Source organism: Tumebacillus algifaecis (assembly GCF_002243515.1).
Classification (GTDB): Bacteria; Bacillota; Bacilli; order Tumebacillales; family Tumebacillaceae; genus Tumebacillus_A; species Tumebacillus_A algifaecis.
Window position 1 is genome coordinate 3,125,001 of record NZ_CP022657.1, and the last position, 229,940, is coordinate 3,354,940.

Sequence of the window (229,940 nt, forward strand, 5' to 3'; positions counted from 1 at the left end):
GGGAAGGTCTATCTCTAGACCGGTCAGCGGGATGTCAAGTCTTGGTAAGGTTCTTCGCGTTGCTTCGAATTAAACCACATGCTCCACTGCTTGTGCGGGCCCCCGTCAATTCCTTTGAGTTTCAGTCTTGCGACCGTACTCCCCAGGCGGAGTGCTTAATGCGTTAGCTTCGGCACTGAGGGTGGTACCCCCCAACACCTAGCACTCATCGTTTACGGCGTGGACTACCAGGGTATCTAATCCTGTTTGCTCCCCACGCTTTCGCGCCTCAGCGTCAGAAATCGGCCAGCAAGGCGCCTTCGCCACAGGTGTTCCTCCACATCTCTACGCATTTCACCGCTACACGTGGAATTCCCCTTGCCTCTCCGATCCTCAAGCCATCCCGTATCCAAGGCAGTCCCAAGGTTGAGCCTTGGGCTTTCACCCCGGACGCAGATGGCCGCCTGCGCGCGCTTTACGCCCAGTGATTCCGGACAACGCTTGCCCCCTACGTATTACCGCGGCTGCTGGCACGTAGTTAGCCGGGGCTTCCTCCTCTGTTACCGTCAGGGTGTGAGCATTCTCTTCTCACACTTGTTCTTCGCAGAAGACAGAATTTTACAACCCGAAGGCCTTCATCATTCACGCGGCGTTGCTCCATCAGGCTTGCGCCCATTGTGGAAGATTCCCTACTGCTGCCTCCCGTAGGAGTCTGGGCCGTGTCTCAGTCCCAGTGTGGCCGATCACCCTCTCAGGTCGGCTACGCATCGTCGCCTTGGTGAGCCGTTACCTCACCAACTAGCTAATGCGCCGCGGGCTCATCCGACAGTGAAGCGAAAGCTTCTTTCTCGATTCCTTCATGCGAAGGAATCGCTTATCCGGTATTAGCACTCGTTTCCAAGCGTTATCCCAGTCTGTCGGGCAGATTGCCCACGTGTTACTCACCCGTCCGCCGCTAACCTTTGGGAGCAAGCTCCCTCCAGTCCGCTCGACTTGCATGTATTAGGCACGCCGCCAGCGTTCGTCCTGAGCCAGGATCAAACTCTCAATAAAAGTTGAAAAAGTTTGCATCTTGACTCGCATCAGATCTCTGTAACACTCGTTTAGTTTTCAAGGATCAAGAACAGGATGTTCATTGTCCAACGTTGCGACAGGATGTCGCGTTCTTCGTTGGGCTACCACCGCGTGTCTCTCGCGGCGACGTCTATTAATTTACCACGCTGAGTACCAAACCGCAACTGGTAAGTTTTTCATACCGTTTTCCTCCCATCTCGACAACAGCGCCAAAGAGACATCTATAACCTCTCCACCATACCGATGTGCAATCGAAATCCCCCGCATTAATCATACATTCAGCCAATCCCCACAACAACAGATCGACACACAGAAATAGCTCCCACAGAATGAGAATAAAAATTCTTAACTAAAAAAGACTAGTCAGATGGATATTTTTGTGTCATATTTGAAATGTAAATTTACGTCGAAAAATGTAAAGGATGCTGATTCAATTGACGACTAAGAAAATTGTGAAATGCGCGATTCATCCTGCCATCGGGATTGCACGCGTCGGGAACAGCCCTGATCAATACTTTATCGGACCCGAAGTCCCCGGCGTTACTCCTTCCCCGTCTACCGGTTTCAAAGATGAACAAGGCCGCATCAAACGACAAGGTGCCAAATTTCGCATCTATGGACTCGACAGCGATGGCAATGTCGTGCGCGAACTGTCCATGAATGACACAGATGTCGATTCGATCTCTTGGACTGTGCATCTGGCCAACAAAAAAGCTGCGTGGTACAACTTCGATCTAGCGCTCGACATCCCCGTGGCATCCGACATCAAATCCAACCGCCGCAATAGCAAATACAGCGATAATGAGCGGTCCAAACTCATCATCGACCCAGGTCAACGCACGCTCAGCGCTCCCAATAAAACTGCTCGTTTTGACACCGGAACCTTCCTCGACACCCCCGTTGACCTTGGCGAGATCTTTACCGATTCAAGCGGCAATCTGGTCGTGCTCGGAGGCTTCGGTCATTCAAGTTCTCCAGACGGTAGCCAAGTCTACACGTTTGCCAACAACGACGGTTGGCACGATGACACCTCAGACGGTCCGATCTGCGCCAAAGTGACAATCAACGGGGAGTCGATCGAAGTTGATCCCGCTTGGGTCATCGTTGCCCCGCCAGATTTTGCACCAGGTATCGCCGGAATCGTCACCATGTACGACATCGCCTTGGAAGTCAGCCAGACCATGAACCCTGTGCCGATCCAAGTATCATTTACGAAACATATCCTGCCGATCTTCCAACGCTTCTCTCTCTCCCAATGGGTCAATGAAGGCTTCTATCAAGAGTTTGGCTACAATGCTCCTTGGGACTTCCTCAACAAAGATTTGCTTCGACACTTAGCCGATCCATCACCTGAGATGCGACCATTGCGCAACGAAATTTTTGAAAAGTTTCGTCAACCCAGCTATGAAAAAATGGAACGTGACGCGTGGCCTCCCATGTATGGAGATGGCATGGACATCCCGGCATATAACCCCCGCAACTGGCTGTCTATGACCTCACTGCAATACACTTGGCTGGAAAAATGGGCACAAGGGGACTTCACCGCCGATTACAACGAGGCAGCAACTTCCGTGCAAAAGCTTGAAGATCTGCCAGTATCAGATCGCCCGGATGCCCTGAACGAAGCGGCACTCGCTGCGGCACTTGGCGGTGCTTTTCACCCTGGTTGTGAAGCCACGTGGCCCATGCGCATCCTCTCCTTATATAGCGCACCATTTCGCATCAAACTTGGCTCGCCCTGCAGGAATGAAGATTGGGGTCCGGTGCTCACGCCGGAGATTGCGCTCGGTGAGGATGGCCCACTTAGCGGAGGCAGTCTGGCAGGTGATATCACGCGTTGGATGGCTGTGCCGTGGCAAACCGACACCGCGAGCTGCCGATCCGGCTATGAGCCGAAGATCAACAAATACCTGCCCACGTTCTGGCCGGCCCGCGTGCCCAACCATGTACTGAGTGAAGAGAACTACAACAGAGTCATGGACGTAAACTTGACGATGCCAGAGCGTCAGGATGCTTTCGATATACGAACCGATTGGCTCGAAGCATTCCCGTCCTCTAAGGAAAACCTCAACCGCTTTGTCGAAGATTGGTACAAAGTAGGTGTTATTGTGCGCCAGGACGGTCCGCCTGACACCACCCGATTCCCAAGTGCGATTCACGTGGAAATGGGGAACGAGATGAAAAAACAGTGAAGCAACATTTTCAAACGGTCATCCTTGGCGGCGGAACAGCAGGTTCCGCCGCCGCTTTCCTGCTCAGTCGTGCTGATGTCTCCACCCTCATGATTGAACGATCGGCACCGCGCGGATGGAAAATTGGCGAAGGGCTTCCCCCTTCCTCAACCGCTTTGTTGCAGCAGTTTGGCCTCCTTGACCACTTTTGCTCAGATGGGCATCTTCCTTCCCACGGGAATCGGTCCGCTTGGGGTTCCGCACAGTTTGCTGAACACAGCTTCATCTTTGAAGCGAACGGTCACGGATGGCACCTTGATCGTGAAAAATTGGACCGGATGCTTGCCGAGTCAGCAGTTCGCCAAGGTGCACAACGATTCGAGCACACAAGCCTCATCAATTTTTTTCAAACGAATGATGGTTGGGAATTGGAACTGTCCAACGGCACGACCATCCATGCAGAATGGGTGATCGATGCGACCGGACGAAACAGCCATTTCGCACATCGTCAGAATGTTCAACGCCAAGCCTATGATCATCTCGTTGCCATTACTGGCTTGTTCATCACAGACCACGACCAAGATCAGGACTCACTGACAACGATTGAAGCGTCCGAACATGGCTGGTGGTACACCGCCCTCCTACCAGAGCGCAGGCGAGTCGTCGCCTATTTGAGCGACGGCGATCTTCCGCTGACGAAGGAGGCGCGAAATCCTGACAGATGGCAACAAATGCTCTTTGAGAGCACACAAATCGGCAGTTTGATGATGAAACACAACTATCAGCTGCACATTCCCCCACGCATGGTGAATGCGAACAGTTCCTGCCTGCCCACTGCAGTTGGTGACCGATGGCTGGCGATTGGCGATGCAGCCGCCGCCTATGATCCGCTCTCCTCTCAAGGCATACTGATGGCGCTTGGCACAGCTCTCGAATCGACCGAAGCTTTGCTGGCACACCGTAAAGGCGACACCCGTGCGATACCTGCGTATGCCGACTTTGTCAATCAGATCTATCTGGAGTACTTAGGATCTCGTGACTATTTCTATTCGATGGAACAACGCTTTCCAAAGTCACCGTTCTGGCAAAGGCGAACCCACACAAAAAGGCGCAATCCATAATGGATCGCGCCTTTTCTTTGATCCGATCAAGTGGGCTAATAGATCCACAAAAAGAAGCCGAACTGAACAGATCATGAATGGATGAAACCAACTTTGCTATCACGTATACTTCCCCCAGATGCTTGATTCGGACAACTCTTCGAACTACGTATTTGCCTCCGAGACTTCAGCCTCAAATCCAATCCCAGCCCCGCGAGCTAGTCCCAGTCTTTTGATCCATTGCCAATCACGAAAATGAAAAAAGCTCCCGAATCGCCACTAGGACAAATTCGGGAGCTGATTCATTGTGAAGTTGGTGCGGTCAAGAGGACTTGAACCTCCACAGGGTTGCCCCCACAAGAACCTGAATCTTGCGCGTCTGCCAATTCCGCCATGACCGCATTGGTAACTGGTGCCGATGACAGGACTCAAACCTGCGACCTATCGATTACGAATCGATTGCTCTATCAACTGAGCTACATCGGCATGGGATACATCCGAAAATTGAACTTGATACTGTGCGATGACCGTTAAGCGTCATTTCGAAATCACCTTGGCTATTACGCACTTGGTCGTGAATTTCATGGTGATGATGACGACCGTATTGAGGTGACAGGAATAATAGTATCATGCTTTTTCGTGATCAAACAATCAGCATCTCGTTACCATGCAGAACAAATTTTTTGCTTTGTACCAATTACCTTTTTCGCACTCCTCCTATCTCCTTTTTTTGCAAACTTGCGCCATCTAGAAACGGCCAAGCGAACGACGACCAGCGGGGCGTACAGAGCCAACATCGTTCACAGGTCTCCGTAAGAGCGATTTTCGCATTCCCCGAGCCAACTCATTAGCAAAGACGCCGATCATATGAACCCTGATCATTGGCTGCTGTCGATTGGTTTTACAGCTGTCTGTTGGCAGGACAAGTATTAACGCATCATACACGGTTCCTTATCCATACAAACAGCCACTTCTGCGGCACTGACTGCAGAAGTGGCTGTTTGATGAGTTGTTTTAGTTGAGCAGTTTATAGTAGAGAATGGTGGGATGTAATTCCCCGTTCGCCGATCGCGCAAAATGAGGAATCCGTCCCGCTTGGATGTAATCAAGGGAGGTATACAGAAGATTAGAAGGATCTCCTTCTCTCGTATCGAGCACGATCAGCGTTCGTTCCTCCTGCTTTGCTCGTTCTTCCGCCTGTTGCATCAACTTGCGAGCGATCCCGTGACGTCGAAACTTGGGATGTGTCATCAATTTGGCGATCTCGGCTCGATGGTTACCGTTTGGCTTGGTCGAGAGGTGCAACTGAATCGTTCCAGCGATCTGATCGTCTTGAAAAGCGACAAACAGAATTACACTAGGTTCCAACACCGTTTCCCAATAACGACTTGCATCCGCAAGTTGCAACGGTGGGACGAAGCCGATCGAAGCACCCTCTGCCACAACTTGAATGAGCAGTTCCGAAAGTTCCTCCAGATGTTCCTGAATCGAGTGAATTTGTTCGATGCGAAATGCAACCACCTGATTCCCCCCGTTTCCATTTTATTTTTCCATCATAAAACATGGGGAAATATTTTTGAACAACAAAACACTTCTTTTGATGATACATGGTGGCTTTCATTTGATTGGGGCAGGTCAGCCCTCAAGGTCCCACCTGTTCTAGGGTGTGCTTGCCATTGAACTACGTGTTCCTGAGAAATGGTTCCTTCTACAAGTTGAAAGGCACCGATTGCGTGAGCACTTACAGTAGACGCGCCACCAAGGAGAAACAGTTTGAATTTGCTCAGCATTGCCGCACAATCTCTGACTAGGGCCACACTTTACTTGATGTGCAATTCGATGAGTTCTCCCTTGTACAGCATGGCGCATCTGGCCAGATCTGTGAAAGAGCGTACTTTCCTTGCACGCTACATGTTAGCTCTTTACATTTGATGACGAAACGGGAGCCGCTCCAGTCGGAGTCTGTTTGCGCATGGTGGCAGCCGCATCGGTAGGTCGAATGCGAAACGCGAAGAGCAGGCCTATCAGCAAGAACCCAGCGGCGCCGAACATGGCAACCCGATACGCAGTCAGATTGGGCTGTGCCACGTCGGACAGATCAACCGTGCTGGTGCCAACCAACGCGAGCAGTGTTGCCAATACGGCCAATCCCATCGCTGAGCCGAGTCGATTCTGCACCGTGAACAGCGTGGATGCTCGCCCCATCGACGCTCCGGGAATGTTGGAAAATGATGCGATCTGCACCGCTCCCACCGCCTGCCCCAAGAAGAAGCCTGCACCAAACATCATCGTGCGAATGATCCATGGGTTGCTTGCCGGACCCACCCAACTCAGGAGCACAAAGGTAGCAGCCGCGCAGGAAAGCGCGAGGATAATCTGCCGTCGCGGCCCCAGTCGTGGATAGATCAACGGTACGAGCTGTGAGGAAACCATCAGACCGAGTGCTTCTGGGAAGGTGATCATGCCAGCGTCCAAAGCGGAGGCATGTAATACATCCTGATACATCAGTGGAAACACATAGAGCATTCCGAGCAAGCCCGCCGCGATGAACAGCGAGATCAATCCTGTAGTTTGGAACAACCGTTCCCGAAGCAGGCGCAAATCCAGCATCGGCTGACTGACGCGCAATTCCACGAAAATCAGGGCGGTGATGAAAAGCAGTCCGAGTATACCTGCACCCAGTATCTCCGGCGAACTCCAACCTCGTACGGACCCTTGAATTAGCGCATACACGATCATCGCGAAACCAGGAGCAGAGAGCAAGAAGCCTGGTAGGTCCAGTTTTCCAACGGTCGGCTCCACATGCTCACGAAGAAAGAACCAACCAAACAGGAGCGCCAAGATTCCGACCGGGATGTTGACATAGAACCCCCAGCGCCACGAGAATTGATCGACGAGGAACCCACCCAAGATCGGGCCCAACGCAGGCGCTAAAGCGATCGGCAAGACCAGATATCGACTGAGCTTCACTCGCTCTTGCGGCGGGAATGTTCGAAAGAGCATCGCCATGCCAATCGGAGTGAGCAGGCCACCGGCCGCACCTTGCATGATTCGGAAACAAGTCAATGCACCCAGACTGTTTGCAAATCCGCAAAGTGCGGACGCCGCGGTGAACAAGCCGATGGCGAGCAAAAACATACGTTTGGTGCAAAACCGATCCCCCAACCACCCTGCGACAGGCAGAACTAACGCTAGACTGACCAAGTACCCCACGTTGATCGTACTGGATGCCGAGGTCGGTACTTCAAAGTCTGCGCTGATCGTCCGCAGTGCCACGTTGACGATCGTCCCGTCCATGGCGACCATAAACATCGCAACCACATAAAGAATCGGCACGATCCGTTTCGGGTTGAGCCAAAAGCTCATCGTTTTTCACCAGCAGCCGCGCCCTCCGACCGATTCAAGCTAGTCGGTCGCAAATCGCTCCAGTTCGAATTGATAAAATCAAGACACGCTTCCTTGCTCGCTTGCCCGTACACAACGTCCCAACCGTCCGGTATAAAAGCGAAGGCTGGCCAGAGTGAGTACTGGCCTTCTTCATTTTTCAATACCAAGTAGATCCCGTTTGTCATTTCAAATGGATTGATCATACACGATCTCCTTTTCGTTTGGTTGTGCGGTTGCTCCCTTCATCTCCCGCAGTTTGGCTGCGATGACCCGCCCTATTTCCACCAGCGGTTCCGGCTGGCAAAGGTCTTTGTGGCGACAGTGAATGTCGATCTGCTCGATGTTCCCGTCCAGATAAGGGTGCCACGTTTCTGGAGCGATCGGTGTGAACCAGTCAGGGATGATCGTCGATCGGAAGAACAGCAGATCCCCCTCATAACGGCGCGGAACATATTCGCCCAAGATCCGCACAGAGTTCACATAGGTTTCTTTTAAATTTAGAATCGTCTCCCCGTCCAAGCTGGCCAATGCGCTGCCGTCGCTTTGCAAGATTTCGATGGCGCTCGCGAGATCCAACGGTTTATCGCCCATGCTATCCGGGTCGTATCCACCGAGTGCAAGCAACGCGATCAAAGCTTCCTCTTCACTTGGCCCTTCATTAATCGGTAGGAAATGGCTCGGGTACGAATCGAGCATGACCAGAAGCGACACCTGCTCTCCTCGTTCTTGCAAGAGAACTGCCATCGCATGGACGACATTGCCGCCAAGCGACCAACCGAGCAGGTGATAGGGACCGTGCGGTTGCACGCTGCGGATCTGTTCGAGGTAATCTTCTGCCATCTCTTCCAACGTCTGCGGAAATCCGGTGCGCTTTGCGATGCCGCGCGCTTGCAACCCGTAGATCGGAGTGTCCGTCCCGAGATGCTTCATGAGACCTGCATAGCACCAGCTCAGTCCACCTGCCGGATGTACACAAAACAGTGGAGCGTTGTCTCCAAGCGTTCTGAGTGGTAACAGGACTTCCAGCGCGCTTTGGCTGGTTCCCATCTCTAAAAGTTCAGAGAGTGCCGCAACGGTCGGTGCCTCAAACAGGTTGCCAATTCCCAGCTCCAAACCTAAATCTTCGCGAATTCGACTGGTCAAGCGCACCGCCAGCAAGGAATGTCCGCCTAAGTCGAAGAATCCGTCATCGATGCTGACACGGGGCACAGCCAACACCTCTGCGAACAGATCACAGAGGATCTCTTCTTGAGGAGTGCGCGGACCACGACCTGACATCGACACCATGATCTCCGGAGCTGGCAACCCTTTTCGATCCAACTTGCCGTTCGGTGTCAACGGCAATTCGTCCATCGTCACAAAGGCTGATGGCACCATGTGATCCGGCAGGCTTGCTGAGACAAAGCGCCGGAGATCGATCGGTTCAGGGCTCGCTTGCGTCTGAGGCACAACATACGCCACCAGCCGCTGATCGCCCGGTTGGTCTTCACGAACGATCACCGCAACTTGCGCAATTTCAGCATGCCGGGCCAACGCTGCCTCGATCTCCCCCAATTCGATCCGAAAACCGCGAATCTTGATCTGGTGATCGGCGCGGCCTAAGTAATCCAAAGAGCCATCAGCAAGCCATCGGGCCAGATCCCCTGTGCGGTACATACGTGAACCGGGCACACCGTACGGGTCGGCGACGAAACGCTCCGCCGTCAAGCCTGGACGCCCCAGATACCCGCGCGCCAAACCCTCACCCGCCACATACATCTCTCCGATCACGCTTGGGGGCACAGGTTGCAAAGCCCCATCCAGCACATAGATCCGAAGATCTGGGATGCCTCGCCCGATCAAACTGTTCGCTATTTGCAAAACAATATCTCGATCAAGCGGATGATACGTGACATGCACAGTCGTCTCCGTGATCCCGTACATGTTGATCAGCATTGGCGAATCTTCAGGGTGTCGATCATACCAATCCTCGAGACGGCTCAGGTCAAGCGCTTCACCGCCAAAAATGACATAGCGCAACGCGAGCGCCTGCCCGGTTTCCTCATCTTCTCGCTCTGCCTGCATCAATTGATAGAAGGCGGACGGAGTCTGGTTGAGAACGGTCACTCCCTCTTTGGCCAGCAGGAGCAAGAACTCCCTCGGTGAACGACTGATCGTATGCGGTACAACGAGAAGTCTACCGCCATGCAGCAACGGACCCCAGATCTCCCAAACGGAAAAGTCGAACGCATAGGAGTGGAACATCGTCCAGACATCCTCCGCATGAAAATGGAACCAGTGCTCAGTCGAAGCGAACAAGCGAACCACATTTTGATGCGGGATGACAACACCTTTTGGTCTGCCTGTCGAACCGGATGTGTAGATGACATAGGCAGGGCTGAGTGGGGACAAGTTCGCGAGACGGTCCTTTGCACGTGGATTGGTTTTCGGATACGTATTCAAACGTTCCACGAAGTTCACATCATCGAGCACGATCTTTGGCGTTTCCTGTGCCGCGGGCAGATTTTCTAGCACTTGTGTGTTCGCGATCATGCAGATCGGCTGGGTATCGGCGAGCATGAATGCAATCCGCTCAGCTGGGTAATCGGGATCTAGCGGCAGATACGTACCGCCAGCTTTTAGCACAGCTAACAACCCTACGATCATGTCCAGCGAGCGCGGCAAGGCGAGCGCGACGATCCGCTCTGGCCCAACACCGCTTGCGATCAACAGATGCGCCAATCGATTCGCCCTTTCGTTCAGTTCTGCGTAACTCAGATCAACATCCTCGCAGGTCACAGCGATCGCGTCCAGACTGCGTGCCACCTGTTCCTCAAACAACTCCACGAGCGTAGCGTGCGGTCCTACAGTTGGAACTTCGTTCCACTCGTGCAGGATTTTGTGACGCTCATCGGGCGCGAGAATATCCAAATGCCCGATCGGTTGCTCAGGGTCGGTTGCAGCAGCCTCTAACAAGCGCAACAGGCGCGACGCGATCGCTTCTGCCGTCTCTCGTTTGAACAGGTCGGTACTGAACTCCAGCAAGCCCTCGATTCCATCTGGCGACCCGTCACCAGCGCGGCGCTCGCGAAGTTCAACTGTGAGATCGAATTTTGAAGCCCCCACGGTGTTCAGTTGCACACTCGTTTGCAATCCTGGCATGTCCAAAGTCGGGTCTGGCGTATTTTGGAACACAAACATGAGTTGGAACAGCGGGTGCCGAGATCGCGAACGAACGGGGTTCAGCACCTCGACGAGCCGCTCAAAAGGTACATCTTGATGTTCATAAGCTTCCAAATTAACGTGACGGACGCGATCGACCAGTTCGCGGAAGCTCGGATCACCCGACGTGTCGGTTCGCAACACCAACGTATTGATAAACAGTCCGACAAGATCATCGAGCGCATCATCGTTGCGTCCGGCGATCGGACTGCCGATCGGAATATCGGTCCCTGCTCCCAGTCGAGTGAGCAACGCAACCAATCCGGCTTGTAACACCATGAACAGGCTTGCACGGTTGGCACGAGCGAGCGAAAGGAGACGGCCATGCAACCCAGTGTCGATTTGGAAATCAATCGTCTCACCGCGATAACTCGGGCTCATCGGACGCGGGTAATCGGTATGCAGCTCCAATTGATCGGGTAGATTTTGAAGCGTTTGCGTCCAGTACGCAAGTTGCTTTGCGATCAAACTTTCCGCATCGTTGTCACTGCCCAGCAATCGATTTTGCCAGAGCGCATAGTCTGCATATTGGACAGGCAACGGCTTCCACGCCGGCGACTCTTCTTGGCAACGCGCAGCATATGCGACCGAGAGATCACGAGAAAGCGGGTGTAGCGACCAGCCGTCGCCGATGACATGATGCAACAAGATCAGGAGCACATGTTCATCCGGCCCGAGCACGAACAGTTGCGCGCGAATCGCCGATTCGTTTGCGAGATCGAAACTGTACCGTACCGCTTCTTGCAGCAATGCTGGGAGCTTCGCCTCGCTGGTCTCCACAACATGCAACTCCAACTCGGAATCAGCAGGATCGATCACCAACTGATAAGATGTACCCGCCGCATCTGGGAAGATCGTCCGCAGCGTCTCATGTCGAGCCACCACATCGACGAGAGCCGCTTGCAAGGCAACGCGATTCAGTTCGCCACGCAAGCGCGCCACGAGCGGAATGTTGTAGGTCGGGCTCGGTCCTTCCAAACAATGTAGAAACCACAACCTCTGCTGCGCAAAAGACAGCGGAATCTCATTCGGTCGCTCCATCGAACACACCGCTGGGCGGGCACTCTGCGCCTGATCGAGTCGTTTGACTAACCCTGCTACTGTCGGTGCCTCGAACAGGTGTCCGATGGAAAGTTCGACGCCGAACGCCTCGCGGATGCGAATCATCAGACGACCACCGAGTAGGGAATGACCGCCCAGTTCAAAGAACCCATCATCGATCCCCACTCGTGGCATCGAGAGCACTTCGGCAAACAGCTCACAAAGAATCTCTTCTTGTGGCGTCCGCGGACCCCTACCTGTCGCGATCAGACTGAAATCTGGCGCAGGTAACGCCTTGCGATCAATCTTGCCGTTCGGGGTAAGAGGTAACTCGCTTAGCTTCACAATCGCGGAAGGCACCATGTAATCGGGCAAGTATTGCGCGACTACATCGCGGAGTTTTGCAGGTTCGAACGCGTCGTCCGAGGGGGATACGACATACGCGACAAGGCGTTTGTCGCCAGGTTGGTCTTCGCGAACCAGCACGGTGACCTGCTCGACACCCGGCTGCTTGGCAAGCAAAGCCTCGATCTCACCAATCTCGATTCGAAATCCGCGAACTTTTACCTGATGGTCGGAGCGACCCACATATTCCAAGGAGCCGTCTTCCAGCCATTTGGCCAAATCCCCTGTACGGTACATCCGGCTGCCCGGTGAGCCGAACGGATCGGCTACAAAACGCTCCGCTGTCAAATCCGGCCGATTCAAATACCCTCGCGCAAGCCCTGCACCCGCCAGATAGAGATCTCCTACCACACCCCGCGGTACGGGCTGTAAACCAGAATCCAAGACGTATGCCTGTGTATTCCAGATCGGGTTACCGATCGGAGGTGTCCCTTCAACTCGGAACTCTAAGGAAGCAGCCGTAGACCAGATCGTAGTCTCCGTCGGCCCATAGAGATTGGTGATCTGACAGTTCAGTTCCTGCAAAGCAGAGGTGAGTGCGCTCGGAAGTGCCTCACCGCCGACAAGCACGCGCAAATCGCGGAGAAACTCGGGTCGGTTCGACACTAGCGCTTGCCACAGTGTTGGTGTTGCTTGCATGATCGTCGCACCCGATTCAACGATCCTCTCCGCGAGCGCAATCGGCTCCTGTACCACACGTTTCGGAGCGATGGCAACAGAAGCCCCGCTGATGAGCGGAAGGTACACTTCGAGACCCGATATATCAAACGCAACCGTGGTCACAGCCAAGAGGCGATCCTGTTCGTTCAGTTTGAAGCGATCCTGCATCGACAGGAGGAAGTTCGTCAAGTTAGCATAGGAAATGACGACCCCTTTAGGTTTTCCGGTGGAACCAGAGGTATAGATCACATAGGCAGGATGGAGCGACGACCGACGCTCGATCAGTTCATCATCGCGAAGTCCACAATCTGAGCAACGTTCCAATTTGTTGGCCAGATCAGGCTCATCGAGCACGACCTTTTTGACAGTCATGAGTTCAGACAAATTGGCAGCGGTCAGTTGGTTCGTGATCAAGCACAGCGGTTTGGCGTCTTCGAGCACATGCTTGATTCGCTCCCCCGGATAGTCTGGGTCGAGGGGCAGATATGCCGCACCGGCCTTGAGCACAGCCAACATCGCGACAACCAGCTCCGCCACCCTTGGCAACGCTAGTGCTACGATCTGTTCTGGGCCAACCCCTTGCTCGATTAGCAGACGGGCCAGTCGGTTCGCACGCGCATCGAGCTCCGCGTAACTCAAGGAAACATCGTCACCAAGCACAGCGATCGCCTGCGGACGACTTGCCGCCTGTACTTCGAACAACTCCACCACACTGGCCTGCGGTTCAGGATGAACTGTTGCATTCCACTCCACGACGATCTGTTGACGCTCTTCTGGCAAAAGCAGTTCGAAACTGGCGATCGGCAAGTTCAGATCGACCGAGGAAACCGTTTCGAGGAACTGTAAAAATCGTCGTTGATGTGCCACCAGTTCCTCTGCGCTGTAGTTCGCCGGATTCGCGTCCACATCGATCCGCAGGCCGCTCCCATCCGATCGGTCATACACATTGATCGACATGTCATCGACCGGACCCGCCGATAGATTGTGCGTGATCCCGCGATGACCGGCAAAGTTCAAGCTGTAATCGAAGGGCATGATGTTGACCTGAGGGCCGAACAAGCGCCGATTGCCACTGAGCAGTTTCAGCTCGCGCCGCAATTCTTCCTGTCGAAACCCTTGGTGGCGACGCACTTGACGAATCTCAGAGGCGACCTGTGTTGCAAGTTCAGCCAAGCTCATGTCAGGGCGAACCGCCAAACGCAACGGCAACAAATTCATCACCATGCCCGGAATTTTCAAAGCCACCGAGCCCAGACGACACATCATCGGCAGTCCGAGCACCACATCTTGCGCCCCGGTCAGTCGATGAACGTAAGCGGCCGTCGTAGCCAACACGAGATCTGACCAGTTTACCATCATCTTCGTCGCCGCCGCTTTCAAGCGAGAGGCGCTGGCAGGTGGTAGCGATGCAGTCCGTCTGTGAAAGCTGTGCGATGTTTTCGGCGCGCGATCCGCCAGACTGACAACTTCAGGCTCGTCAGCAAAACGCTCCAACCAAAAGCTCCGATCTTTCTCACACTGCTCGGATGTACGATACTGCATGTCAGCTTCCAAGATGGAACGATAGGAAGCAAAAGCTCCCTTGTCGTACGATTCGCCCTGTACGAGCGCCGTATAGAGCCGGGCCACCCGCTGTGCCAAAAGTGCGACACCAAAGCCATCGATCGCGATGTGATGGATTCGTTGATACCAAAGAAAATGATCCTCCGCCACTTTGAACAAAGCTTGTGAAAAAAGTGGCCCCTGCCTGAGATCCACCGTCTTCGCTAGATCGGCCTTCATCCAAGATAGTGCTGCTTCGATCGGTTCCGATTCCGTACTGACATCCACTCGAGATAATGTCCAGTCGGTCTGTGGAGCGATGATCTGCCAAGGCCCTTCATGATCCTCACCGAACTGCAGATGCAATGTCTCCGCTTCTGTCACTACCTGTCGCAAGGCCGCCTCGAAAAGTTCCGGATCGACAGAACCCTGAATCTCTATGTATTCGCCCGTGTTAAAACTCGGATTTTCAACGTCAAGTTTTTGCGCAAACCAAATCCCTGACTGAGCACCTGTCAGTGACCACTGAACGTTCTGACGGTTCTGCAAAGTTTTCTACCTCCTTTGAACAAGCAATAGGTTTGCAGTCTGGCACCACAAGTCACGCTTTTGCCCCTAGTAGTTCGTACCACTTGGCAAGCGTCGGTTGTTCTGCCAGTTCCACAAAAGAGACCTCCACCCCACTGCGTCGCCACCGTTCCACCAAACTCATGATTCGAATCGAATCGAGACCTCTGCTGTTGATTAAGTCTTCATCCTCCCCGAGATCTGCCGAGGAGGTCTGCAACAACTCGGCGACCTGTTCACGCACAAGCGCAGGCGTCAAAAGCTGGTCGTTCTTCCCGGTTGCGGATGGAGCACCAGACTCGAGCAGATTGGATTGGTTCAACGACTCCATCAGATCTTCGGTCAACATCGTGACCCCACAGCGTTCCGCCACGTAGGTCAAAGCCATTTTGTGATGATCGAGCGAGAAATCGGCCACCGCATCGGCCACATAAAACGCTTCTACTTCCTGCATAAATGCATCGCAGGCGGTGAGCAGACATCCGATATGGGCATACACCCCGCAGATGATCATTTGGTCACGACCCTGTTCATGCAAAATCTCCCTGAGATTCGTTTTTTGGAAACCGCTGTATCGCCATTTGGTCAGTTGAAGGTCATTCTCACTCGGGGCCAGATCGGCTACGATCTGTTTTTGATCCGGTACATCCTTGAGGCCCGGTCCCCAAAAATCGAGTTGCAGACCGCGTTGTTCCGTCGTTTGACCACCCGGTTGTGCCGTATAGATGACCGGAATGCCAAGCGCAACACAATGGCTTTTCAAAGCTTGAATATTGGCGATCAGGTCCACGATCGGCGACTCTCCGGCCGTGAACGCGTTAATAAAATATTGCTGCATATCATGGATGAGCAGAACTGCTCGCTTCGGATCGGGCGTCCACGTCACCTTGTTGCGAGGTAAATCGGATGCCGTTGGCATTTTGTATGGCAAAATGGTAGGAAGAGCCATTTCATTCCCTCTTTTCGTTCATTTTTATAATCATTGTGCTATTTTCTGGCACGTGAAATCGTCTGCAGGTTTTGAATGATGGCCTCACGCAACGCTTTTTTGTTCACTTTTCCAACCCCTGTTTGCGGAAACGAGTCGATAAACTCCATCCGATCTGGGATCTTGTAGGAAGCAAGCCCACGCTCTTGTAGAAACGTTTTGAGCGCAGCTGGTGTCGGAGCTTCCTCTCGTGGAATTACAAAGGCGCAAGTTCGTTCGCCTAAAAATTCGTCGGGCATCGAGACGACTGCCACATCATGGACAGCCGGATGCGCGAGTAAGTGATTCTCCACTTCCTCTGCCGCCACTTTGTCACCACCGCGGTTGATTTGGTCCTTGACCCGCCCTTCGACGACCAAGTAGCCTTGCTCCGTCACTTTCACCACATCACCCGTGCGGTAAAAGCCGTCAGGGGTGAACGCCTGTGCGTTGTGCGCGTCCGCTTTGTAGTATCCACGGATGGTATACGGCCCCCGAGTCAACAACTGTCCCTCCTGACCTGGTGTTACATCGCGGTCCAACTCATCGACAACGCGAATCTCATCTTGCGCAGAGATCGGTCTGCCCTGCGTATTCACAATGATCTCTTCCGGATCGTCCAATCGGGTGTAGTTGACCAAGCCTTCCGCCATTCCAAACACCTGCTGCAAGGTACATCCCAGCTCAATGCGAACCCGTCGGGCCGCCTCCGCACTGAATTTTGCACCACCGACCTGTAACACTTGCAGGCTGGACAAATCGTAACGATGCGATGCGGCCGCCTCGAGCCAGATCAGTGCAAGTGGTGGCACCAACGCGGTGATCGTCACGCGTTCTTTTTCGATCACCGGAAATGCATCATCTGGGCTGGGACGTGGAACTAACACGACCCGTCCTCCAGCAAATAACGTCCCGAGCGTACCCGGCGAACTCAGCGGGAAGTTGTGGGCGACCGGCAGGGCGGCAAGATACACGCTGTTCTCATCCAAACGGCAAATCCCCACACTCCCTTCGATACTGTACATGTAATCGTCGTGCGTTCGCGGGATCAATTTGGGCAAACCTGTACTACCACCTGACAGTTGCAGGAACGCGACCTCACTGGCATTCACTTCAAACGGCTGTTCGTTCGGTTCTATGTGCAGGTCTTCTAGCGCCACAAACTCCTCTGCTGCGCCGACCACGATCACATGTTGCAAGGTCGATACCTTGCTTTGCACGTTTCTCGCCAATTGTCGATAATCAAATCCGGAATGGACATCGGGAATCACATACGCTACAGCTTCCGTAAACTCGGCAAAATAGGTGATTTCACTGCTGCGATGCAGAGGAAGGGCAAAAACGGGCAAGGCCCCCAAGCGAAACAGCGCGAAACAAACCTCGAAAAATTCCGCGATGTTCGGCAGTTGCACGATGACGCGGTCCATCTTTTTGATCCCTGCCTTGTGGAAGCCAGCCGCCAGACGATCTGCTCGCCGATCAAGCTCCGCATAGCTCCACTGCGTATCTCCATCGGTGATCGCGATGCGATCCTTATATCGGGCAGCTCGCTCCCGCAACATCTCGCCCAATGTGACTCCGCTCCAAAAACCGGCCGCACGGTAGCGTTTTGCAAATTCCTCTGGCCACGTGGGACAATTTGCTAACATATCGATTCCTCCGTTTCTCATGAGGTGGTTTCGTTGTTCAGACCCATCGCGTGCAACATCGTGCGAAACTTGGCCGATGTTTCCGCAAGTTCTGCCTCTGGGCTCGATCCAAGGACAACACCTGCCCCCGCATACAAACGCATTGAGCGATCTTCTACCTCCGCACAACGGATTGTCACCACCCAATCCCCATCTCCCTGCGAGTTGCACCATCCGATCATCCCGGTGTAAAACTCGCGATCGAAAGGCTCAATTTCTCCAATGGCCGTTCTGGCCAAATCGGTTGGAGTCCCGCAAACAGCAGGAGTCGGATGCATGGCGAGCGCTACTTCCAGCGACGAGGTAGACGGATCGGACAGTTCTCCTGTGATCGTGGTGGATAAATGCCACATGGTCTCGGTGTGCACCAACGACGGTGACTCCGGAACTTCTAACGTTCGGCAAAAGGGTCGCAGAGCAGCAGCTACCGCATCGATGACCACCGCATGCTCATGCAGGTCCTTCGCGGACGCGAGCAGTGCCTGCGCACGTTTTTGATCCTCGATCGGATCTTTGCTACGGGGTGTAGAGCCCGCTAATGGATTGGCAGTTACTGTCATCCCGGTTCGCGATACGAGCAGTTCTGGACTCGCCCCGATCAGCGTTCGCTTCGAATAGCGGGAATCAGACTCCTCATCGCCAGGCAGATCAACAGCAAACGTATAGCCGTGCTTATTTTTCCGAGCCAAATTTTTCAGCAGTTGGTGGATATCGACAGGGGTTGTGGAGGTCATTTGCAGAGTTCTGGACAGGACAATCTTGCAAAGCTCACCCGATTCCAGCCGGGCCAAACCCGATTCGACCCCTCGCATAAACTGCTCTGGCGTAGGAACAGGCTCTATCTCATACGTCGTCGAAGCTGGGGGATTCTCCGCAGCGTTCGCGTCGAAGTGGAGCGGGCCTGCGATTTGAACGGATGTCGGCACAACCAACTGAGCAGGTCTGCGGTGATCGAACGGCACAGCACCAACAATGATCGAAACATCTTCCTCAGACTGCTTGGCATGCTTCAACAACTCATCAACGTGCTCGGCCAACTTACCCGACTCGCCTTTGGGCAATGAGAGCAAAGTTCCTCGCGCCAGCAAAGTGCGAAGCGGGGAAGAGAAGAAAAAGGACGATCCGGCCTGATAGTCTTCCAAAAGTTGTGTAGCCTTTTCCGCAGTCGAAACAGTAAATGTAGTCATTTTTCCAACCTCTCTCCGTGATTTTTAATTGCCCAGCGTGGCCCCACCGTCAACTCGCAAGTCATGCATCGTGATGTGACTTGCTCGGTCGGAGGCCAAAAAGAGCACAGCGTCGGCTATGTCAGAAGGTGAGGCCAATTTCTGAAGCGGGATGCCCAGTTTGTACGACGCTAGCGAGCCGACAATGACAGCATCCGCACCATTTGCATCCGTCCACATCGAGCGTTGCATCTCAGTATCCGTTGAACCGGGCGACACCACGTTACAGCGAATGTGATGTTGAGCGTTCTCCAGGCCAAGGCATTTTGTGAACATGGTCACCGCCGCTTTGGAGGATGCATAAGCGGCCATGTGCATGCGCGGCACGCTGGCCGCATTCGACCCGACCGTTACGATCGAACCGGACTGACGCGGCACCATGCGTCGAATGACAGAGCGCGACACATAAAAAACCCCCGAAACATTGACCGCAAATGTCTCCTCCCAATCTTCATCGCGAAGCATGTCAATCGGTCCCATTCGCAGCAAACCCGCGACGTTGACCAAGATTTCAATCGGACCGAGGTCACGTTCGATCTGCTCAACAACCGCTTCTACCGCAACTTTGTCGCTGACATCTAACGGGAAAGCTGCTGCACGTTTTCCCTCAAGATTTAGTTCCGCCATGATTTGATCGAGTCCAGCAGAGTTTTTATCCACTGCAACAACGAATTCTCCCGCCTCAACAAAAGCCCGTGCCACCGCCGCACCAATCCCTTGTGCCGCACCTGTTACCAGAACAACTCGGCCTTTATGATCTCGATTCTTCATGTCCTCATTTCCTTTCGCGAGATAAGCGGCTTTTTGCAATCGGCGTGTTGCTCGACAGATCCTTACCGGTTCATTAAGCCCGCTTCAACTGCAAACTGATCTCAACTGGTCTCAACTGGTCTCAACTGGTCTCAACTGGTCTCAACTGGTCTCAACTGGTCTCAACTGGTCTCAACTGGTCTCATCTGGTCTCATCTGGTCTCATCTGGTCTCATCTGGTCTCATCTGGTCTCATCTGGTCTCATCTGGTCTCATCTGGTCTCATCTGGTCTCATCTGGTCTCATCTGGTCTCAACTGCTCTCATCTGGTCTCATCTGGTCTCATCTGGTCTCAACTGGTCTCAACTGGTCTCAACTGGTCTCAACTGGTCTCAACTGGTCTCAACTGGTCTCAACTGGTCTCAACTGGTCTCAACTGGTCTCAACTGGTCTCAACTGGTCTCAACTGGTCTCAACTGGTCTCAACTGGTCTCAACTGGTCTCAACTGGTCTCAACTGGTCTCTACTGGTCTCATCTGGTCTCATCTGGTCTCTACTGGTCTCAACTGGTCTCAACTGGTCTCAAGTTCATCTCGAACTCTTCTTTCAAACTTCTCTCTAAGTAAGCAACTCCTCAAAAGGGGTGATTGTGTAACCTCGTAAAGGCGAGGGGAATTACGGTTTCTCAGTCGGTAAATGCGTGTGTAGCTCACCGAGCGATTCGTTTTGCTTGCGTATGGAGTGCTTGTGCGATTGCATCGAACGTCGATCCTTTTGCCAAATCGTCACCTCGCATCTGTCGCTTCCCTTGCACCTGAGCCTGAAGACCAGCTGTTCAATGCCTTGGTGTGCCACGTTAGCAGTTGCCCTCCTAACTAAAAAAACTTCAATTGATATTGATTCTCATTACCAATTATAAAATATGCCCCTTGCTTCGAACATGGACAATCCCCAGAATTACAGATGGACAATCGGCGTATCTGAACAAAAAAAGACCCATTCCAACGAAGGAGTGCGTCTTAAAAAAAGCTGTAGTCCACTGTAGTGTTTTGCGACAGTCAGCGGGGAGTCTGCATGTATGCTCTCTCCCGCTTTCCTCTCAACGCTTTGCAAATCCCTATCGAATAACCTTGAGAAACGGCGAACGTGTCGTTCTCGAAAAAAGGATCGCGCGCTCTGCAGTCGAATTGAGACACCAACGAGAGATTGGAGTGGTAGCAATGAAAGTGATCAATAAAATTCGTGCGATGAATCTCGCGTTTCTATTCAACGGTGACGATGTCTTAATGATCCACCGCGGTGCCCACAAAAAGATCTGGCCTAACAAATGGTCAGGTGTCGGCGGGAATGTCGAGACCCACGAATATCAGAATCTAGCAGAATCTGTGCTACGAGAAATACGGGAAGAAACAGGCATCACTCCCGAGCAAGTTATCGACCTGTCACAGCGCTATCTCATCTTCCGACAATGGGATGACGAACTTCGACAACTCTACGTGTATTTCGGAAGAACAACGACTCGTGAGATCATTCAGACGGACGAAGGCGTGCTAAAGTGGATCTCACGAAACGAATGGCTCGATTTGGACTTAATTCCGACGAACCGTGTCATGATTGAGCATTACCTTCAACATGAGCAGGAGCGCACCGTTTTCATGAGCGTACACACAGACGATGACAGTTCGCCCAACTGGATTCGCATGAATAATTGAAAAGACCCGATCCAGTCAGGATCGGGTCTTTCATTTTCTAGTAAGTTCTCCGTTCTCCAAAGGACCGAACAGTCTAAACACCATGCCGCCACGATCACTGCGGTGGTGCTTCGAACTTGGCACCGTTCTTTTGTCTATGGACAACAAAAAAGACTCAGTTCTACGAACTGAGTCCTCATCTTTGCCTAGCGGCGTCTTACTCTCCCAGGACCCTGCGGTCCAAGTACCATCAGCTCTGTGGAGCTTAACTTCTGTGTTCGAGATGGGAACAGGTGTGACCTCCACGACATTACCACTAGACGATAGTGCTTAATAAAATGGTGGGCCCAAGAAGATTCGAACTTCCGACCTCACGATTATCAGTCGTGCGCTCTAGCCAACTGAGCTATGGGCCCTTAAAAATGGAGCGGAAGACGGGATTCGAACCCGCGACCCTCGCCTTGGCAAGGCGATGCTCTACCCCTGAGCCACTTCCGCATACAGGATGTATGCGTCCCGCGTTGCGACAGGACGTCGCGTTCTTAGCGGGGCTACCTCTGCCCCATGTTGCAACAGGACGTTGCGATCTTAGTGAGGCACCTTTGTCCAACGTTGCTTTTGTTGGACAAGTCATGAGAACTGGTGGAGATAAGCGGATTCGAACCGCTGACCCCCTGCTTGCAAGGCAGGTGCTCTACCAACTGAGCTATACCCCCGTAAAAATGGCGTGCCCAGAGAGATTCGAACTCCCGGCCTTTTGATTCGTAGTCAAACGCTCTATCCAGCTGAGCTATGGGCACATTTATGAGATTGTAATAGTGGTGAGCCATGAAGGACTCGAACCTTCGACCCACTGATTAAAAGTCAGTTGCTCTACCAACTGAGCTAATGGCTCACATACAGGATGTCCAACATCGCGCCAGGAGATCGCATAGTAAGTTGGGCAAATTTAAATGGCGGAGCTGACGGGATTCGAACCCGCGGTCTCCCGCGTGACAGGCGGGCATGTTAGGCCACTACACCACAGCTCCATGTGGTTGCGGGGACAGGACTTGAACCTGCGACCTTCGGGTTATGAGCCCGACGAGCTGCCAACTGCTCCACCCCGCGATATGATGTTTGGAAATGTCCACCTTGCGACAAGACGTCGCGAACAAAAGCCGACCTTCCTGTTTTAAAAATGGTGGAGGTTGACGGGATCGAACCGCCGACCCTCTGCTTGTAAGGCAGATGCTCTCCCAGCTGAGCTAAACCTCCACGTACAGGACGTACCGTGTCCAACGTTGCGACAGGACATCGCGCCCTTAGTTGGGCAACCTCTAAAGAAAATGGTGACTCGTACGGGATTCGAACCCGTGAATGCCGCCTTGAAAGGGCGGTGAGTTAAGCCGCTTCTCCAACGAGCCATGGCTGGGGAGGAAGGGATCGAACCTTCGCATGACGGAGTCAAAGTCCGTTGCCTTACCGCTTGGCGACTCCCCAATGTGTGGTAGCGGCGGAGGGACTTGAACCCCCGACCCACCGGGTATGAACCGATTGCTCTAGCCAACTGAGCTACACCGCCACATGGCGGAGAGAGGGGGATTCGAACCCCCGAGACGTTTTAGGCGCCTACACGATTTCCAATCGTGCTCCTTCGACCAAACTCGGACATCTCTCCAGAAGAAATATTGAAATGGTGGGCCCAAGAAGATTCGAACTTCCGACCTCACGATTATCAGTCGTGCGCTCTAGCCAACTGAGCTATGGGCCCTTAAAAATGGAGCGGAAGACGGGATTCGAACCCGCGACCCTCGCCTTGGCAAGGCGATGCTCTACCCCTGAGCCACTTCCGCATACAGGATGTATGCGTCCCACGTTGCGACAGGACGTCGCGTTCTTAGCGGGGCTACCTCTGTCCCGCGCTGCAACAGGACTATTTTTGAAAAATGGTGGCTCGGGACGGAATCGAACCGCCGACACGAGGATTTTCAGTCCTCTGCTCTACCGACTGAGCTACCGAGCCATATTGAGATGAAAAAAGTGGCGGAGCTGACGGGATTCGAACCCGCGGTCTCCCGCGTGACAGGCGGGCATGTTAGGCCACTACACCACAGCTCCATGTGGTTGCGGGGACAGGACTTGAACCTGCGACCTTCGGGTTATGAGCCCGACGAGCTGCCAACTGCTCCACCCCGCGATATGATGTTTGGAAATGTCCACCTTGCGACAAGACGTCGCGAACAAAAGCCGACCTTCCTGTTTTAAAAATGGTGGAGGTTGACGGGATCGAACCGCCGACCCTCTGCTTGTAAGGCAGATGCTCTCCCAGCTGAGCTAAACCTCCACGTACAGGACGTACCGTGTCCAACGTTGCGACAGGACGTCGCGCCCTTAGTTGGGCAACCTCTAAAGAAAATGGTGACTCGTACGGGATTCGAACCCGTGAATGCCGCCTTGAAAGGGCGGTGAGTTAAGCCGCTTCTCCAACGAGCCATACATGGCGTGCCCAGAGAGATTCGAACTCCCGGCCTTTTGATTCGTAGTCAAACGCTCTATCCAGCTGAGCTATGGGCACATTTATGAGATTGTAACAGTGGTGAGCCATGAAGGACTCGAACCTTCGACCCACTGATTAAAAGTCAGTTGCTCTACCAACTGAGCTAATGGCTCACTGGCGGAGGAAGAGGGATTCGAACCCCCGAGACGGTTACCCGCCTACTTGATTTCGAGTCAAGCTCCTTCGACCGAACTCGGACATTCCTCCGTGATACATCATGCGTTTCTTTCATTGTTTTGCTGTCGGCTCTCGCGGCGACAGGTATTAATATAACACGTTTCAATGCTTGTACTCAAAGCATTCCACACTCGAAATACAAGCAAATTGATTCATTACACAAGATCACCTCCCTCATTATCACTCAATCACTAAAATACCTCACGCAATCAAAAGGCGCGCTCGATCAACTCAGACTGCTAAACCATCCCTACATTCGCAGTCATGGCCCACACACTGCTCTGTTCACAATCAGGTATGACTTGCGATCTTTGATAGACAATAAAAAGAGACTCCTATTCAAGAGTCTCTTTCTTAGCTAGCGGTTGTTGCGGCGCAAGAACGCCGGAATGTCGAGGTTATCGACAGCAGCGTTGTTACCCGTACCAAACGACTTGATATCGGTCTTGTTCAATGCCGGCTTCGGCTGAGCTGGGCGTTCTTTGTGCTCAAATCCGGTCGCAATCACAGTGACTACGATTTCGTCTTTCAGATCTGGGTTGATCACCGCACCAAAAATCATGTTCACTTCCGGGTCGGCCGCCGAGGAAACGATATCGGCTGCTTCATTGACTTCAAACAGCGACAAATTGTTGCCCCCTGCGATATGCATCAAGACACCACGTGCGCCATCGATCGACGTCTCCAGAAGCGGAGAGCAGATCGCTTTTTTCGCAGCTTCTGCTGCACGGCTTTCACCGGAGTGTACACCAATGCCCATCAGCGCCGAACCACGCTCGGTCATGATGGTTTTCACGTCAGCGAAGTCAACGTTGATCAGGCCCGGTACTGCGATCAAATCAGAGATACCTTGAACACCCTGACGCAACACGTTGTCCGCTTCACGGAATGCTTCAAGCATCGGCGTATTCTTGTCAACAATCTCCAACAGTCGGTCGTTCGGAATGACGATCAGCGTATCAACTTTTTCCTTGAGGTTAGCGATACCAGTTTCCGCTTGGTTCATGCGTCGGCGGCCTTCAAAGGTAAACGGCTTGGTAACAACACCGACCGTCAGCGCTCCGAGCTCCTTCGCGATCTCAGCGACAACTGGCGCAGCACCGGTTCCGGTACCGCCACCCATGCCAGCGGTGACAAAAACCATGTCAGCACCGCGCAGTGCGTTCATGATCAGTTCTTTGCTTTCCTCTGCCGCTTTCTTTCCGATATCAGGGTTCGCCCCTGCTCCTAGCCCGCGGGTGAGTTTTTCACCGATCTGCAAACGGTGTTCTGCTTTCGAAAGATGCAGAGCTTGCGCGTCCGTGTTGACAGTGATGAATTCAACACCTTTGATGCCCGCTTCGATCATTCGATTGACTGCATTGCAACCGCCGCCACCGCAACCAATTACTTTTATCTGAGCCAGAGCCTCCACATCGAGATCGAACTCCAACATACTGTTCCTCCTCACTAACTAAACCCAAGATGTTACAGATTGTGCTTGAATTAAATAAACTCGTTGAACCAGTTTTTGATCTTCTCGACGAATCCCCCGCCTTGGTTGCCACCTGCTTTACGACGCGGAGCTGCTGCTGCCACTTCCACCTTGTTCGTAAAGTTCCGGGCAACGTTTCGGATGATTCCTACACCATTGATGAACGATGCGTCTTTCACGCCGAGGAACTCGGGAATCGCAACGCGCACTGAGGATTCAAGTTCAAACTCCGCGAGCTTATCAACAGCAGGCAGATTCGCCCCACCGCCGGTCAGCACATAGCCGCCCGCCAATTCCTTGTAGCCCAGCTTTTCCATCTCTTGACGCACCATCATGAATATTTCTTGCAGGCGCGGCTCGATGATATGTGCCAGATCGACTTGTGTAAATTCCTTGTCCGCATTGCCACCGACGCGCGATACCTTGAAAGTGTGATCCTGTACACTCTCGCTGACCAACGCGCAAGCATGACGCAATTTGATCCCTTCCGCCGCTTCTGTCTGCGTACGCAGACCGATCGCGATGTCGTTGGTCACATGGTCACCACCGACCGGAAGGACAGTAGTCGCTTCCAAAATGCCTTCTTTAAAGACCGAGACGGTCGTTTGTCCAGCACCAAGGTCGATCAAGCCGACACCGAGTTTCTTTTCGTCATTGGTCAAAGCGACGGTGCCTGCCGATAGAGGGGACAACACAAGGCCGGCAATCTGAACGCCAGCCCGTTCCACACAACGCACCAGATTGTGAATGATTGTGCGGGAACCAGTGATGATATAAGCTTCAACCTCAAGACGTACCCCGATCATGCCACGAGGGTCTGAGATATCTGTCAAACCATCTACTACGTAGCCTTTTGGGACTACATCGATAATCTCGCGCTCCGGAGGAAGCGCAATCACACGCGAAGCCTGCAACACGCGGTCGATGTCCTCTTCCCCGATCTCACGGTTCGGAGAGTTGACAGCGACGACGCCGTGGCTGTTTTGAAGGGAGATATGATTGCCTGAGATGCCGATGTACGCAGACGAGATTTGAATGCCGACCATCCGTTCCGCATGATCGATCGCGGCCCGAATGGATTGAACAGTCTTATCTATATCAACGATTGCACCTTTACGTATACCGTCACCGTCAGCAGAACCAACACCGATAATCTGTATCTCCGTGCCAGTCACTTCGCCAATTATGGCCCGCACCTTGGATGTTCCTATGTCTAAGCTGACGATGATATCGCCGTTTGTCAAGCGGTGGCACCTCCCTAGCACTATGCCCTACTATTCTTTATACCAGTTTTTAAATTCAACGTAACATGTCGATTCCCTTTTTTTCGGAACGATTTTCTCAAAAAAGTTCCTTGAATTATAAAGTTTTTTCAGGTGGTTTACGTGAACGAGTTACCATTAGACGACGAATTGCCGCGATGTTATTGAATAAACGTACACCAAACGCGAAGACTGCCGCCAAGTAGAGATCGACGCCAAGTTGCACCCCGATGAAAGCGAGCAGGGCGGCCAGCAATGTATTGAAGAAAAAACCACTGATAAACACGCTGCTGTCAAAGTGACGCTCTAAACTAGCCCGTATCCCGCCAAACACCGTGTCAAGCGCTGCTAAGATCGCGATCGACAAATAGCTGCTGTATTGGAGTGGGATCGAGAAATTGAAGGAAAGTCCAATGAACACACCCAGCACAAGGCCGATTACCGGAATCCAGATCATAACTTTTTCTCTCCTTCAGGATGCGCATACTCATATTGCACCGAATCATCGTCGTAAGGCGGAATGACCAGGCTTCCGTCGCCCACTTCCTGCACTGTGAATTTCTTGCCCATCTCAGCAAATGACGGCGGGAAAATGCTCATGCCGACCTTCATCTGCTCGACGTTGCCAACCGCCTTGATGATGATTTTGTCTGGCGAGACCATGACGGTGTTCACTTGCAGGTTGTTCGAGTCGATCGTGCGAACTGAGCTAAAGGAAACGATGCGATGGTTGTTGACGACGATCGCCTTCGCCTCGTTGCCTTTTAAATAATTGACGACGCGGTACAGATAATCCCCAAGACTCCGGCGGTTCATGTCCAACTCCTCTGGATTTTTCACCGCGATCAGATCAAAATCATCTTCGATCGTCACGATGATGCCGCTGCCTTTAACCTCGCTCATCCCAGCCTGGTTTTTGACACGTTCCAACTCCTCGGCCAAAGTGCGGACCAATTGGCTCTGATTCCCTTTTTGGCTCTGCAAATCGGCAATCTTCTGCTCAATCTCGCGGATCTGTGAGCGCAAGAACTGCTGACGCTCCGTCTCCTGCTTGAGTTCTGTCGTCAATTGCAACGTATCTCCAGCCGGACTTGATTCGAGTTTGGGGCGATTGATAGACGTGAACTGAACGGTCATCATCCAGCCGAGCAGGGCAGCAACCAATACTAAACTGATCTTGCTGTTAAGTTTCAATGCTCTCCTTCACCCTTTCTATTTCCCAAGCCCATTAAAGTCGCCAGAGTAGCCATTAATCGTCACCGAAAGGCTTTTTTTCGGAGGTTGAATCGTGATCGTGCGGTAGCGCAGAATGTCGAGAATGCCGTTTTTCATCGTCAGCGCCGCTTCCAAACGGTCGCGGTTGCCCACCGCTCGAAACTCATACGGACGGTTGATCTTCTGACCGTTGATCTTGATCACTGGACCGATGCAGATAATACCGGTCGTCGAGGAGATCCGCTGATCGTTGATCTGCACCGCTTCCGCCCCAGCGATCAACAATTCATTGGTGATGTTCATCAGGTCGGAGTCATGTACGATCAAAAAGTCTGGCGGAAAACCCTTTGGCACGTCTTTGACCGTGCTGTCATCGATGGTAAAGGTGATCCCTTCGCCTTTCAACGGCAAAATGCCCGACATCACGCGATACTTGCTCAGCTCTTCTTTGAGATCGGGAGACTCTGGCTTGGCCAGGTCCCCAGCCTTTTCTTCCAGTTCAAACATCTTCTTTTTCAAGCTTTCCAATTCGGCTTCAAACTGGCTGTTGCTCTCCTTGACTTTGTTTAGCTGATCGGCCGTGTACTGGGCGCGCGGGTCATAGACACGCGCCTCATCCACTTGAAACTGGGCGGCCGCACGGGTGTTTTTATATTGCATCGAGAGCATCAGACCGAGGATGACAGAAATCAAGGTGAGCGATACAGTCAATTTGATACGCGGATTCGGTTTTTTGGCCATCTCTTACTCTCCCTTCTTGTCCTCCGGCTTGAAGTTTTCCATGTAGTTCGCCTCAAGCATGTTAATGATGCTAGGTTTCGTATCGACTGGCAGCGCACTGCGGTAAGCCAGGTACGCCTTCATCTTGTCGGCAAATTGACGCGGCGGGATGCGAACTTCGAACTTATCGCGCATATAAATGCGCCAAGGTCCTTCGTCGGTCACATAAATCTCAGAGATCTGATCGAGCACCGCCCGCTCCACCTCTGGAATCTGTTTGACCAGTTCCAGTACATCCTCCGAAATGACTTTTTGCCCGGGAGTAAGCGAGGTCGGCACATCGAGGGAGATCACCGGCAACTGCTCGGCTTCCAACTTCTCTCTGCCAGGCAGTACCATCCCGTCTTGCAGGATGCGAAAGAGTTTCGCGTCTTGCAGCATCAGACCTGCAACCCGCTTCTCCACGACAGCGATCACGACTTCACCTTTCCATGAGACCTCTACATCAACTGTTTCCACAATCGGATAGGTCGTGAGGAGCTTCTCTTTCACTGCGCCTTTGTTGATCGAAAGCAGGCTCATGCCTCGCTCAAGCTCTGCCGTCCGCAAGATCTCCTCATATCGCACTTGATGGTTCCCCTTCACTTCGATATAGGAAACCTCAGATAAGGGAGACTTCAGCAATCCGGCGACCAAAAGGAGCCCGAAAAAGATGACAACAAAAAGCAACGCCTTCCGATTGGGGCGGCGCTTGCCTGTTTGTGGCTGTTGTTGTTCCGCATACGATTCTAAGACGGTCGGCGGCGGTTTAGGCATGTGAAGACCGGCTCCTTTTCTCCTGTGCTAGTGGCCGTACCTAATTGAAAAACGGCAGTATCACATGATATGCCGTTCGTATTGCTTCATTATATCACGTTTAACCCCCTTTTCAATAAGCTCATAGACTCATAGAATGTGAACAAAAAACGAGACCGTGCATCATGTTCGATACACCGTCTCGAATATACTGTATGGTGTGCTACTCAGTAGCAGCAACGCGTTCTTCATGTGTCAACCGTCTGATCTTTGCACCAAGCAATCCAAACATTTCTTCGACATTTTCATACCCGCGATCGATGTGGTGCACATTTTCCACATAGGTCGTTCCGTTTGCCACCAATCCGGCCAAAATCAACGCAGCACCAGCCCGCAGATCGGATGCTTCTACCACAGCACCGGTCAGTTCAGATACGCCTTCCATGAGCGCCGTGCGCAGGTCTACCTTAATCTTCGCCCCCATGCGTCGCAACTCACTGACATGCTGGAAGCGTCCTTCAAAAACCGACTCGGTCACCATCGACGTTCCGCTGGCTACCGACATCACTGTCATAAAAGGCGATTGCAGGTCGGTCGGGAACCCTGGATAATAGGTCGTCTTGATGCTGTCGATCGGTTTGGGACGCCCCTCCATCTTGATATGCATCCGGTCACCGTCAATCGTGATCTCAGCCCCAGCCTCACGCAGCTTGTTGATCACAACACCCAGATGCGCGGCATTGGTGTTTAGCAACGTAACATCCCCTTGCGTCACCACCGCAGCTGCCATCATCGTGCCTGTGACGATCCGATCGGGAATCACACGGTATTGCACCGCTTCCAAACGCTCGACACCCTCGATGACCACCGTGTCATCGCCCGCACCTTGCACCTTCGCTCCCATCGCGTTCAAATAATTGGCGAGATCAGCAATCTCAGGCTCGCGAGCAGCATTTTCGATCACAGTCGTGCCTTCTGCAAGCACGGCGGCCATGATCAGGTTTTCGGTTGCGCCAACGCTTGGAATATCGAGATTGATCTTCGCCCCGTGCAGGCGAGTGGCTGTGCATTCGATATAGCCATGCCGCTCTTTGATCATTGCCCCCAGCGCGTGCAAGCCTTTGAGATGCAGGTCGATCGGCCGAGAACCGATCGAACAACCGCCCGGTTTAGAAACGCGCACGTGTCCGAAGCGCGCCAAAATCGGCCCCATCAAGAAGATGGATGAGCGCATCTGACGCATCAGGTGTTCCGGTACCTCCGTGCTTTGCAACACCGTTGCGTCGATGTGCAGCGTGGTACCTTCTTCCTTCACCTTGGCGCCAAGCTGCCGAAGAATTGTCGTCATCACGCGAATATCCTGCAAATCGGGAACATCTTGAATCTTGCTCTCTCCGTACGCCATAACACTCGCAGCGAGAATTGGCAATGCCGCATTTTTGGCGCCGTGAATCCGCAAAGTTCCCGTAAGTCGATGCCCGCCTTCGATGGCCAAGCATACCACCGCGTGTCACCCCCTATGGTGTCTCCTCTCCAACGATCCGCACTTCAGGGTGAAGTTCATAGCCGTATTTTTCTAAAATCGTGCTTTGCACAAGCTCGATCAATTGAATGACATCAGTCGCTGTTGCGCCCCCCGTGTTCACGATGAAGTTTCCGTGGAGTTCAGAAATTTGTGCCCCACCGATTCGCTTCCCCTTCAGACCAGCTTCCTCGATAAGTTTGCCCGCATGCGAGCCTTCCGGATTGCGGAAGACGCTGCCGCAGCTCGGCATCGTGAGCGGCTGTGTGGACTGACGGCGTTCACGCCAGTTTTTCACTCGCTCGCTCATCTCCTGAGTGTCGCCCGGATGGAGCTTAAAAGCTGCATCGATGACGATAGCCGGTCGATCTTTCAGTCTGGAATAGCGATAGTCAAAATTGAGGTCATCGTGCGAGAGATGAACGATCTTGCCTTCTTCGGTCAAGACACGGCACTCAATCAGCACATCTTTCACCTCACCACCATGTGCTCCCGCGTTCATCATCACAGCACCACCGACCGTGCCTGGTATTCCCGTGGCAAATTCCAACCCGCTAAATCCTCTGCGAATCGCATGTTTGGCTGCGGAAACGAACGAGTGACCACCTTGTGCTATCAGCTTCTGATCTTCGAACTGAAGATCGGCAAATTGATCGCCGAGCTTAATTACGACACCGCGCAGCCCACCATCCTTCACCAGCAGATTCGAGCCTTTCCCGATCACGTACCAAGGAATCTGATGTTCATGTGTCAGTTCCATGATCTGCACGAGATGTTCGATTGTGGTTGGCAGCACAAACACATCTGCCGGGCCGCCGATCTTCCAGGAGGTATGCTTGGAAAGTGGCTCATCCAGCAGCACCGTGCCGAGATTTTTGTTTGCAAAAAGGGCCTTTGTCTGCTCTTTGTTCATGTCGTACCTCCAGATCAAACCTGACAAGATAGTTAACTCTTACTTTCCGCGCTTCGTACCCCCATGATATGGAGCACGCGGAAAATTTGTGACATCTGCCTAAAAAGAACAAAAAACCTGAGCCGCAAAGCTCAGGTAGAAACTGCGAACTTTACATCCATTATATAACGGGCAGCGTGGAGCGTCACCTCGTCTGTCTGGATATGTTCAAAAGTATCCCCACCCCCGTCAGCATCAGTGTGAGCGATGATCCCCCATAACTGATAAACGGAAGTGTAATCCCCGTGACCGGCATCGAGCCGGTGACCACCCCTACGTTGATGATAACCTGAACGGCGATCATCCCGGTGATGCCCACTGCGAGCAACGAACCGAACGTATCGGGCGCTGTGATCGCCGTGCGCAACCCTCGCCAAACCAACAGCAGGAACAAAAGCAAGAGCGTAGCCCCGCCGATAAACCCCAATTCTTCTGCCAAAATCGAGAAGATAAAGTCGGTCTGCGGCTCCGGCAGATATAGAAATTTCTGTCGGCTGCGGCCCAGCCCCAAACCGAGCAACCCACCCGGTCCGATCGCATACAGCGATTGGATGATATGGTACCCCTCGTCCAACTGATAGGCCCAAGGGTCCATAAAAGCAGTAATCCTCTTCAAACGATACGGTGCCACCACAACCAGCGCGATGAATGCGGGAATTGCCAGACTGGCCAAACCGAGCAAGTGTTTGATTTTTGCCCCTGCGGCAAAGAGGATGATGATGACAGTGCCCATCAGGACCGTACTTTGTCCAAGGTCAGGCTCCAACATGATCAAACCGACAGCGGCGACAGCAATTCCTAGCGGCGGCAAAAGCCCTCGCTTAAACTCGACGATCCTGTCCTGATACCGGGACAACATGTAGGCCAAATAGATGATGATCCCGAGCTTGGCAAATTCGGAAGGCTGAATCCCGAGGGAGCCGATTCCAAGCCAAGCCCGCGATCCGCCACGCACCGTACCGATGCCCGGAATCGCAACTGCGATCAAAAACAAAAAGCAGATGATCAAAAGTGGTTTGGCAATTTTCTTCAGCTTGTGATAATCGTAGTTCATCATCACGAACATCGAAATGATCCCAAGCAACGCCCACATCAGCTGACGTTTGGCGTAGAAAAAAGCATCATCCATGTTTTGAGCTGCAAGCACTGCACTGGCACTATAGACGATAATGACGCCGATTCCCAGAAGCATCAATGTAGACAGGATGATCAGCGTGTCCGGATACGATTTGATCTTGCCATTCAAGGCAACGTTCCCCCCCGGTGCTCGGTCTCGTCCAATCGCTATAATGTATGCACAGCTTTTTTAAACATGCTTCCTCTCTCTTCGAATGACGCAAACATGTCCCAACTCGCACATGCTGGTGACAACAGCACGACATCGCCAGGCTGCGCAACGCCAGCAGCCACCTGTACCGCTTCTTCAAGCGTTGCCAGTTTCGTCCCTTCGATTCCAGCCTGAGCCGCTACATTCAGTAGCTTATCGGCTGCCTCACCGATCGCTGCCACATATTTGACCTTTTTCGCAAACACTGGCACCAATTCCAGAAAATCGACACCGCGGTCGAGTCCACCCGCGATCAAGACTACGCGATGATCGGCAAACGTGTTGATCGCCATCGTCGCTGCTGTTGAATTGGTCGATTTCGAGTCATTGTAAAAAGCGACTTCGTTTTGCGTGACCACATGCTCCAAGCGATGTTCCACACCGTTAAACGTGCGTGCGACTTTGACGATCGCCGCAACGTCCGCACCAGCCGTGAGCGCTACCGCCGTGGCCGCCAGCAGATTTTCCAGGTTGTGCTCCCCTTTGAGTGCCACTTCGCTCACAGGTAGCAGAGAGAGTTCCTTGCCGTGCATACGAGCTTGGATGATTCCATCCTTGACATAAACACCCTCATCTAATACCTCTTTCAGCGAAAAGGGGAACAACTTGGACTTGGCAAACGATTGCACCGCGCGCACCGCTTCCTGATCCCAATTGAGCACAGCGACATCGCTTGCTTCCTGTTTGGCAAACAGGCGAAACTTGGCATCGCGGTACTCGTCCAGACTGCCGTGATAATCAAGATGCGCCGGATAGATATTCAACAGCGCCCCGATCTTCGGTCGGAACTCTGCTGTGCCCATCAATTGAAACGAGGAGAGTTCGGCAACCAGCCACTGCTCTTTGCTGACCTCTTCGACCACTTCGCTCAGCGCAAGACCGATATTGCCTGCCACCACCGGGTTGAGATTCGCCTCGGTAAGCATTTCACCGACCAGCGTCGTCGTTGTCGTCTTGCCGTTGCTGCCCGTGATGCCGATGATCGGCGCCTGTGCCAAGCGGTACGCGATCTCCACTTCGGTCAGCACCGAAATGCCTAGTTCCATCGCCAGTTTGACAGGCGGTGCACTGTACGGAATGCCAGGATTTTTGACCACAAAATCGAGGCCCGTATGGACAATGCCTTCCGGGTGCCCGCCAGCGATGACCTCGATGCCCAACGCTTGAAGTTCAGCGACATCCTGTTCAATGGCAGCGAGCTCCTTTTGGTCGTTGACCAGCACGTGCGCGCCGAGCTTATGTAAGAGGCGTGCGGCCGCCACGCCGGAGCGGGCGACACCGAGCACAAGCACGTTTTTCCCTTGAACATTCACGACCTTCTTCACCTACTTATTTAAGATACAAAACCAACGCGGAAACCGCGAGGCACAAACCTGCCGTCCAGAACGTGCCAACCACTCGCCACTCCGACCAGCCGAGCAGTTCAAAATGGTGATGCAGCGGACTCATTTTGAACAGACGCTTACCAAACGTCTGAAACGAAATCACTTGAATGATTACCGACAGCACTTCGACGACAAACACGCCACCGATCAGCACCAACCAAATTTCGGTCTTGGTCAAAATCGCTACCGTCGCCAAAGCCCCGCCCAGTGCCAGCGAACCGGTATCGCCCATGAACACTTTCGCTGGGTGCACGTTGAAGACGAGGAAACCGATCAGACCGCCGACCATCGCCGCGCAGAAGATTGCCACATCCATGTTCGATGTCCACCACGCGAGCACCGCATACGAACCGAAGGCGATCGCTGTGGTCCCTGCAGCCAAACCGTCCAGACCATCCGTCAGGTTGACAGCATTCGATGATGCGATGACGATCAACACTAAGAACGGAAGGTAGAAAAAGCCAAGATCCCATTGCGCGTTAATAAACGGTATCGAAATCGTCATGTCGATCATGCCGGTATAATACATCACCACATAGAGCACCACGCCGACCAAAATTTGACCGATCAACTTTTGACGAGCTTTTAATCCCAAGTTGCGTTTCAATGCGACTTTGATGTAATCATCCATAAATCCGACCGCGCCATAAGCTAGCGTCACAAAAAGCAACAGCCAAAGTTCTGATGACAGATCGGAAAATTTAATCGCGGTGATCGCCATCGCGACCAAGAAAATCACGCCACCCATCGTCGGGGTGCCCGCTTTCTTTTGATGCCCTTGCGGACCTTCCGCCCGAATCGCCTGCCCAAATTTCAATCGGCGCAAAAACGGAATGAACAGTGGACCGAGCAGTAGTGCGATCACAAAACTAACACCTGTCGTCCAAAATAAGATTTGCATATCCATGACCTCTGGCCCTCCCTTACCTTCAAAGACAAATCTTCGTTCGTCGCTCAGACTAAAGCGCGTACGATTTCTACAAACTTCATGCCAAGCGACGATTTGACAAGCACGATCGCCCCGCCGCCCGTTCCATCAGCCTGTTGGCGCAGTACATCTTCCACATAAGCGACAGCCGCTTGGTTGTTCTCGGCTTGATAGATTTGATGCGATGGATATCCATTGTCACGCGCGCCTTTGGCGATGTCCGCTGCCAATTCACCGACACAGACCAGTTGCTGAAGCGGCAAGCCAGCGAGCTCTGCACCGATCTCTTGATGCATACGCGCCGAGTCCGGCCCCAATTCCAGCATGCCCCCAAGCACGGCCACCTTAAAACCGCCAGGCATTTCCGCAAACATCCGCAACGCTGCTCGCAGTGAAGTCGGCGACGAATTGTAGGCATCGTCGATCACCGTTCCTCCGAGCCGCGCCTGTTTCACTTCCAATCGACGTGCGGTGAGCGTCGCTTTCGCAAGCCCGGCTTTGATCTTCGCTCCGGTCATGCCAAGCACGCGCCCGACTGCGACAGCCGCCAGCGCATTGCCCAATTGGTGTTGGCCCATCACAGGCAACTCATAGCGGGTGTCATCCCCGCGCACGGAAAAACGAGAGCCGTGCACACCGAGATTTTCCACCTCGACCGCCTGTACATCATTCGTGGCATGAAATCCAAACCAGACTTGCTTGGCCTGCGTCTTCCCCGCCCGCTCTCGAAGCAGTGGCTCATCACCGAACAGGATCGCAGTTCCACCAGTGGGCAGTTGCTCAATCAGCTCGCACTTCGCATCGGCGATGCCCTCACGCGATCCAAGGTACTCAATGTGAGCTTCACCGATGTTGGTGATCACGCCAAGCTCTGGTGCAGCCAGTTTGGCGAGCAGTTCGATCTCGCCTGCATGGTTCATGCCCATCTCGAGAACAGCGACTTCGGTATCCTCTTCCAAAGCCAGAATCATCAGCGGCAGACCGATGTGATTGTTCAAATTGCCGAGCGTTTTTTGCACTTTAAAGGCTTCCGCGACAACGGATGAAATCATATCTTTCGTCGAGGTTTTGCCGTTGCTGCCCGTAATTCCGATCACACGCACTGGCAATGTGCTGCGGTAGGCGGCCGCCAAGCGCTGCAAAGCGACCAGCGTGTCATCAACCAGAATCAACGCCAACGTCGTTTCGGGCTGCGGATGATCCTGCTGCCACAAAGCGGCGACAGCACCTTGCGCCTCCGCCTGTGCCAGAAAATCATGTGCGTCAAAGCGCTCGCCGACCAGCGGAACGAACAGCATCCCTGTCATATCCTTGCGCGTGTCGGTCGAAACACCCCGAACAATAAGATCCGACGCATCGCGGAGCAGTTGTCCTTCTGCCATTCTTGCAATCTCAACGATCTGTTTTACGATCATGCTTCACCTCGAATGGCCTGGCTGGCCACTTCCCGATCATCAAAATGAATTTTGGTCTTGCCGATGATCTGATAGGTTTCATGACCTTTGCCTGCGATCATGATCACATCTCCCGCCTCGGCTTGTTCCACCGCATATCGAATCGCTTGCCTGCGGTCCGTGATCCGCACATACCGATCTTGCGCATTCCGCACGCCCGCTTCCATATCATCCAAGATCAGCTCTGGGTCTTCCGTGCGCGGATTGTCTGACGTGAGCACGGCGAGATCTGCATATCGCACGGCGATCTGTGCCATCAGCGGTCGCTTGCTGCGATCGCGGTCACCGCCGCATCCGACGACGCAATACACCTTGCGCTTGGCAAACTCGCGCACCGTCTTCATCGCATTCTCCAGCGAATCGGGCGTGTGCGAATAATCGACGATCACCGTAAAATCTTGACCGGCCTGCACCGTTTCAAATCGTCCGTCAACACTTGCGATCGACTCCAGCGATTTCTTAATAGAAGCGAATGGAATTCCCTCCACCAAACAAGCGGTCATCGCAGATAGCGCGTTGTATACATTAAACTTGCCAGTCAATTGCAAGTTGAAGCGTTCAACTCCAAACACGCTCTCCACCGTAAACGACACACCGCTCGCTTCCACTTGCACATCGACGGCACGCACATCGGCCGCCTGCTCGATGCCATAGGTGACCACTTGAGCAGTCGTCACATCGCGGAAGTAGGCTGTCGCTTCATCGTCCGCATTGAGCACCGCCACTTTGTTGCCATGTGCCTCGCTCGAATAGGTGTTGCCAAGGCGTGCGAACAGCTTGGCTTTTGCATGGCGATACTGTTCCATCGTGCCGTGGAAATCAAGATGATCCTGCGTCAAGTTGGTGAAGATGGCGATGTGATAGTCGGTGCCCGCCGTCCGCTTCAAATCGAGCGCATGGGAGGATACTTCGGTGATCGGATACTCAGTCCCCACTTCGTGCATGCGATGGAACAACTCCTGCAAATCGGCCACATCGGGGGTCGTGTTTTCCATCGGGATTTTCGTGTCGCCGATCTTTGCCATGATCGTTCCAATCACGCCGGTCTTCTTTCCGGCATCACGCAGGATCTGATCGATCAAAAAGGTGGTCGTCGTCTTGCCGTTGGTTCCGGTCACACCGATCACTTTCATCGCTTGCGACGGGTGACGATAGAAAACGGACGCAAGCACCGCACTCGCCGCCCGTGTGTCCTGGACGACGATTTGCGGTGCTGAGAGCCCCTCGATCGCTTGTTCGACGACGACGGCAGTAGCCCCCGCCGCCACCGCGCCTGTTACAAAATCATGGCCGTCAACCGTATAGCCGCGCAGTGCGATAAACAAACTGCCCGGCCGCACTTGGCGGGAATCGGCCGTCATATGCGTTATTTCAACATCATCCTGATTGATGACGCGCTTGATTAAGATCGGAGTGATCAACTCGCTGAGCCTCACCAGGGTTCCTCCTCTTACTTGCCAAAAATAGAACTCGTTTCTCAAACACTCTCATTATTAACCAAACCACTCCCTAAGCACAAGGCTCAGGGAGACGGTTTATCCGATAAGTACAGCCGTACCGTCGAACCTGGCGGCACTTTCGCCCCCGCATGCGGTTGTTGTTCGACAATGTAGTCGCCTTTGCCCGTCGTTTCCACTTTCAGTTGCAGGCCGGAGCCGTACATTTCCTTTTGTGCTTCCTTCACCGTCATGCCGGCGATCGGCGGAACTTCGATCGGTTTGATGTCGGTGTACATGTATTCGCGCTTCAGTCCTGCGGTGCTCGGTTTGACTCCAAGGTAGTGCAAGGAGTCGGCGAGAACATTGCCAACGACAGGCGCTGCGATGATCCCTCCGAAGACGAGCGGTGCTTTCGGGTTGTTGATCGCGACGTAGGCGACGAGGCGCGGATTGTCAACGGGAGCCATCCCGATAAAGGATACGATGTAATGGCCCGATTTATAAGCGCCGTTTTCTGCAACTTGCGCCGTCCCGGTCTTGCCGCCGACGCGAAAGCCTTCTAAATAGGCGTTTTTACCGGAACCGCGGGCAACGACCGATTCTAACGATTCGCGCACCTGCTTCGCCGTATTTTCCGACACGACGCGGCGCACCACTTCCGGCTCCATCTTTTCGATCACTTGATCCGAGTCCGGGTCACGCCACTCTTTGACCACTTGCGGCTTCATCAGTTTGCCGCCGTTGGCGATCGCAGAGACGGCCATCACCTGCTGGATCGGCGTCACTGCCACACCTTGACCAAAAGAAGTGGTCGCAAGTTCCAGCGGACCTACATTTTTCAGGTTGAACATGACGCCTTTTCCTTCACCGGGCAGCTCGATGCCCGATTTTTTACCAAAGCCGAACTTATCAATATAGCTGAACAGCGTCTCCTTGCCCAGTTTCTCCCCCATCAGCATGAAGCCAGGGTTGCAGGAGTTCTCGACCACATCGAGCATCGTCTCACTGCCGTGACCGCCCGCTTTCCAACAGCGGATCTTGTGGCCTGCCACTTCATAATAACCGGGGTCATAGAAGGAGTCGGTAAGCGAAATCTTCTTCTCTTCCAGTGCTGCAGCAAGCGTGACGATCTTAAATGTCGAACCCGGCTCAAAGTTTTTCCAGATCGCCAAGTTGCGGTTGTACGTCTCTTGCGGGTAGCTGCGGTAGCTTGCCGGTTTGAAATTGGGATAATTGGCCAGCGCCAAAATTTCACCTGTTTTCGGATCGGCAACGATCATCATCGCTTCGTCTGGATTGTATTGCGCGACCACATTCTCCATCTCGCGTTCGACAAACGTCTGAATCTCCGCATCGATGGTAGTCACAAGTTTCTCTCCATTTTTCGGTGCGACATACTCATCATTTTCCTGCGGCATCTCCTGCCCTTTGGCGTTCGCGAAAAATGAGATGCGGCCCCGTTCCCCTTTCAAGCGATCATCATACCAGCGCTCAAGTCCGGTCAGACCTTGGTTATCCACACCGGCGAATCCGAGAATATGCGCGGCTAGTCCATCAAACGGATAGTAGCGCTTGCCCTCTTCGGTCACATGGACACCTTCAAGATTCAAGGCGCGCACTTGGCGTGCTTTTTCTTCGGTGATCTTCCGACCGCCCGGCGCAAGATAGACGAGCAACGTACGCTTGGAAATCGTTTTCAGCACTTTTTCATAAGTCATGTCTAACACCGGGGCCAACTGTTTGGCCGTGCCTGGCTTGTCTTTCACCTGTGAAGGAATCACGACGATGGTCGGCGCGCTGCCGTTGTAGGCGAGCACCTCGCCGTTGCGGTCGGTGATCACACCACGCTTCGGTTCGACCGGGATGTTCCGTCGCCAAAGGTCTTCTGCCTGCTCGGTCAGCCAAGGCGCCTGAATCATCTGGACGTAGCCGAGACGACCTACCAAAGCGAGAAACACGGCGGCCAAAGCCATCAGCACGATCACGAGTCGCTTACGTATCATCACGTTGGACACTCGCAAACTAGGACGCCTCCTTTTGCATACACATCGGTAATTAAGTACAACCATTACCAACGTTATGCGGCAGGATATCAGACAAGTACACATTGTCCAAAGCGTCACAACTTGTTCATCTCAACATAAAAACCCCGCAGCGTCAAGACTGCGGGGAAAGTGTTATCTTGACAGGCGTGCCAACCGGGACGAGCGTTCCGGGCGCCACTTCCTGTTTCGTTACATATCCGCTTCCGGCCGGGTCGATCTGAAGCTGCAACAAGGCCAGCGTTTCAATCGCTTCCCGCAATGACAAGCCCGTCAGGTCAGGCAGTTTCACCTTGCCCTCCGCGCTGCCTTCCGGTCCGAAGTACAATTTGATTCCGGCTCCTTCCGGCACCTGTCCGCTTCCAGCGTCCGGCCATTGTCCGGTCACCTTCGGCCCTTCGCCGACGCGATCCACCCGCAGCTTGTGACCTTCTGCGATCTTCTCAGCACCGTCTGGTGTCACGCCAACAAAGTCGGGCACATCGACAAACGCTTTCGGTGCTGACGTTGCCACAGGCTGCTCCTGCCCTTCCGCACCTTGACGGCCCGAGCCTAGGTCGTTCGGGTCGGCAGGAACTTGATAGTAGCGCAAAGCGTTTTCCAACACCGTTTTGGCAGAAGGCTCGGCGATGAAAGAACCGTACAGATTCGGCGCATTCCGCGTCGGCTGGTCAACCGTCACAAAGATCAAAAATCTCGGCTTGTCGGCCGGTGCGAATCCGATAAAGGACAGGCGGTAAGAACCATCGTCCAGATACCCGGTGCGGTCCGGCTTTGGCACTTGTGCCGTCCCCGTTTTGCCCGCAACATGATACCCTTTGATGTAGCCGTGAGCCATCTCCTCTTTTGTGATCGTCTCTTCCATGACTTCACGCACGGTGCTCAACACTTCTTCATTGGCAATTTTCGACATCACTTTCGGCTTGACTTCACTCAGCGTCTCACCTGTCGATTGGTCGCGGAACTCTTTGACCATGTGCGGCTGATAGATTTTTCCGCCGTTGGCGATCGCCATCATCGCGGCCACCTGTTGCATCGGCGTGACCGAGATCCCTTGTCCAAACGAGGTCGAGGCCAAGTCGGACTCGCGCATCTCGCCCACCTTAAACAAGGTCGATTGCTCCTCGCCAGGCAGGTCGATACCTGTGCGTTTGTCGAAGCCAAACTTATAGAGATGGTCGTACAGCAATTCTTTACCAAGCTTTTGCCCGATCTTGACAAAGCCCACGTTCGAAGAGTTGTACACCCCTTCACGGTAGGAGATCGGTCCCCATCCGTACCCATTCCAATCCTTGATGATGGCTCCACCCACGTCGATGTAGCCCGATTGGAACTTTTCGTTTAAATCAACTTTGTGCTCCGCAAGCGCTGCGGTCAGCACGAACGACTTAAACGTCGAACCAGGTTCGAACGAGCGCAACGCCCAGTTGTTCCACAACGACTCCGACTCTGCTTTGGCATACTCGGCCGGGTTGTAGTGCGGACGATTCCCCAGTGCCAATATCTCACCGTTGTTCGGGTCGGCCACGATGATCGAGGCGTGCTTCGGTCCATATTTGTTGACGATGTTGTCCAGTTCTTCTTCCACAAAATGCTGGATCGTCGAATCGATTGTCAACACCAGATCTTCGCCATCTACCGCTTTTTTGGTCACTTCCGGCTTATAGTTGGGAAGCGGATTGCCTTCGCGGTCAGTATATAAAACCATTTTGCCTGGTTTACCTGTCAGCTTGTCGTTGTAAACCGATTCCACGCCAGCGAGTCCTTGTTCGTCGTTCGACTGATCGTTGATCCCGAAATAGCCGAGCACATGAGCGGCAAAATTCCCGTTCGGATAGCGGCGAATGTCTTTGCGGATCGTATTGATGCCACGCATTTTGTTTTGCTCGTGCATCTCCTCGATTTTCTCATGAACCGACGAGTCCACTTTCATTCCCTTGGGGCCGATGCCGACCGCTTTTCTTGCCTCTTTCCCGGTGAGGTGCGCATAGTGGGCCGGATCGATGTGCTTCATGATCTCGGACTCGGTCATCTCGACGAGCGGCGCGAGAAATTGTGCGTACATCTCTGGCGTTTCTGCCCAATCTTTCATCGCCTTCGGATCAACCGAGACGCTGATCTCATACGCCACCCCGGTAAAAGCCAACTTTTGGCCTTCGCGGTCATAGATCGTGCCGCGTGTCCCAGGAATGTCCACTTCAGCGACGATCCACTCTTGCGCCAAAGCTGACAATCTCTCAGCCTGCGCCACCTGAATGTACATCAACCGCAGCGCGAGCGCAAAGAGACCGACAAAAAGAAAAAATCCCAGCACCCGTACCCGTTTCTTGAACACGCGCTCACTCATTAGTTTTGGCTCCCCGGCAGAATGATCAGGTTCTTATCTTCCACCGATTTCATCCCGAGCTTGTTCGAAGCATAGCTTTTGATGCGCTCCGGCGATTCCAGCTCGAGCGTCTGCTGCTCCAATTTGAGCCTGTCATCCTGATGCGACTGCAGTTCGAGCTTTTGCCGCTCGACTTCATAGTTGAGCGAGACCATCGACGCATAGCGGGAGACCAGCCCGAGAGCGATGATGATGCAGACCAAGATCGTGCCCAGCCACTTCAATTTTTCTTTCGCTTCCTGTTTCGACTTTTCCGAGCGGGGGGCTGCTCCCGTTCTTTGCGGTTGTTGATAGGGAACCGCCTCTTGCTGTTTCGGCAAGGGGCGTGCAAGATTATCCCGGTACATCGACATCGTAAAATCTCCCTTCTCTCTGCTCCCAATAAGCCCGTTAGAGTTTCTCGGCGATGCGCAATTTGGCGGAACGTGCCCTTGGGTTTGACGCCAGTTCTTCCTCAGACGGCATGATCGGCTTGCGGGTGACCAATCGCACCTTCGGCTCGTTGCTACACTGGCAAATCGGCAACTGCGGCGGACAGATACAACCTTTCGCCGCTTCCTGCAAGGCCAGTTTGGCAATGCGGTCCTCCAAAGAATGGAAGGTGATAATCGCCACGCGTCCACCCGGATTCAGTACCCGGATCGCTTGCTGAATCGCCTCGGCGAAGACGTTCAGCTCATCGTTTACCGCGATGCGGATCGCTTGAAACGTCCGTTTCGCGGGGTGTGGCCCTTCCCTGCGCGCTGCGGCCGGGATCGCCGCCTTGATGATGTCAACCAATTGCCCGGTCGTATTGATCGATCCATTTGCTCTTTCACGCACAATAAATTCGGCGATGCGCTTCGACCACTTTTCTTCCGCATACTCAAACAAAATTTTGGCCAGTTCTTCCTGGCTATACGTGTTCACCAGATCGTACGCAGTGAACGGCTGTGTTTTATCCATTCGCATGTCAAGCGGTGCATCGTGTTGGTAAGAGAACCCACGCTCGCCCTCGTCCAGTTGCGGCGAAGATACGCCAAGATCAAAAAGCACTCCATCTACGCCCGACAGGCCTTGCTCAGCTACGATCTCCTCTAATCGGCGAAAATTGGAGTGGACGATCGTAAAGCGGCCTTCGTACGCAGCCAGCACTTTTTTGGCGTTTTCAATGGCGGTCAAGTCTTGGTCGATCGCGATCAGGCGGCCGGTCGGCGAACTGGCCTGCAAGATGCGCCCCGAGTGTCCTGCTCCGCCGAGCGTGCAGTCTACATAGATATGATCTGGCTCCGGAATCAGAGCCTCCACAGCCTCATTGGCAAATACGGAAACATGATGAAATGTGGTTTCTTTTGGCATGGGGTTGTTTTCCACCTCTAGTCTTCGCAATGGTGATGTGTTGTGATTACAGGTCTAAGTCTACAAGTTTTTCCGCAATTTCCCCGAAAGTATCGGCTGCATGCAGTGTGTATTCGTCCCACACTTCCTTAGCCCAGATTTCCACTCTTCCCGAAACCCCGATCACCACGCAGTCGCGATGTAGCTTCGCGTACTCGCGCAAATTGTTCGGGATGTTGGCGCGTCCTTGTTTGTCCAAGTCGCACTCCGTCGCTCCGGAAAAGAAAAATCGAGAAAAGGCGCGTGCATCCGCCCTCGTAAATGGAAGACTTTTCAACTTCGACTCTATCGTCTCCCACTCGCTTCTGGGGTATACAAACAGGCAATTGTCCAAGCCGCGGGTGACCACAAAAGACGCACCAAGGTCGTCCCGGAATTTGGCCGGGATGATCAGTCGTCCTTTTTCGTCGATGCTGTGTTGAAATTCACCCATGAACATGTCCAATTCACCCACTTTACGGAAAGGTGCTCCACTTTCCCCCACTTTCCACCACATCGAGTGTTATTCTGTCCACTAAATAGAAATCCTGCCACTTAAACTGTTGAAAGGACTACTTTTCTTAATTCCTAACTAAAATGATTCCCTGGACTCACGAACATAGATTCGTATTCTGTGACTGTAGTTTTATGAACACGCCTCCGAATAGCAAAAAAGTGGTGAGAAGTGGAGGGTGTTACACATCTCCCTCACTGCTCACCACTTCGATTCAATCGTTAGAACGCCCGCTTATAGACGTTGGGCAGTTCCAATTGTGCCCCCAACGCGATCGCTGCCGTTTTGGCAAAATGCGGGTTGCGCAGCAGTTCACGGCCCACGGCGATCAGATCGGCGCGGCCGTTTTGAATCGCCTCTTCCATCAACTGCGGATGATGGAGCAGACCGACAGCGATCGTCGGGATGTCCGCACCCTTTTTGATCTCTTCGGCATATTGCAATTGGTAGCCAGGATAAATGGCTGGCGGCGGCAGCGGCAATGATCCGCCGGACGACACATCGACCAGATCGACACCTGCTTCTTTAAACAGTTTGACCATCTCGATCATCTCGGCCATTGAATAGCCGTCCTCCGAGTATTCAGAAGCGGAGACGCGCATCAAAAGCGGCATGTCGGCTGGAAGGACCTCCTTCACCGCACGAATCACCTGCAAGGGGAAACGGACGCGGTTTTCAAACGAGCCACCATATTCGTCGGTCCGCTTGTTGGTCAGCGGCGACAAGAATTGGTTGATCAGGTAGCCGTGCGCCCCATGAAGTTCCACCGTGTCAAAGCCCGCCTTTTGCGCGCGAATCGCCGCTTGCTTAAACGCTTCGACGATCTCCGCAATCTCTGCGATCGTCAGTTCCTGTGGCGTTTTGTAATTGTCGAAGTGAGTAAATGCGGACGGGGCCACATTCGGCTCCGGCGTTTCTGCCTTGGTGCCCGCATGTGCGAGTTGGATCGCCGTCTTGGCACCATGAAGTTTGCAAAACTCGACAATGCGAGCAAGGCCCGGAATGTGATCATCCGAATAGATGCCCACATCAGCGGTCGAAATCCGACCGCGCGCTTCCACGCCAGCCGCTTCGACCATCACCAGACCAACTCCACCGATGGCGCGTGCTCCGTAGTGGACAAAGTGCCAGTCTGTCACCGTGCCATCATCTTTCGCCTGATACTGACACATCGGCGACATCATAATTCTATTTTTCAATTCCAGACCTTTTAAAGTAAACGAGTCAAACAAACCTGCCATTTGCCAAACCCCTCTCTGGGTGGTGTTTGTTTCCAATCACCACAATAGCAAAATAACTTTTCTAAGTAAAGTAACGATTTTTTAGATACTGTTGGACGTTTCATGCTATAATAGTTGACATACTACACAAAAAGAAGGTGGGGAGCGATGGCACAGCAGGAGAATCAATGCTGCCCAATCGAAGTGACACTCGGTATTATCGGCAAAAAGTGGACTGTGCTAATCATCCGCGAACTATTTGACGGCAAAAAACGCTTTTCCGAAATCGCGTCCAGCCTACCGATCTCATCGAAGTTGCTGACCGAACGACTGAAAGAATTAGAAGAGCACGGGATCATCGACCGGACGCTGTATCCGGAGATTCCACCGCGCGTCGAATACACCCTGACGGAGAGCGGCAAGACGCTGTCCTCCGTGTTGGATGCCCTGCGCACTTGGGGCGCAGAGCACTACGCCAACCGTTGCAAAGAAGATGCCAAAACCCCCTCGTCATCTTGATGACTGAGGGGGTTTTGCTGTATTAAAGACCGAGCGACGCTCGCAATTCTGGATTGTGCCGCGGTCGCCATGAGAACAGTTCCACCCAAAAGTGGAAGATTGTCAGGCCGAGCAACCCATAGATCAAGGGCGAATGAAATTGCTCGTTCACCTTGACCAGCACGACAGCGAGCAGTGTGTAGAGCACAGTAAATCCCCAATAGCCGATGAAAAAGCGGGTTTGTTTGACTTTGGACCACCCTTTGATCCGCTTGTTCTTCCCGTCGTGATAATGAAGAGCCAGCCCGATGTATTGCAAGGAGTGTGGAATGGAGATCAGTGCATACATCAGCAAAAAGCTCTCTGTGAAAAAGTAGATCACAAAAAATGCGACCACCGCCGACAGCATCGTCCAAAATGCAGGTCGATTCAGCGTCCCGTTCAGCCAACGCCAACCCGCATAGAGCAGCCAAACGGTCAGCGTGATGCCATACAAGATCGTAAGCAGGAAGGCTGCCTGCTCCGGCAGATGAAAACGGTAGAGCTCGATCGTGTAGAAACCGAACGCCCCCGGCCTTGCAAACTGAATCAACAGCGGCAAAAAAAGAAGAAGATGTACAAGCACCTTATCCCCTTGATATTCGGCCTTGCTCCCTTTCCCCACCTTTGCTTTATACAACATGGCGATGCCCCAATGCTGACGGGCAAAATGCCACAACCCCCAATAGACGTAGACCGACATGAACAAGGACAGATTCCACGCCGACAGCGCCACCGACCCTAAGATGATCAGCCAGCCCATGTGCACATAGCGCATCCGGTCGTACCGGAAAAACGTCCCGTCACGAAACAACAGCGTCCAATTCGTCCCAATGTGCACCCCTGACAACAACAGCGACCCCAGCGCCACTGCTGCGATCACCTCTTGGGAAGCGGCATCGAGCGGAAGCAACAACAGCACCCCCACGATCGGCACGATCAACCAACTCAAATCAAAACCGGCACTGCGCAGCCACATGGTTTGCACTTGCCAACACCTCCAAAATGATTCATATAGTGTAATTTTACACAAAACGTTTCATTTGGCAATATTATTTCAAATTCTCTCCGCCCTGTGCTCCATGCAAGCGTCCAGTCGGTGCTCCCCTTCGACATGCGGTCAGCACCACACCGATCAGCCTAACTCGGATCGGTGTTTGTTTTTCTAGCAGGTAATCTCTACCAGACAAAGAAAATAGTGAAGTACAACCAGAAAGGTGGGATTTCCATGCATCTTGAAGTGCGCCAGATTGCAGAGCATGAATGGGAAACGTTTTGCTACATCCGTGCTGAATCGTATCACATGCTCTCCCCGGAGCAAGCGTTGAAGAATCGGCATTTGACCGATTTGCACGAAACGCGTTGCGTGTTTGTGAACGATGAGATGAAAGCGACGGGACGATTGTTCCCTTTTACCCAATATCTGCACGGTCAAGCCCTGTCGATGGGCGGTGTCGCTTCGGTCGCCACCCGCATCGAGGAACGCGGTCAAGGATATGTCCGCGAACTGCTGAGCGCCATGCTACAGGAAATGAAAGACAACGCTGTGCCAGTCAGTTGTCTGCACCCAAGCATGTACGAGTTTTATCGTAAATTCGGCTATGCGTTTTGCTGCGAGAAACGCTTGTTCAAATCCCCGTTCCAACCGAAGATCTTCGCCAAGCCAGCCACTTCTGACAGCGGTCGCATCGTCCGCTGCAACGAAGCGGAGCTGGCGACGGTGAAAAATCTTTACGACCGCTATGCCCGCACTCAGAACGGCTTCTTGCGCCGTCGTGACCTAGAGTGGTCAAAAATCGTGGACAACCCCTTCGGCGGTTCGAAGCCGCGTCTTTACCTCTGGCAAGACGCACAAGAGGAAGCACAAGGGTACATCGTGTTGATCCAACAGGAAGATAACAAACTGGACGTGAAAGAGCTGATCGCACTCACCGTCGATGCTCAAAAAGGACTGCTCTCCTTGCTGGAAAAAGACAATTTGCTCACAGGTTGGGAGTGGGAGACACACATCGACTCGATCCTCCCCTCGCTGCTCCATGATCCGAAAAAAATGACGTCCGAAAGCGTCAATTGGTTTATGGCCCGCATTGTCGATGTCAGGACCGCTTGGCAAGTTACTTCTTCGCAAGCACAAGCTGGCACAGCTCGCTTGCAGGTGCACGACCCATTCGCTCCGTGGAACGAAGGAACTTGGCAACTTACAGTTGCCTCGAGTGGGACGGCCAGCGTTTCGGCCACTGATGAATTGGCCGACGCCAGTGCAGATATCGGCACTTGGACGCAGATTTTCTACGGCTACCTCTCTGTCGAACAGGCATTATTTCTCGGGAAATTAACGATCCATGATCCGCATGTCCTGCCCTTCCTGCACAAGCTATGGGCTAGTGTTCATCAACCGCTGATGCACGACTATTTCTAAAAAACAAAAGTGGCAGGTCTGCTGAGCAGACCTGCCACTTTTTCGCTAGGATATGAAATATGCAAAGTTAGACAAAAAAAGCGACCGACAAGCGGAGGGGCTCATCGATCTCAATTTGGGGTCACTTATAAATCGCAACGTTTACGATTTACTACCGTCATTATACCTTTCGTTCCAGCGGTTGTAAATAGCCACTACAAAAAATTATTAGACCGTATAATCCAAGTGAAATAAAGGGTGATATATCGACTCTTTTTCCTTATTGAGAATTACTAAAAATAGAAATTGAGTATGACTAAAGATCGCGGGTTTAATTTCTTTGGAACTCCTCGAACATGCCCTGTAACTGTAATGATGAGAGTATGATCCATTTTGTTTCACATTTTTTGACCATTTTTTTCAGGAAAGTATTATAGGGGGCTTGAAGGCCCGATTTTTCTGCGATCTCTTCGATCACACCGCACATCGCATCGATCTCCGTACGGCGTCCTTTCTGCAGATCTTGCCTCATCGACGAACTGTTGGCTGCCGTGTTTTTACACACCTCGAGCACGCGTTCGAAGCTTCCCTGCAAGTTGATCCCCTGTGCGCGTGCCACCTGCTCCGCCTCTTGCACAGTCGCTTGCATCAAGCGTAGCACTTCCGGTTCTTGTACGAGTTGGCCGTTTCGAACGTCAAGCAGTGCCGTGAACGGATTGATGCCGATGTTGATCATCGCTTTGCGCCACACTTCGGTGAAAATGTCATCTGACAACAGGGCAGACTGCCCACAGGTCATGAGCAGTTCTGTCCACCAGCGTGCCGCTCCGCTCCCCCGCTCCACATCACCGACAACCGTCTGCCCTTGCCCTTTATGCCAGACTCGGGTGTCCCCTTCTGCTGTCGCGCCATGCGTGGTCAACGCCAAAGAAATCCGCTTTGGCGCCAGATAGCGGGCCAGCGTCTCGGCATTGCCCAAGCCATTTTGCAGAGACAGCACCGGAATTGATGCGTGCCATGCTGCGATCTGCTGGGCGGCCGCCTCCGTGTCATAACTTTTCACCGTCACGATCAAGCCATCGATCTCCGCCAGCTTCTCATCATCCGCCTCGAAGACAGCCTCTACTTGAAGATTGTGCTCTTGCCCGGCTGCGTCCACGTAGGTCAACCCCTGTCGCCCTAAGCGCTCCGCCTGCTCCGTTCTACGGCACACCATCACCACCTGATGCCCGCCCGAGGCCAACCAATATCCTACCAATCGCCCGATTGCACCTGGGCCGAGAATTGCAATTTTCATCCACAACACAGTCCTTTCGCAGTTCATCTATTTACCCTGATGCTAGCCAAAATAAGCGCTCCGCGCAATTTATTCTGCTGTTTTGCGAGCAAGAACGGTCAATTACAAATTCTCGCCAACGAAACTATTAATTGTTATAATATATAAAAGCAGAGAGACTATACTAGGTATCAATAATTGGGGGTTTGTGCATTGAACACAAAGAAATGGCTGACAATCGGGCTTTCCGTCTCGATGCTCGCAGGCGTGCTGGCTGGCTGTAGCAGTTCGGAGAAGACCGGTGGGACAGACAAAGAGAAGCAAGAAGAGCAAATTCTAAACCTCGTGCTCGGCGATGAGTTGCCGACGATGGACGTATCGAAAGCGACCGACAATTTGGCCTTCACCCTGTTCTCCAATGTCAACGAAGGTCTTGTCCGCTTGGACAAGAACGGCAAAGCGGAAGAAGGCTTGGCAAAGAAATGGGAAATTTCCAAAGATGGTCTGACGTACACCTTCCATCTGCGCGACGGTATCAAATGGTCGAATGGCGATCCCGTGACCGCGCATGATTTCGAATATTCCTGGAAGCGTACTTTGAACCCGGACACCGGCGCACAGTACGCGTTTATGGTCGCTTGGGTCAAGGGTGGAACCGCTTACAATGACGGCAAAGGCAAAGCGGAAGATGTCGGGGTCAAAGCAATCAATGACAAAACGCTAGAAGTGAAACTGGAGAATCCGCTACCCTTCTTCATCGAGCAGATGGCCTTCCCGACCTTCTTCGCTCAAAACCAAAAATTTGTCGAAGCGGCTGGCGACAAATACGGCTCAGAAGCGGATAAAGTGTTGTATAACGGTCCGTTTGTGATGAAAGATTGGACGCACGAGCAATCGGCCGTCCTTGTAAAAAATGAATCGTATTGGGATGCCAAGAAAGTTAAACTGACGCAAGTAAACTACCAGATCGTCAAAGATAGCAACGCATCGGTCAATCTGTATGAAGCGGGTCAAGTCGATCGTGCCCAGCTGTTGCGCGACCATGTCGATAACTACAAAGGCAAGCCGGGGTATGTAGAACAACCGGACTTGGCATCAGGCTACCTTTCTTACAACCAAAACGAGAAAGCGCTCCAATCGGCAAAAGTACGCCAAGCGCTGACTTGGGCTGTGGATTGGGAATCATTCGCTGATGTGATCTACCACAACGGTTCCAAAGCTCCGACCGGGTTTACTCCGTTTGGTACCTCGGACGGCCAAGGCGGCGACTTCGCGAAAAATGTGGGCAACCTGCTGAAATCCAAAGAGAATGCTCCCAAAGCAAAAGATACGTTGGCTGCTGGATTAAAAGAGGTTGGCTTGGACAACTTCCCGAAAATCAAGCTGATGATTGACGAAGGCGATATCGGCCGCAAATCGGGGGAATACATCAAAGAACAATGGCGTAAGAACCTCGGCATCGAAGTGGACCTCGAACCGCTTCCGTTCAAATTGCGCCTGCAAAAGCAAAAAGCTCACGACTATGGCATTTCGCTTGGCGTTTGGATCGCCGACTACAATGACCCGATGACCTTCCTCGACCTCTTCACCACCGGAGGCGGCATCAACTACGGCAACTGGAGCAACAAGGAGTATGATGCCTTGATCAAAAAAGCGCAATCCGAACCGGACCCGAAACGTCGTATCAACATCCTCCAAGATGCTGAGAAACTGCTGATCCAAGAAATGCCGATCGGCCCGACCAACTTCCGCTCCCGCGCATACGTGACCAAACCGTATGTGAAGAACTTCGTCTGGAGATCGTTTGCGATCGAGTATGATCTGAAGGAAACGTATATCGAAGGTAAACAGTAAAAAATGCAAATCCCCTTCTCTGTCGAGAAGGGGATTTTTCTGTCTGTTTAAACCGGATACACCGGATGCTTGCGGTCGGTGAACGGTGCATATTTGCTGCTGTACAGTTCAAAGCGGCGAATCAGTTCGTTGCGCAACTCGTTCGGATCGATAACAGCGTCGATGATCATTTCGCTGGCGAGCTTGTAGATATCGATGTCTTGGCGATACTCTTCACGCTTCGCTTCGATGAAGGCGGCGCGCTCTTCTTCCGGCAATTCTGCGATCTTGTTTGCATAGACCGCGTTGACTGCTGCTTCTGGGCCCATGACGGCGATCGACGCGGTCGGGAGCGCCAAGCAGGCATCCGGTTCGAAAGCAGGGCCTGCCATCGCGTAAAGACCTGCACCGTACGCTTTGCGAACAACGACCGAAATCTTCGGAACGGACGCTTCGGCCATTGCGGAGATCAGCTTTGCACCGTGGCGGATGATGCCAGCGCGCTCGACTTTGGTCCCGATCATGAAGCCCGGAACGTCAGCCAAGAACAGGAGCGGGATGTTAAATGCATCACATAGAGTGATGAACTTCGCCGCTTTGTCGGAGGAGTCCACAAAGAGCACCCCACCTTTGACTTTCGGTTGGTTGGCGATGATGCCGACCACTTTGCCGTCGATGCGAGCCAGTCCGGTGAGCAACTCCTGCGCAAACAGCTTCTTGATTTCAAACCACGAACCTTCGTCGATCAATCTGTTGATCAGTTCGAGCATGTTGAACGGTGCGTTCTGGTTTTGCGGGATGATCTCACCGAGCGTTTTCTCAAACGCGGCGATGTCTTTGCCCTCTGCCACTGGCGGGTGTTCCGCATAGCTTTGCGGGAAATAGCTCAGATATTGGCGTGCTTGTTTAATCGCCTCTTCTTCATTCTTCGCCAGCACGTCGCCCACACCAGAGATTTGGCAGTGCATGCGAGCGCCGCCCATCTCTTCCAAGGTCACTTTTTCACCGATGACCATCTCTGCCATGCGCGGAGAACCGAGGTACATCGAAGCGTTTTTATCGACCATGATCACGATGTCACAGAAAGCTGGAATGTAGGCTCCACCCGCAGCAGACGGGCCAAACAACACGCAGATTTGCGGCATGCGACCTGAGAACTTAACTTGGTTATAGAAAATTTTACCTGCCCCACGACGACCTGGGAACATTTCGATCTGATCGGTGATCCGTGCGCCTGCAGAGTCCACCAAGTAGATCATCGGAATGTTCATCTTTTCGGCCGTCTCTTGGATGCGGATGATTTTCTCCACGGTGCGCGAGCCCCAAGAGCCTGCTTTTACGGTCGAGTCATTCGCCATCACAGCGACCGTACGGCCATGGATGCGACCAAGGCAGGTGACGACGCCGTCGGCTGGCAGGTCGCCTGCCATAAAGTTTGCGAATGCGCCATCTTCGATCACAAATTCATCATCGAATAGCAAGCGCAGACGATCGCGGACAAACAGTTTGCCCTGCTCAGCATTTTTCTCATGATATTTCGGAGCGCCGCCTTGCTGGATTTTCTCCAGACGCTCTTGCAACGTTTTATCAAAGGACATCCTTGTTTCTCCTCCTTGCGGCCAATTACTCGCCTTTGTAGACCGGCGGGCGTTTTTCCTTAAACGCTTTCAAACCTTCCAAACGGTCTTGCGTCGGCATGATCACTTCATACGCGTTCTGCTCGATGGCAAGTCCGGTAGCAAGATCCACTTCGATCCCTTTGTTGATCGCAAGTTTCGCTTGACGCACGGCGAGCGGGCCGTTTTTCGTGATTTCGCGGGCGAGTTCATGCGCTTTGTTCAACAGCTCTTCCTGCGCTACCACATAGTTGACGAGTCCGATCTGCTCCGCTTCCGATGCATCGATCCTGCGGGCGGTCAAAATCAGCTCTTTCGCCTTCGCCACACCGATCAGGCGCGGCAGACGCTGGGTGCCACCTGCGCCTGGGATGATCGCCAGCGCCGTTTCGGTCAGACCGAACTTAGCACTCTGTACAGCCACGCGAATGTCCACCGCCAACAGCAGCTCGGTTCCGCCGCCAAACGCCACGCCGTTGATCGCTGCGATCGTCGGCTGCGGAAGCGCTTCCACCTCATTGACGGCCGATCGGATCAGGTTGATATGCTGGCGAGCTTGCGCCATATCCATCTGCCCGCGCTGGATCAGGTCGGCACCTGCACAAAACGCTTTTTCTCCGGCGGCAGTGATGATGACCACACGCACCTCCGGGTCGAACTTCAAGCTGTAGAGCGCGTCGATGAACTGTTCCAGCATCTCGACTGAAAACGCGTTCGCCGCTTCCGGACGGTTCAACGTGACGGTCGCGATGCCATCGCTAAATTCCGTTTGCACCAGCCCTTTGCGGTCTTCGGCCAATGGCGTTTCGCGGAAGTTGCGGATGATTGGATCAAATGGCATGTGTTCTCCTCCCCCGTTCCTTACGATTCACAAACGGCAGACACCGCCTGCAAAGCATGGCTCGGCAACGGTCGTCCGATCTTGCTTTGGATCAGTTGCGCCGCTTCCAGCAGCTTGTCGCTGTTCACACCCGTCTTGATGCCCATTCCATGCAGCATGTACAGCAGGTCATCGGTGGCCAGATTGCCCGATGCGCCCGGTGCGTACGGACAGCCGCCTAAGCCTCCCAGTGCGCCGTCAAACGTGGTGATGCCCATTTCAAGCGACGCGAGGACATTGGCCATCGCCGTGCCGCGCGTGTCATGGAAATGCATCGCCAACTTGTCTTTCGGAATCGTCTTCAGCAGCACGTCCAACACTTCCTGCACTTGACGCGGGTTGGCCACGCCGATCGTGTCGCCGAGAGACAGCTCATGAATGCCCATCTCCAACAGCTTTTCCGAAACGTAGACCACCTGTTTCACATCGGTTACCCCTTCATAGGGACATCCGAAGACGGTGGATAGGTAGCCGCGGACGATTTTGCCAGCTTTAAGAGCCTCATCGACCACTTCTTTGAGCACCGGAAACGTCTCGTCGATGCTTTTGTTGATGTTCTTTTTGTTGTGCATCTCGGTGGAAGACATGAAGACGGCCACTTCATCGAGATTGGCCTGCAATGCACCTTCTAAGCCGCGCATGTTCGGCACCAGCGCCGAGTAGGTCACACCTTCTACCCGGGTGATGCCTTGTGCCACTTCAAGGGCGTCGGCCAGCGCCGGTATCCATTTGGGATTGACGAACGAGGTGATTTCGATGTGCTGAAGACCGGTTTGGCTCAGGTGGTTGATCCAAGCGATCTTGTCTTCCGTTTTCACGATACCCTTTTCGTTTTGCAGACCGTCACGCGGTCCCACTTCTTTGATCGTGACGGAGGCCGGCCAGTTTTTACTCATGAAAAGTCACACCTTTCTACCCGGCAAAGGCGTATTCGGAATCGAACAATTAGTCTTCAACGACGACAAGCACGTCGCCTTCGTTCACAAAGCTGCCCTCTTCACATTTCACTTCTACGACGGTGCCGCCAAAGTCGGCTGCGATCGGAATTTCCATTTTCATCGATTCCAAGATCACAACATCTTGCCCTTCCTCTACGGTGTCGCCCGCTTTTACAAGAACTTTCCAAACGTTTCCTGCCATGCTTGCTGTGATTTCTGTCATTGTAAGATCCTCCTAGGCTTCCGTGCCCTGATTATTTTTTCTGAATGTGTTTTGCCACAAAATCGGTCGTCGTATCCCCGGCGTGGAACGCTTCATGCGCCATCACTTCACGGAGCATCGGGATGTTTGTCTTGATGCCTTCGACATGATAATGCTCCAGCGCCTGTTGCATTCTGGAGATCGCTTCGCTACGGTCTTGCCCTTTGACGATCAGTTTTGCGATCATCGGGTCGTAGAACGGAGTGACTTTTGATTCTGGTCCGACAGCCAGTTCGTTGCGCACAAAGTCGAACTGCGGCGTTTCGAAACGGGTGATCTGCCCAGGGCTTGGGAAAAAGGTCTTCGGATCTTCCGCATAGATGCGCACTTCGATCGCGTGACCGTCCAATTTGATATCGTCTTGCGTATAGCCAAGCGTTTCCCCATAGGCGATGCGCAATTGTTCGGCTACAAGATCGAGTCCGGTGATCTCCTCAGTGATCGGATGCTCGACTTGCAGACGGGTGTTCATCTCGAGGAAGTAGAAATTGCGATGCTTATCGACCAAAAATTCGATCGTGCCCGCATTGCTGTAGCCGATCGACTTGGCGGCGCGAACGGCCGCTTCCCCCATCTTTTGACGCAACGCTGCGTCGAGGAAAGGAGACGGGGCTTCTTCCACCACTTTTTGATGGCGGCGCTGAATGGAGCATTCGCGCTCCCACAAGTAAACGGTGTTGCCGTTTTTATCGGCGAGAATCTGCACTTCAACATGGCGCGGTTCCTCGACAAACTTTTCGATATACATGGCATCATCGCCGAAAAATTGCTTGGCTCGGTTTTGATTGCCCGCATACGCTTTGCGCAGCTCTTCATCAGAGTGGCAAACCTGCATGCCGATTCCGCCGCCGCCACCCGATGCTTTCAACATGATCGGATAGCCGATTTCCTGCGCGACCGCCACGCCTTCTTCTTCGTCAACGAGCGGTCGGGTGATCCCTGGCACGACTGGAACGCCAGCCTGCTCCATCGCTTTGCGCGATTCGATCTTCGACCCCATCGCAGCAATCGCTTGTACAGACGGACCGATGAAGGTGATGCCCGCTTCTTCAGCGCGCTTAGCAAATCCAGTGTTTTCTGACAGCAGACCGTAGCCTGGGTGGATCGCTTCCACACCTGTCTCTTTGCAGATTTCCAAGATACGGTCAACGTTCAGATAGCTTTTGGCAACTGGCGGTTCACCGACGAGAAACGCTTCGTCCGCCATTTTGACATGCGGAGCTTCAGCGTCCGCTTCCGAATAGATAGCAACCGTTTGAATGCCTTGCAGCTTGCAGGTACGGATGATACGACAAGCAATTTCGCCGCGGTTGGCGATCAAAATTTTTCGAAACATCGGGATGCCTCCTTTAATCCTATCCGTTCGGTTACGACTTCATTGTATGTGTAGTTGTCCACCGCTATGGGAAACCTACCGCATGAAGAGGTGATCAGGAAATGAAAAATGAACGAATCATCACTCATTTTCAATCGTATACAACTGTTCATGATTGCGTCAAGGACTTGACTCCTTATTTTGCAGGAAGAATTTCAATCATGGCTGCCACCCCCGGTCAAAAGGCAGAAGAATCAACGTCCATTCAAGGGCATTCTGACGAAAATTTTGAAATTCGTGGTGCGCAGGATGAGGAGAGCATGGTGGAGAGCGTGTCGGAGATCGGCGGCATTGCTCTAGGGGCGGTCGCGCTGCTCGTACCAGGCTTAGGCCCAGTGCTGACGGGCGGTCCGATGGCCGGGCAAGCGGTCGGGGAGACGGTCGGGCACTATTTACGCGCCCAGATGGGGGCAGATCGCCAAACAGAGCAAGCGGAGACGACCCGAGAATCGGAGAGCACCGATGCGAAAAGCGGAGCGTTCTTCATCGCGGTTGACACGTATTCGGACGAGGAAGCTGACTACGCTGCCAATATCATGGAACAACACGGCGGCAAAGTCACACGCATGACCGTCGCGACCGAAGCAGATCGCGAATTGCCGGAAGTGGAAGTGCGTTACATCCCCGCCGACGCTGAGGTGAGGTATGTGGCCCGGCAAGAGGCAACGGACCATGAACTGCGACCCAAGACGCAGGAGATTCCACAGTCCCTACAGATTTTGCATGACCTACCCAATCAGCAATACCTGCCGCTTGCTGACACCGGGTATGGAACTGCGCAGTTCCCGCAGTTCCCTCGCTACCCGACCGAACAGAACGCCCGACCACGCCGTGCTCAAGATGGGTATGCACTTGATCCGGTCGCCCCTTTGTCACCCATCAACTGGATCGATCCGAACATCGGGCTTGGCAACTACGATCTATACGACCCTGCGACACGAGCACAGGACAACTCACAACCGCCAGATCATTTGAAATAAAAGGGGGATGTAGCGATGCCCCGTTTTGAACATGATGAAATCTCACATTACTATACGATCATCGGCGCTGGATTTCCGATGATCTTCATTCATGGGCTTGGCCTCAATCATCAAAACTGGCTGGGTCAAGTCCCCGTGTTTAAAAAAAATTTCACAGTCATCACCTACGACATCCGCGGTCATGGCGGCACCGGCATTTCGCGCGGTCCGATCGAAATCGGTGATCTGAGCGAAGACTTGCACGCCCTCTGTCGCCATCTAAAGATCGAGAAAGCCTTTCTCGTCGGCTACTCCACAGGCACGTTGATCGCCGAACAGTTCACCCTCGACCATCCTGAGATGGTCGCAGGTCTTTGCTTGATCGGAGCGTTTGCAAAAGTGCAAGGCATTGCGATGATGATGAAAAACAATTTTTCCAAATGGCTGATCCAAGCCAAATTGCACAAACTGATCGCCTATTCGGTCGCACAAAACAATGCGCACAACGTCGTTCAACGCGGCTTTTTCTACCGCATCGCCAAACGAGCCGTACCAGCAGAGACGCTGCGCATCATCGAAGCTTCCGAACGATTCTTGAGCATGCACGAAGTCGCCAACATCCGATGTCCCGTCCTGCTGATCAACGGCTCGAAAGATCGGGCCACCAAAGCGTATGCCGAGCAATTCTCCACAGAGATGGACTGTGCAGAGCTTGCGATGATCGAAGGGGTCAACCATTCGGTGGCGACAAGGGCAAAGGATCAATTCAACTCGTTGCTGCAAGAGTATGTGCTGCGCATCGAACTGCCGCTCGACCCAACGCTGCACTTCCACTAAAGTGTGGTACAATCGGTGGTACGAATTTCGTAGCAAAGGAAGTGCTGCCGATGAACACCCATTCTTATCCCGACTCTCGGCCACTGGCAGGCGCCAATGCCATCGTGACGGGCGCCTCCCGTGGAATCGGGCGCGCGATCGCCATCGCGCTGGCTGAAGCGGGTGCAAACCTCGTGGTCAATTATAAAAATTCTGCCGCGGCTGCGCTGGAAACGGTCGAGTCCTGCCGCCGTGCGGACGTGAACGCCATCGCTGTACAAGCGGATCTCAGCGATCCGGATCAGGCCGCCTATCTGATCGAAGCGACCTGTGTCAATTTTGGCGCACCACAAATTTTGGTCAACAATGCTGGCATCGCCAAGACGGGCCTCTTGCTCGATACCACTGTGGAAGAATGGGACGAGATGATGAACGCCAACCTGCGCGCACCATTTTTGTGTGCCAAAGCGGTCTTGCCACACATGGTCTCCAAACAATATGGTCGGATCATCAACCTGTCCTCGATCTGGGGCATGACTGGTGGTTCTTTTGAAGTTCCTTACTCGGCCAGCAAAGGCGGGATCATCTCCTTTTCCAAAGCGCTGGCCAAAGAGGTCGGCCCCTCCGGCATCACCGTCAACTGCGTTGCACCAGGTGCTGTGATGACCGACATGCTCGCCCATCTGAGCGCCGAAGACCTGGCTCGCATCGCCGACGAAACTCCGGTCGGTCGCCTTGGAACACCACAGGATATCGCCTCTGTTGTGCGCTTTTTAGCGTTGCCATCTTCCTCGTTCATCACAGGACAAGTGATTTCACCAAACGGTGGACTTGTCACCTAATTTTAAGCTGGGAATGGGTGAACATTTGGGCCATTTCGGGTATGATAGTATCTGGTACATATAAAAAAAGAGATCGAGGAGGTTCTTCACTGATGACCACTGCAACTGAACGTCAAGGCATCACCTTTAAAAACAACCCGGTAACCCTGCAAGGCACCGAAGTTAAAGTAGGCGACCAAGCTCCGAACTTTACCGTATTGGCAAATAACCTGACCCCGGTGACGCTCGATGAGTCGAAAGGCACCGTTCGCATCATCTCGGTCGTCCCGTCTGTAGACACTGGCGTATGCGACGCGCAAACCCGCCGTTTTAACGAAGCTGCAGCAGACCTGACCAACACCACCATCCTGACCGTTTCGGTCGATCTGCCGTTTGCACAAGGCCGTTGGTGCGGTGCTGCTGGCATCGATAAGGTACAAACTGTGTCTGACCATCGCGACCTGTCCTTCGGTTTGGCATATGGCGTTGTGATCAAAGAACTGCGCCTGCTCGCTCGCGCAGTATTCGTTGTCGATTCCAACGATAAAATCGTCCACGTTGAATACGTTTCCGAAGTGACCAACCACCCGAACTATGAAGCTGCAATCGAAGCTGCAAAAGCTGCGAAATAAGTAGCACAAACAAAAACAGCACTCCCGAGGGAGTGCTGTTTTTTCATGCAATGGATTAGGAACAAGCGCCCGGTTTGCCAGCGTCGCCAGCAGTGCGGAAAGAAGAACCGCAACCACAAGTCGAAGCAGCGTTCGGGTTCTCAATCTTGAAACCTGCGCCCATCAAAGAATCTACATAGTCCACAACTGCACCTTGGAGGTACTGGCCGCTCATCTCATCGACCACTACCTTAACGCCGTTCAACTCGTACAGAGCGTCATTGTCCTTCTTCTCGTCAAGCGCCATGCCATAGCTGAAGCCAGAGCAGCCGCCAGACTTGATGAAGACGCGCAGTGCCAGTTCAGGGTTGTCTTTCTGAGCCAGCAGGGCAGATACCTTCTCTGCTGCAGATTCGGTCAAGGTTACCATGTGACTCACCTCCTCTACTAATAATACCTCTCCAGCATACCCGATATGCGAGCAAATGTACAGTTTCTAAAAGTGACCAACTTTACCTTTTGATCATGTAAAAGCAGGATTCACGATTATCCCACGCGATTTCTGCCATGTCCATCGTAATGTCGCCACGCGAGACCAGACTGTACAATTGGGCCAAACTTTCGATTTCGATGATCTTGCGATTCATTTTGTTGAGGTACCATTCGCCCGATTCATTTTCTTCGACCTTACCCGCATAGGCTAGATTGAGACGCTCCGAGAGGTCATCGCCGATAAACGTCTCGATCACCGCCGAATACTTGTATGCTGTATCTATAAACAACATACGCTTGGTCGGAAGAGATTGCTGCTTGACTCCTGCCAATTTTTCCAGCGCAGCTACCATTTTCTCGGCAGCCTCAGACTGCTTGTACTCCTGATAAAGCTCCGTAACATCCTTCCCGGCCGCGTCGAACACCTTTCCATTCTTCATCGTCAATGGATACGAAAACGGCTTCTCCAACGTGCGTCCCTCCTCAGTGCAAGACATGTTATGTATACTCGATTCGCTTGGAAAAAAAGGCACGTCCTCATGTTGCTGAAGACTGCCCGCATTTATCCTCCCAAATGACGCTCCTGCTAGTGACGCAAGGCGGTAAAAATTTCTGTGTCATATTTCTTGGCCAACGTTTTGTCGTACGTCTTGTCAGCCACCAATTGATTCGTGAGCTTGCCTCCGTAAAACATCACGTCGCGGACAGCATCGATCGAAATCTCCACCCCAGCCATGTTCAAGGAGACACCTGCTAATTTGTCAATGTACTGTTTCGCGCGACCAGTAATCGCGGTTGCCGTTCCCAGCCCCAACACCGTCACGGTCACAAGATCATTCTTTGCAATGTTTTGCAACAGCTTGGAGCGGCCATCGATCGCCAGTCGAAGCGTCGTTGGACCTGTGGCCAACAGCCAGGAGATGCAGAGGATATTCGGCGAACCGTTCTCCGCATCGATGGAAGCAAGCAGTACAATTTGCTCCCCCTGCAGAAAATTGACCAGGTCCTCTGATAGTTGGTTTGTTGCTTGTTCAGCCATCCTTGTGAACCCCTTTCCGATCGAGCTGCAGCCCTGTGTTGCCAAGACTTTCTATAAGTCATTATAGCATTTTTTGCCCCTTCCCATACGTGGCCGGGCAGATTCTGTCACGAATAGGAAGCGTGGCTTTACTACATTCTAACAAGTGGAACGAAGTGTGCTTCGATTCCTATCAAAAGGAGGTATTGCAGTGCAGACCACGCATTCTCGCATCGGCGACATCGTCGCAAGTTGGAACGAGGATCTGGTGGCGGCGAACCATCTCGCAGAAGAGGATTGGCTCGAGGCGGGTCGTCAACGAGCAAAAGAGGCAGTACCTCTTGTCAGCATGGACGAACAAATGGCCTAACGACGTCACCAATGGAAAAAGACCCTGACACTAAAGTGTCAGGGTCTTTTTCTCGATCAATGCCAACAACTTGACTTCAAACTCTGCCAAGTCATGGCCCGAGACGATCTCATCTTCCACAAAGGCAAATGGGCGTACCGCGCACTCACCGCAGTTAGTGAGGCAGCCGTAACGAGAAACTGTCCATTCTGGATGTTCTTCCCGCAAGCGCAGAAAAAGTTCCTGAGTGAACGACATCAAGTTCCCATTGCAAAAATCGACGGTTACCCGTTTATTTTCGCCCACTTCTTCTCCTTGTCGAAGCGGTCACGCTCATTTTTCTTGAGATACTTCTTGCGCAGGCGCACCGATTTCGGCGTTATTTCACAGTATTCATCGTCGTTCAAGTATTCAAGCGCTTCTTCCAGCGACATGATGCGCGGAACTTTCAGGCGCGTGGTGTCATCTTTCGTCGCAGAACGGACGTTGGTCGCCGCTTTGGTCTTGCAAGGGTTGACCGTCAAGTCGGAGTCACGGTTGTGCTCGCCGACGATCATACCTTCGTACACTTCGGTACCCGGGTGGATGAACATCACCCCACGGTCTTCCAGACCTTCGATCCCATAGGTGCTGGACGTGCCAGTTTCAGCAGCGACGAGAACGCCCATGTGGCGACCTTCGATCGAGCCTTTGGACGGCATGTAGCTGTGGAAGGAATGGTTCATGATGCCAAAGCCGCGAGTGATCGTCAAGAACTCGGTTCGGAAACCGATCAGACCGCGCGCAGGGATCAAAAACTCCAAACGCACGTTGCCATTGCCAAAGTTGATCATGTTGGTCATGTCTGCTTTGCGCAGACCGAGACGCTCCATGACAGAGCCCATATGATCTTCCGGCACGTCGATCAGCAGATGCTCATACGGTTCGGATTTCACGCCGTCGATCTCTTTGAAGATAACCTGCGGCTTGGATACTTGCAGTTCGAATCCTTCGCGGCGCATCGTTTCGATCAGGATCGACAGGTGCAATTCCCCACGTCCAGAAACGACGAACGCATCGGGCGAATCGGTTTCATCGACGCGCATCGATACGTCAGTTTCCAATTCTTGGAACAAACGATCGCGCAGTTTACGCGAGGTGACATGCTTGCCTTCCTGACCCGCAAACGGAGAATCGTTGACGATGAACGTCATTTGCAGAGTCGGTTCGTCAATATGCAGAAGCGGCAAGGCTTCTTGATTCTGTAAGTCAGCGATCGTTTCCCCCACATTCAGTTCGCCAAGACCGGAGAAAGCGATCAGATCGCCCGCTTCCGCCTGCTCGACTTCGATGCGGTTGAGCCCTTGGAAGCCAAACAGCTTGACGATGCGCTGGCGTTCTACTTTGCCGTCACGCTTCATAACCGCTACCTGTTCATTGACCTTAACTTTACCGCGATGAACGCGGCCGATGCCGATGCGGCCGAGGTAGTCACTGTAGTCGAGCATGTTGACCTGGAGTTGCAAGGGCGCATCCGGGTCAACAGCCGGACTCGGGATGTGCTCGATGATCGCATCATAGAGCGGTTTCATGTCTTCGCCAGGCTGTTTGTAGTCGAGCATCGCATAGCCATTGAGCGCCGATGCATAGACCACCGGGAATTCGAGTTGTTCGTCGTTCGCATCGAGTTCGATAAACAGTTCGAGCACTTCGTCGATGACTTCTTCCGGACGCGCTGTCGGGCGGTCGATTTTGTTCATGACGACGATCGGCTTGAGGTTTTGCTCAAGCGCTTTGCGCAGGACAAACTTCGTTTGCGGCATGACGCCTTCAAACGCATCGACGACGAGCAATACGCCGTCAACCATTTTTAAGATCCGTTCCACTTCGCCACCAAAGTCAGCATGTCCCGGGGTATCGACGATATTGATCGTGTAGTCGCCGTAGCTCACGGCGGTGTTCTTCGCGAGGATCGTGATCCCGCGTTCGCGTTCAAGATCGTTGGAGTCCATCACGCGCTCAGACACTTGTTCGTTGGCGCGGAAGATACCAGATTGTTGCAAGAGTTTGTCAACGAGGGTCGTTTTCCCATGGTCAACGTGGGCAATAATCGCAATATTTCGAAGAGCTTCTTGATGCTTCATAATTTCCTCCTACCTACATTCCATAGAGACACATTTCACATTCTGCCACAGAATTCGAATTCGTGCCACTACAAATCCACAAAGAAGAGACGACTCTGGGCATTACGTAGTCTTTGCCCCAAGTCGCCTGATCAACCACATCATGAAGAAGGAAAATAGAAACAAACAGATCACCCATGCCCAAGCAAGTCCATTCTGTCCGCTTTCCACGGCATTGTAGATACCAAGCGGCAGGGTCTGCGTGCGACCTGGAATGTTGCCTGCGACCATCAAAGTCGCACCAAATTCGCCCGTTGCTCTTACAAAACTTAACAAAAAGCCAGAGAGTAGCGCTGGCCATGACAGTGGGAGCGTGACATGCCATAGCACCTGCCAAGAGTTGGCTCCCATCGTCGTGGCAACCGCCTCCAGCTCCTTATCGATCATCTCAAAACCTGTTTTCGCCGCTTGATACATCAGAGGAAACGAAACGATGGAGCTGGCGATCACCGCTGCATACCACGAAAACAAAATCCCGTTGTCCGGAAAAATTTGACCCAGACCGGAACGCCCCAACACGACGAGCAGTCCGAAGCCGACCACCGTCGGGGGCATCACCATCGGGAGCAACAGGATCGACTCCAGCACCATTTTCCCATGAAACTCCCGCCGTGCCATCCACTTACCGATGAGCGTGCCAAGAATTACGGTGATCAGCGTAGCACATCCGGCGACTTTGAGTGACAGCCAAACGGGAGACCAGAACGATTCACCTATCATGATCCTCTCGTCCCTTCTGCTCCAAAAGCGCTGCACGAATCATCTGTCATCGTGCGTGCGGCACCACGTCACTTTTTATCGAAGCCCGCTTTTTCGAGAATGGCTTGGGACTGTTCGTTAGTCAAATAGTCGAGCAGCTTTTGCGATTTCTCCTGATGTTTCGTCTGTTTGAGCACCGCTAATGGGTAGACGATCGGAGAGTGGGAAGCTTCCGGCGCTGTGACTGCAATCTTTACTTTGTTGGAGGAAAGTGCGTCCGAACGGTAGACGATCCCCGCGTCGACATCGCCACGCTCGACATAGGTCAGCACCTGTTTGACATCTTTACCGAACACCCCTTTCGGTTGCACGACGTCCCAGACACCTTCATGAGTCAGAGCTTCTTGCGCATATTTTCCTGCTGGTACCGTCTCCGGTGTGCCCAAGCCGATTTTGTTGATGTCCGGTTTGGCCAGATCTGCCAACGAGGTGAGCGCCGACGCCTGCTTCCCTTCGCTCGGTACGATCAATACCAATCGGTTCACAGCCGCATCGCGTCTCGTTCCATCCACCAGCAGGCCCTGCTTCTCCAGCGCGTCCATCTGCCCTTTCCCCGCCGACCAGAAGAGATCGGCCGGAGCACCTTGCTCGATCTGCTTTTGCAAAGTTCCCGAGGCGCCCAGATTGATCGTCACTGCCACGTCTTTATGCTCTTTTTCAAAATTCGCTTTGATCGTCTCAAGCGGTTCAGCTAAACTTGCAGCTGCCGAGAGGATGATCTCCTCTTTCTGCACCACAGGTTCTGCCGTTGCGCATCCCAATGCCAACAACCCTGCGATCGGTAAAAGAAGCCAGCTCTTTTTCATTACTCATCCATCTCCATCCATCTCTCCAGCGCCTCATCTAACTCGACCTGCGCCAAATCGCGCGCTTCCAAGAGTACATTCAGCTTCGAGGAATCTGTACTATTTTCCGGGTCGAGAAGCTCGGTATCGAGGTATTTTAATTTCTCCTCGAGCTCTGCGATCATCGCTTCTAATTTGGCTTTTTGGTACGGATTTACCTTCTTTGTGGCCTCAGAAACTTCTGATCGGGTCGGTTGCTGAATTTCTACAGGTGTGTGCACCCGCTCATGCGGCTGGACATCCCTCTGCTGTTCCTTATACTCATCAAAATCGCCCAGATAACGGGTCAGCCCGCCACCTTCCAGCGCCCAGATTTTGTCGGCGAGGCGATTGATAAAATAGCGGTCATGAGAGATGACCAAAATCGTCCCCGGAAACTCATCAAGCGCCTCTTCTAGTGCTTCGCGGGACACGATGTCGAGATGGTTGGTCGGTTCGTCGAGCAGGAGCAGATTGGGCTTTTGAAACATCAACAGCGCCAGACGCAGGCGACTCCATTCACCGCCAGACAAGTTTTTGACCAGTCGAAACACGTCTGGGCCAAAGAATTGGAACCGCGCCAACTGGCCGCGCGCCTGCCCTTCCTCCATCCTGACCTCATCCTTAAAGTACTGCAAAACGGTCTTCTCTTCGTCTTGCGGCGCTTCCTCCTGCGCCAAGTACCCGACTTCCACGCGTGCGCCCAAGCGCACACTGCCCGCATCTGCCGTTTCGCGCCCGAGGATCATTTTAAACAGCGTGCTCTTACCCGCTCCGTTGTCACCGATCAGAAAGACTCGCTCGCCATAGGTCAGCACATCGCTGACCCCTTGGAACAGCAGGCGTGGCCCATACGATTTGGCTGCTTCTTCGATCACCACGACCCGTTCGCCGGAGCGGTCCTTCAACTTCCAGTGCAGGTCCATCGCCTCTTGCTCGAGCTTCGGACGCTTCAGCTTCTCCATGCGGTCGAGCGCCTTTTGGATCGAGGCGGCCTGACGGTGGAATTTCGGATTCTGCGGGTTGCGTCGTGCCCAATCGTACAAGCGCTTGATCGTTTCCTGCATCTTCTTGATCTGCTTTTGCTGCTCCTGAAAATGCGCAAATTCCAGCAGTAGCCGCTCTTCTTTCTCTTTCTGATACCCGCTGTAGTCGGTGTGGTAGGTGAACGCTTCGCCGTCCTCAATCTCGACCACTTTCGTCACCACTTTATCCAAAAAGTAGCGGTCATGCGAGATGATCACCACCGTGCCGTCATACTCGCTCAGATAGCCTTCCAGCCACTCGATCGCCTTCATGTCCAAATGGTTGGTCGGCTCGTCGAGCAACAGCAAATCGGGCTGCTCCAACAGCAAGGCGGCCAGACCGATCTTGGTTTTCTCCCCGCCAGATAGCGAGGCGAATGGTCGTTGATATTGCTCGTTTGGCACGCGCAAACCGTTGGCGACTCGTTCGATGTTCGCTTCCATCTCATAGCCGCCTTCACGCTCAAAGCGTTCGCGCAACCGATCGTACTCTGCAAGCACCGCTTGCAGTTGCGCCTCTACCTCAAACACGGCCGGGTCGGTCATCTTGACTTCCAGCTCTCCCATCTGCCGCTGACAGGCGCGCAGTTCGGTGTAACCGCGGGCGATCACTTCATACACGGTCGTCTCATCCCCGTAGTTGGGAATCTGGGCCAAACTGCCTATCTTCGTCCCTTTGCGAATGTGAATCTGTCCGCCGTCATGCTTTTGTTCGCCGCTGATCAGTTTGAACAGCGTCGTCTTCCCCTCTCCGTTGCGCCCGATCAAGCCAACGCGGTCCTTTTGCTTAATCTCGAGCGTGACGTCGGAAAGCACCAGATTCGCACCATAATATTTTTGCACGTGTTGTACGCTTACGATCATTTTCGATTTCCTCCTCGGGTGAACAACTGCCCTCCCGAAAACGGTGCGCAAAAAGGCCGCGGGGAAATTTCCCCGCGGCCTGTGCTACCATCGATCGTGGTATAGGCAGGAGTCATTTCTCAATTTCTTCAACATCAATTGGGTTAAATTTGGACATACTGATCCCGTAAATTGGAGCATTCCCGCATTTTCCCAGAACTGCCAATGACATCTGGGACAATTGATTGTTGACGAATTGAGTATTCATCCTGCCTACACCCCCTTTACATAAATAGTTGTACTCACTATACATCAACTTAGCGCCACTGGCAAGCCTGATTTTCAGACTATTGCTCCAATCTTTGCTGCTCGGGCGCGCTCGCTTGTGCCGCTTTGTTCAACTTGCGCCGAGAAAGCCACAATCCGAGCAAGCAGAGGTACAATCCCCAGTGAATCCCTTTATCGGCAATGTTGAAGATATGCGATTCACCGATCGGGTTGATAAAATCGATCACATGCTGATAAAACACGCGGTCAAACAGGTTGCCAAGCGCTCCGCCAAGCATCAGCCCCAAGCCGATCTGCAGCCACAGGTTGCGATCGTGACGACCTTTGACCATAAACCCGACCAGCGCGATCACCGCCAGTGCAGAAACGGTGATCAAAAATTCAAGATGCCCGCTGAAAATCCCGCCTGCAGCACCTGGATTATAAAAGAGTGACCACTCATACCAGCCGTCGATACCAGGCACCTTTTCGCCAAGCGTCAAGGTGCGTTCCGCCCATACTTTAGTCACTCGGTCGAAAGCAAAGACGAAGGAAGCGGACAGCCAAAACACCAGAAGGTTCTTGTTCATCCTCTCGTCTCCTCTCCGTATTCGCCTCGTCTATGCTTGTTTGACCATGCGCACATGCCAGATACCTGCATCTAAAAACGGTTCATCTGAGATGTTGGCATAGCCGAGTTTCTCATAAAAGGTCTCTGCGTGCGTCTGCGCTTCCAAAATAAACTTGACAAATCCCTGCTCACGCCCGATTTCTTCAAGTTTATGCATGATGGCAGCCCCGTATCCTTTGCCCCGCCCCTCTTTCCTCACGGCGATGCGCTCCATCTTGCCCGCCCCGTCCGTGTACGGTCGAATGCGGCCCGTCGCCACCGGACGGCCAGCTTCATCATAGGCCAGCACGTGGATCGCTTCATTCTCATATTCATCCACCTCGATCTCCGACGGCACGTTTTGCTCTTGAACGAACACGATCATTCGAATCTCCAGCGCAAGTCCGTATTGTTCTTCTGTTGTAATCTGTTCGGTGCGGATTGCCATATGTAGTTCCTCCTCAGGAAATGCTTGAAAATGTAGTCTTCTCATTTTAACAAAAAAAGAGCCCTCGCGGTAACGAGAGCTCTGTGTTGCTCAACCAAATTTGTACGTGATGCCATGACCGCCTTTTGGGTAGACCCACTCGATGTTGTAGTCTGGGCAACCGATGCGGCACGTACCGCACTCAATGCAGTTTTCAAAAGCTACGTGCGTGGTCAAGTCTGCCCAGGAATACACGTCGGCCGGGCAGAAGTCGTTGCATTCTTTGGTCTCACATTTGACGCACACCTGTTGATCTTTGATGATCAAGTGTGAGATGTCGTCCACTTTATAGCGAATCGTATAGAGCTTTTCCTCGATCGTTGAACCTTTGTTCTCACTCATCCGTTGATCGCCCTCCATCCCTTCCAGCCCAGTTTGACAAGATCCCATGTGCCGCCGGCCGTCTGTTTGATCTGGTTGATCGCATAGCGTTGTTTTTCCGCTTTGCTCTTTCCATCGACCTTGAGCATCTCAAAAGCGGCAGCGTTGAGCGCCCGCGGGAGGTCGGAGAAGAGCAATTTGGGATCGATCTCATTGAGCAGACCGTGCAAACCTTGATATTTCTTGAGGTCTTTGCGGATAAACGAAGCGGCCACTTGGCGGTCGTACAGCGACAAGGCGGATTTTGAATAGTCGCCTTTTTCTTTCGCCCCGATGATCGCTTCACCAGCCAATCGCCCGGAGGTCATCGCGAGGTTGGTCCCTTCCCGATGGACGAAGTTGATCAGTTGCGCCGCGTCGCCGCAGACGACCCAGCCATCGCCAGACAGCTGCGGCACCGCATGCAAACCGCCTTCCGGAATCAGGTGCCCTGCATACTCCTTCGTTTCTCCACCCTGTATCAGTTTACGAATGGCCGGGTGCTTTTTGACCTCTTCGAGCAGATGATAGGGCTTGACCCTGCTTTTTTTCAGGTCTGACACCATCACGCCGATGCCAAGCGAGATCGATTCCTTGTTGGTGTACAGAAAACCAAGACCGGTCATGCCAAGCGATGTTTCCCCGGCAAACTCGATCGTCGCCCCTTCATCGCCTTCCAGCCCAAAACGGTCTAGAATCTTTTCTTTCGGCAAAAAAATCTGCTCTTTCACGGCCAGTGACACTTGATCGGGCGCCCACTCCTTGTGAATGCCAAGCGATTTGCCAAGCAGCGAGTTGACCCCATCGGCGATGACGACCACATCCGCATAGAGGTCGCCATCCTCGCGATCGGTGCGAACACCGACCACTTTGTTGCCTTCGCGGATCAATTCCAGCGCGACCGTTTCGTAGACGGGCAAGGCACCCGCTTCTACCGCTTTGTTGGCAAACCACTGATCAAATTTCACCCGCATCCCTGTCCAGCAGTTCGCAGGATCTTTAAATCCTTCATTTCTGTGCCCGAGCTTGGTCACCGCTTCTTGACCCATGATCCATAAGTTCTGTTCGATTATTTTGCGCTCCAGCGGCGCTTCCTTCCAGAACTCTGGCACGATGTCCTCCAACTGCTTGCGATAGATCACACCGCCAAAGACGTTTTTCGAACCGGGGAACTCCCCTCGCTCCAACAGCACGACCGACAGCCCTGCACGCGCCATCGTCAGAGCTGCGGCGGCTCCTGCCGGACCAGCGCCGACGACGACTGCATCAAATTTTTCCATGTCCTCTTCTCCTCCTAGTCGACGACCTCTTGCGGAATTGGCTCTTGGGCTGATGCAGTCGATTGTGCCGCCCGCTTTGCTTTGATCGCCTCGGTCAACGCCGGAACGATCTTGAACAGATCGCCTACGATTGCGAAATTGGCCACTTTAAAGATCGGCGCATCTGGATCACGGTTGATCGCGAGGATGCAGTCTGAGTTTTGCATGCCGACCAGATGTTGCACAGCTCCGGAGATCCCGACAGCAAGGTAGAGTTTCGGGCGTACCGTGTAACCTGTCTGTCCGACTTGATGGGCGTGCCCGATCCAGCCCGCATCGACTGCAGCGCGTGATGCTCCGACCACACCGCCCAGCGCATCGGCCAGCTCTTGGAGCAGTTGAAACGAATCGGGCCCGCCAAGGCCGCGGCCCCCTGCGACGATGATCTCCGCTTCTTCGAGGTCAAAACGCTCCGTCGCCTCGATGAATTGCAGCACCTGCGCGTCAATTTCCTCTTCTGCCATCAGCGATGGTACGGAGTGAATCTCGCCTTGGCGCGTCGGATCATACGGTGCGGCTTCAAACACACCAGCGCGGGCGGTCGCCATCTGTGGGCGATACTGCTTGCACAGGATTGTCGCTAACATCTTCTCAGAAAAAGCGGGGCGGGACGCTAGCAAGAGACGACTCGGGTGCGGTTCCACGTCAAGGATGGTGCAGTCGGCGGTGAGTCCGGTCGGCAAATGCGTGGCAATCGCGCCTGCTAAGTCACGGCCCGTCGCCGTCGCTCCAAAGAGCACGATCTCCGGTTTGACCTCGCGAATCACCTGAAGTGCCACCCGTGAGTACGGTCTGGTTCGGTAGTCTTTCAACTCCGGAGCATCGGCGATGTACACGCGATCTGCTCCGTATGCGATCGCGTCCTTAGCCAAATTGTCCACATCGTGGCCGATGACAAGAGCGATCAGATCGACTTCCAATTTGTCGGCCAGTTTCCGTCCCTCACCAAGCAATTGCCAAGAAACGCTTTTCGCGTGACCGGCCCGCTGTTCGACAAAGATCATCACACCGCGATAGGCCGACCAGTCGGGCATATCGTCAGGCACGTTCTGCTTTTTGTTCTCTGCTGCCATTTTGATAACACCTCCCTTTGATTACCATCCGAAGCGGGTCGGCAGTTCCGTTTCCCAAAGCTTCTCGAGCGCAGCACCTGCCACCGCTTCTGGCGTATCGCCTTCCAGAAATGCGGTGTTGACCTGTTTCGATGCGGGAACCCACGTTTTGGCCACGATCGTCGGGGACCCTTTCAGACCGATCTTGCTTCGGTCCAGTTCCGGAAAGTCTTGGGTTGTCCAAATCACCGGCTTGAATTGTGCGGCGCGAATCATACCTGGTAGCGGCGCGCGACGCACTTTGTTCAATTCTTTGAGCGCCGTGATCAAAACGGGCATCTTGGTCTGCACCACCTCGACCCCGTCCTCGAGCAGGCGCTGGACGGTGATGCGCCGCTTGTCCACGTCGATATGTTCCACTTTCGACACGTAGGTCAACTGCTCCAAGTCGAGACGGCAGGCAATGCCCGGACCCACTTGTCCTGTATCGCCATCGAGCGTTTGCTTGCCGCAGAACACGATGTCTACCGGACCGAACACGGCGGACACTTTCTGAATCGTCAGACCCAGCACATATGATGTGGCGAGCGTGTCCGCACCTGCAAAACCGCGGTCGGTGACGAGAACTGCGCCGTCAGCACCAAGCGAGATGCATTGTTTCAATGACTTCTCCGCAGGCGGAGGTCCCATGCAGACCACCGTGATTTTAGCGCCCACCGTCTCTTTGATGCGCAGCGCCTCTTCCAATCCATGCAGATCATAAAAATTCGCAATCGCCGGAACCCCGTCGCGAATCAGCGTATTCGTCTTTGGGTCGATGCGAATCTCCCGGGAGTCCGGCACTTGTTTAACACAGACCACGATATGTAGCATCATGACTTCCCCCTAAGCGTTTGTCCTATTTCGATACATATGAACAATCCGCAGGATGTATGAAAGAAAAAAGATATGTTAGATAATCTAACGTATTACATTTATATTGGTCATATTTTGTAACTGAACCTTATTGCGTGAAGATGCTATTAATTTGATTTAAATTTATAACTGAATCTCTCTTTCGTTTGCATAATTATTCTTATATAATGGGAGTCAGAAAGCGATAGACACGGGAGGAAACATATGGAATCTCTTGGCCGGAAGATCAGGCAGAGGCGTCAGGAAAAAGGACTGACCCAGAGCCAACTCGCCGAAGGTTTGGTTAGCGCCAGCGCGATCTCGCAGATTGAAGCGGACAAGATCAACCCGTCCTACAAGCTCCTCCTCCAGATTGCGGAACGTCTTGAGGTTCCGCTCGACTATTTTCTGACCGAGACAGGGGAGTATCTGGAGCAGGCCACTTCCCATAAGCTTGCCAAAACGTTCATCATGGCAAAAGAATATTCGAATGCCGTGCCGATCTTAGACAATTTACTCGCAACAGGGGCCGGTGATGAACTCGACCTGATGATGGATTTATCGACTTGTTTTATTCATTTGGATAATTTATCTACAGTCAAAGAGCTATTGGAAAAGGCTATGACGATGTCACTAAAAGCGGACGATCATCGCGCACATGTATGGTCGTTGCATCGGCTGGGTCTTGTCTACTATAAGCAACACAACATCTCATTGGCGATGCACTATTGGCAGCGAGCCTATGATTCATTGCTCGAGATGGGAGTAGACGATTCGTTTCTCAAGGCAGAGATCACGACCAACCTCGCAATCACCTACAACCGCTTAGGCCATTACGACCAATCAACCCACCTGTTTCTCAATTCACAAGACCTGTTAAAAAATTCATCCAACCTCTATCACCTAGCTACCAACTACCTTGGTCTAGGTTTGTCACTGTATGGAAAGAAGGAATACCAACAGGCCCAAGAATATTGGCAGGAAGCGGTCACCCTCTTCAAAAGTCTCGACCACATTCACTATTCGATTCAGGTCAAAGAAAACTTCGGCATCTTACGCGGAGAGCTTGGCGACTATGCAGCAGCACTCGAAATTCTCCAAGAGTGTCTCCGACAATATCAAGAGCTCGGCTCGGACAAACAGTTGTCCAACACTCATGCAGAGATCGCCAAAGTGTTGCTTCGCTTGGAACGAGACGAAGAGGCGGCAGAACATGTTGAACACGCTTTTGCACTTTGTGAGCCGAACTCGATGTATCACGCTCAGTGCTATAATGTCCGCTCACTTTTACATGCCTACCGTCAGGAAAACGAAGCGGCGATTGAAGCGGCCTTGCTTGGGGCGGAAGTTTTCCGCACTCTCGATATGGTGCACGATTATCACAAGATGAGACTGCATGTCAGCGACTTATTCAAAAAGTTGGGAGATTATAAATCTTCTACTGAAATTCTGGAAGAAACCCAACAGTATATACAACATTTCTTCAAAGAAAAGGGGATCTTATTATGAAAAAAGTAATGCTTTCCGCAATCCTGTTTGCATCGATCGTAACGGTAGGGTTTGGCCTCGACGCAAAAGAAAATGCCTTCATCAACGGTGGCGAGCCGCTCTCTCCGAAATTCGCTTTCATCAACGGTGGCGAGCCACTCTCTCCGAAGTTCGCTTTCATCAACGGTGGCGAGCCGCTCTCCCCGAAGTTCGCTTTCATCAACGGCGGTGAACCGCTTTCTCCGAAGTTCGCTTTCATCAACGGCGGTGAACCGCTTTCTCCGAAAAAAGCGTAACGAATACTCCAAAGTCAAAAGCCGCTTCGATTACGAAGCGGCTTTTTCATGCTCATCTGCGCGTTCCCGTGTTCCGGTCATTCGAATCCGTTCCTCGCGCACCTCTTCTTCAGTTCGCGCGATCTGCTCAGCCTCGTCGATCGAGATGCGCATGCCATCATGCGTCCATGCGTACGTGTACGGGCCTCCAAACGGCAGCATCATATGGTGTGACAGGTCGATCGAGCCAAGCGATTGCCATGCAACGAGCAAAAAGGCTGCAACGCCGCTCATCACTTTGCGAATCCATCTTCTCAAAGCGTCCATCGTCTCACCCCCTGTACTTACCATACGCCCGTTTCCAGCACCCTAGAAGCACGTATCCGCTCTGAACTACAGCTTTGCCCAAGCGAAGAAATGTTCCGCAAAAAACAGTTCCCAGCACGCCCGCTCCGCTTTTCGCTTCTGAACAAAACCATGATTTTGCGGAAAAGACGGCAGGACAAACCCTGCTGGCACTAGCAAAAGCGGGTTGGGTAATCCGCTGCGTAAAAGCGCGCGCCGTGCACGGTGTAAACAACCGCTCAATCGGCTGTACAAGACCTGCTCCGTAGCCTCGACCCTCAGCACTGTCTGCCAGGTGCGATAGTGCGGAGACAACTCTCCAAAAGACAGCCAGAACAGCAGTTCCACTCCGTTGCTCCACTCGCTAAAGCGGGGGTGGTTGCGATCGAGCCGTTCATCCCGCATTCGTTTAAAGTAGCCTTCCGCCTCTTCCAACCGTTGAAACACCTCTTGTTCCAACTGTCTGCGAATGCTCATCGGTGTCACCACCTCAGGTACAACGCTTCATCTTACAACCTATTCAGGGACCTGAAGAAACTTTCCCTGCTTCACTCAGCTCGAAGTTCGGTCAAAAAAGTTGCGATCGCGTCCAATACTCGCTCTGGCTGTTCGATCTGCGGGACATGCGCCGAACGCTCCAGGACGAGCAGTTGAGCATCCGGAATGCCCGCCGCCACCGCAGCGCCGATCGGCAGAGGAATCACCCCGTCATGCTCCCCCCAGATGACCAGTGCTTTCGCCTGTACCTCTTGGAGACGGTCACACAAGTCAATCGCGCGGGTGCGGGCGGCAAGTTGGTCATACAAGTGCCGCGCTCGGACGGTAGCCGCGCGGCTTTCGTCCGACTGAAGGACTTGAAACAACTCAGGTTGCCAAAACAATCTGCGATCCATCTCGCTGTGCGGAAGCTCTAGCAGGTTGGGTACATGAACCTCTGGCAGCAGCACCCCGGCGCTACAAGCGAGCACTAGCCCTTGCACACGCTCAGGTACGGTCAACGACGCTTCCAAGGCAATCCGCCCGCCAAGCGAGTTCCCGACCCACACCGCCTCCCACACCTCTAGTGCATCCAGGACGCGAAATACAAACGGTGCCAGATCACTGAGCTCCTGTACCGTATCCGGAAGCTCACCCAACCCAGACAGTCCTGGTAACTCGATCCCGATCATCCGCCCTGCTTCGCGCAACCCGCGCATCTGATACGCCCACACTTTCCCCGTGCTGCCCACACCATGTAAAAACACTACCGTCCGGTGGCCTGCTCCGTTTTGTTCATAGACTGTAACGATCTGTCCGTCTTGCTGTATCTTCAACCGCTTCATGCGCATACCGCCTTTGTTCGAGCTTGTACCTCCATTTTACAGAACATGGAGCCAAGATGCCAAAAGACCTGGCATCGGCCAGGTCCTGTTGTTCATCCACTACCCTAAATTTTCCGTTTGATCATAATGTGCGCGTGAGCTGTCGATGCGTTCAAAAATGTGAGGTTCCTCCTCACGAGACTGCATGTGGATCAACGTGATGTCACAGGTGACCGTAAGATCTGAAGGGGGAAAGGGATGGGCCGCGAACGCATCATGAATGCGGGCTTGCACCACATCGATCTCACTACGGCTGCACCCTTTGATGATCACAAGGAACTCATCGTCCAAATAGCGACAGATCATATCATCGGTGCGCATCGTCCGCTTCAAGACAAACGAAGCATCCACCAACACCTCATTGCCCCGCTCAAACCCATAGCGCTCATTGATTCGCCGCATCCCACGAATGTCGATAAGCAAAAAGAAGATCGGGAAATGTTTCTCCTGCTCACACAACGAGCGCAATTTGCGGCGCAGATAATGGGTCGTATGCAATCCCGTCAAATGATCCACGAACAGACGATGATCATATTCGGCTTTGTACACAGCAATCCGGTTACGCCCCATCTCTTTGGCCCCCCAATAGAGCGCCTGATCCGCTTTTTCCAGCAAGTCGCTAGGAGAGAGCGCATCATGGTCCTGCAGATGTGCGATACCGCCTGAGATCGTGATGTTCTTGACGGTGTGTTCCTGATAGACGAATTGGTGACTCTCAATCTTTTGACGCACCGCTTCAGCAAGTAGCTCTGCCGCGGTCGTTCCCATCCGACCGATCGCCACAAATTCCTCTCCGCCATAGCGGGCCAGCAGAACATCGAACGGCTCCATCACCATTCTGATCACCTTTGCCACCTGCCGCAGTACCTCATCACCTACCATGTGACCGTAGATGTCGTTGTACTTCTTAAAATGATCGATGTCAAAAATAAACAGACACAGATTCTCCTCCTGCTGCTTCGTCACGAGAAAGCGATGGTTCAGTTGGTCGTAAAAATATTGGTAGTTATAAAGCCCGGTCAGTTTGTTCGTCACCGCTGCCCGCTCCAACTCCTCATACATATGATTCCGATCAAGAATGATTGAGACTTGACTGGCCAAAAAGCGCAGTTGGTCCCGATGCGCTTTGCGAAACCCATGTGTACTGAGCTTCCACAAACAAAGGATGCCAAACACTTTCGATTGCCCGGCCAGCGGGATTAACATCATCGACCGTGCCTCGATACCCTGAATATTAAATTCACTTTTGCGAACATCGTTGATGATTTGGACTGCACCGGACGCTGATGTCAACTGCAAGAGCGGATGACCATTCAGTTCCACCATCTTGCCATCGCGGTCCACTCCGCGATAGCTACCGTCTGCCTGCAACTCCAACAGCAATCCATTAGGCGAATCGGTAAATTCCTGCGCCATCTGGAACGTCTTTTGATAGATCAAAGACAATTCTTTGGTACTCGCTACTTCCCAACAGGTCTGGTTGATGCGATTCGCCCACTGCAACCGATTGAATGAACGGATCATGTAGGTCAAAATTGCTACCGGCACCATCAGAATCACAAGCGTCCAAACTGCAGTGAACGGCTCGATCACAAGACCCAATATCGCCAGAGGAAGAACGACCAAATAGACGAGTGCCTCCCAACGCAACGCATCAAAACAGGACTTGCGATTGAAGTGCGACGTTCGGAAAAAGAGCATCAAGTTGATGATCAGATGATTGATCAAGAAGAAGGAAGCCCCCACTGTAAACAACTTTATCACCGCATAGCCGGTGCTCTCCTGCCCCTCGAACATCCATGCTGCTACAAACGAAAACGCGGCATAGCCAGCAGCTAAGCAGACCACCTTGATCGCAGGATTGAGCAAAATGGCCATCTTCCGCGTCCCGCGCAACAGCAACAGTGAGGCGATCAACTCGCCAAAAAAATTGATCCACAAAGTTGTCGCCGTATCAAAGGCCAGCACCAGATAAAACGTAAACACAAGTTCCAAGCTGACCAGCATCGACGGTAGCGTGACCGGAAACAATACGGTCAATGCGATCAGCGGAACTGCGATCAGCAGCACCAGCCAAAAATCTGTGGTCAGCTCAAGCGGATGTTGAAACAGGAAATACAAGGCTACCCCGATCAACAAAAATTCCATTACTTTACTGCTTAGCCGCCACCATTTCCCGCTACTCATCACCAGGTTTCATCCTCCGTCTCCAAAAAGAGTCATCCCCTGCATGTAAAACTATGTATATGAGAGTTTGCTAGCAATTTGCATAGAAATATTCTACAAGCGCAACCTATTTCACCTTCTAAAATATGGAAACAACAAAGAACAGTCTCGTTTAAATGCGCCGAGCTCCTACCATCCTCCCTATTATTTTCATGCTACTTTCGATCTATGTTGATTTAAGAAAAAAAGACACTCCCCCGAGTGTCTTACTGCTTTTCTTGCTCCGATTCCCATCGTTCAGCTAATTCCCAACCTTCCACAGCATCGCTGACACCGGGGCGCATCGTCTTCATAAAATCAATCGCTTCTTCAACAGAAGACGCATCGGTCACACGCGCTTTCTGACAAGAGCCATCTTTCATCACTAAAGTCAATTTGACATGCATGCAGAATCCCTCCTCTCTTGAAGTATATCAAAAAAGAAACCCCCGCAAGAGACGGGGGTTTCTTTTGATCGCAGGCAGTAACGTGATTAGTTTTTGCCTTCGATCCAGGTGTACTTGAGATCGTAGTCCGGACCAAAGGTACGCGGAGTCCAGCCCTTGACGTACGGACGGGATACGCGAGCAACCGCGCGGTGTACGATCGGGCCGATCGGCATATCTTCCATGATGATCTTCTCTGCATCGTACAGGTAACCCATACGTTTTTTCGGATCCGGCTCAGCTTGAGCTTTTTTGATCAGATCGTCATATTTGGTGTTGGAGTAGCCGCTCTCGTTGAAGTCACCATCGGTGATCCACATGTCGAGGAAGGTCATCGGGTCGTTGTAGTCAGCGCCCCAGAAGGAGAATACGATGTCGAAGTCGCCTTGTTGCGAACGTTGCAGACGCAGTTTGAACGGAACGTTCTCGATTTCTACATCGACGCCCAGAGCTGTACGCCATTGTTCCTTGATGAACTCACCAGATTTCTTGGAGGTATCACCATCGTCCATCAACAGTTTGATGGTCGGCATTTTATCCAGACCAACTTCTTTCAAACCTTCTGCCAGCAGTTCTTTCGCTTTCGGAGCGGAGTTTTTGCGGTCGATCAGGTCGCCGTTGTCCTTACGGAACTCGCCGCCTTCACCGTTGGAAGTTCCCGGCGGTACGAGACCAGTTGCGCCGATGGAACCGTTGTGGTAGATGATATCTGCCCAAGTATCGCCATCGATGGTCGTGGTCAGAGCACGACGGATCTTAGCGTTGTTCAGAGCTTTTACTTTCTTTTGGTTAAATTGCAGGTAACCTACAGACAAATCTGCTTGAGTGGAGTACTCAGCGGTATCTTTATAACGATCCACTTGGTCACGTACGAGGGAGAAGCGGTCGATTTGACCAGCCAGGTACAAGTTTTCCAGAGCGGAGGAGTCTTTTACGATTTGGTAGTTAACGGTATCGAGTTTTACGTTTGCTGCATCCCAGTATTTCGGGTTTTTCTTCATGACTGCAGATTGCTCATGCACCCACTCGGTCAGTGCGAACGGACCGTTGTACAGAGCTCTGTCAACCTCAGCGCCGAATTTGTCGCCTTGTTGTTCAACGAAAGCTTGTTTTTGCGGGAAGAACAGCGGGAACGCCAATTGCTCCAAGAAGAACGGAATCGGGTTCACAAGTTTGATTTCCAGAGTCTTTGCGTCGATCGATTTTACCGCTACATCGTCAGCAGTACCTTTGCCACCGTTGTATTCAGCGCCGCCTTTGATCCAAGTCATCATGAACGAGTACTGCGAAGCAGTTTCCGGGTTCAGGGTGCGCTTGAAAGAGTATTCAAAGTCTTGCGCGGTTACGTTCGAGTCATCAGACCACTTTGCGCCGTCACGCAGTGTGAAAGTATAGGTCAGCCCATCTGGGGAGATATTCCACTTTTCAGCAACGCCACCGACAGCTACGCCATCTTTGTCAAGGCGGATAAGACCTTCGTTAGTTTGACCGAGAACGGTGAAACCGATGACGTCAGTTGCCAAGGACGGGTCAAGGGACGGAATTTCAGAAGTCATGTACAGGTTGAGTTCCTGTGCTTCTGTAGTAGTACCGCCTTTTTCGCCACCTTTTTCTTCTTTATCACCGCAACCAACAAGAGCTACGGAAGACAGCATTGTTACTGCCAGGCCAAGACCAACCCACTTTTTCGTGTTCATCTCGTAAAACCCCCATTTCGTAATCTTCCCAGTCACAAAAAGCGCTGAGGACTTTTCTTTGTCTAAATAGATAGACAATTTTGTTATCTGTATTTGTTGATAATATAGCATGTTTCGACAAGCAAAGCAATAGCTTAAAAAATTCTTTAGCTCTGTTAAAGTTAGCAAATAAGCTAAATCTAACACCTTTGCTACTTGTCTACAGAATATGTTACAAGTCCAAGAAAAAGACCTGAATGAAAAACATTGTTACTGGCAGATGCTAAACCGAGAAAGGAGTGGTGTAGCGATGGATTGGATGGAACAACTGCAGGCAAGCCTACAGGAGTCTGATACGGTTCAGCTCAGCATTGATGGACAGATCTGGACGGTGAAACAGCAAGCAGCCGGTTACACCTTCACCAATCACTTTGGCCGTGAGGAAGAATTCGATTCGGAAGCAGACCTGATCAATGCCCTCCAATCGTGGTATGAGAATCCAGTGCTCGTTGTGTTGTAAAAGAGGATCGCCCTGTGTAGGGCGATCCTCTTTCTTCATTAAGATAGAGCCTATTTCTTGCCTTCTACATACGTGTCGATGAGATCGTAGTCCGGACCGAAGGACAGGATGCGGAAGTCCTTCACGTACGGCTTCATGACGAACGCACGGCCACGGAAAGTCAGCGGCCCGATCGGCATTTCCTTCATCAAAAGCTTTTCAGCGTCGTAGAGGTAGTTCATGCGCTTCTTCGGATCGGTTTCCAGTTGCGCCTTTTTGATGAATTCATCGTACTCTTTGTTCGACCATTTCGGATCGTTGAAGTCACCGTCGGTGATGAACATATCAAGGAAGGTCATCGGGTCGTTATAGTCAGCGCCCCACAGGGAGATAACCATATCGAAGTCATGCCCGTGCGATTTTTCCAGACGCAGTTTGTACGGTACGTTTTCAACTTCTACGTCAACGCCCAAGTTTTGACGGATTTGCTCTTTAACGAATTCAGCCGCTTTTTTACCAACGTCGCCGTCGTCAGCCAGCAACTTGATTTTCGGGAACTCGGTAAGGCCAACTTCTTTCAAGCCTTCTGCAAGAGTAGCTTTCGCCTTTGACACGTTGTCTTTGCGCTTGATCAGGTCGCCGACATCTTTGGTGAAGTCGCCACCTTGACCGTTCGACATCCCTTTCGGGGTGTAACCGGTCGCACCAACGGAACCGTTGTGGTAAATAACGTCAGCGTAAGCATCGCCGTCTACTGCCCAAGTGATCGCTTGACGCACTTTTGCGGACGTGAACGCTTTTACGCGTTGGTTGTACTGCAGGTACGCGGTGACCAGCTCCGGAACGGTAGCGAATTCTGCGGAAGACTTATAGTTGTCCACTTGGTCACGTACGAGACCAGAACGGTCAACCATACCCGATTCATACAGGTTGACAGCTGCGTTGCTATCTTTAACGACTTGGAAGTTGACTTTATCCAACTTCGTGCGTTTGTTGTTCCAGTAGGTATCGTTTCTTTCGATCACTACAGATTGTTCGTGCTCCCAAGCGGTCATTTTGAACGGACCGTTGTACAAAGCGGTAGCTGCATCTGCACCGTATTTGTTGCCTTGAGCTTCTACGAACTTTTTGTTTTGCGGGAAGAAGGTCGGGAACGCCATTTGCTCGATGAAGAACGGGATCGGGTGATCCAACGTAACTTCGAGCGTTTTGTCGTCTTTTGCTTTTACTGCAACTTGGTCAGCAGAGCCTTTGCCGCTGTTATATTCGGTACCGCCTTTTACCCATGCTACCATGAAGGAGTATTGGGCGCCGGTTTCCGGGTTCAGGGTGCGCTTCCAAGAATATTCGAAATCGTGAGCGGTTACAGCGTCACCGTTCGACCACTTGGCATCGTCGCGCAGGTGAAAAGTATAGGTCAGGCCGTCTGGAGAGATTTCCCAATCTTTTGCAACGCCCGCTTCAGCCTTGCCATCTTTACCGGTGCGAACAAGACCTTCATTAACTTGTGCGAAGGTGGTGAAGGAGAGCGTGTTAGTCGCCTTCGAAATGTCCATCGTCGGAATTTCGTCGGAAAGAACCAGATTCAGTTCCTGTGCTTCTTTCTTGTTTTCCGTCTTTTCGCCGGTGGAATCATCGTTACCGCAACCAGCAGCCAAGGTAGCTACCATCGAAGCAGCAAGACCTATTGTGAGCCATTTCTTTGCCATCGTTCCTAAACCCCCTATGTGATTTTCATGTAACAAACATGTAATTTCTCTGTAATCTTTCTGAAAATATCTCTTGCACGAATCCAATATAGCAAGCAAATGAATTTTGCGCAATACTTTTTTTTGAATATTACATCACCTGCATACAAAACAAAAAAGACCCCCCTCATCTGGGGCGCCTTTTCGTTGAAATAAATGTCAGCCAATTTTGTCAAGTCTAGTAAAGCGCGGTAGCACCTTTTTCTCACCGATCGAAGGATGGAACATGACGGTCAGCTCCAACGTCTCATCTTCCCCTCGTTTGTCGAGCACCATGCCTTGGCCCCATTGCGGATGCTTGAGCATATCGCCCGATTTCCAGACGATATCCGACTCAACATAGCCAACCGTGCGATCCAAATATTCCTCGGGGATCTCATCGAGAAACCGTGACGGATCGTTGCGTTGTGTGTTCCCAAACAACGTGCGTTCCGCACAGTGTAGCATGTGCAGTTTCTCTTTGGCGCGAGTGATCCCGACATACGCGAGGTTCCGCTCTTCTTCAATGCCTTTGATATCGTCCATCGAACGCATGTGCGGGAAGATCGTCTCCTCACATCCGATGATAAAGACGGTTGGAAATTCCAAGCCCTTCGACGCGTGCATCGTCATCATCAACACCGCTTCACCGTCGTCCCCTTTTTCTTTATCATTGTCGGAGAGCAACGACACTTCCGCTAAGAAATCACCGACCGTACCACCCCGGCGGCGGTCAAACGATTTGGTGATGGAAAACATCTCTTCGATGTTTTCAAGGCGCATCTGATCCTCCTCTTTAGAGGAGTGCGCATACATCTGCCGGTATCCGGACTTCTCCAAGACCTCGCTTAGATACTCGCTTACCGTCAATCCTTCTTGACAGACATGCAAATATTTCATCATATCATGAAATTCTTTACAGGTGGCAGCCGTTTTCACCGGCAGGCCGTTTTCATCTGGGAAGCCCATCGCATCAAGCAAAGTCAGGTCGCGGTCATGCGCGTAGTCGAGCAGTTTTTGAATCGTGCCCGGCCCGATCGAACGCTTCGGTGCATTGATGATGCGAAGCAGAGAGATCTCATCCTGCGGGTTGGCCAGCGTTTTCAAATAGGCCATCACATCTTTGATTTCACGGCGGTCATAAAAGGTCATGCCGCCCAAGATTTTGTAGGGAAGGGCCGCCTGTAAAAACGCCTCCTCGACAATGCGCGACATCGCGTTGGCACGGTACAAAACGGTGCAATCCCCATAAGCACCACCGTTGTCCTTATGATTCTTGACCTGTTGCACAATATAGTGCGCCTCATCTTCCTGATCGAGGGCGGTGTAGATCGAGATTTTGTCCCCTTGCCCTTTTTTCGACCACAGCGCCTTGTCTTTGCGCGCAGTGTTGTTGCGGATGACCGCATTGGCCGCATCGAGAATCGTTGATGTGGAGCGATAATTCTGCTCCAACTTGATCACAGTCGCTTCCGGATAGTCTTTTTCAAAATTGAGGATGTTCGAAATATCGGCACCTCGCCACGCGTAAATCGCTTGGTCACCGTCGCCTACGACGCAAAGATTGCGGTACTTGGTGGCCAACAGCTTGACCAATTTATACTGGGCACGGTTGGTGTCTTGATATTCGTCAACATGAATGTAGCGAAATTTGTTCTGGTATTGTTCCAATACGTCAGGATGCGTTTCAAACAACTCGACCGTCTTCATGATCAGATCGTCAAAGTCCATCGCGTTAAAATCCTGCAATTTGCGCTGGTACACTCGATACACTTGGCTCGCCGTGATGTCTTGCAGCTTCTTTCCTGCCGTTTTGACAAAATCGTCGGGCGTGAGCAGTTCATTTTTGGCAGCCGAAATTCGCCATTGGATCGAAGAAGGGTCAAATTTCTTAATATCTAAGTTTAAGTCGAGCATCGACTGTTTGACAGCAGATGCTTGGTCGTCCGCATCAAGGATTGTAAAATTGTTCTGATAGCCGATCCGTTCCGCTTCGCGTCGCAAAATACGCACGCACATCGAGTGGAAGGTGCTCATCCAAAGGTCTTCGGCCACATCACCGACCAGTTTGCGCACGCGCTCGTTCATCTCTTTAGCCGCTTTATTCGTGAAAGTGATCGCCAGGATGTTAAAAGGAGACACCCCGCGCACGCCAAGCAAATACGCGATCCGGCGCGTCAGCACACTCGTCTTTCCCGATCCAGCTCCGGCCAAGATCAACAAAGGTCCTTCTGTCGTCTCCACCGCCGCTTTCTGCTCGGGATTGAGTCCTTTGGCAATTTGAGCCGGATTGATTGTTCGTGTCGTCATCCCCTGTGCAACCTCCTTGTCAGTATTCTATTTTCTAACGTGGACAAAAGACTGTCAAGGATCGAACAGGGCTCGAAATGGTACAGGAAAAGAGCCTCCTCAAGCGAGAAGGCTCTGAGAATAGGCTATTTAGTTTTGCTTATCGTTGCTGTCCGCTCAGTGCCTGCTCTGCAAATGCGACCAGACGCTTGGTGATTTCACCGCCGACGGAGCCGTTCAGACGGGAAGGAGTTTCACCGCTGAGGTTTACGCCAAACTCAGATGCGATTTCGTATTTCATCTGATCCAGAGCACGTTCTGCACCTTGTACCAACTTTTGGTTGCTGTTGTTGTTTGCCATTTGATGGCACCTCCTGTATTTGATGTGAATTTATTTTGTCCTGATTCGCGATGGTTATGCGACCGTCGAGTCCTTGCTCATTTGCGAATGTACCAACTTTGCTTATCCTTGACGGCCAGACATCGCTTGTTCCGCAAAGGCCACGAGACGTTTTGTGATCTCGCCGCCGACCGACCCATTCAATCGGGACGGTGTTTCACCACCTAGGTTGACACCAAACTCAGAAGCAATTTCGTACTTCATTTGATCCAGAGCGCGTTCTGCACCTTGTACCAGCTTTTGGTTACGATTGTTGTCGTTTGCCACTGTAGGTCACCTCCTTGATGGGATTGATCTTAGTATGCTTGTCAAGCCTCTGCACCATTCTCCGCTGATCTGGTAATGTCTATCAGTCGTTTTCGGTCGTTTTTCAGTTAATGCAAAGGAGAGGAAAGGAGACTTCCCGCGCGGGAAGCCTCCTACATTCAAGGATATTCAATTGGTGTTACTGACGACCGGCCATCGCCTGTTCCGCATAAGCGACAAGACGTTTCGTGATCTCGCCACCGACCGAACCGTTCAGGCGGGAAGGGGTTTCACCGCCCAGGTTGACACCAAACTCAGATGCGATCTCATATTTCATTTGGTCGAGAGCGCGTGTAGCACCTTGCACGAGTTTTTGATTGCTGTTGTTGGCCATGTATCTCACCTCCTAGTTGAGTGTGTCTATAGAATGCCACCTGTCGTGAATTGAATACGCAAGGGTTGCTGGTAATGTCAGGGGAGGTTGGAAGAGGCGGGTACTCCTGTGAAAAGACCCAAGATGTAGGATAGGCATTCTGGACATTTTTATGCAAAATGGAAGGAAAGGAAGTGAAATCAAATGATCGAAAGCGTTTTTCGCACTTATCCGCATCTGCGAACTGAAGCGGTGCGCCCCGTCCATCACGGCTGGGCCAACCAAGTATGGATCATTGGAGAACGTCTGGTGTTTCGCTTTCCGCGCCATGCAGAAAGCCGTCGCGAGCTGATGCAGGAGATGCAGGTACTGCCCAGTTTGGCAAAATCTTTGCCTGTGCCAGTCCCCCAGTTTTTGTATCGCTCAGAACCGGATGCGGAAGTGATGTATGTCGGGTACGAGCAGATTCCTGGCGAACCGCTGACCAAGGCTGTCTTTTCGCTGCTGTCGGCGCCAGAAAAATTTGAAATGGCCGAAACGCTTGGGCGTTTCTTGACGTTGCTGCATAGCCACCTGCCTGAAGTCGAGTTGCCGATTTTTGCAAAAGCAGACTGGGCGACCTTTTTTGACCAGATCGAAGCGAGCGTCTTCCCTGTCCTGACTCCTCACGAGCGAGCATCGACGAGCGCAATGTTCTCCGCTTTTCTGCAAGACCCTGCGAATTTTATGTATACACCGCGCCTGTTGCACGGGGACTTGAGTTGCGACCATCTGTTGGCGCAGTCGGGTAAGCTCTCGGGGGTGATCGACTTCGGAGATCTGCGCATCGGGGACCCTGCCTATGATTTTGTGGGCTTCTATGTGGAATACGGCGCCGATTTTACACAGCAGGTATTGAAGCACTATCTCTTGCCGCAGGATGATCAGTTCTGGTCGCGAGTAAGTGGTTTTTACACCCAGCGCCTCCCCTTGCACAGCATTTTGTACGGAGTGGAGACTGGCAGCGAGTTGCACGTTCAGGCTGGACTCCACCAGTTTCGGAAAGGGCTCGGCAACTGAGTGTTACAAGGAGATGGACCGCAAGAAGAGTCCGCTTGAGGTGTGACGGACTCTTCGAATTATATCAGGAATAATTCCGTCAATTCTGACGAGTACATCATAGCGTTTCTGAAACGACGTCTGTAAGCACTCGAGAAACATGTGCTTATTATGGAAGGTTTTTTTCGAGCGATGCCTCTCTCTCCCACTCGGTACGTACTCGGTTCGCGTTTTGAACGGACTGCACGTGATTGGAAATTCTTCATGAACAAGTATTATTGTATTGAAGTAATAAATGAAGCACGCAATAAAAAAGGAATAAATTGGATGTATTTCAAAATCGTGTGTTTCCCTAATTTTTCGACCTAAAGAATTCAATGCGTGCATATCCAGAAAATAAACACCTCTACTTCCCCCCGTCCCCAGTCGCGCATCGCGTCTGGCATCCATGCCCCGTGCTTCGCCGCCCCCTCCCCATTCTTTTACGTTCCTCATCGGTTCCTACGTATAGCACGAGCATTACTTGTTCAAGTGTGATATAGTAGGTTTTTGACAGAATAAAAAAGAAGGACGGTAATGCAAACCAATGATCAGCACAAACGCTGTTACCTTACGATATGGAAAACGCGCTTTATTTGAAGATGTCACCATCAAGTTCACCCCAGGCAACTGCTACGGCCTCATCGGTGCGAACGGAGCGGGGAAGTCTACCTTCCTGAAAATCCTCTCCGGCGAGATCGAACCGAGCGTCGGTGACGTGAACATCACGCCTGGCGAGCGTCTGGCGATCCTCAAGCAGAACCATTTTGAATTTGATGAGTTTCAAGTTTTGAAAGTCGTGATCATGGGTCACAAGCGCCTCTATGAAATCATGGAGGAAAAAGACGCGATCTACGCAAAAGGTGAATTTACCGAAGAAGACGGCATGCGCGCCGCTGAACTGGAAGGCGATTTCGCCGACCTGAACGGCTGGGTGGCAGAATCGGAAGCGGCGGAACTGCTACAGGGTCTCGGTATCCCCGTTGACCTGCATGACACGCAAATGAAAGAACTCGACGGTAGCCAAAAAGTCCGCGTTCTGCTCGCACAAGCTCTGTTCGGCAACCCGGATATCCTGCTTTTGGACGAGCCGACCAACCACTTGGACCTCGCGTCGATCAAATGGCTGGAAAACTTTTTGCTGGGCTATGAAAACACGGTCATCGTCGTTTCCCATGACCGTCACTTCTTGAACCAAGTCTGCACGCACATCGCCGACATCGATTTTGGCAAGATTCAGCTGTATGTGGGCAACTACGATTTCTGGTACGAGTCCAGCCAACTGGCACTCTCTCTGCAACGCAACTCGAATAAGAAGAAGGAAGAGAAGATCAAGGAACTGGAAGAGTTCATCCGTCGCTTTAGCGCGAACGCTTCCAAATCCAAGCAGGCGACTTCCCGTAAGAAGCAGCTCGATAAGATCTCTCTCGACGATATCCGTCCGTCGAACCGTAAATATCCGTTCATCGATTTCAAGCCGGAGCGTGAGGCGGGTAACGACATTTTGACCGTCGAAGGTCTGACTGTAACCATTGAAGGCGTGAAAGTGCTCGACAACATCTCCTTCACCGTTAACAAAGGCGACAAGATCGCGCTGGTCGGCCCGGACGAACTGGCAAAGTCCACGTTGTTCAAAGTGCTGGCAGGCGAGCTAGAGCCGGACAGCGGCGAGTTTAAATGGGGGATCACGATCACCTCGGCGTACTTCCCGAAAGACAACGCCGAGTATTTTAACACCGACCTGAACTTGGTTGACTGGCTGCGTCAGTATTCGAAAGAGCAAGATGAGACCTACGTGCGCGGCTTCTTGGGCCGCATGTTGTTCTCCGGCGAAGAGTCGCTGAAAAAAGCGAACGTTCTCTCCGGTGGCGAAAAAGTGCGTTGCATGCTCTCGAAGATGATGAATGTCGGCGCGAACGCGTTGATGCTCGATGAGCCGACCAACCACTTGGACCTCGAATCGATCACCGCACTGAACAATGGGCTAATCAACTACACCGGCTCGATGATCTTCGTTTCGCATGACCATCAATTTGTGCAAACGATCGCAAACCGCATCATCCAAATCACCCCGAACGGTCTCATCGACAAGCAGATGAGCTATGACGAGTTTTTGGAAGATGCTCGTGTGAAGGAACAGCTTGAAAAAATGTATAGCTAATTCGCATTGCTGTGCGAACCGGAAAACCCTTTTCGATTATGAAAAGGGTTTTTTGGCGGTTGATATGAGGTTTGCATGTGGTAGATTTCTTTCTGCTGTCTTCGAACTGGGCCAACCAAATAAAGGACTATCTTACTTTGAAAGCGAATCAATGGCATTCGAGGAGGGGGGCATGTGTGATGTTTGATTTCGAAGAAATTGAGGAAATTACGAAAGCCAATATGGAACATGAAGGCATGGCCTATTTAGATGCTCTTGCTGTCGCCATACATATTAAGATTAGCGAATGGGAGTTAGATCTCGGAATTGAAGGTTGGGACGAGGAGAGTATACAGTCAGACATACAAGCTGGTTACGAGCAATTCCTTTTAGAACTGAAAAGACGAGGAATACAATATGATGGGCGGCATTCTAAACTACAAGAGGCAGATGATCCTTTTGAGGTAGCGGAAAGTCTTATGATTGACGGGCCTGCTATACAAGGCTCTATTGCGAGGGATCGTCGAAAACACTGGTATAAAATTACACCCAGTACAAGTGGCAATGTAAAATTTGAGGTGATCGATCTTGCTCTTGGGAAATCTGTGATGATTCATCTAACCGATTCTGAGGGACCGACGCAATTAAAATTTGCTTTGAACGATCCTCCTAAAAGTAAGATCGTCTTCTCTCAGTATCTTACAAAAGGCAGGATTTACTTTATAGAAGTGTACCCGAATTTTATCGAACAGAGTCTTCCGATCACCTATACTCTTGTCTGCTCTAACGAGTGACTCGCCTTCGCTCAAACAATCCCCTTTGCTTCTAAACTCTCCAAACGCACTTTAGCTTCTTTCTCAGGGTGTGTCAAGAATTTTGCGTAAACTACAGAATGCGATGATTACTGAAGGTGTACGTCGACACGACCTGAGAAATGAAAGGCGAGCTGTGGGAGGATGTTCCCCAGTTTCTCACCCACATCGTCCACTTCCTCACAACATCCATCGTCGCCAATAATGCATCTTGAGCAGTCGTCACTGGGTAAAATGCTTTTGCGCCTCGTGGCCTTTCGTAGCAGGCAGTAGTAGTTCTCGAAGATATTAGTGGTATAGATAATCTTGCAAAATTCACGAGAATACTTGAAAAAAGTCGAGAGTTTCTCCCTATTCGCTCGACAGGAACGGATCGTCAACGGATACTTTTCGCCCTATTTCGCCTCGAACTGATCCATCTCGGCTCGCGCCATTTCTTTATGATGTGCCCGTCCTGCTTCACTTTGAAATGAATGGCATCCAGAATTACCACTGCATTGAAGCTCTGCAACGGGCGGTTTTGCCACTACTGAATGAGCGGCAGAATTTTGTTTGTGACATTGGATTGATGCTTCTTAACCACTTGGGCTCGAACTCCCCCTTGCGATCCCAAGGGGACTAAAATCTCCATCCCCCGAACTCACTGGTGATCCGTTTGCGAGTCTTGCCGTTGCGGCTGTTGGTGGTGTGCTTGTTTTGCACTTCATGCTCCAAATTGTCGTCCAGTTCTCCCGCCGGCATTTCCTGTAGCGTTTCTGCGAACAGGTCTTTCAACATGTACTGTATATCCAGAACGGACGACATTTGTTCTCTTTGATGAATTCTCGCAGTTGTTGTTTGAAAACTAGTTTTTATCCATATGTGTTCTCCGTTTCTTATTCGATATGAGTCTAGCAGGATTCGGAGTTTACACAAAATATTTTACAGACTCGGACAGAATTATTAATGAACTTTTGTGCATTGATCGCAAGAACAAATAGAAACTAGTCACGAAGCGATTGTATTTTGGCCACAAATCTTTTTAGATGCTCAGGGTTCAGATGTCAAATGCCTACCCACTGTATCAACGCTCAGATGATAATTGACAAATACTTTAAGTAGCGCATCTCGCTTCGAGACAAAGTATAAGTCACCGCCTTGTTGAATCAGACGCTCAAATCCACCTTGATGATAATGGAGCACTTTATGATGAAAAGGGCATACTACAACCGCATTTCTATATGTGTCCAGTTGATCGTCAAACTCGCCAGGGATCAAGTTATGTGTTGCATGACTAAGCGCAATAATGTGGTGGACCTCCACATAAAATGTTCCATCTTCTTTTTCTATTGAGGGGTAGCCCTTTTCAGAATCACATAGCTGACAGCGATACTCATACAGTTCCTTGAGTTTGCCAACAAGGGCTCTATTTCTGTTGATAGACTCTACAGTTGTCATACTTCTCTCTAAACGTCCTTGCAATCCGTCAAGCTCCCTTAATATATCCTTCTTATCGCTTGGATTCTTCTCTAATTGATTCGACTTTCGTTCCGTATCAAAGTTCACGACGCGATCATACACTCTTTCGAATCCGAGCTCTCGTAGGAATTCTTCAAGTGTAATGCCTCTTCTTTTTGCGAAAGGGTAGAGACGTCTATACAGTGATGAGTCCGTAGGTAACAAGACTTTATTATGACTTCCTGGGATAACCAAATTACGTATCTCTTCAATGTAACCTGTGATTTTATTTTGATAGCTCGTCTCCAATCGACTGTCAACCTTAATGTAACCAAAATGCTCTAATAACTGTTCGAGAGTGATTGAAGCTCTGTTTGCTCGGACATTGAGTCTATGATAGTCGTCAGCATGACTTGGCAAGAACACCAGATTATCCTGAGTCACGTTATTCTTGATTATCTCCACTAATTGATCATCGGACACAGTATTAGAACGGCAGAATCCACCTTTAAACCCATGCAGAACGCAGTAGTCATCAACTGTAATTCCTCGCTTTTGACATAGCTGCCTTATCTTATTTTTATATGAGTCATTTATTTTCGCGCAAGAACCGCCTAAGACAGTGACAGGTATTAATCCCTTTCTTACTTCAAAGTCGATTTCCCTAAAACTATCAATTCCATGTTCCTTTATCAGAAGTGACAAGGAACCAGGAAAATCAAATACAACTTTTGTTAACTCATTGGTAATAATGATGATACAAGCTTGCTTCAAGTTCGACCTAATAGCCACAATCAACTCGTCAGATTCATAGGTGAAAACTTTATCTATAATCATATCTGTAATTACTTCTAGTTCATTATCATTCAAAGTTGTACTTATCCACTTCACATAGCTCGTGATCCTTTGGAGCTTTTGACTGATTGCTTGTCTAGACGTCCCAAACCATGCAGCAAAATCTACTTGAGTCATATCGTACTCATCAATTAATAACCTAGCAGTCTCTACATCGAATGTTGAAGGGATTCCTCTTGGCTTTGTGACGTATTGAAAGCCGTTGGACTCAAGAAAGTCTTTTATCGTTATTTGATTATGTCGGGAGTATGTTCCCGTTAGCTGATACAGTGAAGCATTCTGTTCAGCAAAGTTCTGAATTACCTTATCTGGATACGCTCTCTCAAGCTTTTTGATTATGTAAGAAGCATCCATGTGTATTCCTCCTGTAAGGTTCAACTTGATGAGCTGCCCACCTCAACGAAGCTAGATTTAATTTTACCTCTCTAAATATGATTTTTATCTTTTCAGAATAAATGATCTCCAGGCTCCACTGTTTTACCATCTTATTATATTGTTATATTTTATTTTAAACAATTACACAATTTAACATCGATATAACTAACAAACAAGCCAAGGTGATTAAAAAGGCTTTTGTGCAAATGTTGTGTTAAGGCATCCGAGGCGGTATCAAGGTTTGTCGGTTGGAAAATTTACTGATGAGACAGAATACGATTTCTGAGGTTCTTAAACGATGGGATTCCTTACCCGATGCGTTTCATGAGCATGTTTTTTGTATTCGTTTCTTCTGTAGAACCGTTCATGTATGGTTACAAAAAATATGTCACGATTTCGGATCGCCAGGCGAGGGTATTGATATAAAACTTGAACAACCTCAAAGTCTATGAACTCATACATATTACTAACAAAAAACCGCCTTCCACCTTAGATGCGGTTTCTAATTTGATTGAAAAGTGACTTCATCCGAAACCGTTCCTTTTTTAAATCGTATTATATATAATAGCATTTCAGAAAGGGGACGAATTCATATGTATCTACTGGTTTTAATTATATTGTGTGCACTTTTAATTTTCACCATTTTTCTGTGGATAGCACCTATAGTAACAAATATCTACAACTTTTTTCAAACTACTACTCACACAATGATCATTAATGGGATAATAGTTTTTTGGGTAGAATTAAAAAGAGAGATCAAAATACAACTTCTAGACATGAGACAGGAAGTACCAGCTTGGATAAAAAGGAAAACCATCGGTATTGCTGCAATCACCTATTTGGCATTTTGTTTTTATATGAATGAATTAAATTTTATTGAATTGATTATTGCTGTAATTTCTTTCTTTTACCTCATAATAACGGTTCCAATATCCTTACTAAAAGGGAGGAATGGAAGTGAATATGGTTCTAACCTTCTAAGTGTTCTGTTATTTTTATTTGCCGTTCTTATACTTCCAGCATTTGTAATAATTTCAAATAAACTGAATAATGGAATACAATTGTTTTTTTCAATAATGCTAATCATTTCCCCGATTGCACCTCTAACTACCGATATTTTGAAGAGAACGAGAAACACCACATTTTCCCTTTTTGTTGGTGTTTTGTTCTTAATCATCACGTATGGAACAATTTTCTATGCATATGGTGTGTACAACATTAGACACTCAGAGAACGTCACGATTTCAGAATTACCCTACTACACGAAAAATGACATTTGGGAAATTGCATATTCCGGAATATCGTCCGCCTTCCAATTCCCCTCTACTTTTACGGGAAGCATACTTCCAACCGCAGAATTTGTTTTTTTCTGGTTCTATAGCTTTGTTGTAGGAACAACCATTTTTGCGTATATCTCCGCTGCTGTATCTGAATCTAGAAGCGGAAGATATACAAATTAGTTAGTAATTTAAAAGGGTTCGTAAGCTATCACTTAAATACCAAAAAAAGGAATCGAACCCTTCTTTAATAACACTATATCGCACAAAACCAAAAGGCAACCCATCGGGTCGCCCAATTCACTGCTCATATACCCTTGCCCAAGCCCTGCAAATGCTCCTTTGCCTTCTTCTCTGACTCAGCCTCAAACTCATGTCCACACTACACCCAAAGTCCTTGCTTCCTCTTGCTCTTATACAAGTAGCCCCAGATCCCATTCACGCCGATCATCGCCCCAACACGTTCCCATATTACACGGTCCGACAAGCCCTCTGCACCGAATATACTCACTTCAAGTTTAGTCATAGCTTGATAGAAACCCTTTGCATCCACTCGATGACCACGAAAGTACCAACGATCTCGATGTTTTTTATGGATGAACAGGCAACCTACTTGGTTCCCGATCCTCACCTTCGTTCGAGAATAACACTCCCAATTGTGTCACTCGGAAGGAGTCATAAGCCTTATTCTCACAAAATAATCCCACGCTCTTCTAACTGCTTGATCAAATAGTGGTGAAACGTTTCCATTCTCTCAAATGCTTCCCGGTGATCCCCTTTGTCGCTCAGGAATCGGCACATGTGTAAGGTAACAGTTTCAAGCTCCGCAATTTTGCCGTGCTGCTCAAAAATCTTGACCGCGTTCTCGAGATGCTTCTTCCCCTTTTTCTCATCATCGCGGCGAAAATAGACCATTGATAGAACACGGTGAACTTTCCCCATCGTAGAATCCGTATCAGGAAGAGCCATTCTCGCTTTTTCAGCATATGCCCAAGCTTCGTCGAACTCGTCATTTTCCAAGCAGATGAGAGCAAGGTCGGCGTAAACTTCACCGGCTTTCTGTTTCTTACCATCTTGCTCTTTTTGATCCGCGAAGGATGAAAGGATTTGAACGGACAATTTCCAATCGCTCGACTCACTCTGAAGCATTAGCAATCGACGTTGCATCTCCTGCCTTTGTTCTCTCGTAGATTGTTCCTCCAACAGCACAGTTGCCTTCATTGCGTATTCTTCAACTAGCTCATGCATCTTTTGCCGATCATAGACCTCCGCCAAACGGAGGTATGTCTTCCCTCTCTCTTCACCATTGCACTGATTGATTAACAAAGCCTGCTCGTAATACTCGACCGCCTTCGCAGCTTTACCGACCCGTTCATGGAGAGTAGCCAACTGCATGAGAATCTTTGCTTGAAAATCTGAGTCGATCTCCTCAGCCTTTTGTAGTTCTTCCCAAGCACGATTTGAATGAAAGAGAGCGATTGGATACTGTAACAGCCGATTCTAAATGACCAAAAGCTGACGCTATTGCCTGTCCAAAGGTTGACGGATATAATGACCACCATACATATCCTAGAACAGGAAAAGGACGCCTCTGAAAGATGTGCCACTGCGCCAACAGTTGCACCAGAGTCGTCCCCCAAAAAAACCATATGGTTATTGTATCTCATTATCAAATTGAAGAAAAGCTTGGTGTTTTTCATACGGAGTGCAGAGAAGCATATTTGCCCAATATGTGAAGATGACTTGTACACAATCGGGAGTCGGAGGCGCGTCGGGCGAAAGCCAACCGGCGATCAGATCACCTACATAATTCGTCGTTTGCGTTGCAAAGGTTGCGAGCGGATTCATCATGAATTACCGGATTTGCTCGTCCCTTACAAACGTTATGAAACCGAATGCCTCGAATCAGTTGTGTCTAATAGACAGGCTCCAGACGTAGCAGCAGATGAATCGACCTTGTACCGCTGGCGCGTTTGGTTCGGGAAGTGTTGGCAGTATTGGGTGAATTGTTTATTAACAATTGCGTCGCGTTCAGGAAATCCGGTGGAGGCATTGTCCGTACCTTCATCATCTGCACTCCAACGGATCGGACATTTTGTCGGACAAGGCGTCGGATGGCTGGCGAGAGTTGTCCGCCCCATCGTTCATTCTCAATTATGGGTACATACCCGTTTTGCCTTCTTGTCCGACATCCCTTGATATATGGTGAATCTACATCCTATTGGAAAGGACTGTAGACTCGTATGAATAACGAAAAAAAGGCGGAAGAAGTCGCCGCAGAGCGCATGCAACTGATCTCTCCGCTAGTAGCCGAAGGGATTGACCCTGGCAAAGCCAAGGAACTGAAGAAAGCCATTTGTGAACAGACGGGCTTATCCGAGCGAACTCTTCGACGCTATTTGTCTGCCTATCGAACCGACGGCTTCGCTGGACTTCGACCTCAAGGAATGGGAAAGCGGCGATCAGCCGAAGCGATCACTCCTTATCTGCTAGAGCAAGCGATTCTGCTTCGTCGAGAAGTACCAAGTCGCAGTGTCGCACAAATCATTCAGATACTCGAATGGGAAGGTTTGGCCAAGCCCGGTGAGATTAAGCGTAGCACGTTGCAAGAGAAATTGATGGAGCGCGGCTACAGCACTCGCCATATGCGACTTTACTCAACCGCCGGCCTTGCGGCCAGACGCTTTCAACACAAACAGCGCAACCGCTTGTGGCAAAGCGATATCAAGTTCGGGCCCTATCTACCGATTGGTGAAGGCGGAGCTAACAAGCAGGTGTACCTCGTTGCATTCATCGACGATGCGACACGTTATGTGTTACATGCCGCATTCTATCCGACACTCGATCAAACGATTGTGGAAGACTGTTTCCGTTACGCAATCCAAACAAGTGGCGTTCCTGAATCTGTCTACTTTGATAACGGCAAGCAATTTCGAACCAAAAGCATGACTCGCACATGCGCCAAACTAGGTATTCGCCTTCGCTTTACGAGACCATATGCAGCCGAATCCAAGGGGAAGATCGAGCGTTTCAACCGAGTCATAGACAGTTTCCTTGCGTAAGTGATGTTGGAAAAGCCGCAAACACTCGACCAACTCAATGAATTGTTTCAAGTTTGGCTCACCGAATGTTACCAGACCAAGCCCCACTCCGCACTTGATGACAGTTCAAGCCCTCAGGTAGCGTTCCGTAGCGACTCGACACCGCTCCGACTCGTCGAAGAATCAATTATCGCGGATGCGTTCCTACACAGCGAATCCCGAAAAGTGGACAAGGCTGGTTGTATCAGCTTTATGGGTAAAAAATACGAGGTTGGGCTCCCGTTCATCGGGCATAGAGTGGAAGTCGTCTACGACCCGCGTGACATCTCAACAATTACCATTGAATATGGCAATCACACGCCGTGGCAGGCGAAAGAGCTGACCATCGGTGAATGGGCAGGACAACGCCCCTCGTTGCCATCGACAATTGAAACAGTTTCAGCAAATGGTTCGCGGTTATTGGTCGCTGCAGAGAAGAAGAATCAAGTTCGAAAAGAACGTCAGACACGCGCTGTCTCGTTCCGTAAGATGCGGGAGGAGGCACAGCCGGATGTTTGAAGCGTTTTACGAAATGACGAGAACACCTTTTTCACGCGACATGCCGACTCATGAGTTGTATGCTTCAGATGTTTTGGAAGAAACGCTGGAGAGGTTGGCATATACCGCCGAAAGGCAATGGTTTTCAGTTGTGACAGGTGACTGCGGAACGGGTAAAACAACGACGATCCGCCGGTTTGCAGATGTACTTGACTCATCGAGATTCAAATTGCTCTATTTATCTGATTCGAAGCTAACGCCACGCCATTTTTACAAAGGATTGCTCGAACAATTGGGGTGTGAAGCGAAGTTTTATCGAGGAGACAGTAAGCGACAATTGCATCGGGAAATTGAATTGATGCGAGGAGTTCATCGCTTACAGCCTGTAGTGGTGGTTGACGAGGCGCATTTGTTGGACAAGGAGATGTTCGAAGAAGTGCGATTTTTGCTCAACTTCAGAATGGACGCTCAGAGTCCTATGGCCTTGATCCTGGTCGGGCAAAATGAGTTGTGGGAACGTCTGCAACTGCAGACGTTCACGGCTATTCGCCAAAGAATTGATCTGCAATGCAAACTTGTTCACTACGACCGCTCACAAGTGGGAGCATATATCTCACGTCATTTGGAATATGCCGGCGTTAGCCGGGATCTTTTTACGGACGGTGCGATCGATGAGATTTACCGTTATTCGAGCGGTACAGTTCGCTTGGTGAACAAAGCGGCGACACATAGTCTTATCTACGGTGCAGCGAACAAGCACCGGATCATTGACGACCACATGATAAAACGGGTGATCGAGGGAGAATTGACTTAATTCTCCCGCTTTTCCTTTCAGGGGTGGCACCGCTAACGCGGTCATCATTTCCGTCAACTCTTGGACAGCAAAACCTGTCAGTTTACGGACATTATAGGGCAGTAGTAACAGCATAATGAAAATGCAGAATGTCGCGGCGTAAAAGTGCAGACTTTGCCCGCGACATTTTGGCATAAAAAAAGCACTTGCCAACATCGATCTACTAACTTACCCTACGGTTTGCGACGACCAAGGGGGGATCGAGAGGATGTTGAAAGTGCCTGAACAACAGTATATCAAATTTTTGCGCGAACACGAAGGGTGTTCGATAACCGAAATTGCAGAACGAATGAACTTGAATTGGCGAACTGCAAAAAAATATGCGGACAAAGACGATTGGAACGAGACGGTGGGAAAACGATTCGGTCGTTACCCAGTTCTCGGTCCGTTTCTCGAAATCATAGATACGTGGCTATTGGAGGACGAGGCTCTTCCCCGCAAACAGCGCCACACCGCTCGGCGGATCTTCCACCGTCTCAAGGCGGAGCATGAATTTACTGGCGGCGAACGAACGGTTCAGGAGTACGTGGCTAAATGGCGGGCGGCTTACGCCCATGACCGAGCGAAGAGCTACGAACGGCTGGAGCATCCAGGTGGCGAAGCCCAGGTAGACTTTGGAACCGTACAGGTTGCGCAGAACGGGAGGCTCGTGGAGCGTAAGATTCTTACCGCGTCCTTCCCATTTAGCAACGCGGCCTTCGTTTTCCCCGTTCCATCTGAGAATGGCGAGTGCTTTCTCGAAGCCTTAAAGCGGCTATTCGGACAAATGGGCGGAGTACCGCGACGCATCTGGTTCGATAACCTCTCGGCTGCGGTTGCATCTATCGAGAAAAACGGAGAACGAAAGCAAACTGATGCATTCACAAGGTTCTGTGCTCATTATCGCTTCGAGCCTATCTTTTGTAATGTGGCGAGTGGCAACGAGAAAGGCAATGTAGAGAACAAGGTTGGTTATGGAAGGCGGAACTGGTGTGTCCCGATCCCGGTCATTCAATCGCTCGATGAACTCGCAGTACACCTTGAAAGGGAAGCACTGGAGGATCGTCAGCGCATTCACTATTCGAAGAAGGAGAAAGTGGACGATCTATGGCGACAGGAGCAGCAAATGCTTTATTCCCTGCCGCTTGAACCGCTAGAGGTATTTCGTTTGGACACAGGACGATTGAACTAATATCGTGAACTGTCGTTCGAGAACATCAAGTATCCACTCCCGCAATGCAAGGCAGAGCAGCGCGTGTTGCTCAAGATTAAGTGGGATCTGATCGAGGTATTGGACGAGTCGTACAGCAATATCTTCGAGTTCCCTCGGCCTTATACGGACAAGACGATGGATATCGAGTGGAGAGCTGTGTTAGATGGACTCAAGCGACGCCCTCGCTCCGTCAGATATTCGACTTTTGTGTCGATGATGCCAGAAACACTGAAACACTTCCTGAGGGAAGTTGAGTCGGAGATGTGCAAGGCACGCCTGTCCCTTGTGAGGCGTTTGTTGGAGAACTACACGATGGGGGAGATCGCTAAAGGTCTGCACGAACTCATGCCTTGGGATTCTCGCGTCGAAACAGCGTTGGAGCACGCTTTGTACAAACAACGGTATCCCGAGTTTCATCCTGAACCGTTCCAAGAGGTACACACCCCATCGAAGATTCAAGGCTATCATCCAGGTGACTTGGCCAATTACAACGATCTGTTGGGGTGACATTATGAATCGAAAAATGTTAGCGCAGGCGTGCAAAACGCTCCATCTGGCACATGTAATGAACCATTACGAATCGCTTCCGTTCGAGAGTCGTACTGACTTCTTGCTGGCAATCCTGCAGTCAGAGATCCAATGAAGAGATTGATGAAGCGCGCCGGATTTCCTCAATTGAAAACGTTCGAAGGATACAACTTTGAGGCGATCATGTTTCCGAATCATTGCACGGAACAGTCTCTACGAGAGCTTATCTTCCTGAAACATAAAGAGAACATCTTGATGTTGGGAAAGGTGGGAACTGGGAAAACCCATCTGGCAATTGCTTTAGGGGTGGAAGCCTGTCGGCAGGGGCTTGATGTGAGGTTTTATCGCGTCTCGGAGCTTGTCGCCAAGTTGCAGGAAAGACATGCGAGCGGGACGCTGACGAGATTTCAAAAAGAACTGATGAAGTGCGACCTGTTGATATTGGATGAGGTGGGCTTCGTGCCGTTTCACCAAACGGGCGCCGAACTTCTGTTTCACGTCATCTCGGAATGCTACGAGCAGCGAAGTCTCATAGTGACCTCCAATCTTGAGTTTGGACAATGGAACAGTGTGTTTGGTGATACTAGATTAACGAAAGCGCTGGTGGATCGTTTGGTTCACCACGCGCACATCCTGAGCTTTACAGGCGAGAGTTATCGCTTGTGTCATGCTCTGTCGAGCATAAAATCATGAATTTCGATGTCGGCGGTGCTATGCACAAAATGGCCGCGATACTCTGCACTTTTCAGTTGCGAACCACACCTCTGAATCATGTCTAGCCGAGCGGTCATAGCAACAAGCGCATTATATGAGGGACGCGCTCGGATACTTCAAACTTGACTTCTTAAACTTGATATTCAGATTCCGAGGCATACTCGATTTGAATGATACTTTTCCATGCGAATTTGACGAATTCGTTGACCATTGACATTAAAAAGCCCCTCGAGTACCTAGATCGAGGGGACATATGATCAGTTGTACATCACAATGCCTGATGGAATCGGTGGTTTAAATTCAGCATGATTCGTGGTTGTAAAACTGCCAACTACTAACACTCCAACCATAATGACTACTAAACCGTACACCCATGCTCTTTTCATTAAAACTCCCCCTCGTCTAAGATCCGCTTTTTTTTACCTGCAAAATACATAATTCCCCCGAAAAATCGGAATCGGAGAAAATATATCACCACCCCCATTCGATGTGTTTTTGCTACTTTTGACCCCTAATCCGATCACTGTCGGAAAGATCTTTCGACAGGTAGGCAAAGAATAACCGCGATGCCTGTTCGTAAGATTTACATTATCTTTCGGGAAAAAATTTTGTTCTGGCAATGTTACAGAAAATTTCGCATGTTAAATTCCGGTTCTGTTACTTTTATCATCGTTTCCTCTATCTCTTGATACAAACGCAAACACCCAATAAATCATTTCGATTTATCGGGTGAGATGGAAGAAGTTTATTGGTCTCAAAACAAGTTTGTTGGCTCTTCACAATGAAGATAGATGATTGCGAGTTGCCCTGCTTCCCTAGTCCTGTCAATGCTCAACTGCCCTACGAAATCTTCGCCTCAATCCTCAACTTATCCGCGACCATCGCGATGAACTCCGAGTTGGTCGGTTTCGCCTTGCCCACGTTGACGGTGTTGCCGAACAGGTTGCGGATCGAGTCTACGTTGCCTCTGCCCCAGGCGACTTCGATCGCATGGCGGATCGCACGCTCGACACGGGATGGAGTTGTATTGTACTTTTCTGCGATCTTCGGATAGAGCACCTTGGTGATCGAACCGAGGATCTCCACATCTTTGTAGACCATGCCGATCGCTTCCCGCAGGTAATGATACCCTTTGATATGCGCGGGGACACCGATTTCGTGGATGATGTTAGTAATCGAGGCATCCACGTTCTTGCCGCGGGTCATCTGCTGTTTCGGAGCAGTCCCTGGAACGCGCACCACTTGGCGAATGCGGTTGGCCAACACATCCATGTCAAACGGCTTTAAAATATAGTACGCTGCGCCAAATTCCACAGCGCGCTTGGTGATATTTTCTTGACCGAAAGCCGTTAACATAATGACTTTCGGGTCATACGCTAGTTGCATCCCTTGAATCTTCTCGAGAACCCCAATGCCGTCCAGAACGGGCATGATGATGTCGAGGATGATTACGTCCGGCTGGTGGCTGTCCAGCAGTTCCAACACCTCGCTGCCGTTGTACGCAACGCCGATGACTTCCATATCGCTTTGCTCGGTGACAAACTCCTTGAGAAGCTCCGCAAATTCGCGGTTATCATCTGCGATCAGAACTTTGATATTCTTCACTGAGTAAGAACCCCCTTGTGTACGCTCACCTGACTGAAAAGATATTTCGACAAGGCAGTATTGATTCCTCCATTGCAGTCTTCCAAACATTTAGACTTGTTTCAACAAAATACGCGCAATTCATTCTTTATTTTAACCTATTTCGATCAAAAAATTGGCTACGATACTTAACTTTGTCGAAAAATATCAAATATCCGTTAGTAAAATAGTACATTAGTCCTATGCGAAATATGTGACAATGGAGAACGAAGGAAGGTGAAACGTCACGTGTTGACAAAAACTCGAATCACCTTGCTGGTGGTCTCCATCGTTCTGATCCTCATCGGCTCGTGGATCTATCAGCAGCAAAACAATACGACGATCGCCGTCTACCAACCGTTGCAAACGGATGGGTCCAATATCGATACGTCCTTGCCGAAACCGTTGCTCTCGAGGATGCCGATTCAAAAAATTCAAAGTAACGCGAAGCTTGGGATGACTGAGCAGGAAGTCGAAGCATTATTTGGAACGGAGCATACGGAGACTGAACCCAAGCCCAACACGAACCAAGTTTGGCGCTATGAATTTGACCAGTCGTACCAGCTGTACATCGAATGGGTCGCACCCAATGTCTCGGGCAAAATTGAGTTCTCGTTTCAAAATCAAAACGGTGACGTCGTGCGTCAAACTCTTGTTCCTACTCCATAACTGCCTGCGTCGCCCGTACATAGGCAAAAACGCCCATGAGCTGGGCGTTTTTTGATTCCGATTAGGAAGCGGCAGCCGTTTTGGTTTTCACACCCGCTTCGTTGAGCATCCATTCGATGAACACACCGTATCCTTGCGTTGGATCGTTGACAAAGACGTGGGTGACCGCACCGACAACTTTGCCTTCCTGCAAGATCGGACTGCCGCTCATCCCTTGGATGATCCCGCCCGTCTTCGAAAGCAGGCGCGGGTCGGTGACTTTGATCACCATGCTTTTGGTCGCCGGATACTTTTGTCGCATGACGTTGACGATCTGAATGTCAAACTCCTCGACCTTCTGCCCATCTACGACGGTGAGAATCGACGCTTTCCCTTCATGCACCTGCTCGGCAAGTGCGATCGGCAAGGCTTTGTTGACTTTGGCGTTATCCGGCAAGGACTCCATCTTGCCGAAGATCCCAAAGTCGCTGTTGCGGGTGATCGAGCCGAGCACGCGATCTTCGTCGATGAAGATCCCCCTTTTTTCGCCAGGTGTGCCGCTCTCCCCTTTATCGATCGAGGTCACTCGCGAATGCACCACTTGTCCTTCACCGACGCCAATCGGCTGACCCGTGTCCACATCGGTGATCACATGGCCCAGCGCGCCAAAAACTTTATAATCTGGCTGATAGAACGTCAAGGTGCCAACTCCTGCTGCCGAGTCACGAATGTAGAGCCCGATCCGATAGGTTTCGCCGTCTTTGTCATAGATCGGCTTGACCTTAACCTTCAACATCTCTTTAGCGCGCTTGACGGTAAACTCCAGCGAACGCTCCATTTTCCCCGCCTTGTTGATCCAATCGGCCGCCTCTTCGACCGATTTGACCTTGTGCCCGTCGATGGCGGTGATGATGTCACCGACCTTGATCTGCGCTTGCTCAGCGGGCGAAACAGACTCGCTGCCCGATTTCACAAGATTGTATCCGACGACCATAATTCCGGAGGATTTGAGTTTGACGCCGATCGACTGACCGCCCGGAATGACTTTCAAGTCGGGAACGACACTGACATGCACCGATTTGACCGGGATCATTCCGAAAAGTTTGACTTGTAAATTGGCCGATCCGGTTTTGCCTGAATCGAGTTTGAGGGATTGTTTGTGGCGGGAGGTTGATTCTACCTCCGGAGACCCGGCAACTGAGACGACATCCGGCTCGGACGTGGTCACCGTGGCAAACGAGCGCAACCCGACATCGAGAGCCGTACTGGTGCCTTGCAAAATCCGTAGTTCCTGGGGAATGCTTGCGAGCTGATGAATAGGTGTGAACCAACACAAAGCGACAAACATTGTTGCGACGAAAAGTCCTAAGAGTTTTCTGCGAGTGTGTTTTGTCAAACCATCTCACGCTCCCCTTCCTTCCCTGTCTGCACCTCCGTATTCCGCTGCCGAATCGACAGTGTCGTCTTGGAGTGATAGCTTTAGAATACCTCCCTCAGCACTCGCCTATCCTGCGTAACATCTGCCATGAGTAGGTGCAATTGGCACACCGCATGCCCGCACCTCCCCGCTTACACTTTGATCAAAGAGGCGCGCTCCAGCATTTCGGCAGCATGTTTTAGGGTCGTCTCGGTCATCTCCGCGCCAGAGAGCATCCTCGCGATCTCTTCGACTCGCTCTGACTCGTTTAGCTGGGTCACTTCCGTTCGCGTTCGCGACTCATCCTGACGCTTTTGAATCAGATAGTGCGCGTCTGCCATCGATGCGACCTGCGGCAGATGTGTAACACAGATCACCTGGCGTTTCAGACCGATCAAGCCCAGTTTCTCAGCCACCGCTTGGGCCGCTCGCCCAGAGATGCCCGTGTCCACTTCGTCGAAGATCAACGTGCCGACATCGTCCACATCGGCCAAGATCTTTTTGATCGCCAGCATCGTCCGAGACAATTCGCCACCTGACGCGATTTTGGCAAACGGGCGCAGCGGTTCCCCCACGTTAGGGGAGAACAAAAATTCGACTCGGTCGATACCCAACTCGCTGACATGCACTTTTCGAGTGCCGATCTGCAACCCATCGACCTCTTGAATCTGCGTGAACGTGATCGCAAATTGTGTCTTGGGCATCATCAGTTCGGTCAGTTCATCCATGACGGCCTCCGACAACTGTTCTGATGTTTGGCGGCGCGCCTTTGACAGCGCGACGGCGCGTTTCCCCAGCACCTGACCTGTGCGTTCCACGTTCTGGGTCAAATTTTCCAAACTTTCCTCATGGTGCTCAAGCGCATGCAGTTCTCGTTCGATCCGCGCAGCAAAATCCAAGATCTCCATCACCGTATCGCCATATTTTTTCTTCAGACGGTTGATCAAGTTGAGACGCTCCTCGATCTTCGACAGGCGCGCCGGGTTGAATTCGATCCCATCCCGGTAATCGCGCAGCGAATGTGCCGCCTCTTCTAATTGGTAGAGCGATGATTTGACCAGATCGAGCACCGGAAACAAGCTCTCATCATACCGAACCGCGCTCTCCAGTTCGCGGATCACTCGATTCACGCCGTCCAACGTGGACGTACTGTTGCGGCCACCACCGTTATAAAGCAGTTCATACGATGAATTGGCCGCGTCGAACAGCTTTTCGGAGAAGGACATTTTCTTATGCTCCTCTTCGAGCCGTTCGTCCTCTCCTTCGCGCATTCCAACTTCGGTGATCTCCTGCAGTTGAAAGCGCAGGATGTCGAGGCGCTGAATGCGTTCTTGCTCGCCAAGCCTTGCTTCTCGCAGACGATTTCTCGCATCACGGTAGTCAAAATAGGCCGTTTCCACCTCTGCACGCAACCTCAGCAGTTCCTCCCCGCCATATTCGTCGATCAAGGCGAGCTGTTCGCGCACATCGTGTAGAGTCTGATGCTCATGTTGTCCATGCATGTTGATTAAGTATTGCCCAAAATTCTTGAGCATCTGCACGGTGACCATTCTTCCGTTTATTCTGCAAACATTTTTTCCAGCGGCAGAGATCTCGCGTACGATCAGAATACTGCCATCCTCCACCTCGAGGCCGTACTCGTCGAACAACTCCTGAAATTCTGCAGACGGATCAACGGCAAAAAGAGCCTCGATCGTAGCTTTGTCTTTGCCTTGCCGAACAAATTCGGACGAGGCACGACCGCCTAAGATGAGACTCACAGCATCGAGGAGAATCGACTTCCCAGCCCCGGTTTCCCCGGTCATGATGCAAAGGCCCGTCTGAAAAGACAGGCGCACTTCCTCGATCAAAGCAAAATTCTTAACAGTCAGTTCTTGAAGCATGGACAGACCCCCTAGACGTAGGAGAGAAAGCGGCCCACAACTTCGGGTGCCACCTCTTTGGTTCGGACGATGATTAGGATCGTGTCATCCCCGCAGATGGTGCCGAGCACTTCCGACCAGTCCAGTGCATCAACAATCGCCCCGACAGCATGTGCGTTGCCAGGCAGTGTTTTCATGACGACCAGATTTTCCGCTCGGTCGATCGAAACGAACGAATCGAGCAACATCCGGCGTAGTTTTTGCTCTGGGTTGTAGCTAGGTTCGGCAGGAAGTGAATATTTATAGGCACCGCTTTGGGTTGGCGTTTTCACGAGGTGCAGTTCTTTGATGTCACGCGATACGGTCGCTTGCGTCACTTGAAACCCGGCAGCACGCAGTTTGTCTACCAATTCTTCTTGAGTTTCGATGTCTTGCGTCGAGATGATCTCTCGAATTTTCAGCAAGCGTTGGCCCTTCATGTTTCGATCAATCTCCTTCACTTTTACGGCGCGCAGTGCAGTTTGCGGCGTAGCACCTCATAGAACTCGCGATCACGCCATTTAATCAACTTTGTCTTATAAGTAGCTTGTCTTACGCGGACGATATCATGGTTTTCCAAGGTGCGGAAGTCCTGCCCATCAACGAGCAACACCATCTCTTCTTGCGTCCCGGTCACTTCGACCCGCACTTCCTGATTGGCCGCGATCACCAACGGACGCGAGTGCAACGTATGCGGACAGATCGGTGTGATCAGCATCACGTCGATGTGCGGGGCGACGATCGGTCCACCACAGGAAAGCGAATAGGCTGTCGAACCGGTCGGCGTGGAGACGAGCAGCCCATCACCTGTGTACTGGTCCACATACATGTCATCCACATACAAACGTCCAGTGACCATCGTGCCGAAGCGGTCTTTGCAGATGCCGATGTCGTTTAAGGCGATCAGGTCTTTATAGATCACCTGACCGTTGCGTTCCACCTGCGCTTCGAGCATCAGGCGGTTTTCCAAGCAATAATTGCCGTCTAAGACGCGCTTGACCGACTCTTCGAGATCCTGCGGTTCCGCTTCCGAAAGAAAGCCGAGATGACCGATGTTGATACCGAGCAAAGGTAGTCCGGTTTTCGCAAACTTGCGTGCGAAGCCGAGGATCGTGCCATCACCGCCCAGCACAAACAAAAGTTCGACATGGTCAGCAAACTCGCTCTGCGGCAATTGAATGTCTTCGCGGCCGATCGTCGCAGCTGTCGTCTCATCCACCCGCACAGCAGCGCCATTCTTTTCGATGATCTCTATCAGTCGGTGAGCCACTTCCTTCGCCATCGGCTTGGTGTGATTGACCAAAAGCCCTATCACCTTCATCTCTGGCTCCTCCTTCTCCACAAGCCTTAACAATTCCTCTTTATGCGGACGCAATCAAGCGTTTATGTACAAACTGATGTCCAACTAGCAGTAATAAAATCAATTCGAGAAAGAGGATTAAAATCCTTTTATTTTTCCAACGTCTTGTGCGAATCTGCAATGATCGCGTCGATTGCCGCCTGCAAGTCTTCTGCTTGCAGACCTTCGCCTTGTTTGGTCAAATGCGCTAAAAATTCGATATTGCCGTCACCGCCTGTGATCGGCGAAAACGTCACCTTTTGCACCTGCCACCCTTGGGCAACTGCGAGTCCGAGCACACGCTGTAACACGGCACGGTGCACTTCTGGGTCGCGAACAATGCCGTTTTTGCCGACATTTTCACGCCCTGCTTCGAATTGTGGCTTGATCAAGGTAAGCAACTGCCCATCGTCAGTCAAGATGGCATGAATCACGGGCAAAAGCAGGCGAATCGAAATGAAGGATACGTCCATCACCGCAATTTGCGGGGTTTCGCCTTTGAGATCTTCTGGCTTCAGATGGCGAAAGTTGGTGCGCTCCATCACGACGACGCGCGGGTCGTTGCGCAGTGTCCAAGCGAGCTGCCCGTAGCCTACGTCGATCGAATAGACTTGCTTGGCCCCATTTTGCAACGCACAGTCGGTAAAACCTCCGGTCGAAGCTCCGATATCCACGACAACGCGTTCGTGCAAGGACACGCCAAACTCCTTGATCGCTTTTTCCAGCTTCAGACCGCCCCGCGACACATACGGGTGCAAATCGCCTTTCACGGTGATCACAGCTTCCATTTTCACTTTCGTACCGGCTTTGTCCACCCGCTCGTTGTCAACGATCACCAGCCCCGCCATAATCGCTGCTTTCGCTTTTTCTCGTGATTCAAAATGTCCTTTATCCACCAGCAACACATCAAGGCGCTCTTTTGCACCTGGCTTTGGTATGGTCATGATCTTCCCTCATTATTCTGTAGAATGCTTTACTAGTACAGTTCACTAAAAACGGGAGGGACATGCGTCCCTCCCGCAAGAATGACCTGTTTCAGGTTGATCAGGCACGCTTTTGTTTCAAAGGCACCATCGTTTTTACAGAGTCGGCCACCGACTGTGCGTTCAAGCCAACCGAGTCCAACAAGACCTGAGGCGCACCGTGTTCGATAAATTGATCGGGCAGGCCCATCGGAAAGAGTTCAACACCTGTGATGCGCTGCTTCGCATAAAACTCGAGGATCGCAGATCCCAATCCGCCAGCGATCGCCGCTTCCTCGAGCGTGATGATCAGCATGCCGCTTTCGGCCAGTTCGAGCAGCAGTTCTTCATCGAGCGGCTTCGCAAAGCGCATGTTGACGATGCGCGCATCCACTCCGTCTTGAGCGAGCAGTTCTGCGGCATGTTCGGCTACGTGCACCATCGGGCCCAAGGCGAGCACCGCAACATCTTTACCGTCGCGAACCGTTTCCGATTTGCCAAACGGCAACAGCTTGAACGATTCGTCCATCTTCACACCGTACCCATTGCCGCGCGGATAGCGGACGGCGATCGGACCTTCTTGATACTCCGATGCGGTGTAAAGCATGTGCTGCAATTCATTTTCATCCTTTGGCATCATGATCTTGATGTTCGGAATGCAGCGCAGGAAGGAGAGGTCGAACGCACCTTGATGCGTTTCACCATCTTCACCGACCAGACCTGCGCGGTCGATGGCGATCACAACCGGCAGATTTTGAATGCAGATGTCGTGAATCACTTGGTCATATGCACGTTGCAGGAAGGTCGAGTAGATCGCGAGCACTGGCTTTTTGCCCGTACAAGCAAGACCGGCCGCAAACGTTCCGGCATGCTGTTCAGCGATGCCCACATCGAAGAAGCGATTCGGAAACTCATCTGCAAACTTGACCAGCCCGGAGCCGATCGGCATCGCAGGTGTGATCGCCACGATGTTTTCGTTTTGTTGGGCCAGTTTGATCAAAGTGTCACCGAACACCTTGGTATAGGTAGGCGCGGCCGCTTTGACCACTTTCGGTGCAGCACCAGGTTTCGCATTGAATCCGACAGAGACCGAGTGCATCTTGTCGGGCGCATCGGCCGCAACCGCGTAGCCTTTCCCTTTTTGGGTGACGACGTGAAGTAACACCGGGCCTTTGGTGTTCCTAGCCTGCTCCAAATATTTTTTCAGCGTCGTGAGGTCATGTCCGTCGATCGGCCCCATGTACGTAAAGCCGAACTCTTCAAACAGCATACCTGGCACGAGCAACGTTTTGAAGGAATCCCTCAGTCGTTTGAGGTATTTCTCCGTCTTGTCGCCAACATTTCCAATCTTGTGCAGGATGCTAGCCAAGTCTTTCTTAAACGAAGAATAATGCGGATCGACGCGCAGTTTGGTCAAATAGTTCGTGATCGCACCGACGTTGGTCGCGATCGACATCTCATTGTCATTGAGCACGACGACCATGTCCGATTTGACATGACCGGCATGATTGAGCGCTTCAAATGCCATCCCGCCAGTCATCGCGCCATCACCGATCACCGCGACCACCTTACTATTTTCCTTTTTCAGATCGCGACCGATCGCATAACCGAGCGCCGCCGAGATCGACGTGCTGGAATGACCGACGTCGAACATGTCGTGTTCCGACTCGCCACGCTTAGGAAAACCGGACATGCCTTTGAACTTGCGCAAGGTGGGGAACAAATGCTTGCGTCCCGTCAAAATTTTATGCACATACGCCTGATGACCGACGTCCCAGATGATCTTATCTACTGGCGAGTTATACACTTGATGAAGAGCCAGCGTCAATTCGACCACTCCAAGATTGGAGCCGAAATGACCGCCTGTGGTGGCTAGGTTCTCAATCAGGAAGTGGCGAATCTCTTCGGCCAACCTGCCCAGTTGTTCCACCGATAAATTCTTTATATCAGAGGGGCAGTTTACTTTGTCGAGCAACATGCAGTTACCGCCTCGCTTCTTTTCTTAGAGTTTGTATAGGCGCGTCTTTTGAGTTAAAACGACAATATTATATCACACCTGCCCACTACTTACCTGTACTATTTTTCTCGACAGGCTGGACCGCATCTCGGTCGTACCAGATGTGACCCTGCCCATCCAAGGTGACCAACGAGAGTTCACGGATCTTGGCGGCAAGCACTCCTTGCCCTTGCAGTTGCATGATCACATCATTTTTGTTGCATCCGAGGGTATTCAGATTGTCTTCGATCCAAGTTCCGTCGATCAGCACCGGCACCGGCTCTTTTTGCACCTTGTTAGGTGTACGTTCGCCCTGCTTTTTGGTTTCAGTACGCTGTCGTAGCTCCGCTCGCCTACCGATTAGGCGCATCAGAAAGAGTCCAGCGATCACGATCAGGATCGGAACCCACAGGATGCGATACGCTTCCATTGATACTCCTCCCTTGGAAAATCCTTGTAAGCGTAGTGTGTGTCTTTTGTGTCCTCACTATGAAAAAAAGAAAAAAGGCACTGGGGCATCGACCCTTGTGCCTTATTCTGCCTACACGTCGCGGTTGATCAGCCAATCTGCGATCTCTTGCAAACGGTTGGTGCGAAGCGCAACGCCTGACAGCGCCTGGTGCGCTTCTGTCGTCAAGCGGCGCACCATCTCACGGGATTCCTCCAACCCGTAGAGCAGCGGGTAGGTAGACTTGCCTTGCGCCGCATCGGCGCCGACCGCCTTGCCCAACTTTTCCGCAACGCCTTCCACATCGAGAATGTCATCGACAATCTGAAAGGCGAGTCCGATCTTTTGCGCATAGGAGGTCAGCGCTTGCACCTGCTGTTCGTCTGCGTCGGCAAACAACGCACCGATGCGCACCGATGCGGTCAAAAGTGCTCCCGTCTTGTGGGCGTGGATAAAAGCCAAACGTTCCTCGCTCGCTTTCGACCCTTCATTTTCCATATCGGCCATCTGACCTGCCACCATGCCAATCGATCCAGCTGCCGTCGCCAGTTCGCCTACGATGCGCAACAGCACCGCTTCTCGGCCCTTCGCCTCCATCGTGCCAAGCACCTGAAACGCCTGTGTCAACAGCGCATCGCCTGCCAAAATCGCCGTCGCTTCACCATAGATCTTGTGATTGGTCGGCTTGCCGCGGCGGAAATCGTCATCGTCCATCGCAGGCAGATCATCGTGCACCAGCGAGTAGGTATGGATCATCTCAAGTGTCGCAGCCACAGGCATTGCTGCCGCCATATCGCCACCGAGCGCCTCCACCGTCGCCAAGGTCAGCACCGGACGCAGCCTTTTTCCCCCGGCAAACAGCGAATAGCGCATCGAGTCATAGAGACTTTCTGGATATTGTGTCGCGGCAGGCACCAAAGCGTCCATCGCCTGCTCGATCTGCGCGCTCAACGTGCGAAGATAGTGTTTGAGATCCGCTTTTTCGCTCATCTTCTTTTACTCATTCCTCTGTTTGAAAAGATTTTTTGGTCAGCCCACCTGCATCTGCAACCAGCATTTCGATCTTCTGCTCCGCTTGGTCAAGCTTTTCACGACAGACCCGAGCCAATTGCATGCCTTCCTGAAACTCAGCGATCGCTTTTTCCAACGGCAGATCGCCCGCTTCCATCGCGCGCACGATCGCTTCCAGCCGCTCCAACGCCTGTTCAAATGTTTGCTCTTGCTCCTGCTTCTCCATTCGCTTACTCCTCCTCCAATCCCCAAACCGTGCAATCGATCCAGCCGTCTTGAACGCGCACCTGCACCTTGTCACCCAACTGCACGTTGTCGATGCTGTTGATCAGCCGCTTTTTGTCCCCGGTGTAGGTCAGGGAATAGCCGCGCTTCATCACCGACAGCGGACTTAGCACGTCCAATTTGTCGAGCAGGCGCTCAAATTTAACCTGCTCCTTGCCAACCCGGTCTGCTGTCGCGCGCTGCAAGAGCTCCACCGTGTACAGCAACGTCTGCTCCATCCGCTTCGCCCGCTCGATCGGACTTGTTTGCAACAATCGACCTTCTAAGTGCGACAATTGACGGGCGCCCGAGTTGGCCAACTTGGTCAGGGCGAGTTGCAAGCGGTCCTCCGCGTTGTCAACCACCTGCTGCCATTGCTGCAACTGATGAGTCGGACGGGTGAAAACGGTCGATGATTCGATGCGTCGCAGGCGCTGTTTTGCCTCACGCATCCGTCCGTCTAACGCGCGATGCATCCGTGCCGTCAACTGCTCCACATGCTGTTTGAGATCATACAGATTGGGCACGGCGATCTCAGCGGCAGCCGTCGGGGTTGCGGCGCGCATGTCGGCCGCAAAGTCGGCCAACGTCGTATCTGTCTCATGTCCTACCGCCGAAATGATTGGGATCAGCGAGGCATCGATTGCCCGCACCACCGGCTCTTCGTTAAACGCCCACAGTTCCTCTAATGAACCGCCACCCCGTCCGACGATCAGCACGTCCGCTTCTGCCAGTTCGTTCATCGAAACGATCGCCTCAGCAACCGAGGCGGCAGCGCTCGGTCCCTGCACGATGACCGGATGCAATAAAATGTGTGCGACCGGATAACGGCGGCGAATCGTGGTGATGATGTCGCGCACCGCTGCCCCCGTCGGGGAGGTGATGACCCCGACCACGCGCGGATATTTCGGAATCGGCTTCTTTCGTAGCGGATCGAAGAGACCTTCTCGCTCCAACTGCTCCTTCAACTGCTGAAAGGCCAAAAAAAGCGATCCGAGTCCGTCCGGTTGAAGATCATCAACATAGAGTTGGTAGGCCCCATCACGGTCGAACACCGACACATAGCCGTGTGCGATCACCTTCATCCCTTCCTTGGGGATGAATTTTAAAGAGCGATTGTTTCCTGCGAACATCACGCTCTTAATCCGGCTTTGCGAATCTTTGAGCGTAAAATACATATGACCTTTGCTATGATGGGTGAAGTTAGAAATTTCACCCCGTACTAAACAGTTTTGCAATCCTTCATCCGCTTCAAACATCCCTTTGATTCTCGCCGTCAGTTCAGAAACGGATGGAACGTGTTCTCTCGTTTGCAGCATCAGGTTCAACTCGCTTTATCAACAAAAATCTCAAGCCTATCATACCATAGTGTGCCAAGAGCGGCTATTTCTCGTCCGCCATCACGAGCGGAACGAATCGTTCATTGAGATCGTGGATATGCGCAGGATAAATAAAAAAGTTCACGCCACATCGGACGTGAACCTTTCCTTCTCGATCAGACTATTCCTTGCGGTTGGAAGAGTGGCCCGGGTGCAATTTTGCATTCGGGTCGAAGAACATTTTCGCATTGTTGACCGCAGTCGGAGCTTCACCAAAACCGGTCGCGATCAGCTTCACTTTGCCTGGGTAGGTGACAATGTCCCCTGCCGCGTAGACCCCTGGAATGTTGGTCTCCATCTTGGTGTTGACCACGATCATGCTGTCTTCAATTTCCAGCCCCCACTCCATAATCGGGCCGAGCGATGCGGAGAAGCCCAATGCACCGATGATCAAGTTCGCATCGATCTCTTCGGTCGATTTGTCCTTGTTGTTGATCAGTACCGCTTTCTCAAGCGCACCATCACCGTGAACAGACTTCAGTTCATTGAAGACTTTGACGTCGATCGAAGAATCGTACAGTTTCTTCACCGACTCTTCATGTGCGCGGAACTGGTCGCGGCGGTGAATCAAGGTCACTTTTTCACAAACTTCTTCGAGCATCAGCGCATAGTCAACCGCCGAATCGCCACCGCCGACAACCAATGCTTTTTTGCCTTTGTGGCTTTGCAAGTTGTCGATGAAATAGTGGATGCCTTTGCCTTCGAAGTCCTTGGTGTTCTCAGCCGGCAGAGAGCGCGGGGTGAAGGCGCCAATGCCTGCGGTGATAATGACCGTCTTCGAAAGATGCACAGTCGAATTGGTCGTCAATTCAAACGTGCCGTCTTCCAACTTCTTGAGACCGATGACTCGCTCATTCAAGCAGACGGTCGGATTGTATTGGGCCGATTGCTCTTTCAAGTTGTTGACGAGGTCGCGCGCCAAAACTTTCGGGAAGCCCGCTACGTCATAAATATATTTTTCTGGATACAGCTCGGCCAATTGGCCGCCAAGTTGCGGGAGCGAATCGATGATCTTGGTCTTCGCATCACGAATTCCTGCATAAAACGAGGTAAATAAACCGCAAGGGCCGCCGCCTATGATCGTAATATCATACAACTGTTCGTCATGTTTCAGTTCGGTCATGCTATCTTTCCTCCATGATCATTCTCTATTTTTTTCGACAAGTTTTTCGATAACAGCAAAGACTATTATACAATAATTTTACGTTATAACCAAGCAAGAACTAGTCCAATAGAGATAAACCGAGGCGAGCCACACCAAAGGCGTTATCGGTCGAATAGCGCGGTAAAGCAAAGTACAGTTTCGCGCCGACTGCGCGATGCTCCAGACGGCGGACGAGACGCTCGCGAATGTAAAGGTTGGCCGCGACGCCGCCGACGATCAACAGCGACTTCACCCCTTTTTCCTGCACCGCTTTGCGCAGCACTTTCTCCAATCCTTTCGCGATGCAACGCTCTACCGCCCGCGCCACATCGGCCGGGTTGGCACCCGCTGCGATCAGACGCATGGCCGCGCTTTCCGGGCCGGCTAAAGAGAGGTTGTAGCCATCGACAGGAGAAGGCAATGTCACCTCTACATCGGACGCTTCCTGAGCCAATTTTTCAAGATGCGGACCTGCCGGGAACGGAAGTCCCAACGCAACGCCGACGCGGTCAACAAATTGTCCAGCGTGCAAGTCGATGCTGGTACCCAGCTCTACAATGTCATAGCCGTCGGACAGCCTGTTGACTACCAACAGATCGGTCGTGCCGCCGGAAAGGTGGACGGCGAGAAAATGGTCGGTCGGTACCTCGCCCGCACTTCCTTCACCCGCTGCGATATGTCCTTCCTGATGGGTCGTTTCGAAAAAAGGCACCCCGTGCGTGGCCGCCAACGCCCGGCCCAAGCCACTGCCTGCGGTGAAGACCGGCATGTAGGAACCTGGCAGACGGCGTGGGCGGGTCGAGGCGATCACTGCACGTAGCTTTCCGGTCAAATCTCCGAGCGCTTCGACCAAGACGGGAAGATTCTGAACATGCTGGAAGAGGGCTGCCGATTGCTGCAACCCTCGCTCCCCTTGTTCTACCGTTAAGAGTTTCCGCTCTTCTTGAACGATCTGCCCCGCTTCGTCGATCAGGCAGATCGAGGTTGTATAATTGCTGGTGTCGATACCAAGCACGTACATCAATTTACTCCTGCCTTACAAAATCGCCGCGCAGCCCGTCCACTTCCGGAACGATCTTAGCCAGCACGCCGTTTACAAATTTGCCTGAGTCAGGGGTCGAGAACGCCTTGGCCATGTCGATTGCTTCGTCGAGCACAACCGAAGTCGGCGTCTCTTCGTGAAACAGCATTTCGTAAAGCGCCATGCGCAAGAGGTTGCGATCAACGTTCGCCATCCGTTTCAAATCCCAGCCAGTCGTATGTTTGCTCAGCACCGCGTCAATTTTCTCCACATGCTTCGTGGTTCCGTTCACCAGATCGCGCACGAACATGGGGTCGATTTCCGCACCTTCCTGCTCCAATACATGCTCAATCGCTTCACGAACATCCGCTTTGGCGACATCAATTTGGAATAAACCTTGTAATGCAAACTCACGAGAAGTTCTACGGCTCATCTCTCGCACTCCCTTATGTATCGTCTTGTTTCGTCTAGTATTCCCGAAGGACAAAAAGGAAACCACCAAGTTCTGGTGGTTAGTCCCGGGATTTATCGGGCATGATCTTCTCGATCACATCGCGCCAGTCTTCGCGTTCTTCAAGCTTCTTTCCGACATAAAAGCCGCCGATCACGAAAAGTACAAAGAAGATGGTCTTGATCAGTCCAAAGATCAGGAAAATCAGTCCAAGCAACACGCCGATGGCAGTGCCCAACAACTTCAAATTACCGGTGAGCGCATCGTACAGCTTCAACCATTTGTCCATGGATTATTCCACCCGCTTCTTGACGACTTGTGCCTGTGTCTGCTGCGCGAGTTCCAACACATAGACCGTCACCTGTTCAACCGGAATACCGGTTGTCAGCTCAACAAAGTCTTTCACCGAGCTTTGAAGCTCTGCGGTCGTCTTCGTAATCTCCAGGCCCGCCTCGATCGAAAACTTGATCGCGATGCGCATCGTTCCGCCTTCATTCATGTGCACGCGGGCTTTAATATCCGAGATGCCACGCACGCGTGATGCTGCCTTGAGCGATAACTGCTCCAAGGTGTCATAAGAGATCTTGAGATCCCCATGGTCCAACTGATGCGTGATCGTCTGCGGCTCATGATCACCCTGCTTCGAGCGGTAAATCAAAAAGAAAATTGAGAGCAGTAAGAAGATTACCGCTGCGGCCGCGCCGTCCTCGTAGATCATAAAATGCCTGCCGAGCAATTCAAAGCCCGCGTATTGCAACAGGACGACAACACAGGCTGCCGCGACCCCGAGCGCATACAGCCAAAGGATCATACGTGGAATTAATTTCAAAAGCTTGTCCTCCTCTCCTAGCCATAAAACCCCCCTGTCATTCAGGGGGGTTCTCAGTTTGATTTTTACAGCACCCGACTCGGCGGAAGTTGCAGCGCTCTTTCTTCGTCCTTGTTTCCGTTATCTTCATCCTTGTTCTTGAAGGTAACGCCAAGCACGTGAACGTTGACTTCAACAACTTCAAGGCCGGTCATGCTTTCGATCGCACGCTTGATGTTGTCTTGAATCTCGCCTGCTACTTCCGGAATGCGCACACCGTAGTCAGCTACGATCGATACATCAACCGCACATTGTTTCTGTCCGACTTCAACTTTGACCCCTTTGGCAAGGTTCTTGCGCCCTAGCAGTTCAGCGATACCGCCGACCACGCCGCCCGACATCCCGGCTACGCCTCGGACTTCGGTCGCGGCAAGACCTGCGATGATCTCGATCACTTCGTTCGCAATGCGAATGTTGCCCACATCGGTGTTGTCATACTCCATATTCATGGCTGATTCGCTCCCTTCCTCATCTTGTCCCTGTTTCTATTAGTATAAACTTCCTGTCCAATTATGACAAAGGATACATCTCAAGAAACTTGGTGGTGACATCGCCTTCGATAAACTTCTCGTGACGTAGCACCTTTTGGTGGAAAGGAATCGTCGTTTTGATACCGCTGATTGTAAATTCACTCAAGGCGCGCTCCATGCGGAAAATCGCTTCTTCACGGCTCGGTGCCCAGACAATCAGTTTCGCGATCATCGAATCGTAGAACGGCGTGACCGTGTAACCTGGGAACGCTGCGCTGTCCACGCGCACTCCAAAGCCGCCCGGCGGCAAGTAGTCGATGATCTTACCCGGATTCGGCATGAAGTTCTTGTCGGGATCTTCGGCGTTGATGCGGCATTCGATCGCCCATCCGTCAAACACCACTTCTTCCTGGGTAAGCGAAAGCGGCAGACCTGCTGCCACACGGATCTGTTCTTTGATCAGGTCGATGCCGGTGATCATCTCGGTCACCGGATGCTCCACCTGAATCCGCGTGTTCATCTCCATGAAATAGAAATTGCCGCCTTCATCATAGATGAACTCGATCGTGCCAGCACCGCAGTAATTGACCGCTTTTGCTGCTGCGACCGCCGCCATGCCCATCTCGTTGCGCTTGTCTGGCGTCAATGCCGGAGACGGTGCTTCTTCGATCAGCTTCTGCATCCGGCGTTGGATCGAGCAGTCGCGTTCACCAAAGTGGATCGCATTGCCATGCGAGTCGCCCATCACCTGAATCTCCACATGGCGCATCGAGGTGATGAATTTCTCCAAATAGACGCCCGCGTTGCCAAAAGCGGTCTGCGCTTCGGTCTGAGCCATCTGAATCAGGCGAGCCAACTCATCCTTCGAATTCGCGATGCGGATACCTTTCCCGCCACCGCCTGCAGTTGCTTTGATAATGATCGGGTATCCGATCTCGTCGGCGATCTTCAACGCCTCATCGAGATCTTCCACGAGGCCGTCGGTGCCCGGTACGATCGGTACGCCCGCTTTTTTCATCGTGTCTTTCGCGACAGCCTTATCCCCCATCTTCTCGATCGCTTCCACGCTCGGACCGATGAAGGTGATGCCGCATGCTTTACAGAACTCAGCAAAATCGGAGTTCTCAGCTAAGAAGCCGTAGCCCGGATGGATCGCATCAACGCCGATCGAAGTGGCAAGCGACAGGATATTCTTGATGTTCAGGTAGGAGTCTCTGGATAAGGTCGGTCCTACGCAGTATGCTTCATCCGCCATCTTCACATGCAAAGCTTCCCGGTCCGGCTCCGAATAGATCGCGACGGTCGGGATGCCCAGCTCTTTGCAGGCGCGAATCACGCGCACCGCAATTTCACCACGGTTAGCAATCAGCACTTTATGAAACATAGTTGTCCTCCGTTCTAGTCAACCTTTACCAAGAAAAGCGGTTGACCGTATTCAACCAGTTGACCGTTCTCAACCAAAACTTCGACAATCTCGCCGCGGACGTCCGCTTCGATTTCGTTCATCAGCTTCATCGCTTCGACGATGCAGACGATCGTTTTTTCCTCGACGCGTGCATTCGCTTTTACATACGCGTCTGCATCCGGAGCCGGCGAGCTATAGAACGTTCCGACCATCGGAGAAACGATCTTATGTAGGGAAGGATCTACCGCTTTTTGCGCTGCTGCTTCTGCAGGAGCTGCTGCAGCGGCCGGAGCCGGAGCTGCCTCTTGAACCGGAGCTACTGCTACAGGAGCTGCAACCGGAGCTGCTTGTACTGCTTGTACGACCGGAGCAAGAACTTGTACTCCTTCTGTCGTCTTCTTAATCGAAAGTTTAGCACCTTCTATTTCGTAGTTGAATTCGGCGATGCTCGTCTCATCGAGCAGACGCACCAATTCGCGGATTTCATTGAGTTTGAACATGTTGTATGTCACACTCCTCGTGCATTTATGTTATTCCTTCTGACACAACACCCTCAATAGTATATCATAACCCAAGTTTTTCTTTCTACTTTTTGGTCAGTTCGGAAGTTATCAATCGAAAATCCCCCTCGCACATGGCGGTCAGGGGGATTTTCTTGGCCTCTGTTTGAAATTAGTTGTGCGCTGCGACAGAGATTTTGCTAGAGGATACGGACATCTCATTGGCCACGATGCCCATGATCTTCACCGCTTTGTTTTTATCGAGCTCCTGCGCTTGCACCGTCACGTGGAATTTGTTGTTATCTTTCGCTTCGATAAATGCATCCGGGTAGCCTTCCGCGGTGATCAGGTCGATCGCGCTCTCCATTTTTTCATCGAGGTTATTCATCGTCTCCAAGTCTTTTTTAGCCTTCTCAACGGCGGTGGCATCTTTGCCGCTTGCAATCAGCTTGTTCAGCTCCTCCACACGGGCAGAAAATTTCTCTTGCGCATCAAGGTGCTGTTTGATGAAGAAATCGCTACCCTCCGCTACGGTGGGTTTATCTTCCCCTTTCTCCTTCTGATCTGCCTTTGGCGCCGGGTCGGTGTTGACCGGTTCTACATTGTTGTTGACCGTGTAGAAGCCGATCAGCATCAGGGAGAGCACCATCATTGTGGACAACCAGATCGTTTGACGCTTAGCCATTGAAAATTCCTCCTTAGGATCACCTATGAATTTTGGAGTGCGCTATTTCTTGGGCAAAACAGAAATTCTATGTGGAGGCACCTCCAACGCTCGTTGGACGGCTTCCTTGATCAACGCTTCGGTTTTGATCTGTTCAGCACCGCGTGCGACCACCACCACACCGCGTACGCGAGGCTTGATCGTTTTGACCACCACCGGCTGTTCTTGACCGCTCTCTTTGGTCATCACCAGTTGCCCACTCTTGTCGAGTTGAGTCACTCCGCGCGTGCCGCCTTTGGTGTCGGACTCATTGTTGGTCTGGCGGTTCTCCTGCGAATTTTCCGCGTAGATCACCTCTTCGCTGGAGTCGATCGTCACCATCACCGAAGCATCGCTCACTCCCATCACCATGTTGAGGATTTCGGTCAGGCGATTTTCGTACACCTGTTCATATTGGCCGAGGTCGCCTCTGTCCGTATTGTTGATGACCTGACCCGCTTTGACGCTTTGTTCACCTTTGATCGTCGCGTTATTTGGTGCGCTCTGAAACCAAGTCAGGGGATTGAGCAGAAGCACGACGCCAAGAGCACCCAAGGCGATCAGCAATTTTTTATTTTTCATCAAGTTTTGCATCCGCGTTTGCACGTTGTCCTTTTCCATCTCCTCACCCCCCTTGCGCGTCTTGCCAAATCACGCTGATCTTCGATGCGGGCAACTGATATTCTCGGGAAAGTTGCTGCAAGATCGCGGCTGTTGTCGCGTTTTGCTCGCCAGGCGGCGTTTTCTGCACCTCCTGCCCCCCACCGCCGCCGATGATGACTGGAACGACCTCCTGTATCGGCTTGATCGCGCCCTTTTCCTGTTTGGACATGACGATCACCGCCAGATAATCGAGAGCGGTCGGCTTCCCAGCCGCATCTTGAGCGATGCGCGCTTCCACCGCATCGACCGTCACCGCATGCTCCTGTTCAATCACCTGTTTTACATGGTCAGACAGCATCGCCTTCCACTGCTCGACGGTGCGATTCGACTGCTGATCTTGCAGGGAGAGACCCTGTGCGGTGATCTGATCGATGCTCTGCATCTTCCCAGCTCCCTCCTTAGCAAGCAGTTTGTCGAGCGCAAAGTCGATCTCGTAAACGGAGGTGCCGTACATTTTCAGCAACGGGCTTAGCATCAGCAGGATGATCAACAGGCCCATCACCAGCTTCACGTAGCGCTGCATCGCATTGTTGGGCAGGATCATGTCGAGCACCACGGCGAGGAAAATGACGAGAATCAAGCCCCGCATCCACTCACTCAAAAATTCGATCATCTCCTCCTCACCTCACCTCACCATCACCGACAAATTGCTCGCCGCGATGATCACCGTGATTGCAAGGAAGAACATGAAACCGACGGTGGCAAGCGCTGCGAACACCAAGATCAAGCTTTTGCCGATCGTTGACAGGCAGCGGATGATCGGCGAGTCGCCAAGCGGCTGCATCAGCGCCGCCGAGACATTGTAGATCAGGGCTAACGACAGAACTTTTAAAGCAGGAAAAGCACAGATCAACAGCACGATCGCCGCTCCGGAGACACCAAGCGCATTCTTGACGATCAGACTGGCACCGACCACCGTGTCGGCTGCATCAGCAAACAATTTTCCAACGACCGGAACAAAATTGGAGGAGACATATTTTGCCGCCTTGATCGAGACGCCGTCGGCCACAGCACCCGCTGCGCCTTGAACGGAGATGACACCTAGGAAGATCGTGAAAAACACGCCGAGCACCCAGACGGCGGTGCCGCGCAAAAGGCTTGCTAATTGTGTGACCTGATAGCGATTGGAAATCTGACTGACCAAGGTGAGGATGGCGGAGAAAAAGATCAGCGGGAAGACGACATACATGATCAGATCCCCGATCACGTTGATCAAAAACACGATCAGCGGATGGATCATCGTCGCGGAAGCAAGTCCCCCCGTCGCGGCGAGCAGTGCGAGGTACATCGGGATGGAAGCGATCATAAAATCGACCATCGTTTGAATCGCGCTTTTCGCATAGGCGGTTGCCGCGGCGAAAGACTGGACCGCCAGGATCATCAGGACCAAAAAGCAGATCGCGTGGGCGATCTTCGAGACGTTGTTCGCTTCGAACGCCGCTTGCATCGATTCGAGCAGCGCAGCGAACACGGCAAGGACTAAAATCGTCCCCAGCAGCCTCGAATTGAGGAACAGCTCATGGAACAGAAATTTGAGCAGGCCGCCCAGCAGGCCTTTGATGACCACACCGAGCTCCCCTTTGAGGATCAAATCGAGCAGGTGACCTTTGATCTCAGGCGGCAGATACTCGCTGTACTCTGCGGTAAGTTCGTCCAAAAACTGATCAAATTCGTGCAGATCGAGCTGCTTGAGCTGTTGGTCAACCAACGGGTCTGTCAACTGACTGCCTGGCGCTCGCTCCATGCCTCCTCCCGTTTGTACTTGCGGGATGTTTTGCACCGCTCCGGGCGGCGACGTCCCTTCCGCGTGCGCGGTGAGGCTGCCTAAACATGCAGCGATTAACAGAGCGAGCAACATCAAGCTGTGGTAATACCGTTTGGGCATCGCCTCACCTCCCTTTCGTCAATTGGGCAGAAGCCCCATCACAAGCTCAATGATCCGCTGAATGATCGGCAGTGCGAGCACGAGAATCAGAATTTTCCCTGCCAGTTCGATTTTTGATGCGATCGCCCCTTCGCCCGAATCTTTGGCAATCTGTGCGCCAAATTCGGCGATGTAGGCGATTCCGATAATTTTTAAGATCGTCTGCAAAAAGATCATCTCTACACCAGCCGAAACGGACAAACGCTCCAGCAGGCGGATGACCAGCCCGATTTTATCGAGCAAAAAGATGAAGATGAAAACCCCGGTCACAAGTGAGATCAGAAAAGCGGTTTGAGGCGATTGACCCTTGAGCACGACGATCAAGATGGTGGCTGCCAATCCAAGACCTACGATTTGGATGATTTCCATATGTCGTACCCTTTCTGCAGCCGCCTGCCTTAGTTCATCAAGAACACGTTGCGCACCTTATCAAACAAATTGCTGATATACGTGATCACAGTGAGCATGATGACGATAAAACCTGTGAGCGTCGCCCAACTGGCGAACTCTTCTTTTCCTGACTGCTTGAGCACCGTATGAATGACAGCAGTCAAAATCCCGATCCCGGCGATAAAAAAGATGGTATTCACATCTGAGTTCATGCCTGTACCTCCTCGCCCGCCTAAACGTTTGGGTATCAATACAAGAGAATGACGAGTGTCAGACCCATCAGAGCCCCCAGATACCGCCACATCTTTTCGTTCTTCGACTGCTCTTCGCGGGCGCCTTGCTCTTCGGTGCCAAGGTGTGCGAGGGCAAGCTGGATGTGTTTGATCTGGTCTTGGCGGTCAGATATCCCGAGGGTCTGGCCGAAACTATGCAACACGTCGCGGTCCGCCTCCTTTAAGCGCAGGTTCACTTTGTGTGCAGTGAGCGTCTCCCGCCAAATCTCGCCTGCGGTAACACCCTGTCCTTCACGAAGCTTATGTCCAAGCTCCGCAAAAAATGTCCCGACCGGCCCAGGAATCCGAGTTCCGATTTTCCGACACGCTTCAGAGAGCGGTGTTGCGGTGTACAATATCTCCGTCTCCAGCAATTGCAAGGCGTTGATGAACAACCGCAGCTGCTTGGAGCGCTCCGCATAACGGCTCGCCATGCGAAACCCAAAGCTTGTCGCGACCAGCAAAATGATGAGGCTCCCGAACAGTTTGATCATGTGCGATCACCTCTGGTTTGGATCAGCTCCCCAGTCCGGTCGTAGACGCCTTCGATCGTGCAAGGGCCCTGACGGCGAGAGAGGATGATGTAGCGCGAGAAAGCGCCAAGTTCAAACAATTGCCGAAGCAGCGGACGCGTGCGCACTTCATGCATGCCAAAACCGTGGGCGGTGGTGATCACCGTCACCCCAGCGTGAATCGCTTCGAGCAGAGCATGTCCGTCTTCAGTGCGTCCGATCTCGTCTGTGACCAGCACCTGTGGGGACATCGAGCGGATCATCATCGCCATTCCTTCCGCCTTCGGGCAGGCATCGAGCACATCGGTGCGCGGGCCGAGATCGTGCTGTGGCGACCCCTGCCAAGAGGCGGCGATCTCAGAGCGCTCATCGACGATCCCGACCTTTTGACCTGCCACTTTCGGATGCAACACCCCTTGCGAAATCTTGCGGGCCAAGTCGCGAAGCAGTGTCGTCTTGCCACATTGCGGCGGGGAGATCAACAGCGTGTTGTGCAGGCGATAGGAGGTCGAATCGATGAGCAGTTGACCTACATCGTTCGCGGCGTGCTTGACATCGCGAGCGATGCGGATATTAAAAGCGGCAATCTCCTTCATCCCCCGCACCAGACCGTTCCCGTCTAGCAAGATGCGCCCGGCGATGCCGACGCGGTGCCCACCTTTGATCGTGATGTAGCCGCGTCGCAGTTCCTCTTCCAGCGCGTACAACGACGACCCGCTCAGCAGGTTCAAACTCTGTTCCAGATCTTCAGCAGTAAGCGGGTATCCCGCATCGGGTTCCCCAGTCACTTTTCCTTGTGAAGTAACAAAACAGTCGCGCCCACCATACAAAATTTGAATCGGGCGGCCCAACCGCAACCTGATCTCTTCGATCTGTCCTAGCACGTCGATGGGCAGTCCCAAGATCGCCTGCCGGATGCGCACAGGCAGTACACAAGCGATCTGTTCCCGAATCACGGTCAACATGTCGCTTGCTCCCGGCGTCGTTCGTAAGATCATCGTTTCTCTCACCCCTGTCCTATCGCGTTGATAGTTCATCTCTATGAGCCAAGTTGAAGCGATATACCTGAACGGCATGCAAATCTCCCAAAATTTATTCATAGAAAGAGGAGCCAGCGATCCACCCTGCGAGCCACAATCAAAAAAAGGCAAACAAAAAACCCCGGCTGCCTATGGCCAGAGTTTTTTGTTTACCCGTGATCTGTCGTTGTCATGATGCGGTCGAGCAATTCGGTCAGCGCGCTTTGAAAGCGCTCTTCATCAAGCATCGTCCGCTTCTTTGGACCTTTGGTGCGCCCGCCGCCACGACGATGTTTGGCAGCTGCCTCCCGCATTTCGAGGATCAGCGCCATGTCATCGCTCCTGTACTCCTGTCCGGTCGGAGAGAGCGCATACCCCTGCCGACTCAATACCAGCGCCGACAACCCGATGTCCTGTGTGATCACCACATCGCCTTTCTGCATGCGGTTGGCGATCGCCATATCGACCGCTTGGGCACTACCGTCTACGATGAGGCGGTGCTCCGACTGGGTCTCATGGTGAATGTTTGTGACCAGCACCACTTTGATGTTGCGGCGCTTTCCTTCGTCCAGCGTAGAGCGGACGGCCCCTTTCGGACAGCCGTCACCGTCGATCCAGATCGTCATGATTTGGCCAAGCCTGTCCCACTATCACTTTTGCGAACCTCGACGAAGCTTCGAATGATCTGCGGCACATGCAAGATCGACTCCAGCGTGTGGAAGTTGCCGATCACTGGGACGTTGAGGTCCGCATTGTCGAACGCCCAACCGCCTTTGTCTGGCAGGTGGATCGCATGAATCCCTTCTTCCAGCGCGGGTCGAATGTCATTGCGAGCCGAATTGCCGATCATCCACGTCCGATCATGACTCAGGTTGTTGGCGGTGATGATGTTTTGCAAGACGTCCCGGTTCTTATGCTCTGAAATAAAACGGCGATGCGCCGGAAAGATATCTTCCAGACCAGCCCGCAAAACCTTTGACGTTTGAATCTCATAATCGCCACCTGTGTAGAGATACAACTCATGTCCTTCATTTTTCAAGTTGGTCAGCGTCTCATGGGCGTGCGGATAGAGTTCGACAGGCCGGACATATACGCCGTAGCCGATCGACAGCAATTCTTTCTCTTCCTTCTCGCTCGGCTTTTTGCCATGCTTGTCACACATCAGACGATATGTGGAAGCCAGAGATTCCGGAAAACGGTCTTTGCCGAGCCCATATTGGACGATGCCCGAAAGGTCGATGTTGTGCTGCGTCTCCTCGACCATCTTGATATCTAGATGGTGATCTCGAAAGAAATCGGCCATCGCAGCGAGAAATTCTTCGCGTGCCTCATTAAAAAAACGATTGCAGTGAATCAGCGTATCATCGAGGTCAAACAAAAGATGCTGTTCCATGCTGCGTCCCTCCTTTCGATAGGTTCTATCATTATAATGAAAATCTTCTATCGCTGTCCACAATGCTTGTTTAGAAACAAAAAAACCGACGAACCAGAAGGTCGCCGGAGGATAAGACCGTGGACCCGCCGCCCAATCAAGCCGGCAACGGATTGATGATCATGTAAGCGATCCAAAACGCAACCGCAACCGCCGCACCCACTAGCGCCCACAGCATCATGCCGCGTCCGTAGCGGGAAAACAGGCCCGTTAAAAAACCCATCGTCCACGGAGCTGGCGTGTTCGGATAGGCTGCATGATATTCTTCTTCAATATCGGTATACTGCTTATGCATATTTTCTTCAAATTTATCATCAAATTGCTTTCGTTCCTGCCGCTTTTGATCTTCATGGTTCATCTGTTGATTCCCCTCCTTTTGTCATAGCGTTCGCCCTTTCTCCCGTTTTCATTCCCATGCGGCCGATCCGATTTCAGCCCAAACATTCAAAAAGGCCATCCTCAGTTCTCACTAGGATGACCTCTCTGCGCTCTATTATTATTTTGCCATCATCTCATCGTAAAGCTCATCGTAAAAACGCGCTTCGGACAAGGCGATGGTGCGCCCTGCCGTGTAAATCGTTTGCAACTCTGCTGGTGTGCTGAAATCGAGTAGCACATCTTTGCAAAGTTGATAATGACGCGGTTCATGCGTATCGGCGTGCGCCATCCAGAAACCGACGTTGAGACGTCGTTCACGGTTGTAGTTCTCATGGCGCAACCCTTGCCCGATCTCGCCCATCACTAGACCTGCAAAAAGTTCCGAACCAAGGCCGACCGCTGCCATCGCTTCCAGCGTGGAGGCAGTTTTCAAAAACGAAAGGAACGATTCGACCGCTTTCTTCGCAGCGCCTCCGACCGGAGCGTCCGGCACATGTTCATCGCTGATGCTCACATCTGGTGCAGCACCTTCTAAAAACGTGCGGTACATCTTCGAATGGTAGCCTTTCGGATTGCCACGCCCCGCTTCGTCCCACAGGTTGTCAACAAGCGGCACCCACCAGCGGTCGAGCGGCTCAACCGCTGCCACCGCCGCGCCCAGCACCCGCGGGAAGTTACGACTGTAGAAACTGTATTGCAAAGCAAACTCGCGAATCTGCGCCGCTGTAAAACTACCGTTTAGCAAAGCTTGCAGAAAACGCCCGTTAAGGATGTTTTCCTCCACCTCTGCCATCACAGCCCGTTCCACTTCTGCGTACGTCTGAAACACAAGAGATTCTTGATGCGTCGTGTCTAGCTTCGTTTGTGACATTGCCAAAAGCCCTTCTTTCAAATCGGTAATATTAAGATTTCAATCGTTTTTTTGCCCGGTAGACCCGGTATCCCAAGCGGTGCTTAAACGTTTCGGTCACCTCTTGGTGTCGGTGCCAGATCGCGTACACCTGCGGATCGATTCCATCTGAAAGATTGAATTCGGGGAGAGCGCCTGAGCTCGATTCGTCAGAAGGCAGTGCCGACGCGACTGTGCCGCCTTTCACCACCTCTGCCCCTGCAAACCCAGCCTTTTGCAGACGAGCGATCCATTCCGCTTCGGTCGGGACCTGTTTCGTTCCGTATACGCCTTGTAATTCCTGCACTTCCTTGACCGACAGAGGACGCTCCGCCGTCATCTCCAAATCGAGTAAAATGCCGCCAGGGCGCAACACACGAGTATATTCCCGCAGTGACTTGGCGAGATCTGTAAACACGGTTACCGATTCGACCAGCACCAGATCGAACTTGCCGGCGGCAAACGGTAGGGCATTCGCATCGCCTTTCAGCAATTTGACAGGCAGATCTTCTTTTTGAAACCTCATCTTCGCTTTTTCAAGCATCAACGGATGCATATCGACAGCGGTCACCTGACATCCGTAAGTCCGCGCCAAAAACGCCGAAGTCTGCCCTGTGCCACACCCCACATCGAGCACTCGGGTGCGCGCTGTCAGCTTTTCACCGGACAACACCTGCTCCGTTAACGCGATACCGCCCGGATGCGCTCCGCCGATCCCAAACAACGCCAACAGATCCTGATAGCTAAATTCCCCCATGCCACACGCTCCATTCCCGATTACCATCGTGATGTTCCATGGAGTCATTGTATGTCGAGGAATCGATCCATCTGTTGCGAGACGCACAAAATTTATTGAGGCAAGGCGTTCTCTAGCTGCAACAGGATGGTCTTGATGTCGGTGCGCGGCCCTGCGTAGCCGACGAGAGCGCCTGTTTTTCCAATCACGCGATGACAGGGGATCAAGATCGGCAATGGATTGTTGCGATTGGCCTGACCGATGGCGCGCGGTGCTTTGGGCTTGCCGACCGCCTCGGCGATCTGTCCGTAACTGCGCACTTCCCCGTAAGGAATATCGCACAGCGCGGCCCAGACCTGTTTGCGAAACGGCGTGCCATGCATGGAGAGCGGCAGGTCGAATGCGCGTCTCTCGCCTCGAAAATACTCGTTGAGTTGGCATACAGCTTGCGCGCATAGCTGTGGATCATGCGTAACTGTACCCCATTCTGCACAGAACGCTGCCCAATCCGCTTCACTCAGCGCAACTTTGCGCACACCCGCTTCGTCAAGCGCCACAAAGATCTCGCCAAACGGCGTGGAAACGGTGTCATACCCGATCTTCATCTCCCGCTCACCCTCGCTTTTTTCGAAATGTGCTGGTCAAAAAATAGATGGTAAACGGAAGAGATATTCCGACCAACACCATCGCGCCCGCATAGGCGAGCCACTCCTGATGCAGTTCAGCATAACGATACGCCTCTTGCCCCTGCACGAGAAAGATTCGCCATTCCACATCTTTATACAATCGGTATAGCACGACAAGCACCGTCAGCTCCGCGAGCAACGCGATGCTCCAAAACAATCGCTTCTTCAAAGCCGAATCATCCTTCCGACCCGTTTTTCATCGCCCGCAGGTATTCGACGATCGCCTCCATCATCTCGGCATCGTTCAACTCGTGCAGATCGCGCTTGGGAGCGCCATATTTTGCGATGATCGTCTCCCGCACATAGCCGCTCAAATCATCCGGTATGTAGTCGGTCAACCGCTTTTCCTCCACGCCGAAAAAGTAGTCAACCGAACAGCCCAGCACCTCAGCCATCCCGGCGATCACCTGCATCGAAGGGTTCTTTTTCACACCGCGCTCCAACTCGCTGATATAGTTTGCCGACACGCCGATGCACAAAGCCAACTGCGCACCTGTGATTCCCTTGCTCTGGCGCGCTCGACGAATGCGCTCTCCCAGCTCTGACATGTCTCACCACACCCCCGAACAAACGTTCTCACAAAAAACATACCTACACGGCAAAAAAGAGCGCCTACGCGAGCTAACAAAGCCTCTCACGCCCCCTTCCACCCCTCACCCTTTCGACTCACACTATAGTTTCAATCTATAATCAAACTATCAGAAACACCCTCTGCGGCACTCATTATACCAAGTGAACCCCATTCCTGCTAGGAGGTATCTTATGATGGAATCTCTGATCCTGATTCGCTGGCCCAACGAAGAAACGGGCGACCACTTCCGCATTCCCGGCTGTCTGGTCGCACCGAACACTGCGCTCGCCATCTTTGACGGGCACGTCGAAGTTCATCTCGTCGAAGCGACGGCCGACCCCAACGAATACGAACTGCGCTATGCGTCCAATCCGCTTTTTTACGTTGGCCGTGACCTCCCGACCATCTTCTACGATTTGCGGCATCTCACCTTAGCTGAGCTGGCCGGCAAATATACGCACAGCGACTTCTATTCGCCCCATCTCCCGCTCCTCTAGGTCACGTCGAGCAGCCTCGCCACCAACGGCCAGTCGGCAGGTGCCATTTCCAAACTCCTCAGTTCAGAAGGAAGCACCCAGCGCACATCTTGCACATCCAGCAGTCGCAGTTCCCCATGTAGGTATCTACAGCGATAGCCGATCAGCACGATGTGGCGATCTTCATAGGTATGAGACACCACATCCAGTACGTCCGCCACGCTGATCTCAATGCCTAACTCCTCAGCGATCTCCCGCTTCAGCCCCGCTCGCGGCTCTTCGCCCCACTCTAGCTTTCCGCCGGGAAATTCCCATTTTAGACCCATATGGCGGTCCGGCTTGCGCTGTGCAACCAGCACTTTCCCGTCCTGCTCGATCACTGCCGCTGTGACGACAAATTGCTTCATACCCGTTCGAGTGGCAATCGAGTCAGCGTCAAAGTAAACGCGCCGCTTTCCAGCGTCACCTTTTGTTCATGCAAATCCACTTCCACATCCTGCGGATCGATCGGCAATGTGACCACGCTCGGCTCTTCCGCTTCCAGCACCCCGCTCATCTCCTGAAACAGAAATTCGAGCGCCACTTCCGTTTCCAGCTCAGACATCACAATATCACAAAGATCGAACTGGCCGTTAAATTGAGCCAGCACCAGATCGGTCACACTCTCCCCACGCTCCACCTGCATCTCAAGCCGAACTGATACTTTCTCATCGGCAAACATCGTCTCCAAGATCTGTACCAGATCATCCAGCCCGCTCAGCGGTTCAAACATTTCAAGCGATTCCATCAGCGATTCCTCCGTTCTGTCTCTAAATTTTATCATTAGTGTCTGTAGTTTGTCGAAAGTGAGTCCCTGTTTATGCTAAACTAACTGCGTAAGACACTATCACTCACTCAGTAAAGGGGGAAATACAACATGGAAAAACCGGTGATCACACTGGCCTATTGCAACTCTTGAAACTATTTACCCAAAGCCGTCAGGTTGACGGACGAACTTCTTGCCCACTTCACGACGAAAATCGGTGAATTCACGCTGATCCCAAGCAGCGGCGGCGTTTTTGAAATCACCTTTGATGGAGAATTAATCTTCTCCAAAAAAGAGTTGGGACGCTTTCCAAACGACGGCGAAGTGCTGGAACTCTTCAAGCCGCGAATTCCCTAACATAACGAAAGGCAGCCCGGATTCTCACAGGCTGCCTTTTTCTTTATTGAGAGACGTAAAATGTGACATCGGTACCTTGTGGCGCTTGGGTACCTGCCTCCGGAGACTGGCTGTGCACCGTACCGGAAGGCGTATCGCCTTGATTGATATAAAACTTATAGTGATACCCGTGTTTGAGCATCAACTGTTCTGCTTCCTGTTTGCTCAAACCGCGCAGATCGGGTACCTGACCGACTTCCGTTTGCTGTCGAGGACTCTGACCATTCGGAAGTTCGTTGCGCTCCCCCGGTTGTTGCGCAGCATCGGCCGTACCGTTTACGGTCAGGATGATCATCTCTCCCTGCCCTTTCACGCTGGTACCGGGATCGACCGACTGGCGATAAATCTTACCTTTCGTCTCCCCGTCTTCTGTCGCGCTGTATACCCATTGTATCTTCGCTTCCGGATAGCCATTGCCAGACAGCACCTGCACCGCTTCCCGCTCCGTCTTGCCCAGCAGATTCGGCATCGCAAACTGTCTGGTCGTTTGCTGGTTGGCGCCGGTCGAAGCGGTTGACGTATCATCGCCAAGCGACCACCACAGTCCTCCGATCAAGAGCACGACCAAGACGAGTATTCCAACATAGGGCAGGATCGAAAAGCGCTTCGGCGTACTTTGCTCCGCCACTTTTTTGGCAAACTCCATATGCCGTAGCTTCGCGACCTTTTCCATCCCTTCTTGCGCCGCATCAACCATCGAATCCTTCATCCGCTCCAGATAGGATGCGTTCTGCTCACGTTCTGCTCGCGCCGGCAACGGACGATCCGCCAGTTGGCCTAACGCATGGTGCACCGCCTTCACATCGCGATGCAAGTCGTGAATCGATTCATAACTTCCCTGCGCCAAAAAGCCCAATGCTCGCAGCACCACGCGCTCAGCGCGTTCAGGCAGCCAATGATGTTCTGCACCCGCCTCTTTCAGGCTGGCCTGCACCTCCTGTATCACCTGTGGTACTGGTGACAGATGTGAGTATGGTTTGCCTGTCAGCATCTCATAGAGTAGCACGCCGATCGTGCGAATCAGATCCAGCTCCGTCTGCGCTCGCCCTGAAAGCAAAGGCCCGTACCCGATCACCTTGAGGAAGCCATCCTGATTGATCAGCACGCTGTTCGGCTCGATCGAAATCTCCACGATCCCATGCTTCTCCGCTTGCACCACCGCGCTGGATAACTGCCGTGCGATGTCGATCACCGTTTTGGCCTGCACTCTGCCTTGCACGCGCATCCAACGGCTCAGTGTATCCCCTTCCAAATCTTCCGTAATCAAATAAATGCCATCCGCTTCCACGACCACATCATATACGCCTAGCAGATGCGGATGATGCAGCCCGGCTGCTTTGGCAATCTGCTGTTCCCAATGTTGACGGTTCGAATCCGTCACGTTTCCCGACAGGCGCTTCACCGCCACTTGACGCCTCAGCGATTCATCGTATGCCAAAAATAGATCGGATGCACCGCCGATCGCTTCCTGCAGCCGATACCGGCCTGCCAAGACTCGCTCGTTCATGTCAATCCCCCCGTCGTTTTCCCCGCGCGTGTTTCGAAAATAATGATCATCTCTGGTCATCATATACGTTATACGTAACAAGATCGTGGATTATGCGGGTGAAGTTGCTACTATTCTATACCGACTTTCCAATCGAAAGTCGCAAAGCACTAGATTGTAACAGAATTGTTACCTTGCGCGTAGTCGGCCCTAGCATAAACCGTTCCTGCCCTGCATATCAATCTCGTAAACCACTTGCTAGGAACGGAGGAATCTCTAAGATGTACAAACACATGATCATTCTGCAAAAAAACGCTGCCTCACAGCTCCTCACAGAAATCGCATCTGCACCGACCTCAGTTTTTGCAGCCGCTCTGCTCACCATCGGATCAGCGGCCGAAGCACTCGAGATCCTGGACACGCTCGTCTGGGAACAGGTGGTCCTCGCCGCCTCTGACACGGACTGCTCGGTAGCATTGGAAATCGCGGCCGTCTTGCCCACTCGCATCTCGGCGTTGTTACTGCTCAATCCGCAACGCCCAAGCCTCCCTGATGCTTTCGAGATTCCAACTCTACTCGTTACTACTGACGGTCAAGAGTTTCCAGCCCCGTCGAGTCATGAACACTTTTGCCTGCATGACAATCCAAGCGCTCATCTCAGCGAGATCATCAGTGCTTTCTTGACCCTTCGCGTCGCTTGAACTGTTCTGCCTTTCCCTTGGTTTGACGAACAAAAAGTGGCAAATGTTTCTTCCTTTCCGATATAATACAAGAAAGAGGCTGCGTTCTCAAAATGCTGAAGGGAGGGACAGCCATGACGCCGCATGTGCAAAAGCTGCAGATCAATTACAAGACCCTTGAGGAATTTCGGAAATTCCGTGAAAACGGCTTGGAAGAGCTGTCGATGTTGGAGGATTTAAAAGCAGACCTGGTCGAAGACCACACCGATTCGCCATTTTACGGGATCTATGAAGAGGGCAAACTGGTTGCCCGCATGAGCCTGTATCAGATCAATGAAAAATATGACCGTTACTTCGAACCGCCCACCACCTACCACGAGCTGATGAAGCTAGAGGTATTGCCCGGATATAAAGGCAAAGGCTACGGCGCCCAAATGGTCCAACATGCCAAGACGCAAGGTCTACCGATCAAAACGAACGTCAGACTAGGCGCACAAGACTTCTTCCTCCAACTCGGGTTTAAGCCGGTCAAATACGACCCGGTTCGCGACCGTGGAGAGAACCCGTACGTCTGGCATCCAGAAGCGTAAACCACATGATCGACTGGGCGTGCACCTTTTGACGCCCAGTTCTTTTTCTTGTACACTTACTGTTGATATTTCTGTCCTGTTAGAAAGGAGGCAGCAGATGCTGACCCCTGATAAAATCGAACGAATCAACGTGCTGGCCCGCAAGAAGAAAGCAGGCACGCTGACTCCGGAAGAAACGAAGGAACAACAAGCGTTACGCGAAGAGTACCTCTCCGTGTTCCGACAAAGCTTCCGCAACCAACTCGATGCGATCGAGATTGTCGATGAAGACGACCCCTCGCCAAAACACTAACTCGCATTAAGGGCGCCGATCAATCATCGGCGCCCTTTCTACTCTTTTCACGCCCCCACCGCTTGCGGTGCTCCCGATTTCGAAGTCACAGCAGCACGATTCCACACGCGATGTACCACGCAAAAAACCACCTCTTCGCATCTTGAAGAGGTGGTACCTTTTACCCAACCTGACGTACCAATCGACGCAACACATACCACATCTGTTTGCGGCGGTAATACATGTCTCTCAGTTCCATCACGCCCGCCACGATCCCCGCGATCGTCGAGACGACACGAAGCATACGTATCACTTTCCTAGCCACCGTCTCACGCTCCTCCCAACAAAATGGTGTTCTGGGAATAGTGTGTCCGAGGACAAACGGTGCTATGTGAACTTACAAACTCTCAGCTCGCGTATACAAAACCGACTCCGTTTTCTCCAACGCTTCGGCGACCAACGCCTCCACATCGAGCAGTTCCTCCGCTCGCTCCGCTTCATGGAGTTTCGGACGAGTCTTCGGATTTTTCGGCGTAAAGATCGTGCAGCAATCCTCATACGGTAAAATCGAAGTCTCGTACGTGCCGATCTTCTTGGCGATCTCCATGATGTCGCGCTTGTCCATCGCCACCAGCGGACGCAGGATCGGCATGTTCGTCACATGGTTGATCGTGTACATGCTCTCCAGCGTCTGACTTGCCACCTGCCCGAGCGATTCTCCAGTGACCAGTGCCAAAGCCTTGCGCTTATGGGCCAGTTTCTCAGCGATACGCATCATAAAGCGGCGCATGATCGTGATCGAGTATTCCTCCGGGCAATGCTGACGAATCGCCTTCTGAATCTCCGTAAAATGCACATTGTGTAGTCGAACGCGCGCGCCGTGTTTGGCAAGGATCTTCGCGAGGTCGTTCACCTTCTCTTGCGAACGCTCACTGGTAAACGGGAACGAATGGAAATGGATCGCCTCCACCGTCGCTCCACGCTTCATCGCCAGCCATCCGGCCACCGGGGAATCGATGCCGCCTGAGAGCAGGAGCATGACCCGTCCCGACGTGCCGACCGGCAGACCGCCTGGCCCGTCAATCACATCGCACATCACATACGCCTTCGTCTCGCGCACTTCAACGGTCAGCGTCAGTTCCGGTTTGCGAACATCGACCTTTAACAGGTCCGGGCCGGTGTTGGAGAGCACGTAGCGACCCACTTCTTTCATAATCTGCGGCGATTCCAACGGAAACAGCTTGTTGGCGCGGCGTGCCTCGACTTTAAATGTGACCGGAGTTTGCCGTTTCTCCAATGCGTCACGCACAACGCGCAGCGCGGTCTGTTTGATCTGCTCCATGTCCAGTTCCGCTTCGGCCACCGGAGAGATCGATGAGACGCCCATCACCTGCGTCAACTGCTCCGCCACTTCTTGCGGGTCTGCCTCTCCTACATTTACTTCGATGCGACCGCCCGTTCTGGCGATCTTCACACCCATCCCTTTGACAGACAGGCGCATGTTTTCCAGCAATGCTTTCTCAAATTGCGGGCGGTTCTTACCCTTGATGGCAATTTCACCGCCCATGCGAACGATAAACGTTGTATACATCTTGACCTACCTCCGTGAAAACAGTCGCAAATCTTCAACACTGGACTTCAAAGCTGCCAGCAGCGCATCCACATCTTCGCGGGTTGTCGCAGCATCGAGCGAAATTCGCACCGCGCCCTCCAACTGTTTCTCTGGCAACCCCATCACTTTCAGCACACGAGAGTATATCTTATCTTTGGAAGAACAAGCCGACCCGGTCGAGACGAACACCCCGTGCGTTTCCAGCGCATGCACGAGCACTTCGCCGCGCACCCCTTCGAATGACACGTTGACCACATGCGGGGCTGCCTCCTGCGGCGTATTGATCCGCACGTTAGGAATCTGCGCTACGATCTGTTCGATGATTGTATCACGCAGTTTCTTTAGCTCTGCCATCGCTTGCGGCATCTCCCGCATCGTCCGCTCCACAGCGACGCCAAATCCGACGATCCCTGGCACATTTTCCGTACCGGAGCGCAGCCCCTTTTCCTGACCGCCGCCGTAAAACATCGGGGTCAGCTTCAAGCCTTCGCGCACGTAAAGCGCCCCAACCCCTTTAGGTCCGTGGATCTTATGCGCAGAAACGGCGAGCAAGTCGATCCCCGCGTCCTTGATCTTCAATGGCAGCTTGCCCAACGCCTGGACCGCATCGACGTGAAACAGCGTCTTGTGCTTCTCTTTCAGAAACGCACCGATCTCGCGAATCGGCTGCAGCGCGCCCGTTTCATTGTTCACATACATCACCGAAACCAACACGGTGTCTTCACGCCACGCGGCTATCACCTCGTCCACATCGATCAAGCCATCACGACCGGCTCCGACAAACGTCACTTTCCAGCCGCGAGCTGCTAACTCCTGTGCCGCATCATAGACGCAGGGATGCTCAATCCCGGTGGTGATGATGTGCTTCCCGCGCGAAGCATATTGCTCTGCTGCGCCAAACAAGGCAAGATGATTCGCCTCTGTGCCGCTTGAGGTGAACACGATCTCGCTTTTCTTGACCGCAAGCGCTTTGGCCAGACGCTCTCTGGCTTTGTCCACTTCCTTCTCGGCGAGCAGACCTTTTTTATGTAAGGATGACGGATTACCATAGTTGCTTTCCATCATCGCAACCATCGCCTCGATCACTTCCGGATACGGTTTGGTGGTCGCGCTGTTATCGAGATAAATCTCCCGTTTCATCTTCTACACCCCACCTCTCGGGGCACTGCCAGCCCATAGTTCTACTATAATTCCCTGATGCATCGCTCCTCATTATACAAAAAGAGCCGCCTCATGGCGACTCTAATTGTCAAATTCCCTTTGGATCGGTTAGCAGGATACTTTTTCTGTAAGTTTCTTACCGACAAGGCGAGCCAGATCGACCACGCGCTCGGAGTAACCCCACTCGTTGTCATACCATGCGATAACTTTAACCGTCTTCTCGCCAACAACCATCGTGGACAGACCATCGACGATCGAAGAGCGCGCATCGCCAACAAAGTCGATCGATACGAGCGGTTCGTCAGTAAAGCCAAGGATGCCTTTGAGCGGGCCGTCTGCCGCTTCTTTCAGCGCGGCGTTCACATCATCAACCGTAACATCTTGCGCGAGGTTGGCAACGAGGTCAACCACCGAAACGTTCGGAGTCGGAACACGCATCGAAAAGCCGTTCAATTTGCCTTGCAAGTCGGGCAACACCAAGCCGACCGCTTTCGCTGCCCCGGTCGAAGTCGGGATGATCGACTGTGCGCAAGCGCGGGCACGGCGCAGATCTTTGTGCGGGTTGTCGAGGTTGTTTTGATCGTTGGTGTAGGAGTGAATCGTCGTCATCAGACCGTTCAGGATCGTAAACTTGTCGTGCAGAACTTTCGCAACCGGAGCGAGGCAGTTGGTGGTGCAAGACGCGTTGGAGATCACATCATGCTGATCATGGTCATACGCATCCTCATTGACACCCATGACGATCGTCACGTCTTCATCTTTGCCCGGTGCGGTGATGATCACTTTCTTAGCGCCTGCTGTGATGTGCTGGCCAGCCGTTTCTTTCGAGCGGAATTTGCCTGTCGCTTCGATGACGATGTCCACACCCAGTTCCTTCCACGGCAGATTTAACGGATTGCGGTCGCCGACAATTTTCGTCTCACGGCCGTTCACGATGATGCTGTCATCGGTCGTCTCGATCTCTGCATTAAATTTGCCCTGCACGGAATCATATTTCAAAAGATGCGCAAGCGCTTTCACATCGTGGGTTGCGTTGATGGCTACGATTTCGATTTGCGAATCGAGTGCAGCAGCACGGAATACCATGCGTCCAATACGGCCAAAACCGTTAATTGCAAGTTTGATAGACATATATAAGTACCTCCCCAGCAGTCTGTTGCGTCAGGTTCTACCCTATTTTACACAACAAGCCGCCAATAATCCACACTATATTCGTCTAATTTGCGAAAAAGTATGTCACAATTACATTCTTTTCAAGACCTAGTCTCAATACCTAGTTCTATGTTATAATTGAAAAATCTGTGGAATGGAAGGCGGTTTGTTTATGCTCCGAATCGTTACGGACAGCACTTCAGATCTTACTTCTTCGATGATCGCAGAATTTGGGATCGACACGGTTCCTCTTAATGTGATCTTCGATGGAAAAGCATACGCTGACGGCATCGAAATCAGCAAAGAAGAATTTTATATTAAAATGGCCGAATCCAAAGTTTTGCCGACCACCTCGCAACCCAGCCCAGCTCTGATGCGGGATCGCTTCCAAAAGATCTTGGATGCAGGAGATGACGTTTATTACGTAGGCCTCGCCTCCACACTGTCCGGTACCGTGCAGTCGGCCCGCATCGGACGTGACATGGTCACCGATCCGAACCGCGTGACGATCTACGACTCGTTGAACGCATCGTTCGGTCAAGGTTTGCTGGCACTTGAAGCAGCCAAGATGGCACGAGACGGGAGGACGGCAGAAGAAATCACGTTGCGCTTGCAAGACTTGCGCCGCCGTTTCAAGCTTGTCTTTTCGGTCGCCACCCTGGAAAATCTGCGCAAGTCCGGCCGCATCAACAATCTGGCCTTCCTGTTCGGGTCGTTGCTTTCGATCAAGCCGATCCTGATGCTCGACACCGCAGGGGTCGTGCAACAGTATGACAAGGTGCGCGGCAAGAAAAACGCGCTGGCCACTATCCTGCGTTTCGTTGAAGAGCACCAACCTGAGCCGGAGTTGCTGTTTGGTATCGGCCATGTCGCGGCTCCTGAACAGGCGGTAGAACTACAAGGTGTGCTGCATGAGCTCGGCATCACCAACACAGTGATCATTGAAATTTCTGGCGTCATTGGCGCCCATGTCGGCATCGGCACGACCGGACTGTTCTATGTAGCCCGCTCCTAATCGATAAAAAAGCCACGGTTCCTGTCAAAAGGAACTCCGTGGCTTTTCTGATTTTCTCAACCACCCACCATGTTGCCACTTTTCATAAACCAAAGGCCCAAGGCCAAAAACAACGCGCAGAAAACGAACAGCGCGATCGATAATCGTCTCAAGAACACTGGCCTTCACTCCTTTACTCGCCATTCCTGTCCATTATAGCACAGGGGCGTTGCGCGATTGCACCAGCACTTTAAAATGATCACCGATTCCACCTGGCATGATCAACTGCTTGATCGCTCGATTGCGCTTCATATCGGGGTCGCGAAGCAGGTCGGCGCTTGTCACATCCCGCAAACGCTGCAAGATTCCGGCCTGAAGCAGATATTTTGATTGAGCGCCGTAGAATTCGGTCACCAATCCAGCCTGTGCCCCGACATCCTGCAAGGCTGTAAAGTTCACATCGGTCGTCAAATCCTGCTCCCCAATGTTCGCAAACGGGTCATCGATCAACGTATGCTGATAAAATCCGCGCAATGTGCCATCCATCCGACTTTTATGATGTAGCATCTCCGCATCAAAGCCATAATCGATCGTCACGATCCATCCCGACGCAAGCAGCTCCACGGCCTCTCGGTACCAATCCAACCCTGGCAGGCCAACTTCTGTCACCTGTCCGCGCAGCATCCCACCTGCATAATCGCTCACATACGTTGCGATCCGTTCCTCAGACAGATCGCCTGATACCTGCACAAAATGACCGCAGTCCCCTTCGCGATGCTCACCCACAGTTTTTTCATGCACTCCCTGCAAAGCCTCGACGCCACGATCGTCAGACGTTACCTTCCAGTCCACATAGAGTTCGGCAAGCCCATCAGCCTGCTTCACAACACGATGCACAGGGAAGGCATCAACAAACTCATTGGTCAGTACAGCACCACAGTACTGCCCACCAGCCTTCACTTCCTCTTGGCTCATCCAGATGATCTTGCCCGCGTGCGCGCTCGTCTGCTCCTGCTGAACGGCTCTCAGTGTCGGTGAAATCTCCACGATCAAATACACGACACGTTCATACAACGTCGGATATGTGGACTGCCAGCGGTTCAACAGGTCGCGTGCCAGCATCCCTTCACCCGCACCAAATTCGATCAACGTAAATGGCTTCCCACCCAACAAGGCTGCTTTTTCTGCCAACTGATCGGCCAACACTTCAGCAAAAACCGGATTGATCCCTGGACTGGTGTAAAAATCGCCCGCCTTGCCAAACTTTCGTCTGTCACTCGTGTAATAGCCTAAGTCCGGGTGATACAACGCCCACTCCATAAACTTTGCGAAGGTCCGCGGACCTGCCTGTTTGATCTGTTGCTGAATCCATAACCCTAACTCGGTCACAAGCGTCCCTCTCTCTCAAACTGAAAAACGGCAGGAGAAGGGTCCCCTGCCGTAAACAGAACTGCCTTATTTCACTTCGTTGATGTTTTCGATCACTTTGTCGATCAAGCCGTACTCCAGCGCTTCGTGCGCATCGAACCATTTGTCACGGTCGGAGTCACTTGCTACCTTTTCAACCGTCTGTCCAGTGCGCTCTGCGATGATCTCGTTGATCTTGCCACGCGTATGCAAAATGCGCTTCGCTGCAATCTCGATGTCGGTCGCCTGACCACGTGCACCGCCCAGCGGCTGGTGAATCATCACTTCTGCGTTTGGCAGCGCGATCCGCTTGCCTTTTGCACCAGCCAAGAGCAGGAAGGCGCCCATCGAAGCGGCCATACCGATGCAGATCGTAGACACGTCCGGCTTGATGTACTGCATCGTGTCATAAATAGCAAAACCTGCGGAGATCGAACCACCCGGAGAGTTGATGTACAGGTGGATGTCTTTATCCGGATCATCGGCTGCCAAGAACAACAGCTGTGCGACGATCGAATTCGCTACATCGTCGTTCACTTCTGTGCCGAGGAAAATGATGCGGTCTTTGAGCAGGCGCGAGTAGATATCGTAAGAGCGCTCACCGCGCGAAGTTTGTTCAATGACGTACGGGACGAGATTCATCTGAAAATCCTCCTTATGATACTCACGTTTTTTGGGTAGTGCTACTACTACTAAGTATACCGATTTATGGCCAAAGGTCAAAGACGGTCAGAAGGTCAACAAAGGTCAAATTTGGTCAAAAATAAGAAGTAACTGACTCTTTTGCTTACTCCCCTTTTGCTATCTCTCCCTTATATGCTTCGATGCCGCCCGCCAATACTTCTACCTTATGATAGCCTTCCTCTTCCAATAACATCTTTACTTGCCCAGCGCGGCGTCCTGTACGGCAGACAAGCAAGATTTTATCATCCGGTTCCACATCGTTAAGCGCATAGGAAAGCTCTTGTAACCCGATGTTGATCGACCCTGGAATATGTCCTGCTATGTATTCGTCTTCGCCCCGAATGTCCAAAATGATCTTTGCTTGCTCACTCATGACTACCTTCTCCTCCCACACAAAAGCCCCTTGTGCAACACAAGCGGGCTTTGAGCTACAGATTCAGTTTCGCCTGACTCACCTGCATCTAAACGCGCTATTTGAAACGAACTCCAAATTTGCCACGATTGGTACGGTATAATTCCACTTCTTGCGGAGGCTGCTGTCCATAGATCCGTTTGTCGCCTTCAACCCACATCACAGCACAATAGGCCTCAAACTTGCTGTCGTACAAGCCTGCCCAATAGACCCAAGACAAGTTCCTCACCTCGCTTCGAATTTGACCTTAGTGTTACCGCGAGGAGAGTGAGCTAATCCTGACAGAAAAAACCTGCCCAGCAGGAGTGCGGGCAGGCTCATCCAAACAAAATTATACCCAAACACGGCCTCCGCCAGTGTTCAGCACGTTTTCCTCGCCCAGCACGAAGCGCATGATGGTGGTCGATTCCCAGCCGCGAGTCGAGAAGGATGCGAGCAGACGCTCGAGCACCTGTACTTTGTAGCCTGCGTCGAGCAGATTGTACATGGTCGCCAGAACGGTCATGTCGGAGTCGATCCCAGCCAGATGAACATTTTCGATCTTGTTCTCTTCCAGCAGCTTTTTCATTTCATCGTTGTAAGCGGAGTAGCCACGCTTCTCCACAATTTGAGCTTTCGGATGCTTGAGAAGCAAGGTGTTTTCGTTGTGGTTCTCCTCGTGCTTCCAGTGCGTCAGGATGATCAGGTCATACTGGTCGCCCGAGTTGTCGAGATAGTTCTGACAAAGCGGATATATGTAATCCATGTTGCCGAGAAAATCAGATTGAATATCGGTGATCAACAAAGCTTTTTTCATGATCGACCCTCACCTTTCCAGCCAGTTCATATTCTTTTCTATGGTAACAAAGAAGAGATAGGTTGTAAATTAGTGTTTGTGGACAGTGTTTGACGTTATTTTGTCAGTTCCAACTGATCCAGAATCTTCTGCAGTTCGCCTCGAACCATGCCGGCCATCGTTAAACGACCCAGGGCCTGCCCGTGATGGCCCGTGATTTCAACCACGCCTTCAACCTCTTCCAGCGCTTCGCCAAAGCCACGCTCAGTCAGTTCCGCACGCATCCCTTCGATCTGCTCATAATTCTTTTTCATGCCGGCTTTCGCTTGCCCAATGTATTCATCCATAGATTCAATCAACTTGAGGAGCTGCGCTTTGGGATCTGCCATGTTCACGTTTCCCTCCTGTGTTCTATCGTTTCCCGTCTAACCGAAATTATTATAGCATAGTTACTCCCCGCGCGCTTCCCAGATCAACTCGCTCAACTTCTCCGTCTCTTCTTCAAGCAGTTCATGCACCAATTCCAGACGCTTCATCAAGTTGTTGCTGAGCAGCACCGCCTGTTTTAGCTCGCTTTGGATATGTAGAAAAGACGGAATCATCCACGACAAAAATTCCGGATCATTCGGTAGATTGATCTTTTCATAGGGGGTTTTCAGCGCCATCGAAAGCAGTTTGTGATAGCGCTCGAACAAAGCCCGCAGATCGAACTGCTCTTTCGTAGCAGCGGCCAAAGCCAGGCTGTCAATCACCTCATCCTCATAGGGTTCGACGACAGCTGTCAAACACTCGCCGTCATAGGAGGAGGTCAAGATCTTAAAGCGCCCTTCGCCTCTGGTCGTGATCAACATCCGCCCGTCTTCGAGGCGGGTCATCGATTGAATTCTCGCGACCGTGCCCACTTCTGCCGTCGTCGCCTGTCCGCCCGACTCGACGCCCGCAACGATCTGCACGACGCCAAACGGCACGTCGTGTTCCACACACATCTCGATCATCGTGCGATAACGAGGTTCAAAAATATGCAACGGCAAAAGTCCATGCGGATACAGCACCGTATGCAGCGGAAACAGCTGTAATTGGAACGTTGACATCCCCCGATTCCCCTTCCCAAATGAAGACTGATCATTGCCTCTATTATAAACCCTGCCTGGCAGGACTTGTAGAAGCACATTGAAAATCGTACTATTGATGGGTACATACTTTGCATGAACTATTACGGAAAAGAGGTGTTCCTTCTATGTATATCAACATGTATGACCAACAAGAAGAGACAGTTACCCGATTTGTCGGCTTTGTCGGCAATCATCGTTGGGATTTGGCAATCACCCAGACCCAACATTTTTACGGCAAATGCTTGGTCATCAACATTCAATCGGGCCGCAGTGCCATTTTGAACAAAGAGGACTTGGAAGAGGATAAGCGCCACATCCTCGCCGCACAGTTCGGCTTGACCGACGAGGAAGAGACGGACGAATTGGCGGAGTTCCTGCTCGGCAACCTGCCCCAATAATCGAATTCGCCGACCTGAGCCCATAGAAAAGGCATGTCTCTCGATCTCCGAAGACATGCCTTTTTGAGTTGACCACGATTAATCGGTCGTGAAAAAGTGTCCGTAGCGCTCTTGCATGTGCTCCACCACTTCCCGATACTCATCCTGATCGGTGACGTTGGACAGCTCATAATCGCCCGTTCCGGTCGCAGCGGCGCGGAAGAAGATCAGTTCATGGTTCTCCAGGTTCTCGCGGTCATAGAACAGCGCGTACTCTTTGCGCTGGCAGGTAAAATACGCCCCCATCGCATAGCGCCCTTCGCGGTGTTCCTCGTTGACCTGCACGAAGAAGATCGAGGAGATGAGCTCTTTGATCTGCTCGATGTACAGTTCGCCCGGATATTCCAATATGTATGTGCCATCCGCTTTCTGCTCGTCGATGCGGAAGATTTCCTTTTTCTCATCGCGTTCAAAATCGATCAGCAACAGGTGAACGTCCTCATGGAAAAACGCGAATTCACGACCTTTTATAAACTGAAACTTGTGGTGTTCCAAACGTGTCCCTCCTTTTGGGAAAAACAGCAGGGCTGCTTGTACGGCCCTGCTGCTGAGAGGTTGGGATTAGTTTTCCCAAGATTCGTATTGTTTTCGCACTGCCTTTTCGGTGTTTTCTTTCGTAATCGAAGCACACATGAAAAGCAAGCCGAAAACCGCGGCTACGGCACAGATCGTTCCGATCATCGCGCGTCGCCCCCTTTCCAGTCTTTCATATACCCTTTACAAGGAAGCGTTATACATATACCCCCTTTAGCATAAAAGTACCATCATCCAACGTCAAGTGAATATCTCTTGAACAAAGTAGCAGAAACTAGCAACGACCAGCAAAGGAGGGGTACATATCAAGTACGAACAACACGCCCATCGCACGTATGAAACCAAAGTCGGCAATGTCGAGCAATCGACCCGGACGCTGATCAATAGCGCCCTGTTCTACATGAGCGACCCGAGCCTTCCCGATGCGCTGTCCAATGCGAGACGATGTCTGGAGACGGCCAAATATGTGCTCGAAGGCATCTACATGCCCACCTCGCCCGAGGAAAGCACCACGCCTTTGGCGCACGTCGCGGACAGCGAATGGCCGCACGGTCACGTGGAATCTTGGGGATTTACCAACAATACGGACTAAAACGCTCACCCCACATTGCGACAGATGTGGGGTTTCGTCTATAATGGAAAAAGGAGAAAAGGAGGACGTTTCGATGTCTATGCTCAATCGATACTTTTTCTACGCGATCTGCTTCATTCTGGTCGTCGTTGGGATTATTTCGCAGTCCTATGCCCTGTTGGGCCTCTCGTTTGTCGCCGGGATCGTCGTCGGCCTGATCACCGAATTTTACGACAATCGTCGCGATGAGAAGTTCAAGCATCTGAACGCGAATCATCAATACAAGCACTAATCATCGTATCCACATCCCAGCATGGGGTGTGGATTCTTTCAGATAGGAGGGTTTTACATGACAATACTCGACCGTAATGAGATCTGGGCCCAAGCGTTTGAGTTAGGCGAAATGATTCTGCGCACACCTGAGGTCGATCATTATAAAAAATGCGAACAGCAGATGAATGACAACAAGGAACTGGCCTCAATGGTCGCTAAGTTCAAAGAAATGCAAGAAAACTACGACCGTCTGGCCGAATACTCGCAAGGCGCACATCTTGACAGCCTGCGCCAAGATATGAGAAAAATGCAGACCGAACTGGACGCCTACCCAGAAGTACAGGCTTACAAAGCGGCGATGGGGAAAGTGGACGAACTGCTCCAAGCGGTCACCGGCAAAATTGCTGCTACCATCTCGGAAAAATCGGGCGAATAGTAACCTTGGCGTAATCTCCCTGTATTTGACGGAGAAAAACGAGCATGCTATTATTATCCAAGACTTTTACCTAAGGAAGAGAGGGATCACCTCATGTCCGACAATAACCATGTACATGACGAAAACTGCAACCACGAGCACGAAGAAGTCGTTATCCTGACCGATGACGAGGGCAACGAGCGTGAGTTTATCATCGTTGAAACCATGCAGGTCGAAGAACAGCACTACGCAATCCTCGTAGCTGCAGACGGCACTGAAGATGATGGCTTTATCATGCGTATCGAAGAAGACGAAGAGGGCGAAGAGTACCTCATCGACATCGAAGAAGAGCAAGAGTGGAACCGCGTCGTTGCTGCCTACGAAAAGATGGCTGACGCTGAGTAATCGAAATGCCACTGTTTTCGGACAGTGGCTTTTTCATTTTTCAAAACGCCCTTGGAGGGGAATTCCATGAAGTACGATTGCATCGTCATCGGCGGCGGACCATCCGGCCTGATGGCTTCCATCTCCGCCGGCATGCATGGCGCCAAGGTGCTGTTGCTCGAAAAAGGGGACAAACTTGGCCGCAAGTTGCTGATTTCTGGCGGCGGCCGCTGCAATGTGACGAACAACAAAGAGATCGACGAACTGATCAAACACATCCCCGGAAACGGCCGCTTTATGCACGGGCCGTTTTCTGTGTTCAACAATCGTGACATCATCCGCTTTTTCGAAGACCTCGGCATCAAATTGAAAGAAGAGGACCGGGGCCGGATGTTCCCTGTCTCGGACAAAGCCAAATCGGTGCTCGACGCATTGTTGCGCAAGATGGACGAGTTGGACATCACGATCAAAACCAATACGCCTGTCGCTCATGTTCGCTATGAAAATGGGGAAACGGTCGGCGTAACGTTGCGCGGTGGACAAAAGTTCGACAGCAAAGCGGTGATCATCGCCGTCGGCGGTATGTCGGTGCCCAAGACCGGTTCGACTGGTGACGGATATGCCTGGGCGCGTGAAGCAGGGCACACGATCACCGATCTGTACCCGACCGAAGTGCCGATCAAATCCCGCGAGCCGTGGATTCGCGACCTGCAAGGTCTCTCCTTGCGCCACATCGAGCTCACCGTCCTTAATGCCAAAGGCAAAAAGATCATCGTGCATGAAGGCGACATGATTTTTACCCACTTCGGAATCTCCGGCCCTGCCGTGCTGCGCTGCTCCCAATTTGTTGTTAAAGAGTTAAAAAAGGGGACCGATCAGGTACAACTGTTGCTCGACCTTTTCCCAGACAAGACACTCGATGAGGTACAAAAGGAACTGCACAGACTGGCCGAACTGGAACCGAAAAAAGCGTTCAAAAACGTGATCAAAGGCTATCTTCCCGAGCGAATGATCCCGCTTTTCCTCAGCAGAGCAGGGCTACAAGAAGACACCACCTTCGCCAATCTGCCCAAAAAGCCGCTCGCTGATCTGGCAGAGCTGATCAAAGGACTGCCGATCCACGCAGCGGGTACGCTCTCGATCGAAGAAGCGTTCATCACCGGCGGCGGCGTGCATCTCAAGGAAGTGACGCCAAGCACCATGCAGTCCAAGCTGATGCCTGGCCTGTTCTTCTGCGGCGAAGTGCTCGACCTGCACGGCTACACAGGTGGCTTCAACATCACCGTCGCCTTTTCGACCGGTTATGTGGCTGGAAAAAGTGCTGCAGAATGCTAAAAAGTCCTGTTCCGTTTGGGAACAGGACTTTTCTTTATGGCGCTACATCTATGCGAGACTCCAACTGCGTCTCCTTTTTCGCCACCCGAACGGGTGCCAAGTTGCCAAGCAGAATCACGAACGCACAGACCCCAAAGATCACCGTCATCGAGGACGACGTCGTCGCGCCTAACCCAAATGTTGCGATCAAGGCCACTCCTCCGATGATGAGCAGGTCGAAGAACGAATCGACAATCGACAACAGGGACAGTGTCGTCGCCCGACTGCCTGACGGAATGTAGCCGTTCGCCAAGTGCGAGTACAACGGGTAACGCAAGGTGCGGGAGATCCTGAGCACTCCGTATACCGTCAGCGCCACAGCTAAGCTGTCCTGCACAAACGTTGCTGTCAGCACCATCAGAAAGGAGCCGATTCCCGTCACCCGCAGCAGGGTCACATGGGAAAAACGTGCCGTCAACCAGTCGAGACGACGCGACAAGAATAAGGCACATGCCGATCCGACCGCATACAGTACGCCCAGCCACTCGACAGGCAGGCCCGAGTGGTTCAAATACGGCTGCTCAAACTTACCAAATACTGCGACCGACGGGATGAACACCACTGTAAAATTCAAGAACAGCTTGATGAGGTCAGGCGTCTTTTTGATCACATAGAGTCCGTTTTTCACATGCTGGAACGGATTCTCACGGAAGCTATCTTCCTGCTTGGGATTGACAACACGCAACACCAGAAACAATCGCACTGCCTGCGCCGCCAATCCCAACAGGATCAACAAGCGAAACTGATCTTCCGCCAGGTCGCGCGCCCAAAATGCCCCGAACAGAGTGGCAGCGATCGCCGGCACGTAAATGGCCGACGAGATCTTGCCCATCACGCCGCTCATCTCATCGGCACGGCCTTCTTCTTTCAGCGATTCATATACCAAAGCCTCTTCCGCCCCAGAAAAGAACGTCACCGCCAACCCGCTCAACACATTTGCCAAACAGAATAAGAGCAGGCTGTCTGCGAAAAACAGCACAACCGTACTGCTCATCCCGATCAAAGTGCCGATGAGAAATGACACCTTCGCTCCATAGCGGTCAGCGATCGTTCCTGTCGGCACCTCAAAAATCATGACGGCCAAACACCAGCTCAGCGTCATCCAGAGCACGCCAGCCTCAGATAAACCCCGCTCAAAATAAAACAAGGTCAGGATCGGTTCGAGAAAATTGACACTGCCAAACAACGTAGCCCAAAAGACAATCTTGATATTATGATCTGCTCCTGAGCGCCTCTGCAATTCATTCATACAAAATATTCCTCCTGTTTTCGGAACGATTCACATCAATCCTCCGAAAATCAGGACATGATCTTCAGTTCATCCTGTTTTCGGAGGTTACTTGCCTACTACCTCAAATACCGGATTGTTGATTGTCATATCATAACTCCTCCTTGTTCGTAATAAACTCCATTATAATTCACTTCAATCACAAATGTGAAGCACAAATAAAGCTGTTCGAACCCATAGGCTCGAACAGCTTTTTCACACGGAAGTCGATTTTTTGCATGTTTAGCGCGACTCGACCAACCGCTTGTACAGCTTTTGTTGCGTCCGCGCTTCCAGACCATCTTCCAGTTGATCAAGTCGCACCGACAGATCCTTTCGCCGCAATGCTAACGTGATCAAGTAGTCGGCCAACGTTGGGTTTTTCGCCAACAGCGGACCGTGCAGGTAGGTGCCGAACACTGAGCCTTGGCGCACACCTTCGAACTTATCTTCCCCGCTGTTCCCATAGCCTTTGATCACTTTCATCATCGGTTGTACATTTTTGCCGAGATACGTTTTGCCGGAGTGATTTTCATATCCGATGATGTTCGTCTTCACACCCTCGATCTCCATCTCCGCAACCACATTTCCGACCATTCGCACTTTCGCGCCAACCGTTTCAATGTCGAGCAGGCCAATACCGGGAATGCGTTGACCACCTGCCGTTTCAAAGTAGTTTCCGAGCAGTTGATAGCCGCCGCAAATCGCCAAGATCACCGTGCCTTTCTCGACTGCCTGTTGCAGATTTTCGCGCCGCTTTTGCAAATCTTCGGCCACGATGCCCTGTTCGCGGTCCATTCCGCCGCCCAACACGAGAATATCGTACTCGGAGAGGTCCGGCTCATGGCCTACCGTGATCTCATCGACAGTCGCACGCAGGCCGCGCCACTCGACGCGCTTTTGCAGGATGATCACGTTGCCGCGGTCACTGTATAGGTCGAGCAGGTCAGGATACAGATGCGCGATTTTCAGGTGCATATTCCTTACCTCCTTGGTTCAGCAGATGGTCGCGAATGTTGTACAGCGAGGTATAGGTGGACAGAATGTAGAGCATATGACCGTCTGGCAGATCGCGCAAAGCCTGTTCCACCGAGGCGATATCACCTTCAACCAGCTCGGTGATGTTGCCAAGGTCTGCATAGCGCAGACGAATCGCGAAGTCTTCTGCCCGCGTTCCCGAGCAGTAGATGCGACGCAGGTCGGCCAATTGATGCAGGCGTTCAATATTCGTATCCCAAATCCACGACACATCGGTGCCGTCCGCATAGCGGTCGTTCAAGATGATCACCAGCTCGACGGGGCGCGTTTCATGTTCGACCACTTTCAGCACTTCGTTGAACCCGGTCGGGTTTTTGACCAAGGTCAGCATCAGGTTGCGACCGTTGGCAGCCGTCATGCGTTCCATGCGGCCGAGTTGCGTTTTCATATAGCCCATTTCGCGCACCAACACTTCGTCCTGCACGCCGAACACGGTGGAGGCCGTAATCGCAGATAACGCGTTGTAAACGTTGTATAGCGCAGGCGAGTTGATAAAGCCTGTCACCGAGCCTACATTAAACTGAATCCCTTCCTGAAGCAACTTGACATCCTCCGCCACCACAGCCGGAGTCGGGCGGGTAAACTCACAGGACGGACAGTCATAAAAGCCGAGCTGACCGTAGTGGTACAAGCTGTACTGCAAGTTGCTACCACATTTGCGACAGAACTTGCCGTCGCGCACTTCCGAATGAGATGTGGCATCAAACTGGCTGGACTCGATGCCGTAGTAGACCACCTGTTTGCCCTCGGGTGCGATCGATGTGACCAGCGGGTCGTCCGCGTTGAGGATCACCGTCGTATTGTTCGGAGCTTTTTTCAATGCGCTCCCGACCATCTCGACCACCGTGTCCAGTTCACCATAGCGGTCCATCTGGTCGCGGAAAAAGTTGGTCACTACCACCGCTTTCGGCTGCAGATGAGCGATCACGTTGCCGATCGTCGCTTCATCGACTTCCAGCACAACCGCTTGGTCATGGTAATCGGCCAGATCGACACCTTCTACCAGCGTGCTGGCGATCCCTTGAATGAGGTTCGCCCCTAAGCTATTGGAGATCACGTTCCGTCCGTCTTCGCGCAAGAAATGAACGAGCAGGTTGCTCGTCGTCGTCTTGCCGTTCGTGCCGGTGATAAAAACGGTGCGCTGACCGAGGATTTTGCCGTATACGGCAAGCAGATCAGGACAAATGCGCAGTGCGATCTGCCCTGGCAGCGTCGTCCCTTTGCGGCCCGTGAGCGTAAGTAATTTCTTCGTCATCTTCGCGGCAAATACCGCCGTGTGGAACCGTAGGCCGTACAAAGCGATTCCTCCTATTACGTTAAGTACTCTAGAATCAATCTTTCATCCCTACATGATACACCTGTTCCCCCGAAAAAAAAAGAAGCGAGGCCACCGCTCAGGGCGTCCCTCGCAAGCTCTTCTTGTATTCCCGCACGATTCCTAATACTTCATGAAACCACGGCCCGCCATACGCCACCAACACCCCGGCACACAAATAGTCGATCAGATTGGTCAGCAGTGGCAAATTGCTTTGTGCCCAGATCGGTTGCAGACCCAGATAGGAGAGCGGATGGATGTTTCCTAACGCTGCGAGGATGAAGCCGTTCACCCCGCAGACCAGATGCACGTTGGCGTGCAATTTTCCTTCGGCCACCCGGATCAATTCATTTCCTGAGTCTTCGTCTGTACGCTTGGTGTTTAACCAGTTCAGGCGCTTGCGGAGTTGCTGTGTCATCGTCTGCGCAGAGGCAGACAGTGCGGCCATCACACCGAGAAAGCGAAGCACATCATCCATCGGCTTCCTCTCCTTCATTGGTTGATGCCATGATTTTATGAGCCGATGCTACAAAAAAGACCCCCTTGCAGATGACAGGTAGGTTGTTCGCTTCCTACTGTCTACACAAGAGGGACTCATGCGCTTATGAACTTTGGGGAATGGTGATACCTGCACCGCCCGGCAACACCGTTCCGGGCAACGCCGTGCCCCCTCCGCTCGGCGGGGTTGTTCCTCCACCCGGCTGCGTCGTTCCTCCGCCCGGCGGGGTTGTTCCTCCACCCGGCGTCGTCGTTCCTCCACCCGGCGTCGTCGTTCCTCCGCCTGGTGTGGTCGTTCCTCCGCCCGGTGTGGTCGTTCCTCCGCCCGGCGTCGTCGTTCCTCCGCCCGGCGTCGTAGTTCCTCCACCCGGCGTCGTCGTTCCTCCACCTGGCGTGGTCGTTCCTCCACCCGGTGTGGTCGTTCCTCCGCCCGGCGTCGTCGTTCCTCCGCCCGGCGTGGTTGTACCTCCACCCGGCTGCGTCGTTCCTCCACCCGGCTGCGTCGTTCCGCCAGGCGCATTGCCTCCGTTCGGCAGCGGGTTGATCTTCTCAGGATCGACTGGCACTTCTGGCGTGTCCGGTTGGACATTCGGATTGGCCGGCACCACCGGATCAGGCTGATAGTATTCCTGCGGCTGTGAGTCTGTGTCTTCCTTGAGCTTGGTGACATCAAGTTCTAAGAACTGATAGACCGCTTTGCGCAACTCGTAAACATTAGGCAAGAGCACCGACTGACCGCCCCCAGCCCAACCGCTCTTAAACGTATCGGGCGGCGGCACCTGCAAGGTCTCGATCTTCGACGAATCCACTTCCAACGCCAGTCGTGCCAGTTTCAACATGTCGCCACTGGTGATGTTCGTCTCCAGATACGGTTTGATCGCATCGAGAATTTTCGGGATCTTGAGCAGCGTGGACGGGGTGGCCATCTTATCGGCCAACGCCACCATAAATTTGCGTTGGCGCTCGGTACGGGCAAAGTCGGACAATGCGTCATGCCGGAAACGCACATACATCAGTGCCTTTTTGCCGTCCAGCAATTGCAGTCCCTGATCAAGGTGAATGTCGTAAACACCGTCATCCGCATAATGCAGCGGCTTCTCCACATCGAGCTCCACACCGCCGACCGCATCGACGATGCCGATAAACCCTTGGAAGTCCGTTTTTGCATAATAGTGAATCGGGATCTGAAGCATGTCTTTCAAGGTCCGAATCGTCAGATCAGGCCCACCCAGCGCATGCGCCGCGTTGATCTTTTCATACCCGTAATCGTCGGGAATTTTATACCACAAATCGCGCATGACCGACATGACTTTTGCTTTTTTCGTCTTTGGGTCGATCGTGACCAACACAATGCTGTCCGAGCGTGGGTTCGGATCGTTGTCTCGGTTATCGACACCAAGCAATACGATGTTGACCGGATCGGTTCCGCTCCATGTTTCGACTTCGACTAGCTTTTGCTCCGGATTCTGATGGCCCTGCTGAATATCGTTGATAAAGCTACCGATGTAATACGCGTACACACCGATGATCGTCAACAACAGCACCGCGAGGATCGACGCCGTCCATTTAAACTTCTTCGTTTTCCAAAAACGCGGCTTTTTTCCGTCCGGAGGCGTAGGCGGCTTGACCTTGGTCTTTCGATGCTTGTCTTTTCTGCTCTCCATCTATATCCAAACCTCTCTACTGTGCGAATTGTAAAAAAAAGAAAGATGCAACGATTATATCATACCAATCTATCGTCTTTTGTTACAAAACTCGTACAAGTATAATAAGAACCTGTTCGCAATGCGCTAGATTTCTCTTCTACTTTAGCGAAAGAACCGCGCGGCTGTCTAGCAGAAGTTCAATCGACGATTTCTACTAAGGTGCCAGGATGTACATGGTCGTACAGCCACGTGACGTCTGTGTTTTTCATGCGCACACATCCGGCCGAGACGTGAGAACCGATCAATTCTGGACGATTGGTTCCATGGATGCCATATTTTGAACCGTCCGTACCCGGAACATCCAGTCCGATCCACCGTACACCCAGCGGATTGTCTGGGGAACCGCCGGCGATGTTTGTCTTGAGGTACCACGGGTTTTTGACCATCATCACTACGCCGTAGGTACCGATCGGTGTGTCTTCTTTCAACCTCCCCGTCGCGACAGGAAATGAGCGCAGCGGCACGTTGAAATAATAGTAGGTCAGTTTGTTTTCCGACTTGTCGATCCGTATGTAGGAATCGCTCGCGGGCAGGCTCGTCACTCCGCTCAACAAAAAGAAACCGATCAGGAACGCACTTCGGAGATTCATTCCTCTCACCCCCTGTGTGCATACGCTTCCCGATCGGTTTTCCTTTTATCCGCTACTTGCGAGAAGGCACTTCTTCTATCTGCATCAAGGTAGAAACCAGCGCGCGCAGCTTGTGATCACACTCATTCCATTCTTGCTGTGTATTCGAATCGGCCACGATGCCTGCCCCCGCTTGGAAGTACGACACGTCATCCTGATGAATGATGGTACGGATGACGATCGCCGTGTTCATATTGCCCAGGAAATCGATGAAACCGAGCACTCCACCATACGCCCCACGGTCGAAGTCCTCCAGCTCGTCGATCACTTCCATCGCTCGCACTTTTGGCGTACCCGTCAAGGTCCCAGCTGGGAATGTGGCCAAGAAGATGTCAAACAGGCTGCGCTCCGAATCGACCCGCCCCTCCACCGTCGAAACCATATGGTACACATGTGAATACTCTTCGATCACCATGAAATCTTTCACATAGATCGACCCTGGCACACAGACGCGGCCCAAATCGTTACGGCAAAGATCGATCAGCATCAGATGTTCAGCACGCTCTTTTTCGTCATTGCGCAGCCGTTCGATCAACTGCACATTTTCCTCTGGCCGCTTGCCTTTGCCTTTTGAAGTGCCCGCGATCGGCCGCATCTGGGCCACACCTTGTTCCAAACGAATCTGCATTTCTGGCGAGGTACCAAAGATCTTGTAATCGCCATAATCGACATAATACATATAAGGCGACGGATTGACTTGCTTCAAACGGTAGTAGACCTGCATCGTGTCGATCTTTCCGATGACGCGGTTGCGCTTCGAGAGCACGACTTGGAAGATGTCACCTTCCCGAATGTATTCTTTGCACGCCTCGACGCGCTTGATGTATTCAGCTTCCTGCACATCCTCTTCCACGCGCAAAAACGCTGGATCATATCCTTCAAATTCCGGCTCAGCATACGGTTGCAGAAACGCCTCGATCTCTTCAAACGAAGGGGTAGGTAGCCCCTCAATCTCATTGATGATCACATTGATGATGTCGCGCTCAAACTGCAGGATCACCTGGTGCACCTGCAAGCGAATATCATCCATCCCTCGGTCATCCACCGTCGTCTTTGGGATGTTTTCAAAGTAGCGGATCGCATCGTAGGACAGATGACCGACAAAGCCAAACGCATACTTGCCCATCGTTTCTCGGTCATGCAGATCGAACGACTTGATCACCCCGTCCAGCAGGATGGAAACATTGCCTGTAAAATTGGAAAGCTCAGTTCCATCCGCAGTGAGATTATCCTCGATCAGGTCGGTCAATTGCGAATTTCCTTCAAGTGCAAAGCGGCGTCCCTTCACTTTGACGGTCAGCACGGGGAACAGCGCGATGCTCGACTGGCAGTATCGTGAGTAAATATCTTTGATCGAATCGAGCAAAAAGGCCTGATCTGCTCCATGCGTCTGAGTCAACGCCTGAAACACTTCGAACGATTCACAAATGCGCGGGTAAGTCTTCTGATGAGTCCGTACACCGATCATCCGGCTCATACCAGCACCCCCGTTCTGCCAGTCACGAAGTTTTGCAACATCATCATGCCGCCTTCGGTCAAGATCGATTCCGGGTGAAATTGCAAGCCTGTCACATCGAATCGGCGGTGTCGCAACGCCATGATTTCACCGTCATCCGATTCAGCAATGATCTCCAGATCAGGCGGGAACGAACTTTTTTCCACTACCAACGAATGATAGCGAGTTGCGGTGAACGGGTTCGGAACACCCTCAAAGATCCCTTCCCCGTTGTGGCGAACCTGAGACGTCTTACCGTGCATCATCTTTTCAGCTTTCACGACCTTGCCACCGAACACCTGCCCGATCGACTGATGTCCGAGGCACACGCCAAGCACTGGGATCTTTCCGGCAAAATGGCCGATTGCGGCCAGCGAGATTCCCGCTTCATTCGGGGTGCACGGCCCTGGTGAGATCAACAGATGTGTCGGATTCAACTCCTCGATCTCCTCCACGGTGATCTCATCATTGCGCTTCACGAAAACGTCTGCGCCTAACTCCTGCAAATACTGCACAATGTTATACGTAAATGAATCATAGTTGTCGATCACGACGATCATCTCAGCTCAGCTCCTCTGTCTGTTCATAGGCTCAAAATCAAAAAAACCGGACGCGCGAAGGCGCAGCCGGTTGCAGGTTCCCGTATGGTAGACATACGACACCCATTCTCCGCTCATCTGGCCTCCGCTACTCTCTACTGGTCTTACTCTGCTCTCACTCTGGATGTCTCGTTCTAAAATCACTCTCAACTAAAACTCAGCACTCAACAATTCAAAAATCACTAATCATCTCTATCCCACATGATACATACGCCCGCTTTACTTTGTCAAGAAAGCGTTGTGCGACCATACGCACCGCTTAGCGCAAAAAATCGCAAATTTTTCCGATCACATCTTGCTCCCACGACGTTTTGTTGAACGTGTGGTCAGCCCCTTCGATCAGATGCAACAGTGCCCGCCCGCCATAAGCGACTTCCTGATAATCCAACGAGACTTGGTACGGCACGGTCGGATCTTTGGTGCCGTGGATCATCATCACATCGCCTGAAAAGCCTTTTGCTCGTTGCAACACGTTCAGCGTTTTCACATCTTCTGCAAACGAACGCCCGATCAGGTTGCCGTTATAATCATACAGTTGCAAATCAGGGATCGCCAACACTCCGTCCACGACCTCGCGAACCAGCGCATACATCTCCCCGGCAGGTGCGAGCAGTACAAGTTTGTGCACATCGTGCGGCCGTTCGCCAGCAAGAACGGATGCGACAAGACCCCCCATGCTCATACCAAGCAGGATCACGCGCTCCGGGTCGATGCGCGGGTCCGCTTTGACCGCATCCAAAATCGCCCCTGCTTCGGCAATCTCACCGCTCACCGTCATCTCTTCAAAATTGCCGTCACTCTCCCCGCTGCCCAGAAAATCATAGCGGAAGCAGGCGATACCCAGCGCCTCCAAACGGCGGCAAATTTTCAAAAACATCCGATGAGGCTCCAATTTCGTCCCTGTAAATCCATGGTACAAAATGACCGCTGGGAGGCGCTGGCCCGCTTCCTGTTCCGGCACGTGCTCCATCCCACGCAAAATCTTACCTTGATAGTCCAACGTAATCGCCTGTTGCATCGTAACAACCTCCCTTAGATTCTGAAAAATTGGCCCTCCGAATCCCGACTGCTCACCGAAAGGTGATAGGTCGGAATCACCTGATGTTGCAGAATAAATTCGAGTTGGTCAGCACATTCCTCAATCGGACCGTGCACGATCAGCGCCTGATTTTTATACCCGGCTTCCAGAAACGCACGGCTCTGCGCGTATTGCCCGATGATCAACACGGGCACGACTCGTTTGTACGTTCGGGTCAACAGATGCTTTCTTGCCTTGGCCACTTCCTCAACCACCTCAGCACAAAGCGCTTGAACCTGATACGTCTCGATCGTCTTCACCAGATAGATCACGTCATCTCCCTCGATGTACAGATCTGCTTTTCCGCCCGCTTCCCCCAACCATTTATCCTGCTCAAAGTGACAGTCCTGAGCCTGAAGCATCTTATGTAAAATTCCCTTTAGGGACTGAGACTTGAACGACTCGATCACTTGCGTTAAAAGGCTCATGTCAGGTCACCTCATGATAGTTTCTCATCGATTCATTATAACAACCTTTGCCGTAAAGTGCAGGATTTTACACCACTTTGTCGAATGGGAACTGGGCAGAAAAGGATATGGAGGAATTGGATACCTATGAAACCGAAAAAGCTCTCCGCTCTGCTTGCCGCGCTGCTTGTAACAGCTCCGGTCATGCCGCTGGCAACCACCGAGTCTGCGTTTGCGGCAACCAAGCTAACCGCCCCGACAGACGTCCTGTTACAGCCCGACCGCACCGTCACTTGGAAGACGGTCGCAAATGCATCGGGATATTCTGTAAAAGTGTATGAAGCTGTGACTGACAAACTGATCGGTGAACGCAATGTTTACAACGGAACAGCCAAGTATGCACTAAACGATCTGCTGATGCAAAACGGAACCTACTATGCCCGCGTGACCGCGCTTGGCAACTCGTTCACGTACACCAACTCGGCAGAGTCGGCCCGTTCAAACACGCTGACCGTTTCCATTAAAATGACCTTGCCAGCTCCGGCCCAGCCCACGCTTACTTCTGAAGGTCTGGTCACATGGCCCACAGGTACGAACAACGGTTATCTGCTCAGCGTCTATCATGCGCCGAGCAATACGCTCGTCGGCAGCAGACTGCTGAATAAAGACTCGACCAGCGCCGACATTTCTCCACTGATCCCGGCGCTTGGCAATTACTATGTCAAGTTGCTCGCCAAAGGAGATGCCGCTACGATGGAGGATTCAGCCGAGTCAAACGCCTCCAATGCGGTGGAGCTCAAACCTGCCTTGCGCCTGACCGCTCCGACTACGCTTGCCCTGACCGAAAAACGCATCGCCACTTGGAACGGGGTCGAAGGCAACAACGGCTACCGCATCTCCGTCTATTCCGCAGGCATCAACGCGATCGTCGGTTTTCTGCAAGCACCTAAAGATAGCACACAGGTCGACGTGAGCAGTTTGATTCGCTCGACAGGCAACTATTACATCCGCATTCAAACGCTCGGAGCGAACAACAGCTCCTCCGAAGACTCCGCTTCGTCCGCGTCCATCCAATACTTTATTGAAGACAATCTCTATGTCGTGCCACAGGACAAGTTGACAGCAACCACCGTCACCACCGATTATGCGGTGCATACCGACCTGCAGGTGGAGCGCGATACAGTGCTCGCCGAACTGGTGGCCGACAAGAGCTTTACCAGCATGCTCGTGCCTGTTAAAGTCGATAGCTCTGATCTCTCCGTGCAGGTACAGGGCCAACTCGCTTTGCAATTGCTGTCCAACTCGTCATCGGCCAAACTGCGCATCCACACCAGCATTGGCGAACTGACCTTGCCCGTGCAGGAGATCGCTGACATGGCGCATGCCCGCTCCTTGAACCTCGCCGACTATACGGTACAGGTTGATCTGAAGCAGACGGCAGCCGCCCGTCCGTCCGAGTATGAGACGATTCCGCTCCAACTCTCCTTGAGCCTGGTAGACAAGAACAAACAGGCGGTAAGCATTGTGGACAGCAAGTCCTACCTGACCTTAACCATTCCCGTTCCAGGCGCGAAATCGTCCGATCTGAAAACGCTGTCCGGCGTACGTCTGACCGATACGTTCGAACCTGTACCGACTTTGTTCCGCCAAAACGCGGACGGCAACATCTCAGCATCTTTCCGCTATCGTGGCACCGCAACGTTTGCCGTAAAGAAAAAGCAGATCGGGTTCCCCGACGTGCTTTCCGGTCACTACGCGAAGGAATCGATCGAATCACTGGCTGCCAAATCGGTGATTCAAGGCTTTGAAGACAACACCTTCCGCCCGCAAGCGACGGTGACCCGCGCACAATTTGCTGCGATGCTGGTCAAAGCGCTGGGAATCAAAGAAGACACTTCGGCCGTTTCCGCATTCACCGACGTGACGACCGACAAATGGTACAGCAGTGTCGTCAACACCGCTTATCAAGCCCAGTTGCTAAGCGGGCGCGGCGGCGGCATCTTTGCCCCAGAGGATTTGATCACCGCACAAGAGATGGCGACGATGGTCACCACCGCCCTGCGCTATGCAGAATTCACCAAAACGCTGAGCAGCGAGCAACAGACTGAGCATCTGATGCAGTTGCCCAACAGCGACGGTCTGTTCGCCTACGCGCTGGCTCCGATCGCCCTGTGCATCGAAGAGAACATCCTGACCGGACCTACTTTCAACACATTCAATGCGACAAAACCGGCCGACCGCGCCATGGCGGCCGATATGCTGTACCGCATGCTCAAAACGGTCAAGTTTATCAATTAAATCCACCCAGCGGGTGGCAAGGCAAAAGGGCTGGTCTTCCAGCCTTTTTTGCTTGAATTGCTGGTATAATAGTTATGATTTATGATCTCAATCGAACTGATGATTTTCTTATGAGAAAGGTGATTGGCAGTCATGCGCTTGCGAGAAATCGACTTCATCCGTGCCATCGCAGCATTATCGGTGATTGCGATCCATATCACGGCCAGTTACGTGACCGACACGACACTTGGCCGCGCTTGGAACGAAATCATGCGCTACGCAGTGCCCTTGTTTATCCTCTTGTCAGGATTTGTGCTTTACAAGATCGAGATGGGGCGGCCTCAGCTTAGCTACCTGCAATTTCAACGCAAACGGATGGGCAAAGTGCTGATCCCGTACGTGTTGTGGACCCTGCTCTATGTTCTGTACATCGCCCGCGAGTTTTTGCGCAACAACGGCTTTGAAGGCATCCCGCGCCTGTGGTCGCCGACGCTCGATCATCTCTATTATGGAACGGCCTTTTATCATCTGTACTTTTTGATCATCACCTTCCAGCTCTACCTGTTGTACCCGCTTTTGCGTGACGCGATGAACCGCAAGCCACTCTGGGTGCTCAGCGGCTCCTTCCTGCTCACCCTTTTTGCCCAAGTGGCCGCCTACATGCATTGGGATCTGGGCTGGCGGATCAGCTTTTTCCCGAATTGGCTGTTCTTTTTTGTGTTCGGCATGTACTTCGCCTTGCACAAGCAGAGCTGGGAACCCAAACTGCGCCGCAACAGCCTGCTGGTCGGTGCACTTTGGATCGCATCGCTTGCCATCGTGTTCCTCGACGGCTACTTCACCAAGAAATGGGCGTACTCGGTCAAACCGAGCGTGATGCTGTACACGATTCTGTCATTCTTGTTCTTCTACGTGGTAGCAATGCGTTTCGCAGACACGAAAAGTCGCTTCGGGAAACTCCTCGATTGGCTTTCCGCTCAGTCTTTCCTGATTTTCTTGCTCCACCCTCTAGTCCTGAACCTGTTTGGCAACCAGATGAGAAAATACGGGTACGGCAGTCTGCTCGATGGAAATCTTGGCATGATCATGCTCTATCTGATCGTCACCTTGATCACCTGTGGGCTCACTTGGATCGGCTCCCACCTTCCACTCACCACCTACCTCGGCGGCGTTTACAGCGGCAAAAAAGCCAAACCAGCGCCGCGCAACCAGCAAGCCTAACAAAAAAAGAGACCCCGCGAGGGTCTCTTTTTGATAGGCGGAAGACGGTCGCATACAGCGTCCCCGACACACCAGACTTACAAAGGTACATCCATTTCCAGATCGTAGACAACTTTTCACCTGCAACTACGCATTCGATATTCTTACCATTCTGACGCTTATGCAAAAGAAAGCAAGGGGAGCTAGGACCAACGCGATCCCCTTGATCGCTCTTCCGCACCAGACAGCTGCACGTATCGACGATCCAGATCGCTTGTTCGGTCAAACTTCGGTCCATGTACCGATATGGAACGTCACAGCATGTCTGCCTTTACTTTCTGGCGATGCCTTTTGACACGTCCATCTGACTAAGCGCTTGAGCATCTTCACCGTTGATTTTGAATTTGATGGTGTTGACGTCTGTCAGATTATCAAAGACTGTGCTCGGAAGAGCCTCCATGAAGATCGTTTCCTCCGTGGAACTCATGCTCTGCACATCTTGACTCAGATCGAGCGTCAGCACGTCGCCTGCCAGAACAGCGCTCTTCAATTGCACGCGTTTCGGTACGGAGGGAGCTGAATTCTGGCCGCTTTCCTGAAGCAGGTTGAACAGCACAGTCATCTTTTTCTCCTTGCTCTCCATCTTGGCGATCGAATGTTTCTCCTTGACCACAGCCGTCCCATCTTGGTTGCCGCGATAAACGGTGATCTCCTCTTTGCTAGCGTCTGGAACATCATCGCGGTTGACCGAAGGCGACGACTGCGACCCCGCAGGTTGCTGTTGTTCAGGCGTTTGAGCGGGTTGTTTTGCCGTTTGCGACGATCCGCACGCCGTCATCACAAGGCTTGCACCGATCAGTAGCGCAAACCCGAGCATCCGCTTTTTCATAGTCAATCCCTCCAATCAAGTTGTGTACCAGTATGACGTCAAGCGCGCTGCAGAAGTTACGCCACTTGAGAAAAATGGGACGAATGGCACACTGCCCAGTCTTTTGTCACAGGAGAAAATACATGTTTCACACCTGAGGTTTGTCCCTTTCCAGTATGCGATTTTCTACATATCTTGTAGTACATCTGTAAGAAAGGGGGGAAAGCTCATGATTATTCGTCGCCGTCGTGTGGTTCGTATCAACCTCAACCCTGGTCAAACTGCGACCTTCCGTTGTGGCCGCCGCACAATCATCGTTCGTTGCCGTCGTCATCGTGGCATGTAAGAATCGGGATGAAAGAGGCACCTGCTCATGAGCAGGTGCTTTTTTCTTATGTCAGTATTGCGTGATGGCTAAAAACGGTTTCTTGTTCATACTTATCGGTGACAGTAAACCGTTCAACTCGAATAGTTCCTCTGGTGTCTGCGTTCTCGTCAACAATCGGATCAGTACCGTGATCTGGCGAACCACCACGCCCCATCGGACTACTAAAAACCTCCGTATCATCAAATGACAGCTGGGATTGGGATGCGTTCCTATATTTTAAATTCGGTTCATACTCAAACAGCTCATTTACTAGTCGAAAACTTGCAGCATCCATGCTGTCGGCAAATAATGAGCCCCGTTGCACCTCATTTGCCCCCTCTCCTTTCAAGTGTGGTGGATGAAATCGCCTGAGAGTAAGGCTTTGAACAATCGTAGATCTTTCGGTGATTCATCTCTAATGGAGGCATTTGGACGTATACCATTTTCATTTCGCTGAGGAGTGCTATTTTGCATTTACCTGAAATACATAATATTGTTCTAAACTGAAACTTTTGTTGAAAGCGAGGGTTTATCGATGGCAATCGTCACCAGTCTTATCAATTGGAAAGGTGGGGTTGGAAAAACCACCTTATCCTACCACCTCGCCACAGGTCTCGCTTATAAGCGGAAGCGAGTCCTACTGATTGACCTAGACCCACAATGTAATCTCTCGTACCTTGCGATCGGTGCTGAGTCCTATATGCAAAAAGTGTATGAGGATCACCAGCGGACATTAAACGATGTGTTTGACGGTTACTTCCGGAACATCCCCGTCCTCGCACATGAAATTATTCAAAAGAAAATGGTGAGGTCTTCACCTGGCAATGTCTATAATCATGTCGACATCATCCTCTCTCATCAAGATTTGAGGTTTTTAGATCATAAACTCGCTCAATTCCAAAAGCACGGATTGGAATATGGTGAGTATGCGCAACACGAAATTCAAAAGTTGTCAGTCCTCAAAAATCTGTTGGACCAAGTTGAACATGAGTACGATTATATTTTCCTCGACTGCCCTCCCAGCGTTTCTTATCTTACTCAAAACGCCTTTTACACAAGCCATTTCTACCTCGTTCCTGCATTGCCAGATCATCTGTCCACCATCGGTGTTTCGCTAATTCGAAACTACATGGAGAAGTTCGATCAACAGTTCGCTGGTCTTTGCGCCCACGTACATACGATTGACCCCTATACAGTAACAAAATTTGGCGGAACCATCTTCAATCGTGTTCGTGAATATAGAGGCACTCCTAGACCTTATCACCGCAAATTTATTAACTCACTTCGCAACAAGGGCGTAAATGTTTTCGACAGTTATTTAGTTGAAGGGGATGGTATCACACTGTCTTCCGAACATACTGTCCCTATCTATGCCTATGAATATCTCCCCAAAGAAAAAACAAATGCAGAAAAGCAGGTCATATGCCTCACCAATCTGGTGACCGAGTTTCAAATTCGTATAAAAGAGGTACTTCAAGATGCAAACATCTGATGCAATTCAAATGTTCGAACAAATTAACCAAATACTTAAGCTTGTGCCTGAAGAACAACTCACAGATGCTTTCGACTACATACTAAAAGCTGTCAAACAGTACGTCTCCGAACGAGAACATCAACCGAAAGCACCACAAAAAAGAAAAGTTACCACGCTAGACTTCAAGGTAGCACCTTGTGATCTGGAGCTATTATCAGAAATGGACACTATGAAACTTAGGTCTTTTCTAAAAAGCTCAGACTACTTCACACACAAAATGAAACTCCAGGCCTTGGTCCAACAGATCGGGATTCCGTTTACCAAAAAACAGACAAAGGAAGATCTGCTAAACCTTATCGTTCAGCATTATCAAATGCATCGGATGGATTCGATGATAAAAACTCATCAGACTCATCTTGAACCAATCGAAATAAAAATCGGCTCGGAATGAACACGTGGAAGGAGGGTTGGTCATGGCAAAACCAAGGGCATTCATCAGCTCAACAATCCACGACCTGCAACACGTACGTGAGGTTGTTGCAGACTCCTTACGAAACCTTGGTATTGAAGCTGTCCTATCTGAAAACGGTCATGTCCCTTATGGGAACGGGGAGGCACTTGAGGAAGATTGTTACAAAGAAATCGAACTTTGCGACATTCTCATTTCCATCGTGGGAAAGCGTTATGGATCTGAATCTGCAGAAAAAGGATACTCCATCTCACAAAAAGAATTGCGTCGGGCACTTCTCCACGGGAAACAGACCTATATCTTCATCGACCGCTACGTGTACCAAGATTTCGGAATCTATAAGCTGAACAAAGCAAACAAACCCATAACATACGCATCTGTGGCCGACACAAGAATCTTTAACTTCATCGAAGAGCTGGAACAATTCGCAACCAATCGCCCAATTTTCACTTTTACAACCGCAAACGATATCACGAATATGTTAAACGAGCAATTACTAGGACTCTTTCAGAGATTGCTAAGTGAACATAATGACAGATCCAGAACCTTATGTAAACATACCACACAGCAACTCCCGCCCATGATCCAAGCCCGTCTTCCAGATCAACACCCTGCGTGCGTCAGGATTCAAACACTGCTAAACATTCCCGATCAAATAACTTTCTCGACGGTAACAGAACTTAACGGTCTTCTGCGTCAGAACCAATTCCATTTGGTCAAACCACTCCCATGGGAAAGTCATTTTGAATGGGCAAAAGTCCTAAATGGCATCCAATGGTACTTACGAATCTCCAAAACGATTTTCGATCATGACGAAACTGTAGTATACTCTCCTGTGAAATTATGGGATGACAGTCTAATAACCCTAGATCGGGATGAACTGGAAAGCAAAGAAAGGTAAAATCTAGTGACATCTACATTTGTCGTTTTCGCACAACATCTAAAATACTGAATTGCTTTTCGGTAAACGAACAACTATTGGGCGAAGCTATAGTTGCTTTCTGCTTTCAACATAATGGTTAGAGTCCTAGAATAGGCCTGACAGCGAACCCAAGGACTCTAACCATTTGTGTATAGCGTACTTTCTCTAAGATTTCTTTCAAGTCATATCTTTTGTTTCGGACCAGCTTTCCTTTTTAGAGCTACCAAGAATCATTTTGACTCCAATACTGTAACAGCCGATTCTAAATGACCAAAAGCTGACGCTATTGCCTGTCCAAAGGTTGACGGATATAATGACCACCATACATATCCTAGAACAGGAAAAGGACGCCTCTGAAAGATGTGCCACTGCGCCAACAGTTGCACCAGAGTCGTCCCCCAAAAAAACCATATGGTTATTGTATCTCATTATCAAATTGAAGAAAAGCTTGGTGTTTTTCATACGGAGTGCAGAGAAGCATATTTGCCCAATATGTGAAGATGACTTGTACACAATCGGGAGTCGGAGGCGCGTCGGGCGAAAGCCAACCGGCGATCAGATCACCTACATAATTCGTCGTTTGCGTTGCAAAGGTTGCGAGCGGATTCATCATGAATTACCGGATTTGCTCGTCCCTTACAAACGTTATGAAACCGAATGCCTCGAATCAGTTGTGTCTAATAGACAGGCTCCAGACGTAGCAGCAGATGAATCGACCTTGTACCGCTGGCGCGTTTGGTTCGGGAAGTGTTGGCAGTATTGGGTGAATTGTTTATTAACAATTGCGTCGCGTTCAGGAAATCCGGTGGAGGCATTGTCCGTACCTTCATCATCTGCACTCCAACGGATCGGACATTTTGTCGGACAAGGCGTCGGATGGCTGGCGAGAGTTGTCCGCCCCATCGTTCATTCTCAATTATGGGTACATACCCGTTTTGCCTTCTTGTCCGACATCCCTTGATATATGGTGAATCTACATCCTATTGGAAAGGACTGTAGACTCCTATGAATAACGAAAAAAAGGCGGAAGAAGTCGCCGCAGAGCGCATGCAACTGATCTCTCCGCTAGTAGCCGAAGGGATTGACCCTGGCAAAGCCAAGGAACTGAAGAAAGCCATTTGTGAACAGACGGGCTTATCCGAGCGAACTCTTCGACGCTATTTGTCTGCCTATCGAACCGACGGCTTCGCTGGACTTCGACCTCAAGGAATGGGAAAGCGGCGATCAGCCGAAGCGATCACTCCTTATCTGCTAGAGCAAGCGATTCTGCTTCGTCGAGAAGTACCAAGTCGCAGTGTCGCGCAAATCATTCAGATACTCGAATGGGAAGGTTTGGCCAAGCCCGGTGAGATTAAGCGTAGCACGTTGCAAGAGAAATTGATGGAGCGCGGCTACAGCACTCGCCATATGCGACTTTACTCAACCGCCGGCCTTGCGGCCAGACGCTTTCAACACAAACAGCGCAACCGCTTGTGGCAAAGCGATATCAAGTTCGGGCCCTATCTACCGATTGGTGAAGGCGGAGCTAACAAGCAGGTGTACCTCGTTGCATTCATCGACGATGCGACACGTTATGTGTTACATGCCGCATTCTATCCGACACTCGATCAAACGATTGTGGAAGACTGTTTCCGTTACGCAATCCAAACAAGTGGCGTTCCTGAATCTGTCTACTTTGATAACGGCAAGCAATTTCGAACCAAAAGCATGACTCGCACATGCGCCAAACTAGGTATTCGCCTTCGCTTTACGAGACCATATGCAGCCGAATCCAAGGGGAAGATCGAGCGTTTCAACCGAGTCATAGACAGTTTCCTTGCGGAAGTGATGTTGGAAAAGCCGCAAACACTCGACCAACTCAATGAATTGTTTCAAGTTTGGCTCACCGAATGTTACCAGACCAAGCCCCACTCCGCACTTGATGACAGTTCAAGCCCTCAGGTAGCGTTCCGTAGCGACTCGACACCGCTCCGACTCGTCGAAGAATCAATTATCGCGGATGCGTTCCTACACAGCGAATCCCGAAAAGTGGACAAGGCTGGTTGTATCAGCTTTATGGGTAAAAAATACGAGGTTGGGCTCCCGTTCATCGGGCATAGAGTGGAAGTCGTCTACGACCCGCGTGACATCTCAACAATTACCATTGAATATGGCAATCACACGCCGTGGCAGGCGAAAGAGCTGACCATCGGTGAATGGGCAGGACAACGCCCCTCGTTGCCATCGACAATTGAAACAGTTTCAGCAAATGGTTCGCGGTTATTGGTCGCTGCAGAGAAGAAGAATCAAGTTCGAAAAGAACGTCAGACACGCGCTGTCTCGTTCCGTAAGATGCGGGAGGAGGCACAGCCGGATGTTTGAAGCGTTTTACGAAATGACGAGAACACCTTTTTCACGCGACATGCCGACTCATGAGTTGTATGCTTCAGATGTTTTGGAAGAAACGCTGGAGAGGTTGGCATATACCGCCGAAAGGCAATGGTTTTCAGTTGTGACAGGTGACTGCGGAACGGGTAAAACAACGACGATCCGCCGGTTTGCAGATGTACTTGACTCATCGAGATTCAAATTGCTCTATTTATCTGATTCGAAGCTAACGCCACGCCATTTTTACAAAGGATTGCTCGAACAATTGGGGTGTGAAGCGAAGTTTTATCGAGGAGACAGTAAGCGACAATTGCATCGGGAAATTGAATTGATGCGAGGAGTTCATCGCTTACAGCCTGTAGTGGTGGTTGACGAGGCGCATTTGTTGGACAAGGAGATGTTCGAAGAAGTGCGATTTTTGCTCAACTTCAGAATGGACGCTCAGAGTCCTATGGCCTTGATCCTGGTCGGGCAAAATGAGTTGTGGGAACGTCTGCAACTGCAGACGTTCACGGCTATTCGCCAAAGAATTGATCTGCAATGCAAACTTGTTCACTACGACCGCTCACAAGTGGGAGCATATATCTCACGTCATTTGGAATATGCCGGCGTTAGCCGGGATCTTTTTACGGACGGTGCGATCGATGAGATTTACCGTTATTCGAGCGGTACAGTTCGCTTGGTGAACAAAGCGGCGACACATAGTCTGATCTACGGTGCAGCGAACAAGCACCGGATCATTGACGACCACATGATAAAACGGGTGATCGAGGGAGAATTGACTTAATTCTCCCGCTTTTCCTTTCAGGGGTGGCACCGCTAACGCGGTCATCATTTCCGTCAACTCTTGGACAGCAAAGCCTGTCAGTTTACGGACATTATAGGGCAGTAGTAACACAATACCACACCTCGTTTTTTCCAGCCTCTAAAAGTTGAGCTTAGAAAACGAGCACCCACCAATGATTCACACCGTTCACTCCACATTCAACGCTGTTGTCACCGTCTTCGCCCTTCCTCACATTTCGAACTTCCAACACCGGGTTCATCGTCCATCCCTCCTGAATCTCTTGTGATGGAAACATCATAAATAATCGGTTTCCAAAATGATTCAAGAAAATATCAAGAAGTTATGGAGAAATCTTTCTTGGGTACAAAGGATTTTCGAAAGTAAAATGGAATTTATCTCTAGGAATGCTTATTCACGAATCAAATAGGGGGTCGATTATGATGGCAGAAACGAAGGTAAGCCCAACCATCGCCCATCTCGAAAGAGAATTGCAGGCCGGAAATACAGATGCGCTTTCAGCATTTTGGGACTATATCGCGCAAGAAGGCGCTCCCCTGATTGAAGAGACGGACAACGAAGAAGAAGTGCTGTTGACCTTCCTCTGGCAATCTGAATCAGAGTCAACCGAGAACGTTTATACGCTGGGCGGTCCGGCTGGCTGGCGTTTAGAAGAAGCTCAGCTGACACGCCTGCTCGATACAGATTTGTATTATCGAACACTGCAAACGAAGCTGCGTTCGGTTGCCGAATACTATGTCTCGCCAAATGATACATTCGAAGATGATTGGGTTGCGCGCTTAGCCAATTTACAGGAAGATCCGCTGAACCGAAACTTCCTCGTCCACCCCGCCAACCCAGATAAACCAGCGACGAAAGATACGACCGTAGCGGTGTTGAACTACCCAGGCTTTGAGCCCAATCTTTACCGCGCCGTGCGCCAACATGCGCCGCAAGGAGAGATCACCCAGCATCGTTTACAAAGCGCAGTCTTAGAGAACGAGCGCAGTGTCTGGGTTTACACACCGCCGGGCTATTCGGCTGATAGCGAGCCTTATCGCGTGCTGGTGCTGTTTGACGGGTTTGAGTATGACAAGATCGTTTCTGCACCAACCATCTTGGATAATTTAGTGGCCGACGGGAAAATTTCTCCGGTCGTCGCCGTATTCGTCAACGCCAATGATCGCCGCAACGAAGAGATGCGTGGGACTGCACTGTTTGCCAAATTTGCAGCAGAAGAGGTCACCGCATTTGTTCGCCAACACTACAACGTCAGCACCGACCCGAAGCATGCTGCCATCGGCGGATGCTCCAACGGCGGGTTGATGGGGATGATCGTAGCGATGCAAAACCCGAACGTGTACGGCAATGTGCTTTCCCAGTCCGGTTCCTTCGCCTGGGGATATGACGGAGAGCCGGAATGGTTCATGAAGCAGTTGGAAAAGGCCGTCTCTGTGCATCTGAACGTCTACATGGATGTTGGCAACTGTGAACAGGCAGATGTGCTCGAGTCCAACTACAGCATTCGCGACCAACTCCGCCAAAAAGGGGCCAACGTGCACTTCACCGAATTTAAAGGTGGTCACGACTGGGTCTGCTGGCGTGAAACGTTTGCCGACGCGGTTGTCGCATTATTTGGTAACTAAGAACCGCCTATTTCTCTATCTGGCACCGCACACCCCCTATCCGGATCGGTGATGCGTTGCGAATCAGACTCATCTCTTTTATAGCAGTGTTGATCCAATTACAAATTGACGACATGTTAAAAATAGTAGATCATGATCTGAAAACAGGGACTGTTGATAGCAACATCTAGTAGTACTGCACCGATCGTACGCAAGGGACGCCTTTGTTCCAGCTTTTGAGCACCAGCTACGCACCGTATAAGCTGGCAACCCTTCATCATAGGTAAACAGACGAATGGAGTAGGGCTTCCACACCGTCGCGTTTTACACGCTCGAATCGCTTCAAATTACAAAGGTACGACTTGGAAACGGCATCCCTTGGATGCTGTTTCTTTTCTTTTGGCGATGATTTTTAACAAGCCTCTCAAGTTCCTCCCAATCGCCTCTGGCCAGCGCACAGAATTCAGCTTGTATAGACGTCAGGAAGTGAGACAGACTATGTGCGGTGAACCAAGTAAACTAGCTTTTGGAGGTGTTTTGACATGCCATTTGGAGCTCATGAATCGATGCAGGTCCATGAAGTGTTAAACGAGCAGGTTTGCCTGATCGACCATCTTGCCATGTGTGCCAAGATGTGCAGCGACCCGGCACTATTAGATCTGATGCACCGTCACCACTCCCATGCCATGCATCACTACAACCAGTTGGTGTCCTACACGCACGATTATCGTGCGGTCGTGCCGACAGAAGTGCAGTTTTCGCAAGTGACCTCACCTCGCCATGTCCAATACGGTCTGCGCAACCCAGCTCCTGTCACTCCAATGGGGCAGGGCCAGTTTTCTGACCTGCAGATCGCACGCTCTTTGTTGCTCGCTCACAAAAATTCTGCCAAAAATCAGATGTGCGCTTCGCTGGAATGTGCCGATCCGTACGTTCGTCAACTCCTGCTAAACGGTGCCAATTCCTGCAACTATCAGGCTTATGAAGTGTTCGAATACCTCAATGCGCGCGGTCAGTATCAAGTGCCGACGATGAACGAACATACAGCCAAGACGTATTTGCATGCGTTCCAAACGCGCTAAAACGAAAAGCTGACAAGGCGTAACGCCTGTCAGCTTTTTTCTCGCTTGTCCCGATCGACTTCCAAAACTCTCTTGCTGTTTGCCCTTAGCGCTGATCATGTACACAAAAACACACCACCGCTCTACAAAAGCGGTGGTGTGTTTTTGCTACACGTTGCTACACGTTGCTACTCGTTGCTACTCGTTGCTACTCGTTCAGCTTCCCTGCTTCTTGGCTCGCGACCGTTCATTCCACTCGTTGGTCGCCGCCTCCACTTCTTCGATCAAAGCGTTTAATTGCTGAGCGTACGCCGCTTGATCGGTGGCAATACTCAAAGTAGAGGCCGTTTGCTCGTTCATCTGCGCGACTTGGTTGATGATACGCACCACAGAGCTTTGGATGTCTTTCGAAGATCGTTTGACCTCTTCGGACAGCTTGCGTACTTCGTTGGCCACGATGCCAAAGCCACGTCCATGCTCGCCCGCACGGGCCGATTCGATCTGAGCGTTCAGACCGAGCAGATGCGTCTGGTTGGCAATGCCCATGACCAATTGGATCACCGCTTCGATTTCTTCGCTGTACGAGGTCAGCTTTTTCATCGAATCCGAAATGTTCTCCTGCGCACTGGACAGCGACTCTGCGGACAGCGCATAGTGCATCGCAATCGTCGAAACATGATTCATCGAGGTCCCAATGTCTTGCGAGATCTGCTCCATGTTCTTGCGATACGTATTGTCATACTGTTGCAAGATGATCGAGGAGTCGAACAGCAGGCGCTTGGTAAACGCCCGAACCAAAGCGACTTCCTGCTCATGCCCTCGCACCAGATCGGAAAACAGGCTCACATACACATTGGTCGCGCTCATAAACCAGTCAGGAGTCAGCCCGATGCGGGCGTGAACGAGACCGATGCGCTCCCTGGTCTGCACGTACTCATCATTGATCACACCATTAGCAAGCGATACATAATAATCATACTGCGTATTTTTCAGTCGTTCGATCGTGCTATGATCATTGACAATCTCTTGTAACGCCGGATGCTTTTGAAGTTCGACATAGAAGCCGTCCACAATCTCATCTTTGCTCGCTTCGAATAGAGCTTGATGATCTCGCAAGAGCTGCAAATCCTCTTCTTGCAACCCGCTATATTTAAACATTCGTGCCCATTGCTGACTCAAATGAACCGCCAACCCTATCAGCCCTTTCTACTTCCTGCTTATTTTTTATTATATCATTCAAACCAGAGCAGGAACACCGACAGAACACCGCGAAATTTCCAATCAATGACTAGAAAATGAAGGAGAATGCCTATAATGGTATCAATTGACAAGACACGAGAATTTGTTTTCAAACACGGTGCACTTTGGGAGCGCAGCTTGTTTTCCTATCTGTTCGACGGCGGCTCCCTTCAACATTTGCACCACAGCCTGCTCGCTTATAAAAATGAGGACGGTGGTTTCGGGCACGGTATGGAGCATGACATCAAATGCCCAGATTCCAATCCGCTGGCCTTAGAATTCTTGTTGACCGTTGTGCGGGAGACTGGCATTCCGGCCGGGAATCTGTTCGACAACAGCTCAGCATGGGTTGAACGCAACCGTGCCGAAGATGGCTCCTTGAAAAATCCTCCCACGCTGCACAACTTTCCATATGCACCGTGGTGGAGCGAAAATGGTCAAACCGTCCCCGCATCCACCGTCGGCAATTTGCGCCGCCTCGGGCTCAGCACGCCCGTTTTAGAAGAATCGACAGCGAAATGGGCAGCAGAACATCTCAACGTCGAGCAGATTGCCAACAACGACTGGCTGTTCATGGCTTTCCAAGCCTTTGACTATTACCTAACCCTAGAAGACACGGCGGACACTCGTCCTTTGCGGGAGGCGACGATCCAAAACATCATCAAATTGGCGGAGAAAGCGCCAGAGAAAAGTTTCTTTACCCTGTGCCATTACATATCCGATCCCCATTCAGAAATGACGCAGGCCGTACCGCCCGCCCTGCTCGACAGACTGCTCACCCATCTGAGCACCACACAGCGCGAAGATGGCGGCTGGAACGATGAACACGACCTGCTGTACTGGCAGCCGTACATGTCCACCTTGATCCTGCTCACGCTCAAAAACCATAACCGACTGTAGTAACTCAAGAAAAGGCAGGGCTGACCCTGCCTTTTCTTGTTCCACTGAGCAATTCGGCCAGTATTCCACACCTTCCCTCCTGCCCGAGCCTAGTTGGCACGACCTCCGCGGTCGGTGTGCAACGCATCACCACACGCTGAACATCGGTTGGCTAACAACAAAAGACGCTCATGCTGAGTGCCCCGTTGACACCAGTACGAAAACTAGTTATAATTTATATCTACTACTGCTGATAGATTCATTCCCGCAAGCACAACGACGATCATTAGAGAATCGGATTGATAGAGAAGAATTTTGTGAGGTCCTGTTCATCAGGAGTCTCATTCGTTGCTCGAAATGCTTCAACACAAGTGAACGAGGATTCAAACAGGCATGGTCTTCGGAGCCATATGGTCGCAAGAGAGGTAGGGCTTGCGATGTTTCCAGATCGTTGAATCTGGTTCTCCTAAGTTTGATCGAAACGCTAAGAGCTTGGTATCGAAATGATACCAAGCTCTTTCTATTTCTCATCCATGCGACTCCGCCTATCCATCAAGCAAACACTGCCCTTCACAAAGGGTGTACGGTGCTCGATTTTGTTGCCAATCTTCTGCTGACCGCTCTGCCTGCTCCTCGTTCGGTAGGATGACAGAAGATCAAAAAACGCCACAGATCGGTTTCTGTAGCGTTCTTTCCTTACAGCATCGAGCCCGTTTGTAGATAGCGTGCATGCCAAGCCAGCGCATCTTCCAACAGATGCGGCGTGTGGCCGCCGCGCTTGAGCGCTTCGTTATAATAGTCGAGCAGGGCGTCCTTGTAAAGTGGATGGGCACAGTTGTTGATCACGACTTTGGCCCGTTCACGAGGCGCAAGACCGCGCAGATCGGCCAGTCCTTGCTCGGTTACGATGATGTCCACATCATGCTCGGTGTGGTCGATATGCGAGACGAATGGCACGATGCTTGAGATCTTGCCATCTTTTGCAGTCGATTTGGTGACAAAGATACCGAGCAAAGCGTTGCGAGCAAAGTCACCAGAACCCCCGATCCCGTTCATCATATTGCTCCCCATGATATGCGTCGAATTCACGTTGCCATAAATGTCGCATTCGATCGCTGTGTTGATGCCAATCAGCCCGAGACGGCGAATGATCTCCGGGTGGTTGGAGATTTCCTGAGGACGTAAGACGATCTTGTCCCGATACTTGTCAATATTCGGAATCACCTCGGCCGCACGCTCCGGCGAAAGTGTGATCGAGCAGGCTGACGCAAATTTCACCTTCCCCGCATCCATCAAATCAAAGACCGCATCTTGCAACACTTCAGAATACACTTCAAGGTCGGTGCAATCCGACTTTAAAAAACCATGCAAAACGGCGTTGGCCACCGAACCGATCCCCGACTGCAACGGCGCCAAATTATATGGCAATCGGCCTTGTTTCACTTCCTGATCAAAAAAATCGATCAGGTGTCCAGCCATCACTTCCGTTTCAGCATCTGGCGCTTTGATCGCAGAAGTCGAGTCCGATTTTTCAGTAATTACAACGGCTACCACTTTTTCTGGGTCGATCGCAATATACGGTGTCCCGATGCGCTGTTCGACAGACGTCAGCGGAATCGGTTGCCGCTTACCGCGCATCCCTGGCTCATAAATATCATGCAGCCCTTCCAAGCCCAGCGGCTGCGCTACATTCAATTCCAAAATAATCTGACTTGCCAGCTCCGCAAAAATCGAAGAGTTACCCACCGATGTAGTCGGAATGATATAGCCCTCTTCTGTGATCGCTACAATTTCGATGAGTGCCACATCGATCGGCGGCAAGAATCCGTTACGCACTTGTTCGGCCGTATGTGACAAGTGCTGGTCGATAAAAAGCAGCTCACCTTGGTTGATCTTGTTCCGCATTTTACGTTCGTTCTGAAACGGCAGTCGCTTATTCACAATCCCTGCTTCCGCCAAGATGCCGTCCACCTCATCACCGATCGACGCACCTGTGAACAGGTTGATCTTAAGCTCTTCTCCGCTTTTCATCACACGCTCTGCGAGCGCCAGCGGCACAATTTTTGCATCACCGGAGCGCGTAAAGCCACTCATTCCTACGGTCATCCCGTCTTTGATCAGGAGCGCCGCTTGGTCAGAATTCATTATTTTATCAAAATAGGCACGGTTTCTAATTCGTTGTTCGATCATGATCGTACCCCCAATTATCTGTATGATAACGCTTTCATCATCTTATCATCGCCGACAAGACCCCGCATCACTTTTGGCGCAGAACAGAAGATCCCACGCTGAACCAGAAAAAAGGGGGCTGAATAACAGTCTTAGAAACCTAACAACGTTCGAAAGGAACTGGCATACTTTTGGCTGACTGGAATTTTCGACCCATTCTCATCTTTCATCACCAACATAAAAGTGGAGTGAAAATGGCGCTCAATTTGGCGAATCCAACCGATATTGACGAGGAACGCCCGATGGCATCGGACAAACTGATGGCTCGGCAACGCCCACTCTAATGCCTGAAGCGTCTGCTTGATTTTGTACGTCTTCATTGCGGTATGCATGTAGGTCGTGCTATCTGCACTGGAAAAATAGGCGATCTCGCTCTCGTGCACCGGGACGAACAGATTGTCGTACTGTCCAGTGATGTAGGCGGTGCGAGGCACGCTCGGCAACAAGTGCATTCTTTCCGGCGGCATGATCAGCGTGATCGCGCCGACCACTTGCTCGTCCCCATCATACAGCGGCGTTCCTAAACCGTAGTACGGAATGCCGAACAGTTCGGGCGAAACAAAGTGCTCCACTTTGTTTCGTTCGACAAGCGTTTGTTTGGCGATCGAACCCTGCCGCAGTGGATCGCCCGGTTGAATGTTCAAATCGATCGCACCGCTCGGGCGGTACAACACATATTGTGATTGGTCGGACAACGCAATCGCCGCTTCCTGCGGCACCAAGGCGCTGAGCGAGCGTATCAGTTGCTGGTAGGCTTGTAGATTCATAGTCCTCACCCTTTGACTCATTATGCGCACCCGCCTATTGTACCATGCAGAGACACTGGCGGAACTTGCAACCACCTCACGATTGCTCGCCAAGACGACCACCGCCTCCGCGAATAGCCCGCAGATTTCCTACCCTTGGCGATGCAACATCTGTCAGCACGATCCCATCCTCGACAAGAGCAGTGCTCCCCTCCGAACCGTCATGTTCAGATGCCCCCTTGCCGCTCACGATTCCCTTCAAAATAAAGACGCCCTCCTCAGGGCGCCATCACTTGTTTCACGAGCCGCTTCGGTGCGCTTCGCAAATATCCTTCGATCATCAATTCTTCCAGCTCTGTCCAATCCACATCATCTGTGCTATCCAGCGTCACCCAGCCATGGTGACCGATGTAATTCGTCTTCGTAAATCCTCCGCGTTGCAACAGCACCTCTTGTGTCGTAAGCAACGTCTTGATCGACAAAGAGAGTTCCCCTTTTCCTTCGCCCATCATCACAAATGGCTTGTCATTGACCCGAAACGATGTGTGACCAAACTTGTCCACCGCCTCTGTCACCTCCGGCAAGCGTTGGCAAATCACGCGTACTTTTTGTAGAACGTCGATGCCTCGTTCTGATCTCACCTGCTTCTCGCTCATCCGTGTGCCTCCTTGACTCCATTTACCTTTGCTGCCTTGATTTTACCTGCTTTGAACTTCCACGGAAACCATGTGTTCGATCGACTTTAGCGCAGCATACACGTGGGTAGTGTAGCGCTCTTTTGGCGAGATGAGGATCATCTCCAACGATTGGCGATTCTGTTCATAATCTTTGATTTTCACGCGTCTGACCTGCATGTCAAGGTGCTTGATCTCTTTAAAAATCTGGTCGAGTTGCTCTTCGTTTTCCACATCGACGATCATTTTGACAAACAACTCCCGTTCCCGAAGTGAGCTGGGTCCGATTTTTTTGATGAAAGAAGGGAAGATGTTGATCGCCAGAATGATCAGCAACATCGCGGTAATCGATTCCAGATAGAAGCCAGCTCCCACCGCAATGCCCAATCCGGAAGCGGCCCAGACCATCGATGCGGTGGTGAGGCCGGAGATCACATCATCCCCTCTGCGCAAGATCACGCCCGCCCCTAAGAAACCAACACCGCTCACAATCTGAGCAGCCAGACGCATCGGGTCCATCGTGGTATGCCCCGGCTCCGAATAGCGATGCACCGACTCGATCGAGACGATGGTGATCAAACAGCTCGCTACCGAGATCACCATGCTGGTCTTCACACCGAGCGGCTTGTTGCGCAGCTGTCTATCGATTCCGATGAGCAGTCCCAGAAACAGAGCGAGGCCCAATTTGATAAAAAAATGATAGGTCATGATCGCTAACTCCTTTGCCTGAACCTGATGTACGTGTATCGCTTTCCATCAACTCTCTTCTGTAGTGTACGTTTTCTCAGGCAAATCATCAAAACCTTCTCCATGCAACAGCCAACTTGACAAGCGTAAGGAAGCGCTTTCGCTACGTGCGATCCATAAAAACAAAACCAATCGCCCATTCGGGAGACTGGTTTTGTGTGGTCGTATGACGCGCCTACCAGCACCTGATGTAGCGTTACAACTGCAAGAAACGTGCAGGTGACTCCAGATCTTCTCTGCAAAGATCTGGAATTGGATTGGCTCAGTATGGTACGATAAAAAACAATTCATTCAAAAAATTCAAAGGGGTTGTCGCACAGTGTCCAATAAAAGGAGCGGTTGCTCATGGGTTCTCATCATCGCAGGCGGTATTGTTCTTGGTTTCGTAATCATTTCCTTCTGTTAAATGTAGCACTACCTACCTTTGCATTCGCCCTGTTTTTGCTCAATGAGAACGTATTCAAAAAATTGACAAGCAATTTGTTTATCCACGGATATTTTAACGATGCGCTTTCCATGTGGCTCTATCTACCCTATATCAATCTCTTGCTATCCCTGTATCCGCACCGTCAGTTGCGCATTACGTCCTTGCCCGCTTGCATCACCGTGACGCTGATTTCCGGTCTGGGGTGGGAGTACCTCACACCGCTTTATCGAACGGGCAGTGTCAGTGACCCGCTTGATCTCGTGATGTATACAATTGGCGGCATCACCTATTCCCTGTTCGCACAGCGGATAAAAAAGTCACGGACTCAGGAGAGTTCGTGACTTTTTTCAGGATCTTCAAGCTCCATGTCTAGATTTTTAAACTGATTCACGAACATGTTGTAGTAACGACCCTGCTTGGCGATCAACGCATCATGACTGCCCTGTTCGACAATCTGACCTTGGTCAACCACCATGATCGTATCGGCGTCGCGAATCGTATTCAAGCGGTGCGCGATAATGAAACTGGTGCGCCCTTTCAAAATTTGGAGCAAAGCCTCCTGAATATGCAGTTCGGTTCGCGTGTCGATGCTGCTCGTCGCTTCATCCAAAATCAACAGCGCAGGCTTGGCGAGTATCACCCGAGTGATCGCCAGCAACTGACGCTGTCCTTGACTGAGATTGCTGCCATTTTCGGTCAACATCGTGTCATACTGCTTCGGCAAGCGCCTGATGAAAACGTCAGCATTGGCCAACTTCGCCGCCGCCTGCACTTCCTCATCTGTCGCATCCGGACGGCCATACTTAATATTTTCCTTGATCGTCCCCGAAAACAGGTACGTGTCCTGTAGCACAATCCCAAAACTCCTGCGCAACGAGTCCCGCGTATAATCGCGAATATCCCGCCCATCCAGATAGATCGTCCCGCCCGTCACATCATAAAAACGGGTCAGGAGATTGACCACCGTAGTCTTCCCGGCTCCCGTAGGGCCGACGAGAGCGGTACTGCTGCCCGGCACCGATTCGAAGCTGACCTCTTTTAGAATCGGCACATCGGGACGATAGCCAAAGCTCACCTTGTCAAACACCACATGACCTTTCGGATCGGTTAACTCGATCGCACCTGGTCGATCGGCTGGCTCCTCCTGTTCGTCGAGCACTTCAAACACTCGCTCCGCTCCGGCAACACCAGACTGCAAGACGTTAAACGTATTGGCCAAATCGTTGAGCGGTCGGACAAACTGTCGCGAATAGGTCAAGAAGCTGGCGATCACCCCGATCGTCACATCTCCTTGAATCGCCAACACCGCACCGACAACGGCGACTACCGCAAAGCCAAGGTTGTTGATCACGTTCATGATCGGCATCAAAAAGCCCGACCAAATCTGCGCCTTTAACCCGACTTCCCGCAGCGCTTGGTTGACTTCCTCAAACTCTGCAATGACTTTCTCCTCATGATTGAACGCTTTGACCACCTGCAGCCCGGTCACCGTTTCCTCGATATGACCATTCAGTTTACCAAGATGCATCTGCTGACTCTTAAACAATACGCTGGTTCGCTTGGCGATGCTGCGCGTTAGCCAAAAGACGAGCGGGATCGTGATCAGCGTCGCCAAGGTCAAAATCGGGCTGAGCACGATCATCATCACCAGCGTGCCTAAAATCAGGATCGAACCTGACATCAACTGCGTCGTCGATTGCGAGATCGTGTTGCTCACATTCTCAATGTCATTGGACAGTCGGCTCATCAATTCTCCGTGCGTCCGCGTATCAAAAAAGGAGACTGGGAGCTTCTGCAGTTTGGCAAACAGCGCCCCGCGCAAATTTTTCACGATTCGCTGGGCGATGCCCGCCATCAGCCAACCCTGCAAAAAGGTCAAAGCTCCATCGGCCAGATAGGCGACCAGCAAGGCGAGCACGGCGATCTCCAGCATTCCAAAATCGACCAACCCTTGTTGCGCTGACATCGCATCGACCGATTTCCCGATCAGATACGGGGTCGAGAACATGATCACTGCGTCGATCATGATCAATATGAAAACCAGCGACAAACGCTTCCGTTCCTTCCCGAAATAATGCCACAGTCGTTGCAAAGTGACTTTAAAGTTTTTTGGCTTCACGACAGGCCCTCTCGCCTGTCCGCCAAATCCCGGTCGCGGACCACCCGCCATCACCTGCGCCTGCTGTGTTGCTCGTCCCTCCTTGTTAGACCGATTCGCCATGCTGCTGCACCTCCTTGCCGATTTGAGATTGGTAGATCTGTTGATAGATCTCACAGTTGTTGATCAGTTCATCATGTGTCCCGCAACCTACGATCTCTCCTTGATCCAACACCACAATCTTGTCCGCATCGAGCACCGAAGTGATCCGCTGGGCGATCAATATGCACGTGAGTCCCTCGGCATACGTTTTCAGCGATTCTTTGATCTTCGCTTCGGTCGCCACGTCCACTGCGCTGGTGCTGTCATCCAAAATGAGAATCTGCGGTTTGCGCACCAAGGCCCTCGCGATCGACAGACGCTGCTTTTGTCCGCCCGACAGATTGACGCCACCCTGCCCCAGACGAGTCTGGTAGCCTTCTGGTGTGCTAGCAATAAAGTCATGCGCCTCCGCCATGCGGGCGGCCTGCTCGATCTCCTCAAGCGTCGCGTTTTCATTGCCCCATTTGATGTTGTCCAGAATCGTCCCGGTGAACAGCGTGGTTTTCTGCGGAACGATGGCGATCTGTTCGCGCAGCTTTTTCGGATTGAGATCGATGATGTTGTGACCATCCACTTTGATCGTGCCCGCGTCAGCATCGTAGAACCGCAGCAACAAGGAGACCAAACTGCTTTTCCCCGAACCTGTGGAACCGATCAAGCCGATCGTCTCGCCTGGCAAGCAGGTCAGCGTGATCTCTTTTAGCACAGGTTCCCCGTCATACGAAAAAGTCACGTTTTCAAAATCGATCCGCCCTTGCTGTTTTGCGCCACTTGTCGGTTGCTCCTCACGCCACGTCATCGCGTTCTCCTCTGCGAACACTTCGCCGATCCGACCAGCAGAAGCACGCGCGCGCACAAACATGTTGAATACCATCGAGATCAGCATCAGCGAGAACAAAATCTGTGTCATGTAGTTGGTAAACGCGATGATATGTCCAACCTGCATTTCACCGTCACTGACGCGTACGCCACCGATCCACAGCACCGCTACAATCCCGATGTTCAGCGTCAGCATGATCAGTGGACTGAATACCGCGATCACACGTGCCGCCGCCACCGAGCGCTGTTGGAACTCTTCATTGGCGCCATTGAACTTCGCTACTTCATAATCGAAGCGATTGAACGCTTTAACGACTCGCACGCCCGACAGGTACTCCCGCATCACACCATTGACTCGGTCGAGCGACTTTTGCACCTTTTTGAAAAAAGGGAATCCGATCTTCATGTTCACAACGATCAGCACGGCGACGATCGGCACGACGATCGCCAGCACGACAGCCAATTCCTGATTCAAGCGAGTTGCCATGATCAAACCGCCAATGCAGAGCAAGGGGCTTTGACAAAAATCCGCATCATCCCGTTGACAAACGCTTGCACCTGCGTCACATCGTTGGTCACCCGCGTGATGAGCGAGGCCTGATCGAACTTGTCAAGATTGCGCGCAGGAAGTGATTGAATTTTCCGATATAAGTCCGAGCGCAGTTCCGTTCCAAAATTTTGTGAAACTACGCTTGCCGCCACGTTGCGCACCGACGCGGCAATAGCACCGAGCGCCGTGATCAACAGCATCAATCCGCCCATCTTGAAGACATAGCTCAAGTCCCGATTGGCGATCCCTTCATCGATGATCATCGACATGATCGTCGGCTGCATCAAGTCGCAAAATGCTTCAAATGTCAAAAACAACACGGCGACACTAAAAGGCCACGCATATTTACGTAGATAAGGTCTCAAAAAGTTCATCCTGTGCCCCCCTTACCTGTCCCTTTTCGAGATTGTGCAAGCCACTTCCTGTTGTAATCGAAAATCGACATGTTCATTCGCCTGATGACGTTTCGACCGCGCTACAGCTTCTGAAGCATCTTTTCCAACTGCTTCACAGCCGGAGTGACGACCGTGAGAAAAAGCGACTCGCGCAGTCGGCGCGATGTGGAGCTCCCAGCGACATATCCTGCCGCTCCGGCGTGCATCATCTCGCTTTGTGCGGCATCGAGCGCCAGGTAAGCACCATCCAGCCGAGCTTTGACGACTTCTTTGAAGTATTCTTTTGTTGCCATCGGATGTTCGGCCAACCGTTCGACCCGCTCCGTCAGCCGCTCGAGGCGCGATTGAAGTCCTTCCGGCTGATGATTCAGGAAGGAGTTCGCCCCTTTTTGTTTCGCTTGCAGAGCAAACATGCTATTCAGACTAGCCTGGGTCACGCCAAGCGCCACCCCGGTCTGCGTCAGCAGAAAGCTTGGACGAATTTTCGCAATCAATTCATCTGCGTTGTCGGTCAGGATGTAGGACTCTGGAATCTCAACATGCTGAAACTGACAGCTGAAAGTAGCCGTCCCGTTCAAGCCGAGGAAGCCATCGACCTCTTTTCGCGTAAGGCCGACCAGACCACTTGCTGCCATCGCCATTCCACGCTGCGTTTCACCGTTTTGAAACAAGACGCCAAACCATGCGTCCGGCCCGAGGTTCGAAACGAATGGCAACGTCCCCTCGATTCGATAGCCTGACGACGTCCGCTCCCCGTTCAATCTCAAATTTTCCATGCCTGCGTAAAACTTCATCGCATTTGAAATGCCCGTCCCGCCTGCAACCTCACCACTCAATAGGGCAGGTAAGAGCTCCCTTTTCAACAACTCGCTGTTCCCGTGATATACGAAGCTGATCGCCGCCGCTTGGCACCACACGACAAAAGCTGTGGACCCACAGACGGTGGCCACGTCACGAATCAGCTTTAGATTTTCTGCTGGACCTACCGAAAAGTACCCTGCTTGCCCCAATAGTTTGACCAAGTCGCCCGGGTATTTGCCCTGTTCATCGATGTCTTTCACCAGCGGGCGAAGATGCTGGTGTAGCAGTTCCTGCAACCGATTTCCTTGGTTTGTTGTCATCCTAAGCACACCTCTCCGATTCGTAAATCTACGACCCAAGTACCCTGTCTAACGAGAACTTTCTATTGCCAACGATACCATCATGGTAGTGCGGTCTCCCTGCGCGATCTGAACGCCTCGTCCCCTTTCCGGCTCGTTGCAATAGTGGATCGCGCCGAGCGCATCGGCCCATCTTGTCAGTCACCATGCACCTCGCCGTCGCTCCCACAGTGATTCACGTTGAGGATGAGCGAGCACATTCCGATCCATTGATCGTAGCTACAATTCTCCCAGAACCTGTGTCATAATGGAAGCGAGGATTCCGTTACGTAATCCTCACCCGAGGACGCGATACCATCCGTTCTGTCCAATGGAACGAAGTTAATTTTGCGATTGGGCAGGCTCGCTTGCTTCGTAAACTGGGAGAGTAGACAGAATCGACCAGCACTTGGCAGGTAATCATACACGTAATGCTTTACAGCATCCATTCAAGGAGTGATCATCATTACAAACCTCATCACTACATACACAGCCGAACATCTCGGCCCGTTTTTGAGAAGCAAAGAAGTTAGCGAAAACACGGTAGCCGCAGTTACGCATGACATTGATAATCGTTTGGCTTCCCTCCTCTCGCGCTGGAACGATGACAAGTTTCGCTCCACGTTGCTCCTGACCGCATTGGAAGAGGGGACGTTTTATATGCCTTTTCATCCTGAGATCAACGGGTTGGTGGTGCTTGCCGTACGCAACAGCCCGCAACTGGACAACCTCCACCACACCGAAGGAATTCTTGACAACACGGACATCCGAAAGGTGACCAGCCAAGCGATTCAATATTTTGCGGAAGTCGATCTGACTCAGGCAGCCGATCAAGTGACGGCAAGACCTGACGATGTGTTCGCAACTCTGCCAACAACCTATCCGCTCGCTTGGGAAGCGTTTCATCAACTGGCTGGAGCCACCCGTTTACCCAAAACGTATGAGCCTCAACCCGCAGACCTCGCAGACTTGCCCGATCTCGATCAGGTTGTGGACGGCGAGCTTTTACAGGATTTGACTCAGATCCAACATGGCGAGATCAGTTTTCTGTTCCGTGACTCTTTCAAAATGCTCTCTCGCAACCTCGATCAACTGTTCTATGTGATCGAGTACGTCCTTCGGGCCAACAAGACGCTGATCACACATAACTTCTACCTTAGCAATGGTATGGTTTCCCGTCGCAATCCTGTGTTGAAACCAGCCCAAAAGCCGATCGAGATCGCCAAGAAATTTGAAAATAAAAAAGGGCTCGTCTCTCGTCACAAAGACAGCCTGCGACTGATCAAAAAATTTATCGTTCCGCCTGCATCTGAAATCACGCCAGAAATCCCATCTGAAACAGCTTCGGAATAGTAAACGCATAGTTCAAAACGCCGCCACCTAAGCGTTGGCGGCGTTTTTCATTTCCTTCGCTCCTATATCCTCACATTCAGTAGCGGCCCTTCTCAGTAGCCAGATGTAATCCTATACAGCACACAGTCGGCCTGCTCTGCGATCTGATCCCTAGACACTTGCCGCTCAAATCCTCTCTGCTGAGCACTTTCAAATGTAAAAGAGTGATTGTACAAAGTCATATCTTCATGTTAAATAAGGGGATATAGAATCGACGCAAGCTAGCAAATCGAGAGCATCTGGGCTGGGAATCACATCTAGACTGAACGCATCGCAGTTCTCCTCTGTGTAGACTCCTATCACGCTGGCAAGGATGCAACCAACTTCGCTCTGCAACCGGATGCTTGTTATTTCTACGGGAGGTTATCTACATGTTATTACTGGCGAGTGCGGCCATCGGAAGCGGATTGATCGACCTGTTGGCCATCGCGCGGGGCTGGACGAAAGCAAGGTATTTGTGGAAGCCACTGACGGTGGTTGTGATCATCGCGCTGGCGCTGTTCGGTGTCGATTTTGGGGACGTTAGCGAGCGCTGGCTGTTGGCAGGTTTGGTCTTCTCCTTGGCGGGAGATGTGTTTCTCGTGTTGCCAAGCGATCGGTTTTTGGCGGGGCTGGTCTCCTTTTTGATCGCCCATCTGTGCTACATCGCGGCATTTACAGCACAGGAAACAGCTCATCCAGCAGTGGCTGCATTATCAGAATCACCGATCGGTGTGACAATCGTTTTGGCAATGATCGGACTCCTATACCTTGCGATCTTACGTCGCGGCGTGATCACTTCCGGGGGCCAAGGCATGTTTATCGCCGTCGCTTGCTACACGCTCGTGATTCTGATCATGGTATGGCGCGCCGTCATGACAGGCGATGTGTGGGTATTGGCAGGTTCGGTGCTGTTTATGATTTCCGACTGTATCCTCGCTTGGAATCGATTTCTCAAATCTTCACTCCTCGCAGAACTGGCCGTCATGGTGACCTATTATGCGGCGCAGCTCTTGCTGGCACTCTCCGTTTTTTAAGAAATGGCAAAGCTCTCTACGACCTTCGTGGAGAGCTTTTTTCTTTTTGGTGCGTGCTTAGACAGGAGTGACAGCCGCACAAATTTCTCCGAACTAGTCAAATGCCGTTCCTTGTACCCCGTCATTTTAATAACTTGCAGTAGTACAACAGAAGCGTCAGTTTGACAGTTGCTACTTGTTCACGACCATCTTTCTTTGCGACAAAACGAGAAAGGAGGGTTTGTAACAGAATGGATTTGAGACAGCATGCCATGCGGTACGTTGGGCAGCCGATAGTGGCACATCACAATGGGAGTGTCCACCGCGGTATCTTGCACTCGGTAACTCCCCAAGGGATGTACATCCGTTATGGAGCGGGTTACGCTTCAGCGGATCAAGTCGGTACCAGCTTCCAACACCTTGACCTTCACAACAAAGAGGATGGGATGAATGCAGATCCCGTGTTCTTTGGACTCGGTCTTGGTTTCCTACCTTGGTTTGGCCTCGCCGGTTTCTGGGGTGGTGGACTTTGGTGGTAATAACGTTTCCTAACTGGATTGAGAGGGGGTGGGAATATGGACGGTTATGGCGTATTTGGCGGCTACACTCGTTGGGCGGTCGTCTTCCTGATCATTTTCGTACTGTTTATCCTGGTTGTACCGACCTGCTATCCGGTTACAACGACCACGACACAGTGCCACTAACTTTTTTCTAAGATCTTAACGGGGGGTGAAATCTATGTACGGTACTTTTGGCGGCTACACTCGTTGGGCGGTAGTATTTCTGATCATCTTCGTCCTGTTCTTCCTGCTCGTTCCTGGTTACGGCGGCGGTGCAGGCTACTAATCTGAATACGTTCATCGATTGCAAAAGCTCTCTATGAGATTCATAGAGAGCTTTTGCCATGAAGCGTGCGCACATCATCACTACGTTGTGTTTTGCACATACCTCATCTTAAAGTTCCCAAGCAATGCTTCCGTTCCACCTGCACCGCTCCTCACCCGATTGAACACGCAATCCTCGTCAGTATCGAGCGGGCATGCACGTATCAGATATGGGCTGTTCACACCCAAATCACATTTTTCATGATAGTTGTCCGTGACCAGCGTGTCCTCAACTTCATAAGGTACTGTATAACAAATTCATGAGGGAGGAAGATTCGCTTGGAAAAGTGCCCACCAATTGTTTGCCCGCCGATCTACGAATACAAAGATTGCTATATCACACGCGAAGTACCGATCATTCAGCCCGTCATCCGAGTAAACAGACAGATCATCGTGAACGTTCCGAAGTATTATACGCAACCTGAAAGCAGAACCGAAGTCATCGATCCTGGCTGCCCTGCTCCTCGGCCGATGACCCGGCCCATCAGATAATTTGATCCAAGATGGCGACTCCTAGGCTGTGGAGTCGCTTTTTTTATTTAAAGCTCCTTCATCGTAGCGAACAGTTCACCCGCACAGGAATTGCAGATATGAAGCGATCAGTATTCCATCGATGAGCATGCGGAATTGATGCTGATCGTCAGCTCGTCACTTCCAGCCATCTGACCACGACTTCGGCAAGCCTGTCTTTCTTAGCCTCCACATCGTTCCGATCGGTAAATTTTATGATCGCTCTGTCGTCCGCGACCCATTCAAGTAATCCTGTACTGTCTTGGAACAAACGCCCCGCTGTGGCTTGTGCTTTCTTCTTTGCTCCACAATGAAAGACCAGTCGAAAGAAACCCTTCCCTTGCAAATTGAACGTCACTCGATCCTCATTCTGAAAACAGAAACTCGGTGCGTTCCATTTTATTTGCTCAGTAATGCCTTCCTTTGCCTGTAACACGATTGATCGGACTTCCTCGATCTCCGCCTTGAGCGGATGTTCAAGCTGTTTCAAAAATTCAACGACTTGTTGATGACCATCCAACTTTGCGGATTGCTTGCCGACTGTTCGCTTCGACGCCATGTGAGGTTTTCAACACTCCATTCTTTTAGATTGGTTCTTTTATGTTTGTTGTATTGATTCACATTTTTATTCGACCTGCTCCCGCGGTAATCCTGTAGCGCCTCTTTCGATCTGTTGCAAAGCACGCTGAAACTGTCCCTGCATCCACTCGAAAAAACGTCGGGAAGTTTCCTTACTGATGCACGTCGCGTACAGCAGTATAAACGGGATCAAGACGGATAAGCCTACTCAAGAAATAGAGTGCAAGGTGATGACAATCACTCCATCCTCACAAAAAAACGCCAAGGACAACAGTCCCTGACGTAATCGTCGATCTTTCACTTATTATTGAGTTCTGCCTCTGGTACATAACGACTAAATTGACGGAGCGGACCCATTCGTGATCGTGACCAACCATCACCCATCCTGTCCGCTCCGTCATAAAAAAAATGATTGCGGCGCTCAATTTGAGCGTTCGTTACCTACATAACTCCACATCCCAGAGGACAAAACTGCCCGATTGAACGGTTTGCCCCCTATGACACACGCGGCACATTCGCCTTCCTCCAAATTTGCTCTAGGCAGATGGCCACGACTGTGCCGAACAACAATCCATTGCCTAAAACATACTGAAACGGTGCAGGAAGCGCTTGAAACGCAGCTCCTGGTAGTGCCATCAGCCCTACACCGGTGACCAGCGAGATTCCCAAAATGCTCATACTGCGCTGATCGAGTGGCTCTCGCGTGATGCCCTGCATGGCGATCCCGACCATCTGAACGAAGGTCGTCAACAATGCGGCGCTGGCGATCGGTCCAGGTAGCAAGGCCAGTCCTTTCACAACAAAAGGAAAGAACGAAAGGCCTGCAAACAAAATGCCTGCCCAAAGGAACGGCTTGACATTTCGCTGCTCGGTCATGCGGATGAAGCCTGCAGAAACGGGTAACTGGACGACGGCGATCGTCGAGAATACGGAGGCAAGTCCATGCGAGATGCCACCGATGATACCTCCGCGGTTTAAACGCTTGGGTCGATCGGCTGGGGAAGCCGTTGTCGCTTCCTCCACAGCGGTGACAGCTGCAACCGAGTTGGAAACCAGCATGAACGTGAACAATACGACTGCGATCACAATATTGAGATCCACTTTTGGTATGCCCCAGACGAAAACGCCAGGCACTTGCAGCCAAGCCTCACCCGTATTGAATGGAATGCCTGCCGTCCGCAGCCCCAACAACTCATAGAGGAGCCATCCGGTGAGTAGCCCGATCATGACCGCATATTGTTTGAAGACCCCTTTTCCAAGCAAGGAGAGCAACAGGACGAATACAAAGACTCCTCCGGCCAAACCGGTGACAGCATAATTGGTCGCAACCTGTCCAGTCGTAAGTCCGAACATCCCTTTCATAAAAACTCCGCTCAATTGGATCGCCAAGATGAGCAGAAACGTTCCCGTGACGAGCGGTGTAAACAAAAACGCCAGCCTGTGGGTCACTTTGGCCAAGCCAAGGACGAACAGCAACACACCAGCAATCAAAACAGCGCCCGACAGCGCTGGCAGTGTATCATGCGGATTCTGACCTTGCCTGATCGCAATGTCGGCCAACACAGCGAACAAACTAACCCACGTGCCAGCCGGTCCATCGGCAATCGGTAGCCGGTGACCGATCCAGCCTTGCAAAAATGAACTGATTCCGACGATGAAAAACGTTCGCTGGATCAGCGACGAGATTTCCTCCAACGACAATTGAAACAGCCCACCGAACACGATGGGCATCGCAACGGAGTTGGCCAAAAGAAACATGAACCACTGCACCGTGCCAAATGATTGTTTGAGCTTCACGCAGACGACCCTCAACTTTCAGACGGATATGTTGTACGATCATACTATCACGGGATATACTATATGAAAAATATTTGGTTTATCCGTTCACCATATGAAAATCATATAGTAGAAAAGGAGCTTACGATGGATCTACGTCAGCTTCGCTATTTTATCGCCATCGCCGAAGAACGAAATATAACTGCCGCCGCCCGCAAGCTGCACATGGCTCAACCTCCGCTCAGCCAGCAGCTCAAGCTGATGGAACAAGAGCTCAACCTACCACTAGTCGTGCGTAGCGGGAAAACACTTGAGTTGACCGAGGCTGGGCAGCTTCTGTACAACCGGGCGGTCGCCCTCATCAAGCAGTTTGACGATACGCTTATCGAGGTGAAAGAAACAGGCCACGGGCTGGCGGGCAAACTGACGATCGGTGTGAATACATTTTCTGATGACCAGTTGCCACAGCTCTTGTCTGCCTTTCGTTTGAAATTCCCAAAGATCACCTATTCCATTCGTCAAAACGAATCGGCCCAACTGGTTAAAATGGTGCGCGAACGGGCTGTCGAACTGGCCATTGTCCGAATGCCCATCGATCTGTCCGACTTCTCGTTCCTCCCGTTACAGACGGAGCGCTATTGCTTTGTCACTGCCAAACAGGACACCGCTTTCTCACGCCATTCAAACGTCACATTGGCTGCGATCAGCACAACGCCGCTCATTTTGCCGAGTGCAGAAGGGTTGGGCGTCTACCGAATGATATCCGAGTCATTTGCCCAAGTTGGACTCACCCCCAATCTCATCTGCGAATGCTCAGATATTCCGACGCTGTTCGAACTTGTCGCGTCCGGCTTCGGTGCGACCGTCGTGCCACAATCGGTTCTTAAGTTCCACAAAAAACACGCTGTTCATGCCTACGAGATCGCAGAAGCCGATCTCTTCACCTCGTCTGCGCTGATCTGGCTGAAAGACCACTTCATATCGAAAACGGCACAGAACTTCATCGCGCTTTGTTCAGGTTCGACGTAGAGAGTGCTCATCGCGGCTACTGAAGCATTAGAGACAAGAAAAAGGGTCCATGCGCTCGCTCCACATGCTGTGGAAATCTGCCATGGACCCTTCCTATTTTCTACTTGTGGTGGAGCGAACAGATGCGAGCCTGCATGGTGTTGCCGGACCGCCAGTGCCATCACTCCATAAATCTTCCCATCATGACCGTGTTATAGTAGTTACCGTCCGAAAGGATTTTGTCTTTTTTTAAGATACCTTCGATCTCGAAGCCAAGATCTTGATAGAGCTTGATGGCTTTCTCATTTGTCTCCAGAACATTCAAGGTAATCTTCTTAATGCCGTTGGCATCGGCCCAAGAAATCGATTCCTGTAACAGATTTTTCCCGATCCCATATCCCCAGAAATCTTTGACTACACATACCCCAAACTCCACTTTATGAGCAAACCTAGATAAATAGATTCCTTCACATCTTGAGAACCCCACGATCTGATTCTCGACGACAGCGACTAAAAATAAGTTTCGCGTACTCACCGTGTCCGTTTGGATAATCTGTGTAAAACCTGATTCATCGATGAATGCCTCACCTCGTTCTCGATCCATATTTTCCGTCTCTCCATCGATCTGAACTCTTACTTCGGACAGTTCTTTGGCATCCTCTTCCCGCGCGGATCGAATCACGTATTGTTGGCCCTTCACGAAAAATTCCTGTTCGTTTATGATCATAAGAAACTCCTGTCATTCTTGGATTTTGGTAGCTGACTGTCACTTGACTGCAAGTACATCGTTCGTTGCTATGTTAAACGTGTGGAACAGAAGAAGGGTACGAACCCTTTGATAGCCTGCTCCGTTAGATTAGCACGCAAGGATTTTCTTTGTCGCCTGATCAAAGTGTAAAAGTTACTACTTGGACAGTCAATTCGTAGAGAGCTGATCCCTCTCTTTTTTGGAGGTGGATTTGATCTATGATGAACATCGAATTTGTTATTTTGGGGTATATTGGCTTTGTATTTATTAGAAACCTATCTGCAAAGCGACGTGAGAAAAACATTTTCTTAAACTCTATACTCGAGATAATTTTCTTTGCGATTTTTGTCTACCTGTTAAAAATATTTTTGCATACAGGGTGAACTCAGGAAAGGCTCTTTAGTGTTGGTTTGAAAAAGGTACGTTACGCCTTTCCAACACGAACATTTGCCCTACAGCCGTGTTACGGAACCATACAACAAAAAATCCTCCAACTGTGCCCGATTTATCACATGAATATCAGGCTCCTTTTGGAGGATTGGTAACATTATTTCCGGAAAAATAAAAAAATAGCCATGATAAGGTAGATAAGCGGGACATAAATCGCCCACGGAAACGGCGGGTATAGACTCATGAACCAAGCAAGGGGAAGTACAATAAGTCCGCCTATCAGCATCCCTACCCAAGACCTTTTGAGAAAGGCAAGCGTGAAAGAAATTGCGGTTAAAAACAACAAAAGTAGTAAGAAAAAACCCATCAACACCACTGTTTACCTCCTTTTCCTATTTCCAATCTTTTACTTCTTCGTCACAGTTGCAACAATTTCCTACATTCAAGGCATGCAACCAGTTTCTGACTCCCTTTCAAAAGATGCGTGCATTCCACTGACTTCTGTTTTCGTCAAGACTCCGGTAATAATCTTACGCTCCCAGAGCCTCCAGTAAATTCATGCTCCGCTTTGAGACGGTGGAAGATCCGAACGGTGTGGTGCTGTTTGCGGGGAAACTATTTCTGCAATCAAATTACAAGTTACTCAATTACCAGTTCTCTAATATGAATCAATTCTTCAAGCTCATTGAGGAGTTCTTCCGCAGTTTTTTTGTTTTCATTAAAATCACGTTCAATCCGTTCGATGGTTTTGAATTTCATCATCAAAATTCCGTACGCTCTTTCGTAAGCCTTTCCGTGCACTGGGTCATTGACCAAGTCTTTATAATATGTATGCGTGTGCATAATTCCCTTGTATACTTCCAGATCTTCTTGAAGCTTTTTCTTTGTGTCCTTCTTTGTGATCTGATCAGCCAATGTTGATTGGCTAATTACTATACCTGTAAGAAGTAAGGATGCAGCAGTTATCGATACAATCTTCCATTTATTACTGATCGCCATTTTAATACACCTCCGGTTTGTAAATAATGTTGTACTCAATTTTTTTAGATAAGCCCATCCGTTCTCGTTTACTCGTTTCTCAAGTTCCGATTCAATCCTCGATCGAGTCCCCAATAGCCATCATTCGTGGAATATTGAGCAACATTCATGGTTCTCGTGGCGCTGTCTTATAACCACACAATTCGATTATGTCAGACCACCTGCATTCAACTCCATCTTACACAAGTAAACCAGTTCCTGAAACTCTACCAAGTAATGAATTCCTGCGAATAAGGAGCATACATGAGCAAAACCCTAATCACCAAAGGAACGACAGAAGTTCCCTGTCACGTTACTAGTCGGCTCTGCTTGACACGACACCAATTAGTGTCCTATTATGAACCAGACACCAATCGGTGTCTTTTCATAACGTGAAAGTAAGGGGAAGGGTGATCTTGACCGATACCAATCAAATGAGGGATGTGTACGTTGCTGTTGCCGACCCGACTCGACGTGAACTGATTCGTCTATTGGCAGATGTAGAAGAGTTACCTCTTCACAAATTGACATCACAGTTTCAAATGGGCCGTACAGCAGTTTCCAAACATTTGACAATTCTTAAAGATGCCGGACTGGTACTTGACCGAAAAGTCGGCAGAGAAACGCTATTTAGGCTTGATCCCACTCCACTCCGAGAAATTCAAGATTGGGTTGCTTTCTACAGCAAATTCTGGACTACAAATATGTTGCGCTTGAACCAACTATTAGAGGAGGAAGAAGAATGAGTTTCACATTATCCTTGGATTTTCAATACACGACATCGATCGAGAAGCTTTGGTCCGCTTTAACCGATTCAAGCAAACTTGCCAAATGGGTCATGGAAAATGATTTTAAACCTGTCGTTGGACACCGTTTTCAGTTTCGCGCGCAGCCGATCGGAGGCTGGGACGGAATTATTGAGAGCGAAGTGCTTATCGTGGACGAACCACACAAATTGTCCTATACGTGGAACAGCGCAGGGCAGGAAAACACGGTCACCTGGACACTGAAGGATTTAGGGGATGGAAAGGTTAACCTTCATCTCGAACAAACTGGAATCTCAAACGCACAGGCAAACGAAGGCGCTAAGTATGGCTGGATGAGAATGGGCGGAGAGCTTGAAAAAGTGTTGGAACAATAACCTTATTCGGTACTACAACATCTCCCCTCCCAAGGCGAAATGAAGGGGAATGAGGGAGCCGAACATCATAAAACAGATCACATCATGGTATCGATTGCCCATCACGTGATCTGTTTTTACACGTATGTCGGCTGGATCTGATTTCGGGAATGGAGACACCACGAAACTCCATCTGCTTTGCGGGCGACTCCCCTTTTTCCAAAAAAGGCAACCAATTTCCTTGAGCACGGAGCAAGCGCTCTGTCTAACCGCTCTCTTGCGGCGCTTCAACAGATCAGGATCTGAATACGAGTAAAGGAAGATATCTCATGACCCAAGAATATATCGAAATCCGCGGCGCTAGGGAAAATAACCTTCAAGATGTATCTTTGCGCATTCCCAAACGCAAAATCACCATTTTTACAGGTGTGTCCGGTTCCGGCAAATCATCGATCGTTTTTGATACCATAGCCGCCGAATCCCAGCGTCTGCTGAACGAAAACTTCAGCATGTTCGTCCGCACCTTTCTGCCGCGTTTTCCGCAACCGGATGCAGACGCGATCGAAAATCTTAGCATGGCGGTTATCGTCGATCAAAAACGCTTGGGTGGCGGCTCTCATTCGACCGTAGGCACGATCACCGATCTTGCACCTTTACTGAGGTTGCTGTTCTCGCGTGTAGGTCAGCCATACGCTGGTAACGCCAACGCCTTTTCCTTCAACGACCAGCAAGGCATGTGCCCGGAATGTAACGGCGTGGGCCGCAAGCTTGGTGTTGATATGGAGAAAGCATTGGACCTATCCAAATCACTCAACGAAGGCGCCATCTTGCTTCCCGAGTATAGCGTTGACAGCTGGGATTGGAACATTTGTACCCAGACAGGTTTGTTTGATAACGACAAAAAGCTTGCCGATTACACCGAGGAAGAAATGGCACAGCTGCTGTACAGCAAACCACATAAAGTTGAAATGAATGTCGGAGGGAAAGCTGTAAACTTTACCTTCGAGGGCATCATTGAGAAATTCAGCGGCAAATACATCAAGCGAGATCTCAAAACGAAGTCGGAGCGCACCCAGAAGATGGTGAAGCCGTTTATTATCGAAGGCCCATGCCACCTTTGCCGTGGCGCTCGTCTCAACCAAGCGGCTCTCAGCTGTAAAATCAACGGCAACAATATTGCCGAACTATCTTCTATGGAGGTAGGTCGGCTGATTGAGGTCATCAAGGAAATCGAAGATCCGACCGCGGCTCCTATGGTAAAAGCATTGACGGAAAGACTGCAGCACCTGGCCGATATCGGTCTGGAATATCTCAGCCTCGACCGTGAGACTGACACGTTATCCGGTGGAGAATCACAACGTGTCAAAATGGTCAAACACCTGAGCGGCAGTCTCGTGGATGTGGTCTACATTTTTGATGAGCCGAGCGTTGGTTTGCATCCCCGCGATGTACACCGACTCAATGAATTGCTGCAAAAACTGCGCGATAAAGGCAATACTGTCATTGTTGTCGAACACGACCCCGATGTGATTCAAGTAGCCGATCATATCGTAGATGTCGGCCCTTTTGCTGGCAGCCGCGGCGGTACCATTGTTTACGAAGGCAGCTTTACCGGCCTGCTTCAGGCCGATACTCTGACCGGCAACCATATGAAACAGTCGATTCCGCTCAAGGACCAGTTTCGTCCGGCTACGGGCAAGCTGTCTGTCGTCGGCGCTACTCTGCACAACTTGAACAATGTTAGCGTCGATATTCCAACGGGAGTATTAACCGTCGTGACAGGCGTTGCAGGTTCCGGCAAAAGCACATTGATCAACGAAGTGTTTTTGCAACAGCATCCCGATGCGATCGTGATCGACCAGGCGGCTGTCGGTGTCTCTACCCGTTCGAATCCGGCCACCTACACAGGCATCTTGGACGATGTGCGCAAGGCCTTTGCATCAGCCAACAAAGTGAAACCCGGTTTGTTCAGCTTTAATTCCAAGGGTGCCTGTGAAAACTGCCAAGGCCTTGGTGTTGTTTATACGGACGTGGCATTTTTGGACGACGTGAAAACAACCTGCGAAGTATGCGGTGGCAAACGCTTCAAAGAAGAGGTGCTGGCCTACAAACTGGGCGATAAATCGATCGCCGATGTGCTAGCGATGACCGTTGAACAAGCCCTCGCTTTCTTTGACATCAAAGAAGTCAATCGCAAGCTACAGGCCATGAGTGACGTCGGTCTGGATTATCTGACACTCGGCCAGCCGCTCAGCACACTGTCGGGCGGTGAGTGCCAACGCATCAAGTTGGCGAGCGAATTGCATAAAAAGGGCAGTATTTACGTCATGGACGAGCCCACGACCGGACTGCATATGTCGGATATCACCCATCTACTGGCAATCATGAATCGCCTAGTGGATACTGGAAATACGGTCATCGTGATCGAACATAACCTGGATGTCATCAGAAACGCCGATTGGATCATCGATATGGGGCCCGAAGGCGGCAAAAATGGCGGAAAAGTCATATTCGAAGGCACCCCACAACAGCTTTTAAGCGCAAAAAATTCTCTTACCAGCAAGTATCTGAGCAGATGATAGAGATCCACCTTTGCGGCATTCATGTGACCAAATCTGTAGGCGACAACTTCGTTGTCGAACGTGTTATGGATCACCTGTTTCGCTAAACGAAAAGCTGAGTACTTCGGCTATGATGAAAACACTCAAAAAACACCCGCTTTCTTTGCGTTCAAAAGGGCGGGTGTTCCAATTTTATCTCCAGCTACGGTTTCAAGCTATTAAAGATTCTGGCTAACTTGGTCACAAATTCTAAGGGGCACATCAACGCAACGCAATCGACAAAGGTACGTTACTGCAAATCAGAAACCGACACAAAATCATAACCCTCCGATTTTAAATAGTTCAGAATCAGTGCTACCGCTTCTACACTTGTATCATGAATATCATGCATGAGAATGATCGAACCGTCACGAACGTTTGCTTTCACAATGCCTAAGATTTCATCGGGGTTATGTGATTTCCAGTCTAATGTATCGATTGTCCACAAAACAGCAGGGCTGTTCGTAGCGGTTTGGACTTTTTCGTTTACTGCTCCATACGGCGGACGGAACACAGTTGCTGCTTTCCCCGTCGTCTTTTGGATGATCGCATTGGTCTTTTCGACTTCCAGAATCCCTTCTTCTAGATTGATTCTCGAAAGGTCCTTATGATTCCATGTGTGATTACCTATCTCATGTCCTTTTTCCGCGACTTTCCGAGCGATCTCCGGATAGAAATCTACCCTGTTTCCGAGCATGAAAAAGCTTGCTTTCGCATCATATTGATCCAATAAATCGAGGATCTTCAACGTGTTTTTCGGATGCGGCCCATCGTCAAAAGTAATGGCAACTCGTTTACCGCCTGCAGGTTTGTGATCGACCGTTTTTCCTACTTCTTTGGTCGGCTCATCTTTCGAAGGAACTTTCCCTTCTTCTTTCGGCGGATTCACCTTTAATTTATCTTTCCATTCATCGGTCAGCATGCTTTGCATCTTTTCTAAAGGGATCGAGATTTCGGGCATGCCAGCTGCACCAGCCGTTACTTCGTACTTATCATATTTAAATACGACAGCTTTATCTGTTAGATACAGGTTGGAGAATTGATTGTGCATTGCCCATTCTTTTAAATATTCTTCAAACAAGAAGCTCTCATAATCGGTTTGCCTGAACATTTCACGTAAGAGCGTATATAGTTGTTCTCGATTTTCTTTTGTATCTTTTATGATTTGTGTCTGAGGAATAAAGGTTTCATCTTTTAAATCTACCACATACACTTTTGCTTTTTGCATCCCATTCGCGCCCGCCACATAACTTTCTTCTGAAAAAACGATGGAATACGTATCTTGAGTCGTTTGGAAAATTTCCATCGTCAAGTTCAAAGTAGCAGCATAATCCTTGATGAACTCCTGATTCTCGTCAACCGATGTTAAAAATCTTTTTTTAATGGCCGAGATGTATCCCTCGATTTCGGCGTTCAATGTTTTACTTGTAAACTGCGGATAGTGTATAGCAATTTTATATTTTTCTTTCTCTGATATATCTGTAATGAGGTCAAGACCTGGGTATTTCGAATACTCCACTGTCAATTTCTCTGTTTGATTTACATTTTTCCCTTCACTCTTCGAGTCCGCTCTCAAGCTTAGTCCACCAAAAGCGAGTAGTAAGAGGATACATAGCACAGTTACAGTCATATACGTGATTTTTTTAGGTTTCATCTATCAAATCTCCTGCGGTTCCTTGGTCGTTATTGAACGAAATGTCATTAATAAATTTTCAAACAAAGCTAGTATAACATACCCTGTGGATGATAGAGGATGGGCATTTGTAATCAAATTTTTCCATGAAAAAAACCTTTCGAACGGTGCCCGTGAGGCATCACTGTTACTACCGATGCGACTGAACCAAAAGATGGCGCAACTACCTGTCCAAAAGATGACCAAATGGTCAACTACAACACAAAAAACCGACAGGATCGATCCTATCGGCGCGAGTGACAGTTTCCAAGTGTAGTAACTTTTTTGCTATCTACTAGTAGCCATCATAAGCATTGCCTGCCCCGTCCATTCCAGTTGAAGAGTTGGGGGACATCTTGATGTAGTAATCCTTGGTTGTATTGGCACCAGAAAAAGTATAAGAATACCATGTACCATTTTTAGGATATATCCCTCTGATATTTGTTCTTCCGACCTGAGTGTCAATGAATGTTTCCACCCTCATTAGATCGTAATAGACATTTGGAGTGCCCGCGAACGGAGTGTCTTGCCAGCCTTTTATGGTGACGACGGCGTTAGAGTTGGTAACTTTAAACTTAGGACTTGTAATTGGACTGGTTAACGACCCCGCACCCCATGGTGAGTTGAACGAGTAGTAGCACAAGGTAGGAGCTGCAAACGTTGTGTTCGCAGTTAATGCCAATACTCCGACAGCTACTGCGACCATACTGATTCTTTTTAACATTCCGATGAATCTCCCTTTACTGTTTTTCAATTACAACCTTCCACTCATCGCCTGCTTTCACAACCGGCATTTCGATTTGGTGCACACCAGAGTACTTTGATTTGAAACGAACTGAAGCAATCATGTGTGTGCCATCAATTTTTTTAAAGTTAAGGACTTCCAGTTCTTGTACGTCCTTATCATTTGCCAAACTTTCGTATGCGATTTCTTTACTAGATTCGTCAAGGAAACGCTGATCATCAGTATACTTGATCATATCTTCGGCGTTGCCATCCATGACCGCAGCAATATACTTGTCAAACGTTAATCGTGCGTCCTGTTCTGCTGTTGATGACGCTTGCGAATTGATACTACCGAAAGTCAGACCGCCAGCAACTGCTAGAGCAATAAATGATGCTACGAATACAGTTTTCTTTTTCAAATGTATCACTCCTTTAGATTTATGTAGGAGGGTAGCTGCTGTGTGAGATTGTGCAGGTCTATGTAGCTCCCGCGTATACCTTATTGAACAAAAATTTTTTTACATAAAAATGTTCTTTTTATCATTATAGCATGGCGAGTATTTTCTTCAACATGAAAATCTTATCAAGCTTACGGGTTTAGATCAGTACCACTAATTATCCTTGATAAATTGTGACATTTGCAAAATCTTCAACACAGTGAAGCCTATGGGACATTCCACAATCTGCGCGAACTCGATAACAAAAATGGGCCCATGCGGAACTTCCACAAGCTGTGAAACACCTCATGACCCCTTGCAGTTCATCGTATGGCGGAGTAATTGGAGACAGGCTTGTCCCCGGCCATGCCATACTTTACGAAATACCCGTGTGCCCCCGCACCTCCGATACATGTCCTTCACCCATTCGATCTTCAGCTCCCCTCTCATGCATAGATTCCTGCCTCTCGATCTATTCTATACAAAATAAGGAACTGAACGGAGTGGGGGATTGTAATTCATGTTCTTTTTCTCCAAAATCCTCAATCGAAATCGATATCAACAAAAGGAAGAACAATCAAAATCTAAACGGCCACAAAATCAGTTTGCGAATCAAAACTCGCTCTCCAAGGATCTGTCTCAAAATATCGAGGAAGCCAAACGGTTATTCCCGCTTTCTCCCGATTTGGTCATCTACCGCTTTGTTGCAGGTGCTCAGAAAGCGCCAGTTGCTCTGCTTTATTTGGACGGTTTAACCGATAAAAATTCGATCAACAACCACATCTTGGGTCCGATGATGCAAAATCTACCCGATGCGAAACAAGGGATGCCTGTCCCATCGATCAGCGGCGTTCGTACAGTTTCGACATGGGACGATGTGGTAGCTGCAATTTACGAGGGCGAAAGTGCGCTGCTCCTCGAAGGACAACAGCAAGCATGGATTTATGATACGAAAGGTTGGCCACAGCGCGCGATCGAAGACCCTCAACTGGAAAGTTCACTAAAAGGTGCTCATCAAGGATTTGTGGAAACCGGCATGCAAAATATCGCGCTCCTCCGCCGGTATCTTCCCAACAAAGCATTTCGAATCAAGGAACAAACGGTCGGTGAGCGCGGAAGATCGAAAGTCTGGATCTTATACTTGGAGGATATCGCCAATTCGGAAATTCTTCAGGAATTGGAGACGAGAATCTCAAAAGTGGATGTGGATGCTTTGATCAATACGGGGGAATTGGCCCAGTATATTGAAGACAATCCGCATTCGCCGTTCCCTCAGTTTATCATGACCGAGCGCCCCGATTCGGCTGTATCCCAGATGTTGCAAGGGCGTTTCGTTGTGATCGTAGACCGTTCTCCCGGCGTGATCATCGCTCCCGCCACCTTTACATCCTTTTTTCAAAGTGTGGATGATTACAGCACGCGCTGGCAGATCGCATCGTTTATTCGACTGCTCCGCTTCACTGCTTTTATGATCGCCATGCTGCTGCCAGCTCTCTACATTGCGGTTATTTCCTTTAACTATGAAATAATCCCGCTTCAATTGTTACTGTCGATCGCCGAATCGAGAGCAAGTGTCCCCTTTCCACCGCTTTTGGAAGCGGTGCTGATGGAGATCACATTGGAAATGATGCGCGAGGCTGGAATTCGGCTTCCTGCGCCGGTCGGACAGACGATCGGCATCGTCGGGGGCATCGTTGTGGGCCAAGCGGCTGTGCAGGCTGGTATTGTCAGCAACATCATGGTGATCATCGTGGCCTCGACTGCGATCGCTTCCTTCATTCTTCCCAGTTACGACATGGGGATGGCCGTCAGGTTGTTGCGCTTCCCGATGATGTTGATGGCTTCGCTGTTTGGTTTTATCGGAATGGTGATCGGATTCATGACCTTGGTTGCCCATCTGATCGCTTTGGAATCGCTCGGGACCCCTTACGGAAGTCCGTTGGCTCCTTTCCGGTGGTCGGATATGAAAGATACGTTCGTCCGACTCCCACTTTGGCAGATGACCGATCGCCCCAAAAGCGCCAGACCGGCTCAGGACAAACGGATGCGCACAAAGCGGCCGAAAGGGGACGAATCATGAACAAATATGCGATGAATGATATCACCTTGATGCAGTACATTTTTCTGATCCAAGGAGCTCAAGTGGGGACCGGGATTTTATCGCTCCCGAGGGTGCTCGCCGAAAAGAGTGGAACGGATGGATGGGTGAACCTTCTCATCGCTTGGGGGATCAATTGCTTGGCCGGCTGGGTCATCTTGCTAACGCTTAGAAAGTACCCAGACTTTGCATTGCCCGACCTGTTCAATTACCTGTTTGGAAAATGGCTAGGAAAGTTGCTTCTTCTTCCTTTGATCGCCTATTTCGCCTTTTTTGGCTGGATCATCATGATCAATTCGATGCTCTTCATCAAAGCATGGTTTTTGCCCAAAACGCCTGGATATTTGATTTTGCTTCTATTTGCGATTCCAGGTTATCTTGTCGTGCGGCATGGACTACGCATTCAAGCCCGATATGCAGAGTTCATTTTTTACTTGATGATGTGGGTGCCCTTAATTTTTCTAGCGACGCTTGAGCATGGACACTGGGTTCATCTGCTTCCCGTGTTAAAAGAAGGTTGGGAGCCCATCCTATTCGGCTTGCCAAAGACGGTGTTCGCTTTTGCTGGACATGAAGTTCTCTTGTTTGTTTACCCGTTCCTGAAGAAAAAACAATATGCTGTTCACGGAATGTTGATTGCGAACACCATTACGATGTTTTTATATCTGTACGTCACCATCATCTGTTTCGTTTTTTACTCACCGGACGAGATCACGTCTTTGAACCAACCTGTGTTGAGCTTGCTCAAGTCGATCGAATTTCGGTTTGTGGAACGGGTTGATATGATCTTTCTGGCGATCTATCTGATCGTGGTGTCAAGGGCATGGAACGCTTACATTTACTGTACCGTTTTTTCCACATGCTTTCTTTTCAAGAAGCAGGATCACAGCTCGCACACCTTTGTCTATTTTGTGTTGGCCATCGTGTGTGTTTATTTGGTGAAGCCGACGTGGATTCAGGCGGAGCATTGGACGACGCTGTTAGGCAATGCTGGGATGGGCATCATGTACGCCTTGCCTGTTCTTCTACTCGTCTATACCTCAGGATTTGAAAAGTACAGGAGGTGGAAAGCCGGATGAGGAGGTTGCTGATCCTATTTGCTGCACTATTATTGTTGACAAAGGGATACAAGGACAAAATCGATATCGAAGACATCTCAATGTCACTGCTGGTCGGAATTGATCTCGATGAAGAAAACAACTTGGTATTTTCATCATCCAGTCCGGTATTCAGCAAAGAATCAAAGGAGAAGGAGGAAGAGTATACAACACAAGCGATCACGCTGCGAGAATCGAGGGATGAAGACGACAAAACAGTGATGGCTTTAACCACCGGAGGAAAAACACAAGTTCTGCTGATCGGAAAACGCGTGATGCAGCAAAAGGACTGGTTTAAATTGCTCTCGACCTATTTGCGGGATCCCAAAAACACGCTGAATGTGCGGATCGTGATGGTGGACGGGCTTTCCTCCGAAGTCCTACAATATGCGCCAAAGGATAAACCGCGTCTCCCGCTCTATCTGTTAAAGCTGATCGATACAGCTACGAAACGCAATATTAGCGTGAAAACAACGCTCCAAGATCTCCGACGCGTCACTCTTGAAAAGGGGATGACCGCAACCGTCGCCGAAATGCGCAAAGAGGGGAGGTTATTCGTTATCGGCTCTGCTCTGCTCGATGAGGAGGGAAAGTACAAGCTTTCAATCGGGGAAGAAGAGAACCGATTGCTTCGAATCCTGCAACATCAGACGAAAGGGGAATTTCAATTTACATATAGAGCTGCCGATCGACCGCGTGGAGAGATTTTCCCTGCAAATGCATACAGTTTTTCTACCGAGAACATAAGTGTGAAGACGAAGACAAATTATGCGGACAACAAGTTCAAATTCGACATCCATGTAAAAATGCGAGTGGTGTTGGCGGAACTGATGTTTCCGATCGATGTGAGGAAAGAGGAAACAAAGCTGACGCGGGAGATCGAACAGCAGTTTGAAAAAAAGTTCGACATGTTCATCGATAAAGTTCTAAAAGCGAAGATCGATCCGATCGGACTTGGACTATATGCGCGCGCATTTGAATATGAGCACTGGAAACCTGTACAGAAGCGCTGGGGAGAAACTCTCGCGAAGGCGGATGTGAACGTGAAGGTTAAAGTGGAGATTGCCGCGATGGGGACTACAAAATAGGAGGAAAAGAGATTTGGAATTCACCCTCGACCACTAGGTGAGCGATGGTCGGATGTGCAAGCATTTGAGATCAAGTGAGGGGTTCACTCAGGAGACTTTCATGCCGGTGCAAAGAGGAGCAATCGATGATTCCGCCAACTTTCGATTGATGTCGGCGGAACCATCGATTCTTCAAGCATTGTTACACCTCTAGCACCTCTATAGAGTCAATTACCTGAAGCAAAGGTGCAGCTTCTGAGTCATCACTGCCAAATATTTTCTCACCATAGTAAATGACTCTGATTGCAATCCACCGTAAGATTGACATCGCTAAATTGAGAACACCGATTCGCCAAAGAATAAAGAGAAAAATGCAAAAAAGAATCAATTTGAACGGGTTTATGCCGAACCAAAGAGAAATAAGAAGTATCAAAATTCCACCACCAATAAGATAAAGCACAATTCCACCTCCCCATAAACATATATATTATCATAATTTTTAAATAAAACCAATTAAGTAATTGTTGAACAGATCACCTGTCCTTGCGTGACCATATTCCGACTACGCATAGTATCGCAAATAATAAAATTCGCCAACTATACCAACTAAAAGCAATGCAAGAATAAGTAAGAACAATTTTTTCGATGTATAGTAATATGCAAAAACGACAACAAAGTAGGACACTAGAATTGGTATCCCAAAAATATAAAGATTATAAAGAAGCAGAATTCCCGTCTCTTCGACAGTATACGCAGTGTAGCCTACGATTGCCCCATAAATCACCAGCAAAATAAAACCTAGTTTCAACTCTTCTTTCATACTACCACCCCCCTGATTAACTCTGGATAGACCCCAAACGACGCAAAAAACCGACAGGATTGCTCCTATCGGCGTGAGTAACGGTTTCCAAGTAAGACAGCAGTGAGACGAAAAGTGCCTCGATCCTTGCTATGTAAGAGATGGCGGAGAGGACAGGATTCGAACCTGCGTGGGGTTGCCCCCTAACGGTTTTCAAGACCGCCCCGTTATGACCACTTCGGTACCTCTCCATGTGTGTGAAAATAGAAAATGGTGCGGTCGAGAAGACTCGAACTTCCACGGGTTGCCCCACACGCCCCTCAAGCGTGCGTGTCTGCCATTCCACCACGACCGCATATCGAAAGTATACTATAAAATTGAATGGAGCGGAAGACGGGATTCGAACCCGCGACCCTCGCCTTGGCAAGGCGATGCTCTACCCCTGAGCCACTTCCGCATGTAAGGTGCTGACTAAGGTGTCAGCTTCCCTGAAGATGAGTGGTGAGCCATGAAGGACTTGAACCTTCGACCCACTGATTAAAAGTCAGTTGCTCTACCAACTGAGCTAATGGCTCCTGTCGTGCTACTATATATCATGGAAACCTGAACCGCGTCGTGAAGCGAGCATGTCGCCTCCGACAAAAGCTAATATATCACTTTGACTTTTCTTATGCAATACTTTTCGCTAAAAAAATTGCGTCCAATTTTTGCTGGTGAAGAAAAAGAGCCCCGCACGGGTCGGGGCCCCAATTCTTACCTCACCTGCACCTTACACCGTAATTTCTTGCACACCTTCTGCCGGAATGATCAGGGTCGGTTCGGTTTTCGATTGAATTTCTTCAGCGGTGTGGCCCGGTGCCACTTCGCGCAGAACGAGACCTGCGTCGGTCACGTCAAGCACGGCGAGGTCGGTGATGATCCGATGCACGACACCACGGCCCGTCAGCGGGAGTTTGCACTCGTTTAAGATCTTCGCTTCGCCATGTTTGTTCGTATGCTCCATCGTCACGATCAGACGCTTCGCTCCGTGGACGAGGTCCATCGCACCGCCCATGCCTTTGACCATTTTGCCTGGGATCATCCAGTTGGCCAGATCCCCATTTTCCGATACTTCCATCGCGCCAAGGATCGCGATGTCGATGTGTCCGCCACGGATCATTGCAAACGACTCGGCGGAAGAGAAGAATGCAGAGCCCGGAATGGTCGTCACAGTCTCTTTCCCTGCGTTGATCAGGTCCGCATCCACTTCATCTTCGGTCGGATACGGGCCGATGCCAAGCAAGCCGTTTTCCGATTGCAAAACGACGTTCAGACCCTCTGGAATATGATTGGCCACCAAGGTCGGAATGCCGATGCCGAGGTTGACATAGAAGCCATCTTGAATTTCTTGCGCTGCACGTTGAACGATTTGGTCACGAGTCAATGCCATTTGTAAGCTCCCCTTTCAGATCCGTTTGATTACCCTTGACGTGTGGTGCGGCGCTCAATGCGCTTCTCGTGCTTCCCGAGCACGACACGCTGAACATAGACGCTCGGGGTATGGATTTGATCCGGGTCCAGTTCGCCTACTTCGACGATCTCTTCCACTTCCGCGATGGTGATCTTGCCTGCCGTTGCCATCATCGGGTTGAAGTTCTGCGTGGATTTGCGATAGATCAAGTTGCCCATCTTATCGGCCTTCCACGCTTTGACGATCGCAAAATCAGCGTGGAGCGGGTACTCGAGGATGTATTCTTTGCCGTCGATCACGCGCGTTTCTTTGCCTTCTGCGATCGGCGTACCAACGCCCGCCGGGGTGAAGAAGGCACCGATGCCTGCACCGCCAGCACGGCAACGTTCGGCCAGCGTCCCCTGCGGCACCAGTTCCACTTCCAATTCGCCCGAGAGGAATTGGCGCTCGAACTCTTTATTTTCACCGACGTAGGAGGCGATCATCTTTTTGATCTGCTTGTTTTGCAACATCAAACCGAGGCCCCACTCATCGACGCCGCAGTTGTTGGAGATGACGGTGAGGTCTTTTACGCCTTTATCGCGCAGTGCAAGGATCAAATTCTCCGGGATGCCGCACAGACCAAAACCGCCTGCCATGATGGTGGCGCCGTCTTGGATATCTGCAATGGCTTCTTGTACACTGTCATAGACTTTGTTAATCACGGTTGTTACCTCCTTTATGTATGTCCCTTCTTGCTCATAACTTTAGGGCTAGTAAGCTTTTTGACACATGTGATGTATGAATTCGCTTTCACATCTAGCACTTCCTTCCCTATCATAGCGGAATTTGGCGGGAAAAGCCAAAGAAACTGCCCCTTTTCGGAGCAGTTTCACTCGATTTCCACCTCGTCTTCATCGATCGGTGCCGTGATTCCGATATTCATCGTGCCACTCATTTCTTGAATGTGCAGGGCATGAACGTGGTAGACGAGCTTTTTAATGTTCGTCGGGCGCTGTTTTTGCTTGATCTGCTTTTGTAGGCTTTGGTTTTCCCGCTCCAGCGCTTCGATTCTTCGCTGCAGCTGAAGAATCGCTTCCCAGGTGTTCCACTCCACCGTCTTCACCACGCTTTTTCGGCTTCTGCCGAACGACTTGGTTTTTTCCGATGTTAAGCATGGCATGCTCCATACTGGTGATGTTCAATTCTTTGAGATCAAAGATGACTTTTAGCTTCATCGGGGCAGGACCACGATTTTTTGGTAAGGCATATCCACACCATCACGATCATCAACCTGTGTCTTCGTTTCGATCTGGTTGTCTTCGCCGATCGATTGACCATACCCTTGATTAAACGACGCTTTGGAACGCACGATCGTTTTAACGCTAGGACCGATGTTCACAAAGGAGTTCATGACATGATTGACTTTTACCATACTCATGTTGATCTGGATTGGCATTTGCGTCACCTCAATAACGACGGTAGCTTCGTGATCGTCGTATCACGGCTTGGCGCGTCGATTTTGTCACGGTCGTCCAGCTTGGCTCGGAGCTCTTTTTGCGTGTTGCCGTCGCCGATCAACTGGCCGTACCCCATATTGTGTTTGGAGTTGTTTTTAAAATCGCTCAGCAAGTTTTGGCCGACATTCATCGCCGACGCATTTTCGATATTGTGCACTTTTATGTTGAAAATGTTGATCGTAAAGGACATCGCTACCACCTCTTTTTCCCGTACTGTTACGGTATGAACTAGCTCGAAAACTGGTGCCCGTCTATAAAAAAACTACGTGATTTTGTCGGAAGTGGTTGATGTATTCGCAACAGAAAAAGAAAACGGTCGTCACCATGGACGACCGTTTTCATGAGGCTTTAAATGAAGAACCTGCGCCGTCTGATGGACAGGAGACAGTATCGAGATAGATGATCAGCAAAAAACAGGTATCACATCGAGACCGAAACGCGCAACACAGCAACGGTAGCTCTATTTGATCTGAATTTGAGTTACCTAGCACACAAGCCTTTCCAAATAGAAGGGATTTCGCATAATTTATTGGAGCAACAAAAAAGGGGGTAACAACGTGTACGGACAATTTGGTGGGTTTACTCGATGGGCAGTTGTCTTTCTGATCATCTTTGTGCTGTTCATCCTGATCATTCCGGTCGATGGTGGCGCATACTAAGGCTTCACAGGAGTAGAGTCGAAGTATCATTGCAGGAGTCTTGATGTGTATCGCAATCGAACTGCTCGCTGAAGTAACAGAGCGACAAGAAAATGAAAGGCAGAGCACCGCGCTCTGCCTTTTTCATCGTTCGAATGGGTGATACAAGGTACTAGGAAGCGCAAAGAATCGACTGTTAATGTATGCTCTCACGTTCTCACTACCAGTCGGGAATTATAAAAAATTTACTTGCTTGGGTTCGAAAACAAATAAACACATATTGTTACGCGATGTACGCTGGGCGCATATGGTGAACCAAAGAGACGCATGGGGAGGGACAGCGATGAAGAAGAACGCCCGCTCGTTTTCTAGGTGGGAATCTCATGCGCGGCAGTTCTTCGGGAATGACTTTTGGGAGGATATCCTATCTGTCATTCCAGATGGCGAAGAGGCCGCCGAAGTTCCGCTCCAGTCGGAGCAGCAGGCTGCACATCCTGCGCGCCAACGCCCTGCTGTCGATGTGTATCGCCTGGAAGGCAAGCTGATTGTGCATGTCGAGTTGCCTGGGCTTGTGAATACGGACGGCATCGATCTCTATGTCCAAAATGGAGAATTGGTCGTGAGTGGGCAATTGCCGCGGCGATTTCGGCGCGAGCAAACGCTGCTGTCGGAGCGGAGCACCGGCGAGTTCCGACGCACGATTGCGCTGTCAGAAAAAGTGGTCGAAGATGGCGTGCAGGCCAGGTATCTGAACGGACTCTTAGAGATCACCTTGCCGATTGTGCAACAGCGGCATGAGGAGCCCAAAAAGCGGATTTCCATTCAACGCGATCCTCGTAACTAAAAAATCGCCGGGGCAGATTGCCCGACGATTTTTTAGTTAGACGAGGCTTTGTCTGGAAAGTGGAAGTTCTACAGCATCCGAATCTTGAACGAGAGTCGCGCCTGTAAACATCGCGTTGCCATCACCGTTTGCTTCACCTGTGCCAAAGTTTTGTTTGGATAGGCCGTTCCAGTCCGCCACAAGCAGAGGACCGATGTTGACGTAGCCTTTGTCGATCATATTGACCTTGAAAGCAAAAATATTGATTCCGCCAATTGGCATCAACGCCTCCTCCTCTCCGCTAGTAGCAATGTATGCCAAAATAAAAAAGCGGTGTCAGGAGACACCGCTTTCGCGCATACTGAGTTTATAGGCTTGAACCCTTGTTTGCGTTTATTGAATGGTGGGCCCAAGAAGATTCGAACTTCCGACCTCACGATTATCAGTCGTGCGCTCTAGCCAACTGAGCTATGGGCCCATATCCAAAAATGGTGGCTCGGGACGGAATCGAACCGCCGACACGAGGATTTTCAGTCCTCTGCTCTACCGACTGAGCTACCGAGCCTTGTGTAGTTAGAAAAAATGGTGACTCGTACGGGATTCGAACCCGTGAATGCCGCCTTGAAAGGGCGGTGAGTTAAGCCGCTTCTCCAACGAGCCATGCGATGGTGCCTTTTACCGGAATCGAACCGATGACCTCATCCTTACCATGGATGCGCTCTACCTACTGAGCTAAAAAGGCAAAGATGGTGGAGATAAGCGGATTCGAACCGCTGACCCCCTGCTTGCAAGGCAGGTGCTCTACCAACTGAGCTATACCCCCGAAAAAGATGGTGCGGTCGAGAAGACTCGAACTTCCACGGGTTGCCCCACACGCCCCTCAAGCGTGCGTGTCTGCCATTCCACCACGACCGCATCTTTTGTTGTAAAAATGGAGCGGAAGACGGGATTCGAACCCGCGACCCTCGCCTTGGCAAGGCGATGCTCTACCCCTGAGCCACTTCCGCATATAGGATATATGCGTCCCGCGTGCGACAGGACGTCGCGTTCCTAGCGGGGCTACCTCTGTCCCGCGTGCGACAGGACGTCGCGTTCCTAGCGGGGCTACCTCTGTCCCGCGTGCGACAGGACGTCGCGTTCCTAGCGGGGCTACCTCTGTCCCACGTTGCGACAGGACGTCGCGTTCTTAGCGGGGCTACCTCAAAACAAGTGGTGAGCCATGAAGGACTCGAACCTTCGACCCACTGATTAAAAGTCAGTTGCTCTACCAACTGAGCTAATGGCTCACATCGAGGATGTTGCCACATCTACCACCGCGACCGACTTGCTCGCAATGAGATGGGCTACATTCGCGACGATCTCTCGTGGCGACAAGAGATAATATATCACGTGTATTGCTAGAGTGCAAGAGGTATTCTACGTTTTTTAAGATGAGATTTTTCTCCATTTTTCAAGGAGCTGTCGTGTCACCGGGCCGATCGTTCCGTCTCCGAACGGTCTGCCTTCTAGTGAAGTGGCGGGGAGAATCCCGATGACCGATGACGTGGTGAACGCTTCGGAAGCATGGGCAATGTCCGAAGGCGTAAAGCGCTTTTCCAAAACGGGCAGTTGCCCCAACACCCATTCGCGGATGATCCCCGGCAGAATGCCTGTGTCGAGGGATGGGGTCCAGATTTCACCGTCCACGACGAAAAAGAGGTTGCTGACCGCCCCTTCTGCGACGTACCCTTCTGCGGTCAGTTGCATGCCTTCTGCTGCCCCTCTCATTTCGAGCTCCCGATAGGCGAGCAGGCTGTTGAGGTAGTTGAGCGTTTTGGCGCGCACTGGCGTTTCTGGGGTGCTGCGCACCGTCTCGAAAACGATCAAGTTGCGCTCAGCGATTGGCGGCAGGACGAGTTCCTTGACGTAGATGATCAGCGTCGGCTCGATGCAGGTAGCTCCGCTTGGTCCAAGAGCGCCTTCTCCGCGCGAAATGGTCAGCCGGACATACGCATCTTCAAGTGCGTTCGCTCGCACCGTCTCAATGACCGCGCGTTCCAACTCTTCGTCGCTCCACCGAATCGGAATGCCCAACCACTCCGCAGATGTGCGCAGGCGGCGGACATGCTCCGGCCAGAACATCGGAGACCCGCCGACGGTGCGCATCGTTTCAAAAAGCCCCGCGCCGTACAAAAAACCGTGGTCAAAAACGGACAGAGTCGCCTCCCCTGCTGGGAGAATGCGACCATTTAGGTAGACGTGCATCGGAGCCCCTGCCTTTCCAGAAAGTTGCGAAGCATCTCCTTGCCATGCTCTGTCAAAATCGCTTCGGGGTGGAACTGCACACCTTCGACGGCCAGCTCTTTGTGGCGGATCGCCATGATCTCGCCCGCTTCTGTCCATGCCGAGATTTCAAAGCAGTCGGGCAGCGACTCGCGCTCGACGAGCAGCGAGTGGTAGCGACAAACGGTCAATGGCGAAGGAAGATCTGCGAAGATCGTGCGACCATCATGCTCGATCCGCGACGTTTTGCCATGCATGAGGCGCTCCGCACGGACGACCTTACCGCCAAACGCCTGTGCGATCGACTGATGACCGAGGCAGACGCCGAGCAAAGGAATTTTGCCTGCGAACGTGCGGATCACTTCGAGTGATACGCCCGCTTCGTTCGGCGAGCAAGGTCCAGGCGAGATGACGATCACACGCGGGTTCAGGTCAGCGATCTCCTGCACGGTGATGCTATCATTGCGACGGATCACCAGTTCGTGCCCCATCTCCCCGAGGTATTGCACGAGGTTGTACACGAAAGAATCATAGTTGTCGATCATCAAAATCATGCTGGCTCTCCCCCTTCCTGCGCCGCCTGCTCCGCTTTTTCGATCGCGACCCACAGCGCTTTCGCTTTGCGCATCGATTCCTTGTATTCCCGCTCCGGCACGGAATCGATCACGATGCCCGCCCCTGCTTGGACGTAGCCGATCCCATTTTGTACCTGCAAGGTGCGGATGACGATGTTCAGTTCCATATCGCCGTCAAAATCGATCCAGCCGATCGAACCGGTATACAGACCACGGCGGGTCGGCTCCAACTCTTCGATGATCTCCATCGTGCGGATCTTCGGCGCTCCCGTGATCGTACCACCGGGGAAGGTAGCGCGGATCACATCGAAGGCATCTTGCCCTGCCCCCAACTGTCCGCGGACATTGGAAACGAGGTGAAAGACGTGCGAGTATTCTTCGACCACCATCAGTTCATTGACTTCGACAGAGCCATAGCGACAGACGCGCCCGAGATCGTTGCGCTCCAAATCGACGAGCATGATATGTTCCGCATTTTCTTTTTCGTTGCTACGTAACTCTTCCACCGCCTGTCGATCCAGTTCGGAGTCGCCTGTGCGTGGACGCGTTCCAGCGATTGGGCGCGTGTTGCATTCACCTTGCAAAACGTTGACCAAAAGCTCGGGCGAACAGGAGACGATCTGCAGTTCCGGAAAGTGCAGGTAGCTCGAGAAGGGAGACGGATTGATTTCGCGCAAATGCTTGTAGATTTCATAGGGCGCGGCCCCCAAGGTGCGACCTTGTCGGACGGAGAGGTTGACTTGGAACACATCGCCTTGGCCGATATACTCCTGGATGCGGACGACTGCCGCCTCGAAGGCCGCTTTGGAAAACGAAAACTGCCAGTCTGCTTGGGCCATGCGGGCCGGAAATGCTGGCACCTGCGAACTCCCGTGAAACAGTTGTTGTTCCATCACGTCCAAATCCGCGTCTGCCTGCACCAGCCCGTCTTCTTCCTGCAAATCGGCGTGGGCGATCAGATGCAGCAACCCGTTTCGATGGTCGATCACGCAGAGCTTGTCCACGAAGACAAAATAGAGGTCGGGCGTCCCGAGGTCGTCGGTGCTCAACTGCGGAAGGCGCTCGATGGAACGCGCCGTGTCATAGGAAAGAAACCCGACAGCGCCGCCGCGAAATTTGGGCAATCCCTCAATATAAGGTGCGCGAAACTGTGCCATTTTTTCACGCAGAATTTCCAAGGGGTCACCGAACAGCTCTTCCTGCCGCTCGCCGTGGATAAAGTGCGCTTGACCGTTTTTGGCGGTCAGCGTGGCGAAGGGTGCTCCGCCGACAAAAGAGTAGTCGCCCATCTTCCCCGATTCCAGCAAAAAATGGTGCGGGCCTTGCCAGCCTACTCGCTCATAGATTTCGGAAGTGTCGAGCGTAACCCCGTTGTATGTACGGACGACAGGCATCAGACGATACCCCTGATTCCTGTAGCTTTGCATCATTTGTTTGTTCAAGCGCTTGTTCCCCCTGATCAGGTGCAACTGGTCTATCTACGCGAATTGTAGTATATGTTTCCCGCTGTTGCAACGCACATGGTAAGATATAAGTTCGGAAACTATATTCGGCAGGGAGATGATGTCCTTGGCAGAAGAGCGGACTTATTATCCAGAGGCATTTTTGACCCGCATGCAGGAGCTGTTAGGTGCGGAGTACGCCCCTTTTCACGATGCGCTCACCCAGCCTGCGGTACAGGGACTGCGGGTGAACACGCTGAAGACAAACCCGGAGCGCTTTTTGGAAATCGCCCCGTTTCATTTGACGGCAGTGCCTTGGGTGGCTGACGGGTTTTATTATGAAGCGCCCGACCGGCCAGGGAAGCATCCGTATCATGCGGCCGGTGTTTACTACATACAGGAGCCGTCGGCGATGTCCGCCGCGGAGGTACTACAGCCGAAGCGAGGTGACCGCGTGCTCGATCTGTGCGCGGCACCGGGCGGAAAATCGACCCATCTGGCTGCGTTGCTGCAAGGGACGGGACTGCTCGTCGCTAACGAGCCCCACCCGCAGCGGGCGAAGATTTTGTCAGAGAACATCGAGCGTTGTGGCGTGACCAATGCTCTTGTGACCAACGAGATGCCCGATCGGTTGGCCGAACGCTTTCCCGCCTTTTTTGATAAAATTCTGGTCGATGCGCCGTGTTCAGGAGAAGGGATGTTCCGCAAAGACCCCGATGCGTGCGAGGAGTGGAGTCCAGGGCATGTGACAGCTTGCGCGGTTCGCCAGCTCGATATTTTAGATGTCGCCTCCCAGATGCTTCGGGCGGGCGGAACGCTGGTGTATTCGACCTGTACGTTTGCGCCTGCTGAAAATGAAGGATTGATCGAGTCGTTTTTGCAAAAGTATCCGGTTTTTGAACTTGTGGAGATTCATACGTTCGACCACTTTTCGCCAGGGCAGCCACAATGGGCAGCAGGCGGACGGCCAGAATTGGCAAAAACAGCACGGCTGTGGCCGCACCGACTACGCGGCGAAGGTCATTTTGTCGCACATCTGCGCAAAACGGACGGTGAACCTGCTCGGCGACAGAAAGAGTCGAAGCCGATCAAGCTTCCAGCCGAAGCACTGAAAAGTTATCAACAGTTTGCGGAACAAGCTCTGCGCAACATGCCGAGCGGCGAGTTTCTTCTGTTTGGGGACAACCTGTATCTGGTGCCGAGTGGGCTGCCCGATCTGAAAGGACTGAAAGTGGTCCGGCCCGGTTGGCATCTGGGGACCTTGAAGAAGAACCGTTTCGAACCCAGTCATGCGCTGGCTCTCGGACTCCGTGTGGACCACATCCAGCACACCGTACCGCTGACCGCCGCTCATCCAGATGTCGTGCACTACCTGCGCGGTGAGACATTAAACGCCGAGAGTGCCAAAGGATGGGTCGTCGTGACGGTAGACGGCTTTCCTCTCGGTTGGGGGAAACAAGCGAGCGGCATGATCAAAAACCACTATCCGAAAGGTCTGCGTTGGCCCTGATCGGAGAAAGGCCGTCTTCCCGGCGATGGGAAGACGGCCTTTTTATCTTCATCTTGGGCGGAACTACAACAGCACTTTAAACTCGCCGCCCGCGAGCTCTGACGGCAATGACTCGATGCGCACCAAATCGGAATATTTGCGAGCCATGCCGCGCAAGATTCCCAAATTAAAGTGGACGGGATACAGATTGAAGCATCTGATCTGGAACTGCTTGGTGGTGAGTTGAACACATTCATAGACGACTTTGTCGGTGACTCCCCGATGATTCAGGAGGTAGATTTCGTTTAACGAGCGCAGTGCCTGTTCAAATGTTTCCACGCCCTCTATATGGTTCGTCCGCAAGGCGACCGATTTGCCGATTTCACAAATGATCTCTTTGCCGATCGTCCGCTTCAGCTCGGCCAGCGTCTCCAGCACAGCTAAGAGTGGGAACCAGCCGTGTTCATCCATCTCGACAATCCCCTTCTCGCGCAAGATCATGCGGGCGCGGTTCTCAAAGATCCCGCTTCCGGCGACAATGCTTTGCACGATCAATCCGTTTGCTTCTGCGTTCCCGATGATGTGCATCGGCTTACCCCCCTTCACAAATAAGAAAGATGATAGAGCCAATACAAACATTTTAACACGATAAAGCGCACAGTCAATCAGTTTACCTCGGATTAAATCAGGTGCCAATTTAAAAAAGAAGCTGATCCGCAGATCAGCTTCTCCATCGAATGTTGCGATTACCCTCTCGTCACACCCGTCTTGTTCAACTGCCCGCGGGTGACACCCAATTGGTTGGTGGCGTTTAATGTGCGCCAGACGTGCGTGCCTGTCACTTCGTTTTGCAGTGCTTGGCGGTAGAGTTTCAACACCTCTTGGACACGACCACCGTCCTCTTCGAGGAACTCAACACGGTAGGTGCACACACCGTATTGCAAGAATTCACTCAGGAATTCGGCCCCCGATTGATCCACCGCGTTGTAGACGGTGTTGCGGCATCCGGTGTCCACGCGAACCGGGTGTTCAAAATCGACGCGGTCGCGCAGCGATACGCGATGCTGTTCACAAACTTGTCCGCAGTTCGTATAGTCATTGCCTTCCGACAAGAACGTCGCATACACGCAATGCTCGGTGTGGAACATCGGCATGTGCTGGTGGATGACCACCTCGATCTTGCTGGCATCCGATTGGGACAGCAGATCAACCATCTGCTCAGTGTTCAAGTCGTAGGACGCGGTGACCCTCTTGAGACCGCGCTCAAGGAACAGGTTGGCCGCTTTGTGGTTGGCGATGTTCAAGGAGAAGTCGCCGATCAGTTCGATGCCTTCCGGACGCTCTTGCTCAAAGAAGTACGCCGCTCCGGTGTTGCGAATCAGGATTCCGTCCGGCTTTGCTTTGATGATGTTCAGCAAAATGCCGCGTTCGCCCGGCATCAGGATGCGCGGAGTGGCAAGTGCGATCTTTTTACCTGCTTGACGCGCCAACTCGACCGCTTTCGGATAGTCGCGGACAAATTCGAAATCGGCGTAGATGTAATCGACATCCGTCTTTCCTGCCGCTTCAATCTGCTCCAACGAACGGCACAGCGCGATCAGGTTCGCCGTACTGCCATCAGCCGGCTCGGCTGCCAGCGTATCCTCGTAGACATCGACATCGCGCTTTTGATACTGGCGCGGTGCGATGCGCAAAGCCAGCAACTGCTCGCTTGCTTCGCGGCGCATCCGATTTAGCTCAGACATCGGTACGATGATCTCGCCTTCGAGATCCAGTGTGAGCTCACCCAGATGGTAGACAGTACCGCCTAGTCGTCCGAGTTGGTCGCGCAGCACTTCGTCGCTCAGCGGTCGTTTCAGCGCCGCTTCAGCCGCTTTGTCCGATTTGATCGTCACCGTTTGCTCGGTCTTGACATCGGTCCAGATCGTCACCAGCGGCTGGCCGATCGTGCCATGTACGGAGACGTTGACTGGGAAGGTACGATAGGGCTTTTCCGTATCGAACGTCTTGCGCAGTCTGCGATCCAGTTCCGGGTCGGATGTACGCCATACTTTGTCGCCGACGTTGATGCGACCGAGGTTGACGTCGTTGCGGCCCATGACGATTTCGTACATGCCCGCTTCGACCTTACCTTCAATCTTCTGCCCTTTGATGCGTAGATCGTAGACGCGGCCTCCCTCTTCGTCTTGCGTCGGATCTCCTGCGTCGAACACGATGCCATCGCCGCGCTTGAGCGGTGCTTGCAGATCGATCAGGATCGCGTCGCGAAACACTTTTTTCACATGGCCGAGAAAGACACCGCGCTTTTTCGGGAAGGTGCCGTCAACCAGCTCCTGATGGTTAGTGCCCGACAAAAAACCGTGTGTAAAGCCACGCGAGAAGCTTTGCTCCAGTTCGGCGATGTCGATCACGTTCGGGTCATACGCTTCGCCAGCAAAATATGCATCGATCGCACGGCTGTATTTGGAGACGACGTTGGCCACATACTCGGCCGATTTGAGTCGGCCTTCAATTTTGAAGGAGGTCACACCCGCTTCGATCAGCTCCGGCACCAGTTCGAGTGCGGCCAGGTCTTTCGGGGAAAGGACGTAGGCGATGTTGCCCATGTCTTTCAACTCGTTGTCTACGATCATGTCATACGGCAGACGGCAAGCCTGGGCACATTCGCCGCGGTTGGCTGAGCGACCGCCCCACATTTCGGAAGTTAGGCATTGGCCGGAATAGGAGACGCACAACGCGCCGTGGACGAACACTTCCAGTTCGCTTTTCGTATCGGCTGCAATTTTTTGAATGTGTTTGAGTGAGTTTTCACGACCGAGGACGACCCGCTCCATGTCATACGGTTTGGTAAACTCCACCGCTTCCGAGGAGGTGATCGTCATCTGCGTCGATCCGTGGATCGGAAAATCGGGGGAGATCTCACGGATCATGCGGACCAATCCGAGGTCTTGGACGATCACCGCGTCCACTCCAGCATCGATGCAGGCGTCGATTAGCTCTTTGGCATCTTCCAACTCGTTTTCAAACACGAGAATGTTGAAGGTCAAAAAGCCTTTGACTCCGTACATATGAAGGAACTCCATAATATCCGGCAGTTCGGCCATCAAGAAGTTGTGGGCCCGAGCTCGGGCATTAAATTTTTCGACACCAAAATAGACGGCGTTCGCTCCGTTAGCAACGGCTGCGCGCATCGCCTCCCAGTTTCCCGCAGGCGCGAGCAGTTCGATATCTTCACGTCTCAGGTCTGTTCTCATCTATGGTCACCATCCGTTTCACCTAATTCAGTCTAACTTGTTTATTGTACATGTTTTCCCGAAATGACGAAAGAATTGCTGGGAAAAAGAATACCTATTGTCATTTCGTAGCATCCTACCTTATAATAGAGCCAATTAAAATCGAGAGCGGAATCATGCCGGTGAAGAGCATCCAACTCAGAGGCGTCTGTGACGAATAGACCGGGTACTGCCCGTTACAGCAGTGCTAAGAGGGTCAGATTTTCTTTTTCCAAAAGAGATCTGGTCAAATTGGGTGGCACCGCGAGAAAGCGCTCCTCGTCCCAAAAGGATGAGGGCGCTTTTTGTGTTCAATTAGATAAATTTTACTGAAGGAGTGAAGGATAATGTTGGACATTCGTTACATCCGTGAGCATCCGGAAATCGTGCAACAGGTCGCGAAGCAAAAGGGGATTGACGTATCGATCGACGATCTTTTGTCGCATGACGTGGAGCGCCGCCGCATCTTGCAGGAACTGGAGCAGTACCGCATGCAGCGCAACCAACTGTCGCAAATGATGCCGCAGTTAGCCAAACAAGGCAAAAAAGAAGAGATGGAGCAGACCAAAGAGCAAGTGCGCCAGATCAATGCGAGCATCGCTGCGTTGGAAAGCTCGCTTCACGATGTGGAAGGCAAACTGCGTGACTTGATGCTGCGCGTGCCGAACATCATCTCGCCTGACACGCCGATCGGTGAGTCGGATGCTGACAACGTGGAAGTGCGCCGTGTCGGCGACGTTCCGGTATTCGATTTTGAGCCGCTCGATCATGTCGCGCTCGGCGAAAAATTTGACCTGTTTGACATCGCGCGCGGCGTAAAAGTGGCCGGGACGCGCAACTATTATTTGAAAGGCGTCGGCGCCTACCTGCATCGTGCAGTCCAGTCGCTGGCCATCGATCTGCTGACTGACCGCGGGTTTACGGTGATGGATGTCCCGGTGATGCTGCGTGAGGAAATGTTCACAAACACCGGCTTCTTCCCGCTCGGTCTGGATCAGACCTATGCGCTTGAAGATCAAAAATATCTCGTCGGCACCTCGGAAGTTCCCCTCGTCTCCTATTACAGCAACGAAGTGGTTGACGTTGAGCAACCTGTGAAGTTCGCTGGCGTCTCGAACTGCTTCCGCAGCGAAGCGGGTTCGGCAGGTCGCGATGTGCGTGGCTTGTACCGCGTACACCAATTTGCGAAGGTGGAACAAGTTGTCATCTGCAAAAATGATCCCGAAGTTTCGGAGCAAATTTTGCAGACGATCACGAAAAATGCGGAAGACCTGCTCCAACTGTTGGAGCTTCCCTACCGTGTGGTCAGCGTTTGCACCGGAGATATTGGCCAAGGCGTGTACAAGAAATATGACATTGAAACGTGGATGCCTAGCCGTGAGAGCTACGGGGAAACGCAATCGGCTTCCAACCTGCACGAGTTCCAAGCGCGCCGCTCGAACATCCGCTATCGTGATGAAAACGGGCAGTTGCAGTTCTGCCATACGCTGAATAACACAGCGGTGGCAACACCTCGTATCTTGATCCCGCTGCTTGAGAACCACCAGCGCAAAGATGGCTCGATCTACATTCCGAAAGCGCTGCGCAAGTACATGAATGGCGTGGAAGAGATCAAACCGAACTAAACAAGACGATCAGACCGCAGGTTGCTAACCTGCGGTCTTTCTTTTGAAAATAGGCACGAAAAGAGCATCCCTTTACCGCCAGCGGAAGGGATGCTCTTTTATGACCAAGCGATTCAAGAATTAGCTATTGTTTCACGACAGCTCGCAAAGCATCGGGCAGACCCTCGTAAATGCGTTCCGCCATCTTCTCATAGCCTTGATTGTTCGGATGGAAATGGTCGAAGGAAAGCAAGGAGCTGTTGTTCCATTGGAACAGGTCGAACATCGGTACCACTTTCACCTGCGGGAACGCTTGAGTGACTTTTCTCAAGTGGTCATTCCAGTCGAGCAGAAGTTGGTTGGACAGCCCCTTGTCATCGGTCAGACCGTCGAAAGGATTGTACAGCCCAAGCACGATGATCGGCGCTTGCCCATTGCTTTTGCGAATGGTGGTCAAGATTTCCTGGATGTTGCTGAGATACTTCTCTTGGGCAGACAGAATCGCCGCTTGGTCGATGCCTGCGCTGCCGAGAATTTTATCCACTCCGCCGATGGAGTGTGTGATATCATTGCCTCCGATCGAGACCATGATCAGGTTCGCATCTTCGAAATATTGTTGCACACCCGGATTTTGCACCGACTTGACGAGTTCGGACGACTCAAGTCCGCTGATGCCGAGGTTGTGAACATTGACTTTCTGTCCCGTCTCTTCCAGACGTGTTTTCAAGTTGCCGACGTAGCCTTTGCCTGACGTATCACCAATGCCTTTGGTCAGCGAGTCGCCGATGGCGACGATCAGAGCGGGTTCGCCTGCCTTCTGATCAACTGCAACGGCCGGTGTGGCTGCTTCCTGCTCCGTTTTTTCCGAGGTGGTCGAAAGCGATGACGTATCATCACCTGGCTCGATCAGCGCGAGCGTAAAGCCTGTTGTGAGGACCGCTGCACTGGCCAGTGCCAAAAATAAGACGCTGCCCCAGAGAAAAGATCGTTTTTTCTTCATCGTGTGTAGGGCACCTCCTTCACTTTAGTCTATCATAGATAGTCCTGTGCTTGCATGCAAATCAGACCTCTTTCTTCGATTTGGCAAGAAGAAGGGGATTTTTGTTGATCAATTTTCGAAAGGCGACAATTTCTATGAGAACATGCAACATTCTGCTACACTAGTAGATACCAGCACAACTTATCGCAAGCAAGGAGGACCATCGCTTGACTGACCAAAATCGTCCGATCGCCTTGTCCGTACGTCATTTGCAAAAGACGATCAAACGCCGCACGATCGTGCAGGATATCACGTTTGACGTGTTCGAAGGCGAAGTGTTCGGCTTCCTCGGCCCCAATGGGGCTGGCAAGACCACGACCATTCGCATGATTGTCGGGTTGATCAAACCGACCGCAGGCCATGTGTTGATCGGTGGCCATGATGTGCAAAAAAACTTTTTGGACGCGATGCGCTGTGTCGGCTGTATCGTGGAAAATCCTGAACTGTATAAATACATGACCGGCTGGCAGAACCTTGAACATTTTGCCCGCATGCTCGATCTGCCCGATGAGCGAATCGAGGAAGTGGTGAAACTGGTGCGGATGGACAACCGCATTCATGACAAAGTCAAAACCTATTCGCTCGGGATGCGCCAACGCCTCGGCATTGCCCAAGCCCTGCTCGCTTCCCCCAAGCTGTTGATTTTGGACGAACCGACCAACGGGCTCGACCCGGCGGGGATTCGTGAACTGCGCGAGTTTATCCGGCGCTTGGCACGGGAAGAAGGCTTGGCGGTGTTTGTCTCCTCGCACATGCTGGCCGAAGTGCAGATGATGTGCGATCGGGTTGCCATCTTGTCAAATGGTCAGATTTTGAAGGTTGCCACCGTTGAAGAGATCGTGCACACGGGCACCAATCGCGTGGAGTGGACGGTCGATGCACGCGAGACCGCTTATGCGTTGATCGCCGCTGAGATCGGAGACGAGCATGTCGAGTTGCTCGGCGAAAACAAAATTGTCGGGATTCTGACGGCCGATCAGACCGCACGGGTCAACGAGAAATTGATCTCAGCGGGCATCAAATTGTACGGCGTACAGGTACAAGGGCAGTTGGAAGAGCTGTTCCTGGAAATCACCGGAGGAGGTGACACGATTGCGTAACCTCTATCAATTGACGCGCAACGAGACGTTGAAAGTGCTACGGAAAAAACGTTTTCTCGTCGTGTTGCTGATTCTTGCCGTACTGATTCCGCTGTTCGCTTACGGGCAGCATAACCAGCAGGAGAAACAACAAGCGCAGAGCGGTATCACCGACTGGCGAGCCGATGTAGGCAAACAGATCACCGAGACCGAACGCCGTCTGGCCAATCCGACGCTCGATGAGTCGCGCAGAAAAGCGTTGCAGTTGCAACTTGAGCAAAACAAATATTACCTCGAGCGGGACATCAACCCCGCTGAGCCTGGTGCCACCTCGTTCACCCGCATCTTTATGCAGTTCGGCATTTCCTTATTTTTGCCGCTGCTCGTCATCGTCGTGGCGACCGACATCGTGTCGTCAGAGCATCAGGATGGGACGATCAAGTTGCTTTTGACCAGACCTGTGAAGCGCTGGAAGATTTTGATGAGCAAATATTTGACGCTGTTGATCTTCACCACGCTGACCGTGCTCGCGATGGGCGTGCTCTCCTACACCATATCCGGCCTATTCTTTGGTTACAAAGGTTGGGATGCGCCCATGTTGACCGGATTTCAGATCGTCAATGGAACGCTCGACGCCGACAACGTGCGGGTAATTCCCCATTGGCAGTTGATGCTGATGAACTACGGACTGGGCTGGATCGCTGCGATTGCAGTGGCGACTTTGTCGTTCATGGTCTCGGTGCTGGTGCGCGGCACGGCGACTGGCATGGGCGTGATGCTGGCCGTCCTGATCGGTGGGAGCATCATGGTACAGCTCGCGACCGATTTCCCGCTGACCAAATATGTGTTCACCACACATCTCAACCTCGCCGGATATATCAATGGCATGCCCCCGGCGGTGGACGGGTTGACGCTTGGCTATTCGCTTTGCGTGCTGGCGATCTGGGCCGCTGCGTCGCTTGTGATCTCCTTTACTTCTTTCACGAAGCGAGATGTGTTGGCCTAAGTTCATGGCAACGCAAAAACCACTCTCAGACGAGAGTGGTTTTTGTGTACCTTGCCGTAAGGGCGGGGCATGATGTTGCACGGCTTGGTTCAACAGGCAGGTGGGAGTAAATGCCAAACGTTGTTCTTGATCTGGCAAGGTCCTGACCTTCCGCCGTGCCCGGTCGTCAAACAGCCTGTCCTACGAACTTTTCTTGTCTTTCGCTACGTGCAGGACATGGCGCAAAACCGCCTCGGCGACTTCCGCGTCAGGATCGCTCGTCAAGCGCTGTGCATCGGCAGGCACTACCCAGTCTGCCGCCGCTCTCACCGCTTCTGACGCCCAGCTCATCGCGACACCGAACCCAGCCCAAGCGATCATCCCGAGGTCATTTTTGCTGTCGCCAAGCGCCATCACCTGCTCCTGTGGCACATCGAGTGCGGCGCACAAGCCGGCCAGTGCATCGTGCTTGGTGCTTTTCGGGTGCAGGATGTTCAGTTCCGAAATACCATCCGAATAGACGTGATGACGGCAACAGTAGCCTTCCCCAGCCTCGCCAAACTGCGCTAAGATCAGTTCAGACTCCCGATTCCCTTTTACAAAAATCTGAAAAGGCGCTTCGACCAGCGCCTCCGCCATTTGCTCCACCTGTTTTTCGACCGTGCGCTGGCGGCCATTGGACGGATCATAGTCGAGATTGTTCCACACTTCGTTCCCGACATAGACGCGAAGTGCGATCTGGTGCGCTTGTGCAAACGCAACTACCTCCCGGGCAAACGGCAATGGCAGGAAACGACGCCGCAACACCTCACCGCTTCGTCCCTCGATCACATTCGAACCGGACGAGACGATCAGCGGGGTGGTCAGACCCAGTTGGTCATGGAATCGCTTGGTACCCGCATATCCGCGAGCGGTGGCGATCACCACCTGCACGCCAGCCTCCTGCGCTTGGGCGAGAGCGGTCACATTCTCCTCCGGCAGATGTCCATCCGGTGCGATCAGCGTGTCATCAAGATCGATTGCAATCAGTTTGATCATCTCAGGGCCGCCTCCTCATTGTTTTTTCCTATTTATTTGGTTACACTACAATCGGACAAAAACCTGCCAAATTTTCACGAAAAAAGTGATTTCCGTCCTCAAATCATTGTGTTATACTTATAGCAAATAGTATGACACAATCGAGAAAAACGGGTAACAAAGTGTCAGAATGTGTTGCACCATTTTCGACTTTTGATTACTATAATAATAACAGTAATCCCCAAAGGAAAGGAACTGAACTTTTCCCATGACAACGAACATGATGACCGCTGAGCTCCAAGAGATCCTGAACAATACGACTGTTCACCGCAATCTTTCCGTACCTACACTTGTGGAAACTGCTGTGAAGTACGGCGAAGGGATCACCACCTCTACGGGTGCACTCAGCGTAACCACTGGCAAATACACGGGGCGTTCCCCGAAAGACAAATTTATCGTGGAAGACTCCCTCTCCAAAGACAAAGTCCATTGGGGCCCGGTCAACCAACCATTCTCACAGGAAAAGTTCGATGCACTTTATTCGAAAGTCTTGAACCACCTGAAAACAAAAGATGAGCTGTTCGTCTTTGACGGGTTTGCAGGGGCTGACCAAACGTACCGCTTGCCGATTCGCATCATCAACGAATACTCTTGGCAAAACCTGTTTGTTCACCAGCTCTTTATTCGTCCGACCGCAGAGGAACTGGCAGAGCACAGCGCACAATTTACCGTCATCGCAGTGCCGAGCTTTTCGGCCGACCCGGAAGTGGACGGCACCAATTCGGAGACGTTCATCCTCGTCTCGTTCGAAAAGCGCGTCATCCTGATTGGCGGCACGCACTATGCTGGTGAGATGAAAAAGTCGATCTTCTCCGTGATGAACTTCCTCTTGCCGCTACAAGGCGTCATGCCGATGCACTGCTCGGCAAACGTTGGCAAGTCGGGCGACGTCGCGCTGTTCTTCGGTCTGTCCGGCACGGGGAAAACAACCCTGTCTGCAGACCCGAACCGCAACCTGATCGGTGACGATGAGCATGGTTGGTCTGATAACGGCGTCTTCAATTTCGAAGGCGGCTGCTATGCCAAGTGCATCCGACTTACCGAAGCGAACGAGCCGGAGATCTGGAACGCGATCACATTCGGTTCGGTGCTGGAAAACGTGGTGGTCGATCATGAAACCCGCCTGCCCGATTACGACAGCGACCAACTGACCGAAAACACGCGTGCTGCCTACCCGCTGACCAGCATCCCCGGTGCTGTATTGCCGAGCGTCGGCGGTCATCCCAACGTGATCGTCTTCCTGACAGCAGATGCATTTGGCGTGTTGCCTCCGATCGCTAAGCTGACGAAAGAACAAGCGATGTACTACTTCCTGTCCGGCTACACTTCCAAGCTCGCAGGCACCGAACGCGGTGTCACCGAGCCGGAAGCGACCTTCTCGACCTGCTTTGGCGCACCGTTCCTGCCGCTGGCACCGACCGTGTACGCAGAGTTGCTTGGTGAGAAGATCACCAAGCACGATGCAAAAGTCTACTTGGTCAACACCGGCTGGACCGGCGGCGGCTACGGCACAGGTTCTCGCATGAAGCTGTCCTACACCCGCGCGATGGTCACCGCGGCGATCGAAGGACAGCTGGACGTTGCCACCTATGAAACGGACCCGATCTTCGGCCTCGACATCCCGACCAGCGTCGAAGGTGTGCCGACCGAAGTTCTCAACCCGCGCAACACGTGGGAAAATAAAGAAGCGTACGACACCCAAGCGAAAGACCTCGCTTCTCGCTTCATCAAGAACTTCAACAAGTTTGAAAGCGTTTCGGAAGCGATCAAATCGGCTGCACCGAAAGCGTAAGTGCTTGCCCGCGATGTATGTAAAAACGCCCTGTTCCGTCAAGGAACAGGGCGTTTTACGTTCACTTCTCAGTGAGAGCGAACAATCGCTCCGGCATCGTCAAATCTTTGAGCAGCAAATCGGGTTGTGCCGCTGCGAGATGCCTATTTTACTCGGGTCACAGAAAGGCCGTCCCCGATCGGCAACAACATCGAATCGACACGATCATCGGTCGCGATCGTCTCGTTAAATGCACGAATCGCCAGCGTGCTTTCATCGTTGTTCTCAGGGTCGAACACGCGACCGCCTTGCAAGACGTTATCGCCTACGATCAGCGCGCCTGGATTGGCCAGTTTCAGCGCCCAGTTGTAGTAGTTGATGTAATTCACTTTGTCCGCATCGATAAAGAAGACGTCAAATTTCGCCCCTTCTTCCCCCAACTTCTCCAAGCTGGTCAACGCTTCGCCAAGGCGGTAGTCAACTTGCTCACCAAAGCCCGCTTTTTTCATATTCTCATGTGCCAACTCAGCGTACTCCGCTTCCAGTTCGAGCGAAGTCAAAGTGCCACCCTCAGCCAAACCGCGCGCCAAGCAAATGCCGCTGTATCCGCCAAGTGCCCCGATCTCCAGCACCTTTTTGGCACCGTTCGTTTTGACAAGCTGTGTCAAATAACGACCGACTTCTGGCGATACCGAAATGGCCGGCATCTCACGGTCGACGATCGATTGGCGCACATCGAGCAAAAGTTGATCTTCGTTCCCAAACAAACCACGTACATACTCAATCGCTGACATATGTATCCCCACCTTCTAAAAAGTCTGATGCTCTTGACTACTTCCCTACGCGACAGCTGTTTCCTTTCCTTAGGTGACAGTCGAACGATCAGAACTGAAGCGAATAACAGCAAGTGCTCAACGCTTCAACAGTCCGAGCATTCCGTTCCCGCCTGCGCAACAGGAGGAACAGGATTTCTGCCCGCTCCTCATACTTATGCACATTTCTATCCTGTCACCCCAAGGAAATCTCAAGGGCAACAGATCGCGCCTTACATCGTTATAAGATTCCTCTTCCCTGCTTCATGCTCTTCAATTCCTGTAGCGAGTAAAAAGTCCCGCGCCAATATATCCCACCCTGACGCAGCGTCAAGTAGGTGGAGCGAACGATGATGTACACAAACAAGAGCACCGTCAGCGGAAGTGCGAATACTTCCTCCCCTTGATAGGGGCTGAGCGTCCGCGTGTAGCGCAGATACAGATTGGCCATCATCAACACCGAGGCCAGATAGAGCAGGCCTGTCCAGCCGAACAGCGTCCACCCGACAAAGGGCAGGAAAAAAGCAAGCAACTGCCCGCTCACCGCGAGGAGCACCAGCAGGAGCGAGTAGTTCAACCCGGCAAACGTGTTTTTCTCCAATCCGCGAATCGCTTCCCCAAGCGACGGGTACCACTCCACAGTCAACAGTTTCGTCCCCGTCACCAGCCGCTGCCTCAACCCGGCTTTTTTCACCATCATTCCCAGCTGCAAATCATCGTCCGGCCGCATTGCCAACTCCCGATGTGTTCCGATCTGCTCATACGCCTGGCGCGAGATCAAATTGAATGCCCCGATGCCAAAACCGATCTTGTTTTGCTCATCCACGTTCGGGAGCCACGGACGAATCACCAAACATAGCGAAAACAAAAAATAGTGCACGAACGCACGCAACCAAAAACTGCTCGCCTCCATCGTCGGCGTCATCGTCACATGGTCGGCCTGCTCGCGAATCGCAAATGCCATCGCGGCCTGTAGCGCATTGCTCTCAAAGCGCACATCCGCATCGGTAAACAACAAGTAGTCGCCGCGCGCCCGCAAGTACCCCTGATGCAGCGCGTGGTTCTTACCGAGCCACCCCTCGGGCAGTTCCGCAATTTGAATCGTCTCAAACCGAACTTTTGAGCCAGTTTCGGCTGCCCTCTTCTGCAGGGCCTCCACAATGTCTCCCGTCAGATCTTCCGAGCGGTCATTCACCACGATCAGCTCATAGTTCTGATAATCGAGCGCCAACAGGCCCTCTACGGTCCGCTCGATCGCCGCTTCCTCATCCTTCCCGGCCACGATCACCGAGACGAACGGTTGTTGTCCGTCGATGCGCTCCCCTGACAGCTCCGGGATTTTCTTGAGTCCCCGCGCATTCATCACCATCATCAATACCCAAAAGGCAAACACGCATACGGCAATCACCTGCCAGACAACCATGCTTCACACTTCCCCTTCAATCCTCATCCACGCAACCAACACGTTGGATTGGATCTCCTTTCTTTTCATGCAATCATCAAGATCGGGTCGCCAAGCAAATGGGAGCATTCCAACCCCACACGCTAGGTTGGGTGTTACTCCCAGTATAGCACGAAAGCCAAATGTACCGCCTGCTGGCGCTACATTTGGCTTTGTTTCCTACCCTATTCGACCTTTTCCTCGACAACCGTTTCGAGCGCCTGTTGCACCACCGTTTTGGTGTCGCCACGTTGGGTGAGCCCTTTGATCATCGCTTCAATATCGAGCCCCGACACGTCTTTTAGCATTTGCGGTGCGGTGGCCATCAGTTCGGTGACGTAATTGCTCACTCGTGCCGCCCCTTCACCTTTGCCCGTATCGACGACGGTCAGCTTATCAATCTTGCCGATCGGCTCGGAGATCTTACCAGCCAGCTCAGGCAGCATTTTCACAATGATGTCCAAGATCGCCGCCTGACCAAATTTTTCAAACGCCTCGGCCAGCTTTTCTTTCGCTTCCGCTTCGGCCAGACCGCGCAGACGAATGACTTCCGCATCGGCGGTACCTTTCGCCCGTTCCGCTTCTGCGATCGCCAGACCGTCTAAACGCTTCTGTTCAGCGTTCGCTTTTGCTTCTGCCTCGATCTTATATTGCATCGCGTCTGCTTCCCGCATGCGCTTCGCTTTGTCAGCTTCTGCCGACTGCTCCACCGCATAGCGATCCGCATCCGCCTTTTTCTTCACTTCCGCATCGTATTGACGCTCACGACGCACGATCTCTTTGGTTTCCAGGTCGATCTCACGCTCTTTGCGCACCAGTTCGACCTTCATCTGTTCTTCCACAACCTGCTGCTTCGCGCGGGCCTCTTGAATGTGATACGCTTGGTCCGCTTCTGCTTTCGCCGTATCCTGATCCTTTTTAAAGGACGCCACTTTCAGCTCTTTTTCCTTAGCAGCTTCAGCGATCTTCGTATCGCGTACCAGCTCGGCCTTCTGTCCATGCTCTTCTGCAAGCGCCTTTTGAATCCGCGCATCGCGAACCGCTTCTGCTTCGGCAATTTCTGCGTCACGCTTTACCGCCGCGATACGCGGCTTCCCGAGCGCTTCCAGATACCCATGCTTATCGCGCACGTCTTTGATCGTAAACGAGACGATCTGCAGACCCATCTTTTTCAAATCACGCGCAGCCACGCCTTGCACTTCTTGCGCAAACTTATCACGGTTGCGGTACACTTCTTCCACCGTCATCGTACCCAAAATCGCACGCAGATGACCTTCCAAAACTTCCTGCGCCTCCGATTTCAGCTCCTCGACCGGCTTGCCCATAAACTGCTCAGCCGCGGTCGCCACATCTTCTACCGAGCCGCCGATCTTGATGATCGCCACCCCGTCTGCCAGTACCGGAACGCCCTGCTCCGTGTAGACCTCAGGCGTTGATACGTCCAGTTTGAGCGACAACAGCGACAAAAACTCCGCTTGTTGGAAAATCGGCAAGATGAACGCCCCGCCGCCGCGCACAATCTTGATCTTGCGCCCCGACTCATCGGTGGTCACATTTTTCGCGCCCAAGAACGAACCGGTCACGATCATCGCTTCGTCCGGACCAACCGTCTTATAACGCGCCCAGAAAGCCAACGCCAGCAACAACAACACTCCGACGACAATCGCCGGAATCATAAGAAAACTCGGCATCTCCATTCCCCTTCCTGCTGTCTAGTTCGATAGATCATAGCGTGAAACATATAATACATCTTCTTTCACTTCCACAACGACTACCTTGTTTCCTGTCGAGATGTTCTCCCGATCAAAGCTCGCCGCGATCTGATTCGTATTCCCGGCCCCCACTTTGACGATCACTTCCCCAAATCCTTGCTCGGGGATTGCGACCGACACCTCGCCAATTTTACCTTCCAAGTCCCGCACCGAAAATCCGGTCGAATTCTCCGACTTCTTCATCGGCTTGACATAGAAAAAATAGAGCAAAAAGGACAACACGATCCCAACCATGGCAGCCATCATCACGATCGTACCTGTGTCAAGCGACGTATAGGTCGAAAGCAGCACTCCTGACCCGCCGAAAGCGGTAACCCAACCGACAATCACTGTCGGATCTAAAAAATCAGGTCCGTGGATATGAAACAGATCGCC

The 229,940-nt window shown here is 51.5% G+C and carries 218 protein-coding genes, 36 tRNA genes, 2 rRNA genes and 4 pseudogenes (2 of these 260 cut by a window edge); 65 read left to right on the forward strand and 195 right to left on the reverse strand.

Annotation, left to right across the window (positions count from 1 at the left end; genetic code table 11):
• Nucleotides 1-1,032: ribosomal RNA gene (locus CIG75_RS13260) — 16S ribosomal RNA — on the reverse strand (it extends 513 nt beyond the left edge of the window).
• Nucleotides 1,033-1,487: 455 nt separating this feature from the next.
• Between CIG75_RS13260 and CIG75_RS13265 the strand changes: the two genes are divergently transcribed.
• Both CIG75_RS13265 and CIG75_RS13270 read left to right on the forward strand, forming a co-directional pair.
• Nucleotides 1,488-3,245 carry a LodA/GoxA family CTQ-dependent oxidase gene (locus tag CIG75_RS13265; protein WP_094237087.1) on the forward strand — a complete coding sequence of 586 codons (1,758 nt, stop codon included), beginning with the start codon at nt 1,488-1,490 and terminating at the stop codon, nt 3,243-3,245.
• Nucleotides 3,242-4,345 carry an NAD(P)/FAD-dependent oxidoreductase gene (locus tag CIG75_RS13270; protein ID WP_157729550.1) on the forward strand — a complete coding sequence of 368 codons (1,104 nt, stop codon included), beginning with the start codon at nt 3,242-3,244 and terminating at the stop codon, nt 4,343-4,345. Before CIG75_RS13265 ends, CIG75_RS13270 begins: the two co-directional genes overlap by 4 nt.
• A gap of 293 nt (nt 4,346-4,638) precedes the next feature.
• Here the strand turns inward: CIG75_RS13270 and CIG75_RS13275 are convergent.
• The 10 genes from CIG75_RS13275 to CIG75_RS13320 form a co-directional block, all read right to left on the reverse strand.
• Nucleotides 4,639-4,725 (reverse strand) — tRNA-Leu (locus tag CIG75_RS13275).
• 9 nt (nt 4,726-4,734) lie between these two features.
• A tRNA-Thr gene (locus CIG75_RS13280) sits at nt 4,735-4,810 on the reverse strand.
• 528 nt (nt 4,811-5,338) lie between these two features.
• Entirely contained in the window at nt 5,339-5,845 is a 507-nt protein-coding gene (locus CIG75_RS13285; RefSeq protein ID WP_094237089.1) for a GNAT family N-acetyltransferase, read from the reverse strand.
• 393 nt (nt 5,846-6,238) lie between these two features.
• Nucleotides 6,239-7,690 (reverse strand): DHA2 family efflux MFS transporter permease subunit, encoded by a 1,452-nt coding sequence (locus CIG75_RS13290; RefSeq protein WP_094237090.1) that lies wholly within the window; start codon nt 7,688-7,690, stop codon nt 6,239-6,241.
• Entirely contained in the window at nt 7,687-7,914 is a 228-nt protein-coding gene (locus CIG75_RS13295; RefSeq protein WP_094237091.1) for an MbtH family protein, read from the reverse strand. The genes CIG75_RS13290 and CIG75_RS13295 overlap by 4 nt, the downstream gene beginning before the upstream one ends.
• Entirely contained in the window at nt 7,898-15,109 is a 7,212-nt protein-coding gene (locus CIG75_RS13300; protein ID WP_094237092.1) for an amino acid adenylation domain-containing protein, read from the reverse strand. The genes CIG75_RS13295 and CIG75_RS13300 overlap by 17 nt, the downstream gene beginning before the upstream one ends.
• 52 nt (nt 15,110-15,161) lie before the next feature.
• Entirely contained in the window at nt 15,162-16,076 is a 915-nt protein-coding gene (locus CIG75_RS13305; RefSeq protein ID WP_094237093.1) for an isochorismatase family protein, read from the reverse strand.
• A gap of 38 nt (nt 16,077-16,114) precedes the next feature.
• The gene (locus CIG75_RS13310; RefSeq protein WP_094237094.1) at nt 16,115-17,743 is read right to left on the reverse strand and encodes a (2,3-dihydroxybenzoyl)adenylate synthase; all 1,629 of its coding nucleotides are present in this window, start codon (nt 17,741-17,743) and stop codon (nt 16,115-16,117) included.
• Between the two features lie 17 nt (nt 17,744-17,760).
• A complete protein-coding gene (gene dhbC / locus CIG75_RS13315; protein WP_094237095.1) occupies nt 17,761-18,969 on the reverse strand; it encodes an isochorismate synthase DhbC in 1,209 nt (402 codons plus the stop codon).
• A gap of 24 nt (nt 18,970-18,993) precedes the next feature.
• Complete coding sequence (locus CIG75_RS13320; protein WP_094237096.1) at nt 18,994-19,779, reverse strand: 2,3-dihydro-2,3-dihydroxybenzoate dehydrogenase; 786 nt, start codon at nt 19,777-19,779, stop codon at nt 18,994-18,996.
• A gap of 1,199 nt (nt 19,780-20,978) precedes the next feature.
• On the opposite strand from CIG75_RS13320, the gene CIG75_RS13330 reads away from it, so the two are divergent.
• On the forward strand, nt 20,979-21,470 hold the full coding sequence (locus CIG75_RS13330; RefSeq protein ID WP_094237098.1) for an NUDIX domain-containing protein: 492 nt from the start codon (nt 20,979-20,981) through the stop codon (nt 21,468-21,470).
• Nucleotides 21,471-21,653: 183 nt separating this feature from the next.
• Here CIG75_RS13330 and rrf read toward each other — a convergent pair.
• The 42 genes from rrf to namA form a co-directional block, all read right to left on the reverse strand.
• Nucleotides 21,654-21,770 (reverse strand): 5S ribosomal RNA (gene rrf, locus CIG75_RS13335).
• Between the two features lie 18 nt (nt 21,771-21,788).
• A tRNA-Ile gene (locus CIG75_RS13340) sits at nt 21,789-21,865 on the reverse strand.
• Between the two features lie 7 nt (nt 21,866-21,872).
• Nucleotides 21,873-21,947, reverse strand: a tRNA-Gly gene (locus CIG75_RS13345).
• 142 nt (nt 21,948-22,089) lie between these two features.
• A tRNA-Ala gene (locus CIG75_RS13350) sits at nt 22,090-22,165 on the reverse strand.
• A 7-nt stretch (nt 22,166-22,172) separates the two neighbouring features.
• Nucleotides 22,173-22,249, reverse strand: a tRNA-Arg gene (locus CIG75_RS13355).
• A gap of 19 nt (nt 22,250-22,268) precedes the next feature.
• A tRNA-Lys gene (locus CIG75_RS13360) sits at nt 22,269-22,344 on the reverse strand.
• A 59-nt stretch (nt 22,345-22,403) separates the two neighbouring features.
• A tRNA-Asp gene (locus CIG75_RS13365) sits at nt 22,404-22,480 on the reverse strand.
• A 3-nt stretch (nt 22,481-22,483) separates the two neighbouring features.
• Nucleotides 22,484-22,559, reverse strand: a tRNA-Met gene (locus CIG75_RS13370).
• A 71-nt stretch (nt 22,560-22,630) separates the two neighbouring features.
• Nucleotides 22,631-22,706 (reverse strand) — tRNA-Val (locus CIG75_RS13375).
• A gap of 72 nt (nt 22,707-22,778) precedes the next feature.
• A tRNA-Glu gene (locus CIG75_RS13380) sits at nt 22,779-22,855 on the reverse strand.
• A gap of 1 nt (nt 22,856) precedes the next feature.
• A tRNA-Gln gene (locus tag CIG75_RS13385) sits at nt 22,857-22,931 on the reverse strand.
• Between the two features lie 5 nt (nt 22,932-22,936).
• Nucleotides 22,937-23,013: transfer RNA gene (locus CIG75_RS13390), tRNA-Met, on the reverse strand.
• A 3-nt stretch (nt 23,014-23,016) separates the two neighbouring features.
• Nucleotides 23,017-23,109: transfer RNA gene (locus CIG75_RS13395), tRNA-Ser, on the reverse strand.
• Nucleotides 23,110-23,125: 16 nt separating this feature from the next.
• A tRNA-Ile gene (locus CIG75_RS13400) sits at nt 23,126-23,202 on the reverse strand.
• Between the two features lie 7 nt (nt 23,203-23,209).
• A tRNA-Gly gene (locus tag CIG75_RS13405) sits at nt 23,210-23,284 on the reverse strand.
• A gap of 94 nt (nt 23,285-23,378) precedes the next feature.
• Nucleotides 23,379-23,454: transfer RNA gene (locus tag CIG75_RS13410), tRNA-Phe, on the reverse strand.
• An 18-nt stretch (nt 23,455-23,472) separates the two neighbouring features.
• Nucleotides 23,473-23,549, reverse strand: a tRNA-Asp gene (locus tag CIG75_RS13415).
• Nucleotides 23,550-23,552: 3 nt separating this feature from the next.
• Nucleotides 23,553-23,628 (reverse strand) — tRNA-Met (locus CIG75_RS13420).
• A 71-nt stretch (nt 23,629-23,699) separates the two neighbouring features.
• Nucleotides 23,700-23,775: transfer RNA gene (locus CIG75_RS13425), tRNA-Val, on the reverse strand.
• A gap of 72 nt (nt 23,776-23,847) precedes the next feature.
• Nucleotides 23,848-23,924 (reverse strand) — tRNA-Glu (locus CIG75_RS13430).
• A gap of 5 nt (nt 23,925-23,929) precedes the next feature.
• A tRNA-Arg gene (locus CIG75_RS13435) sits at nt 23,930-24,006 on the reverse strand.
• Between the two features lie 19 nt (nt 24,007-24,025).
• A tRNA-Lys gene (locus tag CIG75_RS13440) sits at nt 24,026-24,101 on the reverse strand.
• Between the two features lie 2 nt (nt 24,102-24,103).
• Nucleotides 24,104-24,195 (reverse strand) — tRNA-Ser (locus CIG75_RS13445).
• A 328-nt stretch (nt 24,196-24,523) separates the two neighbouring features.
• The gene (ftsZ, locus tag CIG75_RS13450; RefSeq protein WP_094237099.1) at nt 24,524-25,600 is read right to left on the reverse strand and encodes a cell division protein FtsZ; all 1,077 of its coding nucleotides are present in this window, start codon (nt 25,598-25,600) and stop codon (nt 24,524-24,526) included.
• A gap of 50 nt (nt 25,601-25,650) precedes the next feature.
• On the reverse strand, nt 25,651-26,883 hold the full coding sequence (gene ftsA, locus CIG75_RS13455; protein ID WP_094237100.1) for a cell division protein FtsA: 1,233 nt from the start codon (nt 26,881-26,883) through the stop codon (nt 25,651-25,653).
• Nucleotides 26,884-26,998: 115 nt separating this feature from the next.
• Complete coding sequence (locus CIG75_RS13460) at nt 26,999-27,358, reverse strand: small basic family protein (RefSeq protein ID WP_094237101.1); 360 nt, start codon at nt 27,356-27,358, stop codon at nt 26,999-27,001.
• On the reverse strand, nt 27,355-28,095 hold the full coding sequence (locus CIG75_RS13465; protein WP_094237102.1) for a DUF881 domain-containing protein: 741 nt from the start codon (nt 28,093-28,095) through the stop codon (nt 27,355-27,357). Before CIG75_RS13465 ends, CIG75_RS13460 begins: the two co-directional genes overlap by 4 nt.
• An 18-nt stretch (nt 28,096-28,113) precedes the next feature.
• On the reverse strand, nt 28,114-28,857 hold the full coding sequence (locus CIG75_RS13470; protein WP_094237103.1) for a DUF881 domain-containing protein: 744 nt from the start codon (nt 28,855-28,857) through the stop codon (nt 28,114-28,116).
• A gap of 3 nt (nt 28,858-28,860) precedes the next feature.
• Nucleotides 28,861-29,652, reverse strand: coding sequence for a cell division protein FtsQ/DivIB (locus CIG75_RS13475; RefSeq protein WP_094237104.1), 792 nt, complete (start codon nt 29,650-29,652; stop codon nt 28,861-28,863).
• A gap of 202 nt (nt 29,653-29,854) precedes the next feature.
• Nucleotides 29,855-31,135, reverse strand: a complete 1,281-nt coding sequence (gene murA, locus CIG75_RS13480; protein ID WP_094237105.1) for a UDP-N-acetylglucosamine 1-carboxyvinyltransferase — start codon at nt 31,133-31,135, stop codon at nt 29,855-29,857.
• Between the two features lie 13 nt (nt 31,136-31,148).
• On the reverse strand, nt 31,149-32,066 hold the full coding sequence (gene murB, locus CIG75_RS13485) for a UDP-N-acetylmuramate dehydrogenase (RefSeq protein ID WP_094237106.1): 918 nt from the start codon (nt 32,064-32,066) through the stop codon (nt 31,149-31,151).
• Nucleotides 32,067-32,250: 184 nt separating this feature from the next.
• The gene (gene spoVE / locus CIG75_RS13490; protein WP_227874222.1) at nt 32,251-33,351 is read right to left on the reverse strand and encodes a stage V sporulation protein E; all 1,101 of its coding nucleotides are present in this window, start codon (nt 33,349-33,351) and stop codon (nt 32,251-32,253) included.
• 38 nt (nt 33,352-33,389) lie between these two features.
• On the reverse strand, nt 33,390-34,745 hold the full coding sequence (murD, locus tag CIG75_RS13495) for a UDP-N-acetylmuramoyl-L-alanine--D-glutamate ligase (RefSeq protein WP_094237107.1): 1,356 nt from the start codon (nt 34,743-34,745) through the stop codon (nt 33,390-33,392).
• A 16-nt stretch (nt 34,746-34,761) separates the two neighbouring features.
• Nucleotides 34,762-35,724, reverse strand: a complete 963-nt coding sequence (mraY, locus tag CIG75_RS13500) for a phospho-N-acetylmuramoyl-pentapeptide-transferase (protein ID WP_094237108.1) — start codon at nt 35,722-35,724, stop codon at nt 34,762-34,764.
• A gap of 47 nt (nt 35,725-35,771) precedes the next feature.
• Entirely contained in the window at nt 35,772-37,160 is a 1,389-nt protein-coding gene (locus CIG75_RS13505; protein WP_094237109.1) for a UDP-N-acetylmuramoyl-tripeptide--D-alanyl-D-alanine ligase, read from the reverse strand.
• A complete protein-coding gene (locus tag CIG75_RS13510; RefSeq protein ID WP_094237110.1) occupies nt 37,157-38,635 on the reverse strand; it encodes a UDP-N-acetylmuramoyl-L-alanyl-D-glutamate--2,6-diaminopimelate ligase in 1,479 nt (492 codons plus the stop codon). Before CIG75_RS13510 ends, CIG75_RS13505 begins: the two co-directional genes overlap by 4 nt.
• Nucleotides 38,636-38,721: 86 nt before the next feature.
• On the reverse strand, nt 38,722-40,659 hold the full coding sequence (locus tag CIG75_RS13515) for a stage V sporulation protein D (protein ID WP_456119753.1): 1,938 nt from the start codon (nt 40,657-40,659) through the stop codon (nt 38,722-38,724).
• Nucleotides 40,660-40,795: 136 nt separating this feature from the next.
• A complete protein-coding gene (locus CIG75_RS13520; protein ID WP_094237111.1) occupies nt 40,796-43,027 on the reverse strand; it encodes a penicillin-binding transpeptidase domain-containing protein in 2,232 nt (743 codons plus the stop codon).
• The gene (locus CIG75_RS13525; RefSeq protein ID WP_094237112.1) at nt 43,027-43,419 is read right to left on the reverse strand and encodes a cell division protein FtsL; all 393 of its coding nucleotides are present in this window, start codon (nt 43,417-43,419) and stop codon (nt 43,027-43,029) included. The genes CIG75_RS13520 and CIG75_RS13525 overlap by 1 nt, the downstream gene beginning before the upstream one ends.
• Before the next feature lie 37 nt (nt 43,420-43,456).
• On the reverse strand, nt 43,457-44,404 hold the full coding sequence (gene rsmH, locus CIG75_RS13530; RefSeq protein ID WP_094237113.1) for a 16S rRNA (cytosine(1402)-N(4))-methyltransferase RsmH: 948 nt from the start codon (nt 44,402-44,404) through the stop codon (nt 43,457-43,459).
• 46 nt (nt 44,405-44,450) lie between these two features.
• Nucleotides 44,451-44,882, reverse strand: coding sequence for a division/cell wall cluster transcriptional repressor MraZ (gene mraZ / locus CIG75_RS13535; protein WP_094237114.1), 432 nt, complete (start codon nt 44,880-44,882; stop codon nt 44,451-44,453).
• Between the two features lie 275 nt (nt 44,883-45,157).
• On the reverse strand, nt 45,158-46,177 hold the full coding sequence (gene namA, locus CIG75_RS13540; RefSeq protein WP_094237115.1) for an NADPH dehydrogenase NamA: 1,020 nt from the start codon (nt 46,175-46,177) through the stop codon (nt 45,158-45,160).
• A 147-nt stretch (nt 46,178-46,324) separates the two neighbouring features.
• Between namA and CIG75_RS13545 the strand changes: the two genes are divergently transcribed.
• Nucleotides 46,325-46,675, forward strand: a complete 351-nt coding sequence (locus tag CIG75_RS13545; protein WP_094237116.1) for a winged helix-turn-helix transcriptional regulator — start codon at nt 46,325-46,327, stop codon at nt 46,673-46,675.
• A 22-nt stretch (nt 46,676-46,697) separates the two neighbouring features.
• On the opposite strand, the gene CIG75_RS13550 is transcribed toward CIG75_RS13545, so the two are convergent.
• Entirely contained in the window at nt 46,698-47,681 is a 984-nt protein-coding gene (locus tag CIG75_RS13550) for a hypothetical protein (RefSeq protein WP_094237117.1), read from the reverse strand.
• Between the two features lie 240 nt (nt 47,682-47,921).
• On the opposite strand from CIG75_RS13550, the gene CIG75_RS13555 reads away from it, so the two are divergent.
• A complete protein-coding gene (locus CIG75_RS13555; protein WP_094237118.1) occupies nt 47,922-49,112 on the forward strand; it encodes a GNAT family N-acetyltransferase in 1,191 nt (396 codons plus the stop codon).
• 310 nt (nt 49,113-49,422) lie between these two features.
• Here the strand turns inward: CIG75_RS13555 and CIG75_RS13560 are convergent, their stop codons facing one another.
• A complete protein-coding gene (locus CIG75_RS13560) occupies nt 49,423-50,388 on the reverse strand; it encodes a ketopantoate reductase family protein (protein ID WP_157729551.1) in 966 nt (321 codons plus the stop codon).
• 192 nt (nt 50,389-50,580) lie between these two features.
• Here CIG75_RS13560 and CIG75_RS13565 point away from each other — a divergent pair, with 192 nt between their 5' ends.
• Nucleotides 50,581-52,221: a peptide ABC transporter substrate-binding protein gene (locus CIG75_RS13565; RefSeq protein ID WP_094237120.1), complete on the forward strand. Its 1,641-nt coding sequence runs from the start codon at nt 50,581-50,583 to the stop codon at nt 52,219-52,221.
• A gap of 47 nt (nt 52,222-52,268) precedes the next feature.
• Here CIG75_RS13565 and CIG75_RS13570 read toward each other — a convergent pair whose 3' ends face one another.
• The 5 genes from CIG75_RS13570 to CIG75_RS13590 are packed head-to-tail and all read right to left on the reverse strand — an operon-like array spanning nt 52,269 to nt 57,232.
• Entirely contained in the window at nt 52,269-53,798 is a 1,530-nt protein-coding gene (locus CIG75_RS13570; protein WP_094237121.1) for an acyl-CoA carboxylase subunit beta, read from the reverse strand.
• A gap of 25 nt (nt 53,799-53,823) precedes the next feature.
• Complete coding sequence (locus CIG75_RS13575; protein WP_094237122.1) at nt 53,824-54,657, reverse strand: enoyl-CoA hydratase; 834 nt, start codon at nt 54,655-54,657, stop codon at nt 53,824-53,826.
• A gap of 20 nt (nt 54,658-54,677) precedes the next feature.
• Nucleotides 54,678-55,592: a hydroxymethylglutaryl-CoA lyase gene (locus CIG75_RS13580; protein WP_094237123.1), complete on the reverse strand. Its 915-nt coding sequence runs from the start codon at nt 55,590-55,592 to the stop codon at nt 54,678-54,680.
• 49 nt (nt 55,593-55,641) lie between these two features.
• Nucleotides 55,642-55,857 (reverse strand): acetyl-CoA carboxylase biotin carboxyl carrier protein subunit, encoded by a 216-nt coding sequence (locus CIG75_RS13585; RefSeq protein ID WP_094237124.1) that lies wholly within the window; start codon nt 55,855-55,857, stop codon nt 55,642-55,644.
• 31 nt (nt 55,858-55,888) lie between these two features.
• Nucleotides 55,889-57,232, reverse strand: coding sequence for an acetyl-CoA carboxylase biotin carboxylase subunit (locus CIG75_RS13590; RefSeq protein ID WP_094237125.1), 1,344 nt, complete (start codon nt 57,230-57,232; stop codon nt 55,889-55,891).
• Nucleotides 57,233-57,333: 101 nt separating this feature from the next.
• Between CIG75_RS13590 and CIG75_RS13595 the strand changes: the two genes are divergently transcribed.
• The 4 genes from CIG75_RS13595 to tpx all read left to right on the forward strand — a co-directional run bounded on the left by CIG75_RS13595 (nt 57,334) and on the right by tpx (nt 60,499).
• Nucleotides 57,334-58,251 carry a hypothetical protein gene (locus CIG75_RS13595; RefSeq protein WP_157729552.1) on the forward strand — a complete coding sequence of 306 codons (918 nt, stop codon included), beginning with the start codon at nt 57,334-57,336 and terminating at the stop codon, nt 58,249-58,251.
• 15 nt (nt 58,252-58,266) lie between these two features.
• Nucleotides 58,267-59,067: an alpha/beta fold hydrolase gene (locus CIG75_RS13600; protein WP_094237127.1), complete on the forward strand. Its 801-nt coding sequence runs from the start codon at nt 58,267-58,269 to the stop codon at nt 59,065-59,067.
• Nucleotides 59,068-59,117: 50 nt separating this feature from the next.
• A complete protein-coding gene (gene ymfI, locus CIG75_RS13605; RefSeq protein ID WP_094237128.1) occupies nt 59,118-59,888 on the forward strand; it encodes an elongation factor P 5-aminopentanone reductase in 771 nt (256 codons plus the stop codon).
• 92 nt (nt 59,889-59,980) lie between these two features.
• Nucleotides 59,981-60,499 (forward strand): thiol peroxidase, encoded by a 519-nt coding sequence (gene tpx / locus CIG75_RS13610; RefSeq protein ID WP_094237129.1) that lies wholly within the window; start codon nt 59,981-59,983, stop codon nt 60,497-60,499.
• 55 nt (nt 60,500-60,554) lie between these two features.
• Here the strand turns inward: tpx and erpA are convergent, their stop codons facing one another.
• From erpA to CIG75_RS13625, 3 genes are all read right to left on the reverse strand, one after another.
• Nucleotides 60,555-60,953 (reverse strand): iron-sulfur cluster insertion protein ErpA, encoded by a 399-nt coding sequence (erpA, locus tag CIG75_RS13615; protein ID WP_265415084.1) that lies wholly within the window; start codon nt 60,951-60,953, stop codon nt 60,555-60,557.
• Nucleotides 60,954-60,990: 37 nt separating this feature from the next.
• Nucleotides 60,991-61,440: a hypothetical protein gene (locus CIG75_RS13620; RefSeq protein ID WP_227874223.1), complete on the reverse strand. Its 450-nt coding sequence runs from the start codon at nt 61,438-61,440 to the stop codon at nt 60,991-60,993.
• 116 nt (nt 61,441-61,556) lie between these two features.
• Nucleotides 61,557-62,009 carry a pyridoxamine 5'-phosphate oxidase family protein gene (locus CIG75_RS13625; protein ID WP_094237132.1) on the reverse strand — a complete coding sequence of 151 codons (453 nt, stop codon included), beginning with the start codon at nt 62,007-62,009 and terminating at the stop codon, nt 61,557-61,559.
• Nucleotides 62,010-62,199: 190 nt separating this feature from the next.
• Here CIG75_RS13625 and CIG75_RS20770 point away from each other — a divergent pair, with 190 nt between their 5' ends.
• Nucleotides 62,200-62,358 carry a hypothetical protein gene (locus tag CIG75_RS20770; RefSeq protein ID WP_157729553.1) on the forward strand — a complete coding sequence of 53 codons (159 nt, stop codon included), beginning with the start codon at nt 62,200-62,202 and terminating at the stop codon, nt 62,356-62,358.
• 30 nt (nt 62,359-62,388) lie between these two features.
• On the opposite strand, the gene CIG75_RS13630 is transcribed toward CIG75_RS20770, so the two are convergent.
• The 11 genes from CIG75_RS13630 to CIG75_RS13680 all read right to left on the reverse strand — a co-directional run bounded on the left by CIG75_RS13630 (nt 62,389) and on the right by CIG75_RS13680 (nt 72,921).
• Entirely contained in the window at nt 62,389-62,643 is a 255-nt protein-coding gene (locus CIG75_RS13630; RefSeq protein ID WP_094237133.1) for a YuzB family protein, read from the reverse strand.
• Nucleotides 62,622-64,460, reverse strand: a complete 1,839-nt coding sequence (gene typA / locus CIG75_RS13635; protein WP_094237134.1) for a translational GTPase TypA — start codon at nt 64,458-64,460, stop codon at nt 62,622-62,624. Before typA ends, CIG75_RS13630 begins: the two co-directional genes overlap by 22 nt.
• A 102-nt stretch (nt 64,461-64,562) precedes the next feature.
• Nucleotides 64,563-65,219 (reverse strand): molybdate ABC transporter permease subunit, encoded by a 657-nt coding sequence (modB, locus tag CIG75_RS13640; protein WP_094237135.1) that lies wholly within the window; start codon nt 65,217-65,219, stop codon nt 64,563-64,565.
• Nucleotides 65,220-65,287: 68 nt separating this feature from the next.
• The gene (modA, locus tag CIG75_RS13645) at nt 65,288-66,064 is read right to left on the reverse strand and encodes a molybdate ABC transporter substrate-binding protein (protein ID WP_094237136.1); all 777 of its coding nucleotides are present in this window, start codon (nt 66,062-66,064) and stop codon (nt 65,288-65,290) included.
• Nucleotides 66,064-67,971 (reverse strand): ribosomal protection-like ABC-F family protein, encoded by a 1,908-nt coding sequence (gene abc-f / locus CIG75_RS13650; RefSeq protein WP_094237137.1) that lies wholly within the window; start codon nt 67,969-67,971, stop codon nt 66,064-66,066. Before abc-f ends, modA begins: the two co-directional genes overlap by 1 nt.
• A gap of 326 nt (nt 67,972-68,297) precedes the next feature.
• On the reverse strand, nt 68,298-68,807 hold the full coding sequence (gene lspA / locus CIG75_RS13655; protein WP_094237138.1) for a signal peptidase II: 510 nt from the start codon (nt 68,805-68,807) through the stop codon (nt 68,298-68,300).
• Between the two features lie 30 nt (nt 68,808-68,837).
• The gene (locus CIG75_RS13660) at nt 68,838-69,275 is read right to left on the reverse strand and encodes a GNAT family N-acetyltransferase (protein WP_094237139.1); all 438 of its coding nucleotides are present in this window, start codon (nt 69,273-69,275) and stop codon (nt 68,838-68,840) included.
• 90 nt (nt 69,276-69,365) lie between these two features.
• The gene (locus CIG75_RS13665; RefSeq protein WP_227874224.1) at nt 69,366-69,656 is read right to left on the reverse strand and encodes a ferredoxin family protein; all 291 of its coding nucleotides are present in this window, start codon (nt 69,654-69,656) and stop codon (nt 69,366-69,368) included.
• Complete coding sequence (locus CIG75_RS13670; RefSeq protein ID WP_094237141.1) at nt 69,653-70,954, reverse strand: FAD-dependent oxidoreductase; 1,302 nt, start codon at nt 70,952-70,954, stop codon at nt 69,653-69,655. The genes CIG75_RS13665 and CIG75_RS13670 overlap by 4 nt, the downstream gene beginning before the upstream one ends.
• 14 nt (nt 70,955-70,968) lie before the next feature.
• On the reverse strand, nt 70,969-72,066 hold the full coding sequence (locus tag CIG75_RS13675; protein WP_094237142.1) for an electron transfer flavoprotein subunit alpha/FixB family protein: 1,098 nt from the start codon (nt 72,064-72,066) through the stop codon (nt 70,969-70,971).
• Between the two features lie 21 nt (nt 72,067-72,087).
• Complete coding sequence (locus tag CIG75_RS13680; protein WP_227874225.1) at nt 72,088-72,921, reverse strand: electron transfer flavoprotein subunit beta/FixA family protein; 834 nt, start codon at nt 72,919-72,921, stop codon at nt 72,088-72,090.
• Nucleotides 72,922-73,164: 243 nt separating this feature from the next.
• Here CIG75_RS13680 and CIG75_RS13685 point away from each other — a divergent pair, with 243 nt between their 5' ends.
• Both CIG75_RS13685 and CIG75_RS13690 read left to right on the forward strand, forming a co-directional pair.
• On the forward strand, nt 73,165-74,448 hold the full coding sequence (locus tag CIG75_RS13685; RefSeq protein ID WP_094237144.1) for a helix-turn-helix domain-containing protein: 1,284 nt from the start codon (nt 73,165-73,167) through the stop codon (nt 74,446-74,448).
• Nucleotides 74,445-74,723, forward strand: a complete 279-nt coding sequence (locus CIG75_RS13690; RefSeq protein ID WP_094237145.1) for a hypothetical protein — start codon at nt 74,445-74,447, stop codon at nt 74,721-74,723. Before CIG75_RS13685 ends, CIG75_RS13690 begins: the two co-directional genes overlap by 4 nt.
• A gap of 30 nt (nt 74,724-74,753) precedes the next feature.
• On the opposite strand, the gene CIG75_RS13695 is transcribed toward CIG75_RS13690, so the two are convergent.
• The 6 genes from CIG75_RS13695 to CIG75_RS13720 form a co-directional block, all read right to left on the reverse strand.
• A complete protein-coding gene (locus tag CIG75_RS13695; RefSeq protein ID WP_094237146.1) occupies nt 74,754-75,029 on the reverse strand; it encodes a hypothetical protein in 276 nt (91 codons plus the stop codon).
• A gap of 66 nt (nt 75,030-75,095) precedes the next feature.
• Nucleotides 75,096-75,524, reverse strand: coding sequence for a hypothetical protein (locus CIG75_RS13700; RefSeq protein WP_094237147.1), 429 nt, complete (start codon nt 75,522-75,524; stop codon nt 75,096-75,098).
• A gap of 71 nt (nt 75,525-75,595) precedes the next feature.
• A complete protein-coding gene (locus CIG75_RS13705; RefSeq protein WP_157729554.1) occupies nt 75,596-76,369 on the reverse strand; it encodes an alpha/beta fold hydrolase in 774 nt (257 codons plus the stop codon).
• 99 nt (nt 76,370-76,468) lie between these two features.
• Nucleotides 76,469-78,556: a sensor domain-containing diguanylate cyclase gene (locus CIG75_RS13710; RefSeq protein ID WP_172844460.1), complete on the reverse strand. Its 2,088-nt coding sequence runs from the start codon at nt 78,554-78,556 to the stop codon at nt 76,469-76,471.
• A gap of 284 nt (nt 78,557-78,840) precedes the next feature.
• Nucleotides 78,841-79,020 (reverse strand): hypothetical protein, encoded by a 180-nt coding sequence (locus tag CIG75_RS13715; RefSeq protein WP_094237150.1) that lies wholly within the window; start codon nt 79,018-79,020, stop codon nt 78,841-78,843.
• Between the two features lie 86 nt (nt 79,021-79,106).
• Entirely contained in the window at nt 79,107-80,942 is a 1,836-nt protein-coding gene (locus CIG75_RS13720; protein ID WP_227874226.1) for a peptide ABC transporter substrate-binding protein, read from the reverse strand.
• 103 nt (nt 80,943-81,045) lie between these two features.
• Between CIG75_RS13720 and CIG75_RS13725 the strand changes: the two genes are divergently transcribed.
• Nucleotides 81,046-81,255 (forward strand): lipocalin/fatty acid-binding family protein, encoded by a 210-nt coding sequence (locus CIG75_RS13725; protein ID WP_094237152.1) that lies wholly within the window; start codon nt 81,046-81,048, stop codon nt 81,253-81,255.
• A gap of 50 nt (nt 81,256-81,305) precedes the next feature.
• Here the strand turns inward: CIG75_RS13725 and CIG75_RS13730 are convergent, their stop codons facing one another.
• The 5 genes from CIG75_RS13730 to CIG75_RS13750 form a co-directional block, all read right to left on the reverse strand.
• Nucleotides 81,306-82,943: a peptide ABC transporter substrate-binding protein gene (locus CIG75_RS13730; RefSeq protein ID WP_094237153.1), complete on the reverse strand. Its 1,638-nt coding sequence runs from the start codon at nt 82,941-82,943 to the stop codon at nt 81,306-81,308.
• A gap of 198 nt (nt 82,944-83,141) precedes the next feature.
• Nucleotides 83,142-85,271, reverse strand: coding sequence for a DNA helicase PcrA (gene pcrA, locus CIG75_RS13735; RefSeq protein WP_094237154.1), 2,130 nt, complete (start codon nt 85,269-85,271; stop codon nt 83,142-83,144).
• A 139-nt stretch (nt 85,272-85,410) separates the two neighbouring features.
• Nucleotides 85,411-85,611 (reverse strand): alpha/beta-type small acid-soluble spore protein, encoded by a 201-nt coding sequence (locus CIG75_RS13740; RefSeq protein WP_094237155.1) that lies wholly within the window; start codon nt 85,609-85,611, stop codon nt 85,411-85,413.
• 102 nt (nt 85,612-85,713) lie between these two features.
• Complete coding sequence (locus CIG75_RS13745; protein ID WP_094237156.1) at nt 85,714-85,917, reverse strand: alpha/beta-type small acid-soluble spore protein; 204 nt, start codon at nt 85,915-85,917, stop codon at nt 85,714-85,716.
• Between the two features lie 178 nt (nt 85,918-86,095).
• Nucleotides 86,096-86,290, reverse strand: a complete 195-nt coding sequence (locus CIG75_RS13750) for an alpha/beta-type small acid-soluble spore protein (protein ID WP_094237157.1) — start codon at nt 86,288-86,290, stop codon at nt 86,096-86,098.
• A 183-nt stretch (nt 86,291-86,473) separates the two neighbouring features.
• Between CIG75_RS13750 and CIG75_RS13755 the strand changes: the two genes are divergently transcribed.
• From CIG75_RS13755 to CIG75_RS13765, 3 genes are all read left to right on the forward strand, one after another.
• On the forward strand, nt 86,474-87,328 hold the full coding sequence (locus CIG75_RS13755) for a phosphotransferase family protein (RefSeq protein ID WP_094237158.1): 855 nt from the start codon (nt 86,474-86,476) through the stop codon (nt 87,326-87,328).
• Between the two features lie 565 nt (nt 87,329-87,893).
• The gene (locus CIG75_RS13760) at nt 87,894-89,507 is read left to right on the forward strand and encodes an ABC-F family ATP-binding cassette domain-containing protein (protein ID WP_094237159.1); all 1,614 of its coding nucleotides are present in this window, start codon (nt 87,894-87,896) and stop codon (nt 89,505-89,507) included.
• A gap of 179 nt (nt 89,508-89,686) precedes the next feature.
• Nucleotides 89,687-90,280: a hypothetical protein gene (locus CIG75_RS13765; RefSeq protein WP_157729555.1), complete on the forward strand. Its 594-nt coding sequence runs from the start codon at nt 89,687-89,689 to the stop codon at nt 90,278-90,280.
• Nucleotides 90,281-90,387: 107 nt separating this feature from the next.
• On the opposite strand, the pseudogene CIG75_RS21695 reads toward CIG75_RS13765, so the two are convergent.
• Both CIG75_RS21695 and CIG75_RS13775 read right to left on the reverse strand, forming a co-directional pair.
• Nucleotides 90,388-91,128, reverse strand: a pseudogene (locus tag CIG75_RS21695) (transposase).
• Between the two features lie 199 nt (nt 91,129-91,327).
• Nucleotides 91,328-92,944, reverse strand: coding sequence for an HNH endonuclease (locus CIG75_RS13775; RefSeq protein ID WP_094237161.1), 1,617 nt, complete (start codon nt 92,942-92,944; stop codon nt 91,328-91,330).
• Between the two features lie 614 nt (nt 92,945-93,558).
• On the opposite strand from CIG75_RS13775, the gene CIG75_RS13780 reads away from it, so the two are divergent.
• Entirely contained in the window at nt 93,559-94,425 is an 867-nt protein-coding gene (locus CIG75_RS13780; RefSeq protein ID WP_094237162.1) for a hypothetical protein, read from the forward strand.
• A gap of 507 nt (nt 94,426-94,932) precedes the next feature.
• Here CIG75_RS13780 and CIG75_RS13790 read toward each other — a convergent pair.
• Nucleotides 94,933-95,637: a tetratricopeptide repeat protein gene (locus CIG75_RS13790; protein ID WP_094237164.1), complete on the reverse strand. Its 705-nt coding sequence runs from the start codon at nt 95,635-95,637 to the stop codon at nt 94,933-94,935.
• A gap of 156 nt (nt 95,638-95,793) precedes the next feature.
• Between CIG75_RS13790 and CIG75_RS21250 the strand changes: the two genes are divergently transcribed.
• From CIG75_RS21250 to istB, 6 genes and pseudogenes are all read left to right on the forward strand, one after another.
• The gene (locus CIG75_RS21250; RefSeq protein ID WP_227874229.1) at nt 95,794-96,441 is read left to right on the forward strand and encodes a DUF6431 domain-containing protein; all 648 of its coding nucleotides are present in this window, start codon (nt 95,794-95,796) and stop codon (nt 96,439-96,441) included.
• A gap of 44 nt (nt 96,442-96,485) precedes the next feature.
• A pseudogene (locus tag CIG75_RS21700) lies at nt 96,486-97,841 on the forward strand (DDE-type integrase/transposase/recombinase).
• Nucleotides 97,834-98,634 (forward strand): ExeA family protein, encoded by an 801-nt coding sequence (locus tag CIG75_RS13805; RefSeq protein WP_094234888.1) that lies wholly within the window; start codon nt 97,834-97,836, stop codon nt 98,632-98,634. The pseudogene CIG75_RS21700 and the gene CIG75_RS13805 overlap by 8 nt, the downstream one beginning before the upstream one ends.
• Nucleotides 98,635-98,881: 247 nt before the next feature.
• Nucleotides 98,882-99,844, forward strand: a complete 963-nt coding sequence (istA, locus tag CIG75_RS21265) for an IS21 family transposase (protein WP_227874232.1) — start codon at nt 98,882-98,884, stop codon at nt 99,842-99,844.
• Nucleotides 99,845-99,907: 63 nt separating this feature from the next.
• Nucleotides 99,908-100,372, forward strand: coding sequence for a hypothetical protein (locus tag CIG75_RS21270; RefSeq protein WP_227874233.1), 465 nt, complete (start codon nt 99,908-99,910; stop codon nt 100,370-100,372).
• A gap of 4 nt (nt 100,373-100,376) precedes the next feature.
• A pseudogene (gene istB, locus CIG75_RS13815) lies at nt 100,377-101,086 on the forward strand (IS21-like element helper ATPase IstB).
• Between the two features lie 861 nt (nt 101,087-101,947).
• Here istB and spo0A read toward each other — a convergent pair.
• Nucleotides 101,948-102,712, reverse strand: a complete 765-nt coding sequence (gene spo0A / locus CIG75_RS13820; RefSeq protein ID WP_094237165.1) for a sporulation transcription factor Spo0A — start codon at nt 102,710-102,712, stop codon at nt 101,948-101,950.
• A gap of 267 nt (nt 102,713-102,979) precedes the next feature.
• Here spo0A and CIG75_RS13825 point away from each other — a divergent pair, with 267 nt between their 5' ends.
• Nucleotides 102,980-103,399, forward strand: coding sequence for a hypothetical protein (locus tag CIG75_RS13825; protein ID WP_157729556.1), 420 nt, complete (start codon nt 102,980-102,982; stop codon nt 103,397-103,399).
• Nucleotides 103,400-103,460: 61 nt separating this feature from the next.
• Here the strand turns inward: CIG75_RS13825 and spoIVB are convergent, their stop codons facing one another.
• The 34 genes from spoIVB to CIG75_RS13995 form a co-directional block, all read right to left on the reverse strand.
• Nucleotides 103,461-104,774, reverse strand: coding sequence for a SpoIVB peptidase (gene spoIVB / locus CIG75_RS13830; protein ID WP_094237167.1), 1,314 nt, complete (start codon nt 104,772-104,774; stop codon nt 103,461-103,463).
• A gap of 173 nt (nt 104,775-104,947) precedes the next feature.
• Complete coding sequence (gene recN / locus CIG75_RS13835; protein WP_094237168.1) at nt 104,948-106,678, reverse strand: DNA repair protein RecN; 1,731 nt, start codon at nt 106,676-106,678, stop codon at nt 104,948-104,950.
• Between the two features lie 11 nt (nt 106,679-106,689).
• Nucleotides 106,690-107,136: a transcriptional regulator AhrC/ArgR gene (gene ahrC / locus CIG75_RS13840; RefSeq protein ID WP_094237169.1), complete on the reverse strand. Its 447-nt coding sequence runs from the start codon at nt 107,134-107,136 to the stop codon at nt 106,690-106,692.
• A gap of 23 nt (nt 107,137-107,159) precedes the next feature.
• The gene (locus CIG75_RS13845) at nt 107,160-108,017 is read right to left on the reverse strand and encodes an NAD(+)/NADH kinase (protein WP_094237170.1); all 858 of its coding nucleotides are present in this window, start codon (nt 108,015-108,017) and stop codon (nt 107,160-107,162) included.
• Between the two features lie 128 nt (nt 108,018-108,145).
• Nucleotides 108,146-108,979, reverse strand: coding sequence for a TlyA family RNA methyltransferase (locus CIG75_RS13850; protein WP_094237171.1), 834 nt, complete (start codon nt 108,977-108,979; stop codon nt 108,146-108,148).
• A 100-nt stretch (nt 108,980-109,079) separates the two neighbouring features.
• Nucleotides 109,080-110,975, reverse strand: a complete 1,896-nt coding sequence (dxs, locus tag CIG75_RS13855) for a 1-deoxy-D-xylulose-5-phosphate synthase (protein ID WP_094237172.1) — start codon at nt 110,973-110,975, stop codon at nt 109,080-109,082.
• Nucleotides 110,976-111,060: 85 nt separating this feature from the next.
• On the reverse strand, nt 111,061-111,423 hold the full coding sequence (locus tag CIG75_RS13860) for a hypothetical protein (protein WP_094237173.1): 363 nt from the start codon (nt 111,421-111,423) through the stop codon (nt 111,061-111,063).
• Nucleotides 111,424-111,534: 111 nt separating this feature from the next.
• Nucleotides 111,535-112,431 carry a polyprenyl synthetase family protein gene (locus tag CIG75_RS13865; protein WP_094237174.1) on the reverse strand — a complete coding sequence of 299 codons (897 nt, stop codon included), beginning with the start codon at nt 112,429-112,431 and terminating at the stop codon, nt 111,535-111,537.
• 10 nt (nt 112,432-112,441) lie between these two features.
• Nucleotides 112,442-112,678 (reverse strand): exodeoxyribonuclease VII small subunit, encoded by a 237-nt coding sequence (gene xseB, locus CIG75_RS13870; protein WP_094237175.1) that lies wholly within the window; start codon nt 112,676-112,678, stop codon nt 112,442-112,444.
• A gap of 4 nt (nt 112,679-112,682) precedes the next feature.
• Nucleotides 112,683-114,035, reverse strand: a complete 1,353-nt coding sequence (xseA, locus tag CIG75_RS13875) for an exodeoxyribonuclease VII large subunit (protein WP_094237176.1) — start codon at nt 114,033-114,035, stop codon at nt 112,683-112,685.
• A gap of 181 nt (nt 114,036-114,216) precedes the next feature.
• Nucleotides 114,217-115,218: an NAD(P)/FAD-dependent oxidoreductase gene (locus tag CIG75_RS13880; protein ID WP_094237177.1), complete on the reverse strand. Its 1,002-nt coding sequence runs from the start codon at nt 115,216-115,218 to the stop codon at nt 114,217-114,219.
• Between the two features lie 100 nt (nt 115,219-115,318).
• Nucleotides 115,319-116,260 carry a Kae1-like domain-containing protein gene (locus tag CIG75_RS13885; protein WP_094237178.1) on the reverse strand — a complete coding sequence of 314 codons (942 nt, stop codon included), beginning with the start codon at nt 116,258-116,260 and terminating at the stop codon, nt 115,319-115,321.
• A gap of 4 nt (nt 116,261-116,264) precedes the next feature.
• The gene (gene nusB, locus CIG75_RS13890; protein WP_094237179.1) at nt 116,265-116,693 is read right to left on the reverse strand and encodes a transcription antitermination factor NusB; all 429 of its coding nucleotides are present in this window, start codon (nt 116,691-116,693) and stop codon (nt 116,265-116,267) included.
• A 79-nt stretch (nt 116,694-116,772) separates the two neighbouring features.
• Nucleotides 116,773-117,000, reverse strand: a complete 228-nt coding sequence (locus CIG75_RS13895; RefSeq protein ID WP_094237180.1) for a DUF2273 domain-containing protein — start codon at nt 116,998-117,000, stop codon at nt 116,773-116,775.
• A 3-nt stretch (nt 117,001-117,003) separates the two neighbouring features.
• Nucleotides 117,004-117,540: an alkaline shock response membrane anchor protein AmaP gene (gene amaP / locus CIG75_RS13900; protein ID WP_157729557.1), complete on the reverse strand. Its 537-nt coding sequence runs from the start codon at nt 117,538-117,540 to the stop codon at nt 117,004-117,006.
• A 65-nt stretch (nt 117,541-117,605) separates the two neighbouring features.
• The gene (locus CIG75_RS13905) at nt 117,606-118,028 is read right to left on the reverse strand and encodes an Asp23/Gls24 family envelope stress response protein (RefSeq protein ID WP_094237182.1); all 423 of its coding nucleotides are present in this window, start codon (nt 118,026-118,028) and stop codon (nt 117,606-117,608) included.
• Between the two features lie 61 nt (nt 118,029-118,089).
• Nucleotides 118,090-119,433, reverse strand: coding sequence for an acetyl-CoA carboxylase biotin carboxylase subunit (gene accC / locus CIG75_RS13910; protein WP_094237183.1), 1,344 nt, complete (start codon nt 119,431-119,433; stop codon nt 118,090-118,092).
• 14 nt (nt 119,434-119,447) lie between these two features.
• Nucleotides 119,448-119,954 (reverse strand): acetyl-CoA carboxylase biotin carboxyl carrier protein, encoded by a 507-nt coding sequence (gene accB, locus CIG75_RS13915; protein ID WP_094237184.1) that lies wholly within the window; start codon nt 119,952-119,954, stop codon nt 119,448-119,450.
• Nucleotides 119,955-120,126: 172 nt separating this feature from the next.
• A complete protein-coding gene (locus CIG75_RS13920; RefSeq protein ID WP_094237185.1) occupies nt 120,127-120,639 on the reverse strand; it encodes a SpoIIIAH-like family protein in 513 nt (170 codons plus the stop codon).
• Nucleotides 120,640-120,681: 42 nt separating this feature from the next.
• Nucleotides 120,682-121,278 carry a stage III sporulation protein AG gene (gene spoIIIAG, locus CIG75_RS13925; RefSeq protein WP_094237186.1) on the reverse strand — a complete coding sequence of 199 codons (597 nt, stop codon included), beginning with the start codon at nt 121,276-121,278 and terminating at the stop codon, nt 120,682-120,684.
• 4 nt (nt 121,279-121,282) lie between these two features.
• Nucleotides 121,283-121,933 carry a stage III sporulation protein AF gene (gene spoIIIAF / locus CIG75_RS13930; RefSeq protein WP_094237187.1) on the reverse strand — a complete coding sequence of 217 codons (651 nt, stop codon included), beginning with the start codon at nt 121,931-121,933 and terminating at the stop codon, nt 121,283-121,285.
• A gap of 12 nt (nt 121,934-121,945) precedes the next feature.
• Nucleotides 121,946-123,205 carry a stage III sporulation protein AE gene (gene spoIIIAE / locus CIG75_RS13935; protein ID WP_227874234.1) on the reverse strand — a complete coding sequence of 420 codons (1,260 nt, stop codon included), beginning with the start codon at nt 123,203-123,205 and terminating at the stop codon, nt 121,946-121,948.
• Between the two features lie 18 nt (nt 123,206-123,223).
• On the reverse strand, nt 123,224-123,613 hold the full coding sequence (spoIIIAD, locus tag CIG75_RS13940) for a stage III sporulation protein AD (protein ID WP_094237188.1): 390 nt from the start codon (nt 123,611-123,613) through the stop codon (nt 123,224-123,226).
• A gap of 29 nt (nt 123,614-123,642) precedes the next feature.
• The gene (gene spoIIIAC / locus CIG75_RS13945; protein WP_094237189.1) at nt 123,643-123,846 is read right to left on the reverse strand and encodes a stage III sporulation protein AC; all 204 of its coding nucleotides are present in this window, start codon (nt 123,844-123,846) and stop codon (nt 123,643-123,645) included.
• A gap of 35 nt (nt 123,847-123,881) precedes the next feature.
• A complete protein-coding gene (spoIIIAB, locus tag CIG75_RS13950; protein WP_094237190.1) occupies nt 123,882-124,400 on the reverse strand; it encodes a stage III sporulation protein SpoIIIAB in 519 nt (172 codons plus the stop codon).
• A complete protein-coding gene (gene spoIIIAA, locus CIG75_RS13955; protein ID WP_227874235.1) occupies nt 124,397-125,416 on the reverse strand; it encodes a stage III sporulation protein AA in 1,020 nt (339 codons plus the stop codon). Before spoIIIAA ends, spoIIIAB begins: the two co-directional genes overlap by 4 nt.
• 191 nt (nt 125,417-125,607) lie before the next feature.
• Nucleotides 125,608-126,063 (reverse strand): YaiI/YqxD family protein, encoded by a 456-nt coding sequence (locus CIG75_RS13960; RefSeq protein ID WP_094237191.1) that lies wholly within the window; start codon nt 126,061-126,063, stop codon nt 125,608-125,610.
• The gene (locus CIG75_RS13965; RefSeq protein ID WP_094237192.1) at nt 126,060-126,830 is read right to left on the reverse strand and encodes an HAD family hydrolase; all 771 of its coding nucleotides are present in this window, start codon (nt 126,828-126,830) and stop codon (nt 126,060-126,062) included. The genes CIG75_RS13960 and CIG75_RS13965 overlap by 4 nt, the downstream gene beginning before the upstream one ends.
• A gap of 136 nt (nt 126,831-126,966) precedes the next feature.
• Nucleotides 126,967-127,227, reverse strand: a complete 261-nt coding sequence (locus tag CIG75_RS13970; RefSeq protein ID WP_094237193.1) for a hypothetical protein — start codon at nt 127,225-127,227, stop codon at nt 126,967-126,969.
• Between the two features lie 138 nt (nt 127,228-127,365).
• Nucleotides 127,366-128,118, reverse strand: a complete 753-nt coding sequence (locus CIG75_RS13975) for an iron-containing redox enzyme family protein (protein ID WP_094237194.1) — start codon at nt 128,116-128,118, stop codon at nt 127,366-127,368.
• Nucleotides 128,119-128,149: 31 nt separating this feature from the next.
• Entirely contained in the window at nt 128,150-128,893 is a 744-nt protein-coding gene (locus CIG75_RS13980) for a class I SAM-dependent methyltransferase (protein WP_157729558.1), read from the reverse strand.
• Nucleotides 128,894-128,985: 92 nt separating this feature from the next.
• Entirely contained in the window at nt 128,986-129,477 is a 492-nt protein-coding gene (locus CIG75_RS13985) for a methylated-DNA--[protein]-cysteine S-methyltransferase (protein WP_094237196.1), read from the reverse strand.
• 7 nt (nt 129,478-129,484) lie between these two features.
• Nucleotides 129,485-129,727, reverse strand: a complete 243-nt coding sequence (locus CIG75_RS13990) for a hypothetical protein (RefSeq protein WP_094237197.1) — start codon at nt 129,725-129,727, stop codon at nt 129,485-129,487.
• A 7-nt stretch (nt 129,728-129,734) separates the two neighbouring features.
• A complete protein-coding gene (locus tag CIG75_RS13995) occupies nt 129,735-130,106 on the reverse strand; it encodes a helix-turn-helix domain-containing protein (RefSeq protein ID WP_094237198.1) in 372 nt (123 codons plus the stop codon).
• Between the two features lie 214 nt (nt 130,107-130,320).
• On the opposite strand from CIG75_RS13995, the gene CIG75_RS14000 reads away from it, so the two are divergent.
• Complete coding sequence (locus CIG75_RS14000) at nt 130,321-130,626, forward strand: hypothetical protein (RefSeq protein WP_157729559.1); 306 nt, start codon at nt 130,321-130,323, stop codon at nt 130,624-130,626.
• On the opposite strand, the gene CIG75_RS14005 is transcribed toward CIG75_RS14000, so the two are convergent.
• Nucleotides 130,623-131,012, reverse strand: a complete 390-nt coding sequence (locus CIG75_RS14005) for a (deoxy)nucleoside triphosphate pyrophosphohydrolase (protein WP_094237200.1) — start codon at nt 131,010-131,012, stop codon at nt 130,623-130,625. The two genes, CIG75_RS14000 and CIG75_RS14005, sit on opposite strands and share 4 nt — an antisense overlap.
• The gene (locus CIG75_RS14010; protein ID WP_094237201.1) at nt 131,009-131,392 is read right to left on the reverse strand and encodes a hypothetical protein; all 384 of its coding nucleotides are present in this window, start codon (nt 131,390-131,392) and stop codon (nt 131,009-131,011) included. The genes CIG75_RS14005 and CIG75_RS14010 overlap by 4 nt, the downstream gene beginning before the upstream one ends.
• Before the next feature lie 129 nt (nt 131,393-131,521).
• Between CIG75_RS14010 and CIG75_RS14015 the strand changes: the two genes are divergently transcribed.
• Complete coding sequence (locus CIG75_RS14015) at nt 131,522-131,767, forward strand: SelT/SelW/SelH family (seleno)protein (RefSeq protein WP_094237202.1); 246 nt, start codon at nt 131,522-131,524, stop codon at nt 131,765-131,767.
• A gap of 43 nt (nt 131,768-131,810) precedes the next feature.
• Here CIG75_RS14015 and CIG75_RS14020 read toward each other — a convergent pair whose 3' ends face one another.
• Nucleotides 131,811-133,313 (reverse strand): PASTA domain-containing protein, encoded by a 1,503-nt coding sequence (locus CIG75_RS14020; protein ID WP_172844461.1) that lies wholly within the window; start codon nt 133,311-133,313, stop codon nt 131,811-131,813.
• Nucleotides 133,314-133,573: 260 nt separating this feature from the next.
• On the opposite strand from CIG75_RS14020, the gene CIG75_RS14025 reads away from it, so the two are divergent.
• The 3 genes from CIG75_RS14025 to CIG75_RS14035 all read left to right on the forward strand — a co-directional run bounded on the left by CIG75_RS14025 (nt 133,574) and on the right by CIG75_RS14035 (nt 134,854).
• Complete coding sequence (locus tag CIG75_RS14025; RefSeq protein WP_094237204.1) at nt 133,574-133,993, forward strand: hypothetical protein; 420 nt, start codon at nt 133,574-133,576, stop codon at nt 133,991-133,993.
• A gap of 113 nt (nt 133,994-134,106) precedes the next feature.
• Nucleotides 134,107-134,562 carry an N-acetyltransferase gene (locus CIG75_RS14030; protein ID WP_094237205.1) on the forward strand — a complete coding sequence of 152 codons (456 nt, stop codon included), beginning with the start codon at nt 134,107-134,109 and terminating at the stop codon, nt 134,560-134,562.
• 97 nt (nt 134,563-134,659) lie between these two features.
• Nucleotides 134,660-134,854 (forward strand): DUF896 domain-containing protein, encoded by a 195-nt coding sequence (locus tag CIG75_RS14035; RefSeq protein WP_094237206.1) that lies wholly within the window; start codon nt 134,660-134,662, stop codon nt 134,852-134,854.
• Nucleotides 134,855-135,014: 160 nt separating this feature from the next.
• On the opposite strand, the gene CIG75_RS20775 is transcribed toward CIG75_RS14035, so the two are convergent.
• The 4 genes from CIG75_RS20775 to CIG75_RS14050 all read right to left on the reverse strand — a co-directional run bounded on the left by CIG75_RS20775 (nt 135,015) and on the right by CIG75_RS14050 (nt 138,737).
• Complete coding sequence (locus CIG75_RS20775; protein WP_157729560.1) at nt 135,015-135,158, reverse strand: hypothetical protein; 144 nt, start codon at nt 135,156-135,158, stop codon at nt 135,015-135,017.
• A gap of 72 nt (nt 135,159-135,230) precedes the next feature.
• Nucleotides 135,231-136,424 carry a tRNA uracil 4-sulfurtransferase ThiI gene (gene thiI / locus CIG75_RS14040; RefSeq protein ID WP_094237207.1) on the reverse strand — a complete coding sequence of 398 codons (1,194 nt, stop codon included), beginning with the start codon at nt 136,422-136,424 and terminating at the stop codon, nt 135,231-135,233.
• A 6-nt stretch (nt 136,425-136,430) separates the two neighbouring features.
• The gene (locus CIG75_RS14045) at nt 136,431-137,585 is read right to left on the reverse strand and encodes a cysteine desulfurase family protein (RefSeq protein ID WP_094237208.1); all 1,155 of its coding nucleotides are present in this window, start codon (nt 137,583-137,585) and stop codon (nt 136,431-136,433) included.
• A 129-nt stretch (nt 137,586-137,714) separates the two neighbouring features.
• Nucleotides 137,715-138,737 carry a glyceraldehyde-3-phosphate dehydrogenase gene (locus CIG75_RS14050; RefSeq protein ID WP_094237209.1) on the reverse strand — a complete coding sequence of 341 codons (1,023 nt, stop codon included), beginning with the start codon at nt 138,735-138,737 and terminating at the stop codon, nt 137,715-137,717.
• 193 nt (nt 138,738-138,930) lie between these two features.
• Here CIG75_RS14050 and CIG75_RS14055 point away from each other — a divergent pair, with 193 nt between their 5' ends.
• Complete coding sequence (locus CIG75_RS14055) at nt 138,931-139,773, forward strand: DegV family protein (protein ID WP_157729561.1); 843 nt, start codon at nt 138,931-138,933, stop codon at nt 139,771-139,773.
• 192 nt (nt 139,774-139,965) lie between these two features.
• Here CIG75_RS14055 and CIG75_RS14060 read toward each other — a convergent pair whose 3' ends face one another.
• The 6 genes from CIG75_RS14060 to CIG75_RS14085 all read right to left on the reverse strand — a co-directional run bounded on the left by CIG75_RS14060 (nt 139,966) and on the right by CIG75_RS14085 (nt 144,121).
• Complete coding sequence (locus CIG75_RS14060; RefSeq protein ID WP_094237211.1) at nt 139,966-141,141, reverse strand: class I SAM-dependent methyltransferase; 1,176 nt, start codon at nt 141,139-141,141, stop codon at nt 139,966-139,968.
• A 66-nt stretch (nt 141,142-141,207) separates the two neighbouring features.
• On the reverse strand, nt 141,208-141,882 hold the full coding sequence (gene clpP, locus CIG75_RS14065) for an ATP-dependent Clp endopeptidase proteolytic subunit ClpP (protein WP_265415037.1): 675 nt from the start codon (nt 141,880-141,882) through the stop codon (nt 141,208-141,210).
• A 64-nt stretch (nt 141,883-141,946) separates the two neighbouring features.
• Nucleotides 141,947-142,216, reverse strand: coding sequence for a rhodanese-like domain-containing protein (locus CIG75_RS14070; protein WP_094237213.1), 270 nt, complete (start codon nt 142,214-142,216; stop codon nt 141,947-141,949).
• Between the two features lie 370 nt (nt 142,217-142,586).
• Nucleotides 142,587-143,051, reverse strand: coding sequence for an isochorismatase family protein (locus CIG75_RS14075; RefSeq protein ID WP_094237214.1), 465 nt, complete (start codon nt 143,049-143,051; stop codon nt 142,587-142,589).
• A 95-nt stretch (nt 143,052-143,146) separates the two neighbouring features.
• Nucleotides 143,147-143,419, reverse strand: coding sequence for a hypothetical protein (locus tag CIG75_RS14080; RefSeq protein WP_094237215.1), 273 nt, complete (start codon nt 143,417-143,419; stop codon nt 143,147-143,149).
• A 60-nt stretch (nt 143,420-143,479) separates the two neighbouring features.
• The gene (locus CIG75_RS14085; RefSeq protein WP_094237216.1) at nt 143,480-144,121 is read right to left on the reverse strand and encodes an LON peptidase substrate-binding domain-containing protein; all 642 of its coding nucleotides are present in this window, start codon (nt 144,119-144,121) and stop codon (nt 143,480-143,482) included.
• 146 nt (nt 144,122-144,267) lie between these two features.
• On the opposite strand from CIG75_RS14085, the gene CIG75_RS14090 reads away from it, so the two are divergent.
• A complete protein-coding gene (locus CIG75_RS14090) occupies nt 144,268-144,540 on the forward strand; it encodes a DUF3055 domain-containing protein (RefSeq protein WP_094237217.1) in 273 nt (90 codons plus the stop codon).
• A gap of 78 nt (nt 144,541-144,618) precedes the next feature.
• Here CIG75_RS14090 and CIG75_RS14095 read toward each other — a convergent pair whose 3' ends face one another.
• The gene (locus CIG75_RS14095; protein WP_094237218.1) at nt 144,619-145,074 is read right to left on the reverse strand and encodes a DUF1292 domain-containing protein; all 456 of its coding nucleotides are present in this window, start codon (nt 145,072-145,074) and stop codon (nt 144,619-144,621) included.
• Between the two features lie 439 nt (nt 145,075-145,513).
• On the opposite strand from CIG75_RS14095, the gene CIG75_RS20780 reads away from it, so the two are divergent.
• From CIG75_RS20780 to CIG75_RS14115, 5 genes are all read left to right on the forward strand, one after another.
• Nucleotides 145,514-145,705, forward strand: coding sequence for a hypothetical protein (locus tag CIG75_RS20780; protein WP_157729562.1), 192 nt, complete (start codon nt 145,514-145,516; stop codon nt 145,703-145,705).
• Nucleotides 145,706-145,778: 73 nt separating this feature from the next.
• Nucleotides 145,779-145,976: a hypothetical protein gene (locus CIG75_RS14100; protein ID WP_094237219.1), complete on the forward strand. Its 198-nt coding sequence runs from the start codon at nt 145,779-145,781 to the stop codon at nt 145,974-145,976.
• 57 nt (nt 145,977-146,033) lie between these two features.
• The gene (locus CIG75_RS14105; protein ID WP_157729563.1) at nt 146,034-146,393 is read left to right on the forward strand and encodes a YlbF/YmcA family competence regulator; all 360 of its coding nucleotides are present in this window, start codon (nt 146,034-146,036) and stop codon (nt 146,391-146,393) included.
• A gap of 93 nt (nt 146,394-146,486) precedes the next feature.
• Nucleotides 146,487-146,777, forward strand: a complete 291-nt coding sequence (locus CIG75_RS14110) for a DUF1292 domain-containing protein (protein ID WP_094237221.1) — start codon at nt 146,487-146,489, stop codon at nt 146,775-146,777.
• A gap of 66 nt (nt 146,778-146,843) precedes the next feature.
• On the forward strand, nt 146,844-148,091 hold the full coding sequence (locus CIG75_RS14115; protein ID WP_094237222.1) for a BaiN/RdsA family NAD(P)/FAD-dependent oxidoreductase: 1,248 nt from the start codon (nt 146,844-146,846) through the stop codon (nt 148,089-148,091).
• Nucleotides 148,092-148,125: 34 nt separating this feature from the next.
• Here CIG75_RS14115 and CIG75_RS14120 read toward each other — a convergent pair whose 3' ends face one another.
• The 10 genes from CIG75_RS14120 to CIG75_RS14165 all read right to left on the reverse strand — a co-directional run bounded on the left by CIG75_RS14120 (nt 148,126) and on the right by CIG75_RS14165 (nt 158,183).
• Nucleotides 148,126-149,379: an MFS transporter gene (locus tag CIG75_RS14120; RefSeq protein ID WP_094237223.1), complete on the reverse strand. Its 1,254-nt coding sequence runs from the start codon at nt 149,377-149,379 to the stop codon at nt 148,126-148,128.
• Nucleotides 149,380-149,640: 261 nt separating this feature from the next.
• Entirely contained in the window at nt 149,641-150,375 is a 735-nt protein-coding gene (locus tag CIG75_RS14125; RefSeq protein WP_094237224.1) for a type 1 glutamine amidotransferase, read from the reverse strand.
• Nucleotides 150,344-151,732 carry a MurT ligase domain-containing protein gene (locus CIG75_RS14130; protein WP_094237225.1) on the reverse strand — a complete coding sequence of 463 codons (1,389 nt, stop codon included), beginning with the start codon at nt 151,730-151,732 and terminating at the stop codon, nt 150,344-150,346. Before CIG75_RS14130 ends, CIG75_RS14125 begins: the two co-directional genes overlap by 32 nt.
• A gap of 97 nt (nt 151,733-151,829) precedes the next feature.
• On the reverse strand, nt 151,830-152,228 hold the full coding sequence (locus CIG75_RS14135; protein WP_094237226.1) for a hypothetical protein: 399 nt from the start codon (nt 152,226-152,228) through the stop codon (nt 151,830-151,832).
• Between the two features lie 124 nt (nt 152,229-152,352).
• The gene (locus tag CIG75_RS14140; RefSeq protein WP_094237227.1) at nt 152,353-153,912 is read right to left on the reverse strand and encodes an LCP family protein; all 1,560 of its coding nucleotides are present in this window, start codon (nt 153,910-153,912) and stop codon (nt 152,353-152,355) included.
• Between the two features lie 179 nt (nt 153,913-154,091).
• Complete coding sequence (locus CIG75_RS14145; protein WP_094237228.1) at nt 154,092-154,544, reverse strand: L,D-transpeptidase; 453 nt, start codon at nt 154,542-154,544, stop codon at nt 154,092-154,094.
• A gap of 52 nt (nt 154,545-154,596) precedes the next feature.
• Nucleotides 154,597-156,060, reverse strand: coding sequence for an anthranilate synthase component I family protein (locus CIG75_RS14150; RefSeq protein ID WP_094237229.1), 1,464 nt, complete (start codon nt 156,058-156,060; stop codon nt 154,597-154,599).
• Nucleotides 156,057-156,638 carry an anthranilate synthase component II gene (locus CIG75_RS14155; protein ID WP_094237230.1) on the reverse strand — a complete coding sequence of 194 codons (582 nt, stop codon included), beginning with the start codon at nt 156,636-156,638 and terminating at the stop codon, nt 156,057-156,059. Before CIG75_RS14155 ends, CIG75_RS14150 begins: the two co-directional genes overlap by 4 nt.
• 298 nt (nt 156,639-156,936) lie before the next feature.
• Complete coding sequence (locus CIG75_RS14160; protein WP_094237231.1) at nt 156,937-157,695, reverse strand: alpha/beta hydrolase family protein; 759 nt, start codon at nt 157,693-157,695, stop codon at nt 156,937-156,939.
• 14 nt (nt 157,696-157,709) lie between these two features.
• Nucleotides 157,710-158,183 carry a hypothetical protein gene (locus CIG75_RS14165; RefSeq protein WP_094237232.1) on the reverse strand — a complete coding sequence of 158 codons (474 nt, stop codon included), beginning with the start codon at nt 158,181-158,183 and terminating at the stop codon, nt 157,710-157,712.
• Nucleotides 158,184-158,309: 126 nt separating this feature from the next.
• Between CIG75_RS14165 and CIG75_RS14170 the strand changes: the two genes are divergently transcribed.
• The gene (locus CIG75_RS14170; protein ID WP_172844462.1) at nt 158,310-160,460 is read left to right on the forward strand and encodes an S-layer homology domain-containing protein; all 2,151 of its coding nucleotides are present in this window, start codon (nt 158,310-158,312) and stop codon (nt 160,458-160,460) included.
• Between the two features lie 132 nt (nt 160,461-160,592).
• Nucleotides 160,593-161,660, forward strand: a complete 1,068-nt coding sequence (locus tag CIG75_RS14175) for an acyltransferase (RefSeq protein ID WP_094237234.1) — start codon at nt 160,593-160,595, stop codon at nt 161,658-161,660.
• Nucleotides 161,661-161,970: 310 nt separating this feature from the next.
• Here the strand turns inward: CIG75_RS14175 and CIG75_RS14180 are convergent, their stop codons facing one another.
• A complete protein-coding gene (locus CIG75_RS14180) occupies nt 161,971-162,528 on the reverse strand; it encodes a GerMN domain-containing protein (RefSeq protein WP_094237235.1) in 558 nt (185 codons plus the stop codon).
• Nucleotides 162,529-162,899: 371 nt separating this feature from the next.
• Nucleotides 162,900-163,199 (reverse strand): hypothetical protein, encoded by a 300-nt coding sequence (locus tag CIG75_RS20950; protein ID WP_094237236.1) that lies wholly within the window; start codon nt 163,197-163,199, stop codon nt 162,900-162,902.
• A gap of 210 nt (nt 163,200-163,409) precedes the next feature.
• Between CIG75_RS20950 and CIG75_RS14190 the strand changes: the two genes are divergently transcribed.
• The 8 genes from CIG75_RS14190 to CIG75_RS14225 all read left to right on the forward strand — a co-directional run bounded on the left by CIG75_RS14190 (nt 163,410) and on the right by CIG75_RS14225 (nt 171,597).
• Complete coding sequence (locus tag CIG75_RS14190; RefSeq protein WP_094237237.1) at nt 163,410-164,366, forward strand: ParA family protein; 957 nt, start codon at nt 163,410-163,412, stop codon at nt 164,364-164,366.
• Nucleotides 164,353-164,799, forward strand: a complete 447-nt coding sequence (locus tag CIG75_RS14195) for a hypothetical protein (protein ID WP_094237238.1) — start codon at nt 164,353-164,355, stop codon at nt 164,797-164,799. Before CIG75_RS14190 ends, CIG75_RS14195 begins: the two co-directional genes overlap by 14 nt.
• A 22-nt stretch (nt 164,800-164,821) precedes the next feature.
• Entirely contained in the window at nt 164,822-165,718 is an 897-nt protein-coding gene (locus CIG75_RS14200; RefSeq protein ID WP_094237239.1) for a DUF4062 domain-containing protein, read from the forward strand.
• A 334-nt stretch (nt 165,719-166,052) separates the two neighbouring features.
• A complete protein-coding gene (locus CIG75_RS21275) occupies nt 166,053-166,700 on the forward strand; it encodes a DUF6431 domain-containing protein (protein WP_227874229.1) in 648 nt (215 codons plus the stop codon).
• A 44-nt stretch (nt 166,701-166,744) separates the two neighbouring features.
• Entirely contained in the window at nt 166,745-168,100 is a 1,356-nt protein-coding gene (locus tag CIG75_RS14210) for a DDE-type integrase/transposase/recombinase (protein WP_094234887.1), read from the forward strand.
• Nucleotides 168,093-168,893 (forward strand): ExeA family protein, encoded by an 801-nt coding sequence (locus CIG75_RS14215; protein ID WP_094234888.1) that lies wholly within the window; start codon nt 168,093-168,095, stop codon nt 168,891-168,893. The genes CIG75_RS14210 and CIG75_RS14215 overlap by 8 nt, the downstream gene beginning before the upstream one ends.
• 437 nt (nt 168,894-169,330) lie before the next feature.
• Nucleotides 169,331-170,536 (forward strand): alpha/beta hydrolase, encoded by a 1,206-nt coding sequence (locus CIG75_RS14220; protein WP_157729565.1) that lies wholly within the window; start codon nt 169,331-169,333, stop codon nt 170,534-170,536.
• Nucleotides 170,537-171,057: 521 nt separating this feature from the next.
• On the forward strand, nt 171,058-171,597 hold the full coding sequence (locus CIG75_RS14225) for a spore coat protein (protein WP_094237241.1): 540 nt from the start codon (nt 171,058-171,060) through the stop codon (nt 171,595-171,597).
• A 195-nt stretch (nt 171,598-171,792) separates the two neighbouring features.
• On the opposite strand, the gene CIG75_RS21540 is transcribed toward CIG75_RS14225, so the two are convergent.
• Entirely contained in the window at nt 171,793-172,755 is a 963-nt protein-coding gene (locus CIG75_RS21540; RefSeq protein WP_157729566.1) for a protoglobin domain-containing protein, read from the reverse strand.
• Between the two features lie 135 nt (nt 172,756-172,890).
• Here CIG75_RS21540 and CIG75_RS14235 point away from each other — a divergent pair, with 135 nt between their 5' ends.
• Nucleotides 172,891-173,715 carry a hypothetical protein gene (locus CIG75_RS14235; protein ID WP_094237243.1) on the forward strand — a complete coding sequence of 275 codons (825 nt, stop codon included), beginning with the start codon at nt 172,891-172,893 and terminating at the stop codon, nt 173,713-173,715.
• 675 nt (nt 173,716-174,390) lie between these two features.
• On the opposite strand, the gene CIG75_RS14240 is transcribed toward CIG75_RS14235, so the two are convergent.
• From CIG75_RS14240 to CIG75_RS14255, 5 genes are all read right to left on the reverse strand, one after another.
• The gene (locus CIG75_RS14240) at nt 174,391-175,884 is read right to left on the reverse strand and encodes a succinyl-CoA:acetate CoA-transferase ScpC (protein WP_094237244.1); all 1,494 of its coding nucleotides are present in this window, start codon (nt 175,882-175,884) and stop codon (nt 174,391-174,393) included.
• A 131-nt stretch (nt 175,885-176,015) separates the two neighbouring features.
• A complete protein-coding gene (locus tag CIG75_RS14245) occupies nt 176,016-176,690 on the reverse strand; it encodes a LytTR family DNA-binding domain-containing protein (protein ID WP_157729567.1) in 675 nt (224 codons plus the stop codon).
• A gap of 76 nt (nt 176,691-176,766) precedes the next feature.
• Nucleotides 176,767-176,931, reverse strand: a complete 165-nt coding sequence (locus CIG75_RS20790; RefSeq protein ID WP_157729568.1) for a hypothetical protein — start codon at nt 176,929-176,931, stop codon at nt 176,767-176,769.
• Nucleotides 176,932-176,947: 16 nt separating this feature from the next.
• Entirely contained in the window at nt 176,948-177,325 is a 378-nt protein-coding gene (locus CIG75_RS14250) for an MmcQ/YjbR family DNA-binding protein (protein WP_094237246.1), read from the reverse strand.
• 42 nt (nt 177,326-177,367) lie between these two features.
• Entirely contained in the window at nt 177,368-178,051 is a 684-nt protein-coding gene (locus tag CIG75_RS14255; protein WP_094237247.1) for an MgtC/SapB family protein, read from the reverse strand.
• A 384-nt stretch (nt 178,052-178,435) separates the two neighbouring features.
• Between CIG75_RS14255 and CIG75_RS14260 the strand changes: the two genes are divergently transcribed.
• The gene (locus CIG75_RS14260; protein ID WP_094237248.1) at nt 178,436-178,858 is read left to right on the forward strand and encodes a hypothetical protein; all 423 of its coding nucleotides are present in this window, start codon (nt 178,436-178,438) and stop codon (nt 178,856-178,858) included.
• Here CIG75_RS14260 and CIG75_RS14265 read toward each other — a convergent pair.
• The 3 genes and pseudogenes from CIG75_RS14265 to CIG75_RS14275 all read right to left on the reverse strand — a co-directional run bounded on the left by CIG75_RS14265 (nt 178,843) and on the right by CIG75_RS14275 (nt 183,602).
• The gene (locus tag CIG75_RS14265; RefSeq protein ID WP_227874436.1) at nt 178,843-180,687 is read right to left on the reverse strand and encodes an ABC transporter ATP-binding protein; all 1,845 of its coding nucleotides are present in this window, start codon (nt 180,685-180,687) and stop codon (nt 178,843-178,845) included. The genes CIG75_RS14260 and CIG75_RS14265 overlap by 16 nt on opposite strands.
• A 34-nt stretch (nt 180,688-180,721) precedes the next feature.
• Nucleotides 180,722-182,460, reverse strand: a pseudogene (locus CIG75_RS14270) (ABC transporter ATP-binding protein).
• 101 nt (nt 182,461-182,561) lie between these two features.
• A complete protein-coding gene (locus CIG75_RS14275; protein ID WP_094237250.1) occupies nt 182,562-183,602 on the reverse strand; it encodes an acyl-CoA dehydrogenase family protein in 1,041 nt (346 codons plus the stop codon).
• Nucleotides 183,603-184,076: 474 nt separating this feature from the next.
• Between CIG75_RS14275 and CIG75_RS14280 the strand changes: the two genes are divergently transcribed.
• From CIG75_RS14280 to CIG75_RS21470, 3 genes are all read left to right on the forward strand, one after another.
• The gene (locus CIG75_RS14280) at nt 184,077-184,973 is read left to right on the forward strand and encodes a hypothetical protein (protein ID WP_094237251.1); all 897 of its coding nucleotides are present in this window, start codon (nt 184,077-184,079) and stop codon (nt 184,971-184,973) included.
• A 410-nt stretch (nt 184,974-185,383) separates the two neighbouring features.
• Nucleotides 185,384-186,028: a lysoplasmalogenase gene (locus tag CIG75_RS14285; RefSeq protein WP_094237252.1), complete on the forward strand. Its 645-nt coding sequence runs from the start codon at nt 185,384-185,386 to the stop codon at nt 186,026-186,028.
• A 554-nt stretch (nt 186,029-186,582) separates the two neighbouring features.
• Nucleotides 186,583-186,711: a hypothetical protein gene (locus CIG75_RS21470; protein WP_265415038.1), complete on the forward strand. Its 129-nt coding sequence runs from the start codon at nt 186,583-186,585 to the stop codon at nt 186,709-186,711.
• A gap of 820 nt (nt 186,712-187,531) precedes the next feature.
• Here CIG75_RS21470 and CIG75_RS14300 read toward each other — a convergent pair.
• Nucleotides 187,532-187,960, reverse strand: a complete 429-nt coding sequence (locus tag CIG75_RS14300) for a DUF1801 domain-containing protein (RefSeq protein ID WP_094237255.1) — start codon at nt 187,958-187,960, stop codon at nt 187,532-187,534.
• Between the two features lie 515 nt (nt 187,961-188,475).
• Entirely contained in the window at nt 188,476-189,777 is a 1,302-nt protein-coding gene (locus CIG75_RS14305) for a purine/pyrimidine permease (RefSeq protein ID WP_227874237.1), read from the reverse strand.
• Nucleotides 189,778-189,903: 126 nt separating this feature from the next.
• Here CIG75_RS14305 and CIG75_RS14310 point away from each other — a divergent pair, with 126 nt between their 5' ends.
• On the forward strand, nt 189,904-190,785 hold the full coding sequence (locus CIG75_RS14310) for a LysR family transcriptional regulator (RefSeq protein WP_094237256.1): 882 nt from the start codon (nt 189,904-189,906) through the stop codon (nt 190,783-190,785).
• A gap of 160 nt (nt 190,786-190,945) precedes the next feature.
• Here the strand turns inward: CIG75_RS14310 and CIG75_RS14315 are convergent, their stop codons facing one another.
• Together CIG75_RS14315 and CIG75_RS14325 are read right to left on the reverse strand one after the other, a co-directional pair.
• Entirely contained in the window at nt 190,946-191,491 is a 546-nt protein-coding gene (locus CIG75_RS14315; protein WP_094237257.1) for a GNAT family N-acetyltransferase, read from the reverse strand.
• A gap of 1,050 nt (nt 191,492-192,541) precedes the next feature.
• On the reverse strand, nt 192,542-192,901 hold the full coding sequence (locus CIG75_RS14325; protein WP_094237258.1) for a hypothetical protein: 360 nt from the start codon (nt 192,899-192,901) through the stop codon (nt 192,542-192,544).
• Between the two features lie 452 nt (nt 192,902-193,353).
• Here CIG75_RS14325 and CIG75_RS14330 point away from each other — a divergent pair, with 452 nt between their 5' ends.
• From CIG75_RS14330 to CIG75_RS14340, 3 genes are all read left to right on the forward strand, one after another.
• A complete protein-coding gene (locus CIG75_RS14330) occupies nt 193,354-193,665 on the forward strand; it encodes an ArsR/SmtB family transcription factor (RefSeq protein ID WP_407701294.1) in 312 nt (103 codons plus the stop codon).
• A complete protein-coding gene (locus tag CIG75_RS14335) occupies nt 193,662-194,060 on the forward strand; it encodes an SRPBCC family protein (protein ID WP_094237260.1) in 399 nt (132 codons plus the stop codon). The genes CIG75_RS14330 and CIG75_RS14335 overlap by 4 nt, the downstream gene beginning before the upstream one ends.
• A 308-nt stretch (nt 194,061-194,368) precedes the next feature.
• Complete coding sequence (locus CIG75_RS14340) at nt 194,369-196,618, forward strand: ATP-binding cassette domain-containing protein (protein WP_094237261.1); 2,250 nt, start codon at nt 194,369-194,371, stop codon at nt 196,616-196,618.
• 271 nt (nt 196,619-196,889) lie between these two features.
• Here the strand turns inward: CIG75_RS14340 and CIG75_RS14345 are convergent, their stop codons facing one another.
• The 3 genes from CIG75_RS14345 to CIG75_RS14360 all read right to left on the reverse strand — a co-directional run bounded on the left by CIG75_RS14345 (nt 196,890) and on the right by CIG75_RS14360 (nt 199,456).
• On the reverse strand, nt 196,890-198,293 hold the full coding sequence (locus CIG75_RS14345) for a polysaccharide deacetylase family protein (protein WP_094237262.1): 1,404 nt from the start codon (nt 198,291-198,293) through the stop codon (nt 196,890-196,892).
• Between the two features lie 313 nt (nt 198,294-198,606).
• A complete protein-coding gene (locus tag CIG75_RS14355) occupies nt 198,607-199,035 on the reverse strand; it encodes a hypothetical protein (RefSeq protein ID WP_094237264.1) in 429 nt (142 codons plus the stop codon).
• Between the two features lie 16 nt (nt 199,036-199,051).
• The gene (locus CIG75_RS14360; RefSeq protein WP_157729569.1) at nt 199,052-199,456 is read right to left on the reverse strand and encodes a DUF4878 domain-containing protein; all 405 of its coding nucleotides are present in this window, start codon (nt 199,454-199,456) and stop codon (nt 199,052-199,054) included.
• 538 nt (nt 199,457-199,994) lie between these two features.
• On the opposite strand from CIG75_RS14360, the gene CIG75_RS14365 reads away from it, so the two are divergent.
• The 3 genes from CIG75_RS14365 to CIG75_RS14375 are packed head-to-tail and all read left to right on the forward strand — an operon-like array spanning nt 199,995 to nt 203,757.
• On the forward strand, nt 199,995-201,554 hold the full coding sequence (locus tag CIG75_RS14365) for a spore germination protein (protein ID WP_094237266.1): 1,560 nt from the start codon (nt 199,995-199,997) through the stop codon (nt 201,552-201,554).
• Complete coding sequence (locus tag CIG75_RS14370; RefSeq protein WP_094237267.1) at nt 201,551-202,651, forward strand: GerAB/ArcD/ProY family transporter; 1,101 nt, start codon at nt 201,551-201,553, stop codon at nt 202,649-202,651. Before CIG75_RS14365 ends, CIG75_RS14370 begins: the two co-directional genes overlap by 4 nt.
• Nucleotides 202,648-203,757 carry a Ger(x)C family spore germination C-terminal domain-containing protein gene (locus CIG75_RS14375; RefSeq protein ID WP_094237268.1) on the forward strand — a complete coding sequence of 370 codons (1,110 nt, stop codon included), beginning with the start codon at nt 202,648-202,650 and terminating at the stop codon, nt 203,755-203,757. The genes CIG75_RS14370 and CIG75_RS14375 overlap by 4 nt, the downstream gene beginning before the upstream one ends.
• Before the next feature lie 541 nt (nt 203,758-204,298).
• On the opposite strand, the gene CIG75_RS14385 is transcribed toward CIG75_RS14375, so the two are convergent.
• The 10 genes from CIG75_RS14385 to CIG75_RS14430 form a co-directional block, all read right to left on the reverse strand.
• On the reverse strand, nt 204,299-204,556 hold the full coding sequence (locus CIG75_RS14385) for a hypothetical protein (RefSeq protein ID WP_094237270.1): 258 nt from the start codon (nt 204,554-204,556) through the stop codon (nt 204,299-204,301).
• 141 nt (nt 204,557-204,697) lie between these two features.
• Nucleotides 204,698-204,786 (reverse strand) — tRNA-Ser (locus CIG75_RS14390).
• A gap of 20 nt (nt 204,787-204,806) precedes the next feature.
• Nucleotides 204,807-204,890 (reverse strand) — tRNA-Leu (locus CIG75_RS14395).
• A 27-nt stretch (nt 204,891-204,917) separates the two neighbouring features.
• Nucleotides 204,918-204,992: transfer RNA gene (locus tag CIG75_RS14400), tRNA-Gly, on the reverse strand.
• Between the two features lie 42 nt (nt 204,993-205,034).
• Nucleotides 205,035-205,110, reverse strand: a tRNA-Lys gene (locus CIG75_RS14405).
• A gap of 194 nt (nt 205,111-205,304) precedes the next feature.
• Nucleotides 205,305-205,964, reverse strand: coding sequence for a CoA transferase subunit B (locus CIG75_RS14410; protein WP_094237271.1), 660 nt, complete (start codon nt 205,962-205,964; stop codon nt 205,305-205,307).
• A 29-nt stretch (nt 205,965-205,993) separates the two neighbouring features.
• Nucleotides 205,994-206,686: a CoA transferase subunit A gene (locus CIG75_RS14415; protein ID WP_094238447.1), complete on the reverse strand. Its 693-nt coding sequence runs from the start codon at nt 206,684-206,686 to the stop codon at nt 205,994-205,996.
• 170 nt (nt 206,687-206,856) lie between these two features.
• Nucleotides 206,857-207,093, reverse strand: a complete 237-nt coding sequence (gene gerPC, locus CIG75_RS14420) for a spore germination protein GerPC (protein ID WP_157729570.1) — start codon at nt 207,091-207,093, stop codon at nt 206,857-206,859.
• 105 nt (nt 207,094-207,198) lie between these two features.
• Nucleotides 207,199-207,423, reverse strand: a complete 225-nt coding sequence (locus tag CIG75_RS14425; RefSeq protein ID WP_094237273.1) for a hypothetical protein — start codon at nt 207,421-207,423, stop codon at nt 207,199-207,201.
• Between the two features lie 5 nt (nt 207,424-207,428).
• Nucleotides 207,429-207,674, reverse strand: coding sequence for a spore germination protein (locus CIG75_RS14430; protein ID WP_094237274.1), 246 nt, complete (start codon nt 207,672-207,674; stop codon nt 207,429-207,431).
• 791 nt (nt 207,675-208,465) lie between these two features.
• On the opposite strand from CIG75_RS14430, the gene CIG75_RS14435 reads away from it, so the two are divergent.
• Nucleotides 208,466-208,966, forward strand: coding sequence for an Hsp20/alpha crystallin family protein (locus tag CIG75_RS14435; protein ID WP_157729571.1), 501 nt, complete (start codon nt 208,466-208,468; stop codon nt 208,964-208,966).
• Nucleotides 208,967-209,002: 36 nt separating this feature from the next.
• Here CIG75_RS14435 and CIG75_RS14440 read toward each other — a convergent pair whose 3' ends face one another.
• The 12 genes from CIG75_RS14440 to pabB form a co-directional block, all read right to left on the reverse strand.
• On the reverse strand, nt 209,003-209,227 hold the full coding sequence (locus CIG75_RS14440; RefSeq protein WP_094237276.1) for a hypothetical protein: 225 nt from the start codon (nt 209,225-209,227) through the stop codon (nt 209,003-209,005).
• A gap of 119 nt (nt 209,228-209,346) precedes the next feature.
• Nucleotides 209,347-209,423 (reverse strand) — tRNA-Ile (locus CIG75_RS14445).
• Nucleotides 209,424-209,434: 11 nt separating this feature from the next.
• Nucleotides 209,435-209,510, reverse strand: a tRNA-Phe gene (locus CIG75_RS14450).
• An 18-nt stretch (nt 209,511-209,528) separates the two neighbouring features.
• Nucleotides 209,529-209,605, reverse strand: a tRNA-Glu gene (locus CIG75_RS14455).
• Nucleotides 209,606-209,611: 6 nt separating this feature from the next.
• Nucleotides 209,612-209,687: transfer RNA gene (locus CIG75_RS14460), tRNA-Thr, on the reverse strand.
• Nucleotides 209,688-209,692: 5 nt separating this feature from the next.
• Nucleotides 209,693-209,768 (reverse strand) — tRNA-Ala (locus CIG75_RS14465).
• An 8-nt stretch (nt 209,769-209,776) separates the two neighbouring features.
• Nucleotides 209,777-209,860 (reverse strand) — tRNA-Leu (locus CIG75_RS14470).
• Nucleotides 209,861-209,877: 17 nt separating this feature from the next.
• Nucleotides 209,878-209,952, reverse strand: a tRNA-Gly gene (locus CIG75_RS14475).
• 203 nt (nt 209,953-210,155) lie between these two features.
• Nucleotides 210,156-210,231: transfer RNA gene (locus CIG75_RS14480), tRNA-Lys, on the reverse strand.
• A gap of 139 nt (nt 210,232-210,370) precedes the next feature.
• Nucleotides 210,371-211,189, reverse strand: a complete 819-nt coding sequence (locus CIG75_RS14485; RefSeq protein ID WP_094237277.1) for an aminotransferase class IV — start codon at nt 211,187-211,189, stop codon at nt 210,371-210,373.
• Nucleotides 211,174-211,761: an aminodeoxychorismate/anthranilate synthase component II gene (gene pabA, locus CIG75_RS14490; protein ID WP_094237278.1), complete on the reverse strand. Its 588-nt coding sequence runs from the start codon at nt 211,759-211,761 to the stop codon at nt 211,174-211,176. The genes CIG75_RS14485 and pabA overlap by 16 nt, the downstream gene beginning before the upstream one ends.
• The gene (gene pabB, locus CIG75_RS14495; protein WP_407701295.1) at nt 211,758-213,212 is read right to left on the reverse strand and encodes an aminodeoxychorismate synthase, component I; all 1,455 of its coding nucleotides are present in this window, start codon (nt 213,210-213,212) and stop codon (nt 211,758-211,760) included. Before pabB ends, pabA begins: the two co-directional genes overlap by 4 nt.
• Before the next feature lie 139 nt (nt 213,213-213,351).
• Between pabB and CIG75_RS14500 the strand changes: the two genes are divergently transcribed.
• Entirely contained in the window at nt 213,352-214,734 is a 1,383-nt protein-coding gene (locus tag CIG75_RS14500; RefSeq protein ID WP_227874238.1) for an RsmF rRNA methyltransferase first C-terminal domain-containing protein, read from the forward strand.
• Between the two features lie 63 nt (nt 214,735-214,797).
• On the opposite strand, the gene CIG75_RS14505 is transcribed toward CIG75_RS14500, so the two are convergent.
• Nucleotides 214,798-215,301 (reverse strand): hypothetical protein, encoded by a 504-nt coding sequence (locus CIG75_RS14505; RefSeq protein ID WP_094237281.1) that lies wholly within the window; start codon nt 215,299-215,301, stop codon nt 214,798-214,800.
• A gap of 158 nt (nt 215,302-215,459) precedes the next feature.
• A complete protein-coding gene (locus CIG75_RS14510) occupies nt 215,460-217,967 on the reverse strand; it encodes a U32 family peptidase (RefSeq protein ID WP_094237282.1) in 2,508 nt (835 codons plus the stop codon).
• 365 nt (nt 217,968-218,332) lie between these two features.
• On the opposite strand from CIG75_RS14510, the gene serS reads away from it, so the two are divergent.
• Nucleotides 218,333-219,610: a serine--tRNA ligase gene (gene serS, locus CIG75_RS14515; protein WP_094237283.1), complete on the forward strand. Its 1,278-nt coding sequence runs from the start codon at nt 218,333-218,335 to the stop codon at nt 219,608-219,610.
• Between the two features lie 124 nt (nt 219,611-219,734).
• Here serS and CIG75_RS14520 read toward each other — a convergent pair whose 3' ends face one another.
• The gene (locus tag CIG75_RS14520; protein ID WP_094237284.1) at nt 219,735-220,589 is read right to left on the reverse strand and encodes a GDSL-type esterase/lipase family protein; all 855 of its coding nucleotides are present in this window, start codon (nt 220,587-220,589) and stop codon (nt 219,735-219,737) included.
• A gap of 206 nt (nt 220,590-220,795) precedes the next feature.
• Between CIG75_RS14520 and CIG75_RS14525 the strand changes: the two genes are divergently transcribed.
• Together CIG75_RS14525 and CIG75_RS14530 are read left to right on the forward strand one after the other, a co-directional pair.
• Nucleotides 220,796-221,728, forward strand: a complete 933-nt coding sequence (locus tag CIG75_RS14525) for an ABC transporter ATP-binding protein (RefSeq protein WP_094237285.1) — start codon at nt 220,796-220,798, stop codon at nt 221,726-221,728.
• Entirely contained in the window at nt 221,721-222,713 is a 993-nt protein-coding gene (locus tag CIG75_RS14530; RefSeq protein WP_094237286.1) for an ABC transporter permease, read from the forward strand. The genes CIG75_RS14525 and CIG75_RS14530 overlap by 8 nt, the downstream gene beginning before the upstream one ends.
• Nucleotides 222,714-222,893: 180 nt before the next feature.
• On the opposite strand, the gene CIG75_RS14535 is transcribed toward CIG75_RS14530, so the two are convergent.
• Nucleotides 222,894-223,730, reverse strand: coding sequence for an HAD-IIB family hydrolase (locus tag CIG75_RS14535; RefSeq protein WP_094237287.1), 837 nt, complete (start codon nt 223,728-223,730; stop codon nt 222,894-222,896).
• Nucleotides 223,731-223,977: 247 nt separating this feature from the next.
• Between CIG75_RS14535 and pckA the strand changes: the two genes are divergently transcribed.
• Nucleotides 223,978-225,561 carry a phosphoenolpyruvate carboxykinase (ATP) gene (pckA, locus tag CIG75_RS14540; RefSeq protein ID WP_094237288.1) on the forward strand — a complete coding sequence of 528 codons (1,584 nt, stop codon included), beginning with the start codon at nt 223,978-223,980 and terminating at the stop codon, nt 225,559-225,561.
• Nucleotides 225,562-225,704: 143 nt separating this feature from the next.
• On the opposite strand, the gene CIG75_RS14545 is transcribed toward pckA, so the two are convergent.
• The 4 genes from CIG75_RS14545 to CIG75_RS14560 form a co-directional block, all read right to left on the reverse strand.
• Complete coding sequence (locus tag CIG75_RS14545) at nt 225,705-226,334, reverse strand: O-methyltransferase (RefSeq protein WP_094237289.1); 630 nt, start codon at nt 226,332-226,334, stop codon at nt 225,705-225,707.
• Nucleotides 226,335-226,593: 259 nt separating this feature from the next.
• Entirely contained in the window at nt 226,594-227,775 is a 1,182-nt protein-coding gene (locus CIG75_RS14550; RefSeq protein WP_094237290.1) for a glycosyltransferase family 2 protein, read from the reverse strand.
• A gap of 203 nt (nt 227,776-227,978) precedes the next feature.
• Nucleotides 227,979-229,484 carry a flotillin lipid rafts scaffold protein FloT gene (locus CIG75_RS14555; protein ID WP_094238448.1) on the reverse strand — a complete coding sequence of 502 codons (1,506 nt, stop codon included), beginning with the start codon at nt 229,482-229,484 and terminating at the stop codon, nt 227,979-227,981.
• Nucleotides 229,485-229,505: 21 nt separating this feature from the next.
• Nucleotides 229,506-229,940, reverse strand: partial view of an NfeD family membrane protein gene (locus CIG75_RS14560; protein ID WP_094237291.1) — the 3' portion only. It continues 66 nt past the right edge of the window; 435 of the gene's 501 nt are visible here — the last part of the coding sequence; the start codon falls outside the window, past its right edge; the stop codon is at nt 229,506-229,508.

What these genes read in the sequence shown, in the direction of transcription:
- CIG75_RS13290 (WP_094237090.1), bottom strand. Translation starts at nt 7,690, where the DNA reads ATGAGCTTTTGGCTCAACCCGAAACGGATCGTGCCGATTCTTTATGTG.
- CIG75_RS13295 (WP_094237091.1), bottom strand. Translation starts at nt 7,914, where the DNA reads ATGATCAATCCATTTGAAATGACAAACGGGATCTACTTGGTATTGAAA.
- CIG75_RS13305 (WP_094237093.1), bottom strand. Translation starts at nt 16,076, where the DNA reads ATGGCTCTTCCTACCATTTTGCCATACAAAATGCCAACGGCATCCGAT.
- CIG75_RS13310 (WP_094237094.1), bottom strand. Translation starts at nt 17,743, where the DNA reads ATGTTAGCAAATTGTCCCACGTGGCCAGAGGAATTTGCAAAACGCTAC.
- dhbC (WP_094237095.1), bottom strand. Translation starts at nt 18,969, where the DNA reads ATGACTACATTTACTGTTTCGACTGCGGAAAAGGCTACACAACTTTTG.
- CIG75_RS13320 (WP_094237096.1), bottom strand. Translation starts at nt 19,779, where the DNA reads ATGAAGAATCGAGATCATAAAGGCCGAGTTGTTCTGGTAACAGGTGCG.
- CIG75_RS13330 (WP_094237098.1), top strand. Translation starts at nt 20,979, where the DNA reads ATGAAAGTGATCAATAAAATTCGTGCGATGAATCTCGCGTTTCTATTC.
- ftsZ (WP_094237099.1), bottom strand. Translation starts at nt 25,600, where the DNA reads ATGTTGGAGTTCGATCTCGATGTGGAGGCTCTGGCTCAGATAAAAGTA.
- CIG75_RS13460 (WP_094237101.1), bottom strand. Translation starts at nt 27,358, where the DNA reads ATGATCTGGATTCCGGTAATCGGCCTTGTGCTGGGTGTGTTCATTGGA.
- CIG75_RS13470 (WP_094237103.1), bottom strand. Translation starts at nt 28,857, where the DNA reads ATGGCCAAAAAACCGAATCCGCGTATCAAATTGACTGTATCGCTCACC.
- CIG75_RS13475 (WP_094237104.1), bottom strand. Translation starts at nt 29,652, where the DNA reads ATGCCTAAACCGCCGCCGACCGTCTTAGAATCGTATGCGGAACAACAA.
- murB (WP_094237106.1), bottom strand. Translation starts at nt 32,066, where the DNA reads ATGAACAAAGAGCAGACAAAGGCCCTTTTTGCAAACAAAAATCTCGGC.
- mraY (WP_094237108.1), bottom strand. Translation starts at nt 35,724, where the DNA reads ATGGATATGCAAATCTTATTTTGGACGACAGGTGTTAGTTTTGTGATC.
- CIG75_RS13505 (WP_094237109.1), bottom strand. Translation starts at nt 37,160, where the DNA reads ATGATCGTAAAACAGATCGTTGAGATTGCAAGAATGGCAGAAGGACAA.
- CIG75_RS13520 (WP_094237111.1), bottom strand. Translation starts at nt 43,027, where the DNA reads ATGAGTGAGCGCGTGTTCAAGAAACGGGTACGGGTGCTGGGATTTTTT.
- CIG75_RS13525 (WP_094237112.1), bottom strand. Translation starts at nt 43,419, where the DNA reads ATGTCGATGTACCGGGATAATCTTGCACGCCCCTTGCCGAAACAGCAA.
- rsmH (WP_094237113.1), bottom strand. Translation starts at nt 44,404, where the DNA reads ATGCCAAAAGAAACCACATTTCATCATGTTTCCGTATTTGCCAATGAG.
- mraZ (WP_094237114.1), bottom strand. Translation starts at nt 44,882, where the DNA reads ATGTTCATGGGTGAATTTCAACACAGCATCGACGAAAAAGGACGACTG.
- namA (WP_094237115.1), bottom strand. Translation starts at nt 46,177, where the DNA reads ATGGCAGGTTTGTTTGACTCGTTTACTTTAAAAGGTCTGGAATTGAAA.
- CIG75_RS13545 (WP_094237116.1), top strand. Translation starts at nt 46,325, where the DNA reads ATGGCACAGCAGGAGAATCAATGCTGCCCAATCGAAGTGACACTCGGT.
- CIG75_RS13555 (WP_094237118.1), top strand. Translation starts at nt 47,922, where the DNA reads ATGCATCTTGAAGTGCGCCAGATTGCAGAGCATGAATGGGAAACGTTT.
- CIG75_RS13560 (WP_157729551.1), bottom strand. Translation starts at nt 50,388, where the DNA reads ATGAAAATTGCAATTCTCGGCCCAGGTGCAATCGGGCGATTGGTAGGA.
- CIG75_RS13570 (WP_094237121.1), bottom strand. Translation starts at nt 53,798, where the DNA reads ATGTCCTTTGATAAAACGTTGCAAGAGCGTCTGGAGAAAATCCAGCAA.
- CIG75_RS13575 (WP_094237122.1), bottom strand. Translation starts at nt 54,657, where the DNA reads ATGCCATTTGATCCAATCATCCGCAACTTCCGCGAAACGCCATTGGCC.
- CIG75_RS13580 (WP_094237123.1), bottom strand. Translation starts at nt 55,592, where the DNA reads ATGAGTAAAAACTGGCCGGCCTCCGTCACGATCAAAGAAGTGGGACCG.
- CIG75_RS13585 (WP_094237124.1), bottom strand. Translation starts at nt 55,857, where the DNA reads ATGACAGAAATCACAGCAAGCATGGCAGGAAACGTTTGGAAAGTTCTT.
- CIG75_RS13590 (WP_094237125.1), bottom strand. Translation starts at nt 57,232, where the DNA reads ATGTTTCGAAAAATTTTGATCGCCAACCGCGGCGAAATTGCTTGTCGT.
- CIG75_RS13595 (WP_157729552.1), top strand. Translation starts at nt 57,334, where the DNA reads ATGAAAAATGAACGAATCATCACTCATTTTCAATCGTATACAACTGTT.
- CIG75_RS13600 (WP_094237127.1), top strand. Translation starts at nt 58,267, where the DNA reads ATGCCCCGTTTTGAACATGATGAAATCTCACATTACTATACGATCATC.
- ymfI (WP_094237128.1), top strand. Translation starts at nt 59,118, where the DNA reads ATGAACACCCATTCTTATCCCGACTCTCGGCCACTGGCAGGCGCCAAT.
- tpx (WP_094237129.1), top strand. Translation starts at nt 59,981, where the DNA reads ATGACCACTGCAACTGAACGTCAAGGCATCACCTTTAAAAACAACCCG.
- CIG75_RS13625 (WP_094237132.1), bottom strand. Translation starts at nt 62,009, where the DNA reads ATGGCTGAACAAGCAACAAACCAACTATCAGAGGACCTGGTCAATTTT.
- typA (WP_094237134.1), bottom strand. Translation starts at nt 64,460, where the DNA reads ATGAAGCATCAAGAAGCTCTTCGAAATATTGCGATTATTGCCCACGTT.
- modB (WP_094237135.1), bottom strand. Translation starts at nt 65,219, where the DNA reads ATGATAGGTGAATCGTTCTGGTCTCCCGTTTGGCTGTCACTCAAAGTC.
- modA (WP_094237136.1), bottom strand. Translation starts at nt 66,064, where the DNA reads ATGAAAAAGAGCTGGCTTCTTTTACCGATCGCAGGGTTGTTGGCATTG.
- abc-f (WP_094237137.1), bottom strand. Translation starts at nt 67,971, where the DNA reads ATGATCGTAAGCGTACAACACGTGCAAAAATATTATGGTGCGAATCTG.
- lspA (WP_094237138.1), bottom strand. Translation starts at nt 68,807, where the DNA reads ATGAACAAGAACCTTCTGGTGTTTTGGCTGTCCGCTTCCTTCGTCTTT.
- CIG75_RS13660 (WP_094237139.1), bottom strand. Translation starts at nt 69,275, where the DNA reads ATGGCAATCCGCACCGAACAGATTACAACAGAAGAACAATACGGACTT.
- CIG75_RS13665 (WP_227874224.1), bottom strand. Translation starts at nt 69,656, where the DNA reads ATGAGTGAGAACAAAGGTTCAACGATCGAGGAAAAGCTCTATACGATT.
- CIG75_RS13670 (WP_094237141.1), bottom strand. Translation starts at nt 70,954, where the DNA reads ATGGAAAAATTTGATGCAGTCGTCGTCGGCGCTGGTCCGGCAGGAGCC.
- CIG75_RS13675 (WP_094237142.1), bottom strand. Translation starts at nt 72,066, where the DNA reads ATGGCAGCAGAGAACAAAAAGCAGAACGTGCCTGACGATATGCCCGAC.
- CIG75_RS13680 (WP_227874225.1), bottom strand. Translation starts at nt 72,921, where the DNA reads ATGATGCTACATATCGTGGTCTGTGTTAAACAAGTGCCGGACTCCCGG.
- CIG75_RS13685 (WP_094237144.1), top strand. Translation starts at nt 73,165, where the DNA reads ATGGAATCTCTTGGCCGGAAGATCAGGCAGAGGCGTCAGGAAAAAGGA.
- CIG75_RS13690 (WP_094237145.1), top strand. Translation starts at nt 74,445, where the DNA reads ATGAAAAAAGTAATGCTTTCCGCAATCCTGTTTGCATCGATCGTAACG.
- CIG75_RS13695 (WP_094237146.1), bottom strand. Translation starts at nt 75,029, where the DNA reads ATGGACGCTTTGAGAAGATGGATTCGCAAAGTGATGAGCGGCGTTGCA.
- CIG75_RS13700 (WP_094237147.1), bottom strand. Translation starts at nt 75,524, where the DNA reads ATGAGCATTCGCAGACAGTTGGAACAAGAGGTGTTTCAACGGTTGGAA.
- CIG75_RS13705 (WP_157729554.1), bottom strand. Translation starts at nt 76,369, where the DNA reads ATGAAGCGGTTGAAGATACAGCAAGACGGACAGATCGTTACAGTCTAT.
- CIG75_RS13710 (WP_172844460.1), bottom strand. Translation starts at nt 78,556, where the DNA reads ATGGAATTTTTGTTGATCGGGGTAGCCTTGTATTTCCTGTTTCAACAT.
- CIG75_RS13715 (WP_094237150.1), bottom strand. Translation starts at nt 79,020, where the DNA reads ATGCATGTCAAATTGACTTTAGTGATGAAAGATGGCTCTTGTCAGAAA.
- CIG75_RS13725 (WP_094237152.1), top strand. Translation starts at nt 81,046, where the DNA reads ATGGATTGGATGGAACAACTGCAGGCAAGCCTACAGGAGTCTGATACG.
- CIG75_RS13730 (WP_094237153.1), bottom strand. Translation starts at nt 82,943, where the DNA reads ATGGCAAAGAAATGGCTCACAATAGGTCTTGCTGCTTCGATGGTAGCT.
- pcrA (WP_094237154.1), bottom strand. Translation starts at nt 85,271, where the DNA reads ATGACGACACGAACAATCAATCCGGCTCAAATTGCCAAAGGACTCAAT.
- CIG75_RS13740 (WP_094237155.1), bottom strand. Translation starts at nt 85,611, where the DNA reads ATGGCAAACAACAACAGCAACCAAAAGTTGGTACAAGGTGCAGAACGT.
- CIG75_RS13750 (WP_094237157.1), bottom strand. Translation starts at nt 86,290, where the DNA reads ATGGCCAACAACAGCAATCAAAAACTCGTGCAAGGTGCTACACGCGCT.
- CIG75_RS13755 (WP_094237158.1), top strand. Translation starts at nt 86,474, where the DNA reads ATGATCGAAAGCGTTTTTCGCACTTATCCGCATCTGCGAACTGAAGCG.
- CIG75_RS13760 (WP_094237159.1), top strand. Translation starts at nt 87,894, where the DNA reads ATGATCAGCACAAACGCTGTTACCTTACGATATGGAAAACGCGCTTTA.
- CIG75_RS13765 (WP_157729555.1), top strand. Translation starts at nt 89,687, where the DNA reads ATGTTTGATTTCGAAGAAATTGAGGAAATTACGAAAGCCAATATGGAA.
- CIG75_RS13775 (WP_094237161.1), bottom strand. Translation starts at nt 92,944, where the DNA reads ATGGATGCTTCTTACATAATCAAAAAGCTTGAGAGAGCGTATCCAGAT.
- CIG75_RS13780 (WP_094237162.1), top strand. Translation starts at nt 93,559, where the DNA reads ATGTATCTACTGGTTTTAATTATATTGTGTGCACTTTTAATTTTCACC.
- CIG75_RS13790 (WP_094237164.1), bottom strand. Translation starts at nt 95,637, where the DNA reads ATGCAGTTGGCTACTCTCCATGAACGGGTCGGTAAAGCTGCGAAGGCG.
- CIG75_RS21250 (WP_227874229.1), top strand. Translation starts at nt 95,794, where the DNA reads ATGACCACCATACATATCCTAGAACAGGAAAAGGACGCCTCTGAAAGA.
- CIG75_RS13805 (WP_094234888.1), top strand. Translation starts at nt 97,834, where the DNA reads ATGTTTGAAGCGTTTTACGAAATGACGAGAACACCTTTTTCACGCGAC.
- istA (WP_227874232.1), top strand. Translation starts at nt 98,882, where the DNA reads ATGTTGAAAGTGCCTGAACAACAGTATATCAAATTTTTGCGCGAACAC.
- recN (WP_094237168.1), bottom strand. Translation starts at nt 106,678, where the DNA reads ATGCTTCAAGAACTGACTGTTAAGAATTTTGCTTTGATCGAGGAAGTG.
- ahrC (WP_094237169.1), bottom strand. Translation starts at nt 107,136, where the DNA reads ATGAAGGGCCAACGCTTGCTGAAAATTCGAGAGATCATCTCGACGCAA.
- CIG75_RS13845 (WP_094237170.1), bottom strand. Translation starts at nt 108,017, where the DNA reads ATGAAGGTGATAGGGCTTTTGGTCAATCACACCAAGCCGATGGCGAAG.
- CIG75_RS13850 (WP_094237171.1), bottom strand. Translation starts at nt 108,979, where the DNA reads ATGACCATACCAAAGCCAGGTGCAAAAGAGCGCCTTGATGTGTTGCTG.
- dxs (WP_094237172.1), bottom strand. Translation starts at nt 110,975, where the DNA reads ATGTTGCTCGACAAAGTAAACTGCCCCTCTGATATAAAGAATTTATCG.
- CIG75_RS13860 (WP_094237173.1), bottom strand. Translation starts at nt 111,423, where the DNA reads ATGGAAGCGTATCGCATCCTGTGGGTTCCGATCCTGATCGTGATCGCT.
- CIG75_RS13865 (WP_094237174.1), bottom strand. Translation starts at nt 112,431, where the DNA reads ATGAGCGAAAAAGCGGATCTCAAACACTATCTTCGCACGTTGAGCGCG.
- xseB (WP_094237175.1), bottom strand. Translation starts at nt 112,678, where the DNA reads ATGGAGAAGCAGGAGCAAGAGCAAACATTTGAACAGGCGTTGGAGCGG.
- xseA (WP_094237176.1), bottom strand. Translation starts at nt 114,035, where the DNA reads ATGCTGCAAACGAGAGAACACGTTCCATCCGTTTCTGAACTGACGGCG.
- CIG75_RS13880 (WP_094237177.1), bottom strand. Translation starts at nt 115,218, where the DNA reads ATGACCGAACTGAAACATGACGAACAGTTGTATGATATTACGATCATA.
- CIG75_RS13885 (WP_094237178.1), bottom strand. Translation starts at nt 116,260, where the DNA reads ATGTACGTGCTTGGTATCGACACCAGCAATTATACAACCTCGATCTGC.
- nusB (WP_094237179.1), bottom strand. Translation starts at nt 116,693, where the DNA reads ATGAGCCGTAGAACTTCTCGTGAGTTTGCATTACAAGGTTTATTCCAA.
- CIG75_RS13895 (WP_094237180.1), bottom strand. Translation starts at nt 117,000, where the DNA reads ATGGACAAATGGTTGAAGCTGTACGATGCGCTCACCGGTAATTTGAAG.
- CIG75_RS13905 (WP_094237182.1), bottom strand. Translation starts at nt 118,028, where the DNA reads ATGAATATGGAGTATGACAACACCGATGTGGGCAACATTCGCATTGCG.
- accC (WP_094237183.1), bottom strand. Translation starts at nt 119,433, where the DNA reads ATGTTTCATAAAGTGCTGATTGCTAACCGTGGTGAAATTGCGGTGCGC.
- accB (WP_094237184.1), bottom strand. Translation starts at nt 119,954, where the DNA reads ATGTTCAAACTCAATGAAATCCGCGAATTGGTGCGTCTGCTCGATGAG.
- CIG75_RS13920 (WP_094237185.1), bottom strand. Translation starts at nt 120,639, where the DNA reads ATGGCTAAGCGTCAAACGATCTGGTTGTCCACAATGATGGTGCTCTCC.
- spoIIIAG (WP_094237186.1), bottom strand. Translation starts at nt 121,278, where the DNA reads ATGGAAAAGGACAACGTGCAAACGCGGATGCAAAACTTGATGAAAAAT.
- spoIIIAF (WP_094237187.1), bottom strand. Translation starts at nt 121,933, where the DNA reads ATGATCGAATTTTTGAGTGAGTGGATGCGGGGCTTGATTCTCGTCATT.
- spoIIIAE (WP_227874234.1), bottom strand. Translation starts at nt 123,205, where the DNA reads ATGCCCAAACGGTATTACCACAGCTTGATGTTGCTCGCTCTGTTAATC.
- spoIIIAD (WP_094237188.1), bottom strand. Translation starts at nt 123,613, where the DNA reads ATGGAAATCATCCAAATCGTAGGTCTTGGATTGGCAGCCACCATCTTG.
- spoIIIAC (WP_094237189.1), bottom strand. Translation starts at nt 123,846, where the DNA reads ATGAACTCAGATGTGAATACCATCTTTTTTATCGCCGGGATCGGGATT.
- spoIIIAB (WP_094237190.1), bottom strand. Translation starts at nt 124,400, where the DNA reads ATGATCAAACTGTTCGGGAGCCTCATCATTTTGCTGGTCGCGACAAGC.
- spoIIIAA (WP_227874235.1), bottom strand. Translation starts at nt 125,416, where the DNA reads ATGATCTTACGAACGACGCCGGGAGCAAGCGACATGTTGACCGTGATT.
- CIG75_RS13960 (WP_094237191.1), bottom strand. Translation starts at nt 126,063, where the DNA reads ATGACGATCTGGATCGACGGTGACGGCTGTCCGAAAGGGGCCGTCCGC.
- CIG75_RS13965 (WP_094237192.1), bottom strand. Translation starts at nt 126,830, where the DNA reads ATGGAACAGCATCTTTTGTTTGACCTCGATGATACGCTGATTCACTGC.
- CIG75_RS13970 (WP_094237193.1), bottom strand. Translation starts at nt 127,227, where the DNA reads ATGAACCATGAAGATCAAAAGCGGCAGGAACGAAAGCAATTTGATGAT.
- CIG75_RS13975 (WP_094237194.1), bottom strand. Translation starts at nt 128,118, where the DNA reads ATGTCACAAACGAAGCTAGACACGACGCATCAAGAATCTCTTGTGTTT.
- CIG75_RS13980 (WP_157729558.1), bottom strand. Translation starts at nt 128,893, where the DNA reads ATGGGGGAATTTAGCTATCAGGATCTGTTGGCGTTGTTTGGGATCGGC.
- CIG75_RS13985 (WP_094237196.1), bottom strand. Translation starts at nt 129,477, where the DNA reads ATGAAGATCGGGTATGACACCGTTTCCACGCCGTTTGGCGAGATCTTT.
- CIG75_RS13995 (WP_094237198.1), bottom strand. Translation starts at nt 130,106, where the DNA reads ATGTCAGAGCTGGGAGAGCGCATTCGTCGAGCGCGCCAGAGCAAGGGA.
- CIG75_RS14000 (WP_157729559.1), top strand. Translation starts at nt 130,321, where the DNA reads ATGATGGAATCTCTGATCCTGATTCGCTGGCCCAACGAAGAAACGGGC.
- CIG75_RS14005 (WP_094237200.1), bottom strand. Translation starts at nt 131,012, where the DNA reads ATGAAGCAATTTGTCGTCACAGCGGCAGTGATCGAGCAGGACGGGAAA.
- CIG75_RS14010 (WP_094237201.1), bottom strand. Translation starts at nt 131,392, where the DNA reads ATGGAATCGCTTGAAATGTTTGAACCGCTGAGCGGGCTGGATGATCTG.
- CIG75_RS14020 (WP_172844461.1), bottom strand. Translation starts at nt 133,313, where the DNA reads ATGAACGAGCGAGTCTTGGCAGGCCGGTATCGGCTGCAGGAAGCGATC.
- CIG75_RS14025 (WP_094237204.1), top strand. Translation starts at nt 133,574, where the DNA reads ATGTACAAACACATGATCATTCTGCAAAAAAACGCTGCCTCACAGCTC.
- CIG75_RS14030 (WP_094237205.1), top strand. Translation starts at nt 134,107, where the DNA reads ATGACGCCGCATGTGCAAAAGCTGCAGATCAATTACAAGACCCTTGAG.
- CIG75_RS14035 (WP_094237206.1), top strand. Translation starts at nt 134,660, where the DNA reads ATGCTGACCCCTGATAAAATCGAACGAATCAACGTGCTGGCCCGCAAG.
- thiI (WP_094237207.1), bottom strand. Translation starts at nt 136,424, where the DNA reads ATGTATACAACGTTTATCGTTCGCATGGGCGGTGAAATTGCCATCAAG.
- CIG75_RS14045 (WP_094237208.1), bottom strand. Translation starts at nt 137,585, where the DNA reads ATGAAACGGGAGATTTATCTCGATAACAGCGCGACCACCAAACCGTAT.
- CIG75_RS14050 (WP_094237209.1), bottom strand. Translation starts at nt 138,737, where the DNA reads ATGTCTATCAAACTTGCAATTAACGGTTTTGGCCGTATTGGACGCATG.
- CIG75_RS14055 (WP_157729561.1), top strand. Translation starts at nt 138,931, where the DNA reads ATGCTCCGAATCGTTACGGACAGCACTTCAGATCTTACTTCTTCGATG.
- CIG75_RS14070 (WP_094237213.1), bottom strand. Translation starts at nt 142,216, where the DNA reads ATGAGTGAGCAAGCAAAGATCATTTTGGACATTCGGGGCGAAGACGAA.
- CIG75_RS14075 (WP_094237214.1), bottom strand. Translation starts at nt 143,051, where the DNA reads ATGAAAAAAGCTTTGTTGATCACCGATATTCAATCTGATTTTCTCGGC.
- CIG75_RS14080 (WP_094237215.1), bottom strand. Translation starts at nt 143,419, where the DNA reads ATGGCAGATCCCAAAGCGCAGCTCCTCAAGTTGATTGAATCTATGGAT.
- CIG75_RS14085 (WP_094237216.1), bottom strand. Translation starts at nt 144,121, where the DNA reads ATGTCAACGTTCCAATTACAGCTGTTTCCGCTGCATACGGTGCTGTAT.
- CIG75_RS14090 (WP_094237217.1), top strand. Translation starts at nt 144,268, where the DNA reads ATGTATATCAACATGTATGACCAACAAGAAGAGACAGTTACCCGATTT.
- CIG75_RS20780 (WP_157729562.1), top strand. Translation starts at nt 145,514, where the DNA reads ATGAGCGACCCGAGCCTTCCCGATGCGCTGTCCAATGCGAGACGATGT.
- CIG75_RS14100 (WP_094237219.1), top strand. Translation starts at nt 145,779, where the DNA reads ATGTCTATGCTCAATCGATACTTTTTCTACGCGATCTGCTTCATTCTG.
- CIG75_RS14105 (WP_157729563.1), top strand. Translation starts at nt 146,034, where the DNA reads ATGACAATACTCGACCGTAATGAGATCTGGGCCCAAGCGTTTGAGTTA.
- CIG75_RS14110 (WP_094237221.1), top strand. Translation starts at nt 146,487, where the DNA reads ATGTCCGACAATAACCATGTACATGACGAAAACTGCAACCACGAGCAC.
- CIG75_RS14115 (WP_094237222.1), top strand. Translation starts at nt 146,844, where the DNA reads ATGAAGTACGATTGCATCGTCATCGGCGGCGGACCATCCGGCCTGATG.
- CIG75_RS14120 (WP_094237223.1), bottom strand. Translation starts at nt 149,379, where the DNA reads ATGAATGAATTGCAGAGGCGCTCAGGAGCAGATCATAATATCAAGATT.
- CIG75_RS14125 (WP_094237224.1), bottom strand. Translation starts at nt 150,375, where the DNA reads ATGCACCTGAAAATCGCGCATCTGTATCCTGACCTGCTCGACCTATAC.
- CIG75_RS14135 (WP_094237226.1), bottom strand. Translation starts at nt 152,228, where the DNA reads ATGGATGATGTGCTTCGCTTTCTCGGTGTGATGGCCGCACTGTCTGCC.
- CIG75_RS14140 (WP_094237227.1), bottom strand. Translation starts at nt 153,912, where the DNA reads ATGGAGAGCAGAAAAGACAAGCATCGAAAGACCAAGGTCAAGCCGCCT.
- CIG75_RS14145 (WP_094237228.1), bottom strand. Translation starts at nt 154,544, where the DNA reads ATGAATCTCCGAAGTGCGTTCCTGATCGGTTTCTTTTTGTTGAGCGGA.
- CIG75_RS14150 (WP_094237229.1), bottom strand. Translation starts at nt 156,060, where the DNA reads ATGAGCCGGATGATCGGTGTACGGACTCATCAGAAGACTTACCCGCGC.
- CIG75_RS14155 (WP_094237230.1), bottom strand. Translation starts at nt 156,638, where the DNA reads ATGATCGTCGTGATCGACAACTATGATTCATTTACGTATAACATTGTG.
- CIG75_RS14160 (WP_094237231.1), bottom strand. Translation starts at nt 157,695, where the DNA reads ATGCAACAGGCGATTACGTTGGACTATCAAGGTAAGATTTTGCGTGGG.
- CIG75_RS14165 (WP_094237232.1), bottom strand. Translation starts at nt 158,183, where the DNA reads ATGAGCCTTTTAACGCAAGTGATCGAGTCGTTCAAGTCTCAGTCCCTA.
- CIG75_RS14170 (WP_172844462.1), top strand. Translation starts at nt 158,310, where the DNA reads ATGAAACCGAAAAAGCTCTCCGCTCTGCTTGCCGCGCTGCTTGTAACA.
- CIG75_RS14175 (WP_094237234.1), top strand. Translation starts at nt 160,593, where the DNA reads ATGCGCTTGCGAGAAATCGACTTCATCCGTGCCATCGCAGCATTATCG.
- CIG75_RS14180 (WP_094237235.1), bottom strand. Translation starts at nt 162,528, where the DNA reads ATGAAAAAGCGGATGCTCGGGTTTGCGCTACTGATCGGTGCAAGCCTT.
- CIG75_RS14190 (WP_094237237.1), top strand. Translation starts at nt 163,410, where the DNA reads ATGGCAATCGTCACCAGTCTTATCAATTGGAAAGGTGGGGTTGGAAAA.
- CIG75_RS14195 (WP_094237238.1), top strand. Translation starts at nt 164,353, where the DNA reads ATGCAAACATCTGATGCAATTCAAATGTTCGAACAAATTAACCAAATA.
- CIG75_RS14200 (WP_094237239.1), top strand. Translation starts at nt 164,822, where the DNA reads ATGGCAAAACCAAGGGCATTCATCAGCTCAACAATCCACGACCTGCAA.
- CIG75_RS21275 (WP_227874229.1), top strand. Translation starts at nt 166,053, where the DNA reads ATGACCACCATACATATCCTAGAACAGGAAAAGGACGCCTCTGAAAGA.
- CIG75_RS14210 (WP_094234887.1), top strand. Translation starts at nt 166,745, where the DNA reads ATGAATAACGAAAAAAAGGCGGAAGAAGTCGCCGCAGAGCGCATGCAA.
- CIG75_RS14215 (WP_094234888.1), top strand. Translation starts at nt 168,093, where the DNA reads ATGTTTGAAGCGTTTTACGAAATGACGAGAACACCTTTTTCACGCGAC.
- CIG75_RS14220 (WP_157729565.1), top strand. Translation starts at nt 169,331, where the DNA reads ATGATGGCAGAAACGAAGGTAAGCCCAACCATCGCCCATCTCGAAAGA.
- CIG75_RS14225 (WP_094237241.1), top strand. Translation starts at nt 171,058, where the DNA reads ATGCCATTTGGAGCTCATGAATCGATGCAGGTCCATGAAGTGTTAAAC.
- CIG75_RS14235 (WP_094237243.1), top strand. Translation starts at nt 172,891, where the DNA reads ATGGTATCAATTGACAAGACACGAGAATTTGTTTTCAAACACGGTGCA.
- CIG75_RS14240 (WP_094237244.1), bottom strand. Translation starts at nt 175,884, where the DNA reads ATGATCGAACAACGAATTAGAAACCGTGCCTATTTTGATAAAATAATG.
- CIG75_RS14245 (WP_157729567.1), bottom strand. Translation starts at nt 176,690, where the DNA reads ATGAATCTACAAGCCTACCAGCAACTGATACGCTCGCTCAGCGCCTTG.
- CIG75_RS14250 (WP_094237246.1), bottom strand. Translation starts at nt 177,325, where the DNA reads ATGAGCGAGAAGCAGGTGAGATCAGAACGAGGCATCGACGTTCTACAA.
- CIG75_RS14255 (WP_094237247.1), bottom strand. Translation starts at nt 178,051, where the DNA reads ATGACCTATCATTTTTTTATCAAATTGGGCCTCGCTCTGTTTCTGGGA.
- CIG75_RS14260 (WP_094237248.1), top strand. Translation starts at nt 178,436, where the DNA reads ATGGGTTCTCATCATCGCAGGCGGTATTGTTCTTGGTTTCGTAATCAT.
- CIG75_RS14265 (WP_227874436.1), bottom strand. Translation starts at nt 180,687, where the DNA reads ATGGCGGGTGGTCCGCGACCGGGATTTGGCGGACAGGCGAGAGGGCCT.
- CIG75_RS14275 (WP_094237250.1), bottom strand. Translation starts at nt 183,602, where the DNA reads ATGACAACAAACCAAGGAAATCGGTTGCAGGAACTGCTACACCAGCAT.
- CIG75_RS14285 (WP_094237252.1), top strand. Translation starts at nt 185,384, where the DNA reads ATGTTATTACTGGCGAGTGCGGCCATCGGAAGCGGATTGATCGACCTG.
- CIG75_RS21470 (WP_265415038.1), top strand. Translation starts at nt 186,583, where the DNA reads ATGGACGGTTATGGCGTATTTGGCGGCTACACTCGTTGGGCGGTCGTC.
- CIG75_RS14300 (WP_094237255.1), bottom strand. Translation starts at nt 187,960, where the DNA reads ATGGCGTCGAAGCGAACAGTCGGCAAGCAATCCGCAAAGTTGGATGGT.
- CIG75_RS14310 (WP_094237256.1), top strand. Translation starts at nt 189,904, where the DNA reads ATGGATCTACGTCAGCTTCGCTATTTTATCGCCATCGCCGAAGAACGA.
- CIG75_RS14315 (WP_094237257.1), bottom strand. Translation starts at nt 191,491, where the DNA reads ATGATCATAAACGAACAGGAATTTTTCGTGAAGGGCCAACAATACGTG.
- CIG75_RS14325 (WP_094237258.1), bottom strand. Translation starts at nt 192,901, where the DNA reads ATGGCGATCAGTAATAAATGGAAGATTGTATCGATAACTGCTGCATCC.
- CIG75_RS14330 (WP_407701294.1), top strand. Translation starts at nt 193,354, where the DNA reads ATGAGGGATGTGTACGTTGCTGTTGCCGACCCGACTCGACGTGAACTG.
- CIG75_RS14335 (WP_094237260.1), top strand. Translation starts at nt 193,662, where the DNA reads ATGAGTTTCACATTATCCTTGGATTTTCAATACACGACATCGATCGAG.
- CIG75_RS14340 (WP_094237261.1), top strand. Translation starts at nt 194,369, where the DNA reads ATGACCCAAGAATATATCGAAATCCGCGGCGCTAGGGAAAATAACCTT.
- CIG75_RS14345 (WP_094237262.1), bottom strand. Translation starts at nt 198,293, where the DNA reads ATGAAACCTAAAAAAATCACGTATATGACTGTAACTGTGCTATGTATC.
- CIG75_RS14355 (WP_094237264.1), bottom strand. Translation starts at nt 199,035, where the DNA reads ATGTTAAAAAGAATCAGTATGGTCGCAGTAGCTGTCGGAGTATTGGCA.
- CIG75_RS14365 (WP_094237266.1), top strand. Translation starts at nt 199,995, where the DNA reads ATGTTCTTTTTCTCCAAAATCCTCAATCGAAATCGATATCAACAAAAG.
- CIG75_RS14370 (WP_094237267.1), top strand. Translation starts at nt 201,551, where the DNA reads ATGAACAAATATGCGATGAATGATATCACCTTGATGCAGTACATTTTT.
- CIG75_RS14375 (WP_094237268.1), top strand. Translation starts at nt 202,648, where the DNA reads ATGAGGAGGTTGCTGATCCTATTTGCTGCACTATTATTGTTGACAAAG.
- CIG75_RS14385 (WP_094237270.1), bottom strand. Translation starts at nt 204,556, where the DNA reads ATGAAAGAAGAGTTGAAACTAGGTTTTATTTTGCTGGTGATTTATGGG.
- CIG75_RS14410 (WP_094237271.1), bottom strand. Translation starts at nt 205,964, where the DNA reads ATGGCATTGACTCGTGACCAAATCGTTCAACGTGCAGCGCAAGAAATT.
- CIG75_RS14425 (WP_094237273.1), bottom strand. Translation starts at nt 207,423, where the DNA reads ATGCCAATCCAGATCAACATGAGTATGGTAAAAGTCAATCATGTCATG.
- CIG75_RS14430 (WP_094237274.1), bottom strand. Translation starts at nt 207,674, where the DNA reads ATGTCCTTTACGATCAACATTTTCAACATAAAAGTGCACAATATCGAA.
- CIG75_RS14435 (WP_157729571.1), top strand. Translation starts at nt 208,466, where the DNA reads ATGAAGAAGAACGCCCGCTCGTTTTCTAGGTGGGAATCTCATGCGCGG.
- CIG75_RS14440 (WP_094237276.1), bottom strand. Translation starts at nt 209,227, where the DNA reads ATGCCAATTGGCGGAATCAATATTTTTGCTTTCAAGGTCAATATGATC.
- CIG75_RS14485 (WP_094237277.1), bottom strand. Translation starts at nt 211,189, where the DNA reads ATGCACGTCTACCTAAATGGTCGCATTCTCCCAGCAGGGGAGGCGACT.
- pabA (WP_094237278.1), bottom strand. Translation starts at nt 211,761, where the DNA reads ATGATTTTGATGATCGACAACTATGATTCTTTCGTGTACAACCTCGTG.
- pabB (WP_407701295.1), bottom strand. Translation starts at nt 213,212, where the DNA reads ATGATGCAAAGCTACAGGAATCAGGGGTATCGTCTGATGCCTGTCGTC.
- CIG75_RS14505 (WP_094237281.1), bottom strand. Translation starts at nt 215,301, where the DNA reads ATGCACATCATCGGGAACGCAGAAGCAAACGGATTGATCGTGCAAAGC.
- CIG75_RS14510 (WP_094237282.1), bottom strand. Translation starts at nt 217,967, where the DNA reads ATGAGAACAGACCTGAGACGTGAAGATATCGAACTGCTCGCGCCTGCG.
- serS (WP_094237283.1), top strand. Translation starts at nt 218,333, where the DNA reads ATGTTGGACATTCGTTACATCCGTGAGCATCCGGAAATCGTGCAACAG.
- CIG75_RS14520 (WP_094237284.1), bottom strand. Translation starts at nt 220,589, where the DNA reads ATGAAGAAAAAACGATCTTTTCTCTGGGGCAGCGTCTTATTTTTGGCA.
- CIG75_RS14535 (WP_094237287.1), bottom strand. Translation starts at nt 223,730, where the DNA reads ATGATCAAACTGATTGCAATCGATCTTGATGACACGCTGATCGCACCG.
- pckA (WP_094237288.1), top strand. Translation starts at nt 223,978, where the DNA reads ATGACAACGAACATGATGACCGCTGAGCTCCAAGAGATCCTGAACAAT.
- CIG75_RS14545 (WP_094237289.1), bottom strand. Translation starts at nt 226,334, where the DNA reads ATGTCAGCGATTGAGTATGTACGTGGTTTGTTTGGGAACGAAGATCAA.
- CIG75_RS14550 (WP_094237290.1), bottom strand. Translation starts at nt 227,775, where the DNA reads ATGGTTGTCTGGCAGGTGATTGCCGTATGCGTGTTTGCCTTTTGGGTA.
- CIG75_RS14555 (WP_094238448.1), bottom strand. Translation starts at nt 229,484, where the DNA reads ATGCCGAGTTTTCTTATGATTCCGGCGATTGTCGTCGGAGTGTTGTTG.